Annotated in this window: 196 protein-coding genes, 1 tRNA gene and 10 pseudogenes (1 of these 207 only partly in view); 107 read left to right on the top strand and 100 right to left on the bottom strand. The window is 61.2% G+C overall.

Translation table 11 applies throughout. From position 1 onward, the window contains the following. Both C8K66_RS19420 and C8K66_RS19415 read left to right on the top strand, forming a co-directional pair. Window positions 1–956, top strand: the 3' portion of a protein-coding gene (locus C8K66_RS19420; RefSeq protein WP_165933333.1) for an OprD family porin. It extends 292 nt beyond the left edge of the window; the window shows 956 of its 1248 coding nt (coding positions 293–1248); the start codon falls outside the window, past its left edge; its stop codon occupies window positions 954–956. Between the two features lie 62 nt (window positions 957–1018). Continuing rightward, window positions 1019–3088 carry a 3-hydroxyacyl-CoA dehydrogenase NAD-binding domain-containing protein gene (locus C8K66_RS19415; RefSeq protein WP_108525685.1) on the top strand — a complete coding sequence of 690 codons (2070 nt, stop codon included), beginning with the start codon at window positions 1019–1021 and terminating at the stop codon, window positions 3086–3088. A 42-nt stretch (window positions 3089–3130) separates the two neighbouring features. Here C8K66_RS19415 and C8K66_RS19410 read toward each other — a convergent pair whose 3' ends face one another. Continuing rightward, on the bottom strand, window positions 3131–4426 hold the full coding sequence (locus C8K66_RS19410) for an MFS transporter (protein WP_046384070.1): 1296 nt from the start codon (window positions 4424–4426) through the stop codon (window positions 3131–3133). 256 nt (window positions 4427–4682) lie between these two features. Between C8K66_RS19410 and C8K66_RS19405 the strand changes: the two genes are divergently transcribed. Continuing rightward, window positions 4683–5561: an alpha/beta fold hydrolase gene (locus C8K66_RS19405; protein ID WP_108525683.1), complete on the top strand. Its 879-nt coding sequence runs from the start codon at window positions 4683–4685 to the stop codon at window positions 5559–5561. A gap of 122 nt (window positions 5562–5683) precedes the next feature. On the opposite strand, the gene C8K66_RS19400 is transcribed toward C8K66_RS19405, so the two are convergent. The 7 genes from C8K66_RS19400 to C8K66_RS19370 are packed head-to-tail and all read right to left on the bottom strand — an operon-like array spanning window position 5684 to window position 12118. Next, the gene (locus tag C8K66_RS19400; protein WP_046384068.1) at window positions 5684–6571 is read right to left on the bottom strand and encodes an alpha/beta fold hydrolase; all 888 of its coding nucleotides are present in this window, start codon (window positions 6569–6571) and stop codon (window positions 5684–5686) included. Next, on the bottom strand, window positions 6571–7380 hold the full coding sequence (locus C8K66_RS19395) for a substrate-binding domain-containing protein (protein ID WP_046384067.1): 810 nt from the start codon (window positions 7378–7380) through the stop codon (window positions 6571–6573). Before C8K66_RS19395 ends, C8K66_RS19400 begins: the two co-directional genes overlap by 1 nt. A gap of 29 nt (window positions 7381–7409) precedes the next feature. After that, a complete protein-coding gene (locus tag C8K66_RS19390; protein ID WP_108525681.1) occupies window positions 7410–8345 on the bottom strand; it encodes an SMP-30/gluconolactonase/LRE family protein in 936 nt (311 codons plus the stop codon). Between the two features lie 26 nt (window positions 8346–8371). After that, complete coding sequence (locus C8K66_RS19385) at window positions 8372–9316, bottom strand: amidohydrolase (RefSeq protein ID WP_241561609.1); 945 nt, start codon at window positions 9314–9316, stop codon at window positions 8372–8374. Window positions 9317–9375: 59 nt separating this feature from the next. Continuing rightward, on the bottom strand, window positions 9376–10194 hold the full coding sequence (locus tag C8K66_RS19380; protein ID WP_046384064.1) for an SDR family NAD(P)-dependent oxidoreductase: 819 nt from the start codon (window positions 10192–10194) through the stop codon (window positions 9376–9378). 10 nt (window positions 10195–10204) lie between these two features. Further along, window positions 10205–10765, bottom strand: a complete 561-nt coding sequence (locus C8K66_RS19375; protein WP_046384063.1) for a carboxymuconolactone decarboxylase family protein — start codon at window positions 10763–10765, stop codon at window positions 10205–10207. Window positions 10766–10777: 12 nt separating this feature from the next. Beyond that, window positions 10778–12118 carry a cation:dicarboxylate symporter family transporter gene (locus C8K66_RS19370; protein WP_046384062.1) on the bottom strand — a complete coding sequence of 447 codons (1341 nt, stop codon included), beginning with the start codon at window positions 12116–12118 and terminating at the stop codon, window positions 10778–10780. 165 nt (window positions 12119–12283) lie between these two features. On the opposite strand from C8K66_RS19370, the gene C8K66_RS19365 reads away from it, so the two are divergent. From C8K66_RS19365 to C8K66_RS19340, 6 genes are all read left to right on the top strand, one after another. Beyond that, window positions 12284–13225 carry a LysR family transcriptional regulator gene (locus C8K66_RS19365; protein ID WP_046384061.1) on the top strand — a complete coding sequence of 314 codons (942 nt, stop codon included), beginning with the start codon at window positions 12284–12286 and terminating at the stop codon, window positions 13223–13225. Between the two features lie 199 nt (window positions 13226–13424). Further along, on the top strand, window positions 13425–15560 hold the full coding sequence (locus tag C8K66_RS19360; protein ID WP_108525677.1) for a TonB-dependent siderophore receptor: 2136 nt from the start codon (window positions 13425–13427) through the stop codon (window positions 15558–15560). A 251-nt stretch (window positions 15561–15811) separates the two neighbouring features. Next, window positions 15812–16171, top strand: a complete 360-nt coding sequence (locus C8K66_RS19355; protein WP_017846984.1) for a response regulator — start codon at window positions 15812–15814, stop codon at window positions 16169–16171. After that, window positions 16171–16782, top strand: coding sequence for a chemotaxis protein CheC (locus tag C8K66_RS19350; protein WP_046384059.1), 612 nt, complete (start codon window positions 16171–16173; stop codon window positions 16780–16782). Before C8K66_RS19355 ends, C8K66_RS19350 begins: the two co-directional genes overlap by 1 nt. Window positions 16783–16794: 12 nt before the next feature. Next, window positions 16795–18123 carry an ATP-binding protein gene (locus C8K66_RS19345; protein ID WP_017846986.1) on the top strand — a complete coding sequence of 443 codons (1329 nt, stop codon included), beginning with the start codon at window positions 16795–16797 and terminating at the stop codon, window positions 18121–18123. 2 nt (window positions 18124–18125) lie between these two features. After that, complete coding sequence (locus tag C8K66_RS19340) at window positions 18126–18563, top strand: response regulator (RefSeq protein ID WP_057004887.1); 438 nt, start codon at window positions 18126–18128, stop codon at window positions 18561–18563. Window positions 18564–18584: 21 nt separating this feature from the next. On the opposite strand, the gene C8K66_RS19335 is transcribed toward C8K66_RS19340, so the two are convergent. From C8K66_RS19335 to C8K66_RS19320, 5 genes are all read right to left on the bottom strand, one after another. Then, window positions 18585–19391: a protein-glutamate O-methyltransferase CheR gene (locus C8K66_RS19335; protein WP_017846988.1), complete on the bottom strand. Its 807-nt coding sequence runs from the start codon at window positions 19389–19391 to the stop codon at window positions 18585–18587. 21 nt (window positions 19392–19412) lie between these two features. After that, complete coding sequence (locus C8K66_RS19330) at window positions 19413–19946, bottom strand: chemotaxis protein CheW (RefSeq protein WP_108525675.1); 534 nt, start codon at window positions 19944–19946, stop codon at window positions 19413–19415. 42 nt (window positions 19947–19988) lie between these two features. Next, complete coding sequence (locus tag C8K66_RS19325) at window positions 19989–21644, bottom strand: methyl-accepting chemotaxis protein (RefSeq protein WP_108525673.1); 1656 nt, start codon at window positions 21642–21644, stop codon at window positions 19989–19991. Window positions 21645–21904: 260 nt separating this feature from the next. After that, window positions 21905–22123, bottom strand: coding sequence for a hypothetical protein (locus tag C8K66_RS30635; RefSeq protein ID WP_132849952.1), 219 nt, complete (start codon window positions 22121–22123; stop codon window positions 21905–21907). Window positions 22124–22218: 95 nt separating this feature from the next. Next, a complete protein-coding gene (locus C8K66_RS19320; RefSeq protein WP_132849951.1) occupies window positions 22219–22710 on the bottom strand; it encodes a hypothetical protein in 492 nt (163 codons plus the stop codon). Window positions 22711–23145: 435 nt separating this feature from the next. Here C8K66_RS19320 and C8K66_RS19315 point away from each other — a divergent pair, with 435 nt between their 5' ends. From C8K66_RS19315 to C8K66_RS31010, 14 genes and pseudogenes are all read left to right on the top strand, one after another. Then, entirely contained in the window at window positions 23146–26040 is a 2895-nt protein-coding gene (locus C8K66_RS19315) for a PAS domain S-box protein (RefSeq protein WP_256590968.1), read from the top strand. Continuing rightward, window positions 26040–26669: a response regulator transcription factor gene (locus C8K66_RS19310; RefSeq protein WP_017846992.1), complete on the top strand. Its 630-nt coding sequence runs from the start codon at window positions 26040–26042 to the stop codon at window positions 26667–26669. The genes C8K66_RS19315 and C8K66_RS19310 overlap by 1 nt, the downstream gene beginning before the upstream one ends. A gap of 70 nt (window positions 26670–26739) precedes the next feature. After that, on the top strand, window positions 26740–28017 hold the full coding sequence (locus C8K66_RS19305; RefSeq protein WP_371928145.1) for a methyl-accepting chemotaxis protein: 1278 nt from the start codon (window positions 26740–26742) through the stop codon (window positions 28015–28017). A gap of 13 nt (window positions 28018–28030) precedes the next feature. Next, window positions 28031–28399 (top strand): response regulator, encoded by a 369-nt coding sequence (locus C8K66_RS19300; RefSeq protein WP_017846994.1) that lies wholly within the window; start codon window positions 28031–28033, stop codon window positions 28397–28399. 33 nt (window positions 28400–28432) lie between these two features. After that, the gene (locus C8K66_RS19295; RefSeq protein WP_017846995.1) at window positions 28433–28750 is read left to right on the top strand and encodes a lipid asymmetry maintenance protein MlaB; all 318 of its coding nucleotides are present in this window, start codon (window positions 28433–28435) and stop codon (window positions 28748–28750) included. Between the two features lie 4 nt (window positions 28751–28754). After that, the gene (locus C8K66_RS19290) at window positions 28755–30896 is read left to right on the top strand and encodes a chemotaxis protein CheA (RefSeq protein WP_108525667.1); all 2142 of its coding nucleotides are present in this window, start codon (window positions 28755–28757) and stop codon (window positions 30894–30896) included. A 25-nt stretch (window positions 30897–30921) separates the two neighbouring features. Next, window positions 30922–32439 (top strand): annotated as a pseudogene (locus C8K66_RS31360) (MCP four helix bundle domain-containing protein); the annotation flags it as partial. A 60-nt stretch (window positions 32440–32499) separates the two neighbouring features. Continuing rightward, window positions 32500–33339 (top strand): annotated as a pseudogene (locus C8K66_RS31355) (methyl-accepting chemotaxis protein); the annotation flags it as partial. A gap of 3 nt (window positions 33340–33342) precedes the next feature. Next, window positions 33343–33855 (top strand): chemotaxis protein CheW, encoded by a 513-nt coding sequence (locus C8K66_RS19280; protein ID WP_226926074.1) that lies wholly within the window; start codon window positions 33343–33345, stop codon window positions 33853–33855. 55 nt (window positions 33856–33910) lie between these two features. Beyond that, the gene (locus C8K66_RS19275; RefSeq protein ID WP_026140027.1) at window positions 33911–34435 is read left to right on the top strand and encodes a chemotaxis protein CheW; all 525 of its coding nucleotides are present in this window, start codon (window positions 33911–33913) and stop codon (window positions 34433–34435) included. A gap of 21 nt (window positions 34436–34456) precedes the next feature. Further along, window positions 34457–35260, top strand: coding sequence for a protein-glutamate O-methyltransferase CheR (locus C8K66_RS19270; protein ID WP_108525665.1), 804 nt, complete (start codon window positions 34457–34459; stop codon window positions 35258–35260). Next, complete coding sequence (locus C8K66_RS19265) at window positions 35253–35774, top strand: chemotaxis protein CheD (RefSeq protein WP_046384050.1); 522 nt, start codon at window positions 35253–35255, stop codon at window positions 35772–35774. Before C8K66_RS19270 ends, C8K66_RS19265 begins: the two co-directional genes overlap by 8 nt. After that, window positions 35771–36841: a chemotaxis response regulator protein-glutamate methylesterase gene (locus C8K66_RS19260; RefSeq protein ID WP_017847002.1), complete on the top strand. Its 1071-nt coding sequence runs from the start codon at window positions 35771–35773 to the stop codon at window positions 36839–36841. Before C8K66_RS19265 ends, C8K66_RS19260 begins: the two co-directional genes overlap by 4 nt. A gap of 371 nt (window positions 36842–37212) precedes the next feature. Beyond that, window positions 37213–37965 (top strand): hypothetical protein, encoded by a 753-nt coding sequence (locus C8K66_RS31010; protein WP_017847003.1) that lies wholly within the window; start codon window positions 37213–37215, stop codon window positions 37963–37965. A gap of 561 nt (window positions 37966–38526) precedes the next feature. Here C8K66_RS31010 and C8K66_RS19245 read toward each other — a convergent pair. Continuing rightward, window positions 38527–39678 carry an MFS transporter gene (locus C8K66_RS19245; RefSeq protein ID WP_108525663.1) on the bottom strand — a complete coding sequence of 384 codons (1152 nt, stop codon included), beginning with the start codon at window positions 39676–39678 and terminating at the stop codon, window positions 38527–38529. Between the two features lie 352 nt (window positions 39679–40030). On the opposite strand from C8K66_RS19245, the gene C8K66_RS19240 reads away from it, so the two are divergent. Beyond that, window positions 40031–41026 (top strand): diaminopimelate epimerase, encoded by a 996-nt coding sequence (locus C8K66_RS19240; protein ID WP_108525739.1) that lies wholly within the window; start codon window positions 40031–40033, stop codon window positions 41024–41026. 43 nt (window positions 41027–41069) lie between these two features. On the opposite strand, the gene codA is transcribed toward C8K66_RS19240, so the two are convergent. From codA to C8K66_RS19210, 6 genes are all read right to left on the bottom strand, one after another. Continuing rightward, window positions 41070–42305, bottom strand: a complete 1236-nt coding sequence (gene codA / locus C8K66_RS19235; RefSeq protein ID WP_046384046.1) for a cytosine deaminase — start codon at window positions 42303–42305, stop codon at window positions 41070–41072. 27 nt (window positions 42306–42332) lie between these two features. Next, window positions 42333–43538, bottom strand: coding sequence for a PucR family transcriptional regulator (locus tag C8K66_RS19230; protein WP_046384045.1), 1206 nt, complete (start codon window positions 43536–43538; stop codon window positions 42333–42335). Beyond that, complete coding sequence (codB, locus tag C8K66_RS19225) at window positions 43535–44803, bottom strand: cytosine permease (RefSeq protein ID WP_017847008.1); 1269 nt, start codon at window positions 44801–44803, stop codon at window positions 43535–43537. The genes C8K66_RS19230 and codB overlap by 4 nt, the downstream gene beginning before the upstream one ends. 191 nt (window positions 44804–44994) lie before the next feature. After that, window positions 44995–45618, bottom strand: a complete 624-nt coding sequence (locus tag C8K66_RS19220; protein ID WP_017847009.1) for an NUDIX hydrolase — start codon at window positions 45616–45618, stop codon at window positions 44995–44997. 31 nt (window positions 45619–45649) lie between these two features. Continuing rightward, complete coding sequence (gene queD / locus C8K66_RS19215) at window positions 45650–46006, bottom strand: 6-carboxytetrahydropterin synthase QueD (RefSeq protein WP_017736453.1); 357 nt, start codon at window positions 46004–46006, stop codon at window positions 45650–45652. Between the two features lie 77 nt (window positions 46007–46083). Then, the gene (locus tag C8K66_RS19210; RefSeq protein WP_108525661.1) at window positions 46084–47163 is read right to left on the bottom strand and encodes a patatin-like phospholipase family protein; all 1080 of its coding nucleotides are present in this window, start codon (window positions 47161–47163) and stop codon (window positions 46084–46086) included. 159 nt (window positions 47164–47322) lie between these two features. Between C8K66_RS19210 and C8K66_RS19205 the strand changes: the two genes are divergently transcribed. Genes C8K66_RS19205 through C8K66_RS19190 form a run of 4 tightly spaced genes read left to right on the top strand, consistent with a single transcriptional unit; the run spans window position 47323 to window position 49914 of the window. After that, entirely contained in the window at window positions 47323–47625 is a 303-nt protein-coding gene (locus C8K66_RS19205) for a PepSY domain-containing protein (RefSeq protein WP_057004898.1), read from the top strand. After that, window positions 47625–47936 (top strand): PepSY domain-containing protein, encoded by a 312-nt coding sequence (locus tag C8K66_RS19200; RefSeq protein ID WP_017847012.1) that lies wholly within the window; start codon window positions 47625–47627, stop codon window positions 47934–47936. Before C8K66_RS19205 ends, C8K66_RS19200 begins: the two co-directional genes overlap by 1 nt. Then, window positions 47936–48604: a response regulator transcription factor gene (locus C8K66_RS19195; RefSeq protein WP_046384042.1), complete on the top strand. Its 669-nt coding sequence runs from the start codon at window positions 47936–47938 to the stop codon at window positions 48602–48604. The genes C8K66_RS19200 and C8K66_RS19195 overlap by 1 nt, the downstream gene beginning before the upstream one ends. Beyond that, window positions 48601–49914, top strand: a complete 1314-nt coding sequence (locus tag C8K66_RS19190) for a sensor histidine kinase (RefSeq protein ID WP_046384041.1) — start codon at window positions 48601–48603, stop codon at window positions 49912–49914. The genes C8K66_RS19195 and C8K66_RS19190 overlap by 4 nt, the downstream gene beginning before the upstream one ends. Before the next feature lie 246 nt (window positions 49915–50160). Here the strand turns inward: C8K66_RS19190 and C8K66_RS31695 are convergent, their stop codons facing one another. Together C8K66_RS31695 and C8K66_RS31690 are read right to left on the bottom strand one after the other, a co-directional pair. Beyond that, window positions 50161–50916 carry a methyl-accepting chemotaxis protein gene (locus C8K66_RS31695; protein WP_370737510.1) on the bottom strand — a complete coding sequence of 252 codons (756 nt, stop codon included), beginning with the start codon at window positions 50914–50916 and terminating at the stop codon, window positions 50161–50163. A 102-nt stretch (window positions 50917–51018) separates the two neighbouring features. Then, window positions 51019–51165: pseudogene (locus C8K66_RS31690) on the bottom strand (HAMP domain-containing protein); the annotation flags it as partial. Between the two features lie 1372 nt (window positions 51166–52537). Between C8K66_RS31690 and C8K66_RS19180 the strand changes: the two are divergent. From C8K66_RS19180 to C8K66_RS31680, 3 genes and pseudogenes are all read left to right on the top strand, one after another. Then, window positions 52538–53857: a Na+/H+ antiporter family protein gene (locus tag C8K66_RS19180; protein WP_164887027.1), complete on the top strand. Its 1320-nt coding sequence runs from the start codon at window positions 52538–52540 to the stop codon at window positions 53855–53857. A gap of 72 nt (window positions 53858–53929) precedes the next feature. Then, window positions 53930–54751, top strand: a pseudogene (locus tag C8K66_RS31685) (cache domain-containing protein); the annotation flags it as partial. 36 nt (window positions 54752–54787) lie between these two features. Next, complete coding sequence (locus C8K66_RS31680; RefSeq protein WP_370737509.1) at window positions 54788–55609, top strand: methyl-accepting chemotaxis protein; 822 nt, start codon at window positions 54788–54790, stop codon at window positions 55607–55609. A gap of 6 nt (window positions 55610–55615) precedes the next feature. Here the strand turns inward: C8K66_RS31680 and yegQ are convergent, their stop codons facing one another. Next, window positions 55616–56938 (bottom strand): tRNA 5-hydroxyuridine modification protein YegQ, encoded by a 1323-nt coding sequence (gene yegQ, locus C8K66_RS19170; protein WP_079443293.1) that lies wholly within the window; start codon window positions 56936–56938, stop codon window positions 55616–55618. 160 nt (window positions 56939–57098) lie between these two features. Here yegQ and C8K66_RS19165 point away from each other — a divergent pair, with 160 nt between their 5' ends. After that, window positions 57099–58166 (top strand): AI-2E family transporter, encoded by a 1068-nt coding sequence (locus C8K66_RS19165; protein WP_017847019.1) that lies wholly within the window; start codon window positions 57099–57101, stop codon window positions 58164–58166. Window positions 58167–58169: 3 nt separating this feature from the next. Here the strand turns inward: C8K66_RS19165 and C8K66_RS31005 are convergent, their stop codons facing one another. The 3 genes from C8K66_RS31005 to C8K66_RS19155 form a co-directional block, all read right to left on the bottom strand. Next, window positions 58170–58343: a hypothetical protein gene (locus tag C8K66_RS31005; protein WP_017847020.1), complete on the bottom strand. Its 174-nt coding sequence runs from the start codon at window positions 58341–58343 to the stop codon at window positions 58170–58172. Window positions 58344–58434: 91 nt separating this feature from the next. Next, window positions 58435–58629 (bottom strand): hypothetical protein, encoded by a 195-nt coding sequence (locus tag C8K66_RS19160; RefSeq protein ID WP_017847021.1) that lies wholly within the window; start codon window positions 58627–58629, stop codon window positions 58435–58437. A 245-nt stretch (window positions 58630–58874) separates the two neighbouring features. Further along, entirely contained in the window at window positions 58875–59228 is a 354-nt protein-coding gene (locus C8K66_RS19155) for a hypothetical protein (RefSeq protein ID WP_046384035.1), read from the bottom strand. Window positions 59229–59384: 156 nt separating this feature from the next. On the opposite strand from C8K66_RS19155, the gene C8K66_RS19150 reads away from it, so the two are divergent. Continuing rightward, on the top strand, window positions 59385–60203 hold the full coding sequence (locus C8K66_RS19150; RefSeq protein WP_046384034.1) for a shikimate 5-dehydrogenase: 819 nt from the start codon (window positions 59385–59387) through the stop codon (window positions 60201–60203). A gap of 60 nt (window positions 60204–60263) precedes the next feature. Here the strand turns inward: C8K66_RS19150 and C8K66_RS19145 are convergent, their stop codons facing one another. Continuing rightward, on the bottom strand, window positions 60264–60914 hold the full coding sequence (locus tag C8K66_RS19145; RefSeq protein ID WP_046384033.1) for a YceH family protein: 651 nt from the start codon (window positions 60912–60914) through the stop codon (window positions 60264–60266). A gap of 116 nt (window positions 60915–61030) precedes the next feature. On the opposite strand from C8K66_RS19145, the gene C8K66_RS19140 reads away from it, so the two are divergent. Next, the gene (locus C8K66_RS19140) at window positions 61031–61540 is read left to right on the top strand and encodes a DUF1993 family protein (RefSeq protein WP_017847025.1); all 510 of its coding nucleotides are present in this window, start codon (window positions 61031–61033) and stop codon (window positions 61538–61540) included. Between the two features lie 83 nt (window positions 61541–61623). On the opposite strand, the gene sstT is transcribed toward C8K66_RS19140, so the two are convergent. Further along, window positions 61624–62844, bottom strand: coding sequence for a serine/threonine transporter SstT (gene sstT / locus C8K66_RS19135; protein ID WP_108525655.1), 1221 nt, complete (start codon window positions 62842–62844; stop codon window positions 61624–61626). 230 nt (window positions 62845–63074) lie between these two features. Here sstT and C8K66_RS19130 point away from each other — a divergent pair, with 230 nt between their 5' ends. Next, a complete protein-coding gene (locus tag C8K66_RS19130; RefSeq protein ID WP_046483161.1) occupies window positions 63075–64229 on the top strand; it encodes an MFS transporter in 1155 nt (384 codons plus the stop codon). Between the two features lie 4 nt (window positions 64230–64233). On the opposite strand, the gene nhaR is transcribed toward C8K66_RS19130, so the two are convergent. Continuing rightward, window positions 64234–65136, bottom strand: coding sequence for a transcriptional activator NhaR (gene nhaR / locus C8K66_RS19125; RefSeq protein WP_017847030.1), 903 nt, complete (start codon window positions 65134–65136; stop codon window positions 64234–64236). A 134-nt stretch (window positions 65137–65270) separates the two neighbouring features. Between nhaR and C8K66_RS19120 the strand changes: the two genes are divergently transcribed. The 4 genes from C8K66_RS19120 (at window position 65271) to mnmH (ending at window position 68535) form a co-directional block, all read left to right on the top strand. Continuing rightward, entirely contained in the window at window positions 65271–65522 is a 252-nt protein-coding gene (locus tag C8K66_RS19120) for a hypothetical protein (RefSeq protein ID WP_017847031.1), read from the top strand. A gap of 28 nt (window positions 65523–65550) precedes the next feature. Beyond that, window positions 65551–66300 carry a TerC family protein gene (locus tag C8K66_RS19115; RefSeq protein WP_057004902.1) on the top strand — a complete coding sequence of 250 codons (750 nt, stop codon included), beginning with the start codon at window positions 65551–65553 and terminating at the stop codon, window positions 66298–66300. Window positions 66301–66397: 97 nt separating this feature from the next. Continuing rightward, window positions 66398–67432 (top strand): selenide, water dikinase SelD, encoded by a 1035-nt coding sequence (gene selD, locus C8K66_RS19110; RefSeq protein ID WP_108525653.1) that lies wholly within the window; start codon window positions 66398–66400, stop codon window positions 67430–67432. Then, the gene (mnmH, locus tag C8K66_RS19105) at window positions 67432–68535 is read left to right on the top strand and encodes a tRNA 2-selenouridine(34) synthase MnmH (RefSeq protein WP_017847034.1); all 1104 of its coding nucleotides are present in this window, start codon (window positions 67432–67434) and stop codon (window positions 68533–68535) included. Before selD ends, mnmH begins: the two co-directional genes overlap by 1 nt. A 38-nt stretch (window positions 68536–68573) precedes the next feature. Here mnmH and C8K66_RS19100 read toward each other — a convergent pair whose 3' ends face one another. Further along, entirely contained in the window at window positions 68574–69629 is a 1056-nt protein-coding gene (locus C8K66_RS19100; RefSeq protein WP_026140034.1) for a permease, read from the bottom strand. A 58-nt stretch (window positions 69630–69687) separates the two neighbouring features. Then, window positions 69688–70389, bottom strand: a complete 702-nt coding sequence (locus C8K66_RS19095) for a hypothetical protein (protein ID WP_046384028.1) — start codon at window positions 70387–70389, stop codon at window positions 69688–69690. A 248-nt stretch (window positions 70390–70637) separates the two neighbouring features. Here C8K66_RS19095 and C8K66_RS19090 point away from each other — a divergent pair, with 248 nt between their 5' ends. The 3 genes from C8K66_RS19090 (at window position 70638) to hemB (ending at window position 73274) form a co-directional block, all read left to right on the top strand. Beyond that, entirely contained in the window at window positions 70638–71336 is a 699-nt protein-coding gene (locus C8K66_RS19090; RefSeq protein ID WP_079443300.1) for a glutathione S-transferase N-terminal domain-containing protein, read from the top strand. Window positions 71337–71340: 4 nt separating this feature from the next. Then, on the top strand, window positions 71341–72183 hold the full coding sequence (locus C8K66_RS19085) for a PhzF family phenazine biosynthesis protein (protein WP_046384026.1): 843 nt from the start codon (window positions 71341–71343) through the stop codon (window positions 72181–72183). Window positions 72184–72299: 116 nt separating this feature from the next. Further along, window positions 72300–73274: a porphobilinogen synthase gene (gene hemB, locus C8K66_RS19080; RefSeq protein ID WP_017847039.1), complete on the top strand. Its 975-nt coding sequence runs from the start codon at window positions 72300–72302 to the stop codon at window positions 73272–73274. Window positions 73275–73330: 56 nt separating this feature from the next. Here the strand turns inward: hemB and C8K66_RS19075 are convergent, their stop codons facing one another. Continuing rightward, window positions 73331–73945, bottom strand: a complete 615-nt coding sequence (locus tag C8K66_RS19075) for a LysE family translocator (RefSeq protein ID WP_046384025.1) — start codon at window positions 73943–73945, stop codon at window positions 73331–73333. 145 nt (window positions 73946–74090) lie between these two features. Here C8K66_RS19075 and C8K66_RS19070 point away from each other — a divergent pair, with 145 nt between their 5' ends. Then, complete coding sequence (locus tag C8K66_RS19070; RefSeq protein WP_057004905.1) at window positions 74091–75176, top strand: DUF1615 domain-containing protein; 1086 nt, start codon at window positions 74091–74093, stop codon at window positions 75174–75176. A gap of 126 nt (window positions 75177–75302) precedes the next feature. After that, window positions 75303–75719: a PaaI family thioesterase gene (locus C8K66_RS19065; protein WP_079443303.1), complete on the top strand. Its 417-nt coding sequence runs from the start codon at window positions 75303–75305 to the stop codon at window positions 75717–75719. A 59-nt stretch (window positions 75720–75778) separates the two neighbouring features. Here C8K66_RS19065 and C8K66_RS19060 read toward each other — a convergent pair whose 3' ends face one another. Genes C8K66_RS19060 through C8K66_RS19050 form a run of 3 tightly spaced genes read right to left on the bottom strand, consistent with a single transcriptional unit; the run spans window position 75779 to window position 78366 of the window. Then, entirely contained in the window at window positions 75779–76960 is a 1182-nt protein-coding gene (locus C8K66_RS19060) for an acetyl-CoA C-acetyltransferase (protein ID WP_046384023.1), read from the bottom strand. 11 nt (window positions 76961–76971) lie between these two features. Continuing rightward, on the bottom strand, window positions 76972–77631 hold the full coding sequence (locus C8K66_RS19055; RefSeq protein ID WP_010566045.1) for a CoA transferase subunit B: 660 nt from the start codon (window positions 77629–77631) through the stop codon (window positions 76972–76974). 36 nt (window positions 77632–77667) lie between these two features. Continuing rightward, window positions 77668–78366 carry a CoA transferase subunit A gene (locus C8K66_RS19050; RefSeq protein ID WP_017847044.1) on the bottom strand — a complete coding sequence of 233 codons (699 nt, stop codon included), beginning with the start codon at window positions 78364–78366 and terminating at the stop codon, window positions 77668–77670. Between the two features lie 133 nt (window positions 78367–78499). Here C8K66_RS19050 and C8K66_RS19045 point away from each other — a divergent pair, with 133 nt between their 5' ends. Next, window positions 78500–79402 carry a LysR family transcriptional regulator gene (locus C8K66_RS19045; protein ID WP_046384021.1) on the top strand — a complete coding sequence of 301 codons (903 nt, stop codon included), beginning with the start codon at window positions 78500–78502 and terminating at the stop codon, window positions 79400–79402. A 57-nt stretch (window positions 79403–79459) separates the two neighbouring features. Here C8K66_RS19045 and C8K66_RS19040 read toward each other — a convergent pair whose 3' ends face one another. From C8K66_RS19040 to C8K66_RS19015, 6 genes are all read right to left on the bottom strand, one after another. Beyond that, window positions 79460–79789 (bottom strand): hypothetical protein, encoded by a 330-nt coding sequence (locus tag C8K66_RS19040; protein WP_017847046.1) that lies wholly within the window; start codon window positions 79787–79789, stop codon window positions 79460–79462. Between the two features lie 518 nt (window positions 79790–80307). Further along, complete coding sequence (locus tag C8K66_RS19035) at window positions 80308–81153, bottom strand: NAD-dependent protein deacetylase (protein WP_108525651.1); 846 nt, start codon at window positions 81151–81153, stop codon at window positions 80308–80310. An 8-nt stretch (window positions 81154–81161) separates the two neighbouring features. Beyond that, window positions 81162–81602 (bottom strand): CBS domain-containing protein, encoded by a 441-nt coding sequence (locus tag C8K66_RS19030; RefSeq protein WP_017847048.1) that lies wholly within the window; start codon window positions 81600–81602, stop codon window positions 81162–81164. 131 nt (window positions 81603–81733) lie between these two features. Beyond that, on the bottom strand, window positions 81734–83683 hold the full coding sequence (locus C8K66_RS19025; protein WP_108525737.1) for a DNA topoisomerase III: 1950 nt from the start codon (window positions 83681–83683) through the stop codon (window positions 81734–81736). 166 nt (window positions 83684–83849) lie between these two features. Then, the gene (locus C8K66_RS19020; protein WP_108525649.1) at window positions 83850–85472 is read right to left on the bottom strand and encodes an MFS transporter; all 1623 of its coding nucleotides are present in this window, start codon (window positions 85470–85472) and stop codon (window positions 83850–83852) included. 115 nt (window positions 85473–85587) lie between these two features. Beyond that, window positions 85588–87255, bottom strand: a complete 1668-nt coding sequence (locus C8K66_RS19015; protein WP_046384018.1) for a GMC family oxidoreductase — start codon at window positions 87253–87255, stop codon at window positions 85588–85590. A 129-nt stretch (window positions 87256–87384) separates the two neighbouring features. Between C8K66_RS19015 and C8K66_RS19010 the strand changes: the two genes are divergently transcribed. Beyond that, window positions 87385–88278 (top strand): LysR family transcriptional regulator, encoded by an 894-nt coding sequence (locus C8K66_RS19010; RefSeq protein ID WP_017847052.1) that lies wholly within the window; start codon window positions 87385–87387, stop codon window positions 88276–88278. A 428-nt stretch (window positions 88279–88706) separates the two neighbouring features. On the opposite strand, the gene C8K66_RS19005 is transcribed toward C8K66_RS19010, so the two are convergent. From C8K66_RS19005 to C8K66_RS18995, 3 genes are read right to left on the bottom strand one after another with little or no spacing between them, the layout of a single operon-like run. After that, on the bottom strand, window positions 88707–89804 hold the full coding sequence (locus C8K66_RS19005) for a DNA alkylation repair protein (RefSeq protein WP_108525647.1): 1098 nt from the start codon (window positions 89802–89804) through the stop codon (window positions 88707–88709). Window positions 89805–89822: 18 nt separating this feature from the next. Beyond that, window positions 89823–91169, bottom strand: a complete 1347-nt coding sequence (locus C8K66_RS19000; protein ID WP_108525645.1) for a glutamine synthetase family protein — start codon at window positions 91167–91169, stop codon at window positions 89823–89825. An 11-nt stretch (window positions 91170–91180) separates the two neighbouring features. Then, on the bottom strand, window positions 91181–91738 hold the full coding sequence (locus C8K66_RS18995; protein ID WP_017847055.1) for a helix-turn-helix domain-containing protein: 558 nt from the start codon (window positions 91736–91738) through the stop codon (window positions 91181–91183). 207 nt (window positions 91739–91945) lie between these two features. Here C8K66_RS18995 and C8K66_RS18990 point away from each other — a divergent pair, with 207 nt between their 5' ends. Next, window positions 91946–93139 carry an MFS transporter gene (locus C8K66_RS18990; RefSeq protein WP_108525643.1) on the top strand — a complete coding sequence of 398 codons (1194 nt, stop codon included), beginning with the start codon at window positions 91946–91948 and terminating at the stop codon, window positions 93137–93139. Here the strand turns inward: C8K66_RS18990 and C8K66_RS18985 are convergent. Continuing rightward, entirely contained in the window at window positions 93102–93374 is a 273-nt protein-coding gene (locus tag C8K66_RS18985; RefSeq protein WP_017847058.1) for a DUF1652 domain-containing protein, read from the bottom strand. The genes C8K66_RS18990 and C8K66_RS18985 overlap by 38 nt on opposite strands. Before the next feature lie 130 nt (window positions 93375–93504). Then, window positions 93505–95001: a helix-turn-helix transcriptional regulator gene (locus tag C8K66_RS18980; protein WP_046485900.1), complete on the bottom strand. Its 1497-nt coding sequence runs from the start codon at window positions 94999–95001 to the stop codon at window positions 93505–93507. Between the two features lie 185 nt (window positions 95002–95186). On the opposite strand from C8K66_RS18980, the gene C8K66_RS18975 reads away from it, so the two are divergent. Further along, window positions 95187–95807: a transglycosylase SLT domain-containing protein gene (locus tag C8K66_RS18975; RefSeq protein WP_046384012.1), complete on the top strand. Its 621-nt coding sequence runs from the start codon at window positions 95187–95189 to the stop codon at window positions 95805–95807. Window positions 95808–95819: 12 nt separating this feature from the next. Here the strand turns inward: C8K66_RS18975 and C8K66_RS18970 are convergent, their stop codons facing one another. Continuing rightward, window positions 95820–96707, bottom strand: a complete 888-nt coding sequence (locus C8K66_RS18970; RefSeq protein WP_108525640.1) for a nitrilase family protein — start codon at window positions 96705–96707, stop codon at window positions 95820–95822. Window positions 96708–97020: 313 nt separating this feature from the next. Here C8K66_RS18970 and C8K66_RS18965 point away from each other — a divergent pair, with 313 nt between their 5' ends. The 8 genes and pseudogenes from C8K66_RS18965 to C8K66_RS18930 all read left to right on the top strand — a co-directional run bounded on the left by C8K66_RS18965 (window position 97021) and on the right by C8K66_RS18930 (window position 107352). Next, complete coding sequence (locus tag C8K66_RS18965; protein WP_046384010.1) at window positions 97021–97272, top strand: hypothetical protein; 252 nt, start codon at window positions 97021–97023, stop codon at window positions 97270–97272. Window positions 97273–97554: 282 nt separating this feature from the next. Continuing rightward, window positions 97555–97899, top strand: a complete 345-nt coding sequence (locus tag C8K66_RS18960) for an FKBP-type peptidyl-prolyl cis-trans isomerase (RefSeq protein WP_017847066.1) — start codon at window positions 97555–97557, stop codon at window positions 97897–97899. Window positions 97900–97902: 3 nt separating this feature from the next. Further along, window positions 97903–98157: pseudogene (locus tag C8K66_RS31350) on the top strand (GNAT family N-acetyltransferase); the annotation flags it as partial. Between the two features lie 582 nt (window positions 98158–98739). Then, on the top strand, window positions 98740–101445 hold the full coding sequence (gene mgtA, locus C8K66_RS18950) for a magnesium-translocating P-type ATPase (protein WP_046485891.1): 2706 nt from the start codon (window positions 98740–98742) through the stop codon (window positions 101443–101445). Between the two features lie 86 nt (window positions 101446–101531). After that, a complete protein-coding gene (locus C8K66_RS18945) occupies window positions 101532–102248 on the top strand; it encodes an MgtC/SapB family protein (protein ID WP_017847070.1) in 717 nt (238 codons plus the stop codon). A gap of 301 nt (window positions 102249–102549) precedes the next feature. Next, complete coding sequence (locus tag C8K66_RS18940; RefSeq protein WP_017847071.1) at window positions 102550–103176, top strand: response regulator transcription factor; 627 nt, start codon at window positions 102550–102552, stop codon at window positions 103174–103176. 1 nt (window position 103177) lies between these two features. Next, a complete protein-coding gene (locus C8K66_RS18935; protein WP_108525638.1) occupies window positions 103178–106795 on the top strand; it encodes a transporter substrate-binding domain-containing protein in 3618 nt (1205 codons plus the stop codon). A gap of 134 nt (window positions 106796–106929) precedes the next feature. Beyond that, entirely contained in the window at window positions 106930–107352 is a 423-nt protein-coding gene (locus C8K66_RS18930; protein WP_057003774.1) for a hypothetical protein, read from the top strand. A gap of 170 nt (window positions 107353–107522) precedes the next feature. On the opposite strand, the gene C8K66_RS18920 is transcribed toward C8K66_RS18930, so the two are convergent. Further along, entirely contained in the window at window positions 107523–108599 is a 1077-nt protein-coding gene (locus C8K66_RS18920; protein ID WP_046384006.1) for a 3-deoxy-7-phosphoheptulonate synthase, read from the bottom strand. Between the two features lie 619 nt (window positions 108600–109218). On the opposite strand from C8K66_RS18920, the gene C8K66_RS18915 reads away from it, so the two are divergent. Both C8K66_RS18915 and C8K66_RS18910 read left to right on the top strand, forming a co-directional pair. Then, window positions 109219–109986: a carbon-nitrogen hydrolase family protein gene (locus C8K66_RS18915; RefSeq protein ID WP_108525634.1), complete on the top strand. Its 768-nt coding sequence runs from the start codon at window positions 109219–109221 to the stop codon at window positions 109984–109986. A 1-nt stretch (window position 109987) separates the two neighbouring features. Beyond that, entirely contained in the window at window positions 109988–110434 is a 447-nt protein-coding gene (locus C8K66_RS18910; RefSeq protein WP_046384004.1) for a GNAT family N-acetyltransferase, read from the top strand. A gap of 55 nt (window positions 110435–110489) precedes the next feature. Here C8K66_RS18910 and C8K66_RS18905 read toward each other — a convergent pair whose 3' ends face one another. Further along, window positions 110490–110729: a DNA-binding protein gene (locus C8K66_RS18905; protein ID WP_046384003.1), complete on the bottom strand. Its 240-nt coding sequence runs from the start codon at window positions 110727–110729 to the stop codon at window positions 110490–110492. Window positions 110730–110812: 83 nt separating this feature from the next. Here C8K66_RS18905 and C8K66_RS18900 point away from each other — a divergent pair, with 83 nt between their 5' ends. The 6 genes and pseudogenes from C8K66_RS18900 to C8K66_RS18875 form a co-directional block, all read left to right on the top strand. Next, window positions 110813–111169, top strand: a complete 357-nt coding sequence (locus C8K66_RS18900; protein ID WP_108525632.1) for a helix-turn-helix domain-containing protein — start codon at window positions 110813–110815, stop codon at window positions 111167–111169. A 165-nt stretch (window positions 111170–111334) separates the two neighbouring features. Further along, a complete protein-coding gene (uvrY, locus tag C8K66_RS18895) occupies window positions 111335–111976 on the top strand; it encodes a UvrY/SirA/GacA family response regulator transcription factor (RefSeq protein WP_026140040.1) in 642 nt (213 codons plus the stop codon). A gap of 1 nt (window position 111977) precedes the next feature. Beyond that, the gene (uvrC, locus tag C8K66_RS18890) at window positions 111978–113801 is read left to right on the top strand and encodes an excinuclease ABC subunit UvrC (RefSeq protein WP_017847080.1); all 1824 of its coding nucleotides are present in this window, start codon (window positions 111978–111980) and stop codon (window positions 113799–113801) included. Window positions 113802–113833: 32 nt separating this feature from the next. Further along, window positions 113834–114394 carry a CDP-diacylglycerol--glycerol-3-phosphate 3-phosphatidyltransferase gene (gene pgsA / locus C8K66_RS18885; protein ID WP_017847081.1) on the top strand — a complete coding sequence of 187 codons (561 nt, stop codon included), beginning with the start codon at window positions 113834–113836 and terminating at the stop codon, window positions 114392–114394. Window positions 114395–114457: 63 nt separating this feature from the next. Then, a tRNA-Gly gene (locus C8K66_RS18880) sits at window positions 114458–114533 on the top strand. Between the two features lie 235 nt (window positions 114534–114768). Next, window positions 114769–115323: pseudogene (locus C8K66_RS18875) on the top strand (tyrosine-type recombinase/integrase); the annotation flags it as partial. 83 nt (window positions 115324–115406) lie between these two features. Here the strand turns inward: C8K66_RS18875 and C8K66_RS31675 are convergent. The 3 genes and pseudogenes from C8K66_RS31675 to C8K66_RS18860 form a co-directional block, all read right to left on the bottom strand. After that, complete coding sequence (locus C8K66_RS31675; RefSeq protein ID WP_371928146.1) at window positions 115407–116120, bottom strand: methyl-accepting chemotaxis protein; 714 nt, start codon at window positions 116118–116120, stop codon at window positions 115407–115409. A gap of 141 nt (window positions 116121–116261) precedes the next feature. Beyond that, window positions 116262–117299, bottom strand: a pseudogene (locus C8K66_RS31670) (methyl-accepting chemotaxis protein); the annotation flags it as partial. A gap of 572 nt (window positions 117300–117871) precedes the next feature. Then, window positions 117872–118882, bottom strand: coding sequence for an NAD(P)-dependent alcohol dehydrogenase (locus C8K66_RS18860; RefSeq protein WP_046383999.1), 1011 nt, complete (start codon window positions 118880–118882; stop codon window positions 117872–117874). Window positions 118883–118938: 56 nt separating this feature from the next. Here C8K66_RS18860 and C8K66_RS18855 point away from each other — a divergent pair. Then, window positions 118939–119922, top strand: a pseudogene (locus tag C8K66_RS18855) (tyrosine-type recombinase/integrase); the annotation flags it as partial. Window positions 119923–120300: 378 nt separating this feature from the next. Here the strand turns inward: C8K66_RS18855 and C8K66_RS18845 are convergent. Both C8K66_RS18845 and C8K66_RS18840 read right to left on the bottom strand, forming a co-directional pair. Beyond that, window positions 120301–120591: a DUF1330 domain-containing protein gene (locus tag C8K66_RS18845; RefSeq protein WP_046383998.1), complete on the bottom strand. Its 291-nt coding sequence runs from the start codon at window positions 120589–120591 to the stop codon at window positions 120301–120303. Window positions 120592–120629: 38 nt separating this feature from the next. Next, window positions 120630–121646 carry an NAD(P)-dependent alcohol dehydrogenase gene (locus tag C8K66_RS18840; RefSeq protein WP_256590961.1) on the bottom strand — a complete coding sequence of 339 codons (1017 nt, stop codon included), beginning with the start codon at window positions 121644–121646 and terminating at the stop codon, window positions 120630–120632. Between the two features lie 88 nt (window positions 121647–121734). On the opposite strand from C8K66_RS18840, the gene C8K66_RS18835 reads away from it, so the two are divergent. Next, window positions 121735–122640: a LysR family transcriptional regulator gene (locus C8K66_RS18835; RefSeq protein ID WP_079443481.1), complete on the top strand. Its 906-nt coding sequence runs from the start codon at window positions 121735–121737 to the stop codon at window positions 122638–122640. Window positions 122641–122811: 171 nt separating this feature from the next. Here the strand turns inward: C8K66_RS18835 and C8K66_RS18830 are convergent, their stop codons facing one another. Continuing rightward, window positions 122812–123252, bottom strand: coding sequence for a hotdog fold domain-containing protein (locus C8K66_RS18830; protein WP_057005557.1), 441 nt, complete (start codon window positions 123250–123252; stop codon window positions 122812–122814). A 135-nt stretch (window positions 123253–123387) separates the two neighbouring features. On the opposite strand from C8K66_RS18830, the gene C8K66_RS18825 reads away from it, so the two are divergent. Then, on the top strand, window positions 123388–124008 hold the full coding sequence (locus C8K66_RS18825) for a TetR/AcrR family transcriptional regulator (RefSeq protein WP_046383995.1): 621 nt from the start codon (window positions 123388–123390) through the stop codon (window positions 124006–124008). A gap of 106 nt (window positions 124009–124114) precedes the next feature. On the opposite strand, the pseudogene C8K66_RS18820 reads toward C8K66_RS18825, so the two are convergent. From C8K66_RS18820 to C8K66_RS18800, 4 genes and pseudogenes are all read right to left on the bottom strand, one after another. Further along, window positions 124115–124372: pseudogene (locus C8K66_RS18820) on the bottom strand (winged helix-turn-helix transcriptional regulator); the annotation flags it as partial. 288 nt (window positions 124373–124660) lie between these two features. Beyond that, window positions 124661–125869, bottom strand: coding sequence for an MFS transporter (locus C8K66_RS18810; RefSeq protein ID WP_108525626.1), 1209 nt, complete (start codon window positions 125867–125869; stop codon window positions 124661–124663). Window positions 125870–125957: 88 nt separating this feature from the next. Then, window positions 125958–126980: an alpha/beta hydrolase gene (locus C8K66_RS18805; protein ID WP_108525624.1), complete on the bottom strand. Its 1023-nt coding sequence runs from the start codon at window positions 126978–126980 to the stop codon at window positions 125958–125960. Window positions 126981–127025: 45 nt separating this feature from the next. After that, on the bottom strand, window positions 127026–128075 hold the full coding sequence (locus tag C8K66_RS18800) for an NAD(P)-dependent alcohol dehydrogenase (RefSeq protein WP_108525622.1): 1050 nt from the start codon (window positions 128073–128075) through the stop codon (window positions 127026–127028). A 161-nt stretch (window positions 128076–128236) separates the two neighbouring features. On the opposite strand from C8K66_RS18800, the gene C8K66_RS18795 reads away from it, so the two are divergent. Continuing rightward, on the top strand, window positions 128237–129163 hold the full coding sequence (locus C8K66_RS18795) for an AraC family transcriptional regulator N-terminal domain-containing protein (RefSeq protein ID WP_371928144.1): 927 nt from the start codon (window positions 128237–128239) through the stop codon (window positions 129161–129163). Window positions 129164–129791: 628 nt separating this feature from the next. Here C8K66_RS18795 and C8K66_RS18790 read toward each other — a convergent pair. Both C8K66_RS18790 and C8K66_RS18785 read right to left on the bottom strand, forming a co-directional pair. Further along, window positions 129792–131066 (bottom strand): glycoside hydrolase family 68 protein, encoded by a 1275-nt coding sequence (locus C8K66_RS18790; RefSeq protein ID WP_046383990.1) that lies wholly within the window; start codon window positions 131064–131066, stop codon window positions 129792–129794. Between the two features lie 862 nt (window positions 131067–131928). Beyond that, window positions 131929–132495 (bottom strand): phosphoribosyltransferase family protein, encoded by a 567-nt coding sequence (locus C8K66_RS18785; protein ID WP_108525620.1) that lies wholly within the window; start codon window positions 132493–132495, stop codon window positions 131929–131931. Window positions 132496–132911: 416 nt separating this feature from the next. On the opposite strand from C8K66_RS18785, the gene C8K66_RS18780 reads away from it, so the two are divergent. Then, window positions 132912–133808, top strand: a complete 897-nt coding sequence (locus tag C8K66_RS18780) for a universal stress protein (RefSeq protein WP_046383989.1) — start codon at window positions 132912–132914, stop codon at window positions 133806–133808. Window positions 133809–133966: 158 nt separating this feature from the next. Then, window positions 133967–134176, top strand: a pseudogene (locus C8K66_RS31345) (alpha/beta hydrolase); the annotation flags it as partial. Window positions 134177–134246: 70 nt separating this feature from the next. Here C8K66_RS31345 and C8K66_RS18770 read toward each other — a convergent pair. Together C8K66_RS18770 and C8K66_RS18765 are read right to left on the bottom strand one after the other, a co-directional pair. Next, window positions 134247–134699, bottom strand: coding sequence for a VOC family protein (locus C8K66_RS18770; RefSeq protein WP_017847958.1), 453 nt, complete (start codon window positions 134697–134699; stop codon window positions 134247–134249). 46 nt (window positions 134700–134745) lie between these two features. Then, a complete protein-coding gene (locus C8K66_RS18765) occupies window positions 134746–136137 on the bottom strand; it encodes an NAD-dependent succinate-semialdehyde dehydrogenase (RefSeq protein WP_046383987.1) in 1392 nt (463 codons plus the stop codon). 489 nt (window positions 136138–136626) lie between these two features. Between C8K66_RS18765 and adhP the strand changes: the two genes are divergently transcribed. The 3 genes from adhP (at window position 136627) to C8K66_RS18750 (ending at window position 139288) form a co-directional block, all read left to right on the top strand. After that, a complete protein-coding gene (gene adhP, locus C8K66_RS18760) occupies window positions 136627–137637 on the top strand; it encodes an alcohol dehydrogenase AdhP (RefSeq protein ID WP_017847956.1) in 1011 nt (336 codons plus the stop codon). Window positions 137638–137815: 178 nt separating this feature from the next. Then, window positions 137816–138433, top strand: a complete 618-nt coding sequence (locus C8K66_RS18755; protein WP_046383985.1) for a LysE family transporter — start codon at window positions 137816–137818, stop codon at window positions 138431–138433. Between the two features lie 93 nt (window positions 138434–138526). Further along, window positions 138527–139288: an SDR family NAD(P)-dependent oxidoreductase gene (locus C8K66_RS18750; RefSeq protein ID WP_079443487.1), complete on the top strand. Its 762-nt coding sequence runs from the start codon at window positions 138527–138529 to the stop codon at window positions 139286–139288. Window positions 139289–139374: 86 nt separating this feature from the next. On the opposite strand, the gene C8K66_RS18745 is transcribed toward C8K66_RS18750, so the two are convergent. Further along, the gene (locus C8K66_RS18745; RefSeq protein WP_108525618.1) at window positions 139375–140058 is read right to left on the bottom strand and encodes a response regulator; all 684 of its coding nucleotides are present in this window, start codon (window positions 140056–140058) and stop codon (window positions 139375–139377) included. Between the two features lie 3 nt (window positions 140059–140061). Continuing rightward, on the bottom strand, window positions 140062–141447 hold the full coding sequence (gene baeS, locus C8K66_RS18740) for a sensor histidine kinase efflux regulator BaeS (RefSeq protein WP_046383982.1): 1386 nt from the start codon (window positions 141445–141447) through the stop codon (window positions 140062–140064). 144 nt (window positions 141448–141591) lie between these two features. Here baeS and C8K66_RS18735 point away from each other — a divergent pair, with 144 nt between their 5' ends. From C8K66_RS18735 to C8K66_RS18720, 4 genes are all read left to right on the top strand, one after another. Then, window positions 141592–142776: an efflux RND transporter periplasmic adaptor subunit gene (locus C8K66_RS18735; RefSeq protein ID WP_046383981.1), complete on the top strand. Its 1185-nt coding sequence runs from the start codon at window positions 141592–141594 to the stop codon at window positions 142774–142776. A gap of 2 nt (window positions 142777–142778) precedes the next feature. Next, window positions 142779–145913: an efflux RND transporter permease subunit gene (locus C8K66_RS18730; protein ID WP_057005567.1), complete on the top strand. Its 3135-nt coding sequence runs from the start codon at window positions 142779–142781 to the stop codon at window positions 145911–145913. Further along, a complete protein-coding gene (locus tag C8K66_RS18725; RefSeq protein ID WP_165933332.1) occupies window positions 145910–147304 on the top strand; it encodes an efflux transporter outer membrane subunit in 1395 nt (464 codons plus the stop codon). Before C8K66_RS18730 ends, C8K66_RS18725 begins: the two co-directional genes overlap by 4 nt. A gap of 86 nt (window positions 147305–147390) precedes the next feature. Next, on the top strand, window positions 147391–148092 hold the full coding sequence (locus C8K66_RS18720; RefSeq protein ID WP_108525731.1) for a VacJ family lipoprotein: 702 nt from the start codon (window positions 147391–147393) through the stop codon (window positions 148090–148092). Window positions 148093–148215: 123 nt separating this feature from the next. On the opposite strand, the gene C8K66_RS18715 is transcribed toward C8K66_RS18720, so the two are convergent. The 7 genes from C8K66_RS18715 to C8K66_RS18685 all read right to left on the bottom strand — a co-directional run bounded on the left by C8K66_RS18715 (window position 148216) and on the right by C8K66_RS18685 (window position 156576). Further along, window positions 148216–148971 carry an ABC transporter ATP-binding protein gene (locus tag C8K66_RS18715; protein WP_017847952.1) on the bottom strand — a complete coding sequence of 252 codons (756 nt, stop codon included), beginning with the start codon at window positions 148969–148971 and terminating at the stop codon, window positions 148216–148218. Then, on the bottom strand, window positions 148965–150026 hold the full coding sequence (locus C8K66_RS18710) for an iron ABC transporter permease (RefSeq protein WP_046383977.1): 1062 nt from the start codon (window positions 150024–150026) through the stop codon (window positions 148965–148967). Before C8K66_RS18710 ends, C8K66_RS18715 begins: the two co-directional genes overlap by 7 nt. Beyond that, entirely contained in the window at window positions 150023–151192 is a 1170-nt protein-coding gene (locus tag C8K66_RS18705) for an ABC transporter substrate-binding protein (protein WP_108525616.1), read from the bottom strand. The genes C8K66_RS18710 and C8K66_RS18705 overlap by 4 nt, the downstream gene beginning before the upstream one ends. A 20-nt stretch (window positions 151193–151212) precedes the next feature. Continuing rightward, complete coding sequence (locus tag C8K66_RS18700) at window positions 151213–153588, bottom strand: TonB-dependent receptor (protein ID WP_108525614.1); 2376 nt, start codon at window positions 153586–153588, stop codon at window positions 151213–151215. Between the two features lie 114 nt (window positions 153589–153702). Further along, window positions 153703–154680: a FecR domain-containing protein gene (locus C8K66_RS18695; protein ID WP_108525612.1), complete on the bottom strand. Its 978-nt coding sequence runs from the start codon at window positions 154678–154680 to the stop codon at window positions 153703–153705. Beyond that, window positions 154681–155196: a sigma-70 family RNA polymerase sigma factor gene (locus C8K66_RS18690; RefSeq protein WP_026140148.1), complete on the bottom strand. Its 516-nt coding sequence runs from the start codon at window positions 155194–155196 to the stop codon at window positions 154681–154683. Window positions 155197–155331: 135 nt separating this feature from the next. Next, a complete protein-coding gene (locus C8K66_RS18685; RefSeq protein WP_057005573.1) occupies window positions 155332–156576 on the bottom strand; it encodes an MFS transporter in 1245 nt (414 codons plus the stop codon). Between the two features lie 116 nt (window positions 156577–156692). Between C8K66_RS18685 and C8K66_RS18680 the strand changes: the two genes are divergently transcribed. The 4 genes from C8K66_RS18680 to C8K66_RS18665 all read left to right on the top strand — a co-directional run bounded on the left by C8K66_RS18680 (window position 156693) and on the right by C8K66_RS18665 (window position 162947). Further along, window positions 156693–158903, top strand: coding sequence for a TonB-dependent siderophore receptor (locus tag C8K66_RS18680; RefSeq protein ID WP_108525610.1), 2211 nt, complete (start codon window positions 156693–156695; stop codon window positions 158901–158903). A 183-nt stretch (window positions 158904–159086) separates the two neighbouring features. Continuing rightward, window positions 159087–160349 carry a serine hydrolase gene (locus C8K66_RS18675; RefSeq protein WP_026140145.1) on the top strand — a complete coding sequence of 421 codons (1263 nt, stop codon included), beginning with the start codon at window positions 159087–159089 and terminating at the stop codon, window positions 160347–160349. Window positions 160350–160465: 116 nt separating this feature from the next. Beyond that, window positions 160466–161803, top strand: coding sequence for a hypothetical protein (locus C8K66_RS18670; protein WP_046383971.1), 1338 nt, complete (start codon window positions 160466–160468; stop codon window positions 161801–161803). A gap of 40 nt (window positions 161804–161843) precedes the next feature. After that, the gene (locus C8K66_RS18665; RefSeq protein WP_108525608.1) at window positions 161844–162947 is read left to right on the top strand and encodes a polyamine ABC transporter substrate-binding protein; all 1104 of its coding nucleotides are present in this window, start codon (window positions 161844–161846) and stop codon (window positions 162945–162947) included. A gap of 26 nt (window positions 162948–162973) precedes the next feature. Here the strand turns inward: C8K66_RS18665 and C8K66_RS18660 are convergent, their stop codons facing one another. Further along, a complete protein-coding gene (locus C8K66_RS18660) occupies window positions 162974–163585 on the bottom strand; it encodes a TetR/AcrR family transcriptional regulator (protein WP_046383969.1) in 612 nt (203 codons plus the stop codon). 98 nt (window positions 163586–163683) lie between these two features. Further along, window positions 163684–165456, bottom strand: coding sequence for a sigma-54-dependent Fis family transcriptional regulator (locus C8K66_RS18655; RefSeq protein WP_057005577.1), 1773 nt, complete (start codon window positions 165454–165456; stop codon window positions 163684–163686). A gap of 270 nt (window positions 165457–165726) precedes the next feature. On the opposite strand from C8K66_RS18655, the gene C8K66_RS18650 reads away from it, so the two are divergent. The 3 genes from C8K66_RS18650 (at window position 165727) to C8K66_RS18640 (ending at window position 169056) form a co-directional block, all read left to right on the top strand. Next, a complete protein-coding gene (locus C8K66_RS18650) occupies window positions 165727–167202 on the top strand; it encodes a benzaldehyde dehydrogenase (protein ID WP_108525606.1) in 1476 nt (491 codons plus the stop codon). Between the two features lie 57 nt (window positions 167203–167259). After that, window positions 167260–168027, top strand: a complete 768-nt coding sequence (locus C8K66_RS18645) for a coniferyl-alcohol dehydrogenase (protein ID WP_046383966.1) — start codon at window positions 167260–167262, stop codon at window positions 168025–168027. A gap of 81 nt (window positions 168028–168108) precedes the next feature. Further along, window positions 168109–169056 (top strand): transporter, encoded by a 948-nt coding sequence (locus tag C8K66_RS18640; RefSeq protein WP_057005579.1) that lies wholly within the window; start codon window positions 168109–168111, stop codon window positions 169054–169056. Here C8K66_RS18640 and mhpT (C8K66_RS18635) read toward each other — a convergent pair. Beyond that, a complete protein-coding gene (mhpT, locus tag C8K66_RS18635; protein ID WP_017847936.1) occupies window positions 169053–170282 on the bottom strand; it encodes a 3-(3-hydroxy-phenyl)propionate transporter MhpT in 1230 nt (409 codons plus the stop codon). The two genes, C8K66_RS18640 and mhpT (C8K66_RS18635), sit on opposite strands and share 4 nt — an antisense overlap. Before the next feature lie 312 nt (window positions 170283–170594). Between mhpT (C8K66_RS18635) and C8K66_RS18625 the strand changes: the two genes are divergently transcribed. Then, a complete protein-coding gene (locus tag C8K66_RS18625) occupies window positions 170595–171920 on the top strand; it encodes an OprD family porin (RefSeq protein ID WP_057005581.1) in 1326 nt (441 codons plus the stop codon). A gap of 4 nt (window positions 171921–171924) precedes the next feature. On the opposite strand, the gene C8K66_RS18620 is transcribed toward C8K66_RS18625, so the two are convergent. After that, entirely contained in the window at window positions 171925–172413 is a 489-nt protein-coding gene (locus C8K66_RS18620) for a MarR family winged helix-turn-helix transcriptional regulator (RefSeq protein ID WP_046483785.1), read from the bottom strand. 213 nt (window positions 172414–172626) lie between these two features. On the opposite strand from C8K66_RS18620, the gene C8K66_RS18615 reads away from it, so the two are divergent. The 6 genes from C8K66_RS18615 (at window position 172627) to C8K66_RS18590 (ending at window position 180779) form a co-directional block, all read left to right on the top strand. Next, complete coding sequence (locus tag C8K66_RS18615; protein ID WP_017847933.1) at window positions 172627–173457, top strand: p-hydroxycinnamoyl CoA hydratase/lyase; 831 nt, start codon at window positions 172627–172629, stop codon at window positions 173455–173457. A gap of 108 nt (window positions 173458–173565) precedes the next feature. Further along, complete coding sequence (locus C8K66_RS18610; protein WP_046383962.1) at window positions 173566–175014, top strand: aldehyde dehydrogenase; 1449 nt, start codon at window positions 173566–173568, stop codon at window positions 175012–175014. Window positions 175015–175076: 62 nt separating this feature from the next. Then, a complete protein-coding gene (locus C8K66_RS18605) occupies window positions 175077–176951 on the top strand; it encodes a feruloyl-CoA synthase (protein WP_046383961.1) in 1875 nt (624 codons plus the stop codon). Beyond that, window positions 176948–178189: a thiolase family protein gene (locus C8K66_RS18600; RefSeq protein ID WP_057005582.1), complete on the top strand. Its 1242-nt coding sequence runs from the start codon at window positions 176948–176950 to the stop codon at window positions 178187–178189. Before C8K66_RS18605 ends, C8K66_RS18600 begins: the two co-directional genes overlap by 4 nt. 42 nt (window positions 178190–178231) lie before the next feature. Next, window positions 178232–179986 (top strand): acyl-CoA dehydrogenase family protein, encoded by a 1755-nt coding sequence (locus C8K66_RS18595; RefSeq protein ID WP_057005583.1) that lies wholly within the window; start codon window positions 178232–178234, stop codon window positions 179984–179986. Window positions 179987–180065: 79 nt separating this feature from the next. Beyond that, window positions 180066–180779 (top strand): GntR family transcriptional regulator, encoded by a 714-nt coding sequence (locus C8K66_RS18590; protein ID WP_017847928.1) that lies wholly within the window; start codon window positions 180066–180068, stop codon window positions 180777–180779. A gap of 6 nt (window positions 180780–180785) precedes the next feature. Here the strand turns inward: C8K66_RS18590 and C8K66_RS18585 are convergent, their stop codons facing one another. From C8K66_RS18585 to C8K66_RS18575, 3 genes are all read right to left on the bottom strand, one after another. Continuing rightward, window positions 180786–181736: a PDR/VanB family oxidoreductase gene (locus tag C8K66_RS18585; protein WP_108525602.1), complete on the bottom strand. Its 951-nt coding sequence runs from the start codon at window positions 181734–181736 to the stop codon at window positions 180786–180788. Window positions 181737–181765: 29 nt separating this feature from the next. Next, window positions 181766–182827: an aromatic ring-hydroxylating dioxygenase subunit alpha gene (locus C8K66_RS18580; protein ID WP_046483772.1), complete on the bottom strand. Its 1062-nt coding sequence runs from the start codon at window positions 182825–182827 to the stop codon at window positions 181766–181768. Between the two features lie 247 nt (window positions 182828–183074). Next, a complete protein-coding gene (locus tag C8K66_RS18575; RefSeq protein ID WP_046383955.1) occupies window positions 183075–183953 on the bottom strand; it encodes a LysR family transcriptional regulator in 879 nt (292 codons plus the stop codon). A 130-nt stretch (window positions 183954–184083) separates the two neighbouring features. Here C8K66_RS18575 and C8K66_RS18570 point away from each other — a divergent pair, with 130 nt between their 5' ends. From C8K66_RS18570 to C8K66_RS18535, 8 genes are all read left to right on the top strand, one after another. After that, a complete protein-coding gene (locus C8K66_RS18570; RefSeq protein WP_046383954.1) occupies window positions 184084–184965 on the top strand; it encodes a hydrolase in 882 nt (293 codons plus the stop codon). Window positions 184966–185148: 183 nt separating this feature from the next. Further along, window positions 185149–186732 (top strand): ABC transporter substrate-binding protein, encoded by a 1584-nt coding sequence (locus C8K66_RS18565; RefSeq protein WP_108525600.1) that lies wholly within the window; start codon window positions 185149–185151, stop codon window positions 186730–186732. 9 nt (window positions 186733–186741) lie between these two features. After that, window positions 186742–187683 carry an ABC transporter permease gene (locus C8K66_RS18560; protein ID WP_046383952.1) on the top strand — a complete coding sequence of 314 codons (942 nt, stop codon included), beginning with the start codon at window positions 186742–186744 and terminating at the stop codon, window positions 187681–187683. Continuing rightward, window positions 187680–188558 carry an ABC transporter permease gene (locus tag C8K66_RS18555; protein WP_046383951.1) on the top strand — a complete coding sequence of 293 codons (879 nt, stop codon included), beginning with the start codon at window positions 187680–187682 and terminating at the stop codon, window positions 188556–188558. Before C8K66_RS18560 ends, C8K66_RS18555 begins: the two co-directional genes overlap by 4 nt. Window positions 188559–188560: 2 nt before the next feature. Then, the gene (locus C8K66_RS18550; RefSeq protein WP_079443504.1) at window positions 188561–190186 is read left to right on the top strand and encodes an ABC transporter ATP-binding protein; all 1626 of its coding nucleotides are present in this window, start codon (window positions 188561–188563) and stop codon (window positions 190184–190186) included. Window positions 190187–190314: 128 nt separating this feature from the next. Next, a complete protein-coding gene (locus C8K66_RS18545; protein WP_046383949.1) occupies window positions 190315–191595 on the top strand; it encodes an OprD family porin in 1281 nt (426 codons plus the stop codon). Window positions 191596–191705: 110 nt separating this feature from the next. Then, window positions 191706–193037, top strand: coding sequence for an aminotransferase class III-fold pyridoxal phosphate-dependent enzyme (locus C8K66_RS18540; protein ID WP_057005587.1), 1332 nt, complete (start codon window positions 191706–191708; stop codon window positions 193035–193037). 18 nt (window positions 193038–193055) lie between these two features. Beyond that, the gene (locus tag C8K66_RS18535) at window positions 193056–194474 is read left to right on the top strand and encodes an aldehyde dehydrogenase family protein (protein ID WP_057005588.1); all 1419 of its coding nucleotides are present in this window, start codon (window positions 193056–193058) and stop codon (window positions 194472–194474) included. Between the two features lie 148 nt (window positions 194475–194622). On the opposite strand, the gene C8K66_RS18530 is transcribed toward C8K66_RS18535, so the two are convergent. The 8 genes from C8K66_RS18530 to C8K66_RS18495 form a co-directional block, all read right to left on the bottom strand. Next, window positions 194623–195894, bottom strand: a complete 1272-nt coding sequence (locus C8K66_RS18530; protein ID WP_046383946.1) for an OprD family porin — start codon at window positions 195892–195894, stop codon at window positions 194623–194625. A gap of 75 nt (window positions 195895–195969) precedes the next feature. Then, window positions 195970–197175: a 3-(3-hydroxy-phenyl)propionate transporter MhpT gene (gene mhpT, locus C8K66_RS18525; RefSeq protein WP_057005589.1), complete on the bottom strand. Its 1206-nt coding sequence runs from the start codon at window positions 197173–197175 to the stop codon at window positions 195970–195972. Between the two features lie 84 nt (window positions 197176–197259). Beyond that, window positions 197260–198270: a 4-hydroxy-2-oxovalerate aldolase gene (gene dmpG, locus C8K66_RS18520; RefSeq protein WP_108525598.1), complete on the bottom strand. Its 1011-nt coding sequence runs from the start codon at window positions 198268–198270 to the stop codon at window positions 197260–197262. Between the two features lie 10 nt (window positions 198271–198280). After that, window positions 198281–199216 (bottom strand): acetaldehyde dehydrogenase (acetylating), encoded by a 936-nt coding sequence (locus C8K66_RS18515; RefSeq protein ID WP_046383943.1) that lies wholly within the window; start codon window positions 199214–199216, stop codon window positions 198281–198283. Window positions 199217–199248: 32 nt separating this feature from the next. Beyond that, entirely contained in the window at window positions 199249–200052 is an 804-nt protein-coding gene (gene mhpD / locus C8K66_RS18510) for a 2-keto-4-pentenoate hydratase (protein WP_017847921.1), read from the bottom strand. Window positions 200053–200066: 14 nt separating this feature from the next. Continuing rightward, a complete protein-coding gene (locus C8K66_RS18505; RefSeq protein WP_079443510.1) occupies window positions 200067–200930 on the bottom strand; it encodes an alpha/beta fold hydrolase in 864 nt (287 codons plus the stop codon). 17 nt (window positions 200931–200947) lie between these two features. Continuing rightward, window positions 200948–201901, bottom strand: coding sequence for a 3-carboxyethylcatechol 2,3-dioxygenase (mhpB, locus tag C8K66_RS18500; RefSeq protein ID WP_108525596.1), 954 nt, complete (start codon window positions 201899–201901; stop codon window positions 200948–200950). A 1-nt stretch (window position 201902) separates the two neighbouring features. Next, window positions 201903–203561 carry a bifunctional 3-(3-hydroxy-phenyl)propionate/3-hydroxycinnamic acid hydroxylase gene (locus C8K66_RS18495; RefSeq protein ID WP_108525594.1) on the bottom strand — a complete coding sequence of 553 codons (1659 nt, stop codon included), beginning with the start codon at window positions 203559–203561 and terminating at the stop codon, window positions 201903–201905. Window positions 203562–203694: 133 nt separating this feature from the next. On the opposite strand from C8K66_RS18495, the gene C8K66_RS18490 reads away from it, so the two are divergent. Then, on the top strand, window positions 203695–204477 hold the full coding sequence (locus C8K66_RS18490; protein ID WP_017847917.1) for a DNA-binding transcriptional regulator: 783 nt from the start codon (window positions 203695–203697) through the stop codon (window positions 204475–204477). 19 nt (window positions 204478–204496) lie between these two features. On the opposite strand, the gene C8K66_RS18485 is transcribed toward C8K66_RS18490, so the two are convergent. Continuing rightward, a complete protein-coding gene (locus tag C8K66_RS18485; protein ID WP_108525592.1) occupies window positions 204497–206896 on the bottom strand; it encodes a DUF3772 domain-containing protein in 2400 nt (799 codons plus the stop codon). A 199-nt stretch (window positions 206897–207095) separates the two neighbouring features. Between C8K66_RS18485 and C8K66_RS18480 the strand changes: the two genes are divergently transcribed. Further along, complete coding sequence (locus C8K66_RS18480) at window positions 207096–207782, top strand: glycosyltransferase family 2 protein (RefSeq protein WP_108525590.1); 687 nt, start codon at window positions 207096–207098, stop codon at window positions 207780–207782. A gap of 135 nt (window positions 207783–207917) precedes the next feature. After that, window positions 207918–208694, top strand: a complete 777-nt coding sequence (locus C8K66_RS18475) for an ABC transporter substrate-binding protein (RefSeq protein ID WP_108525588.1) — start codon at window positions 207918–207920, stop codon at window positions 208692–208694. 92 nt (window positions 208695–208786) lie between these two features. Here the strand turns inward: C8K66_RS18475 and C8K66_RS18470 are convergent, their stop codons facing one another. From C8K66_RS18470 to C8K66_RS18460, 3 genes are read right to left on the bottom strand one after another with little or no spacing between them, the layout of a single operon-like run. Further along, window positions 208787–209413, bottom strand: coding sequence for a transcriptional regulator (locus C8K66_RS18470; RefSeq protein WP_017847913.1), 627 nt, complete (start codon window positions 209411–209413; stop codon window positions 208787–208789). Then, a complete protein-coding gene (locus C8K66_RS18465) occupies window positions 209413–210546 on the bottom strand; it encodes an FAD-binding oxidoreductase (RefSeq protein ID WP_108525586.1) in 1134 nt (377 codons plus the stop codon). The genes C8K66_RS18470 and C8K66_RS18465 overlap by 1 nt, the downstream gene beginning before the upstream one ends. Window positions 210547–210567: 21 nt before the next feature. Further along, on the bottom strand, window positions 210568–211515 hold the full coding sequence (locus C8K66_RS18460) for an ornithine cyclodeaminase family protein (protein ID WP_108525584.1): 948 nt from the start codon (window positions 211513–211515) through the stop codon (window positions 210568–210570). Between the two features lie 174 nt (window positions 211516–211689). Here C8K66_RS18460 and C8K66_RS18455 point away from each other — a divergent pair, with 174 nt between their 5' ends. Continuing rightward, on the top strand, window positions 211690–213201 hold the full coding sequence (locus C8K66_RS18455) for a serine protease (protein ID WP_079443514.1): 1512 nt from the start codon (window positions 211690–211692) through the stop codon (window positions 213199–213201). A gap of 5 nt (window positions 213202–213206) precedes the next feature. Here C8K66_RS18455 and C8K66_RS18450 read toward each other — a convergent pair whose 3' ends face one another. Continuing rightward, a complete protein-coding gene (locus C8K66_RS18450) occupies window positions 213207–214145 on the bottom strand; it encodes a LysR family transcriptional regulator (RefSeq protein ID WP_079443515.1) in 939 nt (312 codons plus the stop codon). A gap of 109 nt (window positions 214146–214254) precedes the next feature. Between C8K66_RS18450 and C8K66_RS18445 the strand changes: the two genes are divergently transcribed. Next, on the top strand, window positions 214255–215754 hold the full coding sequence (locus C8K66_RS18445) for a CoA-acylating methylmalonate-semialdehyde dehydrogenase (RefSeq protein ID WP_046383933.1): 1500 nt from the start codon (window positions 214255–214257) through the stop codon (window positions 215752–215754). 51 nt (window positions 215755–215805) lie between these two features. On the opposite strand, the gene C8K66_RS18440 is transcribed toward C8K66_RS18445, so the two are convergent. The 8 genes from C8K66_RS18440 to C8K66_RS18405 all read right to left on the bottom strand — a co-directional run bounded on the left by C8K66_RS18440 (window position 215806) and on the right by C8K66_RS18405 (window position 223956). Then, entirely contained in the window at window positions 215806–217149 is a 1344-nt protein-coding gene (locus C8K66_RS18440; RefSeq protein ID WP_057005919.1) for an ATP-binding protein, read from the bottom strand. Then, entirely contained in the window at window positions 217125–217790 is a 666-nt protein-coding gene (locus C8K66_RS18435; RefSeq protein ID WP_057005918.1) for a response regulator transcription factor, read from the bottom strand. The genes C8K66_RS18440 and C8K66_RS18435 overlap by 25 nt, the downstream gene beginning before the upstream one ends. A 79-nt stretch (window positions 217791–217869) precedes the next feature. Beyond that, window positions 217870–218292, bottom strand: coding sequence for a hypothetical protein (locus C8K66_RS18430; RefSeq protein WP_057005917.1), 423 nt, complete (start codon window positions 218290–218292; stop codon window positions 217870–217872). A 23-nt stretch (window positions 218293–218315) separates the two neighbouring features. Beyond that, complete coding sequence (locus C8K66_RS18425; RefSeq protein WP_057005916.1) at window positions 218316–219080, bottom strand: hypothetical protein; 765 nt, start codon at window positions 219078–219080, stop codon at window positions 218316–218318. 57 nt (window positions 219081–219137) lie between these two features. Then, a complete protein-coding gene (locus C8K66_RS18420; protein ID WP_108525582.1) occupies window positions 219138–220205 on the bottom strand; it encodes an ABC transporter ATP-binding protein in 1068 nt (355 codons plus the stop codon). After that, complete coding sequence (locus C8K66_RS18415) at window positions 220202–221776, bottom strand: iron ABC transporter permease (protein WP_082643911.1); 1575 nt, start codon at window positions 221774–221776, stop codon at window positions 220202–220204. The genes C8K66_RS18420 and C8K66_RS18415 overlap by 4 nt, the downstream gene beginning before the upstream one ends. 18 nt (window positions 221777–221794) lie before the next feature. Beyond that, on the bottom strand, window positions 221795–222811 hold the full coding sequence (locus C8K66_RS18410) for an iron ABC transporter substrate-binding protein (RefSeq protein ID WP_108525580.1): 1017 nt from the start codon (window positions 222809–222811) through the stop codon (window positions 221795–221797). 836 nt (window positions 222812–223647) lie between these two features. After that, window positions 223648–223956 carry a DUF6124 family protein gene (locus C8K66_RS18405; RefSeq protein ID WP_079443517.1) on the bottom strand — a complete coding sequence of 103 codons (309 nt, stop codon included), beginning with the start codon at window positions 223954–223956 and terminating at the stop codon, window positions 223648–223650. A 467-nt stretch (window positions 223957–224423) separates the two neighbouring features. On the opposite strand from C8K66_RS18405, the gene C8K66_RS18400 reads away from it, so the two are divergent. Genes C8K66_RS18400 through C8K66_RS18390 form a run of 3 tightly spaced genes read left to right on the top strand, consistent with a single transcriptional unit; the run spans window position 224424 to window position 227198 of the window. Further along, window positions 224424–225371, top strand: coding sequence for a TauD/TfdA family dioxygenase (locus C8K66_RS18400; protein WP_108525578.1), 948 nt, complete (start codon window positions 224424–224426; stop codon window positions 225369–225371). Window positions 225372–225426: 55 nt separating this feature from the next. Further along, window positions 225427–226275, top strand: coding sequence for an EamA family transporter (locus C8K66_RS18395; RefSeq protein ID WP_017847904.1), 849 nt, complete (start codon window positions 225427–225429; stop codon window positions 226273–226275). Next, a complete protein-coding gene (locus C8K66_RS18390) occupies window positions 226275–227198 on the top strand; it encodes a LysR substrate-binding domain-containing protein (protein ID WP_108525576.1) in 924 nt (307 codons plus the stop codon). The genes C8K66_RS18395 and C8K66_RS18390 overlap by 1 nt, the downstream gene beginning before the upstream one ends. Window positions 227199–227529: the final 331 nt, after the last annotated feature.

Below are 227529 nucleotides of genomic sequence, written 5' to 3'. Positions count from 1 at the left end.
GCACGGGGTTACTGCCGGTTCGCGATGACGGCAGCGCCCCGGGCGAGTATTCCAAGGCCGGGTTGACCGCGAAAATGCGCGTGTCCAAAACCGAACTGAAGGTCGGCACCTTGATGCCCAAGCTGCCGACGCTGCAAGCGAACTTCGGACGCTTGCTCCCGCAAACGTTTCGCGGAGGCATGATCGAGTCCCGGGAGTGGAATGGCCTGGAGCTGATCGGGGGGCACCTTGATCAGGTCACCGATCGCGATGTCACCGGTGCGCGAGGGTTGTCGATCAATAACAAGAATCGGCGCTTTTCCGGCGCGCTTGACGGCGGCAACTTCGAGTTGGCGGGTGCCGCTTACCGCTGGAAGCATTTCCAGCTGACCTATCAGGTCGGACGACTGGAGGATGTCTATCAGCAGCACTATCTCGGTTTCAACAGTACCCACGACGTCGGTGAGGGTAAGTTCAAGGCGGATCTGCGCCTGTTTGTCAGCGACGATCAGGGGCAAGCGCGCGCCGGGCAGGTGGACAATCGTGCGTTCAGCGGGCTGGCTACCTATGAATGGCGGGGCAACGCATTCAGCCTGGGGTATCAAGCCATGCACGGGGATTCGGCGTTTCCCTACGTCGACGGTACCGACCCTTACCTGGTCAACTTCGTGCAGGTGGGCGACTTTGCCGAGAAGGGCGAACGCTCATGGCAAGTGCGTTATGCGCGCGACCTGGCGTCGTGGGGCTTGCCGGGGATGACCTTCATGACCCGCTACATCAAGGGCTCCGACGCAGAGCTGCGCACGACCGACTCCGGCCGCGAGCGTGAGCTGGATGTCGAACTGCAGTATCGGGTGCAGAGCGGGCCGCTCAAGGCCTTGGACATACGCCTGCGCAACGCGGTGTACCGCTCGGACTTCTCCCGTAATGCCAACGACACGCGGGTGATCCTCAGCTATCCCATTTCCTTCCTGTGACCCTTCCGCCTGGTGACGAAGGATCGTTACCAGGCGACGGTCGCATCACTCAGGTAACGCTCATGGAATCCTTGGTCAGTTTGAATTCAGCTGATGGCATTGGTGTCATCGTCATCCATAACCCGCCGGTGAACGCGTTGTCCCAAGGCGTCCGGCAACAACTGTCGGACTGTTTGGCACAGGCTCAGGCCGACCCCACGGTGCGCGCCATCGTCCTCGCCTGCCAGGGCACGACGTTTGTGGCCGGAGCCGATCTCAAGGAGTTCGACCAGCCGTTGATGGCGCCGCACCTTCCGGACGTTCTGAACACCATTGAAAACAGCCCCAAACCGGTGATTGCTGCGCTTCACGGCTCCGTGCTCGGCGGGGGGCTGGAGCTGGCGTTGGCGTGTCATCTGCGGGTCGCGGATGCGTCTGCGGTGCTTGGCCTGCCCGAGGTCAGCCTGGGCTTGATCCCCGGTGCCGGCGGCACGCAGCGCTTGGTTCGCCTGTGTGGCGCGTTGATCGCCGTCGACCTGGTCATTGCCGGGCAGCGTCTGACGGCGGCGCAGGCACACGCAGCCGGGCTGATCGATCACTGCGTGGCGACCGACGTCCACGTCGCAGCGATTGAGTACGCACGGCGCTTCAGTGTGGCCCAACCCTTCTGGCGGCGAACGCGAGATCGGCTGATTGCCGAACATGACGCCGCTGAATTCGAGGCGAAAGTCGCCGGCGTTATGAAAAAAATGCGCGGGCAACAAGCGCCCCTGGCTGCCCTCGAGGCGATCAAGGCCGCCCTGACCGTGCCGTTTGACGAAGGCATGGCCGTGGAGCGCAGGCTGTTTATCGAGCGCCGACAATCGGCCCAGGCCAAGGCGTTGCGGCATCTGTTTTTCACTGAGCGCGCCTTGGCCAGCCGCACGCGTCAGCTCGCTGCCAATGGCCACGCGCCCTCGATTCAAAAGGTCGCGGTGATTGGCTCAGGCACCATGGGCGCCGGGATTGCCATCTGCATCGCCAATGCAGGCCTCGTTGTAAGCCTGATCGACGTGCAGGATGCCGCGTTGCAACGCGGTGTGAAAAACATCGACGACTATTACCGGGACGCGCTGCTCAAAGGGCGGCTCGATGCCCAGGCTGCGCAACACTGCCGGGCCTTGATTCGGCCGTCGACCTCAATGGACGCGGTGGCGGACGCCGACCTGGTCATCGAAGCGGTGTTTGAAGACCTGCAGGTAAAACGTGCGGTGTTTCAACAACTGGACAGGTTGTGTCAGCCGCACGCCATTCTGGCGACCAACACGTCCTACTTGGACATCGAAGCCATCGCCGATGGCGTCAGCCGTCCACAGCAGGTCCTGGGCATGCATTTCTTCAGCCCCGCGCCGGTGATGAAACTGCTGGAGGTGGTGCGTACCACCCAGACCGACCGGGCAGTGCTGGCGGCGGTGCTGGCTTTGGCGCAGCGGCTCGGCAAGGTTGCGGTAACGGTCGGGGTGTGTGACGGTTTTGTGGGCAATCGGCTGTTGGCGGCGCGGGAGCGGGAAGCTATGTTCCTGTTGGAGGAGGGCGCGCCCCCCGAGGATGTCGACCGTGTGATGCGTGCCTTCGGCTTCCCCATCGGCCCCTTTGAACTGCGTGATCTGGCCGGCGTGGATGTTGCCTGGCGCAACCGCCAGGGGCGCCTTTCTCGGTTGAACGAGCGTGAGCGGCGCTGCGATTGGGTCGATAAACTGTACGCCGCCGACCGTCTTGGCCAAAAAGCCGGTGTTGGGTTTTATCGATACGCGCCAGGCAGCCGCCAGGCCGTGCCGGACCCCTGGTTGACCGAGGTGTTGGACCAGCACCGGCAGCAATGGCACATCACGCCGCGGAACATCACCGATCAGGAAATCGAAGAGCGCTGTTTGTTTGCAATGATCAACGAGGCCGCCTGGCTGATCGACAACGATATCGTGGCGCACCCTGGCGATATCGATCTGGTGTGGATTCATGGATATGGCTTTCCGCGCTACAAGGGCGGGTTGACTTACCATGCCGACCAGAGGGGGCTGGGCTATGTGGCAAAAGCGCTGACGCGCTATAACCCTGAAGCTGGAAAGGCACTCTTGGCGTTCATGACGCGCCGCAAAACCTTCCACGCTCATTGACGATCGGCCCCGGCGGGTTGTTGAGCCCGCCGGGGCATTGCGTCAGGCTTCTTTGATCACATGCCTCAGAATCAACGTCAGGACCGTCGCGACACACAGCATCGCGGCCATTGCGATAAGGCCGGCGTTGAATGAGTGGGTGAGGTCTTTGAGCCAGCCGACCGCGTAAGGACCGACCAACCCCCCGAGGCTACCCACGGCGTTGATGAACGCAATGCCACCGGCCGCGGCTTGCTTGCTCAGAAACGTCGCGGGGATGCTGTAGAAGCACGTGCGGACCGAACTCAACCCGATCAACGCCACCGTGAGGCCAATCAGTGCCGGAATCAGGTCGCTGTAGACCACCGAGAAAATAAACCCGGCCGCTCCGGTGGCGCAGGTAATGGCCAGGTGGAGCACATACCGCCTTTTGCGCGCGAGCACCTTCGCCCACACGAGCATCGCGACGCTGGCAATCAGATACGGTATCGCCGACACCCAGCCGATCTGAGTCGTCGTCAGCGCATGGCTTTTGAGGATTTGCGGCAACCATACGCCAATGCCCAGGATGCCGATGATGTAGCTGAACAGAATCGCGGCGAGCAGCCATACCCTGACGTCGTTGATGGACTGTCGAAAGCTGTGCGCGCCCTTTGACTCATGTTCCGCGTCGAGTGCCGACTGCAACGCTTGGCGCTCGTGCACAGTCAGCCACTTGGCGTCTGCGGGCCTGTCGGCCAGGCACTTCAAGCACAGTACGCCGAGCACACATGCAGGAAGGCCTTGTAGCACCAACAGCCACTGCCAGCCCCGGTACCCCCAAAGACCATCCATCGAGAGCATGGCGGCAGAGAGCGGCCCACCGAGGACGGAAGAGACGGGGATGGCAAACAGAAACCAGGCCATGACCCGCGTCCTGTATTGGATCGGAAACCACAGCGACAAGAAGAAAATGACGCCAGGAAAGAACCCGGCTTCTGCGATACCGGCCAGCAGGCGGATGAAGGCGTAACTGAGCGGCCCTTGGGCCAGCGCGGTGGAGGCGGAGAACAGCCCCCAGGTAATCATGATTCTTGCGAGCCATCGCCGCGCACCGAAGCGGTACAGCGCCAGATTGCTGGGTACCTCGAACAAGCAATAGCCCACATAAAAAATGCCGGCTGCAAAACCGAACTGGGAAGCAGTGAGCCCCAAATCTTCATTCATTGTCAGTGAAGCAAAGCCGACGTTAGTTCTGTCGAGATAATTAAAGAAATACGCGATGGCGAGCAGTGGGATTAACCTTATCGCGGCTTTACGGCAGGCACTCGATTCCAGCGCCTCCTGTCTTGTTACTTCGCCTGCTGTGAGTATGTTCATGCGCGTCCATTATTGTTGTAGTGAGGAACCTGGAAGCATAGGGGCGCGCTTCTTATCCTCGCCAACACCTTTTAACCATAGGTCGCTATAACCGCAGGGCATGGGGCCGTGGCAGTGTTTGCGGGGATTCCTGCCATGCCCGACAGGCATCGAAAACCATGACGCATCAGCATTGGTTATTTTCTTGAAAGTGCATAAACCTGATGGCTCACACCCATCGGTTTGGCGTGCCAAACAATAATAAAAGGCTCATGTAATGCAATACACTAAGATGATTAAATCTCTCATAGTGGCAGGGCTAGTTGCCTATAGCTTGCCGGGACATACCGACGACATGGTCAGAACAATTGTTGCCGAGAAAGGCAATGTACACATTGAGGCGCTGGATCAGGGCAAGGGGCATGTCATCGTGATCCTGCCTTCAAAAGGCCGTGGCGCGAACGACTATGACGAAGTGGCCCGTTACCTGGTAGGTGACGGCTATCGCGTGATCCGTCCGGAGCCTCGCGGTGTCAAGGGCAGCAAGGCGCCCATGGATACGCCGACGCTGCACGATTTTGCGGCCGACGTCGCCTTGGTGATGGATAAAGCCAGCACCGGGCCTGCGGTGGTGGTCGGGCATGCCTGGGGAAGCCAACCTGCGCGTGTGCTGGCGGTCGATCGTCCAGATCTGGTCAAGGGGATTGTATTGGCCGCCGCGTCGATTGGTAAGTTGCCTGCCGGTTCATCTGAAAAGCCCTACGGCCGCATGCTCGAAGCGATCAAAGGCGCGGGCAATTACGCGTTACCCGAAGCCCAGCGAATCAGCTATCTGAAGGAAGCGTTCTTCGCCCCCGGCAACGATCCGCGCGCCTGGCTGAGCGGATGGTACGACAAGACCCACCAGGCTCAAGACCATGCACGGGACAGCACACCCGTGGATCTTTATTGGTCAGCCGGCGCAACCGTGCCGATTCTCGACCTGCAAGGGCAGCATGACGCCGTCGTTATCCCGAACATTCTTAAATCCATGCTCGGCGATCGGGTCGAACATAAAACCATTGCCAACGCCGGACATGCCATGGCCCCCGAGCAGCCGCGTGAAATGGCGAGTGCCATCGCCGATTTCGCTAAACGCGTGTATGCGGACAAGTGATCGGCGTCTGTCGCCGATTTGATTGACGGGCGGTGCATGCGTTGGCCGTGGCCTGACGGAAAAATGCTCCGGACCTTTCGGTTCGGAGCATTCCTCATCTGTTGCGCGGCGTGTATTGCGCACTACATCTTGCGGGCGTACTGGGCCTTGGCAAACGCAGCGATGGCATCCGCCATCGCTTTGGGTTGCTCAGGCGCCATGGCGTGTCCGGCATCTTTCAAGACCACGACCTGGACCCGGTCACCGAGCATGCTTTTGAGCACGCCGGAGAAGCGCCGCGGGGCAACCGTGTCCGCTTCACCTTGCAGATCGAGAATCGGGGCACTGCCGGCGGCGAAGTAGTCGTCTACCGGTGTGGTGTTGCGTGCATGGGACTCGGCATCGTGGGTGGCCTGGTGCCAACCGCCCAGCCACACAGTAGGATCGTTGCCGGGGGCAAAGAAGGCCTTGCGCAGGTAGATCAGGCGTTGCTCTTCGGGCAGCGACAGGTCGCCGGCACCATCGATGGCCTGCCGCATCTCGGCATTGATCGGTTTTTCCGTCGAGCCCGGCGGCACTTTGCCGGCAGACGCCGCGGCCATCACTACACCGCGGACAAGGTCAGGGCGATCGGCGGCGAGCATGCGCGCGGCGAAGTTGCCCCAGGCGTGACCGACCACCACGACAGGGCCTGTGTTTTCATGTTCGACGACTGCTGCGACGTCCCGGGCAAAGTCGTGTACCGACAGGTTTTCCATCGGCCCTTTGCTTTGCCCTATGCCACGCGGCTCGGGCCTGAGAACGCGGAACCCATCCACCTGAAGATAATGGGCGACCTGGTCATAATCGCGAGCCGAACGCCCCAATGAAGGGAGCATCACGATCACCGGCCCTTTCCCTTGCGAGCTGACCTCGATTTGCACGTTGTCATAGTTGACCAGCGTTTGCTTGATCGGTGTGCCAGCAGCCATCGCAACGGCGCAAGTGAGGCCAAAGGTGGCGCCGAGCAGAATACGCGAGAGGGTTTTCATTATTTGCGCTCCTGTGCCGTTGGATTGTTGGCCGGTTCGAGGCCGCTTTCGGTCAGCAGATGACGTGCGGCCGGGCTGTTGAGGAAGGCAATGAACTCACGGGCAGGTTGTGTATGAGGCGTCTCGCGGGCGACTGTCGCGCAGAACCGGCTGATTTTCTGTACCTCTTCGGGAAGCGGGCCCAGGTAGTCGACGCCGGGGGTGACCTTCAACTCGCTGATTTGCTGCATGCCGATGTCCGCATCGCCTCTGGCCAGCGCCGTGCCCACCAGTTCCTTGCCGGCGATCTCAACGGTTTTACCTTTGATCTTGTCGCTGATGCCCAACCGCTGGAACAGCTCGGTACGGATATACACGCCGCTGGCACCTTGGGAGTAAGCGATCTTGTCGGCATTGAGCAACGCCGAGGTGAGCGCGGCGACGCTTGATACGTCCGGCTTGGGTTTGCCGTGAGGCACCCCGACACCGATGCGCGAGTCGGCGATCTCGCGGCGGGTGGTCATATCAAACGCGCCGGTGGGCGAGAGCAGTTCCAGGGTTTCATCCGCCATGATCGCCAGGTCCATCGGCTCTTTATGCCTGATGCGTTCTGGAATGGATTCGGGCGATGTGCCCATTGAAGGTCCCCAACTGAAACTCAGGGTATTGCCGCTGGCTTTTTCGTAGGCCGGCTGAAGGTGTTCCATGGCACCCCGCAGTGCGCCACTGGCAATGATCTTCAGTTCAGCGGCTTGGCTCAATTGAGAAAAACCGAGCAGGCTGACCAAACCGGTGGACAGCAGTATCGGAGCAGATCTTGTTTTTTTCATGGTGCTGCCTTCTTCAATGGGCGCCTGTTTCAAGCGCCGCGAGTGTTGACGAATAACGAGTACAACGATGTGGTCGACGCCATCAGCAGACGATTCCCGCGTGGGCCGCCGAAGCACAGGTTGGCGCAACGCTCCGGCAGGTCGATGTGACCAATCGCGGTGCCATCAGGGGCGAAGATGCGTACACCGTCCAGTCCGGGCTCAGGCGTGGCCCAGCCGCACCAGAGGTTACCGTCCACATCCACGCGTATCCCGTCGGGCAACCCGCTGCCGGCATCGATCAGCTCACGCCGATGACTGACTTGGCCTTGCTCATCGACGCTGTAGGCGACGATGCGCCGAGGGCGAGCCCTGGACTCAACCAGGTAGAGGGTCTTTTCATCCGGGGAGAAGGCCAGGCCGTTCGGGCCGTCGAGGTCTTCGGCCACGCAGTGCAGGCTGCCGTCCGCATCGAGGCGATAGAGGTTGGCCGGCAGTTGCGCGGTGCCTTGCCGGCCCATGTAGTCGCTGATCAGGCCGAACGGTGGGTCGGTGAACCAGATACTGTCGTCCGACTTCACGACGATGTCATTCGGCGAATTCAGCGGCTTTCCTGCAAAGCTGTCGGCCAGCACGCTGATGCTGCCGTCGTATTCGGTGCGGGTGACGCGCCGGCCGCCATGCTCGCAAACGAGCAGGCGTCCTTGACGGTCGCGCGTCATGCCATTGGCCTGGTTCGAGGGCTGGCGAAAGACACTCAAGCCGCCGGTGGTCTCGTCCCAACGCATGATGCGATCGTTCGGCAGATCGGTGAACAGCAGGAAGCGCGCGTCGGCGAACCAGGCGGGGCCTTCCGCCCAGCGCAGGCCTGTACCGAGACGCTCAACCTTGGCATGGGCAAGGCGGTAGTGCGCAAATCGAGGGTCCAATTCGCGAACTCTCGGGTCGGGCACGCGGGAGCTGGGAACCCAGGTAATTTCGTTCATCGTTTGATCTCCTGAATGGACGCACATCAGGCGTAAAGACGCGCCGGGTTGTCGACCAGCACCGCCTGCTGCAAGGCGGGGCTGTCGCACACCTGGCGAATGAAGGCGAGAAGCTGGGCATCGTCAGGTATCGGCCCTTTGATATTCGGATGCGGCCAGTCCGATCCCCAGATGGCGCGCTCGGGGGCGCACTCCAGTAACGCGCGAACCTGATCCAGCGCCTGCGGCCAAGGGCCGGGCTGACCCTGCATGGCACGATCGATGCCCGACAGTTTGATCCAGCGATTCGCGTGGCCCAGTTCCGCCCGCAGTTCGTCCATCAACCGCGGATCAACCGGCTGGGTGAGGTCCGGGCGCGCCATATGATCAATGACCAGTGGCGTCTTCAGGTCGCGCCAGGTGTGGAGGAATGGCAACAGCGTCGGCAACTCCCCGTGCACCAGCACGTGCCACCCCAGCGGAGCGACGCGCTCGGCCAATGCGCGCAGCTTTTGTGGGTCGCGGGCCCCCGGCAGATGGCCCATCAAGTTGAAGCGGATACCGCGCAGGCCGCCGTCGTGCAGAGCCTGCAACTGATCGTCGGTGGTGGTTTCATCAATGATGCCGACACCGCGATAATGCCCGTTGCTGCTGGCTATCGCCTCCAGAATGGCGCTGTGGTCGGTGCCATAGGGCGCAGCCTGCACCAGCACGCCGTGACTGATACCCAGTCGACGATGCATGCCCAGCAGTTCGCTGAAAGGCGCAGGCTCAGGCGTATAGGCCGCGTTGGCCGGAAGAGGGAAACGCGCCCACGGGCCATAGATATGGGTGTGACAATCCCAGGCACCTGTAGCGCTGGATGAAATCGACATGCTGGCTCCGAAAGTCTGCCCCGATACGCCGCCTGCCAGACCGATACCGGCGGCAGCTATCATGGTGTGTTTGATGAACAGACGACGTGACGTCTGAACGCAGGAAAAGTCGTCCATGTTCGGCCCTGGTTGGGTAGGCGGGCAGGGCTGCGATTTGCACAGCCCTTTGGAATGAGTCAGTCGCAGCGTGCGGTCATGCCGCCATCGACGATGATTTCCGTGGCGGTGACGAAGCGTGATTCGTCACTGGCCAGATACAGCGCTGCAAACGCCGTATCGCGGCCATCGCCCATGAACCCGAGTGGAATGCGTGCCACACGCGAATCGAGCAGTTTGCTCACATCGCCGCCCGTGCGTTGCCCGGCCAGGCGCACTTCGACCATCGGCGTATGCAACTGCCCCGGAACCACCGTATTTACGCGGATGCCCTTGGGGGCGTATTCGACGGCGGTGACGCGAGACAGTTGAATGACGCCGGCTTTGCTGGCGGCGTAAGCCACTTGTGCCGAGCCCGTCCAGCGCGTGCCGGACGTCGAGGCGGTGTTGATGATCGAACCGCCGCCCTGTGCTTCCATCAGTGGCAGCACATGCTTGCAGGTCAGGTAGACGCTTCTGAGGTTCAGGGCGATCTGCGCATCGAACTTGTCTTCGGCCAATGCCACAGCGCCGCCCGCGGCGGAACCGCCGACGTTGTTGACGAGAATATCGACCTGGCCGTAAGCCGCTTTGCACGCGGCGACCATCGAGGCGACCGCCTGACTGTCGGTGACATCGCAGGCGAATGGGGTGACCTCACCGCCGGCTTCACGGATGCGTTCGAGGGTTTCCTCCATGGCGCCCAGGTCGCGATCGACCGCGAACACCTTCGCCCCGGCCATGGCGAATATCACCGCGACCGCACGGCCATTACCCCAGCCACTGCCGACACAGCCGGCGCCGGTGACGATAGCGACTTTGCCCTTGAGGCGATCGCTTTTTGGGAGAGTATCAGTCATGCAAGTATCCTCAGTTCAATGTAGTCGGCAGTTCGGCAGTGGCGCCCGCAGGTGGCGGAACTTCGAACACCTTGATGGTCATGGAAATCAGGGTGTAGTAACCCGCGATGCCGACCAGATCGACGGCCGCATCGGTACCCATCTGTTCGACGAATTCGGCGTAGAGGCCATCGCCGATAGCGCGTTGGGCGTGCAGTTCGCGAATGAAGCGGTAGACCAGGGCTTCATCGGCGTTTTCGAACGCCGGCTCGCGGTCATCCCGAATCGCTTCGATGATGTGTGGCGCCAGCCCGGCCTTCAGTGCGAAAGGCTTGTGCGCCGCCCACTCGTATTCGGCGAGCCAGTGCCGGCCCATCAACAGAATGGCCAGCTCCGACAGGCGCGGGTCCAGGCAGGTGTCATAGCGGCAGTAGCGGCCCAGTGCCTGGGCGCACTCGGCCAGCGCTGGCCGATGCAGCCAGATCGCCAGAGGGCCGCGCACGCCTTGGCGAGGGCCATTGGCGATGCGCTCGTAAACCGGGCGCTGCGCGTCGCTGAGGTGGTTCGGGTCGATAGGCTTTAAACGATTCATGGAGCTTTCCTGTCAGGGACGCGGTGACTGAATAGACGGTTTGTGCGCGGGCGCGATGGCCGCCTCGGCTGACGGGCTTTCGACCGGTGGGCGCAGCAGGCTTCGGCTCGGCTTGCGGCCGGTTGCCCGCTCGAAAGCGTCGGGGTCGAATGCGCCTTCCCAGCGCGCGATGGCAAACACCGCGACGGTGTTGCCGACGATATTGGTCAGGGCGGTAGCGGTGGCCATGATCCGGTCAATGCCGAACAGCAACCCCAGGCCACTCAGCGGAAGGGTTTGTACCGATTGCAACGTCGCGGCCAGCTTGATGAAGGCACCGCCTGCAACGGTGGTACCGCCTTTGGAGGTGATACTCAGGATCGCCAGCAGACCCAGTTGCTGCACCAGGGAGAAAGGCGTGTCGGTCGCTTGTGCGATGAACCCGATCGCAACCGCCATGTAGATGGCAGTTCCATCAAGGTTGAAGCTGTAGCCGGCGGGCAGTACAAAACCGACGACCACTTCGTCACAACCGCTGCGTTGCAGCTTTTCGATCAGGCGTGGGAATACCACTTCGCCGGACGCCGTGCCGAACACCAGCAGGATCTCATCGCGAATCAGGCGCAGCACAGTGCCGAAGGGCAGGCCGATAGACCAACTGATCGAGCCCAGAATGCCGAAGACGAAGATCAGTGAAGCGGCGTAGTAAACCGCGATCAACTTGAGCAGATAGAGCAGGGTGTCGCCACCGTAACTGCCGATGGCCGCAGCCATGGCGCCGAACGCGCCCAGAGGGGCCAGCTTCATGATGAAGCCGAGCATTTTGAAGAGGATGCTCTGCGCCTCGCCAAGGGCTTTGACGGCGACCGAATCAGGGCCGCAGACGCGGTTGATGGCGATACCGGCCAATACCGAGATGATCAGTACCTGGATGATGTCGCCCTTGGCGAAAGCATCGACCAGTGTGTGGGGAATGAGCCCCAGCAGGTAGTTGATCATCGACACACTGCCTGCCGCAGAGGTGGCCTTGATCGCTTCACTGGATTCATTCAGGCTCGTCGCATGCAGGCCCACGCCCGGTTCAACGACGTTGACCAGAATGAAACCAATGAGCATCGCGACGGTGCTGACCACTTCAAAATAGACTAGCGACTTGATACCGAGTCGGCCGAGTTTGCGCATGTCCTGAACATGGGTAAGGCCATGAACCAGGGTGACGAAAACGATCGGCGCCAGCATCATTTTCAGCAGCGCGATGAATGCTTGTCCGAGGGGCTTCATGGCGACCGCCCATTGCGGTGCGGCGAAACCGAGGATGACGGCAGCAACAAGTGCTATCAGCACCTGTACGTGGAGTTTCTTCAACTGATTCATGGCATTTCCTGGCCCGAGAATGGGCATCATTATTCTTGTGGTAACACGTCCCTTGACGGGCAAGCTGGGCCTTCAGCTATCAGCGATGAGCATAGAAAAAACTAAAGCTAGGCACAAAAACCTTATTTTGATACAAAGCTATGCCATTACGGCATGGTGATAACGATGGATATTCGGGAACTACGCTCCTTCGTAAAAGTGGCCCAGTGCGGAGGTTTCAGCCGTGCGGCCAAAGAGCTCTTCATTGCTCAGCCGGCTCTGAGTCGGCAGATCGCCAAGCTTGAAGAGCAGCTTCAGGTGGCACTGTTCATTCGTCACGGAAGGGGGGTGGAGCTGACTGCCGCCGGGGCGCGTCTGCTGGAGCGGGCGGATGTAATGCTGCGTTACATGGAGGACACCGCTGATCATGTCCGAAACAGTGCGTTTGAAGAGCGCGGCCATTTGGCGATCGGGTTGCCTCCTGCGATCGGGACCATTGTGGGGCCGCAATTGATCCGTCGTTTTCACGAACGCTGGCCGAAGGCGTCGCTGCACGCGCTGGAAGGGTTGAGCACGTCGTTGCAGGAATGGCTGCTGGATGGCCGAATCCAGGTAGCCGTGGTGTACAACCAGCCTCTGCTCGAGGCCTTTGATGTCAAACCCATTTTCAGTGAGCGCATGGTGCTGGTCGGGCCTCCAGGGGAAGCGCCGAGATCGGTGCGTATCACCGGCCTGGCTGATTTCCCGCTGATCCTTCCGGGCCTGCCGCACAGTAATCGTCGCTTGATCGAGCAGGTTGCCGCGCAGAATGGACTGCGGCTGAACGTCATATTCGAAGTGGACAGCGTGAGCTTGACCAAGCGTCTGGTCGCCGAAGGCATGGGGTACTCCATTCTTGCTCACGCAGCCGTTCAGGAAGATATCGCGAAGGGGCTGTTGGTCGGTCACACCATCGAACGACCGGGCATCCGATCCACGGTTTCGTTGACGACACTCAAAGACCGTAGAAGCAGCCGCCTGGCGTTGAGTTGGGAAAAGATTCTGTTGGAGACGTTGGAAGAGCTGGTGACGGTCGGCGCGTGGAAGGACGCGACTCTCTGGCTGGGGCTGGAAAGCACAAAAACCTAGGGTGCCCGGCATGGCAAAGGCGAACCACTCCAGCGAGTGGTTTTTTTTTGCCTGGATTTTTACGCGGTTGATACAAAGCTGATACGCGAAAAACAGTTAATGAGAATCAATGTCATACGCGAATGGTTTGGTATATCATGCGCCGCGAATTCCTGGCAGGTTTGCCTGCGCGTCGGCTCATCCATGAGGTCCAACATCCATGCGTCACACCCTGATTTCCCTCTGCGTGCTTCAGGCGTTTACTCCTTTTGCCTGGGCACAGGTTGCCGCCTCTGAACAACCCAGCCTCGAGTTGCAGGCGACCACGGTCACCGGCGAAATGGACTACGAGACGGCTCAAGGGCCGGTCAAGGGCTACCGCGCAACACGTTCAGCCAGTGCGACCCGTACCGACACTTCGATTCATGAAACGCCGCAGTCCATCAGCGTAGTGCCCAAGGACGTGGTCGAGGACATTGGTGCGACTCGCCTGCAGGAGGCCCTGGACTACGCGGGCGGCGTCGGCCGGGCGAACAACTTCGGCGGGCAAGGGCTTACCAGCTTCACCGTGCGAGGCTTTACCACTGCCGAGTTCTACCGCAACGGTTTCCCGATCAACCGCGGCTACCCGAGCATGCCCGACGCCAACAGCATCGAGCGCCTTGAAGTGCTGCGCGGGCCGGCGACCATGCTGTATGGCCGTGGCGATCCCGGTGGCACCTTCAACGTGGTATCCAAACAGCCGCTGGCCGAGCCCACGGTCACGCTGGGTAGCCAATTGAATGATCAGGGCATGAAGCGCGGCACCCTCGATGCGTCCGGCCCGCTGGATGAGCAAGGCGCGCTGGCCTATCGTCTGAACGTGGTGGGCGAGGGCGGCGACACCTTCCGCGACCATGTCTCGAGCGAACGCTACGGCGTGACCCCGGTGTTGACCTGGCAGGCCAATGACGCCACCAAGGTGATCTTCGAAGGCGACTTCATGCGTAACAATCGCCCGCTGGATCGCGGCCTGACACGCTTCGCCAACCAGCGTGGGACGCCGTCCCGTGACACCTTCTGGGGTGAGAAGTACGCCGGCGACCTGCACAACGATAACAACATGGCCCAGTTGCGCTTCGAACATCTGCTCAACGACAACTGGACCCTGGGCGGTGGTTTCCAGTGGCTGGACGGGACGATGAAGGGCAATGGTGTCGAGGCCAACGGCGCGACCAGCCTGGATGCCGATGGCCGCACACTTCAGCGCAACTTCAACTACCGCAAGCTGGAATGGACCGACAAGGACTACCAACTCAACCTGACCGGGCACTTTTCCACCGGCGGCTTTGATCACACCTTGCTCACTGGCATCGAATACGAAGACTACGACTACAAGTCGATCATCCAGCGTTCCGCCGTCTTGGCGGGGACCTTTCCGATCGATATCTACAACCCGGTCTACGGCCAGCCTCGTCCGGCGCTGACCCGCACGCCGACACACGATAAAGAAAACCTCAAGACCTACGCGGCCTTCGTTCAGGACCAGGTGGCACTGACCGAGCGCTTGAAAGTCCTCGCCGGTGCGCGCTTCGAGCGCTTCGAGCACGATTACGAGTCCTACGTACCCGGTGTCAGAAGCTGGAACGCCGCCGACAACGCTGTCACCCCGCGCGTCGGCGTGATGTATGACCTCACCGACACCGTCGCGCTCTACGCGGATGCCGCGCGCTCGTTCAAGCCCAACACCGGCGCCAGTCGTCAGGGCGGCGGGTTCGATCCGGAGAAGGGCAAGTCCTACGAGATGGGCGTGAAGTGGGAAGCGCTTGACCGACAGTTGAGCGTCGATGCGGCGATCTACCAGATCGAGAAGAAAAATGTCCAGGGTCTCGACCCCTTGAACTCCGACTTCAATGTCGCGACGGGCCAGGTCCGCAGCCGCGGCTTTGATCTGAACGTGGCCGGCAATCTGACGCCCGAGTGGCGGATGATCGGCGGCTATGCCTATGTGGATGCCGCCGTCACCAAGGACACCACTGTCCGTACCGGAACGCGTTTGGCCAACATTCCGCGCAATAGCTTCAGCCTGCTCAACGTGTATGAGTTCCAGGACGGCGCGCTCAAAGGCTTGGGCCTCGGCGCCGGTGGCAAATACGTGGCCGAGCGTGCCGGGCAGACGGCCAACAACACGTTCGCGATGGACGCTTACACGGTCGTCGACCTGCTCGGTTACTACAAGGTCAACGAAAAGGTCAGGCTCAACCTGGACGTGAAGAACCTGTTCAATCGCGAGTACGAAGAGGGCTCGTTCTTGAACTTCTACGCCTACCCTGGCGAGCCGCGCACGGTGCAAGTGGGTATTTCCTACACTCTGTAGCGCGGTCAGCGCCCGGCGCGATGTGCCTCGTCGCTTGATCCGGTGGTATGCCGGGCGAAGGTCACGCAGCCACACTTTTTGGCGGCCTGTAGGGAAACCCCTACAGGCTCCGAAAATCCCTCGCGCAATATCAGGATTGGATGATGGCTCTTTGCTAGATGTCGGGTTAGAGTGATTAAAAGGTTCTTGCGAATCTTCGTTTCTGCGACCCCTCCCGAGGCTGCAGGACACTTCATAATGTGGAGTGCATCATGAAAGTCCTAATCGCTGATGACTCATCCATGTCCCGCAAGCTGGTCTTGCGTTCCCTGCCAGAATCACTGACCGAAGATGTTCGCCAGGCCTGTAACGGTGCCGAGGTGATGGAGGCGTATCACGCCGGTTTGGTGGACCTGCTTTTTCTCGACCTGACCATGCCGGTCATGGATGGCTTCCAGACCCTTGAGGCGCTCAAGCGCGAGGACGCGAATGTGGTTGTCGTGGTGATCAGCGCCGACATCCAGCCGCTGGCCAGGCAGCGCGTATCCGATCTGGGCGCTGCTGCATTCGTCGCCAAGCCGGTTACGGCGCAAGCTGTACTCAATGCCTTGCACGTCATAGGGGTACTTTGATGGAAACCTTGGCCGCGCTAACCGAAGACCAACGTGATGCCTTGCAGGAATTGATGAACATTGCCATGGGGCAGGCCGCCGAACGACTGGCCCGGCTGACCAACACCATGGTTACGCTTTCGGTTCCTTTCATTCACCCACTGATCCGGGAGCAGGACAACCTGTTGATTCCGGACCATCTTCGTCGAAGCTCCATGATCGTCACCCGCCAGTCGTTCCTGGGGGAGTTGCGCGGAGAGGTGTTCGTTTGCTTTGGTTCCATGGGGGCCGACAAGCTCGCCGAATTGCTCGGCTATAGCGACGGCGGCCCTGCGCAGCAGGAAGAACTGATGCTGGATGTCACCAACATCCTGTCCGGCGCCTGCATCAGTGGCCTGGCCAAGCAGGTGGCGATACAAGTGAGTTATGACGCGCCGTCGATTCTGGTCCACAGAGAAGAGTCCGCGAACGCACTGAATGAATTGAACCTGAACGAACACCTGGCGATGGTGTTGGAAATCCGTTTCGAGGTGCAGGCTCATCAATTCTCCTGCGACCTGCTGATCTGTATTACCGAACGTACAGCAGGCGTTGTGGTCCGGGCCATCGATCGCTTGCTCTATGAGCTTTGAAGGGGCGTCTTCATGACAGACAACAAGGCAATTTCCCGGGAAACCCTTGAGTCGATGCTCAAGGCCATCAACATGGGCGTGCTGCTGGTCGATCATGACTGCAAAGTGCTGTTCTCCAACCACTTCATGTCCATCAACAGCGGCCGCAGCGCCGAAGAGCTCGTCGGTCGCACGCTGTTCGAAGTGTTTCCGGAACTGCCCGAGGTCTGGACCCGGCAGAAGATCAACAGCGTCGTCACGCTGCAAAACTTTGCGTTCACCTCCTGGCAGCAACGGCCGCACCTGTTCAACTTCGAAAGCACCCGGCCGATCAGTGGCTTGGTCGGGCACATGTATCAGAACTGCACGTTCTTCCCGGTGCAGGACGCCGATGGCGGCAGTCTGGGGGTGGGCCTGGCGATAAGCGATACGACCGATACCGCTGCCCGCCAACTCGAACTGACGCACCTCAACGAGTTGCTGGAAGAGGAAAAGAGCGCCCAGGCGCTGCTGATCGCACGGCTCGAGGAGGCTCAGGCGCAGTTGCTGCAGTCCGAGAAAATGGCAGCGATAGGCCAGCTTGCGGCGGGCGTGGCCCACGAGATCAATAACCCGATCGGCTTTGTGTGCTCCAACGTCAACAGCCTGCGGCGTTACCTGGTGGATCTTTTCGCATTGCTCGACGCCTATGAACAGGCCAGTGACGAAAAACATGCGCAGGCTCATCCCGAGCTTGCGGCCATGCGGGACAAGGCGGATTACGACTTCATGCGGCAGGACATCGACGAGCTGATCGTCGAGTCGGTCGAGGGGCTGGACCGGGTCACTCGTATCGTCAAGGACCTGCGCGAGTTCTCCCATGTCGACAGCTACGAATGGCAGTTGGCCGATCTGCACAAGGGGCTGGATAGCACCCTCAACGTTATCTGGAACGAGATCAAGTTCAAGGCTCAGGTGATCAAGCGCTACGGCGATATCGAGCCTATCGAGTGCATGGGCTCGCAGATCAATCAGGTGTTCTTGAATCTGCTCATCAATGCGAGCCATGCCGTGGGCGTTGATGGCGAAATCATCATCAACAGTGGCAGGGAAGACGGCGGTGTGTTCGTCGAGGTCGTCGACAACGGTCACGGCATCCCGCTGGACATCCAGAACCGGATATTCGAACCGTTCTTCACCACCAAGCCGGTAGGCATGGGCTCGGGCCTGGGCCTGTCGCTGTCGTACAGCATCATCGTCAAGCACCATGGAAGGCTCACCGTCGAAAGTGAACCGGGCCGGGGCAGTTGCTTCCGTGCGTGGCTCCCGTTACGTCAGCCCCAGGTACAGGCCCACGCTACCTCTGCCGTTGAAGGATGCTGAGCATGAACACCACCGAGTTGAGCGAAAAACGCTACACCGTCATGCTGGTGGACGACGAAGAAAGTATCCTCAACAGCCTGCGCCGCTTGCTGCGTGGCAAGCCTTACGATTTGCTGCTGGCCACCAGTGGCGCGCAGGCGCTGAACCTTTTCGAACTGCACCCCATAGACCTGATCGTCTGCGACGCGCGCATGCCGTTCATGGACGGCCCGACCCTGCTCCGTGAGGTGCATAAGCGCGATCCGCACTGCATGAATATCCTGCTGACCGGTTATGCCGACATGAGCATGATCACGCAGGCACTCAGCGATGGGTACATTTTCCGCTACATCAGCAAACCCTGGAAGGATGAAGAGCTTCAGCTCACCCTCGATGAGGCTTTGGAAATGCAATGTGTGCTGCGTGAACGTGACAACCCGAAGAAGCTCATCAGCGAATAGTGGCTCGACAGCTTCGGCGCCTCACGGTTTTTGATAAATCGAAGGCGCCACCAGCTTGAACGCATCGCTGACGCCGTTCAGGCTTTCCGAATGACTGATCATGAAATAGCCGCCACGTCGCAGGAATGGGAGCAGGCGACTGACCACTTTTCGCTTGGTCTCCTGATCAAAGTAAATCATCACGTTGCGCAGGAAAATCACATCGAATTCGCCCAGTTGGGGCAGGGTTTCGATCAGGTTGACTTGCACGAAACTGACCCGCTGGCGCAGGGATTTATCGATCAGGAAGGTACCTTCCTGCTGGCCGATGCCCTTGAGGCAGTATCGACTGAGCAAGGACTGCGGCAGTCTGTTGGCGCGTTCCATCGGGTAATGCCCGTTCCGGGCCTTGGCCAGTACCTGGGTGCTGATGTCCGATCCGATGACCTCCCAGGGCGTGCTGCGCAGGGTTTCGGCAAGGGTCATGGCCAGGCTGTAAGGTTCTTCGCCCGAGGAGCTGGCCGCGCTCCACACCCTGAAGGTCTTGCCTGGCGACGCGAAGGGCAATACCCGTTCGCGCAGGAACTCGAAGTGCTTGGGTTCACGAAAGAAATACGTTTCGTTGGTGGTCAACAGGTCCAGGGCGAACTGCAGTTCGTCGGGGTTCTCCTTGCCCATTATCATTTTGAAATACGCGCCGTAGCTCTCCAGTTCATGGAACTGCAGGCGCTTGAACAGACGCCCGGCAACCAGGGCTTTTTTCATGGGTGACAAGTGGATGCCCGCTGCACCATAGAGCCAGGACTGGAACTGGGTGAATTCACGATCTTCAAGATTGATCTGTTTCAATCCGAACTCCTTGTTCGTGACTTACAGCTCCTGGAGGCTGGGGCTGTCACCGGCGTCCGCCAGTTGAGACATTTCATCCATCGACAACACCTTGTCCACCTGCAAGACGATGACGAACGTGCCGGCGACCTTGGCCATGCCGCTGATGAAGTCAGGGCGAATGCGCGCGCCAAAGCTGGGGGCTGGCTTGATCTCGTCCGCCGGAATTTCCAGTACCTCTGACACACTGTCCACCAGAAGCCCGATATCCTGGGGCTGGTGGTCCTCGCTGCTGGCTTCGAGGATCACCACACAGCTGCGTCGAGAGACCTTCGTGCAGGGCTGCCCGAACCGTGCCTTGAGGTCCAGCACCGGCACCACGGCACCTCGCAGGTTAAGCACGCCGCGCACGAAGTCGGGCATCATCGGCACCGGAGTCACGTGTCCGTACTCGATGATTTCCTTGATGCCCTGGATATCGATGGCGAACATTTCGCCGCCCAGCAGGAGCGTCAGGTACTGCGCCTCCTGCTTTTGAATCGCCGTCGTCTGTCGGGTATCGGTTAACGCGCCCATGTCGCTCTCCTGCATGAAAAAAGCACCGCGTCCGGTTTGCGCTCAGAACCGCGTGAACTCGCTTTCGTCGGGGCCTGCGCTCTTGAGGAAGGTTTTCTGCGGGACCGCTCGCGGTGCCCGCGCCACCGCACGCGATACGCTGCTTGCCTGGCTGGATTTGCCCAGTGTGACGTTCGATGCCTGATCGCCTGCGTCCAGCCTGAAAAAACTCATGGCCTGCTGCAACTGTTCGGCCTGGGTACTCATTTCTTCGGCGGTGGAAGCGAGCTCTTCGCTGCTGGAGGCATTTTGCTGAGTGACCTGGTTGAGTTGGTTCATCGCCGAATTGATCTGCGCCACGCCGGCTGCCTGTTCTTCGGAGGCGGCCGTGATTTCCTGGACCAGATCGGAGGTCTTGTTGATCGACGGCAGCATCTCGCCAAGCAGATGGCCGGCCCGTTCGGCCATTTCGACACTGCTGGTGGACAGCTCGCCTATTTCCAGAGCCGCCACCTGGCTGCGCTCGGCCAGTTTGCGCACTTCGGCCGCCACCACCGCGAAGCCCTTGCCATGTTCGCCGGCTCGTGCCGCTTCGATGGCGGCGTTCAAGGCCAGCAAGTTTGTCTGGTAAGCAATGTCATCGATGATGCTGATGCGTTGCGCGATTTTTTTCATCGCCTGCACCGTCTGCTGAACAGAGTCGCCGCCGTCTCCTGCTTCCTTGGCCGCCTTGCTGGCCATGCCGTCGGTTATCTTGGCGTTCTCGGTGTTCTGGTTAATGCTGGCACTCATTTGTTCGATGGACGCACTGGTTTCTTCGACGCTTGCGGCTTGTTGGCTGGTGGTCTGGCTGATGGCCTGGGCGGTAGCGCTGACTTCCTCCGACGCGCTGGCCAGACCGTCGGCGGCATTGCGCACCTCACCGATAATCTGCGAAAGCTTGCCAATCATTGCCTGCATCGCCGTGAGCACACGCCCGGTTTCGTCCTTGGAACCACCTTCGATCTTCACGGCCAGGTTACCTTCGGCCAGTTGGCTGGCCACATCCACGGCCCTTTTCAGCGGGGTGGAAATGATGCGTGAAATAAACAACGCCAGCGCGATACCCACCAGCAAAGCCACGAGTACCGCGGCGATGATGGACAGTCGCGCATTGGCGTAGATTTCGTTACCGCGTTGATTGGCTGCCGTGGCTCCGGCGTCGTTGAGGTCGATGAGTTTTACCAGGTCGCTGGAGATCTGTTCGAAGTCCCGTTTCGAATCCCCTTTGAGAATGACACTGGTCTGTTCCTTCAAACCCTGCCGCGACTCGGCCAACAGGTTCTTGCTGGTGTTGAGGTAGCTGTTCCAGTTGGTCTTGAGCGTATCGAACAACGCCTGTTCCGCCGGGCTTGAGATCAGCTCTTTTTCATAGCGCGCCATGCGGGTCTCGACTTCCTTGCGGGCATCGACGATCTCCTGTTCATATTGCGCCTGTTCCGTCGGGCTGTCGGCCATCAGATAGCGCAGTTCCTTGACCCGATAGTTGGCGACAAAAAAACGAATGCCGGAGACAACCCGCACCGAAGGCAACCAGTTGTCGCGCATCTCAGCGGCAGTTTCGTTAACCAGGCCCAACTGGATGATGGCGAACACGCCCGTCATGGCCGTCAGCACCAACACCAGCAAGAACGAAGTGATGAGCTTGGTAGCTATCCTTAAATCGTAGAACCATTTCATTGAAAGGCCTCTCCATGTGCGGTGCGGTTGGCTGAATTGCCGGGTTTGCTATCGTTCGAGGAATAAACAGCGGTTTGCCCAGGCGTTTGCTGGGCGCGTTGTCTGGTTGTCGGTGCGCCAGCCGCTCAATAGCAGGGCGCACGCGCCACAGGCAGCGGGTACGAGCGATAAGCGGAAAAAAGTGCGAGCCTGAGGAAGCGGCTGCAAGTTGCCGTATGACGACATAGGTTCCTCCCTGAATCAGTAAATAGCGATCCTTCTCACATCAGCCTATCGGCTCGGGCCAAGATCAACTTGAGCGCAGAACAGGTCAGTCGTCGGTCAGCGGTAAAATAATTCGGTTTTACCGGGGCGGTAAGTAAGGGCTGTAATAAAAAACGGCCCGGCAGCGGTGATTTATATAATCGGTAGACGACTGACGGAGGCGTGGCGTTATATAAATAGCGCGCAATCGCCGCGTGCGATTCCTTCAACGTCATGATTGCCTCCTAGTTTCTTTGTCCTATCCAGGTTTCTAAGGCCTTGGAACTCATAGGTTTTTCTATCAAGTAACGCTGCAGAACTTCTTGGTTTTCTACGCCTTCTGCAACGACTCGGTAGCCGATATTTTGAAGTTATGCAGAATACGCTCGCAAATTTGCTCAGGGCCCGGCTCATTCATTGAGAATGAAGCCGAATCGCGTCGGACTGATTTTATAAAGCAAGCAATTATTGGGTAGCACTTTTGTAGGCGCGACGTTATCGTCAGGATCACGTCTTGTGCACAGATATAACCCGGTGCCTTGACTATATCGTTGAGGACTTTCGGCGTAATGACGTCGACTGCGTCAATCTCGCATGCGCTGTTTACCCGGTTCGTTTGATGTATATCTTCCTCAAACCTCAATCGATTAAACAACCCGGTGGGTTGGTCTACGAAGTTACGAGCGCGCATGTTGCAGATACGCATCATGACCCGTTCAGCGAAGTCATTGAGCATGCCTCTGTCCAAATCGCCCATGGGCGCGCGCGTGACAGTTTTTAGCCTTTCAGCTTCATTCGACGGAATAGGAGCGCCTTCGCCCATGATGACCCTCGCAATTGCTTGGTTCTATCTACAAGGTATCAGGTGATGATGTCATTATGATATCATTTTTTCGTTCGCTGCAACGCTCAGCGGTCTGCGCCTCGGCGGTGCGGGTGAGCACAGACAAGAGGTGATGCAAAACCCGCGACGGCCCACAAGTATTGACTTGGATCATCTCCTGTAGCGCCTTCTCTTCTATCGTGCTGCAGCTCTTTGAAGCCTGATATTGGGCTACAGTTCGAGCAAAGGATTGAGTCGTGGGTCTGAAGGCGCTTTAACGCGAGATAGACAAGTTGGCGGTGAGGGGCCGTGCTCTCGTAAAAAGGTCAATGTTCAGGCGTTTCCGATTTCCAGCGCTGCGTAGAAGGTTGCTAGGCGTTTTACCCGCCTTGCAAATATCGTTAAGTCCGTTCAACGACCGAGGGCACAGGGATGATGGCTCGCGACGCACAGGCAGTGGCTGACGACGATACGTTGCGAACCCTCGAGAGTGTGCTCGGCTGTCTGTCCATTGCGGTTGTGGCGCTGGACCGCGCCGCTCGGGTTGTCGCCGGCAATCCCGCGTTCGCCCAACTGCAAGTTCAAAATGGCGTTTCTCCGGCAGCGGGCGGCGAGTTCATAGCCCTCCTGCGGCCCGAAGACCATGGGCTGTTTTATGCCGCGCTGGAAACGGCCGCAGGGAACACGCGGGCTGGTTTCGCGGCATTGAGCAGAGGGGCGTGCGGGTTGGACGTCTCCCTGACGCTGTGGCGCGATGCGTATTTTATTGTCGAGGTCGTTGCCCGCCAGGGCGCGTCGGCCCCGTCATCCGAAACCGAAAGCTACGCGCAGATCCCGCTCAGGTCGATTTTCGATTCCTCCGGTACCGGCCTGGCGCTGGTGTCGCTGGACGGTCATTGGCTACGGGCCAATGGCGTCATCTGCAGGTTGCTTGGGTATAGCGAAGCGCAGTTGCAAACCACCACGTTCATGGCACTGACCCACCCCGAGGACCGCGAGGTCGGCAAGCAGTTGATCGACGAACTCAAGCGCGGTGCAAGGTCGGGCGCGACGTTGCATAAACGCTATATCCATCGCGACGGGCGGGTGGTGTGGGCGCGGTTGACCGTGGGAATGGTGCGGGACGATCAGGGGCAGCCGCTCTGCTTTGTGTCCCAACTGGAGGACATCACCGAGAACTGGCAGCTGCGCGAAACGCTGGTGGGCAGCGAACTCAAATTTCTCACCCTCGCGGAAAGTTCACCCAACATCATCGTGCGCTACAACCGCAACCTGTTGCGCACTTACGTCAACCCGGCCTTTTTGCGCTTGACCGGCATGTCTTATGACGAGTCGATAGGCGTGAGCCCCGACGAGGATGCGGGTGACTATATCAACCAGCTGCGCCATGTCGTTGCGACGGGCGAAACCGCGCAATTCCTCGACAGTTGGACCTTCGCGGACAGTACCGAGTTGGTCAGTTGTGCGGTCAGCCTGACGGCCGAGCGCAGCCCGACAGGCGAGGTGATCGGCGTGTTGGCGCTGGCCCACGACATTACCGAGTTGTGCAAGCAACAGGTCCTGGAAGACGCGCGCTTGGGGATTTTCGAAAAAATGGCGACGGGCGCGCCCCTGGAAGAAACGCTCGGGCTCCTGGTGGACTATCTGCAATTGGCCTTGCCCCATCGGTCCTGCCGGGTGCAGTTGGTAGCGCCGCTCGGCACCGGCGCGGTGATGAATACGGCGTCTGCCGTAGGCTGGTCCGAGCCGATCGTGGACAAACAAGGCCATGTGCTCGGCACTTTCGAGTTGTCCCAGGCCTCCGGCACCGGGCCGGATGAGAGCGACATCCTGCGCGTGCGCCAGACCTGTCATATTGCGGCGATCGCGATCGAACGCTGGCAGTCAGAGTCGTTGCTCCGCGAGCGCGAGCGTCGTTACCGTGACATTTTCGACCATACCCTGGACATGCTTTGCCTGCTGGAAATGACGGCGGTCGGTTGCCTGCGTTGTGTCGAGGTCAACCCGGCGTTGTTGCGCGCGCTGGGCAAACCGCATGCCGACGTTATCGGTGAGCCGCTGGAGTTGATCTTTGGTCGGTTGGGCGCGCAAAAAATCCAGGCGCTTTGTGAGCAATGCACAAGCGCCGGGCGGGTGGTTGAGTCGGATGAGGGCATGGTGCTTCGCAACGAAGTCCGTCAACTGCACTTTACGCTGGTGCCGGTGGCGGATTCAGGGCGTGTGGCGGCGCGGATATTGGTGATCAGCCGCGACATTACCCTGTTGATCAGGGCCCGGCAGAAAGAACTCGGACGCCAGCACGACATCAGCGCACTGGTCGAAAACAGCCCGGACGCTATCGCTCGGTTGAGTGCTCATGGCGAAGTGCTCTACGTCAATGCGCAGCTGCGAAGATGGGTGGGCGGGGCCTGGCCGGAACTGATGGGCATGCCCATGGACGCGGTGGCGCCGCTGAACCACCAGTCTCAGCTGTTTCGCGAATTGGTGGCCCAAGTGATTCAGGAAAATAAAGCGACGGAGCAGGAGTTTCTGCTCTCGGGGTTGAAGAGCGCACCCAAAGTGGTACTGATCCACTTTGTTCCAGAGGTCGACGGCCAGCGGGTCGTGAGTGTGCTGGCGGTGGGGCGCGATATTTCCAGGCTGCGGGCTGCCGAGCGGCGCCTGGCCAACTCCAATGCACAATTGCGCGATCTGTCGACCCGTCGCGAAACGGCGCGGGAAGAGGAGCGCAAACTGATCGCCAGGGAGATCCATGATGAGCTGGGCCAGCACTTGACGGCACTGCGCATGGGGATATCACTGTTGAGGTTTCAATTCGGCGCCTCGACACCCGAGCTGACCCCGCAGGTCGAGCGGCTGATGGTGCTGACCGACAAGACGATCCAGGTCGTGCGTGATGTCTCCACCAGCCTGCGACCGTCCGCGTTAAACCTGGGGCTGGTTTCCGGTCTTGAGTGGCTGACCACCGAGTTCGTCACCTTGACCCGGGTTCCCTGTGTGTTACACCTGCCGTCGATTCCCCTGACGCTCCCCGATACCCACGTCACCGCCGCGTTTCGCATCGTGCAGGAGTCGTTGACCAATATCGCGCGTTACGCCGAAGCGACACAGGTCAGCGTCACCCTGAGCCCGCAGGAAACCAACTGGCTGCTGGAGGTCCAGGATAACGGCAAGGGGTTTGACCCCGACGCCGTCACCCGGCAGACCCTGGGGTTGGCCGGGATGCGTGAGCGTGGCCTGATGTTGGGCGGCAAAGTGATTGTTTTCAGCCATCCCGGACAGGGCACAACAGTCCAGGCATTCATTCCGATGCACAAGGATACGTATTAATGATTCGCATGCTGATCGCCGATGACCACACCATCATGCGCGAAGGGCTCAAGCAGTTGTTCATGCTGGTCGCCGATGTCCAGGTGGTGGCCGAAGCCGAGAGTGGCACGCAAGTGATCGAGCTGTTGCGCCAGGTCGAGATCGACCTGCTGCTGCTCGATATGAACATGCCGGGTATCAGCGGCGAAATCCTGATCGCCCGCCTGCATACCCAGTACCCGGAGCTGCCGATCCTGGTGTTGAGCATGCATAACGAAATCCACATTGCGCAACGCGCACTGCGCGCCGGTGCGCTCGGCTACCTCACCAAGGACCGCGACCCCGAGACCCTGTTGGTTGCCATGCGACGAGTGGCCAGCGGCCAACGTTACCTGGACCCGGCGCTGGCAGAGCAGATTGCCCTGCAAAGCAGTGGCCTGAAGCAACAGACCTACGTTGAAAGCCTGTCCGATCGCGAGTTTCAGATTCTGCGCTTGCTGGCTCATGGCATGAGCGTCAACCAGATCGCCGAGCAGTTGGTCATCAGCAACAAGACGGTCAGCACCCACAAGACCCGGCTCATGGAAAAGATGGGGTTCGGCTCTACGGCGGACATTGTGCGCTTCGCCATGACCTTGGGTATTTCGTGAACAACCCCCTTGTGTAGGGATTTTCCTACCTTGGTTGCCGGTATCCCTACCCTGGAATAGGGATGGTCCGATGGCCGTGGTGCCATTATTGGGCCAGTATCCCTCTCAAGCAATCGAACTGCCGATCAACCGGCGACGAGATGCTTCGATTGGGAGACAGACCGTGAGCGAACAGACCACACCCCCCTCGGCTGCTTTGATAGTGTTTCCGGTCGCCTTGGCCGGTCTGCTCGGAGGTCTTGCGGTTGCCTACAGCAATGACTTCAGCGCATGGGCTGTGGCGGCAGGGGGCGCGTTGTTGGTGCTGTGCGTTGGCTTGGGCCTTTGGGCAAACAGATGCTTCCAGGCGCATTGCAACAGCCTGCAACGCCAGCTCGATCAGCCGCCCGAGGTCTCGGCGACATTGGCCGTCGATAACGGCCTGGCAGACGTGTGCCTCAGCGTGCTTCCCGTTTGGTCCAGGCAGATCGAAGCCGCGCGCCTGATCAGCGAAACGTCCATCCTCAAGCTCAGCGAACGCTTTGGCACGCTGTCATCGAACATCAGCCACAGCGTGGCCAGCAACGGCGGGCAAGATGCTTCCCAGCAATTGGTCGACTTGCTGGAAGTCGGCCAGCGCGACCTCAATTCCATCGTGCTGGCTCTGCGCTCCGCGCTCTCCAATAAAGAGAGCGAACTCAAAGAAGTCCTGCAGCTCTCCGGCTTCACCGAACAACTTCAGCAGATGGCCAAGTTTGTCGGTGACATCGCCAGTCAAACCAACCTGCTTGCCCTCAACGCCGCCATCGAGGCCGCGCGCGCCGGTGAGGCGGGGCGAGGTTTTGCGGTGGTCGCCGATGAAGTGCGCAAGCTGTCGAGTATGTCCGGCGAGACCGGGCGCAAGATCAGTGAAACCGTGAATACCGTCAATGCGGCCATTGCCCGCACGGTGCAAATGTCCCGCCACCACGCTGAACAAGACACTTTGACCCTCGCGGATTCGGAGCGTGTGGTCTCGCAGGTCATCGAACATTTTCGCGGTACCGCCCAGACCCTCGTGCGCAACAGCCATGACCTGCAACAGCAGAGCGCCAACGTCGCCGACGAGATTGCCCAGGTGCTGGTCGCCTTGCAGTTCCAGGACCGCGTCAGCCAGATGCTGACGCTGATTACCCGCGACCTGGATAAGCTCCAGCAGCAATTGGACGAGCGCCAGGCATCGAGCCTGAGCGGGCATACCCTCAGCCCGATGGTCAGTGATCGTTGGCTGCAAGAGCTTTCAACGGCCTACACCATGCCGGAGCAACACGCTATCCATGGCGGTAACACGCACGCCAAGTCCGATGACAGCGAAATCACCTTTTTCTAGAGGAGCTTTTCCGATGAGCAAAACCATTCTGATCGTCGACGACTCCGCCTCCATTCGGCAGGTGGTCAGCATCACTCTCAAAGGCGCGGGTTATGACGTGATCGAAGGCTGTGATGGCAAAGATGCGCTGAGCAAACTGGACGGACGCAAAATCCACCTGATTGTCAGTGACGTGAACATGCCGAACATGGACGGCTTCAGCTTCGTCAAGGCGGCCAAGCTATTGCCGGCCTACAAGTTCACGCCGGTCATCATGCTGACCACCGAGGCCAGTGATGCGATGAAGCAGCAAGGCCAGGCCTCCGGTGCCAAGGCGTGGATGGTCAAGCCCTTTCAGCCGGCGCAAATGCTCACTGCCGTCTCCAAGTTGATCCTGCCATAGCAATGACCAGCGACCGCTGGCCAGGAGGTTTCCATGAAAAGCACCGTACCGATGCTACGTCGAATCCAGGTCATGGAAGGCCCCCTGACGATCTACACCGCCACTGAACAAAAAGACCTGTTGTTGTCGTTGTTTCCGCTGGCGCATGAGGTTGAGTTGGACTTGTCCAATGTCGACGAACTGGACAGCGCCGGTCTGCAATTGTTGATCCTCATCAAACGCGAGTCGCTCAAGGACGGAACGCAGCTGTTGCTGAGCAACCCGAGCGCGACCGTAATCGAAGCAATACGGCTCAGCGGTCTTGACGACTACTTCGCCAATCCGCTTTTCGCCCAGTCGCTTGGAGCATGATCGTATGGCCCAGCCCATGAACATGGATGACGTGCTGCAGACTTTCATTGCCGAGAGTCGCGAGCTCCTGCTGCAAATGGAAGACGCACTGCTGCAGATCGAGAGGTCGCCGCAGGACCTCGACACCATCAACGGCTTGTTCCGCGTGGCCCACACCATCAAAGGCTCGGCCGGCTTGTTTGGCTTGATGCCCATCGTTGAGTTCACCCATGTCGCCGAAAGCGTCCTGGACCGGGTCCGCAGCCTGGAAGTGCGCGTCGACGAGGCATTGAGTGCGTTGTTTCTCGATGCCCGTGACCATATCGGCCAGTTGATCGACCTGCTGGCCGAGGATGGCAACCTTGACCGATTGGACGAACCGCTGCGGGTCCAGGGCCAATGCCTGGGCGAGCGGCTCGCGCAGTACCTGGAAGGCTCGGTGCCGAGTGCTTCGCCCGCTCCAGCCACGTTGCCGGCGGACGAGCCGGGCGCAAGTCCCGGCCACTGGCACTTGTCCCTGCGCTTTGGTCCGGATGTATTGCGCAACGGCATGGACCCGCTGGCGTTCCTGCGTTACCTGAGCACGTTGGGGCAGTTGCTGCATACCGTCACACTGTGCGAGGGGTTGCCGCCGTTTGCGTCGATGGACCCGGAAACCAACTACCTGGGCTTTGAACTCGCGCTGCTCAGCGATGCCTCGCGGGAGGTCATCGACGGGGCCTTTGATTTTGTGCGCGATGACGCGCTCGTCCAGATCCTTGCACCGCAAGCCTCTGTCCAAGCCTGTCGCGCGCATCTCGACGGATTGCCGGAAGACAATGCCGTGCTGCTTGAGCTGCTGGTGCGTTGCGGCACATTGACGGAGTCCCAGGCCCTGCTCGTCACCCAGGAGGGTGAGCAAGCTCCGGTCGAGATGCGCGGCGAGCTGGACGCAGTACCCGATTCAGTCGCGCCGTTGATCAAGGCCGGCAAGGGTGCGGCGAGCAACGAAGGCAACCTGATCCGCGTCGATGCCGCCAAGCTGGACCAACTGATCAACCTGGTTGGCGAGCTGATCATCGCCGGCGCCGGAGCCAACCTGGTGGCAGTGCGTAGCGGAATTGGCGAGATGATCGAAGCCACCAGCCTGTTATCGCGCTTGGTGGAAGAGGTGCGTGACTCGGCACTGACCCTGCGCATGGTGCAGATCGGCGCGACATTCACGCGCTTCCAGCGGGTGGTGCGCGACGTCTCCAAGGAACTGGGCAAGGACATCGTGCTGCAGATCGGCGGTGGCGAGACCGAGTTGGACAAGACCGTCGTCGAACGTATCGGCGACCCGTTGACGCACTTGGTGCGCAACGCCATGGACCATGGCATCGAGGCTGTGTCGACGCGCCTTCAACGGGGCAAGCCGGCCCAGGGCACGGTACGCCTGAATGCCTACCACGAGTCCGGCAGTATCGTGATCGAAGTGTCGGACGACGGCGGTGGCCTGGCCAAGGACAAAATCCTGGCCAAGGCCCGCGAGCGTGGCCTGGTGGGGGACGGCCAGCTACCGGCGGATAAAGACATCCTGAACTTGATTTTCGAGCCGGGCTTCTCCACCGCCGACCAGGTCAGCAACCTGTCCGGCCGCGGGGTGGGCATGGATGTGGTCAAGCGCAATATCACCGCGTTGCGCGGCAGCGTGAGCCTCGAGAGCGAAGAAGGGCAGGGCACAACGGTACGGATTCGTCTGCCGCTGACCCTGGCCATCATCGACGGCTTTCTGATCGGGGTGGGCAAGGCTTCTTACGTCATCCCGCTGAACATGGTGGAGGAGTGCATCGAGCTGGCGCCTGGACAGGGCGCAGACACCGGCTACCTGGACCTGCGTGGAGATGTGCTGCCGATCCTGCGCCTGCGGGACATGTTCGATGTGCAAGAACCTCGAGGCAGTCGAGAAAACGTGGTCGTCGTGCAATACGCCGGCTTGCGTGCTGGCTTGGTGGTCGATCGCTTGCAGGGGGAGTTTCAAACCGTGATCAAGCCATTGGGCAAAGTGTTTGGTGAGGCCCATGGGCTCGGCGGGTTCACCATCCTTGGCAGTGGAGCCGTCGCCCTGATTCTGGATATACCCAATTTGTTAGGACACGTTGCCAAGGACGCCACCCACCGTTCGATCCCAAGTCCGTTATCGACTTAATGAGCGTCATCAGGAGTTCCTCGCCATGACCGTTATCAGAAATATCATGCTGTTGGTTTTCACCGCAGTGCTCGGCGTTGTCGTGTTGGGTGGTACCAGCCTTTACCTGGCCGGTGAAATCAATACGAGCGCCAGTTATGCCAACGTCAATACCGTGCCCAGCTTGCTGGAAATCGACCGTGCGGCGGCTGCGTTCACCGACCTTCACGCCCTGGAATGGCAGCGTCTGAACGATTCCGAAAAAAACTTCGTGTCCAGCTATGCGCAGAACGTGGCACAGAACTTCAGCGCGATTGGCAAAGCCCTGGATCACTATGAGGCCGCATTGGTCTCCGACGACCATGACGCAGCACTGTTGAAGCAGTTACGTGGCCGCTTGGGTGAATTCGCGACCCTGCAGGCGCATTTCGACAAGTTCATCGACGACGGTGACCAAGCCTCGGCCCGCGCATTGATCGAGGCCAGCCAGCCATTGCAGAGCGCGGTGCTGACGACGATCGGTGAGCTGCGCGAATACAACCTGGAACTGGGGCGCAAGGGCCAATTGGTTGCCACCGCCACTGAGAAGAATGCCCGCTCCCTCATCCTGCTGGTCAGCGCGCTGACATTTTTAGCCACGGCGTTGGTGGGCGCACTTCTGGGGCGCAACCTGATGCGCCAACTCGGCGGCGAACCGGTGGCCGTGCGCGCTTTCGCCGCTCGCTTGTCAGCGGGGGAGCTGGATGCCAAAGCCACGCTCAAGCCCGGTGACACCACGAGCTTGATGGCGTCCATGCAACAACTGGGCGCGAGCCTGCATGGGCTGGTCGCGGAGATAAACCGCATGTCCAGTGAACACGACAAGGGCGACATCGATGCACAGATCGATGCTGGCCGCTTTCATGGCAGTTACCGCTCCATGGCCCAGGGCATCAACGAGATGGTCAACGGCCATATCAGCGTGAAGAAAAAAGCCATGGCCTGCATCCGCGCCTTTGGTGAAGGTGATCTGTCGGCGTCGCTGGAAAAATTCCCGGGCAAAAAAGCCTTTATCAATGAAAACATCGAGCTGCTGCGCAGCAATGTGCTGGCGTTGATCCATGAGATGCAGCACATGTCCAGCGAGCATGAAAAAGGCGACATTGACGTCATGATCGACGTCGATCGCTTCTCGGGTTCGTACCGCGATATCGGTCAGGGCATCAATCAGATGGTCAGTGGCCATATCAGCGTGAAGAAAAAAGCCATGGCCTGTATCCGCGCGTTCGGCGAAGGCAATCTGTCAGCACCGCTTGAGCAATTCCCCGGCAAAAAAGCCTTTATCAACGAGAACATCGAGCAACTGCGGGCCAATATCCTGGCGCTCGTCGAAGACACCAGCCAGATCAGCGACAGCGCGCTGATCGGCAAACTCGATACCCGGCCTGACGCCGCTCGGCATCAAGGTGATTTCCGCCGCATCATCCTGGGGATCAACGGTTCGCTGGATGCGATCATCGTACCGATTACTGAAGCCATGGATGTCTTGTCGGCGATGTCCAATGGCGACCTGACCCGGACCATCAACGGCGACTATCAAGGCAAGTTCCTGGAACTGAAAAACTCGGTCAACGGCACCGTGGAAAAACTCTCGGAAATCATCGGCGAAGTGCGCGGCTCGGCCGATTCGCTGTCCAGTGCTTCCGAGGAGATCTCCGCCACTGCGCAAAGCATGGCGCAGTCGGCGTCCGAACAGGCCGCGTCGGTGGAGCAGACCTCGGCATCGATGGAGCAGATGTCGGCGTCCATTGCTCAAAATACCGAAAATGCCAAGGTGACCGACGGCATGGCGGGTAAAGCCAACAAGGAAGCCTCGGAAGGCGGTCGCGCCGTGAAGGACACGGTGGCGGCGATGAAGACCATCGCTGAGAAAATCGGCATCGTCGACTCCATCGCTTACCAGACCAACCTGTTGGCGCTCAACGCGGCGATCGAAGCGGCGCGTGCCGGCGAGCACGGCAAAGGCTTCGCGGTGGTGGCGGCCGAAGTGCGCAAACTGGCCGAGCGCAGCCAGATCGCGGCGCAGGAAATCAGTGAAGTGGCCAAGAACAGCGTGGCCTTGGCGGAACGGGCGGGCAACCTGCTTGACGAGATTGTGCCCTCGATCGCCAAGACCTCTGACCTGGTGCAGGAAATCGCGGCCGCCTCGGAAGAACAATCCATCGGCTCTGAGCAAATCAACAGCGCGATGTCGCAGATGAGCCAACTGACCCAGCAAAACGCTTCGGCCTCCGAGGAACTGGCGGCGACGGCTGAGGAAATGAGCGGCCAGGCCGAGCAGTTGCAGGAACTCATGGGCTTTTTCAGCGTACAGAGCAAGCGCGCCGGGCGGACCGCCTCGATGCCCGTGATCAATCGCGCGGCATCCACGTTCGACCAGGATAGCCGTGCGGTGGAGAGCGGTTTCGTCCGCTTCGGGAGCTGACCCATGAGCGCCACAGCCGTTATGCCGAACACTTTGGAGTCAGCGCCGCAGGTCGATGAGCCCTTGCAGTACCTGACCTTCTTGGCTGACCAGCAGATGTATGCGGTCAATACACTGAACGTTCGCGAAATCATCGAATACAACCAGGTGACCACGGTGCCGATGATGCCGACATTCCTGCGCGGGGTGATCAACCTGCGCGGTTCAGTGGTGCCGTTAGTGGACCTCAAGGCACGGTTTGGCAAGGGTGTGACGGTGCTGGGCAGCCGAACGTGCATCGTCATTCTTGAAGCGGCGAAGGAGGGCGAGTCCCAGGTGCTGGGGGTGGTGGTGGACTCGGTCAGCGAAGTGATCGAGATCCTCGATATTGATATCAAGCCCGCGCCGGCCTTTGGTAACCCTATCCGTACCGACTTCATCCGGGGGATGACCAAGGTGCGAGGTGCGTTTGTCACGCTGCTGCAAATCGAGCAGGTGTTGTGTGTCGATGAGATGGCCGGCTTGATGCGAGCTTGACGTGTACGACCGCGCCTCCCGGCGCGGCCGCAAAGTAATCGATGCGAGGTGAGTCATGGCGTTATCCATCGCAAGTCCAGGTAAAGCCACGGTCTCGAGCCCTAGCCAATACCTCACCTTCGAGTTGGGGGATGAGATGTTCGCCGTCGGCACGCTCAACGTGCGAGAGATCATCGAATACGGACCGATCACCAGCGTGCCGTTGTTGCCGCCCAGCATCCGCGGCGTGATCAATCTGCGCGGCGCGGCGGTTCCGGTGCTGGACCTGGGTGTGCGCTTTCGCGGCGAGCGCACGGTGCAGACCTCGAGGACCTGCTTTGTGATCCTTGAGGTACAGGCCAATGCCGGGGGCAAGCCGGTGGGCATCATTGTGGATGCGGTCAGCGAGGTCCTTGAAATCGCCGATCAGGATATCGAACCGTCCTTGAATTTCGGGACCGATGTCAGAGCGGACTTCCTGTTGGGCATCGGCAAATTGGAGAGCGGTTTTGTGTTGTTGCTGGATATCGGTCGCGTGTTGTCCCTGGAACAGGTCGATGTGCTGGCAACCCTTGATCCCTTGCTGCCTTCAACTGCCTGATTGTTTTTTGGGAGTGTCCTCATGAACGTGATTCTCTCCGATGCGGAGTTCCTGCAGTTTCGCACTCTCATTCATCAAATCGCCGGCATCAGCCTGTCGGATGCCAAAAAACAGTTGGTGAGCGCTCGGCTCGCCAAGCGCCTGCAAGTGTTCAAGCTCAATACCTACGGCGCGTACTACAAAGTGTTGATGAAGGACGCGACGGAACTACAAGTGGCGGTCGATATGCTGACCACCAACGAAACCTACTTCTTCCGCGAGCCCAAGCATTTTGATTTCCTGCGCGATGTCGCACTGCCCGAACTGCGTGGCGCCGGGCCTTTGCGTGTATGGAGCGGCGCCTGCTCGAGCGGTGAAGAGCCCTACACCCTGGCCATGGTCCTGGCGGACAGCCTCGGCGGCCGGCCCTGGGAAATCGTCGCATCGGATATCAGCAGCCGGGTACTGGAAACGGCCCGCCAGGGGCGCTACCCCCTCGAAGGCACGCGCGGCATTCCCCAAGCGTTGCTCAACAAATATTGCCTCAAGGGCGTCGGCGCCAACCACGGTTGCTTCATGGTCGAACCGGCGCTGGCGTCGAAGATCGATTTCCAGGCCATCAACTTGAACAATCCGTTGCCGAAACTGGGAATGTTTGACGTGATCTTCCTGCGCAACGTGATGATCTATTTTGACAGCGAGACCAAAGTGCAAGTGGTCAAGCGCCTGGTCAGCCACCTCAAGCCCGGCGGCTATTTCCTGGTCAGCCATTCGGAAAGTCTCAATGGCGTGACCGATGAACTGCGACTGGTCAAGCCTTCGATCTATCGGAGGCCACATGCCTGACACCCCACCGTCCCGCGAGGTGTACCTGAATCCCGGCGAGTGGTTTTTCGGTTCAGGCGCCATTCGGCTGCGCACCGTGCTGGGCTCATGCGTTGCATTGGTGGTCTGGCATCCGCGGCGCTTGTTGGGCGGCATGTGCCACTACCTGTTGCCCCGGCGCGCAGTGAAGAGATCGGCTGCACTGGATGGTCGCTACGGCGATGAGGCGCTCCAATTGCTGCTCGGCCGAATGCACGCGATCAAGGTGCCGCCGACGGAGTTCAGAATCAGCGTGTATGGCGGCGGGGATATGTTTCCGGGGCTGGCGCGTTCGGACAATCACTACGTTGGCCAGCGCAATGTCGAGCAAGCCAGGCACCTGCTCGATTCGCATCAGTTGCGGTGTCACAACTTTCATGTGGAAGGCGTGGGTTATCGAACCGTGGTGTTCGATCTGGCCAATGGCAACATCGAACTCAACTATCTGGCCCTGCATTGGCCACTCAGCAGCCCTCATGGAGAGCGTGCGATATGAGCCTTATCAAAGTACTGATCATTGACGACTCCGCGGTGGTTCGCCAGGTGCTGACGGCGACCCTTGGGCAAGACCCGGCCATTGAAGTGATCGGCGCGGCGGCGGACCCGGTGTTCGCCATGGACAAGATGAATAAGCAATGGCCGGACGTCATCGTGTTGGACGTCGAGATGCCGCGGATGGATGGCATTACGTTCCTCAAGAAACTGATGGCCGAACATCCGACGCCAGTGGTCATCTGTTCCACGCTGACCGAGAAGGGCGCGGCCACCACCATGCAAGCGCTGGCCGCCGGTGCGGTGAGTATCGTGACCAAGCCGCAACTCAATTTGCGTCAGTTCCTGACCGACAGTTCCGATGAATTGGCCGGTGCCGTCAAGGCCGCAGCCCGGGCCAACATGAAACGCATGGTGCCGTCCAGCGAGCGAGCCCCGGTCAAGCTGACTGCCGACGTCATACTGCCGGCGAGCACGCAGGCCATGGCGCGCACCACCGAAAACATCGTCGCCATTGGTACGTCCACCGGCGGCACGCAAGCCCTGGAGCTGGTGCTGACTGCCTTGCCCAGGGTGTGCCCGGGAATCGTGATCGTGCAGCACATGCCGGAACACTTCACCGCGGCATTTGCCGAGCGGCTCAACCGCCTGTGCGAGATCGAAGTCAGGGAGGCGAAAAATGGCGACCGGGTCATTCCCGGTTGTGCGTTGATTGCTCCCGGCGGCAGGCACATGTTGCTCAAGCGCAGCGGCGCCCAATACCTGGTTGAAATCGTTGACGGGCCCCCTGTCAGCCGGCACCGCCCTTCGGTGGACGTGCTGTTTCGTTCGGTCGCCCGCAGCGCCGGCGGCAACGCGCTGGGCATCATCATGACGGGCATGGGGGACGATGGCGCTCGCGGGTTGAAGGAGATGCACGACAACGGCGCGCTGACGCTGGGCCAGAATGAAGAGTCGTGCGTGGTGTACGGCATGCCTAAGGAGGCCTTCAAGCTCGGTGCGGTGGAGCGCGAGTTGCCGCTCGAACAAATTCCAGCCGCGATTCTGCAGTCCATGCACCTGCGCCGCTGACGGTTGATGCTGGTGAACCGAGGTTTTTTGCGCGCCTGGGTCGGGTTGGGCGGCGAGGGGGCTGGCTGCGCCGAAACGGCTTGGGAAGGTGATGAGTTCCGTATCTCAGCAGATGCTCTTCCTACCTGGGCGCTGGAAACTTTCAGCGCGATCAGGAACCGACTCCCACAGTTCTGCCACACAGGATAAGCCTGCTTCCGCTGGTTTGCTTGACGATTTGTCGATCGTCGGGGCGCCTGGAGCGCTGAGGCAAGGCGTCTGATCAAACCGAACTGGAGAACTAAATGTCGGCATCAGTATTCATGCAGTCTGTCGCTCACTCCTCTGATGACAAGTCTTTCAGAGACCCCATGTCCATTGCCGAGCGGTCTATGAGCTCATCGGCCAGCCAGAGCCTGTTCTGGGATTCGTATCACTTCGGCTCAGCATTCGGCAGCACGTCGTCGCGCCCGTACTTCGGCCACGGTCATTATCACTCGGGGCCGCCGCAACGTCCGCTGCCCGATAATGTGCGCCCGAACCCCGGCCCACCACCGCGCCCAACCCCCGAGCGGCCGGACCCGCATTACTCCAAGCAAAGCAATCAGCAACTGGCCCAGGCGCTGCTGAGCAATTACGGCGCGTTCAGGGAAGGGCATTTTTCGCGGCAAGTCACCCTCGAAAGCCTGAAAAAAATGGCCGAGCGACCATTGACCGGCAACCCGCAGATGGACGCCAATATCCGCCTGGCGAAGGAACTGCTGCGGCGTCCCGAGCTGGTACGCGCGCTTGATCGAAACATGAGCACCGGTGCTTCGGATGGCCGCTTGTCCAGGGACGACATTATGAGCGTCATCGGTTCCGATAACCCCTTTAAACTCAAAGACGACAAACAGCTGATCAAGGAAATGCTCGGCCATTTCCAACAGTTGAAGGGCAACGGTCGGGGCGACAGCATCAAGCTCGACAAGCTCAAAGAGTTTGCGGCGCAAGCGTTGACGGGCAACCCCTTCACTGACCATCTCATCCAATTGGCCAAGGAAGTCATGGCCCGTTCGATTCTGCAGGGGCGGATGGACAATGTTGACGAGTGGCAGCGCGACGGCAAGATTTCGCGACGCGAACTGCTGAAACTGCTGCGTTAACTCTGGCACAGCCGAATGCCGCGTCACTCGCGGCATAGGTTGGTAAGCGTAGTGAGCAGGAAGCACCACTTCAGCCAGGGAGGAAGGGTTTTACCACGAAGAGATTGCCATCGGCCGTTGAATGGCTGCCGGTGTCTTCACCTACCGAATCAGGTCTGGACTATGAATTCGACATCCTTTGAATCTCAGCCCTCCCAGTACACGGTTGCGAGCCTGGCGATGCCGGCACGGGAAGCAGGCCTCCCAAGCACATCCCGTTCGCAGGCACTCAACCTCATGTCTTCGCCGAAGTTCAGCTTCAGGGCGCCCACCGCCGAAGACTTCGATAAAGGTTCTCGAACATTCACGGAGGAACCGTTGTCCAGCCCTGTGTTTTCCACGCTCGCCGGGTTATGGCACAAGTTGTCTTGCCGTCTGGCCAATGACACCGAGCGGCATCTGGGCTAACCACTGAACCGTTCTGCCAGGCACAGCGCTGCGGACGGGAAACGATAAGGCAGGGAAGAAACGATCAGGCGTACATGAGCTACTTGAAGGATTCAGGCCGCTCATGTCCTTTGCTCATACCCGCAGTATTTTGCCGCTGACCGCCACCGCTGCGAGCAATCCCCCGATCAACAGGAAGGCAGTCGCCAGGCTGCTGCCATGGGCAATGAAACCGATCACCGCGGGCCCCGCGAGAATACCGGCATAGCCGAGGGTGGTGATGGCCGGCACGGCGATGTGTTCCGGCATGACGGTCTGCTTGCCGACAGCGGTGTAGAGCACCGGGACGATATTTGAGCATCCGGCGCCGACCAGCGCATAGCCCAGCAGGGACATGGCCCAGGCCGGTGACAGGGTCGCGAGGAAGATCCCGGCCGCCGCCAACGCCCCGCCGGTGACGATCACCCGGGCAGCCCCCAGTCGACGGACAATCCGGTCGCCGGTCAGGCGCCCGGCGGTCATGGTCAGGGCAAAGGCCGCATAACCCAGGCCGGCGTAGGCTTCGTCCAGGCCGCGTTCGGCGCTGAGGAACACCGCGCTCCAGTCGAGCACGGCGCCTTCGGCCAAAAACACGATGAAACACAAGCCGCCGATAAACAGCACCACGCCGTGGGGAATGGCAAACGGCGGCCCAACGCTTTCACTGCCGTAGGGCAACCAGTGGGGGGCGGCCTTGAACAGCGCCAGCGCCATGATGACGATCACCACCAGGGTCGCCTGCAGCGGCGAAAACCCCAGCCCCAGCAACCCGGAAACCCCCGCTGCGCCGACGATGCCGCCCAGGCTGAACAACCCATGGAAGCCCGACATCATGGTTTTGCCGCTGGCGCGCTCGACGATCACCGCTTGCAGGTTGACCGTGGAGTCGACCGTACCCAGGCCCGCGCCGAACAGGAACAGACCAGCCATCAGCAACGGGATCGAACTGACCGTGGCGAGCATGGGCAACGCCAGGCAGATCAGGACCGTCCCGGCGCTCAGTACGCGCCGGCAACCATAGCGCGAGGCCAGTGCGCCGGCCACCGGCATGGCGATGATCGAGCCGCCCCCCAGGCACAGCAGCAACAGGCCCAGGGTGCCCTCGTTGAGTTCGACGCGGGCCTTGGCATACGGCACCAACGGCGCCCAGGCGGCGATGCCGAAGCCGGCGATGAAGAAGGCGATGCGCGTCGACATTTGCTCCAGCCGCCCGGGAACCACGGGCGCTGGGGTGGGGATGGCAGTCATGGAGAATCCTTGGTTTTGCATTCAACGAACGATGTCCGGCGGGACATCCTTACACATCAAGCCTGATCGAGCGAGCCAGGTTCACGCGGCGTTCGTGCTGGCGACGGGTTTTATTTTCGCCAGCACGGAACGCTCTGGACACTGGCTGCCACCTAGAGGACATCGACGTGTAGGAGGTGGTCTGGAAGGTGCGTAATCCCCGTGAGAATTGCTGAACCCCAGGCTTCCTGCGGCGGATGACGCACCTTCCAGACTACTTCCCACGCGCCGACCGTTCTGTAATACGCTGCTGCTTCTGTGTGCAGACGATTGGACGGACGAAGCGATGAAGGACTTTCAGCCAGGCGACCCCATGACCCGGTTCTACGATGCCCGCGGCAATATCTATGGGGTGGTCAGCCCGGCCTGTTTGCGTCGCCACGGGGTCGAGGTGCCCGACACTGCGGCCCTCGCGGCGAGCCGGCGCGACGCTTGGGCACTGCCGGCCATTGCCGCCGAATGTGGCTGGGGGCCTTCGCCGCGTCCGGCCGGCGCCAAGGCGCACCGTTGTGATGGGTTGTTGGTCGGGCCGTTCCAGGCGGCGCCGCCGTTCGACCTGTTGATCGTCAACACTGACGGCTCCCTTGCGGAGCGCAGTGGCAATGGCCTGACCATCTTCGCCCAGGCGCTGAGCGATCAGGGCTTGATGACGCAGGGTTGCGAGCTGCGGGTGCATCACGATAAACAGGATGCAAAGTCGCCGCTGGCCACCTATGTCGAACCGGCACTGCACGAGCAGGTGCGTGGGTTCTGGCTGGCGTTGGGGCAGCCGGCGTTTGGCCCGCTGGCGGTCGGCGCGGACCTGCCTGGCGCCGAAGAGGGGGCGTTCAGCCATCTGCCCGCGCTGGCGGCGATCAACCCGGCATGGACGCGCAGCCAGTTTGTGCGGGTGGGCAACCCCCATTGCGTGACGTTGGTGTACCAGGCCGCTGCGCTGCCGGACAATCTGCCGATGCACCAGAGCGCACTGTTCGAGCCCTTGCAGGCGATTGCATTTGCGCCACCTGCCGGGCGTGGCCAGCCCTGTGTGGCCGGGGTCAACTTGCAATGGGCTGCCCAGGCGTCCGGCAATCGAGTGCTTGCGCGGGTGTTCGAGCGGGGAGAGGGGCCGACGGCGTCCTCCGGGACCAGCGCCTGTGCCGTGGCGTGCGCCGCGTGGCGCGCCGGTTGGGTCGCGGGCGGGGAGGTCGCGGTGGTGATGCCGGGCGGTACGGTGCCGGTTCGGTTGCAGATTCAGGATGCGACAGTGCTGAGCGTCAGCCTGTTCGGGGCTGCGCGGCCGCAGCTCGATGCAGGGCCGCGCGGCTGATCGCGTCGAGTCGTATCAGCGGCTGTCCATCGAACCCCGCGTGCTACAAAAACGTCACCTGCGCCGGCTGGCGCTTCATCAACACCTTGCCGTTGCGGATCGAGTACAGCGCCAGGCCCTGGCTGCGAATCACCTCGTAGTCGCTGTCGGCCGAGAGGATCAACAGGTTGGCCGGCCGGCCGGGTTCCAGCCCATAGCGATCGCCGAGGGCCATGGCCTTGGCGCTGTTGTCCGTGACCAGGTCCAGGGCGTTTTGCAGGTTGCGGTAGCCGAGCATGTGGCAGATGTGCAACCCGGCTTCGAGCACCCGCAGGATGTTGCCGTTGCCCAGGGGGTACCAGGGATCGACGATGGAGTCCTGGCCGAAGCACACGTTCATGCCGGCTTCCAGCAGTTCGTTGACGCGGGTGACGCCGCGCCGTTTCGGGAAACTGTCGAAGCGCCCTTGCAGGTGAATGCTTTCGGTGGGGCAGGAGACGAAGCTGATACCGGAATGCCCGAGCAGGCGGAACAGTTTGGCGCAGTAGGCGTTGTCGTAGGAACCCATGGCCGTGGTGTGGCTGGCGGTGACGCGGGCGCCCATGTCGCGGCTGCGCGCTTCTTCGGCGAGCACTTCGAGGAAACGCGAGTGCGGGTCGTCGGTTTCGTCGCAATGCACGTCGACCAGGCAGCCGCTGCGTTCGGCCAGGTCCATCAGGAACTTCACCGAACTCACGCCCTGGTCGCGGGTGTATTCAAAGTGGGGGATGCCGCCGATCACGTCGGCGCCCAGGCGGACGGCTTCTTCCATCAGCTCGCGGCCATTGCGGTACGACTCGATGCCCTCCTGGGGAAAGGCGACGATTTGCAGGTCGATCAGGTGCGCAGTGTCCTCGCGCACTTCGAGCATGGCTTTGAGCGCGGTGAGGTCCGGGTCGGTGACGTCGACGTGGGTACGCACATGCTGGATACCGTGGGCGGCGAGGGCCTGGATGGTTTTCCTGGCGCGGGCCTTGGTGTCTTCGTGGGTGATGGTGGCTTTGCGTTCGCCCCAGCACTCGATCCCTTCGAACAGGGTGCCGCTCATGTTCCAGCGCGGCTCGCCGGCGGTGAGGGTGGCGTCGAGGTGGATGTGCGGTTCGACGAATGGCGGTATCACCAGGTTGCCGGCCGCGTCGAGGTCGTCGGGCCCCGCCGTGGGGGCTGTGGTTTGCGGCGTGATGCTGGCGATCCGGCCGTGTTCCAGGTGCAGATCATGCAGGCCTTCACGGTTGCGCAGGCGGGCGTTGATGATGTGCATGGGCAAGTTCCTCTTGGCTAAAAACAATCAGGCAGACAGCCGCCAGATCATCAGCGCGATGCCGATGTCCAGGCGGTCATACGAATTATCCAGCCTCAGCCCGCACAGGGCTTCGATGCGCTGGACGCGGTGCGTCAGGGTATTGCGGTGGACGGCCAGGCGCTGCGCGGCGGCCACCAGGTTACCATTCTCGTGGAACCAGGCTTCGAGGGTCGGCAGCAGGCTTGGACCATGGTGCAGGTCGTGGCGCAGCAACGGGCCCAGGCGGTCATTGAGAAACTGGTCGAGCAGCGCACGATCGCGCACGCCGCTGAGCAGCTTCAATACGCCGAGTTCGTCATACACGCAGAGCCCGGCGCGTTCGCTGAAGCGCCGCGCGGCGGCCAACGCCTGGCGCGCTTCATCCTGCGCCTGGGCCAGGCGCGCCGGCGGGTGGGCGGCGGCGCTCAGGCCGATGAACAGTTTCAGCGGCGCCAGACGCAGGTTCAGCGGCTTCAACCAATTGGCCAGTTGCTCCCGGTTAGCCAGCGCCGCGACGGCATCGGCGGCCGGCAGCAGCAACGTCCATTGGCCGGCGCGCCCGAGTACCGGCACCGCGGCCGACAACTGCCGCAAGCGCCGGGTAATGCTGTCGTGTTGCCGCGCCAACTGCGCTTCCATCTGCGCGGCCTCACCCTGGGCAAATAACGCGTCGCTGCCCTCCAACTGCAACTGCACGATTTGCCAATGGCCGGCCAGGGGCATGCCCAACTGGGCGGCGCGGTGCAGCAGCAGATCCAACGATTGATAGTCACCGGCCAGCAACCGCTCCAGCACATCGTGCCGCGAGCGGCCCAATTGCTCCGACTGGATCAACGCCGAACCGATCGCCTGGGTCACCAGCACCATTTTCAGTGAGTAAGGCTGTTCGATCAGCGGCATGTCGGCGGCTTCGGCGGCGTCCAGCAAGCGTTGGGGAATCGCCTGGATATAGGCCGGCCCGGTGAGAATCACCAACCCGGCCACCTGACGCAGGCAGGCTTCCTCCAGCAGTTGCAGCAAATTCGCTTCGTCCCGTGGGTGATTGATACCGGTGACGAACACCAGTTCGCCACCCAGCACCCACTCGGCGATGCCGCTGTTCTCTGCGACATACGGCCAGCGCACGGCATTCTCCAGGCCCGCCGCCCCGGCGCGCAGGCACAGGGAATCCAGCCCCGGCAGGGCGAGCACATCGGCGATGGTCAGGCTCATGCCTGTGCGTCAGCCAACGGTGCCCGCACGCGCAGTACGGCGCTGAGTAGCATGTAGGTCAGCGACGCGGCCACGATCCCCACCAACGGCGCCACCCAGGGCGAATTGAACGCCAGTACGGTGCCCACGGCGTAGGCGGTCAGCCCCGGCCAGTTGAACGCCGGCAGGCGCGCATCGGCCAGGCGCGGGTAGCGGCCACGGTAGCGATAGAAAAAGTCCGCCATGATCACCCCGCCAATCGGTGGAATCACCGTGCCCAGCAGGATCAGGTACGGCACCAGCATGTCGTACATGCCGAGCAGCGCCAGCAGCGTGCCGATCACCGCACCTGCCAGGGTCACCGTCTTGCGGCGGCGGGTGCGCAGCAGGTTGCAACCGGCCACGGCGAAGTTGTAGATGGTGTTGTCCTGCGTGCTCCAGATATTGAGCAGCAACATCGCCATCGCGGCCGTGGCAAAGCCTTGCAGCAGCAACACCTCCACCACGTCGGGCTGTTGATAGACGATGGCGCCATAAGCCCCGATCAGCACCATCAAGCCATTGCCGACAAAAAAACCGATCAGGCTGGCGAGCACCGCGACCTTGGCCGAGCGCGAAAAGCGCGTCCAGTTGGTGGCCTGGGTCGCGCCGCTGACAAAGGTGCCGAACACCAGGGTGATCGCCGTCGACAAGTCCAGTTCCGACGTCGGCACCACCGCCAGCAAGCCTTGCAGCCCGCCGACTTTCACCGTGGCGACCCACATCGACAGGCACAACAGAATGCCCATGGCCGGCACCGCGATGTAGGACAGAATCTCCAACCCGCGATAGCCCACGTAGGCCGTGGCGCAGAACAGCAGGCCAAACAGCACCATCAGCACCAGCACGCTGCCCTGGCTCAGCTCGAAATATTTGCCCAGCACCACGGCGGCGGTGGCGGTGCCCCAGGCGTACCAGCCGATCTGGGTGAAACCGAGGATCAAATCACTGAGCTTGCTGCCGACTTCGCCAAAACAGAAGCGCCCCATCAGCACCGAGTTCAGGCCGCTCTTGAACGCGATGTAACCCAAGCCTGCGGCATAAATGCCCAACAGCAGGTTACCCAAGGCCACGACGCCGAGCATGTCGACGAAACTGAACGCCACGCCCAGCTTGCCGCCGGCAAACATGGTCGCGGTGAAAAAGGTGAAGCCCAGCAGCACCATGGCGGTGGACGCCAGGCCCTTGCGTGCGTGCATCGGGACTTCGCTGAGGGGGTAATCGTTGCCCGGTTCTTGCTGCGTCATGTGCCTTGCTCCCTGAATGAGTGACGCAGGCCTATTGCACCGCGCGTGCCAATTGAGCAGCAGTGACGGGCGCACGGTGGGTGTTGTGCAGTATGCACAGGATTTATCGCCAGACAGGCGCGGAACGCGGGCGGGAGTGGTCGCGGTGCCCAATCGGGCACGAAAGCGGTGCAGCGGTGATACAAATTGGATCAGTCGAACAGCGTCAGCGTGGTTTCGCCGCGATGAAACGCAAAGGCCGCCTCGAGATCGCTTTCGATGGTGCGCCCACGGGACAGCGGCGGCAGGTCGTCGAGGGCGAAAAAGCCCACCTCGGTGGTTTCGAACCCGGCCGTCGGCGCCAGTTGGTCGACCCGTTCACACAGGAAATACAGCTTGTAGAAGTCCCGCACATCCGGGCGATACAAGCCCTTGGCCTTGTGCGTGACGCTGTAGAGCGCCCGCGCCGTCACGGTCAGCCCGGCTTCCTCGCGGATCTCCTTGACGATGTTTTCTGCGGCCGACAGACCGATATCGGCATAGCCCCCCGGCAGCGCCCAGCAACCATCGGTCGCCTCGCGCACCAGCAGAATGCGCTCGCCGTCGATCACCGCGCCGCGGACATCGATCATTGGCGTCGAATAGCGCTGGGCGAAATCCGGGACCAGCCCGCTGATGCGCTCCAGCGGCACATTGCCCAATTGCGCGAGCATGCTGTGGGCGATCTCGGCAATTTCTTCCAGGCGCTCGCGTTCGAAGTCGTCGGTGCAAAAGTGCAGCCCCGTGGAAGCCAATGCCTGCAAGCGTTTGGCCTGGGCCAGCCAGGTGTTTTCCATGGGGTGCTCCCGCAGGGCGTTGACGTGAGGGTTACTCGCCGCGATAGATGCAGCCGCTGGTGCAGGTTTCATGGATGCGAATCGCGCTGAGTTCGGGCAGCAGGGGTTTCAATTCGGTCCAGATCCACTTGGCCAGTACTTCGCTGGTGGGGTTTTCCAGGCCGGGGATGTCGTTCAGGTAGTTGTGGTCGAGGCGTTCGTAGAGCGGCTTGAAAATCGCCTTGATCTCCGAGAAGTCGCGAATCCAGCCGGTATGGGGGTCCAGGTCGCCGCTCAGGTGGATCGCCACCTTGAACGAATGCCCATGCAGGCGCCCGCATTTGTGGCCGTCTGGCACGTGGGGCAGGCGGTGGGCGGATTCGAATGTAAATTCCTTGAAGATTTCCACAGTATTTTTCAGCTCGGTCAGGTTTCTGGCAGGCGGCGAGTTTAACAGCTACATCGCGCCTCGCGCATACCGCTGGGTCAAAGCGCCTGCAAGCGCTCGCCCAGGCCACCCTGGTCGGCCAGGTGCAGAAACTCATCGCCCAGGCGCCGGCTCTCGCTCATTGCGGTTTGCCAGTATTTGTTGCGAGTCGCGTCATCGCCCAGAAAGCGCTTGAAGTCGCTGCGGTCCGGCAGTTTGCCGTGGGGCAGGCGGGCCAGGTAGTCCTTCGACGGCGCCAGCAGCAACACGTCCTGCAAGCCTTGTTGATTGCTGCGTCGCCACGGCAGGCCCTTGTCGAACCAGCCGGGGATGACGCGGTCGGTGAAGTGCGGGTACAGCACGATGTCATCGCCGTGGTAGGGCAGGTCGAGGTGGTAATCCAGCAGGCCGCCGTCGCGGTAGGTGCCCGCGCCAGCGCCCGGCAGGTCGCGCACGCCTTGCATCACCATGGGGATCGAGCCGGACGCCAGCAGCGCCTGGCGCAGGTTGCCCAGGTTCAGGTCGAGGAAGCGCGACGGAAAATCCCGCAGCGCATGCACTGGCGGCGCCTGGCGCGGGTCATGGATGATCAGCCGCTCGAAATGCCGCGCCAGCCGCGCGCGGCCGCGCAGGTTGTCGGCAATCACCGACGACAGGCCCAGGCCCAGCCGCCCGCGGTGGTCATCGGCGAGCAGGCCGTGGCTCTTGACCACCATGATGTTCAGCCGATAGCCGGGGTTGTCCAGCACCCGCGCATCGCGCCCGGCCAGCAGGTCGTCGAGCATGCGCCGGCAGCTCTGGCTGACCTCGGCCATGGTCACGCCTTTGGCGAAGCGTTGTTCGTTGTACAGGCGGCCGAGGTCGAGCAGGCCTTGCACCGGGTCGGGCAGGCAGGCGCTGGCAAACCGCCAGGAACCGATGGAGGCACCGATCAGCGCACGTTCGCGTGGCGCGCGGGGCAGCCACTCGCCGAACAGCGCCAGGTCCAGGCCCTGGATGCCCAAGGCCTTGGGCCCGCCTGCCGCACCGGGAAGGATACCGACATCGGCAGGCTTGAGGCCTTGCTCGCGAATGCGCGCAAAGGCGCGTTTGCCGGCCTTGAGGGTCAGGGCGGGAAACTTGATGTGGATGGCTGTCATACCGGTCTCTGTTGAAGCGAGCGGGGCAGTATAGAAAATCTCGTCGGGTGAAGGAAAACGCGGGTGACGCGAATTGCCATGGTGGCAATTCAGTTTCAGTTAAGTTGCCGCGGATACGCTGGCGGGTGTAGGACAAATATCGTGAAACGGAGACTCAGCATGAAGCGTCTCACAATGCTGGTCGCCGCCGGGTGCGCGGCCTCTTTGGCGGCACAGGCCCTGGCAGCCGACCCCGACAAGTCACTCCGCGGGCCCGGCACTGTTACTATTGTCGCCTTCGATCAGCTGGACGCCACGGCCCTGGCCTTGCATCCCGGTTCGACCCTGCTGGACACCGACCTGGACGAGGTCTACGGCAAGTACCTCTACGAGGTCGAACTGGAGGATGTCGACGGCATCGAATGGGAGGTTGAATTGGACGCGCTCACCGGGCATGTGCTCAAGAATCATCAGGATACGTAATGAAGGTATATCGACGCGCCGCTGGCTGGGCGGGGCTGGTGCTCCTGGCGTTTTGCTCAAGCCTGTCAGCCCGCGACCTCAACCAGGACGAAGCCTTGGCACTGCGCCAGCAGGGGGTGATCCTGCCGCTCGAGCAACTGTTGCAGCAGGCCATGGCGCGCCACCCCGGCTCGCGGCTGCTGGAGGCCGAGCTTGAGAAAAAGGACGAGCAATATGCCTATGAAGTGGAACTGGTGACGACCGACGGTGTGGTGCGCGAGATCAAACTCGACGCCACCAGCGGTGCGCTGATCAAAGACGAGGAAGACTGATGCGCCTGCTGTTGGTGGAAGATAACGTACCGCTGGCCGATGAACTGCTGGCCGGCCTGCAGCGCCAGGGCTATGCCGTCGATTGGCTGGCCGATGGGCGCGATGCCGCGTACCAGGGCCGCAGCGAACCCTATGACTTGATCATCCTCGACCTCGGCCTGCCCGGCTTGCCCGGGCTCGAGGTGTTGGCGCAATGGCGCGCGGCCGCACTGGCCACCCCGGTGCTGATCCTCACCGCGCGCGATTCCTGGGCCGAGCGCATCGAAGGGCTCAAGGCCGGGGCCGATGATTACCTGAGCAAACCGTTTCACCCCGAAGAACTGCACCTGCGTGTCCAGGCGCTGTTGCGCCGTTCCCATGGCCAGGCCAACCAGCCGACCTTGCAAGCGGCCGGCCTGCACCTGGATGAAGGGCGCCAATGCGTGCTGCGCGACGGCGACGAAATCCAGCTGACCGCCGCCGAGTTTCGCTTGCTGCGCTATTTCATGTTGCACCCGCAACAGATCCTGTCGAAAAGCCATCTGGCCGAGCATTTGTATGACGGTGAGACCGAGCGCGATTCGAATGTGCTCGAAGTCCACGTCAACCACCTGCGCCGCAAATTGGGCCGCAGCGTGATCGAAACCCGGCGCGGCCAGGGTTACCGGTTCGGCGCCAGTCCTGCATGAAGTCGATCCAGCGGCACCTGAGCCTGGGGCTGATCAGCGTGATGGTGGTGGTCGGCGTGGTGCTGGCGCAAACCAGCCTGTGGTTGTTCGAAGCCGGTTTGCAGCGCTATTTGGAGGCCGGCCTGCGCAACGACAGCGAGAACCTGCTGGTGGCGCTGGTGCGCGGGCCGAATGGCGTGCAACTCGACGAGCAACGCCTGGCGCCGGCCTATCAGCGGCCGTTCTCGGGGCATTATTTCCGTATCGATTTCGCCGACATCCACTGGCGCTCCCGCTCGTTGTGGGACCAGGAGCTGCCACGCCTGCCCGCGGCCGGGCTCAAGGGCAATCTGCAGCTGGGGCCGGAAGGCCAGCAACTGTTGGTACTGCGTTCGGACTACAAGCGCTTCGGCCAATTGATTTCCATCAGCGTGGCCCAGGACTACACGCCCGTGCGCGAAAGCTTTCGGCTGATGCGTCAGATCGGCCTGGTGCTGGGGGTGGCGGCCCTGTTGCTGGTGTTGATCCTGCAACGGGTCACGGTCCGTCGTGCCTTGCGCCCGCTGGAAGTTGCGCGCAACCAGATCGCCCAGCTGCAACAGGGCCAGCGCTCGCAACTCGACACCCAGGTGCCGCAGGAGCTGGAACCGCTGGTAGCGCAGATCAACCACCTGCTGGCCCACACTGAAGACAGCCTCAAGCGTTCACGCAATGCCCTGGGCAACCTCGGCCACGCGCTGAAAACCCCGCTGTCGGTGCTGTTGAGCGCGGCGTCGAGCGAAGCGCTCAAGGATCAGCCGCGCTTGCGCACGCTGCTGCGCGAACAGCTTGAACAGGTGCAACAGCGCCTCGACCGCGAACTCAACCGCGCACGCCTGGCCGGCGACACCCTGCCGGGCGCCTTGTTTGATTGCGCGAACGAGCTGCCGGGCTTGCTGGCGACCCTGAACATGGTCCACGGCGACCACCTGGACTTGAGCCACCACGCCGTCCCTGGCCTGCAATTGCCCTGGGACCGCGAAGACCTGCTGGAGCTGCTCGGCAACCTGCTGGACAACGCCTGCAAATGGGCGGATGCGCAGGTGCGCCTGAGCATCGGCGAGACGCCGCACAGTTACCTGCTGGCGGTGGAAGACGACGGCCCCGGCATTCCCGAAGCCCAACACGACCGGGTGTTCAGCCGTGGTACGCGCCTGGACGAGCAGACCGACGGCCATGGCCTGGGCCTGGGAATCGTGCGCGATATCGTCGAGGTGTGGGGCGGGGTGTTGCAGTTGCAGGAAAGCCAACTGGGCGGGCTCAAGGTGCTGATCGAACTGCCCAAACGCTGAGGTCGATCAAAAATGGGGGGAGGGGCTTACCCCCGGTGCAGACCGGAGACATCCTTTACGTTTGAAACCGGAGACATCGTTTACATGTATTAATCATGGCCAGGCGATGACCAGCCGATCAAAAGTGTGGGAGGGGGCTTGCCCCCGATAGCGGTGAATCAGTCGATGTAGCCTTTGACTGACCCACTGCAATCGGGGGCAAGCCCCCTCCCACATTGGATTTCCTTCAGAGTTGGTGTCGGTCACTCACACCTGGAAATGATCCATCAACCCCTGTTGCTGATTGGCCAGGTGGTTCAACGCCTGGCTGACGCGCGCCGATTCGTTGGCCTGTTCCGACAGTGACTCGGTGACATCGCGGATTGTCGCCACGTTGCTGTTGATCTCCTCGGCCACTGCGCTTTGCTCTTCGGCGGCGCTGGCGATCTGTAGGTTCATGTCGCTGATCACTGTGACCGCGGCGCCGATCTGGCGCAGGGCGGTGACCGCCTCGCCGACTTGTTCGACGCTGCTCTGGGCCTGGCGATAGCTGTTGCCCATGGCGCCGACCACATCGGTGGTGCCGCTTTGCAGTTGCTCGATCACCAGGCGGGTTTCTTCCACCGACTCCTGGGTACGACGCGCCAGGTTGCGCACTTCGTCGGCGACCACGGCAAACCCACGGCCGGCCTCACCGGCCCGGGCCGCTTCGATGGCGGCGTTGAGGGCCAGCAGGTTGGTCTGCTCGGCGATGCCGCGAATCACTTCGAGCACCGAGCCGATCTGCGCACTGTTGGTCGCGAGGCCTTCAACCTGGGCCATGGCGGTGCTCATGTCCGCCGCCAGATGGCCGATGTTGGTGGTGGTGCGGTCGATCACCTGCAGGCCGTCACGGGTGGCCTGGTCGGCATCGCGCGCGGCTTGGGCGGCCTGGGCCGCACTGCGGGCGACGTCCTGGGCGGTGGCGCTCATTTCATGGGAGGCGGTGGCCACCTGGTCGACCTGGCGGTATTGCTGCTCCATGCCGGCGCTGGTCTCGCTGGCGATCGCGGCGGATTGGTCGGCGGTGCCGCGGGCGTCCTGCACCGAGCGTTTGACCTCGGCGATGATCGGCTGCAGTTTGTCGAGGAAGCGGTTGAACCAGCCGGCCAGTTGCCCCAGTTCGTCCTGTTTGGCGTAGTCCAGGCGGCGGGTCAGGTCGCCTTCGCCGCTGGCGATGTCTTCGAGCATGTGCGCCACGCTCAGGATCGGCCGGGTCACGCTGCGCGCCATCAGCCACACCAGTCCCAGGCCGATCACGGCGGCGAGCAGGCCCAGGCTCAACTCGAGCAGGGTGCCACGGGCGTTGTCGGCGTCCAGTTGCGCCTTGAGCGCTTCGGCCGGGCCCACTAGGACTTTTTCCGGCACATCCAGCAACACGCCCCACGGCTTGCCGCCGGGGATCGGCGTGAACGGTGCCAGGACCTTGAGTCGATGGTCGGCACGCAGGCTGCTGATCCGCGTACTGCCGGCCAGGGCGCTGAGCAATTGCGCGCCGCTGGCGGTGTCGACCTGGTCCAGGCGCTGGCTGAGCTTGCTCGCATCCGGGCTGTAGCCGGCCAGCAAGCCGGTGGCGCTGAGAATGCTGACCTGGGTCTGGCCGTCATACAGCGTGTGGCTCGCCTGCTGGCTCACCGCCTGCAGGCTGTTGAGGTTGATGTCCACCGACAGCGAGGCGATGACTTTGCCATTCACTATCAGCGGGAACACGAGGCTGGTCATCAGTACGTTTTGGCCGTCGATGACATAGAAGTACGGTTCGATCACACACGGTTTGAGGGTGGTGCGCGGGCAGGTGAACCAGGCGTTGGCCTTTTCTCCACTCGGGCCGATGCTGGTGTCGGACATGTCGCTTTCGGGCAGCGACATGGCGGTGAGTTTGCCGGGCGTCGGCTGTGACCAATAGAGGGCGAATCGGCCTTTGTCGTTGCTGCCCAGCTCTGGCTGGTTGACGAACAGCTCGTCCTTGCCGTCCAGGGCATTGGCTTCGAACACCAGGGACAAGCCGAGCAGGTCGGGGTTGGCCTGCAAGGCGGCCTTGACCTGGCGGGTCAAGTCTTCACGGGTGTCGAAGGCGTCAAGGAAGCGCTTTTCTGCCTGTTCGCGCAGGAACAGCACCTGGCGGGAAAACCCGTGACCGTATTGATAGGCATCCATGAACTGCTGGCGGATGCCCAGCGCCTGCGCTTCGCCCTGGGCTTCGATACGCGCCTGGGCCGCTTCGTCGAGCATGTGCATGCTGGAGGCTTTGACCTGCTGCGAACTCTGTTCCATGCGGTACAGCGACAGACCCACCAGCAGGGTCACGATCCCCAGCAGGCAGAGGCCGGCGAGCAGGGTGATTTTCCATTGAATGGACAGCTGTCTGAGGGACATCGCGGAGCATCCTTTACCTGAAAACATAGAGAGCCTTTATATCGGCGGCTGTATTTTTTTCTTTATTCAAACGTTCAATTTAAATTTGAAAGCGACGTCGTTTTTTGACATGCGACCGCGCCTGCTGCAAAGTGCGCGCCCTCTAATAAGACCTCCTTCCAGCCTGCACACCGGCAGTCATGCCGGTGCGGGCATGCCTGTATTTTGTTTTTTGCTTGAGGTAACCATGATTAACGCAGTCATCGCCGCGGTCGGCACCATGCTGGTGCTCAGCTTGTCCCGCGTGCATGTGGTCATCGCCATCATCGTCGGCGCCCTGGTGGGCGGGCTGACCGGTGGCCTGGGCATCGACGCCACGCTCCAGGCCTTCAACGGTGGGCTGGGTGGTGGCGCGACAGTGGCTTTGTCCTACGCATTGCTCGGCGCTTTCGCGGTGGCGATTGCCAAGTCCGGCCTGGCCCATGCCCTGGCGGACAAGGCGTTGCTGCTGGTCGATCGCCAGGAAGCCAGCGGCGGCAGCCATGTCAAATGGCTACTGATCGGCCTGCTGTGGGTGGTGGCGATCGCCTCGCAAAACATCCTGCCGATTCATATCGCGTTTATCCCGCTGCTGGTGCCGCCGTTGCTGTACGTGCTGACCAAACTGCAACTGGACCGTCGCCTGATCGCCTGCGTGATGACCTTCGGTTTGATCACGCCCTACATGTTCCTGCCGGTGGGCTTCGGCAACATCTTTCTCAACCAGATCCTGCTGGCCAACGTGGCCAAGAGCGGCGTGGACATCAGCCAGGTCAATGTGACCCACGCCATGGGCCTGCCGGCGCTGGGCATGGTGGTCGGCCTGCTGGTGGCGGTGTTTGTCAGCTACCGTAAAAAGCGCGTGTACGACCTGGAGAAAATCGAGCGGGTCGAACAGGTCGCGGTGCAATACAACCCATTGACCCTGCTGGTGGCCGGCCTGGCGATCGCCTCGGCGTTCATCATTCAGTTGTGGTTGGACTCGATGATCATCGGCGCCCTGGCCGGGTTTTTGATTTTCTCGGTATCGGGCATTGTGCGCTGGCGCGAGACCGACGACCTGTTCACCGAAGGCATGAAGATGATGGCGATGATCGGTTTCATCATGATTGCCGCTTCAGGCTTCGCCGAAGTGCTCAAGGCCACCGGTGACGTGCGCTCGCTGGTGGAAACGTCGGCGGCGTTCATCGGCCATAGCCGTGGGATCGGGGCGTTGCTGATGTTACTGGTGGGGCTGCTGGTGACCATGGGCATCGGTTCGTCGTTTTCCACGGTGCCGATCCTGGCCGCGATTTTCGTGCCGCTGTGTGTGCAACTGGGCTTCAGCCCGCTGGCCATTGTGTGCATCGTCGGCACGGCCGGCGCCTTGGGCGATGCCGGTTCGCCAGCGTCGGACTCGACCCTGGGCCCGACCTCCGGCCTGAATATCGACGGCCAGCACCACCATATCTGGGACACCGTGGTGCCGACGTTCCTGCATTACAACATCCCGCTGCTGGTGTTCGGCTGGGTGGCGGCGATGACGCTCTGACGGGGTCGTCCTACAGAATCTGCGCAACTGGCCGTTAACCTCTTAAGCCGCCACTAATAAGAGAGAAAAGCCATGCGTCTGAGCCTGAAGGTCAAAGTCCTGTGCCTGGCCATCGTGCCGGTGCTGTTGTTTGCGTTGGTGATCAGCCTGACCACGGTGTGGATCCTCAAGGGGCAAGCGCGCAACGAGGTGGATGAGACCCGCCAGCACTTGCTCGACGCCGCCAAGGCCACTCTGCAGAGTTATGTGGAAGTGGCCATGACCACCATCAAGCCGCTCTACGACGCCGCCGCCCCGGGCGATACGGCGGCGCGTGCCGAGGTGGTCAAGCTGCTGTCCAATACTAGCTACGGCAAGGATGGCTACTTCTTCGGCTACGACTCCGAAACCATCCGCCTGTTCAAGGGCAACAGCCCGGACGGCGTGGGCAAGAGCTTCAAGGACAACCGCGACCCCAATGGCGTCTACGTCAACCGCGACCTGGTCAAGGTCGGCAAGGACGGCACCCACTACCTGCAATACAGCTCGACCCAGCCCGGCCAGACCGAACTGGTGCCCAAGCTTGGCTACACCGAATACCTGCCCAAGTGGGACATGGTATTCGGCACCTCGGTCAACCTGGATGGCATCGATGCCCAGGTGGCGGTGGTCGAGGCCAAGGTCAAGAAGCGCATGGAGGGCGTATTGCTGAGTATCTTCGGTGTGGCCGTGCTGGTGCTGCTGGTGATTGCGGCGGCGGGCATGATCCTGGCCAATACCATCCTGCGTCCGCTGCACCTGATGAAAGCCAACCTCGACGATATCGCTGCCGGTGAGGGCGACCTGACGCGGCGCCTGGCTATCACCAGCCAGGACGAACTGGGCGATCTGGCCGGGGCCTTCAACCGGTTTGTCGAAAAGATCCACGGTTTGGTGCGCCAGATCACCGAAATGACCGCGCAACTCACCGGGCTGGTGGGCCAGGTGTCCGACCAGGCGCAGCGTTCGGAGCAGGCCATGGAGCGTCAGCGTCACGAGACCGACCAGGTGGCCACCGCGATCAATCAAATGTCTTCCGCCGCCCAGGAGGTTGCGCGCAGTGCCCAAGGCGCTTCCGTGGCTGCGCAACAGACCGACGCCGAGGGCCAGGCTGCCAAGCGCGTGGTGGACGGCAGCATCGCGCAGATCCATGCGCTGGTGAACGATATCCGCAGCAGCGGCGTGTCCCTCGACAGCTTGCAGCAGGACGTGTCGTCGATTGTCAGCGTGCTCGGCGTGATCCGCTCGATTGCCGAGCAGACCAACCTGTTGGCCCTTAACGCCGCGATCGAAGCGGCGCGGGCGGGGGAGGCCGGTCGCGGCTTTGCCGTGGTCGCCGACGAAGTGCGTGCCCTGGCCAGTCGTACCCAGACAAGCACCCAGGAAATCCAGGGCATGATCGACCGCCTGCAAAAAGGCACCGTCGCCGCCGTGGAGGCCATGCGCCGCTCCAGCGATGCCGGGGACGGCACCTCGGCCCAAGCCAACGAAGCCGGGGCGTCGCTGGACACCATGGCGCAGTTGATCGGCACCATCAACTCGATGAACGCGCAAATTGCCAGCGCCGCCGAAGAACAGACCGCGGTCGCCGAAGAGATCAACCGCAGCGTGCATCAGATTGCCGTGGCGGTCGACAGCGTGGCCGATGAAACCCAGTTGGGCGCCCAGACGTCGCGCAGCCTGGCCGACCTCGGCCAGCGCTTGGGCCAACTGGTGGCCCAGTTCAGGATCTGAGGGGGGTTACTCGACGTCGCGCATCAACAGGCCGAAACGCAGATCCATCTGCGCCGGCAAGGGCACATACACCGTGTGCCCATCCCCCGGCGCCACCTCGATGGCTTCGCCCTTGGCGTTGTGCAGGGTGGCCAGGTCGAAGTGAAAGTTGCCGGCGGGGGTCATCAGTTCCAGGTGATTGCCCACTGCAAAGCGGTTCTTCACCTTGACCTCCGCCAGCTCGCCCCGGCGCTCGCCGGTCAATTCGCCGACGAACTGCTGACGTTCCGACACCGAACTTCCGTTCTGGTAGTTCTGGTACTCGTCGTGTACATGGCGACGCAGGAAACCTTCGGTGTAGCCGCGTTGGGCCAGTGACTCCAGGTTGGTCATCAGGTTGCGGTCAAATTCGCGACCGGCCACGGCGTCATCGATGGCCTGGCGATACACCTGGGTGGTGCGCGCGCAGTAGAAGTGGGACTTGGTGCGGCCTTCGATCTTCAACGAATGCACGCCCATGCGGGTCAGGCGCTCCACATGCTGCACCGCGCGCAGGTCCTTGGCGTTCATGATGTAGGTGCCGTGCTCGTCTTCGAAGGCGGGCATCTGTTCATCCGGGCGGTTGGCCTCCTGCAACAGGAACACCTGATCGGTCGGCGCGCCAATGCCCAGTGTGGGCTCCGGCTGATATTCCTGGACGATATCGCCGGTGACGTTTTCCACCGCCGGCGTGGCCTGGTATTTCCAGCGGCAGGCGTTGGTGCAGGTGCCTTGGTTGGCGTCGCGCTTGTTCATATAGCCGGAGAGCAGGCAGCGCCCGGAATAGGCCATGCACAACGCGCCATGGACAAACACTTCCAGCTCCATGGCCGGCACTTGCTCGCGGATTTCGCCGATCTCTTCCAAGGACAATTCCCGCGACAGGATCACCCGGCAGATGCCCTGCTGTTGCCAGAATTCCACACTGGCCCAGTTCACGGTATTGGCCTGCACCGACAAGTGGATGGGCATCATCGGGAAGTGGCGACGCACCAGCATGATCAGCCCGGGGTCGGACATGATCAACGCATCCGGGCCCATGGCGATCACCGGGGCCAGGTCCTTGAGGAAGGTCTTCAGCTTGGCGTTGTGCGGCGCGATGTTGACCACCACGTAGAAACGCTTGCCCAGTGCATGGGCTTCCTCGATGCCCAGGGCCAGGTTGGCGTGGTCGAATTCGTTGTTGCGCACGCGCAGGCTGTAGCGCGGCTGGCCGGCGTATACCGCATCGGCGCCGTAGGCGAAGGCGTAGCGCATGTTTTTCAGGGTGCCGGCGGGGGCGAGCAGTTCGGGTGCAAGGACGAGAGACATGGGGAGTGGGGCCCAAAAGGCCGCGAGCGTAGCCGAACGCGTATAGGGATTTATTGATCCAGGTCTACGCTTGCTGCAACAAAAAAGGCACTCCCGGGATTTGCGACGGACTAAGCACGTGGACGCAAGCGCGCGCCCGGCTTTTTGACCTGGATCGGACATGAATCAAACCAATCTGCAATTCAAGACTCTGCTGTTACTGCTGGCCCTGGTGACCGTTGCCTTTATCTGGATATTGCTGCCGTTTTACGGCGCGGTGTTCTGGGCGGTCATCCTGGGCATCATCTTTGCCCCGATGCAGCGGCGCCTGCAGGTGAAATCAGGCTGGAACCGCAACCTGACCTCCCTGGCCACCCTGACGGTGTGCCTGGTGATTGCGATTCTGCCGGTGATCATCACCAGCGCCTTGCTGGTGCAGGAGGGGGCCACGCTGTACAAAAATGTCGAAAGCGGCAAGCTGGACGTGGCCGGGTATATCGAACAGTTCAAGAACTTCCTGCCACCTTATTTTCAGCACCTTCTGGACCGCTTCGGCATGGGCAACCTGGAAAGCCTGCGCGAGAAAATCGTCAAGAGTGCGATGCAGGGCAGCCAGTTCTTCGCCAGTCAGGCGTTCAGCTTTGGCCAGGGCACGTTCGATTTCCTGGTGAGTTTTTTCATCATGCTGTATCTGCTGTTTTTCCTGCTGCGTGACGGCCCGGAGCTGGTGCGAAAAGTCCGCACGGCGGTGCCGCTGGCCGAGCCGCAAAAGCGCCGCCTGCAACTCAAGTTCAACCGCGTGGTGCGCGCCACGGTCAAGGGCAACGTGTTGGTTGCCGTGACCCAAGGCGCGTTGGGCGGTTTGATCTTCTGGTTTCTGGACATTCCCAGCGCGTTGCTCTGGGCGGTGCTGATGGCGTTTTTGTCGCTGCTGCCGGCGGTGGGCGCGGGGATCGTGTGGGGGCCGGTGGCGGCCTACTTCCTGCTGAGTGGGGCGATCTGGCAAGGCGTGGTGCTGAGCCTGTTTGGTGTGTTCGTCATCGGCCTGGTGGATAACGTGCTGCGCCCGATCCTGGTGGGCAAGGACACCAAGATGCCGGACTACCTGATTCTGATCTCGACCCTGGGCGGCCTGTCGGTGTTCGGCCTCAACGGCTTTGTGATCGGGCCGCTGGTGGCGGCGTTGTTCATGTCCAGCTGGGCGTTGTTTGTCGAAAGCAAGCCGCGGCTCAAGTTGCCGTTGCCCTAGGCCTCAGGCGCGCAGCCTGAAGGTTGCCGCTTGTTGCTCGGCAGCCGATAACGACGTGAGCGGGCCGCTGACGGGTTCGCCATCGTGCATCAGGTACCAGCAGGCGAGTACACCCAGCTTGCGCAGGGGGGCAGGAACGGCGCTGCCGATGACGGACATGATCTGAATAGTGGGCATATGGACCTCCAATCGCTATGAGGGTCACCTTACGGGGTGCCAGCGTCGAGGAAAAATCACCCGGCTTGATAGTCGACATCAACGCCAGGCGTCACTCCACCACTTGATCGAGCATGTGTACCACTTCTTGCTCATTGAGCAGGCCTTTGCGCACCAGGCTTTCGGTCAGCAGTGCGAGGAATTTTGCGCTGCGGTGGCCTTCCAGGTGCTTGAGTTCGGTCAGTGCGCTGTAGACCTTGCTGGACGTACAGAGTCCGGCTACGTGGTGTGGATTTTGCGTGGGCATGGTCAGCCGTCCTTGTTGTTATCGGGTTCAGAGGTGGGATAGTGAAAGTGAGTCGTGACACAAACATGACAGCGCGAGACCCGGTCGGGCAAGTAGACTTTCGGCTTCGATGATGTGGGATTACGACTCGGCCATTGTCCTTATAACGACCTTGGTACGATCAATCCGCGCGAGGTGCGATAAAACGCCATGCAAAAAAAGGCCCCGCGGGTGGGCGAGGCCGGTTCAGGCAGATCGGTTCAAGCTTACCAACCGCGACCATAGTAGCCGTGGGGGTGGCCGTAATAGCCACGCGGTGGCCCGTAATACACCGGCGCCGGGCGGTAATAGACTTCTTGTTGCACATACACCGGCGGCGGTGGTGCGTAGTACACAGGCGGCGGTGCGGCGTAAACCGGTTGCGGTTGCACATACACCGGCTGCTGCACATAGACTTCACGGGGTTGGCTGGCAACCACGGAGCCTACGACGGCGGCGCCGACTAACGCACCCAAGACGGCCGGACCACCCCATCCACCACCGTGGGCGGAGGCTTGGCCTGCCATAGCGAGTGCACCGATAAGCAAGGCGATCTTGGGGATTTTACGAATCATGGTCATTCCTCGGTTAGCCCCTGCGCTTGTGGCCTGCAATCAATTGGCTCAAGTAATGTCGCGGGGATACTTTTAAGACAACGTATTTCTGAAAAACAGCACGGCCGATTGGTAAAGATTGTGTAAGGTCTGTACCGATTTGCTTACTTCAAGGAGTTACCCATGCAGATGCACCCCAACAAGGATACCCAACTGTGCATGTCACTGTCGGCGCGTCCCGGGAATTTCGGCCTGCGATTTCATAACCATTTGTATGAACAACTGGGTCTGAATTTCTACTATAAAGCCTTCAGCAGCCAGGATTTAGCCGGCGCGATCGGCGGTATCCGGGCGTTGGGGATTCGCGGTTGCGGGGTGTCGATGCCGTTCAAGGAGGCCAGTATTGCCCTGGTGGACGAACTGGACAGTTCGGTCAAAGCCATCGCGTCCCTGAACACCATCGTCAACACGGCCGGCCATCTCAAGGCCTACAACACCGACTACATCGCCATCGCGCAACTGTTGAAAAAGCATGCAGTGCCGACAGATTCGACCTTTGCCCTGCGCGGCAGCGGCGGCATGGCCAAAGCCGTGGCCAGCGCCCTGCGCGACGGCGGGTATGCCAATGGCGTGATCGTGGCGCGTAACGAAGCGGCGGGCAGGGCGCTGGCGCAGAGCCTGGGTTATCAATGGCAGGCGCAATTGGGCGATCTGCGCCCGCAGATGTTGATCAACGTCACGCCGATCGGCATGACCGGCGGGGCCGAGGCCGATCAGTTGGCTTTCGAGGCTGACGCGGTGGACCAGGCGCAGACTGTGTTCGATGTGGTGGCGATCCCGGCGGAAACACCGTTGATCGTGCGCGCACGTGCCCAAGGCAAGCGCGTGATCACCGGGCTGGAAGTGATCGCGATCCAGGCGCTGGAGCAGTTTGTGTTGTACACCGGGGTGCGGCCGACCCAGGAGCAGTTCGAAAGCGCCGTCGCGTTTGCGCGAGGCTGAACAGCGCGGCCAATCACCTGTAGGAGCAGGCAAGCCGGCTCCTACAGGGGGTTGAGCGTGTCAGGCCTGTTCCAGCTGTGCCAGCCGTTCTTCGAGCGCGGCAATCCGCGCTTCCAGCTCTTCGATGCGCTCGACTGAGACCCCGCCGGCCCCGCGTTCCACCGGGTTGCCGCGCGCCGCGATAATCGCCTCGATATCCGCCGGGTCGCCCAGCGCGTGGGTATAGCGATCCTCGCGTTGCCCCGCCTGGCGCGGCACCAGCACGGCCAGCCCCCGCGCAATCAGGCGTTCCAACTGGTGTACGACCTGGTCGGCGTCTTCGAAGTCATGCATGCGCCCGCTGCGGGTCAGCAGTTCGTTGACCGTCTGCGGCCCACGCAGAAACAGCAGCCCGGTCAGGATCACCTGGGCCGGCACCAATTCCAGGGCCTTGTCGACCCGGTGTTCCCAGCGGTCGGCGCGGCTGCCCATGACCAGGCGGGTGAAACCCTGGCCTTCCAGCACGCGCAGGCTTTGGCCGACCTGGCCTTGACTGAGGTTCATCACCGGCTCGCGGCTGGTCTTCTGGTTGCACGCCAGCACCAGCGCGTTGAGGGTCAGGGGGTAGGTTTCCGGGTTGGTCGCCTGTTTTTCGATCAGGCAGCCCAGGATGCGGATTTCCGTGCTGTTCAGGCGCGGCTCAGGGGTGTCGATATCGTGTTCAGCGGTCATCGCGCTTTCCCTATGCAGTGAACGCACTAGCCTAATCCCGAAAAAATAAAAGACAAGCGGCCGGCATGGCTATAATCGCTGCTGGTTCCAACCCAGCCCTTACCGATGAGACTGTCATGACTATTTCCCTGTACGCCGCTTCCGTCCCAGTCTTCAAGCAAATGCTCACCGCCCTGAGCGGTGTGCTGGACAAAGCCGAAGCCCACGCCACCGCGAAGAACATCGAACCCAACGCCTTGCTGCAAGCGCGCCTGTTCCCGGACATGTTCCAACTGGTGCGCCAGGTGCAGATCGCCGTCGACTTCGCCAAGGGCGTTTCCGCGCGCCTGGCCGAGATCGAAGTGCCGAAATACGAAGACAACGAAGTGACCTTCGCCGACCTGCAAGCGCTGATCGCCAAGGTCCTGGCGTTTATGGACAGCATCAAGCCCGAGCAAATCGACGGCAAAGAAGGCATCGAGATCATCACTCGCCCAGGCACGCCGAAAGAGAAGCGCTTCAGCGGCCAGTCCTACCTGCTGACCTACGGCCTGCCGCAGTTCTTCTTCCACGTCACCACCGCCTACGCGCTGTTGCGTCACAACGGTGTGGAAGTGGGCAAGCGTGATTACATGGGCGCTTTCTGAATAACCGTGTACTGAGCGCATAAAATAAAAAAGCCCGGGGTCGTTCCGCTGTGAACGGCCCCGGGCTTTTTTGCGAGCACTGTTTAAACCGGCTGCTCTTCCTTGCCCAGGCACGCCGCCGCAGTAAACAGCACATCGGTGGACGAGTTGAGCGCGGTTTCCGCCGAGTCCTGCAACACACCGATGATGAAACCTACGGCCACCACCTGCATGGCGATATCGCTGGAGATGCCGAACAGGCTGCACGCCAGCGGGATCAGCAGCAGCGAACCGCCGGCCACGCCCGACGCACCGCACGCGCAAATGGCGGCGACCACGCTGAGCAGCACGGCGGTGGGCAGGTCTACGACGATGCCCAGGGTGTGTACGGCGGCCAGGGTCAACACGGTGATGGTGATCGCCGCACCCGCCATGTTGATGGTGGCGCCCAGCGGGATCGACACCGAGTAGGTGTCTTCATGCAGGCCCAGGCGTTTGCTCAACGCCAGGTTCACCGGAATGTTCGCTGCCGAACTGCGGGTGAAGAATGCCGTGATGCCGCTTTCGCGCAGGCACATCAATACCAGTGGGTAGGGGTTGCGGCGCAGTTTCCAGAATACGATGGCCGGGTTGATCACCAGCGCCACGAACAGCATGCAGCCGATCAGCACCACCAACAGGTGGGCGTAACCGAGCAGGGCGCCGAAGCCGGAGGTGGCCAGGGTCGAGGCCACCAGGCCGAAAATCCCCAGGGGCGCGAAGCGGATCACCACGCGCACGATCAAGGTCACGCCGTTGGACAGGTCATCGAGCACCGTGCGAGTGGTTTCGCCGGCATGGCGAATCGCGATGCCCATGCCGATGGCCCAGGCCAGAATGCCGATAAAGTTGGCGTTCATCAGCGCGCTCACCGGGTTGTCCACCACGCTCAGCAACAGGCTCTGCAACACCTCGCCGATGCCGCCGGGGGCGCTCACGGTGGCGTCGTGGGTGGCGAGCACCAGCGGCGAGGGAAACAGCGTGCTGGCGATCACTGCAACCACGGCGGCCGCGAAGGTGCCTAGCAGGTAGAGGAACAGGATCGGCTTGATGTGGGTTTCCTGGCCGTGTTTGTGGTTGGCGATCGACGCCATCACCAGCACGAACACCAGGATCGGCGCCACGGCCTTCAGCGCGGTGACAAACACTTTGCCAATGAAACCGGTGGCCCTGGCGGCGTCGGGCGACACGAAGGCGAGCAGAATGCCGGCGATCAGGCCGATGACGATTTGCGTGACCAGGCTGACGCGCGTGAGTCGTTGGAAAAGGGAAGGGGCAGCAGTCATAAACGGTTGTCTCTGGTTTTTTTAGTAGGACGCAGCATTGCAGGTGGAGCGCGCTGTAGGAAGCGGGCGCGGAGTCTATCATGCTGTAGGAAATGTCCCTGTTGATGCGGCATTCCGTCACCCATTTGCGGCCAATTCGCACAGATCCTGTTAATATCGCCGTCTCTCATCTTTCTTCTTCGTCAGCGGGCCTCCGGGCTTTCGTTGATGTTGTCGTTTCTGGAGTTTTCATGCTGTTTCCCATCCTGCTGCTGTCGGCCGCCGGTTTTACCGTGCTGACCACAGAATTCATTATCGTCGGCCTGTTGCCGTCGATTGCCCGGGACCTGAACGTCAGCGTGTCCCAGGCCGGCCTGCTGGTGACGCTGTTTGCGTTCACCGTGGCGGCGTTCGGCCCGTTTCTCACGGCCTACTGCGCGCGGTTCCAGCGCAAGCGCCTGTTCATCACGATTTTGATCATGTTCGCCGTGGCCAATGGCGTGGCGGCGCTGGCGCCGAATATCTGGGTGATGTCCCTCGCGCGCTTGATTCCGGCGTTGGGTTTGCCGGTGTTCTGGGCGCTGGCCAGTGAAACGGCGGTGGACATCGTCGGCCCGGCATACGCCGGTCGCGCCATCGAGAAGATCGGCTTCGGGATCGTCTGCGCCACCGTCTTCGGCATTCCGGTGGGCACGTTGATTTCCGATATGTTCGGCTGGCGCAGCGCGTTTGCGGTCCTCGCGGTGATTGCCTTGGCCAAGGCGCTGCTGCTGTTTGTCTACCTGCCGGTGACACAGGCGAAGAACGCGCAGGTGACGTTGCGCTCGCAATTCAAGCTGCTGCGCAGCCCGTTGATGCAGGGGCATATCCTGCTGTCGATCCTGGTCTTCAGCGGCATGTTCACCGCCTACACCTACCTCGCCGACATCCTTGAGCGCCTGGCCGGCTTCGACGGCACGCTGGTCGGCTGGTGCCTGATGGGCTTTGGCGCGGTCGGGTTGATCGGCAACTCCCTGGGCGGCCGCGCGGTGGATCGCCACCCCTTGATTGCGTCGATGGTGTTCTGCGGGTTCATGATCGGCGGCATGGTCGCGTTGGTGCCGGCGATTCACTCCACCATCGGCCTGGCGGCGGCGATGGCCGTGTGGGGCGTGACCCAGGCGGCGATGTTCCTGGTCAGCCATGTGCGGCTGATGAAGGCTGCGCCGCATGCGCCGGCGTTTGCCGCGTCGCTGAATATTGCCGGTGGAAACCTCGGTATCGGTCTCGGCGCCTTGGTCGGTGGGCATGTGATCGACACCCTCGGCCTGGCCAGCCTGGGCCTGGCTGCGTCCGGGTTCATCCTGGTGTCGATGCTGCTGGCGCTGTGGCTGATGAGCGCCAAACCGCTGCCGACTGGCGCTTGAACCCTCAGGGCAGGGCGGTGAACAGTTCTCGCCTGGCGCCTTCGGTAATCGCCACGATGCCGGGGTGCTTGACCTTGCGTTCCACCGAAATCGCATAGAACGATTCGGTCACTGCCTCGGTCTGGCCAATCAGCGCGACGCCGTACTGGCGCACCACCTCATCGGCGATCACGCTGGGGGCGATAAAGATCCCGCTGCCGGATTGGCCGAATGCCTGCATCAAGGCACTGTCGTCGAACTCGCCGATGATCTTCGGTTGGATCTGTTGCTCGGCAAACCAGCGCAGCAAGCGGCTGCGCACCACGGTCTCCGCCCCCGGAATCAATAGCGGCGCGCCCTGTAAACACTGTGGGAAAACGCCGCGGTGTCGGTCAGCCAGTGCTTGGGTAGCGAAAAAACTGATGCCGCATTCGCCCAACTTCTGGCTGTAGCCTTTGATGTCCAGATGCGTGGGCATGGGGCTGTCGGAAATCACCAGGTCGAGGCGCTGGATCGCCAGGTCGGCGAGCAGGCGTTCGAGTTTGTCTTCGCGGCAGGTGATGCGGATCGGCTCGCTGAGCTCCATGGTCGGCGCGATCAGCCGGTAGACGATGGATTTGGGCACCACATCCGCCACCCCGACGCGAAACAGAATCTGCTGCTCATTCGGCTGGGCGCGCAACATCGCCTCCAACTCGTTGCCGGTCTGGAACATCTGCTCGGCATAGGGCAACGCCTGGCGCCCGGCTTCGGTCAGCTCGAGCTGACGGCCAACCCGCTGAAACAGGGCGATACCGAAGGTTTGCTCGAGCAGACTGATCTGCCCGCTGATGGTCTGAGGGGTGAGGTTCAGTTGCTCACAGGCGCGCACGATGCTGCCGGTCTTGGCCACCACCCAGAAGTAATGCAATTGTCGGTAATTGAGCATGCCGGCCTACACTTCGTTAAAGCCGAAGTATACGCGAGAAAAATACGAATTTTCCTGAAGTGTTCCCCTGCATAGAATGCATCGCTATCGAGGGGCCACTATTTGGACCCAATGGTTCTAATGAGGAAAACATCATGAAACTCAATTCTCTGGGCGCGGCATCGTTGCTTGCGCTTTCATTAGTAGTGGTCAGCGGTTGTGATCAGGTCGAAAAAAGCGCACAGCAGGTGATGGGCAAGGCCAGCGAATCGGCCAAGCAAGTGATCGATGACACCCACAAGGCCGCCGAGCAGGCATTGAGTGAAGCGACCCAAGGCCTGATCAGTCCGCAGAAAAAAGACGATCAGCCGCAAAACGAGTCTGAATCGACGCGTAAAGAAGCCTAATTTCCCAGCACAACGTCAGGATTGATCTATGGACTACCTTGTACAACTGGCCGCCAGCCCCACCGCCTGGGTCGCACTGGCGACCTTGATCGTGATGGAAATCGTGCTGGGCATCGATAACCTGATCTTTATCTCGATCCTCACCAACAAATTGCCCGAGCAGCACCGGGCCAAGGCGCGGCGCATCGGCATCAGCATGGCGTTGGTGTTGCGCCTGGGCCTGTTGAGCACCATTGCGTTCATCGTGCAGTTGACCACGCCGGTGTTTGAGATCCTCGGCCAGGCGTTTTCGTGGAAGGACATGATCCTCATCGCCGGCGGCCTGTTCCTGGTCTGGAAGGCAACCACCGAGATCCATCAAAGCATGGACCCGGAGCCTGAAGAGAAGGCCAGCAGCGGCAATGTCGTGTCCATCGGCTTTGCTGCGGCCATCGGCCAGATCCTGATGCTCGACCTGGTGTTCTCCATCGACAGCATCATCACCGCCGTGGGCATGACCGAGCATTTGCCGATCATGATCGTTGCCGTGGTGACCTCGGTCATCGTGATGCTGGTGGCGGCTGAACCGCTGGCCAAGTTCATCCACGACAACCCGACCGTGGTGATGCTGGCCCTGGGCTTCCTGATCATGATCGGCATGACCCTGATCGCCGAAGGCTTCGGCGCCCATGTGCCAAAAGGCTACGTGTATGCGGCCATGGCGTTCTCGGCGGCGATCGAGTGCTTGAACATCGCCCGGCGCAACCGCCACAAGCGGTTGCTGGCCGCCCGCCAGTAATCGCAGCACCCCAAAAAAGGCCGGCTGTGCTCGTAAGAGCCCCGCCGGCTTTTTGCCGTCTGTTAGAATCCGCGCACTTGATAGCTTGAGGTCCACCATGAACGAGCCGATTCGCCTTACCCAGTACAGCCATGGCGCGGGGTGTGGCTGCAAGATTTCGCCCCAGGTATTGGAAGTGATCCTCGCCGGCAGCGGCGCACAGAACCTTGACCCCAACCTGTGGGTGGGCAACGCCTCGCGGGATGATGCGGCGGTGTACGCCATCGACGACGAGCGCGGCGTGGTCTCCACCACTGATTTTTTCATGCCGATTGTCGATGACCCGTTCGACTTCGGCCGGATCGCCGCCACCAACGCGATCAGCGACATCTACGCCATGGGCGGCGACCCGTTGATGGCCATCGCCATTCTGGGCTGGCCGGTGAATGTCCTGGCGCCTGAGGTTGCCCGCGAAGTGATCCGTGGCGGCCGCTCCGTGTGCGACGAGGCTGGCATTCCCCTGGCCGGTGGCCACTCCATCGATGCGCCGGAGCCCATCTTCGGCCTGGCCGTGACTGGCATCGTGCAAAAGCGCCATATGAAGCGCAACGACACCGCCACCGTCGGCTGCCGTTTGTACCTGACCAAGCCCCTGGGCATCGGCATCCTGACCACTGCCGAAAAGAAGGGCAAATTGCGCGAGGCGGATATCGGCCTGGCTCGTGACTGGATGTGTACCCTCAACAAGCCTGGCAGCCGCTTCGGCAAACTGGCCGGCGTCACGGCAATGACCGACGTCACCGGCTTCGGGCTTTTGGGCCACTTGGTGGAAATGGCTGACGGCAGCGGCGTGACGGCACGCATCGAATACGACAAAGTCCCACGCCTGCCCGGGATCGAGGACTACCTGGACCAGGGCTGCATGCCGGGCGGCACCTTGCGCAACTTCGACAGCTACGCGAGCAAGCTCGGGCGCCTGCAGGAGCTGCACAAGCGCGTGCTGTGTGACCCGCAGACCAGCGGCGGCCTGCTGATCGCCGTTACGCCCGCGGGCGACGCCGAGTTTCATGCGGTCGCCAGCGAACTGGGCCTGACCCTTGAGGCCATCGGTGAATTGGTTGAGCGACAGACCCACGCGGTAGAGGTGTTTTGATGGCGACTGACATCACCGACTACCGCGACATCTTCCTCAACGACCGGCCGATGATGGATACCCGCGCGCCGGTCGAGTTCGCCAAGGGCGCGTTCCCGGGCGTGGTCAACCTGCCACTGATGACCGATGACGAGCGTCAGCGGGTCGGCACTTGTTACAAACAGCAGGGCCAGCAAGCGGCTATCGTGCTCGGACACGAACTGGTGTCCGGGGCGATCAAGGCCGGGCGTATCGAGCAATGGGCGCGGTTCGCCCAGGCCAATCCCGATGGCTACCTGTACTGTTTTCGTGGCGGGCTGCGCTCGCAGATCGTGCAGCAATGGCTGAAAACCGAAGCCGGTATCGAGTACCCCCGCGTCGGCGGCGGCTACAAAGCCATGCGTGGATTTTTGCTGGAGACCGTCGAACAGGCGGTCGCCGAGTGTGATTTCGTGTTGCTGGGCGGCATGACCGGCACTGGCAAGACCGAAGTGCTCGGCCAACTGCGCAACGCCCTGGACCTGGAGGGCCACGCCAACCATCGCGGTTCCAGCTTCGGCAAGCGGGCCACAGTGCAACCGTCCAACATCGACTTCGAGAACCGCCTGGCGGTGGACCTGCTGAAAAAACGCGCGGGCGGCGTCGAGCAGTTTGTGGTCGAGGATGAGAGCCGCATGATCGGCAGTTGTGCGCTGCCGTTGCCGTTGCACAAGGGCATGCAGACCTTTGCGATGGTGTGGCTGGAAGACACTGTCGAAGGCCGGGTCGAACGTATCCTGCGCGATTACGTGGTCGACCTTTGCGCTGAATTCATCGCGGTATTTGGCGAAACCGGCTACGTCCTGTTTGGCGAGCGCCTGACCCAGAGCCTGGCCAATATCCACAAGCGCCTGGGCGGCGAGCGTTTCCAGCGGTTGCAGGCGATTCTGCAGGACGCCCTGGCGGAACAGACCCGCAGCGGCGCTGTGGACCTGCACCGGGTGTGGATCGAAGGGTTGCTGCGCGAGTACTACGACCCGATGTACGCCTTCCAGCGTGAAAGCAAAGGCGCGCGCATCGAGTTTGTCGGGGAGCAGGCAGCGGTGGTGGAGTATTTGCGCGAGCGTGGTGCATTGCGAGGTTGATGCCTGCCTGCAATAAGGCCCTCAACCCCGCCTGCCACTTACAGAATCGCCGCTCCAATCAAGCCGCAGACCACGCCTACCAGCATGGTCAAGCCGGCCACGGTGACCAGCACCCGCGCGTCGAAATCCTTGCGCAACATCAGCAGCGACGGCAGGCTCACGCTCGGCAGGGTCATCAACAGGGCCACGGCCGGGCCGCTGCCCATGCCCAGCGTCATCATGGTTTGTACGATAGGAATCTCCGCGGCGGTCGGAATCACGAACAGCGTGCCGACAATCGCCAGCGGCACCAGCCACAGCAGGCTGTCGGCCATCGCCCCATCCACATGAGGAAACAGCCAGACCCGCGCCGCGCCCAATACCAGCACTGCCAGGATATACACCGGGATCGTGCTCCAGAACAGTTGCCACAGGGTGCGCAACCAGCGGCTGAAAAACGGTTGCGACTCGATCACGCTGGCCTCGGCCACCGCGCCCAGCGCCGCTTCCGGCACTTGTTCCGGGCGCGCGATGCGCTGGGCCACCAGGGACACGCCCACCACCAGCACAATCCCCGCCACCAGCCTTAACGCCGTGAAGCCCCAGCCCAGCACAAACCCCATGAATACCAGGGTGGCCGGGTTCAGCACCGGGTTGGCGATCCAGAACGCTAGCGCCGCGCCCACCGACACTTGCTGCCGGCGCATGCCTGCCGCCACCGGTGCCGCGCAGCAACTGCACATCATTCCGGGCAGCGCGAACAGCCCGCCGCGCAGGGTCGAACCCAGCCCGGCACGCCCGAACAGGCGCAGCAGCCAGTCGCGGGGGATCAACACTTGCAGCAACGAGCCCAAGATCACCGCCAAAACGGCGGCTTTCCAGATCGCCAGGAAATACACCTGGGCGTAGGCCAGCGCCGCGGCCAGTGGCGAGGTTTGCTGGTCATTGAGAATCGACGCGCCGATGCTGTGGTTGTCGGCGGCGACGAACGCCTTGAAGTAGTAGGGCGACCACTTCACGTAGTAGAGGCCGATGCAGGCGACCAGCAGGAACAGCGCTGGTTTCCACCAGAACGACCAGCCCCGGTTGGGCTGGGTGGAGACGAGGTTGGACATGGTGTTGATCCGCAGATGAGTCAATAGCCGCGCATCATACGCCTCTATTGCTCAGGCTTCAGAGGTCTGCGCTGACCTGCGTCGCCGGTGGGCAGGTTTGTTCGCCGTTGTTCAGGCCCTGCTTGTAGTTGCGGCTCAGCAGCGAGGCCTTGCCGTTATGCCAGGTGAGCGTCAACACATACAACGTGTCGTAGTCATTGCCGGACCAGTCTTGGGTGATGGTGTGCTTTTCGCCCACCGCTTCGCTGGCCACCTTGTTGATCAATTCCGGCAGATAGCCGTGGGACCAGGCGGTGTAGATGATGGCGTTGTGGTACTTGTTTTCCACCAGTTCGTCGGCGAGGGCGCTGGTGTCATTCGCCGAAAACTTGATGTTCACCGGCAAGCCGAGCTTGATCGCGCTGGGGCTGATGGTCATCAGTGGGCGAATGTAGCTGTAGGAATTATCTTTTTCGCCTTCCTCGACATTGCGCGTCGGGTTGGCGGCGAAGACGAAGTTGGCCTTGCCGAACTTTTCCGGCAGCACGGTGGCCAGGTTCATCGCACGGTTCAGGCCCTGGCAATTGAGTTGGCCCAGGCCGCCGACGGGTTTTTCGCCGTGGCGCAGGAACACCAGGGTTTGCACGCCGTCCACCGATTCGGCGCGGCTGATGCGCGATTGCAGGGTCAGGTCGAGGGCGCCGCCGACCAGCAACAGCGGTAATATGATGTATGAATATCGTTTGAGGCGTTGCGCAAGGCACAGAGGCTTTATTGTCATTGGGCTCGAGTCTTCAGTGCATCGGATTAAGGCGGACAAGCCCGGCCCCAGTGACACACGCGGCGTCCTGCGGGTTCCGTGTCTTATTAACAGGGTGCCTCCATTCACCGTTCAGCGCACTTAAGAGTCCACTCGGCCACTTTGGTTCGCTCGTGGGGGAGAGTAGCGAGGGCATGTTGCGCAATGATGACCCATGCAGGATGCCGGGCAGATGATTATCATGGGGGTTTCCGCCGAGGGATATCCCGATGAATTCACTCGCCGCTTTCCCGATCAACCGCAAATGGCCCGCCCAGTATCCGGAACGCCTGCAACTGTATTCGCTGCCCACGCCCAACGGGGTAAAAGTCTCGATCATGCTCGAAGAGCTGGGCCTGCCCTACGAGGCGCACAAAGTCAGCTTCGAGACCCAGGACCAGCTGTCGCCCGAGTTCCTGTCGCTGAACCCCAACAACAAGATTCCCGCGATCATCGACCCCAACGGCCCCGGCGGTCAGCCGTTGGCGCTGTTCGAGTCCGGTGCGATCCTGCTGTACCTGGCGGAAAAAACCAGCCAGTTGCTTTCCGAAGACCCGGCGACACGTTATGAAACCATTCAGTGGCTGATGTTCCAGATGTCCGGCATCGGCCCGATGTTTGGCCAGGTGGGGTTCTTCAACAAGTTCGCCGGCAAGGCCTACGAAGACAAGCGCCCGCGTGACCGCTACGTCGCCGAGTCGCGGCGCTTGCTGGAAGTCTTGGAAAAACGCCTGCTGGGCCGCACCTGGATCATGGGCGACGACTACAGCATCGCGGACATCGCGACGTTTCCGTGGATCCGTAACCTGATCGGTTTCTACGAATCCGGTGACCTGGTCGGCATCGCCGATTTCCCCAATGTGCTGCGCGCGCTGGACGGCTTTGTCGCACGTCCGGCAGTGATCCGTGGCCTGAACATTCCGAGCTGAGCCCATGCCGACTTTCGATTTCAAACAACTGGATGTCTTCAGCAGTGTGTCGCTCAAAGGCAACCCGCTGGCAGTAGTGCTGGGGGCCGACAGCCTCAGCGAGCAACAGATGGCCGACTTCGCCAAATGGACCAACCTCAGCGAAACCACGTTTTTACTCACGCCCCGCGATCCACGGGCTGACTACCGGGTAAGAATCTTCACCACCTTGCAGGAGCTACCGTTCGCCGGGCACCCGACGCTGGGCAGTTGCCATGCATGGTTGCAGGCGGGGGGCATTGCGCGAGGGGAGGAAATTATCCAGGAGTGCGAAATCGGCCTGGTGCGTATCCGTCGCCAAGGCGATGAGCTGGCGTTCATCGCGCCGCCGTTGTTGCGCTCGGGCCCGCTGGAGGCGGCGTTGCTGGAGCGCGTGCGGCTGGGGTTGGGCCTGGCGCCGGAGGCTATTGTGCGCAGTCAGTGGGTGGACAACGGCGCAGGTTGGCTGGCGGTGATGCTGGCCGACCGCCAGGCGGTGCTCGATCTGCAGCCCGATTACTCGCAGTTGCTCGGTCTGGCGGTGGGCGTGATTGCCCCCTGCGATCCCGAACGCGACGCTGTAGACACGCACTTTGAAGTGCGCGCGTTCATCGCCGGCGACGGGTCCCCGGAAGACCCGGCCACCGGCAGCTTGAATGCCGGGGTGGCCCAATGGTTGTTGGACGAAGGCCTGGCACCGAACTGTTACGTGGTCAGCCAGGGCACGGCCATGGGGCGCGCGGGGCGTATCCGCATCGAGCGCCAGGGCGATGAGATCTGGGTCGGCGGTGCTGTGGCGGTGTGCATCGAAGGGCGTCTACAGCTCTAGATCAATGCAATTGTTGTGGGCCTTGCCATAAACTATTGCCTGCCTGGCATTTGCGCTGCCGGGGTCGGGGGGCATACGCTTTCGCCCCAACGTTTTTAGCCTTATTCAGGACAGCCATGACCAGCCAGTTCCCTCAAGCCCGCCCACGCCGTCTGCGCCGCTCCCCGGAGTTGCGTAGCTTGTTCCAGGAAACCGAGTTCACCCTCAACGATCTGGTGCTGCCGATTTTCGTCGAAGAAGAAATCGACGACTTCGTACCGATCACCAGCATGCCGGGTGTGTTGCGCATCCCTGAGAAAAAGCTGGCCGGGGAAATCGAGCGCTATGCCCGCGCCGGGATCAAATCGGTGATGACCTTTGGCGTGTCCCACCACCTGGACGCCAGTGGCAGCGACACCTGGAAGGAGCGCGGCCTGGTCTCGCGCATGTCCTCGATCATCAAGGATGCCGTGCCGGAAATGATCGTGATGTCCGACACCTGTTTCTGCGAATACACCGATCATGGCCATTGCGGTGTGATGCATGGCGCCCATGTCGACAACGACGCGACCTTGGTCAACCTCGGCAAGCAAGCCGTGGCGGCGGCTCGTGCCGGTGCCGATGTGATCGCGCCGTCGGCGGCGATGGACGGCCAGGTTCAGGCGATTCGCCGGGCGTTGGATGACGCCGGTTTTACCCATATTCCGATCATGGCCTACTCCACCAAATTCGCTTCGGCCCTCTACGGCCCGTTCCGTGAAGCGGGTGGCAGCGCGCTCAAGGGAGACCGCAAAAGCTATCAGATGAACCCGATGAACCGCCGCGAAGCCGTGCGTGAATCGCTGCTGGACGAGCAGGAAGGCGCGGATGCGCTGATGGTCAAACCGGCCGGTGCCTACCTCGACATCATCCGTGACATCCGCGAAGCCTCGCGCCTGCCGGTGGCGGCGTATCAGGTCAGCGGCGAGTACGCGATGATCAAATTCGGTGCTCAGGCAGGCGCGATCGATGAGGACCGCGTGGTGCGGGAAACCCTGGGTTCGATCAAGCGCGCCGGCGCGGACCTGATCTTCACTTACTTCGCCATGGACCTGGCGCTGGCAGGGATCTAAAGCGCCCAACCTGTGGGGCGGGTAAGCCCGTCCCCCACAGTGGGTTGCAGCGTTTTTCAGCGCTGTGCGAGCGCCAGGTTCAAGCCCAACCCCGCAAAGGCCGCCGCAAAACTGCGCCGCAGCCAGTTCTGTACCCGTGGTGACTCGATCACTGCGCGGCGAAACACATTGGCCAGCAGGCCATACACCACAAACACCGCAAACGTCATGGCCATGAACACGCCGCTCAGCACCAGCATTTGCAAGGCCGGCGCCGTGCTGGCCGGTGTGACGAACTGAGGCAGGAAGGCCAGGAAGAAAATCGTCAGCTTGGGGTTGAGAATATTCAGCAAAAAACCGCGCAGCATCAGGCCACGGGCCGTGGTTGCCGTTGGTGTGTCATTCACCGCGAAGGCCGAACGATCGCGCCAAGTGGCGTAGGCCAGGTACAGCAAGTAGGCGGCTCCGGCGAATTTCAGCGCTTCGAATGCCAATGCGCTGGTGTGCAGCAGGGCGGAAAGGCCGAGTATGGATGCCAATAAGTGCGGGATGATCCCAGCGGTACAGCCCAGCGCGGCGAACACGCTGGCGCGCTTGCCGGCCATGAGCCCCGTGGACACGGTAAAGATCACGCCGGTGCCGGGAATCAGCACAACGATCAGGCAGGTGATGAGAAAGTTCATGCTGAGCATGGCATTCAAACTCCTTGTACGAATGGTCGGTGAAAGATCCTGTCATATTCGCATTGTGTTGGCGAGGGGGCCACAGGGCGAACCCGCGTTAGACTTATCGGTCGATATCTGCATCGCCCGGCCCATCGCCCCTCAAGGAAGCCCCATGCACCTACGCCGCCTGATCCTGTGTCTCACGCCCTTGCTGGTGCTGGCCGGTTGCTCGACCGCACGCGGCCCGCAACAGCCGGAGCGCAGTGAAGCTGAGGTCAAGGCGCAGATCGTGCGTTTGCTGCCCGCCAAGGTCGCCGATCGCAACGGTTGGGCCCAGGATATCTACACCGCTTTCGACACCCAGCACATCTACCCGAGTACCGAAAACATCTGCGCCGTGCTGGCGGTGACTGAGCAAGAGTCCACTTACCAGGTCGACCCACCTGTGCCGAACATGGGCAAGATCGCCCAGGATGAAATCCTGCGCCGTGCCGGTAAGGTGCATGTGCCGGCGGTGTTGGTCCGCACGGCACTGCAACTGCGTTCGCCCACTGGTAAGTCCTACGCCGATCGCTTGAATGCCGCCCGCACGGAGAAAGACTTGAGCGGGATCTTCGATGACTTCATCAGCATGGTGCCCTTGGGCAATACGCTGTTTGGCGGCTTCAACCCGGTACACACCGCCGGCCCGATGCAAGTCAGCATCGACTTTGCGCAGAAGCAGGCGCGGGGTTATCCCTACACGGTAGACGGCACGATCCGTCGGGAAGTGTTCACGCGACGTGGCGGCATGTACTTTGGCATCGCCCATTTGCTTGGTTACCCAGTGAGTTATGACCGGCCGCTGTACCGGTTTGCCGACTTCAACGCCGGTTGGTACGCCAGCCGCAACGCCGCGTTCCAGGCCGCCGTCAGCCGCGTCTCAGGCACCGAGTTGGCGCTGGACGGGGATTTGATCCGCTACGGCTCGCTGCTGCCCGGCAGCACCGAATTGGCAGTGCGTTCCCTCGGCGCCCGGCTGGACATGCGCAACCCCAGCATCCGCAGTCAGCTGGAGCAGGGCGAACAGTTGGATTTTGAGCAGACCACGCTCTACACACGCGTGTTTGCCCTGGCCGACACGGCGGCCGGCAAACCGCTGCCGCGGGCGATCCTGCCGGGCATCGTGCTCAAGAGTCCGAAGATCACCCGCAACCTGACCACTGCCTGGTTCGCCCAGCGGGTGGATGAGCGTTATCAGCGCTGTATGAAGCGCTGAGGCCGGTCCTGAGCGGGGTTGGCGAATCAGCCCCAGGCATTGCAGAGGATATGTGCGGCTGATGGTAATGGTCGCCGTGTGGGGCCTGGGGTACACCTCATGCCTGACTCCAAGGAAGACTCCGCGATGATTGCTCACGCCGTGCCCGAAGGTTTTGTCTCACTGCCGCGCAGCAGCCCGCTGCTCGACTTGTTGGGCCCGGCGTATTGCCGGGGTGAAGGTCTGCAACTGGAAATCGGCCTGCGCGCCGACAACCGTCATGCCAATGGCCGCGGCACGGTGCATGGCGGGGTGTTGGCGACTCTGGCGGATATCGGCATGGGCTACGCGATGGCGTTTTCCAGTGAGCCGCCATTGCCGTTGATTACCGCGAGCATGACTGTCGATTACCTGGGCGCGGTGCAAGTGGGGGAGTGGATCGTGGTACGACTGGAGCATCACAAGCGTGGCCGGCAAATGGCGTTTGCCACGGTGAGTCTGCAGGTGGAGGAGAAAGTCGTGGCGCGGGCGAACGCGGTGTTTGCGGTGCCGCGTGCGGACTGACAGACGAAAAAAAGCCCGGTTTTTCGTGGAACCGGGCCTTTTCGTGTGTTGCTCTTGAATCAGCTGCGCTCAAGGGCCAGGGCTACGCCTTGGCCGCCACCGATGCACAGTGTCGCCAGGCCTTTTTTGGCGTCGCGCTTGATCATTTCGTGCAGCAGGGTCACCAGTATGCGGCAGCCTGATGCGCCGATCGGGTGGCCAATGGCAATCGCGCCGCCGTTGACGTTGACTTTGTCGGCGTCCCATTCCAGCTCTTTGGCCACCGCCAGGGATTGCGCGGCAAAGGCTTCGTTGGCTTCGACCAGGTCCAGGTCGCCGACGCTCCAGCCGGCTTTGTCCAGGCAGCGGCGGGTGGCCGCGACCGGGCCGATGCCCATGATGGCCGGGTCGACGCCGGCATTGGCGTAGCTGGCGATACGCGCCAGAACGGGCAGGCCAAGGGCCTTGGCCTTGTCGGCGCTCATCAGCAGCACCGCGGCGGCGCCGTCGTTGAGGCTGGATGCGTTGCCCGCGGTGACGCTGCCGTCTTTCTTGAACGCGGGTTTGAGTTTGGCCAACGACTCGGCGGTGGTGCCGGCGCGCGGTTGTTCATCCACGGCGAAGGCCACCGGGTCGCCCTTGCGCTGTGGGATCAGAATCGGCGTGATCTCATCGGCAAAGCGGCCGGCTTCGATGGCGGCGGCGGCTTTTTGCTGGGACGCGGCGGCGAAGGCGTCCTGGGCTTCACGGCTGATGCCGTACTTGTCCACCAGGTTCTCGGCGGTGATGCCCATGTGGTAGTCGTTGAATGCATCCCACAGGCCGTCGGTGATCATGCTGTCGATCATCTTGGCGTGGCCCATGCGCAAACCGGTGCGCGCACCAGGTAATACGTAGGGGGCCAGGCTCATGTTCTCCATACCGCCGGCGATGATCACGTCGGCATCGCCACAACGGATGGCCTGGGCGCCCAGGTGCAGGGCCTTGAGGCCCGAACCGCAGACCTTGTTCAAGGTCATCGCGGGTACGGCATGGGGCAAGCCGGCGAGGATCGACGCCTGGCGCGCCGGGTTCTGGCCTGAGCCTGCGGTGAGTACGTGGCCGAGGATCACTTCATCCACCTGGGCCGGGTCGAGGCCGGTCTGCTCCAGCAGGCGACGGATTACGGCAGCGCCCAACTCCGGTGCCGGGATGCTCGCGAGCGATCCTTGAAAACTGCCTACGGCGGTACGTGTGGCAGCAACAATCACAACGTCTTGCATGGAATGTGTCCTCACTGGAATTGCATTTCTGGAACGTGGTCGGGGACGATTAGTTTACCGGCTGTCTTGCTGACAATCTCTTCAATACTGACCCCTGGGGCACGCTCCTTTAGGATAAAGGCGCCGTTGTCGATTTCCAGGTATGCAAGGTCCGTCAGCACACGCTTGATGCAGTGGGCACCGGTCAGCGGCAGGGTGCATTGGCTGAGCAATTTGGACTCACCGTCCTTGGAGGCGTGGGTCATGATCACGATGATGTTTTCCGCGCCGGCCACCAGGTCCATGGCGCCGCCCATGCCCTTGACCAGCTTGCCCGGGATCATCCACGAGGCGATGTTGCCCTGTACGTCCACTTCAAACGCGCCGAGCACGGTGAGGTCGACATGGCCGCCGCGAATCATTGCGAAGGACTCGGCGGAGGAGAAGATCGAGGCGCCGATGCGCGCGGTCACGGTTTGTTTGCCGGCGTTGATCATGTCGGCATCGATGGTGTCTTCGGTGGGAAACGGGCCCATGCCGAGCAGGCCGTTTTCCGATTGCAGCATCACTTCCATGCCTTCCGGGATGTAGTTGGCCACCAGGGTCGGAATGCCGATGCCCAGGTTGACGTAGAAACCGTCCTGCATTTCGCGGGCGACGCGTTGAGCCATTTGTTCGCGGGTGAGAGCCATTGTGCTGTTCCTCTTGTTCTCTTCGGGCTGGAGGGATTATTTGCGGACGGTACGCTGTTCGATGCGCTTCTCGAAGGTGCCGCAGATGATCCGGTCGACGTAGATGCCAGGGGTGTGGATCTGCGACGGTTCCAGCTCGCCCGGTTCGACGATTTCCTCGACTTCGACCACGGTGATCTTGCCGGCGGTGGCGGCCAGCGGGTTGAAGTTCTGGGCGGTGTGGCGGTAGATGACGTTGCCGAAGTGGTCGGCTTTCCAGCCTTTGACGATGGCGAAGTCACCGGTGATGGATTCTTCCATCAGGTACGGGCGACCGTTGAATTCACGGGTTTCCTTGCCTTCGGCCACCGGGGTGCCGACGCCGGTGGCGGTGAAGAAGGCCGGAATGCCAGCACCGCCGGCGCGCATTTTTTCCGCCAGGGTGCCTTGAGGGGTGAGCACCACTTCGATTTCGCCGCTGAGCAGTTGCTTCTCGAACAGGGCGTTTTCGCCCACATAAGACGCGATCACTTTGCGGATCTGCTTTTGTTCCAGCAGCACGCCCAGGCCAAAGCCGTCGACGCCGCAGTTATTGGAAACCACGGTCAGGTCGCGGGTGCCTTTGCGCTTGATCTCGGCGATGAGGTTTTCCGGAATGCCGCACAGGCCAAAGCCGCCAGCGAGTACGGTCATGCCATCTTCCAGGCCTGCGAGGGCTTCTTCATAGGACGCCACGCGTTTATCGAAACCTGCCATATGCACCTCTTTTATTGTTAGTGGGCCAGCCAATGCCTCGAGTGTTGCGCCGACGGATTGATTTGTTAAGTTGTTTTTTAAGGTTGATTGATTTAAAAAACTGCATAGTCGAGCCGTCGTCCGGAGTAATGTCATGACCGTCAAACAGATGCGTGCCTTTTTGGCTGTGGCGCAAAGCCTGAGTTTTGCCGCCGCCTGCGAGCGCCTGCACCTCTCTCAGTCGGCGCTGAGCCTGACCATCAAAGGCCTGGAAGAAGGGCTGGGCGGGCGCTTGTTCAGCCGCAATACGCGGAATGTCGCGCTGACCCCTGAAGGGGAATCCTTATTGCCGCTGGCGCGTCGGCTGATTGCCGATTGGGACAACGCCGAGGATGAACTGCGCCAGCGCTTCACCCTGCAGCGCGGGCGCGTAACGGTGGCGGCGATGCCGTCGTTTGCGGGCAACCTGCTGCCGCCGATCCTGAAGATATTCCGCGCGCGTTACCCCCATGTGAACGTGACGGTGCATGACCTGATCAACGAACAGGTGCTGGAAATGGTCCGTGATCGCCAGGTCGAGTTGGGCGTGGCGTTCGAACCGTCCGAGGGGTCGTCGCTAGCGTTTACGCCGTTATACCTGGACCGCTTCATTGCGGTGGTGCCCATGGATTCACCCTTGGCACTGCGTGCTGAAATCGACTGGAAAAGCCTGTTGGAGCAACCGTTCATTGCCCTGCAACGACCCTCGACGGTACGGGTGATGCTGGAGGAGCATCTGGGCGCCTTGCAGATGAAATTGCCGGTGGCGCTGGAGAGTCATCAATTGGCGACGGTGGGCAAGATGGTTGCCAGTGGCCTGGGGGTCAGCGCCGTACCGGCATTATGTGCGCAGCAGATGCAGGAGGCGGGCGCCCATTGCATCACCTTGACCGATCCGGTGATCGAGCGGCCGATTGGTGTGTTGACCAAACCGGGGCATGAACTGTCGGCGGCGGCACAGGTGTTGTTTGATATTTTCCGCGATGAAGCGGGGAAAGGGCGTTACCCCAACTTTTGAAGTTGCATAAAAAATGTGGGAACTGGCAAGCCAGTTCCCACATTAGTTGAGAAGTACTTAGTAGTAGCGGTCGATTACTTTAACTTGCGAGTTGTCTTTGAAAGACTCCCACGCGTGGTTAAGTGTGTCGAACACTTGCTCGATGAAATTGCGATCGGCCGCCGCTTTCTTGCCGACATAACCCTGGCCACGGCGGTACATCTTCAGGCGCGCCGCCAGTTCACGGTTGTTTTTGTCGAACTCGGCTTCTTCGGTGTGGGGCGCCAGGCAGTCAATTTGGACTTTGCCCGATTTGCCAATCCACAGGATATGGTCGTCGAGTGTGTCTTTCTGCGCTGCGAACATCTCAGCCAATTCTTCGATAGTTGGTTGGTTGTTCAGATTCATGTGTAAGCCCCTTGACCAGTTGGCGATCTATCAATTGATTCGTTAAAACTGCTTAGTTGTCTCCGGTTCCGAAAACCGGGCGTCAGTGACGGTCTGCCGAATACGGGCAGGGTCTTGAACCTGATGCATGTAGTCTTGCTGATGAACTGCTACGCAATGGTTTCATAACGAAGACAAGCAGCGTTTGAGCTCCTTGTACCGAACCCTTCGGGTCGGTCAGCTTCATCAATCTGCCTTGTGGGCAGTGCACATCCGGAAGAAACAGCTCGGCGGTCAGACGAGCTTGTTCAAAACGCTTGTTACCAACGCTCCCGATCCGGGAGACGTCTAGATCATGCAAGGACAAAAAGGTTACGTCAACGGTTATGTAGTGATTATTTTTTATCACTACATAAATCGCCGTGGGGATGGGGGCATGCGAGGAGGTGTGACTCAGGCGTCATTTTTTGTGCGGTGGGTCGCTGCAGTTCGTTGGCCTGCCCGGGTCTCCCGCTGATTTTTGAGGGGCGGTGCCCTGGCTATCCCAGGCGCTCTGCCAATAGCGGCAACAACCGCTCGCAGGATGCCGCGATCTTCAGTTGCAACAACTCATCCCCACGGGTCTTGCCCAGATTGATGGCAATCACCGGTTTGCCTTGCTCGACCATCGCCTTGCACAGGCGAAACGCCGAATAGGCCATCAGCGACGACCCCACCACTAACAGCCCCTCGGCGTGTTCCACCGCCGCCATCGCCCTGGCGGCGGTGGCCTGGGCAACGTTTTCGCCGAAGAACACGACGTCCGGTTTGAGCCGTTCACCGTCGCAATGGGGGCAGCGGGGCACGCGAAAACGTTGTTCAAACGCTGCGTCGAGCAGCGTATCGCCGTCGGGTGCCTGCACGGCGTCGACGCCCGCCAGGTACGGGTTCTCGGCCTCCATCAACCGTTGGATCACATCGCGTGCGCTGGGCCGATGGCAATCCAGGCATAGCACGCGATGCAAGCTGCCATGCAGCTCGATCACATCCTCACTACCGGCCTGGTCATGCAGCGTGTCGACGTTTTGTGTGATCAGCCCGCTGATACGCTGGCGATGTTGCAAGGCGGCCAGCGCCAGGTGGGCCTGGTTCGGCTGCGCAATCCGTACCCGTGGCCAGCCCAGCATCGCCCGTGCCCAATAACGGCACCGCGCTTGCGGGGTGGCCAGGAACTCCTGGTACATCATCGGCGCCTTGCCTCGGCGCACGCCTTCGCTGTCCCGATAATCCGGGATACCTGATGACGTGCTGATCCCCGCCCCGGTCAGCACCAGAAAACGCCGTGCGGCCATGGCCCGGTGCAGGGTCTCGAGGTGAGCTTCTTGATGTTCGAGCATGTCGAGCATGGGCTCTCCTATTCGCCGCGAATGTATTGCTCCAGTTGCTTGATCAGGTTGGCTTGTTCGGCAATGGCTTCCTTGACCAGGTCACCGATGGAGAGCAGGCCCAGCAGTTTTCCGTCGACGACCACCGGCAAGTGGCGCAGGTGACTGTCGGTCATGATGTTCATGCAGGCTTCGACCGTCTTGTGGGCATCGACCGTGATGACTGGAGAGCTCATGACCTCGTGGACTTTGGTGGTGACGGAAGAAAGGCCTTTGAGTATCAGCTTCCGTGCGTAATCGCGCTCGCTGATGATGCCAACCACCTCACCCTGCTTGACGACCGGCAAGGCCCCGACATTTTTCGATGACATCACCACCAACGCTTCGAATACGGTGTGGTCCCATTCAATGGTGTGGACTTCCTGGTTTTGCTTGTCTTTGGCTTTGAGTACTTCTGAGACGGTTTTCATGGTGGCCACTCCGGTGTTGTTGTTAGGAAGTCAGCAATCCCCTACAGAATCCTAGACGGCCGGCGCCGGAGCAAGGACCAAAGCGGCGTTAAAACTGTCGAAAAACGTCATCCGCCGGATTTATTCATGGTTTACCCGGTACTTGTCGGCTTTTTCGCCCGCTTTGGGCTGGCCGCCGTCTTGCGGGGCGCGGCCGTGCGTTTCTTCTTCCACGGGGTGGCGCCGCGGCCTGCCGGGCTGGCGGGGCCGGTGATGGTCATACGCATACCGTTGCAGCGGGCGATTTGCTTGCTCATCCAGGCCGCTTGCTTGGCGACGAATTCTTCCAGGCTCATTTCGCCGCTTTGCACCATGTCCAGCGCCTGTTCCCAGATCGCCGTGGTGCCCGGGTCGGCGATGGCGCGCGGCACCGCATCGATCAGGCTGAACGCCGCCGGGGTGGCCGAGAGGGCCTTGCCGTTCTTCACCAGGTAGCCTCGGTCCAGCAGGCCCTGGATGATCCCGGCGCGGGTGGCTTCGGTGCCGATGCCGGTGGTGTCCTTGAGCTTTTGCTTGAGCAACGGGTCTTCCACCAGCTTGGCGACGTTTTTCATCGCCTTGATCAGGTCGCCCTCGGTGAAGGGTTTGGGCGGCTGGGTCCACAGGTCCTTGAGGTTGACCTTGGCAACGGCGTAATCCTGGCCCTGCACCAGCGCCGGCAGGGCTTGCGGCACTGGCGCCTCACGGCCTTTGGCGGGTGCAAGGGCTTCGGGCAGCGCGCGTTTCCAGCCCGGCTCGATGACGACTTTGCCCACCGCGCGCAGCGCTTGGCCGGCACAGTCGAAATCCGCCTGGGTGCGGTCGTATTCATGGTTGGGCAGAAACTGCGCCAGGTAGCGCGCGCGAATCAGTGTGTAGACCGCCCGATGCTTGCCGGTGAGCTGCCCGGCATCCTTGCCGGCGCCGGTGGGAATGATGCCGTGGTGGGCGCTGACCTTGGCGTCGTTCCACGCCCGCGAGCGGCGCTGGGGATCGAGATGCGGCATCAGTTCGTTGACGGCCGCGTCGGCCCGGCCCAGGGCGGCAAGGATCTTCGCCGCGTCGCCATGCTGACTCAATGGCAGGTAGCCGCAATCGCTGCGCGGGTAGGTGATGGCCTTGTGGGTTTCGTACAGCGATTGGGCGATGTCCAGGGTTTCCTGGGCGCCGAGACCGAGCTTCTTCGAGCAGATTTCCTGCAACGTCCCCAGGTCGAAGGGCAGGGGCGCGACCTCGCGCATGCGTTCGGTGCGCAACTTCACCAGCCGCGCACTGGCGGCGTGGGTCATGGCGTCGGCGGCGTCCCGGGCGAGTTGCGGGTTGAGGCAGCGGCCTTGGTCGTCACAGGCATCGTCGACGGCGCGCCATTGGGCGGTGAAGGTCATGTGCGCGTGGCGCAGGTCGACGTCGATGGCCCAGTAGGCCACCGGTACGAAATCGGCGATGCTGCGGTCGCGGTCGACCACCAGGCGCAGGGTCGGGGTTTGCACCCGGCCCACCGGCAGCACGCCTTGGTAACCGGATTGGCGGCCGAGCAAGGTAAACAGGCGGCTCATGTTCATGCCGATCAGCCAGTCGGCGCGGGAACGGCCGAGGGCCGAGTGGTACAGGCTGAAGGTCTCGGCGCCGGGTTTGAGCGCGGCCAGGGCCTTGCGGATGGAGGCGTCGTCCAGCGCCGACAGCCACAGGCGTTGGATCGGCCCGCGATAGCGGCAATGTTCCACCAGCTCGCGGGCGATCATTTCGCCCTCGCGGTCGGCGTCGGTGGCGATCACCAGTTCCAAGGCTTCCCCCAGCAGGCGCTTGACCGCCTTGAACTGGGCGGCGGTCTTGGGCTTGACCCGCATCTTCCATTTGTCCGGGACGATCGGCAGGTCGGCGAGCACCCAGCGCTTGTACTTGGCGTCGTAGGCGTCGGGCGGGGCGGTTTCCAGCAGGTGGCCGATGCACCAGGTGACGGTCATCCCGTTGCCCAGCCAGCAACCGTCGCCACGGCGCGTGGCGCCGAGCACGGCCGCAATATCCTTGGCCTGGGAGGGTTTTTCACAGAGGAACAGCCGCATGGTCATCACATCAGATCGGGTTGATGCCTTGCAGGATGCGTAGTCCGAGGGATTTGAGCAACCATTATCTGTATGGATGTACAGCAATTTGTGTGGCGCCACAGAGCAGATGTGGGAGGGGGCTTGCTCCCTCCCACAGGGGACCTGCGGTGTTCAGGTGGTCGGGTCAGTTGTTGTCGATATCCACATGCCGCGTTTCCTTGAGGCAGAACATCCCGACAACCAGGCTCACCCCGGTCACGACCACCGGATACCACAAGCCATAGAAGATATCGCCGGTGTACACCACCAGGGCAAACGACACGGTCGGCAGGAAGCCGCCAAACCAGCCGTTGCCGATGTGATAGGGCAGGGACATCGAGGTGTAGCGGATGCGTGTCGGGAACAGTTCCACCATCAACGCCGCCAGCGGGCCGTAGCACATGGCCGCGATCAGGATCAGCACCACGATCAGCACCACCACCATCACCTTGTTGACCTGCGCCACATCCGCCGATGTCGGGTAGCCGGCCAGGGTCACGGCGGCGCGCAGGGCCGACTCGTCAAAGCCATCGATGTGCACGTCGCCCACACTCACCTGCACCGGGCTGCCTGCGGGGGCGGCGGCGCTGCTGTAGGGCAGGCCTTGCTTGACCAGGAAGGTCTTGACCTTGTCGCACGGGCTGTCAAAACGCGCCTTGCCCACCGGGTCGAACTGGAAGGTGCAGGTGGCCGGGTCGGCCAGCACGGTGATCGGCGCCTGGCGACTGGCCTGGTCCATCGCCGGGTTGGTGTAGTGCGCCAGGCCCTTGAAGATCGGGAAGTACAGCGCGGTCGCCAGCAGCAGGCCGAGCATCAGCACCGGTTTGCGCCCGATCTTGTCCGACAGCCAGCCGAAGAAGATAAAGAACGGTGCGCCAATCACCACGCTGATGATCAGCAGCATATTGGCCAGGGCCGGGTCCATCTTCAGGAACTGCGTGAGGAAGAACAGCACATAGAACTGCGCCGCGTAAAAGGTCACCGCTTGCCCGCCGTTGATGCTGAACAGCGCAATCAGCACCACCTTGAGGTTTTCCCACTTGCCGAAGGACTCGCGGATCGGCGCCTTGCTGGCCTTGCCTTCCTCCTTCATTTTCAGGAACGCCGGCGATTCATGCAGGCTCATGCGGATCCAGGTGGAAATGCCCAGCAGCACGATGGAAAACAGGAACGGAATGCGCCAGCCCCACACTTCGAACTGATCGCCAGTGAAGTAGCGGCAGGCCAGCACCACCAGCAATGACAACAGCAGCCCCAGGGTGGCGGTGGATTGAATCCAGCTGGTGTGCAGGCCGCGCTTGCCGGCGGGGGCGTGTTCGGCGACATAGGTCGCCGCGCCGCCGTACTCGCCGCCCAACGCCAGGCCTTGCAGCATGCGCAGGGCGATCAGGATGACCGGCGCGGCAATGCCGATGCTGGCATACGTCGGCAGCAGGCCGACACAGAACGTCGCCACACCCATCAGGATAATGGTCACGAGGAAGGTGTACTTGCGCCCGATCATGTCGCCCAGGCGGCCAAACACCAGCGCGCCGAACGGGCGCACCACAAAGCCGGCCGCGAAGGCCATCAAGGCAAAGATAAACGCCGTGGTGTCGTTGACCCCGGCAAAGAACTGTTTGCTGATCACCGCCGCGAGGGCGCCATAGAGGAAGAAGTCATACCACTCGAATACCGTCCCCAGGGACGAGGCGAAGATGACTTTTCTCGATTCGCTGACGGTGCTCGTGCTGACCGCCGAGCCCAGGGTTTGAGCATGTTCTGACATCGGGTATCCCTCACAGTGATTATTTATTGTTGTTCCACTGTCGGCGCCAACCTCAGCGCCGGTCTGTTTTCCGTTCCTCTGTAGGCGCGCGCTTGCTCGCGAAAATCGCCAACGATTACGCGGGAAATCTGGATGAACGCGGCGCCTTTGTGTTTTTCGCGGGCAAGCTCGCTCCTACAGTGTTCGGTGAAAGGATCAGTTGCGCGGCTTTCTCCGCGATCATCAGCGTCGGTGAGCAGGTATTGCCGGATGTGATGCGGGGCATGATCGAGGCATCGGCGATGCGCAGCCCCGGCACGCCATGCACCCGCAACTGCGCGTCGACCACCGCGTCCTGGTCACTGCCCATGCGGCAGGTGCCCACCGGATGGAAGATCGTCGTGCCGATGCGCGCCGCGGCTTCGTGCAGTTGCTCTTCGGTTTGCAGCGCATCGCCGGGCAAGTATTCCACCGGTTTGAACGGGCTCAGGGCCGGCGCGGCGACGATCCGTCGAGTCAGGCGAATCGCGTCGGCAGCCACCCGCAGGTCTTGCGGATGGCTGAGGTAATTGGGCTGGATCAACGGCGCATCCGCCGGGTTGACCGAGCGAATATCGATACGCCCGCGGCTTTGCGGGCGCAAGTCGCAGACCGACGCGGTAAACGCCGGGAACGCGTGCAACGGCTCGCCGAAGCGCTCCAGGGACAGCGGTTGCACATGGTATTCAAGGTTGGCCGAAGTTTGTTCCGGGCCCGAGCGGGCAAACGCGCCGAGCTGGCTGGGCGCCATCGACAGCGGGCCGCTGCGGTCATACAGGTAACGCAGGCCCATGCCCATTTTGCCCCACACGCTGCCCGCGATCTGGTTCAGGGTGCGCGCGTTTTCCAGCTTGTAGATCAGCCGCAGTTGCAGGTGGTCCTGCAGGTTGCCGCCAACCCCCGGCAGTTCATGCAACACATTGATGCCGAGCGGCTTGAGCACGTTGGCGGGGCCAATCCCCGAACGCTGCAAAATGCCGGGCGAACCCACGGCGCCAGCACACAACACGATTTCCTTACGGGCCTTCCAACGGAGCGACTGGCCGTGCTGACGCCCGACCACTGCCGATGCGCGGCCGTTTTCCAGCAACACGCGGTCGACTTCGACTTCGGTCAATACCGTCAGGTTCGGCCGTTGGCGGATCGGCTTGAGGAACGCCTTGGCCGCATTCCAGCGGACGCCGGCCTTCTGGTTGACCTGGAAGTAACCGCAGCCTTCGTTATCGCCCTGGTTGAAGTCGCTGACGTTGGCGATGCCGCTTTGCGCCGCGGCCTCGCGAAAGGCATCCAGTATCGGCCAATGCAATCGCTGTTGCTCGACGCGCCACTCACCGCCGTCGCCGTGAAATGCCGAACCGCCGGCAAAATGGTTCTCGCTGTGCTTGAACAGCGGCAGCACGTCTTCCCACGCCCAGCCCGGGTTGCCTGCCGCCGCCCAGCCGTCGTAGTCCTGAGCCTGGCCGCGCATGTAGATCATGCCGTTGATCGACGAACAACCGCCGAGCACCTTGCCCCGCGGGTAACTCAGGGCGCGGCCTTGCAGGCCGGCCTGGGCTTCGGTCTTGAAGCACCAGTCGGTGCGTGGGTTGCCGATGCAGAACAGGTAGCCGACGGGGATGTGAATCCAGGGGTAATTGTCGCGACCACCGGCTTCAAGCAACAGCACACGGTGGGCGGGGTTGGCGGACAGTCGATTGGCCAGCAGGCAGCCTGCGGGGCCGGCGCCTACGACGATGTAATCGTATTCAGCAGTTGCAGTGGGCATCTGAGGTCTCGCTTGTTTTTCTTATTGGCTCCATCCTAGTTGTTAGTTTTCGTCTTAAAAATGTTAGTTTTTACCCAGTGGCTGTGCGTTTTTAAACAGTGCGGTCCAGGCTCACGGATTGGAGGCGCTATGTTCGACTGGAATGACCTGCGGTTTTTTCTTGAGTTGCAGCGCAGCGGCCGCCTGCTCACCGCCGCGCAACGCCTGAAAACCACCCACGCCACCGTGGCGCGGCATATCGAGGCGATCGAGAAAAGCCTCGGCACCGCGTTGTTCGTGCAGCACGCCCACGGCTATGAGTTGACGCCGTCCGGCGAGGCCCTGCTCAAACACGCCGAAGCCATGGAAAACGTCGCGCTGCTGGCCGAAGACGAACTGACCCACACCGCCGCGCCCCTGGGCAAGATCCGCCTGGGCGTGGCCGAAGGGCTGGGGGTGATGTTCCTCGCCAGCCGCATGGGCGGGCTGTTCGAGCGCTATCCGGGGTTGGAAGTGGAGCTGGTGGCCGTGCCGCGTTTCGTCAGCATCCTCAACCGCGAAGCCGAAATCAGCATCCACCTCGAACGTCCCAGCGTCGATCAACTGGTCACGCGCAAACTCACCGACTACCGCCTGGCGCTCTATGCCAGCCGCGCGTATCTGGCGCGCACCCCGCCGATTGAAAAACGCGAAGACCTCGCCGCCCATGCCTGGATCGATTACGTCGACGATCTGCTGTTCAGCCAGGAACTGAAACTGCTCAGCAGCTTCTGCCGCAACCCCAAAGTGGTGTTCCACAGCACCAGCGTGATCGCCCAGCACCAGGCGGCGCGTTCCGGGCTGGGGATTGCGGTGTTGCCGTGCTTCATGGCGGCCGGTGATCCGGACCTGGTGGCGTTGTTGCCGGGGGAGGGGATTCAGCGCAGCTATTGGATCAGCTCGCGCCGGGAACTGCACAAGTCGGTGCGGCTGCGGGTGTTGTGGGATTACGTGGTGGAGTTGTGCGCGCGGGAGCAGGCACTGTTGCTCGGCGGGTCCACCTGAAGAACCTGGATCAAAAATGTGGGAGGGGGCTTGCCCCCGATAGCAGTGTGTCAGCCAAAACATGCATGACTGAAGCAGCGCTATCGGGGGCAAGCCCCCTCCCACATTTTTGACCGGATTCAGCTTCCAAGATCAGGTTGGCTATAAGGCCAAGCAAGAGCAAGAGCAGAGCAAAAGCAGATCAGGGTCTATCTGATCTATGGAGATCCAAATGTGGGAGGGGGCTTGCCCCCGATAGCAGAGTGTCAGCCCAAACATGCATGACTGATTCACCGCTATCGGGGGCAAGCCCCCTCCCACACTTTTGACCGGATTCAGCTTCCAAGATCGGGTCGGCTATAAGGCCAAGCAAGAGCAAGAGCAGAGCAAAAGCAGATCAGGGTCTATCTGATCTATGGAGATCCAAATGTGGTGTTGCTTGAACTGAGTCAATCGCGCAAGACGAATTCCGCGCTGCCCAGCCGTTCTCCATTCACCAGCACATGCACCGCGTGCTTGCCCGGGTAGTGCTTGCGCGTGGTCAGTTCACGGATATGTTGTTCGCGGCTGATGTGCTGCTGCTCGCCTGCGCCAAGGGTAAAGGCCTTGAGCTTGAACACTTTGGCCGCACGGTGGCCGGCGCTTTTTACGTAGTCGATGGAGTAGTCCACCACCAGTTTTTGTGGTGCGGCGGCGGTGGATTCGAGGCTGAAGGTCAGGTTGATCCGCTCCCCCAGTGTGATCACCGCCGGCGTGACGCGCAGGTGATGAATCTTGACCTCGGCCTTGGCTCCCGCGCCGATGATCGTCAGCGCGCGGGTGTTGCCCTGCTTGATCAGGCTGCGCAGTGCATGGCGGGCGATCCAGGCGGTGTGCGGGTTATCCAGCGACCAGCCTTCGATCAGGCTGAGGACCCAATCGGGGTGGTCCTTGGTGATGTCGTTGAGGTGGTTGGCCACGGACTTGCGCACGTAGAGGCTGCTGTCGGCCTTGAGGTTGTCGAGGATCGACGCGCACAGCGCGGGGGTGGCCTGCACGTCGGCCAGGCGGAATGACCACGGCAGGCGCGGTCGCGAGCCTTCGCTGGCGAGGCGGCGCACGTGTTCGTTGTCATCCAGCGACCACTGTTGCATCACCGCCAGGGTGCGTTGGAAGTCGTGCAGCAAGAAGTGCCGGATCGCGAATTCGGCGGAGCCAAAGGTGGTGAAATATTTGAGCGCGGCCATGGAGCGCTCGAAGTCATCCCGGCCATGACTCGCCACGTAGTGCGGCAGGAACAGGCTGACAAAGCCGCTGTTCAAGCGCGGCGCGAGGGCATAGAGCAGCGTGAGAGTCTGTGGGTAATCCAGCGGGATCACCGCATGCAGGCTGTCGCTGACCCGCGCCACGCGCTGCATCACCGACAACTCGGCCAGCCCGGCCTTGGCGTGCTGGAGAAAGCCCTGGGCGTCGAACGCCGGGTACACCGCCGTCATCTCGGTGGCGATGTGTTGCAGGCGTTCGGCGTTGAAGATTTCCTTGAGGGCCGGGGCGCTTTGGTCGGTCATCGGTGATTCCATGGGGGGTTAGAGAAACCAGCGGTATTCCCGTGCGTTGATCTCCTGCTGAAACGCCAAGTGGTCCTGGCGTTTGTTCTCGCAGTACACGTCGACAAATTCCGCGCCCAGCTTATCGCGCAATACCGCTTGATGTTGCATGGCGCGCACGGCCTTGAGCATTTCCAGGGGGAAGTCGGTGCCGCTGTTGCGGTCGTCGTTCAGTGGGGCGATGGGTTCGCGCTTGGCGTCAAGCCCATGCTCCAACCCCACCAGAATCGCCGCCAACACCAGGTACGGGTTGGCATCGGCGCTGGCCAGGCGGTGTTCGATACGCAGGTTGCGCGGGTCGGACTCGGGGATGCGTACGCACGCATCGCGGTCTTCGAAGCCCCAGCTGGCACGGGTGGCGGCGTTGACCGTACCGCCCAGGCGGCGGAAGGCGTTGTGGTTCGGCGAGAAGATCGGCATGCAGTGCGGCAGCAACTCCAGGCAACCGGCCACGGCGTGGCGCAGGGGTTGCTGTTGATGGGCCGCGAGTATGTTGTTGCCGGCGCCGTCGTACAGGCTGACATGCACATGCATGCCGCTACCGGGGAATTGCAGATAGGGCTTGGCCATGAAGCTGGCGCGGTAGCCGTGCTTGAGCGCCACGCCGCGGGTGCTGCGGCAGAACAGGGCGGCCCAGTCGGCAGCGCGCAGGCCATCGTCCAAGTGGCCGAAGTTGATCTCGAACTGGCCGGGGCCGAGTTCTGCGGTGATCACCGTGATGTCGATGCCTTGGTCCTTGGCGGTTTGCGCCATATCGTCGAGCACCTCGCTGAAGCGCGACAGTCGCTCGATATGCAGGTTGGGCTGGTCGTCGGCGTCGTTACTCAGCGGGTCGCGGGCGAATTGCGGCAGGCCGTTGTCGAGCTGCTTGTCGAACAGGTAAAACTCCAGTTCAAAGGCCACCACCGGGTGAATGCCTTTGTGGTGCAGGCGTTCCAGGACCTTGGCCAATACTTCCCGCGGTTCGAATTCGATCGGCGCTTGCGTACCGTCCGAGGTGATCAGCATCTGGCCCAGCGGCTGCGACTCCCAGCTCACCGGCTTGAGCGTGCCCGGCACCAGGCGGCGGTTGGCGTCGGGGTCGCCGTCGTTGAAGCAGTAATCACCGATCTTGAACAACCCGCCCTGAACCCCCAGCAGCACGGCGTTCTGCGGCAGCTTCAAGGGGCCGCCGGCGGCGACTTTTTCCAGCATCTCCACCGGGTAGCGCTTGCCGTAGAAATGCCCGGGGATGTCCAGGGCGATCAGGTCGACATAACGCACGTCGGGGTGGTTCTGGCGAAAGCTCCGTACTTCGGCCAGCAGCGTGGAGGAATGGCTTTTCACGGGTGTAGCTCCTAGTTGTAAACCCACAGCACGCGGGCGGGCAGTTCGGTCAGGTTGGCGTAGCGGCAACGGGCGAAACTGGCCAGGTGGAAGCTGTCGCCTTGGTGCAGGGTGACCGAGTCGGCTTCCCCTTCCACCCACAGCGTCAACTCACCCTCCAGCACAAACCCGGCCTGCTCGGCGCGGTCGCTCATGGTCTGCTCACCGCTATTGGCTCCGGGGGCCAGCAGGCTGTCGAGCATCGAAAACGCACCGTTCATGTTGGGGGAGACCAGGATGTCGGTGATGCCATTGGCGTAATACACCGTGCGCCGCTCGTTGGGGCGCGTCACCCAGTTGATGGCCTTGGGTTTGCTCAGGCTGTAGAAATAGGTGGTGGGCACGTCAAGGGCGTGGCTGATCGCGGTCAGGTCCGCCACGGTCGGGCGTGACAGGCCTCGTTCGACCTGAGACAGGAAACCCACCGAACGCTCGATCTTTTGCGCCAATTGCGCGAGGGTGAGTTTCTTGTACTTGCGCAGGTCGTGGATCAGGATCGCCAGGGCTTCGAGTTCTTCTTGTTGGTTCATGAAATTTATTTCGTTAAATTTCATGAAAAATTACAGGATAAATTTCACGAGGGCAATAGGTTTGTGCTGCTCAAAACCACTAACGGCACCGTCCTCGAGATCACCCCGGTCAAGCAATAATCCGCTGGCAACGCCTGCTTTTTTCGGGTTCCTGAGGTAAGGTGGCCGGCTGCAATGGCCGCGTTACCTTCATGGAATGAGAGCAGGATGCTTGCCACCCTAAGACACTACCCCCGCACAGTGAAGCTGTTGCTGTCCGCCACGTTGATGTTGACGCTGGCCAAGGCGATCACCTTTCCGTACCTGGTTATCTACCTCACCCGGCACTTTGCCCTGGACATCACCCAGGTCGGCCTGGTGATCGGCAGTTCGCTGATCGTCGGTTCGTTGCTCAGCGTGTATGGCGGGTTTCTCGTCGATCGCATCAGCAGCTATCGGTTACTGCTGGGCTTGAGTGCGCTGTTTGTCGTGGGCTTTATCGGTACGGTGCTCGCGCAGACTATCTGGGCGTTCTACGGCTGCCTGATCCTGATCAACCTGGCTTACGCGGTCATCGATATTGCGATCAAAGCCGGCTTTGCCAGCCTGTTGCCGGAAGACGCGCGCAGTGAGGTGTTTTCCATCAAGTACACCCTGACCAATATCGGCTATGCGGTGGGGCCGCTCTTTGGTGCGATGGTGGCCAGGCTGGATATCAGCTTGCCGTTTATGCTGTCGGCGCTGTTGGGGGCGGGTTTTTTCCTGCTGTACTGGCGCTGGGGCGATCGTGCGCTGGCCACTGTCGATGCCACGCAAAAGCCGGTGTCATTCCTGGCTGTCGGCCGCGTGCTGTTGAAGGATCGGCGCCTGGTGTGCTTCACCGTTGGCGGCGTGCTCAGTGCGGTGGTGTTCGGCCAGTTCACGGCTTACCTGTCGCAATACCTGGTGACCACCACCACTGCTGAATACACCTACAAGGTCATCAGCGCGGTGCTTACGACGAACGCCGTGTTGGTGATTGCCTTGCAATACGTGATTGGTCGGCGCATCTCGCACCGTTACCTGAGCCAGTGGCTGATCTTCGGCTTGAGCATGTTCATGCTGGGGTTGATCGGCTTTGCGCTGTCCACCAGCGTACTGTGGTGGGTGCTGGCGATGGCGGTGTTTACCGTGGGGGAAATCGTCGTGTTCCCGGCCGAGTACATGTTTATCGACCGTATTGCCCCGGACCACCTGCGCGGCATGTATTACGGCGCGCAAAACCTGTCCAACCTCGGCGCCGCGCTGGGGCCGGTGCTGTGCGGGTTGGTGTTGGCCAGCCTGCCGGCGCATTACATGTTCTACATGCTGGGGGCGTTTATCGTCGGTGGCGGGGTGTTCTATTTCATGGGTGCGAGGCTGAAGGCAAGTCATCCAGAGTGAGTTTGCCCAGGTGGTTGCTGTGCAGCTCGTAGCGTAATTCTTCGACCATCTTGTCCACTTCTTGCGGGGTCTGCAGCCGATTGGTGCTGATCCCGGTGACCACCAGGTCGACCCGGCCGGTTTCGGCGTCGAAGACTTTGAGGGTCAGCGACGCGTCCCGGCACAGGGTGAATTCGCACGTCAGCGGCGACAGGCCTTCTTCGATGCAATTTCGCAATTGAGACAGGGTAAACATGCTAATTCCTTCCGGGTGTGGAATACGACGACACAGGATCGAAAGCCTGTGCCCACCTCAGGAAGGTTAAGCATTACACCTAGGCGCAATAAGGCGAATTCGCACTAGCCGCACTAGTGCATTTGCACTTTCAGCGCTTGTTTTTCAGACGCAGTTCACCGGCGAACAGCCCGCGCTCACGGGCCCAGACGATCGCTGCACTACGGCTATGCACCCCCAGTTTGGAATACACCGTGGCCACATGGTTACGCACCGTGTTGGGCGCCAGCTTCAGGCGCGAGGCGATCTCTTTGTCGGCCAGGCCTTCGCAAATCAAACCCAGCACATCGCGCTCGCGGGTGGTGAGGTCAGTGAAGGCAATGCCCGGCACATTGGGTCGGTTGGCGCCTTTGGCGTTGGCCAGCTTTTCGATCAGGGTCTGGCTGAACCAGGAGGCGTCCTGCATCACTTCTTCGATGGCCGCCACCAGTTCCAGCTCCGAGCGTTTGCGTTCGGTGATGTTCATCAGCACCAGCAGGTAGCAGGGCACGTCCTGGATGCTCACGGTATCGGCGGACACCACGCAGTCGATCACCTCATCGCCTTTCTTGCGCACCTTCAGATCCAGCCCGTCGAGGTTGCCGGCTTTTTCCAGAGTGGCGAACAACTGCGCGCAGGCTTGGGCGCTGTCGATGAAGTCGATGTCTTCGATGGCTTTGCCGATCAGTTCTTCACTGGTGTAGCCGGTAATGCTCATGAAGGCTTCGTTGATATCCACCACCTGACGGTTGTCGGCGTTGCACACCAGGGTTGGCACCGGCGTCAGGCGGAACGACTTGGCGAAGCGCTCCTCACTCTGGCGCAGGGCGATTTCTGCCTTGCGCCGCGGTTCCAGGTCGGTGAAGGAAAACAACATGCAGTCTTCCTCGTTCATGTCCAACGGCTGGCCGGCCACGATCACCAACTTGCTGCCGCCCTCGGGCAATCGCAATTCGGCCTGCATCTGCGGGATGGTCGCGCCTTCGGCCAGGCGCTGGATGGCCAGGTCCTTGCGCTCGGCGTGTTCCAGCACGTCCAGTTCATACACCGAGCGGCCGATCACTTGGTCGCGGTTATAGCCGGTCATCTCCAGAAAGCCCTGGTTGACCTTGATATAGCGCAGGTCGCTGAGGCGACAGATCACGGCGGGCGCGGGGTTGGCGTTGAAGGTTTTTTCGAAGCGCTGCTCGGCACTCGCCCATTCGGTGGCGTCGCTGAGGATCAACACCAAAAGCTCCGGTTCGCCGCGTGAATCGGTCAGCACCAGGCTGCGCAGGCGATGGACCCAACTGCGCTCGTCGTCGCCGGTGGGGCTGACTTCCACGATCACGTCGCTGAACGCTTCGCCGGCCGCCACCCGGCTGAGCGGGTAGTTGTCCGGCAACAGCGGGTGGTTATTGCGATAGCGCAAGGCGAACCGCTCGGCATAGGCCTGATTGTTGGCGCCCAGGTGTTCGACCGCGCTGACCCCGTGCATGGTCAGCGCGGCCTCGTTGGCCCAGAGGATGGTCTGGTCGAGCTCGGCCAAAATCACCCCGTCGGACAACCCGGAGATGATCTGCTGCAATTGGCGGCGGTTGGTTTCTTTGGCGAGGACGTCCTGGCTCATGGTTTCTCCTGGGAATGGGCGCATGCGAGTTACGACACCCAGGCTGCGCGATAGTGCAGCGCAACTGCCCCGTGCGATCTGGCGCACGCTGCTGTTGCGCACGGCGCTGAACGTTTCCTTTCTTCACCTGCCGCGTTGAATGGGTAAAATGCCGGCTTTTTACGCGTATCCCGCAAAGGTGCATCTTGAACGCAGGCAAAGCTGTCGGCTTGTTATTACTCACTTCGCTGCTGGCGGCCTGCGGCACCTCGCCACCCCGCACGCCCAACGACCTCTGCGGCATCTTTCGCGAAAAGGCCGACTGGTACGACGCCGCCCAAGTCACCCAAAAGCGCTGGGGCGTGCCGATCCAGTTGCCGTTCGCCATCATGTACCAGGAATCGGCCTTCCGGCAGGACGCCAAGGCTCCGCGTAACTACCTGTTGTGGATCATCCCCTGGGGCCGCGTCTCCACCGCCGCCGGCTATGCCCAGGCCAAGGATGAAGTGTGGAACGACTACCGCAAAAGCACCGGCCGCAGCGGCGCCAGCCGTCAGGACTTCGACGACGCCATCGACTTCGTCGGTTGGTACATGGACAAGACCTACACCATCAACGGCGTTTACAAGTACGACGCCTACGGCCAATACCTGAACTACCACGAAGGCTGGGGCGGCTATCGCCAGCGCACCTACGCCAGCAAAGCCTGGCTACCCCCCGTGGCCAGCAAAGTGCAGGCTCGCTCGCAGCTGTATGCGCAGCAATATGCGGGTTGCAAGAATGATTTGGGGCGTGGGTTCTGGAGCCGGTTTTGGCATTGGTTGTGAGGCCGCTCGTGCTCAACGCGGCAATGCTCGATGCTGCATATAGCCCAGCATCTGATCGTACAGGTCAACCCGCCGATCCCTTTGCAGATCATTGAGGCTGTTCCAGATGGGCGCACTGCGCGCGCTGCTCAGGTCGATATCGGCGAACAGGATTTCCTGTCGATTGGCCGACGCCACCTTGCCGATAGGCCACCCATTGGTCCCGGCAATCAGCGAACACCCCAGGTAACGGGCATCGCGCTCTTCGCCGATTCGACTGGCGGCGGCAATAAACACGTTATTGACGTGTGCTGCCGTCATCGTCAGGTAGGACGCCATGCACCGCCCGGCGTCGTCGAACAGCGGGGGCGGCGTCCAGACCCAGTTGTTCAGGCTGCAAATGATATCGGCACCCTGCTGGCTGAGAATGCGCGGGACTTCGGGAAACCAGATGTCCCAACAGATCAGCATGCCGATCCGCCCGATCGGTGTCTCGAAGACTGGAAATCCCGTGTTTCCCGGGGTGAACCACAGCTTCTCCAGGTTCCATAGATGGGCCTTGCGGTACTTGCCGATAAAACCGTCCGGGCCGAGCAGCACCGCTGTATTGAATAATTGCGCTCCGTCGATTTCGTTCAGGCCCGCCGCCAGATAGACCTGGTACCGGCCGGCAAAGTCGATCCATGCCCGCAGACTCGGACCGTCTGGCACCGCTTCGGCGTGATCGAACGCATCTTTGCGGCTGGAAAAGAAGTAACCGCAGTTGGAAAGCTCCGGCAGCACGATCAGATTGGCGCCGCCGTTCGCTGCCGCGGCTGCCAGGTCCAGGCTACGTCGCAGGTTTGCGGTACGGTGGTCCACACCGACCTGGGGATCGAATTGCACAACAGAAACACGTACAGGGCTTGTGGCTTGGTTCATTGTGGGTGATCTCTTTGGATGGTTACCGCCGAAGTGGCTGGCGCTCCATAAGAGGTGATCTGACGGGCGGGAGAAAATCGGGCGCTTCCGGTTGAGGTGTCAGTGGGCTCTTGATAGTTCGCTGCCCCTATTCGTGGAGAGAGGTCAGGTCTTTCGGTCCCAGCGAAATTGGATCGACATGCACTAGCATTGGTTGTGAGAACGACACCCGGCGACTGGTACAGACCTGTGAACTCTGACAGTAGGCAGGATGCAGTGAGCTTCTTAAGCTGTTGCGTGTGCCCTCACGCATTGTTGAAGAAGGAAACTGACAATGAAAAAGTCTGAATTTAGCGCTTACCTTGATAAAGAGATTAATACTGCCCAGGGCCGTATCTCATCCAAGGACAGCAAGTCCGATAAGGTCGATTCGGGCCGGGTGGAGTTTTTGACAGCGTTGAAGGATGTTGTCGATGGGAAGCCCCAGCCTAAAAATGTGGGCGTTGTCGGCGCAGTCAATGACGTGTTGCAGACACTAGGTCTGCTCTCTCGCGACAAAACCTTACTATCCGGCCTTGAGCTTTGAGGCGGTGATTGCTTTTGTTGTGGTGAGGCAATCGTCCCTCCTCACAACGCGTGCCGCCGGTTCAGCTCGGCAGCATGCACTCCAGCGATCAATTCACCGCCCCCTCGATTATGTTCACCGAGTGCGATCTCGAAATAGCGCCTGTGCGCGAGGTGCTGCCCAGCCGGCGGAAACGCCCCGCAGGTTAAAGAGAAATGTCATTGAGCCGACGCTTCCTACACTTGCCAAACCCACCCAATTCTGGGAAAACCCCAGCCTTTGCGCAGTCAACGAGAGCCCCCCATGAGCGACGAACAACTCCAGATCACCGACATCCGCCCCGGCACCGGCAAGGCCGTGGTCAAGGGCGCGTTGATCACCACTCAATACACCGGCACCCTGGAAGATGGCACGGTGTTCGATTCGTCGTGGGAACGGGGCAAGCCGTTTCAGTGTGTGATTGGAACGGGCCGGGTGATCAAGGGCTGGGATCAGGGGTTGATGGGCATGCAAGTCGGCGGTGTACGCACATTGTTCGTACCGGCGCACCTGGCGTATGGCGAACGTTCGATGGGCGCGCATATCAAGCCGAACAGCCCTTTGCGCTTTGAAATTGAATTGCTGGAAGTACTGACGCGTGATGATTGAGGGCGGCGGTTACACGCCGACCTCGAAGCATGGGCCGTCACGCAGGGTGCCGAGTGGCCGCGCCTGACGGTGGTGGTCGGTAATCGCAAGGCCGAGCGTTTCTGGCCGAAACTGGGGTATGTGCCGGTGCGTATTCGCGAGGGGATCAGGATGGGGCGACAGCTGAATACGGTGTCGACTCAGGTCAAGGCGCTGGTGGGTGGGCAGGTGGATGATTACCTGATACGGGTGCCGCGAGATCGACCTGTTGCACCTTAGCTGCGGATAGACACATTCAACCTGTGGGAGGGGCGGTACGACGACTCGACTTGCTCCCGCTGGCGGTGGGGCAGTTAGCTTATCTCTAGCTGCACCATCGCCATCGGGAGCAAGCTCCCTCCCACATTTAAGCCTTGGAGGGCTTCAAGATAGGGGTTCCTGAACCCATCCTGAAGAATCCTCTTATTCATCATGCAGGTACTTTCCTACGGTTTACTCTCCTGTAATCGGGGCGTAAGCTTCGCGCGTTTTCATCAATAGCGGAGACCCTCAGTGGGTACTTGTTCAAGTGACAGTCGTCGGCCGGTTTCGGTAACCGGCACAGACTTGGCAAGGTAACGCGCATTCTTCCGATGCCGTTGTCTCGCCAAACAGCGAGAAGCGGCATCCCGGCAGCGACCAGTTCTGGCGCCTGCCTCGATCCACTCTCATCGACGCTGACCAGCACCTGATTCACCTCAGGTTGCTACGGACGCGCCTGCCTTTTTGCGGCGGGCGGGCCAGGCTGGCTGTGCCTTTTTGATCGGGCGCGGCGCAGTTGGCCGTACCTGCACGACGGTTTCCTCGCGCAGGAGTAACACCATGAACTTCACTCTGTTGAAAGAGTTCTTTGCCGGCTTCCTGCGGACCCGGCATATCGCTCGGCATTTCCGTCGCCTGGCACTGCTCGACAGCGTCACTGACGCCAGCGTCAGCCGCGAAGTCCCGCCGAGCCTGGCGCAAACCCTGGTGGCTGCGGCCAACAGCGGCGCGGAACAATTGCTGGGCACCCTGGGCAGTCACGCCGAAGGCTTGGACGCCCAGGAAGCCGACGCGTTGCGGGAGCAATACGGCCTCAATGAAGTCGAACACGAACAGCCGCTGCCCTGGTGGGTCCACCTGTGGCATTGCTACAAGAACCCCTTCAACCTGCTGCTGACCTTGCTGGCGGTGATCTCCTGGCTGACCGAAGACATGAAGGCCGCCACGGTGATTTTTTCCATGGTGGTGCTGTCGACCCTGCTGCGTTTCTGGCAGGAGGCCAAGTCGAACAAGGCTGCCGACGCACTCAAGGACATGGTGAGCAATACCGCGACGGTGTTGCGCCGCGAGGCGGCCAAGCCCATCGAGCTGCCGATCAAGCAACTGGTGCCGGGCGACCTGATCGTGCTGTCGGCCGGCGACATGATCCCCGCCGACTGCCGCGTGCTCAATGCCAAGGACCTGTTCGTCAGCCAGGCGGCGATGACCGGCGAATCGATGCCGGTGGAGAAGTTCGCCCAGCAGAAGGATGCCAAGACGCGCAACCCGCTGGACCTGGAAAACATCCTGTTCATGGGCACCAACGTGGTGTCCGGCGCAGCGACGGCAGTGATTCTGACCACCGGCAACAGCACCTATTTCGGCGCGTTGGCCCAGCGCGTCACCGCCACGGATCGCGCGACCACCTCGTTCCAGCAGGGCGTCAACAAAGTCAGTTGGCTGCTGATCCGCTTCATGTTCGTGATGGCGCCGCTGGTGTTGTTCATCAACGGTTTCACCAAGGGCGACTGGACCGAAGCGCTACTGTTCGCGCTGTCGATTGCCGTGGGCCTGACCCCGGAAATGCTGCCGATGATCGTCACCTCGACGCTGGCCAAGGGCGCGGTGTTTCTGTCGCGCAAAAAGGTCATCGTCAAGCGCCTGGACGCGATCCAGAACTTCGGCGCCATGGACGTACTGTGTACGGACAAAACCGGCACGCTGACCCAGGACAAGATTTTCCTGGCGCGCCATGTGGACGTGTGGGGCGAAGAGTCCGACGACGTGCTGGAAATGGCCTACCTCAACAGTTACTACCAGACCGGTCTGAAAAACCTGCTGGACGTGGCGGTGCTGGAACACGTGGAAGTGCATCGCGAGCTGAAAGTCGCCACCGCGTTCCAGAAGGTCGATGAGATCCCGTTCGACTTCAACCGGCGCCGGATGTCGGTGGTGGTGGCCGAGCAAGGCCAGCCGCACCTGTTGATCTGCAAAGGCGCGGTGGAAGAGATTCTGTCGGTGTGCAACCGGGTGCGCCACGGTGACTCCAACGAAGCGCTGACCGATGAGTTGCTGGCGCGCATCCGCCAAGTGACCGCGGCATTCAACGAAGAAGGCTTGCGGGTGGTCGCGGTCGCCGCGCAGCCGATGTCAGCGGGGCGCGATACCTACAACCTGGCGGATGAAAAAAACCTGACGTTGATCGGTTATGTGGCCTTCCTCGATCCGCCCAAGGAAAGCACCGCGCCTGCCCTCAAGGCCCTCAAAGCCCACGGCGTGGCCGTCAAAGTGCTGACGGGCGATAACGAACTGGTCACCGCCAAGATCTGCCGCGAAGTGGGCCTGGAGCAGCAAGGCCTGCTGATGGGCAACGACATCGAGGACATGACCGACGCCGAACTGGCCAAGGCCGTGGAAACCACCAACGTATTCGCCAGGCTGACGCCGTCGCACAAGGAACGCATCGTGCGCCTGCTCAAGGCCAACGGCCATGTGGTGGGCTTCATGGGCGATGGGATCAACGACGCACCGGCGCTGCGCACGGCCGATATCGGTATTTCGGTGGACAGCGCGGTGGACATCGCCAAGGAAGCGGCTGACATCATCCTGCTGGAAAAGAGCCTGATGATCCTGGAGGAGGGCGTGCTCGAAGGCCGGCGCACCTTCGCCAACATGCTCAAGTACATCAAAATGACCGCCAGCTCCAACTTCGGCAACGTGTTTTCGGTGTTGGTCGCCAGTGCGTTCATTCCGTTCCTGCCGATGCTGCCCATGCATTTGCTGGTGCAGAACCTGCTGTACGACATTTCGCAGATCGCGATTCCATTCGATAACGTCGATGAAGAAATGCTCGCCAAGCCGCAACGCTGGCAACCGGGGGATGTGGGCCGTTTCATGCTGTTTTTCGGGCCGATCAGTTCGATCTTTGACATCACCACGTTCGCACTCATGTGGTATGTGTTCGATGCCAACACCCCGGACCACCAGACCCTGTTCCAGTCGGGTTGGTTCGTGGTGGGGTTGCTGACCCAGACGCTGATCGTACATATGATCCGCACCCCGAAAATCCCGTTCCTGCAAAGCCGTGCGGCAATGCCGCTGATGGTGATGACGGGGGTGATCATGGCTGTAGGGATTTTCCTGCCGATGGGGCCGCTGGCGCACTACTTCAAACTGCAGGCGTTGCCGTCGCTGTACTTTGTGTTCCTGCCCGTGATTCTGTTGGGGTACATGGCGTTGACCCAAGCGGTGAAGGGCTACTACATCCGTAAGTTTGGCTGGCAATAACAGTTGTATCGAACGCCCCTGGGCCCGGTGGGAGCCGGGCCTGCCCGCGATGGCAGTGGGGCTGCCGCCGCATTCATGGAGTTTTTATGCAGGCAATCAACAACATCAACCTCGATTCCCTGATCGATACCGTGGTCAGCCTGACCGCCGCGTTTATCCTCGGCGGCTTGATCGGCTTCGAGCGCCAGTACCGCCAGCGCACGGCGGGCTTGCGCACCAACGTGCTGGTCGCAGTGGGCGCGGCGATTTTCGTCGACATGGCCAACCGCCTGGGCGGTGCAGACGGTGCTGTGCGGGTGGTCGCCTATGTGGTGTCGGGCATCGGCTTTCTGGGGGCCGGCGTGATCATGCGCGAAGAAGGCAACGTGCGCGGGCTCAACACCGCCGCCACCCTCTGGGCCTCGGCCGCGGTGGGCGCCTGTGCCGGTGCCGACCTGATCCTCGAAGCGCTGCTGGGCACGCTGTTCGTACTGGCGGCCAATACGCTGCTGCGGCCGATCGTCAATAACATCAACCGCCAGCCGCTGGATGTGGTGTCGGCGGAGGTGACCAACATCCTCTATGTGATTGCACGGCGTAGCCAGCAACAGGCGGTCATGGTGTTGCTGGAAGCCGAGCTGGCACGTTGCAACTACCCCGCCAGCGATGTCGATGTGCGCCCGTTTGGCAGCGAAGAAGTGGAGATCGAGGCGACCCTGGCGGCCACTTCCGTGGACGGTGATGAACTGGACGCCCTGGTGACGCGCATTTCCATGTCGAGCCTGGTGGTGCAGGCTTTCTGGAGCCCAAGTACCACCGACTGATCCACCCTGGTCAAGCCTAGGCATACCCAGGATTGGCTTTGCTTTTGTAAGGAAAAGTCCTACACGCAGTCAGGATTATCCCTTCGTAAGAAACATCACCCCATTGCTAAGGTTGATCGCTGCGGCTGGCCGGCAGCAATGATACGGCTTCATATGTTCGTGGTGATTTTCAAGGGAAGGGACCAGGCACCCGTCTGTTGGCGCTCTGAGGGACTGTACCGTTCGTCGGGACTGTCAATTCTCACAGGTGGCTGGATCCCGTGTGATGTGTCAGCGTACTTTGTCCTCTCAGGGGTGTTTTATGAGCAAAGCGTTAGTAGTGGATGACCACCCGTTTATTCGTGCCACTGTCAAATTTCTGTTGAAGCAGGAAGGTTTTACTGAAATTGATGAAGCGGGTAATGGCGCGGATGCCGTGCAGAAGGCCAGAGAAGGGCGCCCGGACCTGGTGATTCTCGACCTGGCGATGCCCAAGTTGGGTGGCCTGGAGGTCATCAGTCGGATCAAGGCCTTGGGCCTGCCGTGCAAGATCCTGGTGCTCACGTCCTACTTGGCGGTGTTTTTTTCGACCCGGTGCATGCGGGCCGGTGCCATGGGGTTTGTCGCCAAGACCGGCGAGTTGGACGAGCTGCAAAAAGCAATCAAGGCTGTGATGTGCAACTACAGCTGCTTTCCCAGCCTGCCCACCAGTTCGGTGCGCCGCGATGATTTGCAGACCTCCGAGCACGAGTTGGTGGAAGCTCTTTCGGACCGCGAGTTGACGGTGCTGCAGAAGCTGGCCCTGGGCCTGGGCAACAAGGAAATCGCCGAGGACATGCTGCTGAGCCACAAGACCATCAGCACGTACAAAACCCGCCTGAAGGAGAAGTTGCGCATGTCCTCCGTCGTGCATTTATCCAAGTTCGCCCAGCGCAATCACTTGATCTGAAATGACTGCCACTGCGTTCAGGCGGCTCGCCGCTATCATGTTGATGGGCCTGTTGCCCATGCTCGCAGTGGCCGTCGATCAGCCACACGCGCTGCGCCTGTTGGGGCACTCTCAGCTCGAAAACCCCCGCCTGATACTGGATGAAACCGACTGGCGCTGGCTACGTGAGCGGCGCACGTTGGTGATGGGGGTGTCGGCGCCGGATTACGCGCCATTCGACCTGAGCAACAACAACGACGAGCTTGAGGGCATTACCGCCGATTATGCGGCGCTGGTGGCGCAGGCGTTGAATATCATCATCGAGGTGCGACGCTACGACACCCGCGATGAAGTGATTGAAGCGCTCAAGCAGGGCGCGGTGGATTTCGTTGGCTCGGCCAACGGCTATGAAGCCGCAGACCCTGAGTTGGAGCTGTCACGCTCTTACGCCAACGATCAACCCACCCTGGTCACCCGCATCGGAGACACCCAGGCCCTGAGCGCGGACTTGGCCGGCAAACGCGTGGCCATGCTGTATCACTACATGCAGCCCGATGCCGTGCAGCGGTTCTACCCCCACGCGCAGTTGCAACTGTTTGCCTCGACCTTCGAAGCCATCGGTGCGGTGGCGTTCGGCCGGGCCGATGCGTACCTGGGCGATGCCATCAGCACCCGGTACCTGATCAACAAGAACCACCTCAATAACGTGCGCGTGGCGGATTTTTCCGGCCTGGAGGTCAACCCTTTCGGGTTTGCGTTCACCAAGGACAATATTCGCCTGCGCAATATCATCAACGCCGCGTTGGCCATCGTGCCGGTCAACCAGCAGATGGATATTCTGCGCCGCTGGAGTGCTGGTGGCAGCGGTTTCATGGAAGCCGAACGGCTGCGCCTGAGTGACAGCGAGCAGCGCTGGCTGGAGAAACACCCGCGGGTGAAAGTGGCGGTGCTCGACAAGTTCGTGCCATTGTCGTTTTTCAATGAGCAAGGGCAATTCGAAGGGCTTAGCGCGGAGGTGCTGGCGCGGATCAGCTTGCGCACGGGCCTGAAGTTCGATGTGGTGAAGGGCAGTTCGTTGCCTCGACAAATCGATGAGGTCAATGCTGGACAGGCAGACATGCTGGCGGTGATTACCCCCAGCGTCGAGCGGACCGAGAAGTTGCGCTTCACCCGGCCTTACCTGTCCAACCCGTATGTGCTGGTGGTGCGCGCCGAAGACGAGCGGCTGGTTACCCTGGAGGACTTGCCCGGAAAGCGCCTGGCGTTCATTCGCAGCAACAGCCTGGGTGAGCAAATCGCGCGGGATTACCCCGGTATTGAGTTTATCGACAGCGCAAACCCCGAAGCCGCCATGGAGTTGGTGGCCAATGGCGGGGCCGATGCGACTGTTATTTCGCTCATCAGTGCGCGCTACATGATCGCGCGTCATTACCGCGACCGCTTGCGTATGACCAGCACCGTCGGCACGGAGCCGGCGCGGATCACGTTTGGCGTCAACCGCAGCCAACTGGAGTTGTATTCGATCCTCGACAAGGCATTGTTGAGCATCACACCTGAGGAGCTGGATGAACTGACCAATCACTGGCGCAGCGAGATCATCATTGAAGACAGCTACTGGCTGCGCCATCGCAACGCAATCATCCAGGGTTTCAGTCTCGCCGCGGTGCTGTTGTTGATCACCCTGTGCTGGGCCTTTTACCTGCGCAGCCTGATTCGCAAGCGCGCCCAGGCCGAGCGGGCGTTGAGCGATCAGATGCGCTTTATGAGCGTGTTGATCGACGGCACGCCTCACCCGATTTACGTGCGCGATCGCCAGGGGCGGTTGATGGCCTGCAACAATGCCTACCTCGACGTGTTCGGTTTCAAGCTCGAAGACGTGATCGGCAAGACCGTGGTGGAAACCGACACCGGTAACCCGCCGCAAGCCCAGTCGTACCATGACGACTACCTGAAGTTGATGGCGCGGGGCGAGCCGCAGATTCATGACCGGATCCTCAGGGTGCCGGGCGGCGAAGTCCTCACGATTTACCATTGGATGCTGCCGTACCGCGACGGCGACGAGAAGGTCGTGGGCATGATTGCCGGCTGGGTGGATGTGAGTGAGCGCCACCGCTTGCTAGGCCAGTTGCAGGAAGCCAAGGACGATGCCGACGCCGCCAACCGCGCCAAGACGACGTTCCTGGCCACCATGAGCCACGAGATCCGGACGCCGATGAACGCGGTGATCGGCATGATCGAGCTGGCGCTCAAAAGCGCCGAGCAAGGTCGGGCGGATCGCGATGCGCTGGAAGTGGCGTCGGTGGCCTCGCGCGGCATGCTGGAATTGATCGGCGACATCCTGGACATCGCCCGGATCGAATCCGGCCACCTGTCCCTGGCCCAGGAGCCCGCCAACCTGCGTGAGCTGCTGGCCTCGGTGGTGCGGGTTTTCGAAGGCCTCGCGCGGGCCAAAGGGCTGGCGCTGCGCGTGACGCTCGATCCGGCGCTCGATCGCCCGGTGCTGATCGACCCGCTGCGCTTCAAGCAGGTGGTTTCGAACCTGCTCAGCAATGCCATCAAGTTCACCAGCAAAGGCCAGGTGCAATTGGGCGCCCAGGGCGATGTCGCCGAGGATCAACTATGGCTCAGGTTGTGGGTGCAAGACACCGGTATGGGCATCAGTGCTCAGGACCAGCAGCGGCTGTTCAACCCGTTCAGCCAGGGCAGCAACGCTGAACAATCGGCGCGCAGCGGTTCCGGCCTGGGGTTGGTGATCAGTCGCAGTCTGTGCGAAATGATGGGCGGTCAGTTGCACCTGAGCAGCGTGTTGGGGCAGGGCACCCGGGTGGACGTGAGTGTGGCGCTGAGCCTGGCGGCCGCGCTGCCGGTGCCGGCTTCGGCGCCTGCTCCGCACAGCCCACCGACACGCGCGTTGAGTATCCTGGTGGTGGATGACTACCCGGCCAACCGTTTGCTGCTGGCCCGGCAGTTGAGCTTCCTGGGGCATCGCATTACCACGGCCGAGGACGGTGTGCAGGGGCTTGCGCTGTGGCAGGCCGGGCACTTTGATGGCGTGATCACCGATTGCAATATGCCTCTGAAGGACGGTTACACATTGGCGCGGGATATTCGTACTCAAGAGCACGAGCGAGGCCTGGTGCCGTGCCTGCTGCTGGGGTTTACCGCCAATGCCCAACCCGAAGAAGCCGAGCGCTGTCGCCAGGCGGGCATGGACGGGTGCCTGTTCAAGCCCACCGGGCTCGAAGACTTGCGATCGGCCCTGGCGCCGCGCATGGCGAGCCTATGCGAGCCGCAAGCCGAACCGGCGTTCGATCTGGGAGCGCTGATCATGCTGACGGGGGACGATCATGCCGCGCTCAACGAATTGTTGATGCCGCTGCTCGACAGTCTGGAAGCCGATCAACGGCTATTGCCGTCATTGCGACGTCAGGCCGACTTTGCCCAGTTGCATGACCTGGCACACCGCGCCAAAGGCGGCGCGCGGATGGTCAAGGCGCACGCGCTGATCGCTTGTTGCGAAACCTTGGAGGCCGTGTGCGAACGGCAGGACCTCCAGGCGTTGGGGGCAGCGGTTGAGGACGTCGAGCAGGCGATCGATGATTTGCATCACAGCTTGAGCGTTTATTGCAATCAACCTTGACGCGGTTGGGTGGTTATTCGGTGGATTTGGGACAACTCCTACATGAAGGGGGAACATGCCTGATTTTGTCTGCGGGATATGTCTGGAAAATGGGCTGCTCTCATTCAACGAGCACAGCCTGCCAGGGGTTTGCCATGCCGAACAAAGCACTGACCATCCTGATTGCCGATGAACAGCACCTGCAACGGTTGTATATCGAAAAAATGCTCAACCGATTGGGGTATCACCGGATTGTGCCGGTGCAAACCTTTGAAGAGGTCCAGATCCTCACGGCGATCCCGGCCGAACCCTTTGATGTGCTGATCGTCAATGCAGGCTTGGCGACCCACGCCGGTGGGCCGCAGGCCCAGGTACGCCACGTGCTGGTCTACGATCACTTGGACCTGGGCGTACCCGTCGGCTCGACACCGCAGGTACTGGTCCGCTTGCCCGGCGTACCGGATAACATCAATCTTGAGCACTTCATGGACATCATCGACCCACCCGAGGCCGCCGCGGGCTTGCGGGTATTGCCCTGGCTGCGGGAATTATCGCGCACGCCGGTGGCCGGGGTTTAGTTCCGCGTCGGCGCGATGCCATTGGGGCTGTTGGGCGCTGGCCCCGTCACGGCCCGCAACCTGCAGCATGTCGGCAGCGCTCAAGGTCAGTTGCAGGGGCTTGAGGTTGCTCTCCAGGTTGGCGGCCGTCCGGCTTGCCCGCGCTTTGCAGGCAAGCCGGTGTCCATTGCTCAGCCGATGGCGTGTTCGCGCAAGCGTTGAGCTGCGCTGCGCAACAGCTGCTCGGTGCTGTCCCAACCCAGGCAACCGTCGGTCACCGACACGCCGTATTTCATCGCCGGGCCCAATGGTTGGCAGCCTTCGAACACGTGGCTTTCGAGCATCATGCCGATCAGCGAAGTGTCGCCCTGCAGGCGTTGCTCCAGCACTTCATTGAACACTGCCGGCTGACGCAGCGGGTCTTTGCCACTGTTGGCATGGCTGCAATCGACCATGATCCGCGCGGTCACCTTGGACTTGGCCAGGTCCTGTTTCACCTGGGCCACGCTCTGCGCATCGTAGTTCGGCCCACGGTGACCGCCGCGCAACACCAGGTGGGTGTCGGGGTTGCCCGGGGTCTGGATGATCGCCGGGTGGCCCTGGCTGTCGACGCCGAAGTGCCGGTGCGGGTGGGACGCCGAGCGCATCGCATCGCAGGCAATGGCGACGCCGCCGTCGGTGCCGTTCTTGAAGCCGACGGGCATGCCCAGGCCGCTGGCCATTTCGCGGTGGATCTGCGACTCGGTGGTGCGTGCGCCGATGGCGACCCAACTGAGCAGGTCGTCGAAGTAGCCGGCGGCCATCGGTTGCAGCAACTCGGTGGCGACCGGCAGGCCCAGGCGCAGCATCTCACGCATCAGTTCGCGGGACAGGCTGAGGCCGGCGGCCATGTCATCGCTGCCATCCAGGTGCGGGTCGTAGGCCAGGCCTTTCCAGCCAATGGTGGTGCGTGGTTTTTCGACGTAGGCGCGGATTACCAGCAGCATCTGGTCGCTGACGTCCAACGCCAGTTTCTTCAGGTTGCGTGCGTATTCCATGGCCGATTCCGGGTCGTGGATCGAACACGGACCGACGATCACCAGCAAACGTGAATCTTCGCCATTGAGAATGGCGCGCACGGCTTGGCGATGGGCGTGGATTTGCTCATTGAGGAATGGGCTGAGAGGTAACTGGTGCTTGAGTTCAAGGGAACTGGGCAAGCGCAGGGTCAGCGCTTCATTGGCGCTGGTCAGGGTAGAAACGGGCAGAGCGGCGACGGAGGAGTTCATCTTCAAGGCTTCCTGGGCAAGCGGCGGGCGATTCCCGCACGCTCTGCCCTACTGGGGTGTTCGACAATTGGCCGTAGTGGCTACGTGTGTTGGCTTGCCACCGATAGGTGACCGATCGGAGGCGGCAGGCTGTCCCGAGCGGAGCTTGCTAAATCGCCATGCAGTGCTGGTGTCGTAGCGGTAATAGGTGGCGTAGTTCATGTCGTGATTCCTTTAAATGGTCTTGATCAAACAAAGTGTTCAGGGCTGAAAAAACAAAACCCCCGATCGGGGAGCCGACCGGGGGTTAGATTTCTCTGGTAGGCGACCCCTTGAGCAGTGGGCGCCGATTTCAGGTATCAGGCGCGCCAGTGGCTAAACCAATACCCAAAATAAAAGCTGACCAGTGCGCTCAAACCGTTCACACGGGTAGCCGATACCGAGCGCGAGGCGCTGGCAGCAGGGCAAACCTGGGTGTGGGTGAGTTGCAACATGGTGGCTCTCCAAATGATGGTGGCAGCTTACTAGAGGCGCACGGGTGGATTCAATCGGTAATTTCTATTGCGTGGAGGTACTTACGACTATGGGGTGAGTGTCGATATGCTGGTGGCCACTCAATAATGCTTGCCGGGACGCAACCATGACTGCCTTGACCCTTGCCGCTGCTCAATCCGTTTCCATCGCCGGCGACGTACCGGCCAATATCCTGCGGCACCTGGCGTTCATGCGCGCCGCGGCTGAGCAGGGTGTGCAAGTGCTGGTGTTTCCGGAGCTGTCGTTGAGCGGGTATGAACCGTCCTTGGCGGCTGAGCTGGCAATCGCCCCCGAGGACGCGCTGTTGACGCCGCTGCGCGAGATGGCGCGGGAGCTGCGCTTGACGGCGGTGGTGGGCATGCCGATCCGCTTGGCGCCAGGGGCGGGCGTGTCGATCGCCGCGTTGGTGCTGGGAGCAGACGGTTCGCTTGCGGTTTACACCAAGCAGCATCTGCATCCCGGCGAAGAGGTGGCGTTTGTCGCGGGGCAGGGCGGTGACGTGCTTGAGTGGCGGGATGATCGGATCGCGCTGGCGGTCTGCGCCGACTTTTCCCACGCCAGCCATGCACGTCAGGCTGCGCAAGCGGGCGCCACTGTATACGCCGCCGGCGTGCTGATCAGTGAAGGCGGCTACGCAACGGACAGTGCGTTGCTCCAGGGCTACGCCGCCGAGCATGGCCTGGTGGTATTGATGGCCAATCACGGTGGCCCCTCGGGCGGCTGGGCGTGCGCGGGGCGCAGTGCTATCTGGGGCGCCGATGGGCAGGTGCTTGCCGCCGCGCCGGGGGTGGGCGACGCGCTGGTCATTGCCCGTCGCGATGGCGGGCGCTGGACCGGTCAAGCGGTAGCACTGTGGGCTGAAGGGGCGCGATGACATGACGTTTCACTTGCGCGCGGCGACTGACCAGGACCGCTCATTTGCCCGGACGCTGACCTACGAAGCCATGCGCGGCTACTACGCGCAATACCGTTTGCTGTGGTCCAACGATGGTTTCGACGTGGCCTGGGCGGGGCGCGAGAATTGGCTGATCTGCAGCGACGATACCGTGGTGGGCTTTATCAGCCTGAGTCGCGACAGCCAGGCGCTGTACATTCGCGAGTTGCATATTCTCGAACCGTTCCGTGGCCGTGGAGCAGGCAGCTGGGTACTGGAGCAAATGGCGCTCAAAGCGTGCGGTCAAGGTCGCGGTCTTTTACGGTTGACCGTGTTTAAAACCAATCCGGCAAAAAGGCTTTATCAGCGCAAGGGCTTGCAAGTTGCGGGTGAGGAAGCGTGCTTCTGGTGCATGGAACGCGATTGTCGGCCCATGTCCGCAGACTAATAAGTGACTCATTTGCGCAAAACAGGCACAACGGCTTAATAAGCGCATACTGAACCTAGGGCAATATTTCTTGTTCCTGCCTCAGAGGCTCATTCTCGGCAAGGATGATGCCTTCTTTCATGCCCAGAAGGACCGCTACCTTATGGGCCTCTCCCCGCCGTCCTTTCTTGCGCCCAGCGAGCACCTGATACGTGGTTGCCGGGTCGACACCGTGTTCCCGGGCGAACGCTTGAACCGACTTACCTTGGTGTTCAAGCCAAGCCTTGGCTTGTGCAGCAGTACGAATTCCGGGCATAGTTCAAAACCGTTCAAGTTTGTGTAACCAAGGGATCAGCGTATCACCTCTTGGGGTGTGCCAATTTAGGATCATACATCCAAATGAGTAGAATCGGTTTGCGTCTAAGGCAGGAAAGAGAGCGGCTTGGGTTGTCGCAAAAAGTGTTTGGTGAAATTGGAGGCGTTGAAGCGAACGCACAAGGCAAATACGAAAACGGCGGGCGGGCGCCGAAGGCCGATTATTTATCGCGTGTGGCCGAAAGAGGCGTGGATCTTCTGTACGTATTAACAGGCGCTCCCACGCCGGCGCAAATGGATAACTTGAGTCAGATCGAAGAAAAGGTGCTGGGCAACTATCGGGCGATGTTCAAAGAGGACCAGGATGCGATCCACCGATTGACCTCAACCTTGGCTGAACATTCGTCAATGTTGATAATGAATGGTAAATCCAAGCTGTAGCCCGGGATTCCTGACCTTTCCCCCAGGAAATAGCGTTGCGCGTCGTTCGACGGGCGCGCTTCCCGGCGTCAAGCGCTATATATATGACACTTGCAACTAGGTCTGCGCCTTGGTTTTTTGCTAAGGTGTTCAGCAACCTATAAGACCATATCGCGAGGTGTCTGCTTGATTAGGGTGCTAGTAGTCGATGACCATGATCTCGTTCGTACAGGCATTACACGAATGCTGGCTGACATCGATGGCCTGCAAGTAGTCGGCCAGGCTGAATCGGGTGAAGAGTCCCTGATCAAGGCCCGGGAGTTGAAACCCGATGTGGTGTTGATGGACGTCAAGATGCCTGGGATCGGCGGCCTTGGCGCCACTACCAAATTGTTGCGCAGCCACCCGGATATCAAAGTCGTGGTGGTCACCGTGTGCGAAGAAGACCCGTTTCCTACACGTCTGCTGCAGGCGGGGGCGGCGGGATACCTGACCAAGGGCGCAGGCCTGGCGGAGATGGTACAAGCCATTCGCCTGGTATTTGCCGGCCAGCGCTACATCAGCCCGCAGATTGCGCAGCAGTTGGCGATCAAGTCCTTCCAGCCCACCAGCGATTCGCCGTTTGACGTGCTGTCGGAGCGTGAAATCCAGATCGCCTTGATGATTGTCGGCTGCCAGAAGGTGCAGGCCATCTCCGACAAGCTGTGCCTGTCCCCCAAGACCGTCAACACCTACCGCTATCGCATTTTCGAGAAGCTCGCCATCAGCAGTGATGTTGAATTGACCCTGCTCGCGGTGCGCCACGGCATGGTGGACGCCAGCGCCTGACATGACCACACCGTTTGATCCGAGTGCCTTTCTCTCGACCTGCAGCGGCCGCCCCGGCGTGTACCGCATGTTCGACAGCGAGGCGCGCCTGCTGTATGTGGGCAAAGCCAAGAACCTGAAAAACCGCCTGGCGAGCTACTTCCGCAAGACCGGCCTCGCGCCGAAAACCGCGGCCCTGGTGGCGCGTATCGCCCAGGTCGAAACCACCATCACCGCCAACGAAACCGAGGCGCTGCTGCTTGAGCAGACGCTGATCAAGGAATGGCGGCCGCCTTACAACATCCTGCTGCGTGACGATAAATCCTACCCCTACGTGTTTTTATCTGACGGCGACTTCCCACGCCTGAGTATTCATCGGGGCGCGAAGAAGCAGAAGGGCAAATACTTCGGACCTTACCCCAGCGCCGGTGCGATCCGCGAAAGCCTGAGCCTGCTGCAAAAGACCTTTTTCGTGCGGCAGTGCGAAGACAGCTTCTACAAGAACCGCACCCGGCCGTGCCTGCAATATCAGATCAAGCGTTGCAAGGCACCCTGTGTCGGCCTGGTTGAACCGGCGGAGTACGCCGAGGATGTGCGCCATTCGGTGATGTTCCTCGAAGGGCGCAGCAACGCCCTCACCGACGAACTCTCCGGCGCCATGGAACAAGCCGCGAGCACCCTGGATTTCGAGCGAGCCGCCGAGTTGCGCGACCAGATCTCGCTGCTGCGGCGTGTGCAGGACCAGCAAAGCATGGAAGGTGGAACCGGCGACGTCGATGTGATCGCCGCGTTCGTCAACCCGGGTGGTGCCTGTGTCCACCTGATCAGTGTGCGTGGCGGTCGGGTGTTGGGCAGCAAGAACTTCTTCCCGCAGACCGGGATCGACGAGGAGGTCGCTGAAGTCATGGCCGCGTTCCTGGGCCAGTATTACGTCAGCAGCCCCGAGCGCGACTTGCCGTCGGAACTGATCGTCAACGTGGTGCATGAAGACTTCCCGACGTTGATCGAGGCCATCCACGCGTTGCGTGGCCGTGAACTGGACATCAGCCACCGCGTGCGCGGCACGCGGGCGCGCTGGCAGCAACTGGCCGTGACCAACGCCGAGCAGGCCCTGAGCGCACGTCTGGCGAATCGACAGCACGTGGCCGCGCGCTTCGAGGCCCTGGCCGAAGTCCTCAACCTTGACGAACCGCCCCAGCGCCTGGAGTGTTACGACATCAGCCACTCCAGCGGCGAAGCCACGGTGGCGTCCTGCGTGGTGTTCGGGCCGGAGGGGCCGATCAAGTCCGATTACCGGCGCTACAACATCGAAGGCGTCACCGCCGGCGACGACTACGCCGCCATGCACCAGGCCTTGACGCGCCGCTTCAGCAAATTGAAGGAGGGGGAGGGCAAGCTCCCCGATATCCTGCTGGTGGACGGCGGCAAGGGCCAGCTGTCCATGGCTCGCGACGTGCTCAACGAACTGGCGGTGCCCGACCTGATCCTGCTCGGCGTGGCCAAGGGCGCCACGCGCAAGGCCGGCTTCGAGACGTTGTACTTGAATGATGCCGCCCATGAGTTCACGTTGAAGGGCGACTCGCCTGCGCTGCACCTGATCCAACAGATCCGCGACGAAGCCCACCGTTTCGCCATTACCGGCCATCGCGCCCGTCGCGGCAAAACCCGGCGAACCTCAACCCTGGAAGGCGTGGCCGGAGTAGGCCCGACACGCCGACGCGACCTGCTTAAACATTTTGGTGGCTTGCAAGAGCTCTCCCGTGCCAGCATTGACGAAATAGCTAAAGCACCCGGTATCAGTAAAAAGCTCGCTGAGTTGATTTATGCAAATCTGCACAGCGAGTAGAATGCCTTCTCACCTCGTAGCCAGTTGTGCCGATGAATATCCCTAATCTGATCACCGTTCTACGCGTCCTGCTTATTCCGATTTTCATTTTGTTGTTCTATTTGCCTTACGAATGGAGCTACATGGCCTCCAGTTCGGTGTTCGCCGTTGCGGCCGCCACCGATTGGCTCGACGGCTACCTGGCCCGACGCCTGGAACAGAGCACGCCGTTCGGCGCGTTCCTCGACCCGGTGGCCGACAAACTGATGGTGGCCGTGGCCCTGGTGCTGCTGGTGCAGGAACACGGCAACCTGTGGCTGACCTTGCCGGCTGCGGTGATCATCGGCCGCGAGATCGTCGTTTCGGCCCTGCGCGAATGGATGGCCGAAATCGGCGCCCGCGCCCACGTCGCCGTGTCGAACATGGGCAAATGGAAAACCGCCGCGCAAATGCTCGCGTTGGTGATCCTGCTGGCCAACCCGTCGGACTTTTCCTTCTGGGTCTTGCTAGGCTACGCCTTGCTGCTCATCGCTGCCGGCCTGACGCTGTGGTCCATGCTCCAGTATTTACGCGCTGCCTGGCCTCATCTGCGCACCACTGTTGAAAAAAAATAAAACTTTTTTGAATCAAGGGGTTGACGGGTGCTGAGGATTCTATAGAATGCGCCTCACCAAGACGCGGGAATAGCTCAGTTGGTAGAGCACGACCTTGCCAAGGTCGGGGTCGCGAGTTCGAGTCTCGTTTCCCGCTCCAAACATAGCGCTACAGAGTTTCACTGAATTCTGTCAGCGATCGAAACAAGGACCTTCGGGTCCTTTTTTCGTTCCGGCGGGAACCGCTGACATCCAGCACCGTCCAGTGCTTTTAAGTCCCGATTTAAGTCCCGAATGAGGATCTTGGATTTGGATATGCACTGAATCGGTTTTTTGCTGGAGCAGCTTGGATAGCGAGACGAGCATCCGCTCCTGACTCTGTTCAGGAGCTCGCTATGGCACTCTCGGATACGACCGTTCGGCAAGCCCGAATCACCGGCAATGACTACACGCTAGGCGACACGGATGGGCTTGCGCTCAACGTGACGGCCCGCGGCGGGAAAATCTGGCGTTTCAATACTGCTGGGCGGGCGTGCAGAAGCGTATGTCTCTCGGTAGTTATCCGCAAATCAGCCTCAAAGAAGCCCGTGCGCGACGTGATGAGGCGCGCCTTGGTCGCCCAAGGCATCAATCCCTATGAGCACCGTAAACAGCAGCGTCGTGCTGTTCGTTTTGCGGCAGAGCAGGCCTTCGAGGCCGTGTTCAATCAATGGGTGGAGTTCCGCAGGCTAAGCCTGAAGGAAGGGCGCCAGAGCACGCTCTCGCAAATCTTGAGAATCTTCAATAAAGACGTGCTGCCCACACTGGGCGGGCGGTCTATCTATGATATCAATCGTCACGATCTGCTGGATTTGCTGAGCAGGATCGAACAGCGCAAGGCCTTAACGACAGCTGAAAAGTGTCGGGCCTGGTTAAATCAATTGTTCCGCTATGCGTTGGTAAAAATCGAGCATAGGCTGGAGATGTCTACGATGCTGGGGGCAGTCCAATGAGCTTGCAAAGTGTCTAGAGAGTCCGTGGCGATTCACATCGGTCAAACCTTGAAGTGACTGACAAGTTGCTGTAACTGTACCCCCAGGCGCGCGAGTTCGATACTGGAGGCCGCTGTCTCCTCACTAGCTGAGGCGGTCTGTTCAGACACGTCGCGTACACTCAAAATGCTGCGGCTTATTTCCTCCGCCACCGAACTTTGTTGTACTGCGGCGGCAGCAATCTGTTGGTTCATGGCTTGAATCCCAGAAACCGTCTGAGTGATGCTAGCTAAAGATGCGCCTGCTTTACCTGCCAACGCCACAGTGCTATCGGTTAGTTCGCGGCTGCTCTGCATAATACTGGACACCTGACGTGTTCCACCTTGCAAGCCTGCCACCAAGCTTTCTATTTCCTCAGTGGACTGCTGAGTACGCTGAGCCAGTCCTCGTACTTCGTCAGCGACCACTGCAAAACCGCGCCCTGCCTCACCTGCGCGAGCAGCCTCAATGGCCGCGTTAAGGGCCAATAAATTAGTTTGCTCAGCCACCGCCTTGATCACGTCCATGATCTTGACGATGCGCCCACTTTCTTGTTCAAGCTTATTCATAGCTTCCGCTGAACGCCCGACTTCGCTGGACAAACGCTCAATCTGGGCGATGGCTTCCGCGACTACTTTGTCACCAGCGCGCGCCTGAGCATCGGCCTCTGATGCGGCAACGGAAGCTTGTTCCGCATTCCGCGCAACTTCATGCACAGTGGCCGACATTTCGTGCATCGCAGTAGCCACTTGGTCGGTCTCGGTTTTCTGGCTATTGACCCCAGCGCTGGTCTGCTCAGTGACAGCTGAAAGCTCTTCCGCTGCACTGGCGATCTGGGTGACTCCATCGCGGATACCACCGATCAGATCGCGCAAGGTACGACCCATGCGCTGAATACCTTGTTGCAGCACACCCAGTTCGTCTCTACGGGTCACGACCATGTTTTGCGTGAGATCGCCCGCTGCAATGCAATCGACCACAGCCAGAGTCTCCTGCAATGGGCGGGTAATCTGGCGGGTGATTATCAGAGCTGCAAGAAGCCCCAATATCATTGCCAAAGCAGTGCAACTCAACTGCAGCGTGCGGGCCTGAGCACTATCTGTTTCAAGGGCGGCCAGCTGTCTGGCATACATTTCATCAGTCAGACGGGTGATGGCCTCTCCGAAATTGACAGTGTCCTGCACGGAGTGGTCGATAGCCCCATTACTGGCTGTAAAATCCTGCACTGAGCGGCGGTAAGCCATCAGAGCGGTTTCCAGTTGCCTGATAGGATCGGCATAGGCGGCACCAAAGGTGTTGTTGAGGGTTTCAATGCCCTTGAGCGCACTATCAAGCTGGCGGGCGGCGGCTTGTTCCGTAGTGCTGTTGGGATTGCCGGTGTAGCCACGAACTTCATAACGCACCAGCGCGACATCCTCTTTGGCCTTGAGGATGACTTTGTATAACTCATAACGGCGCTGATCAGAGACTGGCATTGCTTCTACGTCATTGATGAGCTTGGCAATCAGCGCGGCGCCTTTGACCGCATTGGTGGCCATTTCCTTACGGGTGGCCGCACTATTGCGATAGGCCTCGCGCATCGTATTAATTGCCATTTGATACTGAGTGGTGGCTTGGTTGATCAGCGCAAGACTTTGCAAGTTTTCAGGTAGCTGCAGTTCTTTTGCGAGGCTTTTTTGCTTGGCGACAAACAGTTCCAGCGCATCCTGGATCAATGCACCTTGTTGCTCGTCACCCTTGTCCACCTGATACTGAAAACGGGCCCTCCGTAGATGATCAAGACGGTTGCCGAGTTCGGTGATGCCGGCCATTCGATTACTACGGTCAATCATTTTTCCCAAGCTGAACCAGCTGGTCGCGGCAAGGATGGCGGTTAGAAGGAGTACAACAGCAAAGCCCAAGGCCAGCTTGAGCATGACGCTGATATTCGCGAGCCAAGAGTTCATAGCGTTCCTTTGGTAATCAGCCGTGACCGATGAAAACTGGCGCGGTCATCTGAGAAGGGGGGGTAGGTATAATCAATATTGATATGGATGATTGGATGAATATAGCACAGTGATGGCGCGGTGCCATCACGAGCTTTTAATGATTTCGACGATACGTGTCAGAATGGCGACAGCTAGAAAAATGAATCGCCCAGGATTCTCTAGATACCTTGCAAAAAGTTATACAAGGTGCTCGATTTCGTAAAAGGGTGGTGGCCGGCCTATGCAAGTCGGCATGCAATCCTACCGATCAATCACTACGCTCCACCCTGAAGCCTCTCTAGGTGGTTTTGACATCTGCCGCACTCAGGAGAAAGTCCGGCTAGCGCATTGCTTTCAAGACAGGACGGTTGCAGAGGTCGCATACGCCGTCATGAACAGTGAGAGGCAACTATTGTGGGTGGGTTTTTCCAACATTGAGGTCTGAATGACGAACCTTGCAAGCCGTGAAGAGCTAATCACATGGCGAACCTTAAGGTCTTCTCATGCACAGTTATGCGCGCTTAGATATCCAGACAAATTTTGCCGAAATGCTTGTTGGTTTCCTGATACTTGAACGCTTCGACAATCTCGTTCAAAGGGAAATGACGATCAATAATCGGACGCATACCATTAGCATTGATGGCTCGGATCATGTCTTGCTGCTGGCTGCGGCTGCCCACCAATACACCCTGCAGACGTACTTGCTTGATCAGTGCGGGTACAAAATTCATTGCACCGCTTACGCCACTCAGTATCCCGATGATGGAGATGTGACCAGCAACCCGAGTTGCAACCATCGATTGCTCGAGAGTCGCGGGGCCGCCGACTTCTATGATGTGATCAACACCACGGCCACCCGTTAGAGCGCGTGCAGTTTCACCCCAGTTAAGGTCTTTGCGGTAATTGATCACATGATCAGCGCCTAGTCCTTTCAGACGTTCAAGTTTTTCGTCGCTTGAAGAGGTAGCAATGACGGTAGCGCCGGCCAATTTAGCGAACTGCAGAGCGAAAATTGAAACGCCGCCAGTGCCTTGGACGAGCACTGTGTCGCCCGGCTTGAGTGAGTCATCGGCCATCAGGGCGCGCCATGCAGTAAGGCCGGCAGTGGTGAGCGTGGACGCTTCAGCATGGCTGTATCCGATAGGCGCGAGAGTGAACGATGTGGCTTTGGCCGTCACTTGCTCACGAGCGTAGCCGTCAATGCCATCACCTGGCACGCTAACAAAACCCTCAACCAGTGGCGCACCATTGATCCACTCAGGGAAGAATGTACTAACGACCGAGTCACCCACCTTGAATTCAGTGACATCTTCGCCGACAGCAATGACTTCACCTGCGCCGTCGGCCATGGGGATGCGTTTTTCACTAGGCCCCCACATACCGCTGACCACCGCGAAGTCGTGGTAGTTGAGCGAGTTGGCGTGAAGGCGCACTGTGATTTCGCCGCGCGCTGCGGCCCGTACTTCGCTACTGCCAACCACAACCTTTTCATAACCGCCACCGGGTTGGACGAAGATAGTTTTACTGCTCATAGGGGATTCCTTGTGTTTTCTAATTACGCGAAATTACGACCGTTCGGCAAGCCTGAATCACCGGCAATGACTACACGATAGGCGACACGGATGGGCTTGCGCTCAACGTGACGGCCCGCGGCGGGAAAATCTGGCGTTTCAATACTGCTGGGCGGGCGTGCAGAAGCGTATGTCTCTCGGTAGTTATCCGCAAATCAGCCTCAAAGAAGCCCGTGCGCGACGTGATGAGGCGCGCGCCTTGGTCGCCCAAGGCATCAATCCCTATGAGCACCGTAAACAGCAGCGTCGTGCTGTTCGTTTTGCGGCAGAGCAGGCCTTCGAGGCCGTGTTCAATCAATGGGTGGAGTTCCGCAGGCTGAGCCTGAAGGAGGGGCGCCAGAGCACGCTCTCGCAAATCTTGAGAATCTTCAATAAAAACGTCCTGCCCATACTGGGTGGATGGTCTATCTACGACATCAATCGTCGCGATCTGCTGGATTTGCTGAGCAGGATCGAACAGCGCAAGGCCTTATCGACAGCTGAAAAGTGTCGGACCTGGTTTAATCAATTGTTCCGCTATGCGTTGGTAAAAATCGAGGGGCTAGAACACAATCCGGCTTCAGGCCTGGATGTGGTTGCACTTCGCAAACCTCCTGTTTCTCACAATCCATTTCTCCGTATGGACGAGTTCCCGGCCTTGATGGCTGCTCTTCGAAACTACGGTGGCGCCAACCAAACTCGGCTTGGCCTTCGGTTGTTGCTGCTGACCGGTGTCCGCACGGGCGAGTTGCGGCTGGCGACACCCGACCAGTTCGATTTGGAGAAGCGCTTGTGGATCATACCGGCGGAAGTGGTGAAACAACTCCAGCTAGCGATGTGCAAGCCAGGTAAGCAGATCCAAAACGTACCGCCTTATATCGTGCCACTGTCGGTGCAGGCGCTGGAGATAGTGCGCCATTTGTTGGACCAGGTTGTCCCCGCGCAGCGCTACTTATTTGCGCATCGAAGCGACCTGAGCAAGCGCATCAGTGAGAACACTCTGAATGGCGCTACTGTGTCGATGCGAATGTGCTGGAGACGTCGGGTACTCGGATCGGCATGCCGATCGCTGTTGGACTGGTCAGCGACGCGGGTTGCGATCCGGTCGAGACGGGCAATTTGGCCTCGGTCCTGCCTTTTCAGCAGGGTGGGCCGTGTTGGCGAGCGCACCTTACTGCTCCCCAATTGCGTCGTCGTCTGAGTCTGTCTGACGCATAACCCATCACCATTTTGCCGAGTGTCCCGACGTGTGGTGATGGGCGATCAGGTGACCGGGACTGCCACATGACCTAGCGAAAAAGCTCGCAGGTTCCCCTGCGCGCTTCATTTCCTGATTAGTAAGCCTAGGTAAGTGTCCTTCGACGGCCGACACAGGGTTCTGGATATCCTCGGTACGCGTTCTAACTTACTCCGTCTACGACAAACCCTCGATAGACTGCACCCTTGAGCCTGTGTCCAACGATGGACTGATACGCGTCGCCGTGATACCAGGCCTTGGCTTCGTCGAATGTCGGGAAGGAGAAAAGTACAACGCCTTCTGGTAATTCCCCTTCAAACGCCTCAATCCGTTGATAGGCTGAAAGCATCGTGGACTGCAGGCCGGCAAGAGCAATGGTGGCTTTTTGTGCATAGATATCAAGCTCATGCTGATCGAGCGTTTTCTCTCGGATGAAGATTACATAAGCAGTCATGATCTGTCCCGTTAGCTATCGTTGACTGGGTCATCACATCAGTGGCTGATAACGACCTTGCCAAAGACGTCACGTGTCATGAGTTTTTCATACGCCCGCTTGGCGTCCCCAAACTCAAAACGACTGTCGATTACAGGGCTGATTCCATGTGCGGCGATGCCTGCGATCAAATTTTCCAGATCTTGTCGACTGCCCAGGGCGATAGGCTGGTATCGCGCCTGGCTCATGAACATGGACATGAAGTCGACGCTGCCTTCCAAGCCCGCGAGTACCCCAACCATCGAAACCTGGCCACCCACCGCAATGGCTTTGACCGACTCCTGGAAAGTGCCTGAGCCACCCACCTCAACGATGCGATTGACGCCATTGCCGTTGGTAAGCGCCCGGACCTGCTGCGACCATGCGGGATGGGTTTTGTAGTTGATGATGTCGGCTACGCCCAACAGCTTGAGCTGTTCGGACTTCTCATCGCTGGATGTCGTGGCAATGACGCGCGCGCCCAGCGCTTTTGCAAACTGGATGGCGAACAACGAGACGCCTCCCGTTCCCTGTGTCAGTACCGTGTCGCCTGCGCTTACTCCTTTGACCGCAGACCACGCAGTGACCGCAGCACAAGGTAGGGTAGCGGCCTCTTCAAAGCTCAGACTGCCAGGAATGTGTGCCAGAGCGTTTTCTGATGTGACGCGGTAATCTGCCAGCCAGCCGTCGACATCATATGAATACTGGGAATACTTTCCGGTGAACGGCCCGTCAATCCATTCAGGGAAGAATGAGTTCACGACTCGATCCCCAGTGACGAAGCGAGTCACTCCCTCGCCAACGGCGATCACCTCACCTGCACCGTCGGAAAGAGGGATGGTGCCCGATGGTACGGGCGCTGTGTAGTGTCCTTGCAGAATGAGGATGTCTCGGAAATTCAACGAGGAGGCGCGTACGCGGACGACGACTTCGCCTGAGGCCGGAGTCGGAATCGCTATGGCACCGTTGACAAGGCCATCGAGCCCGCCAAATTTTTCGAGGTGATAGGCGCGGTTTTGTTTGGTTTCAGCATTCATGAAGCAGTCCTTTCTAGGGGGTTGATACATTATTTTCCCCTTGAATGCCGTGGTTGATAATCCACTGCCACCTACTCATACTGTTTAGATGAACTACACAATCGGACGCGGTGAGTTAGATGGGGTTCTCGTGTTCTTGGCGGTCGCCGAGGCGCGTGGCTTCCGGGCGGCTGCGCGCCGCCTTGGCATTACGCCATCAGCTGTTAGTCAGGCGATACGCACATTCGAACAGCGAGTGGGAGTGCCACTGCTGGCACGAACTACCAGAAGCGTCGGACTGACTGAGGCTGGAGCAAGACTGCTGCTTCAAGTGCGGCCTGCTGCTCAGCAGGTACTTCTGGGAATTGAGTCCGCGCGTAACTTCGGTGAGTCTGTAACCGGGCTGCTTCGAATCAGTGTTCCCAGGCCAAGTGTTCCTATGCTGACAGAACGCTTCGTGCCTGGGTTCCTTAGCGCGAACCCGGGAATACAGCTTGAATTTGTCGGTGATGATCACCTGGTGGACATCATTGATGAAGGTTGCGATGCCGGAGTACGACCGCGTTCATATGTACACGCTGATATGGTTGCGGTACCTCTGACCGCTGAGGAACCCAGCATTGTGGTCGGCTCACCGTCCCTGATCGCGCGCTATGCGCGGCCTCTGCTACCTGATGATATCTTGGGCCTGCCGTGCATCACCTATCGGCAGGCGGGTATTGTGCTGGACAGCTGGACATTCAGCGTCTCGGGCGAAAGACACGTAGTGCGCGTCCGTGGTCCGTTGATACTGGATGACGTGGCCGCTTGTATTCACGCCGCGGAGCGAGGGGTCGGATTGTTCATGCTTCCGCGATCTCTCGTTGCGCGCCATATCCACGCTGGAACACTTGAAGTCTTACTCGAAAGCTTCTCGGTGACCTTTCCCGGATTGGCGCTTTATTATCCCAGTCGGCGAAATGTGCTGCCCAAACTTCGTGCATTCATCGACTATGTTTTAGTCAGCAGACCTTGATAAGGGCATTGCAGTTTGAATCGCTCCGGGTTTTCTAGACACTCCCCAAGCTCGCCGTGCAGCGCTTTTCAAACTCTACCGGGACAGTTAATTGTTGAAACCATGACGCATTTTTCATGCTCGCAGCGGGAGCGATTTGGCTCGGCATAACGCCGAGCCTATAGAAAAGGCCTAAGCGATTTTCACATTCATCGTGATTCTGGCAGTGAAAACTTTCACGCCACCCTCGTCGAAGATATCAACCGGAACGAACTTGTCGCCGCCGGTTTTCCAGTCAATACCGCTGCCATCAGCTACAGCTCGAATGCTCGATTTTGCTTTCGCGAGATATTCAACGGTCATGCCTTTCGGAATCCATTTGGCGCCTGAAGGAATCGAAGCGTCAGTCATCATTCCGCCCGCGAGCTCGGCTGCGTTGCACAGGGCTATCGCGTGCACAGATGCCAGATGGTTGGTGATTTCCTTGCGAAACGGCACGTTAACGACTGCATGGCCTGGGCTGAGCTCTGAAATCTCAGGGGCGATCGTGCTGAAGTAAGGTGCCATTTGGCAGGCCATATTGCTGAACGCGGCGGGGCCTACGCTATTGAACATACTTAGAGCTTGACTCATGAGATACCCTCGCGGTTGGTTGCAGAATAATATTCTGTAACGGAATAATGTTCTGTATTTCTGGAGGCTGTCAAGCCAAGCTTTCTTTACGGTGCGTTCACCCTATAGACTCCGCTTCATTTGGCGTTTCCCCTCATGCATTCAACTGATCTGATCGAGCGTATCTATCCGGGAAGGCGTAGCGAGCTCAAGCGCACAATCCTGCGCCGAGCACTTGCCTGCTTTAACGAGGTAGGCATCGAAGCCACAAACATCGAAACCATTCGGGCTCAATGCGAAACGAGCGTAGGCGCTATCTATCATCACTTCGGCAGTAAAGAGGGACTGGTGGCCGCTCTTTTTTTCGCTGCGCTAGAAGATCAGGCAGCGCTCCGAGATAGCTATTTGCAAAAAGCACAGACGGCTCAAGCGGGTGTAGCGGCTCTGATCTATAGCTACGCTGAATGGGTCGATGAGCAACCGGACTGGGCTCGCTTTGTTTTCCAAAGTCGCTACGCCGTCTCAAGTGGGCCTTTCAACGGTGAATTGCTTGAACGCAATAAACAACGCAACAGGCAGTTGCTGGACTGGATGAGTGTCGAGGGCCGCAAGGAACAGTTCAGTCATCTTCCTGTAGAACTCTTACCGTCACTCATCATCGGCGCGACAGAAAGCTATTCGCGTGCCTGGCTTTCCGGGAGGGTCGAAAAAAGCCCGAAGCAGTATCAGGACTTTCTCGCGAAGGCTGCTTGGAATTCGATTACGCAAATTGACTAGATAGCTAACTGACTTTTGAGTAAGCGTTGGAGGTTCTGAATCAGCTGGCTTTCAAGGTGCAGGAGGCACGTCGCACATCACTTCGGCTGCAGTGAATCGCTCAGGTTTAAACCGCCCCATCACCTTTGCGGGTGCTGTTAGCTTTTCGGCCACGTGGATTTGGATTTACGGGGACGCTTTTCCCGTACTCGCTCCACCAGGTGGCGAGTGCCGCCATCGTCGGCCCGAGCGCACTCGCCTTGGCTGTCATCTCATATTCGACGCGCGGTGGTACTTCCGCGAAGACTGTTCGCGAGATCCGGCCATCGTTTTCAAGCTCTCGGAGTTGCGCCGTCAGCATGTGTTGTGTGATACCGCTAATCGCAAACGCACAAGCGGAGTTGGGCTATTCAGCCTCCCACCTTGTGCCTTTGATGATCGTGGTCAAAGTACTGGGTCCTGCCACGATTCTCTGGCGCTTTAACGTGGCGCTCAGTGATCTGGCTTATGTCGGCATGTTTTATCATCTGCTGCTCTCCGCCCTAGCACACCTGGGTGTTCGCAAACCCAAAGGTTTTCTCCCGGCAGTCGTAGCACTCATCCTCTTGGCCGCCTCCTTCATGACACAAAACGCTGTTCGCGATAAAAGACGCCTTGGCGTGTCTTGTGTTTTTTATGCGATGTTCACCGATGCAACCGGCTCCCGCGTGGCAGAGCGTGCAGCCAGGAAGGCAAGCACAGCCGCCACGCCCAGCAATGCGGCGCTCAACTCGAAGGTTGCGCGATAGCCGCTCAAGTCAAACACCAGCCCGCCAACGGTTGCACCCGAGGCAATGGCCAGTTGAATGATCGCCACCATTAAGCCGCCTCCCGCTTCAGCAGCCTCTGGCAATGTTCTGGCCAGCCATGTCCACCATCCCACTGGAGCTGCCGTTGCAACCAGTCCCCAGAGACCCAACAAGACAGTGGTGGTGACCGCCGAACTGCCGAATGAAACGAGCGCCAGTGCGATCACCGCCATCAATATCGGAATGACGATGAGGGTGCGATGCAGGCCATTTTTCAAGAAGGCTTCAATCAGGAAGGTTCCCGCGAGCCCAGCCAGACCCAAGACGAGCAACATCAGCGATAGCGTGGAAACACTGACGTGCGTGACCGTTTCAAGGAACGGGCGCAGGTAGGTAAACAGCATAAACTGCCCCATGAAAAAGACACTGACCGCCACCATGCCTAACGCGACCGGTAGGCTTTTCATCAACTTGAAGACATTCCCAGTGCCCGAACCACTTTGTGACTTCATCGCCGGAAGGCTAAATAGAAGCCAGGCAGAGGCGATCACCGCGACCGGAATAACGCACAAAAATGCACCGCGCCAGCCGATCAACGCGCCAAGGAAACTGCCCAGCGGCGCTGCAATCACTGTTGCCAGAGCGTTGCCGCCGTTGACGATTGCCATGGCGCGAGTGATCTGGTCTTCAGGCACCAGGCGCATGGCGGTTGCGGCCGACAGCGACCAGAAGCCGCCTATCGCTACCCCGATCAACGCGCGACCGATCATGAACACCCAGTAATTCGGCGCGAAAGCGACCACTGTTCCCGAAATGATCATCAGCACAGTCAGTGACAACAGCAGAGGTTTGCGGTCGACCCGCGCCGCCACCGAAGCGATCAGAAGGCTGGCGAACAGTGCAAACAGTCCAGAGACAGAAATACCCTGACCTGCTTGCCCCTCGGTGATATGCAAGTCGGCGGCAATCGGCGTCAGCAGGCTGACGGGCATGAATTCCGATGCCACCAGCACGAAGGCTGCAAGCGACATGGCGAATACGGCGCCCCACGATTGTTCAGCTTTCCGGGGGGCGTGGAGGGAGTGGTTGCTCATTGATTGAATCCTGTCATGCGCGAAGCGTTGCGGCCCCGTAAATGAGGCCGCGAGAGAGAACCGGTGCCCGGCCAGGGGCACCGGCCATTTACTTCAGGTTGCTTTTGAAGAACGAAGTCAACTTAGCGAATGGAATGAGGTTGACCCGGTCGTAAAGATCCACATGTCCGGCATCTGGAATGATCAGCAGTTCTTTGGGTTCGGCAGCGCGTTTGTAGGCGTCTTCACTGAACTCGAGCGAGTGTGCCTTGGCGCCAGCAATGAACAGCAGTGGGCGAGGGGAGATCGAATCTATGTCGTTAAACGGATAGAAGTTCATGAACTTCACGTTGCTGGTCAGTGTAGGCATGGTGGTGGTCTGCGCCGATGCGCCGGCAGGCGTAACCTCGCCACGCGGGGTGCGGTAGAAATCGTAGAACTCGTCACCCACGGCGTTACCGGTCAGCTTCAGCGGCGTGCCGCTGGTATAACGAATTTGACCACCCTGAAACTCTATATCACGCTGCTGCGCCGCCTCGCGAATGATCTGCTGACGTTGTTCCGCCGTTACGCCATGCTTGAGGCCATTACGATTGGCTGCGCCCATGTCGTACATGCTGACGGTGGCGATCGCCTTGAGGCGCGGATCAATCTTGGCCGCGCTGATGGCGAAGCTGCCGCTGCCACAGATGCCAATGACACCAATACGCTCGTGATCAACAAGGGGTTGAGTGCCGAGAAAGTCCACGGCGGCACTGAAGTCTTCGGCATAGATATCAGGCGAGACCGCTTGGCGAGGTGTGCCCGCACTTTCGCCCCAGAAGGACAAGTCCAGCGACAGCGTGACAAATCCCTGCTCGGCCATTTTGGTGGCGTAGAGGTTTGCGCTTTGCTCCTTTACCGCGCCCATGGGGTGGCCAACGATGATGGCGGCGTTTTTCGTTTTCGGGTCGAGATCTTTCGGGGTGAACAAGTTGCCCGCGACTTTCATTCCGTATTGATTGTTGAAGGTGACCTTTTCCACCGTCACTTTGTCGCTTTTGTAGAAGTTGTCTGCACCGTTTGACATATCGGCTCCCATCGAAGAAAAAGAGGTAACAAGTAGCCCGAGGGCGAGAAAAATACCTTTCACTGGATCATCCTTTCGGTTGAGTCGTTACCGGCTGGAGTCTTTCGACTAGCCAACCAATGTGGCGTTGTCGATCACAAAGCGATACTTGACGTCACCCTTGAGCATCCGTTCGTAGGCGTTGTTGATCTGATCGGCTCGAACCAGTTCGATGTCGGCGACGATGTTGTGCTCGGCACAGAAATCCAGCATCTCCTGTGTTTCAGGGATGCCGCCGATCATCGAGCCGGCAATGGTTCGGCGCTTCATGATCAGGTTGAACACGTTGGGTGATGGATGCGGGGAGGCGGGGGCACCGACCAGCGTCAGCGCTCCGTCGCGCTTGAGCAACACCAGAAACGCATCCAGATCGTGGGGCGCTGCGACGGTATTGAGGATGAAGTCGAAGCTCTTGGTATGCGCGGCCATCTCCTCAGCGTTGCGCGATACCACCACTTCGTCCGCGCCCAATTCCTTTGCCGCTTCGCGCTTGGATTCCGATGTGGTGAATGCCACGACATGGGCGCCCATCGCATGGGCCAGTTTGATGCCCATGTGGCCTAGCCCACCAATACCGACCACGCCGACTTTCTTACCCGGCCCGACGTTCCAGTGGCGCAGCGGCGAATACGTGGTGATGCCCGCGCACAGCAGCGGTGCGACGGCGGCCAGTTGTTGCTCGGGATGGCGGATGCGCAGGACGTAACGCTCATGCACCACAACGTTTTGTGAGTAGCCGCCGAGCGTCCAGCCAGGAGCGTCTGGGGTAGGAAAGTTGTAGGTTCCGATCATGCCGTCGCAATAGTTTTCCAGGCCGGTTTCGCAGTCGTCACACTGTTTGCAACTGTCGACAATACAACCGACACCAACAAGATCGCCGACTTTGAAGTCTGCAACATGCGCGCCGACCGCTGATACCCGCCCGACAATTTCGTGCCCCGGTACGCAAGGAAATTGAGTGCCTGCCCATTCGGCACGCACCTGATGCAAGTCCGAATGGCAGATTCCGCAGAAGGCGATATCAATCTGAACGTCATGGGCGGTGGGGGAGCGGCGACTGATCTGCAAAGGCTCAAGGGGTTTGTCGCCCGCATAAGCACCATAGGCATGTATAAGCATGGGAGAGTCTTCCTCGAGGGTGTGTCGAGTAAGCATTTTCCCCCGTTGAGCAGACTCTCTATAGTGCATTTCGCTGGATTACTTGCCTGATTCTATGGGTTTGCGTTTTTTGGCAAGACGGTTAAGTGCGAGCGGGTTAGAGTTCAACCAAGAGGTACGAGATGAACATGACAGCTCAATACGACATCGCCACATCGCGGCAGCAAGCGCTTGCTCAGGTCATTGGCTCGCAGGTCTCGAAGCCCGGTGACTATGGAACCCTCATTGAGGGCCTCGGTTTCTTTCGGCGTGAGCATCCCTCCGCTCCCATCGTCTGCATGGTCGAGCCAAGCATCATTCTTGTCGCTCAGGGCAAAAAACAGTTGTGGCTAGGCGGTGAGGGTTATCCGTATGACACATCGCGCTTTCTGGTTACATCACTGAATTTACCTGCCAACTCGGAAGTCCTCGCGGCGAGCCCGGAACATCCGTGCCTGGGGCTGACGTTTAAACTCGATTTGCGCATGCTGGCCGAACTGATAGCGCAGACTGACTTGCCGCGCACCCGTGAACGCTCAATCGCGAAAGGCGTAGGTATCGGTTCGGTAACCGCAGACATGCTGGCGTCGTTCGAACGCTTATTGGCGTTGCTTGATGAACCGGAAGCCATTCCTGTTCTCGCCCCCTTGATCCAGCGTGAAATTCACTACCGCCTCTTGAAAAGTGATCAGGCTGGCCGGCTTCGACAGATAACTTCTGTCGATGGCCAAGGTTATCGGATCGCGAAAGCCATCGATTGGTTGAAGTTGAATTACACTTCGGCGCTTAGAGTCGATGAGCTAGCGGCCCGTGTACAGATGAGCACGCCAACCTTCCACCACCACTTCCGCCAACTCACCGCAATGAGCCCCTTGCAGTATCAAAAATGGCTGAGGCTGAACGAGGCAAGGCGATTGATGCTCAATGAACACCAAGACGTATCCTGTGCGGCTTTCAAGGTTGGATATGAAAGCCCCTCCCAGTTCAGCCGCGAATACAGTCGATTCTTTGGTGTTGCGCCTAAACGAGATATCGCAGTGTTACGAAAGGGCAGGCTAGCGACATTGTGAGGTCTTCTTGGCGAATCAGATCGGAGCAAGGGTCCGATTCACCAGCCGCTGCTCGGGTGGCGATAGGATACGTCCCGCCAGTTGCACGATGGCGCACTCGATACACATGTCCGATGGCGAAAGTTCGGGATGTAACAGGCGCGCAAGTTTACTAGGCCGCCATTACGGGCGTCATGCTCCAGCCAAGAGTTTCAGGTGAACAGGAGGTTGTCGCCACACAACGTCAGGTCGCGTAGCAACGACGGGTTGTCAAAGGTCAGTTCCCACCAGTATCACCTGATTCTGTTTCATGATGAACATCGCGCGCAGGCGCGGGGCGAGAGACTTGTCGAGCATCACGAAGGACCAGGCATAGCCCGGCACCTGCGTCGGTGAACGGGGGGAGTCTGCTGGAGTAGTGGATGTTCCGGCCGGCGGTAGAGGGCGGCGGGCCGGGCCAGCAGAACCAATTGGGTGTATACCCGTTACTGGCTGCCTCCTTGCAGCCAGTAACAAAGGGTTGTTACTACGTATTGTTCAAGAGGGTTCCCGAGCAAAGTCGCAGTAAGTTAGGTGGGATATATCGATCCTATCCGCAACGAGTTTTTCATCGAGCTCAAACTCGCTGCCTCAAAGCCCTGGGTAGCGATTACTTGAGCGTAACGTCGAGCATCGGCGGGATGTAACCGTAGTCGTACTCGGCAACCACGAACGTCTGCTGCCCTTTGATCTTGATCCCCACCGTCGGTGCTTCGGTGCCGCCGATACGAATCTGCGTGCCGGTTTCGTCGGTCGGTACGCTGTCGATAAATGAGGTCACCAGGCCGTTGGGCATCACGCAGTGCGAGTAGGTCTGGAACGGCTGGGAAGACGGATTTCCCAGTACCAGGCCGGAACCGTTCAAGGGTACGTAAGGACCGAACAGCGAATCTGCGACAAAGCCGTACACACCGTCTGGCCCGGTCACCCCATCGGCATAGGTAAAGGTGTGGCTGATGGTGAACAGGTAGTACTTGCCGTCCTGGAACACGAAGTGCGGGCGTTCGGTCTGATCGTTGACGCCTACCGCGGTCAGCAGCGGCGGCAGCATTTCCCAGTCGTCGCCGTCTTCGTCACGGGCTACGGCGATACCGACACAGGCCGTCTGGAAGCGCGAGTTGCCGACGTCTTCATAACCCGGCGGCACATCACCGACTTCTGCTTCACCGACCTTGTGCGAGCCGCGCTCGCCGGCCACGTTGCCCTCGAACAGCATGTACAGCTTGCCATCCTTCGGGTCGCGGAACGGCCATGGATCACGGAAACCCCAGAAGGCGTTTTGCGCTTCGGTCTGGTACATCTTGCCGTCGGCCTCGAACAGCGGCTTGACCTTCTCGAAGCCGACCAGGCTGACGCCATGCTCGGTGGTCACCACACGGCCACGCACCTTGACGATGGTCGCGCCCGGCGTGACCGCGGTGTAGTACAGGTCCACTTCGCCTTGCTCGTTCAACAGAATCGGCGTGCCGGCCCATTCGCGAACGGTCGGCGAAACCCCTTCAGCCATCACTCGGCCGCCGAGTTCCCAGTTCTTGCCGGTGCGGGAGAACCAGTAGTACATCTTTGCCCGACCATGGCGATCGTTCCAGTCGCGGGTGATGTCGTAGTTACCGTTCTGGTCGAGGTATTGCGGGTCGTTCGGGTGACGATCCGCAGTCAGGGTGAAGATCACTGACCAGCCATCGACAGAGGTGATGTTGCCGTCGATATCACGCAGCGGCATGGTGTCCCAGATAAACACCTCGTCGCTCAGTACCGGGAAGTTCGCACTGACCAGTGGCTGGGTGGTAGTGGGGTCGTCCGCGCGGACTTTCAGCGCATCGGCTCGGGTCCACAGGCTGGGTTGATGGGGTGTTTTGCCAAATTTCTCAGTGTTGCTTTTCATAGGGAAAAACCTCGTCCATGAATGGATTCAAATAAATACTGTATTTATATACAGTCATTTAACTGTAAAAGACTCCTCCCTTCGGGTCAAGGGAAAAAATGCATTTATGCATAATTGAGTTTTTTGTTGAAGCTGATACGTTTCAGCTTGTGATGTTTCTAGAGGTTTGTTCTCGGACCGATCAGCGACGTTACCTGCATGATGCTGGGTAGACGCAGGTGGTCAAATCGATCAACGCTGTCGAACCTGGCAAAGAGTTTTGGTGCGATGGCATGCACGTAGCCCTGCGTCTTCAACGCCAGCATCACTATCAGTAGAGGAGTCAGGCAATGAACGCTGCAATCGATGCGCGGGCACGTCACCGAGAGGCTCAACCGGCATTAATACTTGCAAGTTAGGGGCTGCGGATTGTGGGTTAAGTCAGTCGAATTAATTTCGCAGCTGTTTCGAAAGCCGACAGCAACGATGCTACCGAGCCAATCAAGCTGATCAGGTTGCCTGGGATCGGGTACATCACCCCAAGGGGTTAGTACCGATACAAAGTCGACTCACCGGAGGTACGGACGAAAGCTTGGATGAACTGATGGCGATCTCATCCCAGGCCTAGGTCTGTGAAAGCTACCAAAGCGGAGCTGGTCGGCCGGTCCGTGGCGCCGACGTTTCCCGCTCCAAACATAGCGCTACAGAGTTCCACTGAATTCTGTCAGCGATCGAAACAAGGACCTCCGGGTCCTTTTTTCGTTCCGGCGGGAACCTCTGACATCCAGCACCGTCCAGTGCTTTTAAGCCCTGAATTGTTGGCGCCGAGCGTTCTCCACCGCTCAAGCCCGGTGACTCGGCGAAGCCCTGAACGCTTCCACCGTCAGCGGGCTGCGCCGTGTCGTACCACTTCTATACAAAAGGTCTGTTCGTAGGGCGGTACGTTGCATTCGACAATATCAGTGGCGGCGACTTGCAGGTGTATACCGACAATGTCGGCCCGGATCGGCTGCTGACGGACATGCCGGTCGACCAGTACCGCCGTATGGACCCGACGAGCCCCCAGTTGTGCCAGATATGCACAAGTGCGCAGGAGGGAATGGCCTTCGAAGAGCACATCATCGACCACCAGAAACGTGGTATTGGCCAGATCCAACCTGCCCAGGGCCGGGTTTTCGGTCAATTGCGTGTAGGTATGCAGCACTTGCAGGTCGTCGGCGTAGCGCTTGACCTGCAGCGGGTAAACAGGGAGTTCCGGCCGGCCGGTCTGACGCGCAATGTACTCGCGCAACCTTTGAGCCAGGGGCAGGCCCCTGCGCTCGATGCCTATCAGTGCCGCATGCGTTGGTGGCAGAAGGGTGGCGGCCTTGCGCGCCATCGTCTGCAACACAACATCCAGCTCATCACTGTCATACAGGCGCAACCGTTGACTTGCCACTAGGATCGTCATTGCTTTCTCCTGCTCGGGAAACATGGGGTCATGCGGTGCCGGCTACGGCAGCAGGCGTATGCCATGAGATACGTGTGCAATCGGCGAGTCTGAACTCCTGAGGCGCCGCACCCTTGCGAGTGCATGTTGGGTCAATGTAGACCGGCTGACCCTGGCAGGATTGATATTGATCAATCGCGATCAATCCAACGCCCGATCCTTTCAACCGACGCGAATCTGCGGTGGCGCCAGAGGTGTGGGCACAAGCTGCCGCGAGTGAATGTATTGCGTGCCCGGGCACTTGATATAAATCAACTCCAAGGCCGCATCGACGGAGGATTCTGAGTTCATAAAGAAGGTGCTCGGTTCGGCGGTGAACACGACAGTTGTCCGCCATTGCGGGCAATGACAAACGTGCAAGCCCATGGAGTCCGATCATGAGCCAGTATCAACGGTTATTGCTGATCATCAACCCGGCGCTGCGCCGGTCTCAAGCCATGAACCATGCTGCCGCTCTGGCCAAGGTCAGCGGTGCCAGCCTGCACATTGCTGCCTTGATCCCGACCTGGAACCTGTTGTCGCTGCTCGAAGAGGGTGACCGGGAAAAAGCTCGCGAAAATTATCTGCAAGATCATCGCGATTGGCTCAAATACCAGGCAGCTCATCTGCGTGATAGTAATAAAGGTATCGAAGTGACGGCTGAAGCGAAGTGGGCCGACGACCTGCAGCAGGAGATTCTCGATTACGTCGCAGAAATGCAGCCAGACCTGCTGATCAAGCAGGTGCAGCGCGAACCGGCACTCAAGCGTGCATTCATCACCCCGCTGGATTGGCGTTTACTGCGTCACTGTCCGATACCGGTCTATCTGCTCAGCGAAGACGACCTGCCCTTGCCGCGCAAGATCGTGGCGGCGGTCGATGCCTCCAATACCCTTGCCCAGGACAACGAGCTCAATGAACGGATCATCCAGCAGGCTTCCAGTCTCGCCATCCAGTGTCAGGCCGAGTTGCACTTGCTGTATGCCTGCGACATTTCCATGGTGTACCTGGGCGATATGGGCGGCGGGGGCCTGACAATTTCGGACCTTGGCAGGCAATTGCGCAAAGGTCATGAAAAGTCATTCCTCGAACTGGCCGACCGTTATGGCGTGCCTGCCGACCGGCGGCATTTCATCGAAGGGCAGCCTGTCGCGGTGCTCCATGCGTTCACCGATGAGCAGCATATGGATGTGATTGTGATGGGCAAGGTCCAGTCCCACGGACTGGACAAGCTGCTGGGCAGCACCACCGAACATCTCCTGTATCAGGTGTCCTGCAGCATTCTGGCTATCTAGCGCGGCGAGGGCCGCCTATTCCGAAATCACAGGCGTGATCGTCGGAGGAGGTCCTCGTAATCCTTAGTCCCTCATTGCAAACCCTCTTGCCAAACCGCGTCGAGGCCGGTCGACGACTGGTGGAACCCTTGCTCAAATACGCCAACGGGTCTGACGTCATCATTCTCGCGTTGCCCCGGGGCGTTGAACGGAACGCCGATTTGCGTTTGCCGACCAACACCCGCGCCTTGCTCGTTTTCGTACACGGCAGCGGTAGTGGCCGTTTGAGCCCGCGTAATCAATACATGGCCGATGTACTGACCCATCGGGGCTTGGGTTCGCTGTTGTTTGACCTGCTCACGGAAACGGAGCAGCGCCTGGATAACTTGAGGCGTATCAGGATTCTGACGCACGCTCGTTTTATCAATCTCTTCAAGCGTGTATGCCGATGAAGAAATTTTATTCCCGGCGATCACTTCCTCGCGATTTTCCAAGCAAGCGCCGCTTTTGTTTTTCCAGGAAGAACATCACCTCGAGCTTCAGATTATCGGGGTCGAGGAAATAAACCGCATAGTAGCCCTCGCCATAATCCGGATAGTCAGCGGGTGCGTCGACAATCGTAACCGCCTGATCCAGCAGGAACGCGTAGAGCGCATCGACGTCCTCGCGCGCGGCAACCTCGAACGCATAGTGGTGATAGCCCACATCGCCGGTCCGGTGCTTGTGTTTGCGCCCCTGGGCATCGGCTTCGGTGATCCAGAACAGGGTTTCGCCATTGGTCCAACCAATAACCCGGTCGAACTCCCACTCTATGGTGAATCCCAAGAAACCGAGTACCTGATCGTAGAACGCCCTGGAGCGGTCCAGATCACTGACACGAATAGCCAAGTGGTCTATCCCGATGACGTTCATCCTGTCAGGTCTCCTCGGTTTCTTGGGACAAAGAGCGCTGTTGAACTCAGAACGGGGCGTCGATATCGACCACGACAATGAGCTTGTGGTTGACGAACTCCTTGAGCCCGAGACCGATCAGCTCGCGGCCGTACCCCGAGCGGCGCACGCCACCGAAAGGCAGATCGGCTTCGACCTTGGTCGGATGGTTGACGAACACCATGCCGGTGGAGATTTTCTTCGCGACTTCTGCGCCATGCGCCGTGTCCGAGGTGAATACCGAACCGCCGAGGCCGAACGGCGAGTCGTTGGCGATACGCACTGCATCGTCTTCATCCTTGGCGCGGAACACCATGGACACCGGGCCAAAGAACTCCCAGTAGCGAGCGGGGTTGTCTTCGGCGACATCGGTCAGGATCGTCGGCTGCACGAATGCCCCATCGACAGGCACGGGCGGCCCGACTTCTTCGGCCTTGGCGCCAAGCTTCACGGCTTCGAGGATCTTTTGTTTGACCTCATTGGCCGCGCTTTGCGAGGAGAGCGGTGCCAGGGTCGTTTTCGCATCGAAGGGATCGCCGGCCACCAACTCCGCGACGCCCTTGCGATAGAGCGCGAGGAAGTCGTCATAGACCGCATCGACCACGATCATGCGCTTGGAGGACACGCAGACCTGCCCGGCATTCCAATGCCGGCCGAACACCGCCCATTTGCTCGTTTTCGCCAGGTCCGCGTCGGCCAGCACGACGAAGGCGTCGGCGCCGCCGAGTTCCAGGGTGGATTTTTTCAGCGCTTTACCCGCTTGCGACGCAACCACCGCACCGGCGCCTTCCGAGCCGGTCAAGGCAACGCCCTGCACGCGGGCATCGTTGATGATCAGCTCGATCTGCGAACGCGTGGCGTACAGATTACGGAAGGCGCCGTCAGGCAGGCCGGCATCCTTCATCAACTTTTGAAAGCCAGCGGCGCTTTGCGGCACATTCGCTGCGTGTTTGAGAAGCACGGTATTACCGGCAGAAAGCTGCGGCGCCAGAATGCGGGCGATCTGGTAATAAGGGAAGTTCCACGGCTCGATCGCCAGCAGCACGCCGAGCGGTTCGCAGACGAGAACCGCCTCGCCCTCGGCAGGGTCGAGGACCGGGAGTTTCTCCGGCTTGAGCAAGGTTTCGGCATTGCGCACATAGTATTCGAAGATTTTTGCCGACAGCTCGACCTCGGCTTTCGCCTCGGCAAACAGCTTGCCCATCTCCAGCGTCAGTACCCTGGCAAAGGCGTCGCTGTCCTTGCGCAGGATATCGGCCGCATTCTGCAGGATGCGCGCACGTTCGGCGAAAGATGTGTCCTTCCACGCCAGGAAAGCCTCATGGGCCTTGCCGATGGCCGCGGTGACTTCTGCATCGGTCGCATCGGGAAAGGTTTGCAGTGTCTCGCCCGTATAGGGATTGATTGTTGCGTATGCCATGTAAAAGCTACTCCAGAACCGTTTCGACTAAATGGCCAACCCGCCGCTGAGTGCATATGCCGGGCCTGCCGAAGGTACACGAGGAACAGGTTTCAAACATGGAGCCAAAGGTCGCAGGCCCACCCAGACCCGAGAGATCGGGGAGCTCACTTGACGTTCAGGGCGGCGGCGACGGTCACTGAAAGCGGCCACGATGATCTGCCGATCAGCGTCTCCTGTTGATCTTTGTCATAGAAAGGCAAAGAAGAGGCGTCCTTGCGCGGCTTGCCTGACTAATAGGCATCCCCCTTTTGCGCGACTTGTGCCATAAGACCGGTAGCGTTGGCGACCCGATGGCGCAGCAATAGCATCCATTGACTCCCCGACCCTGGGGCCGGGTGGCGGGCATTGCGCCAGACTTCGGAGCGCTGGAAGGGTGGTGCTGTACTGCTTTGGCATTTGTTGGGCCCGCTGTAACGTAAGCTCACTCACGGATACAAGGAGATAAGCATGAAAGCTGCTGTTGTTGCCCAAGGGCAACGCGTGAATGTGATCGAAAAAACATTACGGCCTCTGAAACATGGTGAGGCTCTCCTTAAAATGCAGTGCTGCGGGGTCTGCCATACCGACCTGCACGTCAAGAACGGCGATTTCGGTGATAAAACCGGGGTGATCCTAGGCCATGAAGGCATCGGTATCGTGCAGCAGGTAGGACCAGGCGTCACCTCTCTGAAGCCCGGTGACCGGGCCAGCGTAGCCTGGTTCTTCCAGGGCTGTGGGCACTGTGAATACTGCAACAGCGGCAACGAGACACTCTGCCGCAACGTAAAAAACTCCGGCTACACCGTGGATGGCGCAATGGCCGAAGAGTGCATTGTCGTCGCCGACTACTCGGTGAAAGTGCCTGATGGGCTTGATTCTGCGGCGGCGAGCAGCGTGACCTGTGCTGGCGTAACGACCTATAAAGCTGTGAAGGTTTCCAATATCCGCCCTGGGCAGTGGATTGCGATCTACGGGCTGGGCGGCCTGGGGAATCTGGCGTTGCAGTACGCAAAAAATGTATTCAACGCCCGAGTGATCGCCGTGGACATCAACGATGATCAACTGCAGTTCGCCAGGGAAATGGGCGCTGACCTGGTCATCAACTCCCGCAACGAGGATGCCGCAAAAGTTATCCAGGAGAAGGTCGGCGGAGCTCACGCGGCTGTCGTGACGGCCGTCGCCAAGGTCGCGTTCAACTCTGCGGTGGATGCCCTGCGTGCCGGTGGACGCCTGGTCGCAGTTGGGCTTCCGCCTGAAGCCATGAGCCTCGATATTCCTCGGTTGGTGCTTGACGGGATCGAGGTGGTCGGCTCACTGGTCGGTACTCGACAAGACCTCGTAGAAGCCTTCGAGTTTGCCGCGCAAGGCAAGGTGGTGCCGAAGGTAACATTGCGTCCGATCGAAGATATCAATGAGATCTTCGATGAAATGCAGCAAGGGAAAATCAAAGGCCGCATGGTGATTGATTTGAGTCATTGACGGGCCATTGGCAGTCGCTCGGGCGGCTGCCAATACCGTTGGCTCCTCGCGACGAGAAGCGCAGCCGATCGCTTTTGCCGATAGTTTCTGGATGGTTTTCTCACCTGCATCGCTAGATATTGAGGCGAGGTTGATGATAGGTTTTGCGTCCAAAACCATCCTGCGCGGGAGATAACCGATGTTTGGCGTGACCGACTATGGCGCTTTCATCATCGCCTTCATCATCGTCCTGGCCATTCCTGGCCCCGGCAATTTTGCCCTCATCACGGCGACCGGCAAAGGCGGGATAAAAGCGGGTTTGGCTGCGACGTGCGGAGTGATACTCGGTGACCAGGTGCTCTTATGGCTGGCGGTCGCCGGCGTCGCAACCCTGCTGGCCGCGTATCCGGCAGCGTTCCATCTCATTCAATGGTTGGGCGCGTCGTACTTGGCGTGGCTGGGCCTGCGAATGTTGTTTAGTCAGGCTGGGGCCGCGCCGCGCAAGAGCCGGATGGATAACGGCCATTTCCTGCGTCAGACCATGATGATCACGTTGCTCAACCCCAAGGCGATCATCTTCTACATGGCCTTTTTCCCGTTGTTTGTCGATCCGGTGAAGCATCAGGGCATAGTGACATTCGCGTTCATGGCCGCGACCGTAGCGGTGGTGACGTTCCTCTATGGTTTGATAGCCGTCCTATTGACCCACAAGCTCGCTCAGCGCATGCGGGCCAACCCGCGCATCGCCAATCTGCTGGAGCGCTTGGCCGGCGTTTGCCTGCTGGGGTTCGGCGTCAAGCTGGTCGCCATGCGCTGAATACGAGCCGTTGGTTTACCCTGGCAGTGATGCCGACGTTGCCCGCTGGGTGCTACGGTGATGGCTTTTTAGCAACCCATTCGAGATGTCCCTATGAAACCCAATCCGACAATCGATAACGTATTACGCGTCGCGTTGGTTACAGGGTCCACTTCCGGTATCGGCGCAGCCATTGCACGTGCACTAAGCCGGGCAGGCTATGCAGTGGTGCTCCATTCGCGAAACTCTGCGGATACGGGACGCGCTATGGTTGCCGAAATGAAGCAGGCTATTTACGTGCAAGCTGATCTTGCTTTTGAAGCTGACAGGGTCAGGCTTGTTAATGAGGCGATCGCCGCGTGGGGGCAGCTCGACGTATTGGTCAATAACGCTGGTATTAGCAGAGTCATTCCGCACGGCGACCTTGCCTCGGCCAACTCGACGGTGTGGCACGAACTTAACGAGGTTAATGTCGTGGCGCCGTTCCACCTAGTCGCATTGGCCGAGTCGGCATTGCGCGATGCCGCCTGTTACCGTCGAGCAGGTTGCGTCGTAAACATCAGTTCGCATGCCGGTATCCGTCCTAAGGGCGCGTCTATTCCCTATGCGGTAAGCAAAGCTGCGCTTAATCACATGACCCGCTTGCTCGCGGTATCGCTGGGGCCAGAAATTCGCGTAAACGCTGTGGCGCCTGGCTTGGTCGACACGCCGCTGACCGCAGAGTGGACAGAGGCCCAAGAGTTGTGGCGAACTCGCGCCCCTATGCGCAGGGCCGCTAGCCCAGACGACATCGCAAACGCTGTTGTAATGCTGGTCGAGTCGGACTACTTGACCGGCGAGATACTCCTCTCAGACGGCGGGTTGAATCTGACCTAGGTTTAGCGTGCTCCGGTATCTGGCGATGGTTGCAGACGTTCCGCTTGCGCCTCGTTGACGGTGCCGATGTGTGTTATTCCGAGGTATCAGGCCTCGGAAAGCTGAAACCGATAACCGACCCCATACAACGATTCGATGGGCGTTTCCCCTGGGCACGCCTGCTCCAGCTTGCGCCGCAGGTTGCGGATATGGCTGTCCACCGTGCGGTCGGTGACCACGCGGTGGTCGGAGTAGATCTTGTCGAGCAGTTGGTCACGGGAAAATACCCGCCCGGCGGAACGTGCAAAGGTGCTGAGCAGTCGCAGTTCCAGGGGGGTGAGGTCCAGGGCGATGCCGTCTATCGAGGCGCGATACTGCGCTTCGTCGATCAGCAGGCGCGGCGCCGAGCTGACCAGCAGTTGGGGCCCGCGGCGCAGGATGGCCTTGACCCGGGCCACCACCTCCCGGGGGCTGAAAGGCTTGCAGATGTAGTCGTCGGCCCCCAGGTCCAGGCCCAGCAGGCGGTCCACCTCTTCGACGCGGGCGGTGATCATGATGATCGGCACGGCGCTGAAACCGCGCAGGTCCTGGCAGATTTGCATGCCGTCACGCCCAGGCAGCATCAGGTCGAGCAGGATCAGGCGCGGTGTTTGCGCACGCACGGTCGGCACCACCTGCAAGCCGTTGTCCAGGCACACGGTCGAGTAGCCTGCCGCGACCAGATAATCCTGCATCAAGGCGGCCAGCTTCGGTTCATCTTCGACAATCAGGATCGGGCTTTTGTCGGTCATGGTTCAGATATCCCGTGGCAAGCGCAGGGTCAGCCAAAGGCCGCCGAGGGGCGAGTGAGCGGCGCTGAGGCTGCCGCCGTGGGCGAGGGCGATGTTGTGACAAATCGCCAAGCCCAGACCGGCACCGCCACTGGCACGGTTGCGCGATGATTCGCCGCGATAGAAGCGCTCGAACAGGCGCGGCAGTTGCTCGGCCGAAACCCCTGGGCCGGAGTCGATGAAGTCGATGCACACATTCGCGCGATCGACGACGGCGCGGATGCGGATGAGCCCGTTCGGGTCGGTGTAGCGCACGGCATTTTCCAGCAGGTTGGAAAACAATTGCTGCAGGCGGCTGGCGTCGGCCAACAATTCCAGGGGCTGCGACGGCAGCTCCAGTTCGACGCGCAGATGCCGGTCGTTCAAACGCTCCTGGAACATCGACACGCTGGCTTGCAGCAGTTGATCGAGTCTGCACGCGCTCTTGCGGTAGGTCAGCGCGCCCACATCCGCCAGGGACAGTTCATACAGGTCATCCACCAGTTTGCTGAGCATGCTGACCTCACCTTGCAAGGACTTCATCGACCCTTGGTTCAGGGTGCGAACGCCATCCTCGATGGCCTCCAGCTCACCGCGCAACACCGACAGCGGGGTGCGCAACTCGTGGGAGACATCGGCCATGAACTCGCGCCGCATCTGTTCATTGCGCTCCAGGGTGTAGGCGAGTTGGTTGAAGTCCCGCGCCAATTGGCCCACTTCGTCATTGGAGGCCACGGCCACCCGGCTGCCGTAGTCGCCGCTTGCCAGGCGGTGGGTCGCCGCCGCCACCTTTTTCACCGGCTCCAACAGCGTGCGGGCGATCCACCAGGCAATCAGCATCGCCAGCAACAGCGAAAAGGCGCCCATCACCAGGCTGGTGCGTAACTGGTATTGCTGGAACCGTTCGCCGCCGGCTTCGGTCACGCTCTGGAACGGGGTCACGGCCAGCCAGCCAACGGTTTTATCGGCCACCACAATCGCGCGCAACAACGCATCGTTGCCGATATCCGGGTAGCCGTTCACGCGTTTTTTGTGTTCATCCAGCAAGGCGATGCGAAACAGCGCGCCTGTCAGGTCCGACGCCATGGGCGTGCGTAAATCGTTCTTCGCCGGATCTTCGCCGACCTCGGGCCGCATGATGTCGAACCAGCGATCCGACCGGTTGCGCAGGAACTCCCAATTGCCTTCGCGCGCATAGGCGCTGGCCAGGCGCGGCAGCACGGGGGCCATGCGCTCCAGCGCCTGCTCATTGAGATAGCCGAGAAAGCCCCGCCCGAAACTCCAGCTCGTCGCCACCCCCATGCTCAGGATGACCAGCAGCACGCCGGCCAGTACCGCAATAAACAGTTTGGTGGAGATACTCAACTTCATGGAGGTGGGCCGTTAAGAATGGATTGGGCCATTTAGGCCCTGGCGAAGAAAAGATTCAACCCGGCCGGGCAATCTTCAATTTTCCTGCACATTTGCCTTGCACGATGGCGCTGACTCAAGCCATCCCGTCTTGTAGAGGCCGCTATGTCGACGAAAATCTTCGCCAAATACCTGGTAACCGCCGCGGTTTGCCTGTCCTTGTTCATTCTGGTCCTGCTGGGCGGTTGCTCCGGCGGCGAGCCGGCACCTCAAGCGATCACTCCGAAAGTCTCGGTGATCAGCATAAAACCCCAGAGCCAAGTGCTGACCACCGAGTTGGCGGGGCGTACCCAAGCCTTCATGGTGGCGCAGATTCGCCCGCAAGTCGGCGGTATCGTCCAGCGGCGGCTGTTTGTCGAGGGGGCGGATGTCAAGGCCGGCCAAGCGCTCTACCAATTGGATGCGGCGTCCTATACCGCCGCCCTGGCGCAGTCCGAGGCGAGCCTGGCCAAGTACCGCGCCACCCTTAAATCGGCGCAGGCCACCGCCAGACGCGACGCCGAACTGGTGAAGATCAATGCCATCAGTCAGCAAACTAACGAAGACGCTCAGGCCACCTTGCTGACGGCCGCCGCCGACGTGCAAGTCGCCGAGGCTGAAGTCCAAACCGCCCGCATCAACCTGGCTTACACGCGCATCACCTCGCCGGTCAGCGGGCGCATTGAAACATCCACGGTGACCCCGGGCGCGCTGGTGGTGGCCAATCAGGACAGCGCATTGACCACCGTGCAGCAACTCGATCCGATCTACGTGGACGTTACCCAATCGACCACCGAACTGCTGCGCCTCAAGCGTGACCTGGCCAGCGGCGTGTTGCAGTCCAATGGCAACGGCGAGGCGCGCATCAGCCTGAAGCTGGACGACGGCACCACCTACAACCAGCAAGGGCGGCTCAAGGTCAGCGGGGTGAGTGTCAACGAGGGCACGGGCACCGTCACCCTGCGTGCCGAATTCGCCAACCCGGACCACCTGCTGCTGCCGGGCATGTATGTCCGCGCGGTGCTGGAACAGGCGCGCGATGACCAGGCCATTCTGATCCCGCAAAAAGCGGTGAACCGCAGCGCCAGCGGGGTGACCACTGCGTTGCTGGTGGTCGACGGCAAGGTTGAACAGCGTGAGCTGACCATCGATCGCGCGGTGGGCAATCAGTGGTGGATCACCGCGGGCCTGAAGGCGGGTGATCAGTTGGTCGTCGAAGGCGGACAAAAAGTCCGTGCCGGCGCCGCCGTCCAGGTGCAGGACGCCAATGCTCAGGCGGCCACGCCGTCCACCCCTGTGAAGGAGGGTTAAGCGTGGCGCAGTTTTTTATTGATCGACCGATTTTCGCCTGGGTCATCGCCATCGTGATCATGCTCGGCGGCAGCCTGTCCATCAGCCAGTTGCCGTTGGAGCAATACCCTGACATCGCGCCGCCCACGGTGAAGATTTCCGCGACCTACACCGGGGCCTCGGCCAAGACCGTGGAAGACTCGGTGACCCAGGTCATCGAACAGCAGATGAAAGGCCTGGATAACCTGACCTACATGTCGGCCAACAGCAGTTCGGCGGGCAGCGCCAGCATCAGCTTGACCTTTACTGCCGGCACCGACCCGGATGTGGCCCAGATGCAGGTGCAGAACAAGCTGCAACAAGCCGAGTCGAGACTGCCGCAATCGGTACAAAGCGAAGGCCTGACCGTGACCAAGGGCGGCTCGGACTTCCTGATGATTGTCGCCCTGGCATCGGATGACCCCAGCGTTACCGGGACTCAGATCGGCGACTACATTTCCACCACCTTGCTCGACTCCATCAGCCGCATAGACGGCGTCGGCGATGTGCAGACCCTGGGATCAGGCTATGCCATGCGTATCTGGCTGGACCCGGCCCTGTTGGAAAAATACGCGCTGATGCCTTCGGACGTCAGCAGTGCCCTGGAGGCGCAGAACACCGAAGTCTCCGCCGGGCAGCTGGGTGCTTTGCCGGCGATCAAGGGGCAGCAGTTGAACGCCACGATCAGCGCCCGCAGCAAACTGCAGACCGTCGAAGAGTTTCGCAACGTGGTGGTCAAGTCCAGCAGCGACGGTGCCGTGGTGTTGCTGGGCGATATCGCGACCTTGGAGCTGGGCAGCGAAAGCTACGACATCAGCAGCGCCCTCAACGGCAAGCCCGCCGCGGCCATGGGCGTGCAACTGGCGGCAGGTGCGAATGCGCTGAGCGTCGGCAAGGCGGTCAAGGCCAAGCTCAAAGAGATGGAGCCGTTCTACCCGACTGAAATGCAGCTTAAAAACGTGATTGCCTACGACACCACGCCGTTTGTCAGCCTGTCCATCGAGGAAGTGGTCAAGGCCTTGGGCGAGGCCATCGTGCTGGTGGTGTTGATCATGTTCCTGTTCCTGCAAAACCTGCGCGCGACGCTGATCCCGGCGATTACCGTACCGGTGGTGCTGCTGGGCACGTTCGGCGTGTTGGCGATGTTTGGCTATTCGATCAACACCTTGACGATGTTTGCCATGGTCCTGGCGATCGGCTTGCTGGTGGACGATGCCATCGTGGTGGTGGAAAACGTTGAGCGGCTGATGGGCGAGGGGCTATCGCCCGTGGCGGCCACGCGTCAATCGATGCGTGAAATCAGCAGCGCACTGGTCGGCATCACGCTGGTGCTGAGCGCGGTGTTTATCCCCATGGCGTTTTTCGGCGGTTCCACCGGGATTATCTATCGGCAGTTCTCGGTGACCATTGTTTCGGCGATGGTCCTGTCGGTGCTGGTGGCGATGACCCTGACCCCGGCGCTCTGCGCTTCGTTGCTCAAAACGCGTGATGGCCGCGGGCATGGTGCTCAGCACGGGTTCTTCGGCTGGTTCAACCGCACCTTTGAACGTGCCAGCGCCGGTTACGAGCGCTGGGTGGGCGTGGTGTTGCGGCGTTGGGGGCGCAGTCTGTTGCTCTATGGCGCGGTGCTGGTGGTCATGGCGGTGGGGTACATGAGCCTGCCCACGTCGTTTCTGCCGGACGAAGATCAGGGGATCCTCATGGCACAGATCCAGTTGCCAGTCGGGGCGACGGACAGCCGCACGCAAGCTGTGATCAAGCAGTTCGAGGACTACATCCTGAAACAGCCCGAAGTCGAAGCGATGATCAGCATCAGCGGGCTGGGCATGGGGGGTAACAGCCAGAACACCGCGCGCGCGTTTATCCGCCTCAAGGACTGGGACGAACGCGGTGGGCCCGGCCAGGGGGCGGCGGCGATTGCCCAACGGGCGACCATGGCGCTCTCCAGCATCGGCGATGCCGACGCTTTCGTCATGCAACCACCGACGGTGCGCGGCCTGGGCCAGAGCTCGGGGTTCGACCTGCAACTCAAGGACCTCGCCGGCCTGGGCCATGATGCGCTGGTGGCGGCCCGCGAACAGTTTCTTGAGCTGGCCAGAAAAGACCCGCGTTTGTTGGGCGTTCGCAGCAACGGCCTGGACGATGCGCCGCAGCTCAAGGTCAGCATCGACGACCGCAAGGCCGGAGCGCTGAGCCTGAGTACCAGCGACATCAACACCACCTTGTCGACGGCGTTGGGCGGTACGTATGTGAATGACTTTCTCAACCAGGGCCGGGTGAAAAAAGTCTACGTGCAGGGCCAGGCATCCGCGCGTATGCAGGCCGCGGACCTTGATCATTGGTTCGTGCGCAACAGCAGCAATGAAATGGTGCCGTTCTCATCGTTTGCCAGCAGCACCTGGAGTTACGGCTCGCCCTTGCTGGAACGCTATAACGGGAACGCCTCCCTGGAAATCGTGGGCGACCCCGCGCCAGGCGTGAGCTCCGGCGACGCGATGGACGCGGTGGAAGCCATCGTCCGGCAATTGCCCCAGGGCATCGGCTACGAATGGACCGGGCAGTCCTATCAGTTGCGGCTATCCGGCTCCCAGGCTCCGTTGCTCTATGCACTCTCCGTATTGTTTGTGTTCCTGTGCCTGGCCGCGCTCTACGAGAGTTGGTCGGTGCCGTTTTCGGTGATTCTGGTGGTCCCCCTGGGGGTGATCGGTGCAGTGCTGGCGACCCGTGTCGCCGGGTTGAGCAACGACGTGTATTTCCAGGTGGGGCTGTTGACCACCGTGGGCCTGGCCGCGAAAAACGCGATCCTGATCGTGGAGTTCGCCAAGCACCTGCAAGAGCAGGGCAACAGCCTGATCGATGCGACGCTGATCGCGGTGCGCCAACGCTTGCGGCCGATTCTGATGACGTCCCTGGCCTTCATGTTCGGCGTGTTGCCGTTGGCCTTGAGTAGCGGCGCAGGCTCCGCCGGGCGTCAGGCCATCGGTACGGGCGTGCTGGGCGGTATGTTCAGCGCCACGGTGCTGGGGATCTTCTTTGTACCGCTGTTTTTTGTGCTGATCCGCCGCCGTTTCGGCAGCGAGCGCAGTACTCGTCAATCTGCCCCGACAGGTGATGCATGATCAAGTCACATTGGCCTTTGCTGGCCGCCATGGTCCTGGGTGGCTGCGTCAACCTGGCGCCCCAGTATGAGCGGCCGGAAGCGCCTGTTTCCGCGCAATGGCTGCCGACCGCCAGCCTGCCGAAAGGGCCGGCGGGGGCCGATGTCAAATGGCAGCAGTTCTTTACCGACAGCCGCCTGGCACAGTTGCAGGCGTTGGCGCTGGCCAATAACCGCGACTTGCGCCTGGCCAGCCTGAATGTCGAAAAGGCCCAGGCGCAGTACCGCATCAAGCGCGCGGACCTGTTTCCCACCATCGATGCCAGCGTCAGCGGCACCCACAGCCGCACGCCAGGGTCGTTGTCCAGCACCGGCACGGCGGCCACCACTCACGATTACAGTGCGCAATTGGGCTTGAGCAGTTATGAACTGGACGTGTTTGGCCGGCTACGCAACCTGCGGGATGAGGCGCTGGAAGACTACCTGGCGCTGACGGAAACCCGACGCAGTACGCAGATCAGCCTGGTGGCCGAAGTGGCCACCGCCTGGCTGACCCTGGCCGCCGACAACGAACGGCTGCTGCTGGCCCAGCAAACCCTGACCAGCCAGTTGGCCACCTACGACCTGACCCAAAACAGCTATGCCCTGGGCGGCTCCTCCGCGCTGTCCGTGGCGCAAGCCCAGACCACGGTCGAGTCGGCGCGCGGCGATGTGGCGTCCTACGAGAGCCAGATTCTGCAGGACCGCAATGCCTTGCGCCTGTTGGTCGGCAGCGACCTTCCCGAGGCACTCTTGCCGGGCACGCACTTGGAGTCGGCGGCGGTGCTGGTGGACATACCGGCGGGCCTGCCGTCGAGCCTCTTGCAACAACGCCCGGATGTGCTGTCGGCGGAACACACGCTCAAGTCGGCGAATATCGACATCGGCGCGGCCCGTGCGAAGTTTTACCCCAGCATCAGCCTGACCGCCAACGCCGGCTCGTCCAGCTCGGCATTGGCCGGCCTGTTCAAATCCGGCAGCGGTGCCTGGACCTTTGCCCCGAGCATCAGCGTGCCGATTTTCGACGCCGGGAGTAACCGCGCGACCCTGGATTCGGCCAAGGTCGAGCGCGACATCCAGATACAGACTTATCAGCAGACCCTGCAGACCGCGTTCCGCGAAGTGGCCGACGCGCTGGCCGTGCGCAGCACCCTGGATCGCCGGATCGCCGCGCAACAGGCGCTGACCGACGCCAGCCGCAAGAGCTTCGAACTCTCGGACGCCTTGTACCGGGGTGGGTCGCAAAGCTACCTGGAAGCCCTGGATGCACAACGCTCGCTCTACAGCGCCCAGCAGGACCTGATCACCCTGCGTCTGACCGAGCAGAGTAACCGCATCACGTTGTACAAAGTGTTGGGAGGCGGTTGGAATTAATGGCCCTGTCTCTTGCACACACAATCGCCGCGATGGAACGGCTGGCGCGCGTCAAATCGGCTGACTTCATTCAATGGGAAATCAACATGCGTGCATCTCGTTCCATTTCAAACCGTTGCGCTCAGGTACTGACCTGCGCCTGTTTCATAACGCTTTCAGCCCTTTGCCAGGCGGATTCCGACAAGGACCCGTGGGAGCGTATCAACCGACCCATTTTCTCATTCAATGACACGCTGGATACCTACGCACTGAAACCCCTTGCCCAGGGTTATCAATTTGTTACCCCGCGCATTGCGCAAGACGGCGTGCATAATTTTTTCAACAATCTGGGGGAGGTCAAGAACCTGGCGAACAACTTACTTCAAGCCAAGTTCTATAGCGCCGGGGTTGATACGAGCCGCTTCTTACTCAACAGCACCATTGGCCTGGCAGGATTGGTCGATGTCGCGACGCCCATGGGGCTGCAGCGCAATGACGAAGATTTCGGTCAAACCCTCGGTTACTGGGGGGTAGGTAGTGGTCCTTATCTTGTGCTGCCACTCTTGGGGCCCAGCACACTTCGCGATGCGCCGGCCATCTTTCCCGATATCTACGCCAACCCGGTTCGTTACATCGGCGACGTTCCGACGCGTAATAGCCTGTACGGCCTGGGCATGATCGACGGACGCGCTCAATATATAAAATCTGAAAAGCTCATCACCGGGGATAAATACAACTTCATTCGAAGCGTTTATCTGCAACACCGGGAGTTCAAGATCAACGATGGCAACGTAAAGGACGACTTTTGATCAGCGCGGTTCGACCTCGGGATCAAGTTACCCGTTGACACTATCCGGATGCGCCGCCCATCGAAGCCCAGGCACTGATGGCCGGCGCGGCCGTGGAATAGCAGGCTGGAGTGCTCGCGGCCCTCAAACAATATCGTCGATCAGGATATGAGGCTGCCCGCGACTGCACTGTTCAATGCGCGCCTGGACCTTGTACACAGTGCGCAGCATCTGTTCTGTAATGACCTCACGGCTCGCGCCACTGCCTTGTGCGGTACCGTCGGCAATCACCAGCACCTGATCGGCAAAACGTAACGCCTGGTTCAGGTCATGGATGGCGATGAACACAATGACCCGACGCCGGCGGGCCAATGCCTGCATGAAGTCCAACACCTGGACCTGGCGGTGCATGTCGAGGGCGCTGGTGGGTTCGTCCATCAACAGGATCTCCGGCTCGCGCACCAAGGTCTGCGCGATGGACACGAGCTGTTGCTGCCCGCCGCTGAGTTCGCCGAGGTTGCGAAAGGACAGGCCGGTGATCCCCAGCGCCTGCAATATCTCGTCGACCAGCGTCAGCTCATCATCGTGGACGACCCAGCCGGGCGACAGTTGTTTACGTGCCAGAAGCACCGATTCGTACACCGTCAATCGAGCGCTGCCGTTCAAGCCCTGCGGCATGTAGCTGATGCCCCGCACGCCCTTTTTCGAGCCCTGCAGAATCACCCGGCCGGGGCCGTCGATCAAGCCTGCCATGCGCTTGAACAGGGTGGACTTGCCGGCGGCATTGGGGCCGACCACCGCGACCACTTGGCCACCCATAAATGCGCCGGTGGTGACACCGCTGATGATCGTGCGCTGACCGTAGCGGGCACCAAGGTTCTCCAGCTGGATCGTCACCATGAGTTTTTCTTCCCGCTGAGAATCAGAGATATGAAGAACGGCACGCCGATCAACGATGTGACCACGCCGATCGGAAAGATCGCGCCCGGAATCAGGGTCTTACTGACCACCGAACTGACGGACAGAATCAGTGCGCCGGTCAGCAGCGACGCCGGCAGGAAGAACCGCTGGTCTTCACCAATCAACATCCGCGCAATGTGCGGGCCGACCAGCCCGATAAAGCCGATGGTGCCGACGAAGGCCACGGGAAACGCGGCGAGCAGGCTGACCATGATCAACGTCTGAAAGCGCAGGCTGCGCACGTTGATACCAAAACTGGCGGCCTTGTCATCGCCCAGCCTCAGGGCTGTGAGGGCCCAGGCGCGCCTGGCGAAAATCGGCAGGGTGACCACGATCACCAGGCAGATCACACCGAGTTTGGGCCAGGTGGCTTTGGTCAGGCTGCCCATGGTCCAGAACACCACGGCCGCGACGGCTTGCTCGGTGGCAAAAAACTGCACCAGGGCCAACAACGCGTTGAACGTGAACACCAGGGCAATGCCGAGCAGCACGATGGTTTCAGCGGTGACGCCGCGGCGCATGCTCAGGAAGTGGATCAGCAAGGCAGAGAGCATGGCCATGACGAACGCGTTCACCGGCACCATGTACTGTGCCGCCAATGGGAACAGGGCCACGCCAAACGCCAGGCCCATGGCCGCGCCGAAGCTGGCGGCGGCAGAAATGCCCAGGGTGAAGGGGCTGGCCAGCGGGTTGTTGAGGATGGTCTGCATCTGCGCGCCCGCCAGTGATAATGCCGCGCCCACGGCGACCGCCATCAGGGCGACAGGCAGGCGGATATCCCACATCACCACGCGTACCTGCGCCGAAGCGTCGTCCGGCGAAAACAGTGCGCCGAGTACTTCGCGCAGGCTGTAACTCGCCGGGCCCAGGGCCAGGTCAAGCAGGACACTGCAGAGCAGCAGCGTCATCAGCCCGGCGAGGATCAGCCGCTTGCGCAGCACCAGGCGACGGTAGGTCTCGCGCTGCACCACCAGGGTGTCGCTCGGTGCGCTCATGGCTTGACCTCGGGGGTGCGCAAGCTGACGAAATAGCCCGGCTCGTAAGGTACCGGCAGAAACCGCTCGTGCAGCTCGCGAAAGGAGGCCTCGGGGTCCAGGTCGGCAAACAGCGTGGGATGAAACCATTTGGCCAATTGCTGGATGGCCACGAACTGGTAAGGGCTGTTGTAGAACTGATGCCAGATCGCATGAAAGGCCTGGTTGTCCTGCGCCTTGATCCCTGCGTAGGCTGGCCGTTGGGTGTACCAGGCCAGTTTGTGCCGGGCTTGCGTCATGTCGGCGCCCGGGCCGACGCCGACCCAATGGCCACCAGGGGCGAACGCCTCCCAGTTGGCGCTGGTGACTACTACGTGCGCCGGGTTGGCGACGATGACCTGTTCGGGATTCAACTGGCCGAAGGTGCTGGGGATAATGCCTCTGGCGATATTGTCGCCACCGGCCATGTCGACAAAAAGCCCGAAGTTTTCGTTGCCGAAGCTCAGGCAGCAATCGTCCGTGTAACCGCCGATGCGTTCGATAAACACCGCGGGGCGCACAGGCTGCTGCGCCGCGATCACGTCGGTCACCCGGCGGATCTGCCGGTTGCGAAAATCAATGAAAGCCTCGGCACGCGCTTCTTTGCCCAACAGTCGGCCGAACAGGCGCATGGTCGGCTCGGTGTTCTGCATCGGTTGATTGCGAAAGTCGACGTACACCACCGGTATGCCCAGGGCATCGAGCTTCTCGATATAGCGCGCATCCTCGGTGGCATGCTGCGCCTCGATGTTGAGGATGATCACGTCGGGGTGCTGGGCGATCGCTTGTTCGATGTCGAAGGTCCCGTCTTCAAAACCGCCAAAGGTGGGAATCCTGGCAATGGCGGGAAATTTGCGCAGGTAGGCTCCGTAGGTGTCCGGGTCCGACTGGATCAGATCCTTGCGCCAGCCGACGATGCGTTCGATGGGGTTTTGCGTATCCAGGGCGGCGACCAGGTACAACTGGCGACCCTCCCCGAGAATCATCCGCCTGACTGGCAGATGGACCTTGACCTCGCGGCCGAGCAGGTCGGTGACGGTACTGCGCGCGGCATCCGCCTCGGCGGCGGGGGCGGGCAGTGAAGCCCCGAGCAAGCCAGCCACTAACAGCGCCGCGAAGGCGTGGCTGCGTCGAACGATGGTAACCATGGTTAAAGCCTTTGCAGGTGTCAGAAGTCGACCGTGGCCGAGAGTAAAAGCGTGCGTGGCGAGCCCTGGGAAAACGCTCCATAAGAGGCGACACCCGACCAGTACTCGCGATCGAACAGGTTTTGCACCGTGGCGCGGAACGTTGTCGGCCGCTGTGCGATACGCGTGGTGTAACGTGCGCCGAGGTCGATGCGGGTCCAGGGATCCAGTTGTTGGCTGTTGGCCTGGTTGACGTACTGGCGGGCGGTATAGATCGCGCCACTGGTGAACGTCAGCCCCTCGACCCAGGGGATGTCCCATTCGGCCCAGAGGTTGGCTTGTACATCCGGCACGCCGACCGGAGTGTTGCCCCGGTTGGCGGCAATGCCGGTTTTGGTCAACTGTGCATCCAGCAGCGTCACTCCCCCGAGCAGGCGCGCGCCTGGGGCGACCTCGCCAAACAGGTTCAGCTCGATGCCCCGATTGCGCTGTTCGCCTTGCACCGAAAACGTCCCGCCCGACAACTCGCCGCTGGGCTTCTTGATCTGGAACAGCGCCAGGGTCGCCATGAACGTGCCGTAGTCGAGCTTGACCCCGATCTCCTGCTGCCGGGAAACGTAAGGGGCGAAGATCTGGCCTGCATTGGCGGCGTTGGCCGGGGCGACGTCGCCCTTGCTCAGGCCCTCAAGGTAGTTGTAGTAGAGCGACACATGGTCCCAGGGTTTGACCACCACCCCGAACAGCGGCGTGGTCTTGCCTCCGTCATACGCCGTGCTCACCGTACCGGAGGCGTTGTAGTTGCTCGACTCAATATGCTGTCTGCGCAGGCCGAAGGTGACCTGCAGGCGTTGCTCGAGCACCGACAGGGTGTCGGCGATGGCGATGCCGGATAATTGCGTCGCGGAGACCTTTGGCGTATCCGGCTCGGCAATCGAAGGCTTGGGCTGATCGATCGGGTGGTAGATGTTCGACAGGATGACCGCGCCGGATGTGATGCCACGGGACAACTGGTCGCGATAACGCGAGACTTGCAGGGCCGTGACGTGGCCGACCGGCCCGGTGTCGAAGCGTAGGCGCGTGCCCGCATCGACGGTGTAGCGCTGCACGTTGAACTTGTAATAGCCGGGTGTCGAGGCGGTGTCGCCGGCGGCGTTGAGGAGGGTTGGGGTCTGGTCGGACATGCGCGCGACAGCCGACCTGCCGCCACCGGCATGGGCGAAGACGGTCAAGGCGTCGGTGAGGTCGTATTCACCGCTGAGCAACGCGGATTTATCACGGGTTTCGGACCAGCCCCAGTCTTGGCTCACATTGGTCCGCCCATTGGCGGCGGAAGGTATCTCCACGCCCGTGTCGATCAGGAACGGTCGAGATGCCGCGTCGAACTTTTCTTGCTGGGAGATCAGGTCCAGGCTGCCTCGCAGGCGATCGGACCGGTAGTCCAGGGACACGGCGCCGAGCCCGACGGCGCGCGATTGGTCGTCGATCACGGTGTTGCCTTGCTGGACACTGGCGTTGACCCGCACCCCCCATCGGCGTTCCTCGCCAAAGCGCCGGCTGATGTCGATATGATTCCCCAGTTGCGCATCCTGGGCGTAACTGGCGGTGAACCGCGTCAAGTCTTCATCCAGGGAGCGCTTGGGCACCACATTGATCACCCCGCCGACGGCACTGTTGGGCGACATGCCGTAGAGCAGTGCGCTCGGGCCTTTGACGACCTCGATGCGTTCGGCGTATTCGGTGAACACCCGATAGTTGGAGGCCACGCCGTAGACACCGTCGAAGGCCAGCTCACCGAGGTTGCCTTCGCCGACCGGAAACCCACGGATAAAAAAAGAATCGACAATCCCGCCGGTCTGCCCGGTGGCGCGGACCGACGAATCGCGCTCCAGCACGTCGCCCACGGTCGTTGCCTGTTGATCCTTGATCAGCGATGAGGTGTAAGTGCTGACGCTGAAGGGCGCGTCCATTACATCGGTATTACCCAGCATGCCCAGGCGTCCTCCCGCGGCCACCTGGCCCCCCGGGTACACCGGGGGCAAGGTCTCGGCCGGCTGGTCGTGGCCACTGATCGTGGTCTGCGCCAGGGTGACCCTGCGAAGTGCCAAGGTGTAGCTGCCGTCGTTGCGCAGCAGCATGTCCAGGCCACTGCCGGCCAGCAAATGCGCGACTGCCGCCTGGGTCGAGTAATTTCCAGAAAGCCTTGGGCTGATCAACCCTTCAGTGATCGACGGCTCGAAGGACAAGGCAATGCCTGCTTCCACGGCAAAGCTCGACAAGGTTGCGCCGAGCGGTCCGGGGGCAAGGTTGTACGCGCGCACGGTCACTGAATCCAGCTGCACCGGCGCGTCCGCCCGGGCCAAAGGGCAGGCCGCACCGATCAGGGTCAGGCTGAGCAACGCGCTGCGAATGACCGGCATCAATGGGGGGCCCTGTGGCGAGAGGAAGTGGCTGTTCCTTCATTGCCAGTTGAGATCAAAAAAAGTATCAGCCTGGCAACGCTTTATTTTTTTGCGAGGTTTGCCTTCGCGGCGTCAGGCGGGCGACAGCGTGACCCAATACCCGTTCAAATGGCCGGTGGCGAGCACCGGGTAGGTTTGCACCAGCATGTTCAAGGTGCGTTGGGTATCGCTGATCGGGAAGGCACCGGAGACGCGCAGGTCGGCAATGGCCGGATCACAGCGCACAAAACCACGACGATAACGCGCCAGCTCGGCAACGAAATCCGCCAGGCGCATCTTGTCCGCCATCAGCATGCCCTGGGCCCAGGCACCGACGTAGCGACCGGCGGCAGTCAGCGCTCCAAAGGTCTGTGAGGAAAAGTCGGTGCGCTGCCCGGCGTTGACGATCAGCGGCGCGGTTTGGCGGTTTTCGGCCAGTTCCACTTTCACTGCGCCTTCCAGTACGGCGAGCTGGGTACGCGGGCCCAGTTCACGCACGGTAAAGCGCGTGCCCAGGGCCTGCATGCGGCCCTGTCGGGTGACGACGAGGAAGGGGCGGGGGATGGAAGCGGTATCCGGTGCGGTCTGCACCAGTATTTCGCCTTCGCGCAGATGGATGAGCCGCTGTTGGCCATCAAACAGCACATCCATGGCGGTGTCGGTATTCAACGTGATGCGTGAGCCATCGGCCAGGGTCAATTCGCGTTGTTGGCCCACGGCCGTGCGGTAGTCGGACGACCATCGGCCTGACTCCACCAGCTTCCAGCTGCCCCAACCCGCCGGTATCACCGCCAGCAGCAGGGCCAATTTACCCAGGGCCGCACGCCGCTCCGGATTGCTTGGCCGATCCAGCGCCGACATCGCCAGGGAAGACGGCAAGCCGCCCAGCTTGCTTTGCAGCAATTGCGCCCGCGACCACGCGCGATCGCGCTCGGGGCTGCTGACCTTCCAGCGCTCCCACTCGGCACGCTCGCTGTCGCTCAACCCGTTGTCGCTCAAACGCATCAGCCATTCGGCGGCTTCTTCAAGCACGTCGGGATTCAGCGGTGGCTCTCTGCGCAGCGCGCGCATCTATTCGACCATCATCATGCAGTGCAGGAACGCTTGTTTCATGTAGCGTTTGACGGTGATCAGCGAGACGTCCAGTTGCTTGGCGATGTCGTCGTATTTCAGCCCGTTGATCTGCGACAGCAGGAACGCCCGCTTCACCAGCGGCGGCAGGGCATCGAGCATGGCGTCGATTTCGTGCAGGGTTTCCAGCACCATGAAGTGCGATTCAGGCGACGGCACATCCTGTGCGGGCGCGTTGGCGAGTGCCTCCAGGTAGGCACGCTCCAGCGCCTTGCGTTGGTACCAGTTGATCAGGATGCCCTTGGCCACGCAGCTCAAGTAGGCGCGAGGCTGCTCGATTACCGTGACCTGTGAAGCCAGGATGCGGGTGAAGGTGTCCTGCGCCAGATCCGCCGCATCCATGGCGTTGCCCAGTTTTCTTTTCAGCGTCGCGTACAGCCAGCTGTGATGCCCGCTGTACAGGGCCTCAATCGCGCGCAGGTGACTCGGGTGGTTCGCGGAGTGGGTTTGGCTCATGGCGCGGGCGTGCATCTAATTGAGAAGTATTCCCAATGCTAGTTGACAAGATGCTTGAAAAGCAAGGGGGGATCAGTGCCCCGCGATCGGTGCGATCCCCTGTGCTGGCGTGTCCTTCATCGCCAGGCACCTGGTTCAATCCCGATCCGCGACTTGGTGGGGTTGCTTGCCCGCGGGCCAGTAACGCAGAGCGACGATCAGCACCAGCGCCAGCGCATACGCCAGGCAAACGAACAGATACGTGTAGGGCAGGCCATACGCTTGGCTGAGCAAGCCGCCGATGCAGATACCGGCAATCGAGGCAAACTGCGCGGTGCTTTGCGCGATACCCAGTACATAGCCCTGTCGGGCGCTGTCGGCGGTGGTCGAGATCAGGGCCATCAGCACTGGCGTCGTGGCACCCAGCAGTACTCCCCAGACGAAGTAGGCCAGGATAAACACCACGGGGTTGCGGGTAATGCCCGCCACGGCGGTCAGCGCGATGCAACCGATCACCACGTAAGTGATGCGCTGCAGCGTCTGGCGTAGAGAGCGCTGCTCGAAGTAGCGCGACCATGCCGTCGCCGAAAGAATGAAGCCCAGGGCCAATAGCCCGTAGCACAGGCCGACCACTGAGTGGCTGACATCGAATGTGGAACTGACGTAAAGCGAGAACGAAGTCTGGGGCAGCATTCGCGCCAACAGCAGAATCCCCATGATGCCCAACAGCGACAGCAGGGGCGAGCCACGCCAGCCGGCAGCGCTGGCCTGGGCGGGGGCGCAGGTGTTTACCGGCGCGGTTTTTTTCACGGGGGGGACGTCCGGCAGTGTCATGGCGGCGATCACCGTGCAGGCGGCGCATAACACCGAGGCCACGATATTGATCCAGAAAAACGTCGCGTAATCGAGAATCAGGCCGCCGAGCACGGCGCCCAGCAACGAGCCGACGTTGGTCGATATCTGCAGAATCGCGAACAGCCGGGCCCGGCGCGACGGGCTTTCGATACTCACGCCGTAGGCCTGCGCCGGGGCAATGTAGCCCGCGAAGGCACCCTGCAGGAAACGCAGGGCCAGGATCGCCCAGATGTCGCTGAAAAACGCCAGGCCGAGCTGGGTCAAGGACAACCCGGCGAGCGCGCGGATCATCATCAACTTGTGCCCGTATCGATCGCCGATACGGCCCCAGAACGCACTGGTCAGCATGATGCCCAGCATCGGTCCCACGTACACAGCGATGCTGGCGAAACTGAAAAGCGCCTCCGAAGAGGCCAGCTCGCGCAGGTGTACGGGCCAGAATGGCCCGCTCATTTCCATCGCGCCCATGGAGACCAGTTGGATCGCGAACAAAAGATAAACAAGGGTCCTGACACTTGAACCCTGAATGACACCTGCATGGGACATGGGACGGCCTCGGCGGATGAACCCGGTAAAAAAACAGGGAGGGATGATACTTTTTCGCAAGTCGGCTGGCATTAGGAGTGATTCCCATTTTCCTACGTTGAAAGGATCCTCTCGTCATGCCCGTTATCTGTCGTCCCTATGGTGAACGCGTGTTAACCCTCGCGATTCGGAGCGCCATGCTGAATGTCGTCTTGGTCGCATGCAGCGCCAATGCCTCGGCGGCTACGCCACAGCCCGCAGCGGGCGACGCGTCAACGCCTGACAGCGCGCAGAGCCTGATCCTCGACACCACCACCATCGACGCCCGCGAGGCTGGCCCCACGGCATTGCCGCCGGTACTGGCCGGCGGGCAGGTCGCCCGTGGCGCGCGCCTGGGGATGATGGGCAACAAGGATGTGATGGACGCCCCGTTCAGTGTGACCAGCTACACCGCCAAAACCCTGGCCGACCTGCAGACAGTGACGGCGGCCGACGCCCTGGAGCGCGATCCTTCGGTGCGGTCCACGGGGCAGACGGGCGGTATCGTCGATTCGTTTTTCATCCGTGGGTTTGCCATCGGCGAAGGCAACCTTGGCGAGTTGGCCTATGACGGCGTGTACGGTGTGGCGCCGAACTACCGGACGTTCACCGACTACGCCGAACGCATCGAGGTGCTCAAGGGGCCCGGTGCGCTGATGTACGGTGTCTCGCCGAACAGTGGCGTTGGCGGCGTCATCAACATCGTGCCGAAGCGGGCGCTGGATGAAGACCTGACGCGCTTTACCGGCAGTTACGCATCGGACTCCCAAGTGGGCGGCCACTTGGACATCAGCCGGCGCTTTGGTGAAGAAAACCAGTTTGGCCTGCGCTTCAACGGCAGCCTCCAGGGCGGCGACACCGCCGTCGATAATCAGAAGCGCGAGGTGGATATCGGGGCCATTGCCTTGGATTATCGCGGCGAGCGGTTGCGCCTGAACCTTGACTACATCAGCCAGAAAGAAAACTTTGACGGCGCCTCGCGCCCCTTCACCGTCGCAACGGGTGTCGACGTGCCATCTGCCGCCAATGGCCGCACCAGCCTGCCGCAAAAATGGGGTTGGTCGGACACCAAGGAACAGTCGGCACTGCTCGGCGGCGAGTATGACTTGAGCGATGCGCTGACCGTGTTCGCCCATGCCGGCGGGGGCAAGTCGGATGTGAAGCGCCTGTCCGACCAGGTGCCCAGGATCCTCAACGACGCCGGCGATACCAGCAATATCCCGGGTTACTACAAGTTCAACGTCGACCGTTCGACCGCCGATGCGGGCCTTCGCGGGCTGTTCGCCACCGGGCCGGTGACGCACATGACCACGCTGATGGCGACCCGTTACCGGGACGAACTGTCCCGAGGCATCACCAATGGTAAGGAGATCCGCTCCAACATCTATCACCCGGTGGATACGCCCAAGCAATACCTCGACGCCCCCAAAGTGCTGCGCATTTCGGAAACGGAACTGTCCGGCGTCGCACTGACGGACACCCTGGGCATGCTGGACGACCGCCTCCAACTGACCCTCGGCCTGCGCCGGCAAGCGATCGAGTCGCGTAACTACAATGCCGCCGGGGCTGTCAGCTCCCGCAACAAAGACACTGCCACGACGCCGTTGCTGGGCGTCGTGGTCAAGCCCTGGGATGACGTGTCTTTGTATTACAACTATGTCGAAGGCTTGAGCAAGGGCGATACCGCCCCAGGCACCGCGAACAACGGCGGCCAGACATTCGCCCCTTATGTGTCCAAACAGCACGAGCTCGGCGTGAAGTATGAACACCACACGTTCATCACGAGCGTGGCGTTGTTCCAGATCGAAAAGCCCAGCGGCGAGCTGGGTGCCAACAATGTGTATTCCGTGCAATCGGAGCAACGCAACCGTGGCGTGGAAGTGAGCCTGTACGGGGAAGTCGCGCCGGGCACGCGCTTGATGGGGGGCGTGACGTTCCTCGACGGCGAGTTGACGAAGTCCGCCACCGCAGCCAACCGGGGCAACAAACCGGTCGGCGTACCCGACATCCAGGCCAACCTCTGGGCCGAATGGGATACCCCATGGCTGGAAGGCTTTACCTTGACCGGCGGCGCGATCTACACCGACAGCCAATACGTCAACCAGGCCAACACCCAGGAACTGGACGCCTGGACTCGCATCGATGCGGGCGCGCGTTATGCCACGAAGATAGAAGGGCGACCTACGACGTTCCGCGCCACCGTGCAGAACGTATTCGACCGTGAGTACTGGTCGGGCGTCGCCTCCTACGGCGCCTTTTCCCCGGGATCTCCGCGCACCTTGCAGTTGTCGGCCACGGTTGATTTCTGAGGTCGGTGTGGAGTGTGCTTTTCATGACGGCGAATGTGCCGCGCACCGCCGGCGACCGGCTCGATGCAGCGATAGCGGAGTGAGTGTTATCGAGTAAAAAGTTTTATTGACTAAAGATAAATATCGGGTAATGATTTCTGTGCATCTGCTCTCATGCAGAGTCATCTCCAGGGTCATCTCCCGATGAGTCATAAAAACCCGTCTTTTCTTGCGACGCTTTACGTCGAGGCCACTGAATCGTCGTCGGCCACTTGCGCGGCCCCTTTGCTGATGCATGGCTTTCCCGCCGAGCCGGAACACCGAGTCACGTGGCACAACTGGATGCGTCCGCCCTTCAGCCAGTGGGGGTTCCGCAACCTGGCGCGCTTGCGCCCCACCATTGACGTACCGGCGGGTCCAGGGCCGGTCGGTACGCTCAAGCAGGCTCCCAATGCGCTGGACCAGCTGTGTTTCGACAGTGAGTGTGGGCTGAGCATCAGCGTTATCGACCACCTCGAGGCCAGCCAGACCGACGCCTTCTTGGTGATGCAGGGCGACACGGTATTGTTCGAGCGCTACTTCAACGGTCAGCAGGCCTGCGACCGGCACATCATGTTTTCGGTGACCAAATCGCTGATCGGCACCCTTGGCGAACAGCTGGTTTCCAGTGGTGTGCTCGAGCCTGGGTTACCCGTCGCGTACTACGTGCCCGAACTGGTGGGCAGCGCGTTTGGCGATGCGACGGTGCGCCAGTTGTTCGATATGGCGGTGGGCATCGACTACAGCGAGGTGTACGACGATCCCAACTCGGAGAGCTCGCAGTACGGTTACGCCTGCGGGTTTCAACCGGCACCGGCGCAATACGCCCAATTCGAGTCGTTGTACCAGTACCTGCCATCCCTCAAAAAGCGCGCCAGCCACGGTGGCTTTTTCCATTACGTGACCGCGACCACCGAAGCCTTGGCTTGGGTCATGGAGCGCGCCTCGGGCAAGGCCTGCAGTCAGTTGTTGGCAGAAATCTGGAGCCGGCTGGGCTGTGATCGCGACGGCTATTTCATGGCTGATCCCTGGGGACGTAACGTCGCCGGGGCGGGTTTCAGTGCGACGTTAAGAGACATGGCGCGCTTCGGTCGTCTGCTGGCCAACGATGGCTGTCACGAGGGGGTTGAGCTGCTGTCGCCCGAGACCGTGGCACGTATCGCCGCCGGTGGGGATCCGGCGATCTACGCGCAAAATGCCGAGTTCTCCGGCTGGACACCGGGTGCGTCCTATCGAAGCCAGTGGTACGTGTTCAACGATCACAGCCAGGCCCTGATGGCCGGTGGCATCCACGGCCAGTACCTGTTCATCGACAAGCCCTCCGGCGTCGTGATCGTCAAGCAATCGTCGCTGACCGATGCGGTCGGCCCGTTCGATGCCGATAGCGTGCGAATGCTGCGCGCTATCAGCGCTCACCTGAGTCACTGACACACCCCGAAAAATAAGAGTCTTGCGTTCTATTCACCTGGCTTTGCCATGTGTTGGCGGCGCTTTGCGTCGCCATTGACTGCCCTGTAACAACAATAATCACACAGGAGCTTCTTATGGTTTTCATCAAGCGTTTCTCTCGAGCGCTCATAGCGGTCGGCTTACCCTTGACCACCCACGTCGCGTTGGCGGGCTACACCTTTGAGGACGGCGATCTCAAGGGCGAAGTCAACCTCACCGCGGGGGGCGCGACGCTATCAACCCGCGGCGTCAACTTCGGCAGCGGCCGGGTCGATGCGCGCAACGGTAAAAATGGCGGCACCAAGATCGACTGGCAAGAGTTCTACGTAAAACCCGGGGTCAAACTCGAGTATGCGTTGCAACCCGATTTCAGCTTGCTGGCCGGCGGTTCCCTGGTCGCGGCAAGCACGTTCGGCGACGGCGATGCGGGCGGCTTTACCCGCAGTTCCGACGGCAAGGTTGCCGCTGAAGAACTGTACGGCGGGTTCCGCGCCGGTGAGTGGAAGTTCACGGCTGGCCGCCAGAACTACATGGTCGGTACGGGGTTCATCGTCATGGACGGCAACCTGGACCAGCTCAAGGACGGTGCCTACTGGCTGGGCCCTCGAACCGCCTTCAAGGATTCGGCGATCCTGGCCTGGGAACATGGCGCCTTGAAGTCTCAGGCATTCACCCTGCGCACCGACGATGACCTGGGTGATTTCCGCATGACCGGCGTCAACCTCGATTACAACCTCGACGACCAAGTGACCCTGGGTGCCATGGCCATGCGGGTCAACGCCCTGGGGCCCAAAGGCAGCACGCTGCCTCGTCGTCGCGACGGCATGCAGGTGTACAACCTGCGGGCGCTCAATGCCAAGGTGCCCGGCGTACCGGCGCTGACTCTGAATGCGGAGTACGCGTTGGAGCGCGGTAGCGGCGAGGGGGTCGATTACGATGCCAACGCCTGGTACGGCCAGGCCGACTATGCCTTCAGCACGTTGCCGTTGACGCCCGTCATCGGTTATCGCTACGCGAGCTTTTCCGGTGATGACAACCTCAGCGATAACCGCCAGAAAGCCTGGGACCCGTTGAGCAAGGGCTTCGTCGACTGGAGTACGTGGCTCGTCGGCGACGTGGTCGGCAACTACCTGCTGTTCAACAGCAACGAAAATGTCCAACAGTTCTCGCTCAAGACCCACCTCAACGAGACCCTGACCCTCGGCGCCATTCACTACCAGTTCTGGCTCGATGAGAAAAACTACATGGGCGCGGCGGTCCGCGATCGGCGCTTTGCCGATGAGAGCGTGATATTCCTCGACTGGACGCCCACGCCGTCGTTCTATACGTCGCTGTCCTATAACTGGGTCAAACCACTGGCCGCCGCCAAGCAGGTGTTCGGTGACGACCAGACCTTCAGTGCGTTGGAACTGTATTTCACCTATCGCTATTAAGTGCCGCGAGCCTTTGCGGCCGCGCTGGAGTGTTTTTATCATGAACAGTTTTTTGCGTAATACCGTGTTGGGCACTGTCGCTTCGTTGTTGATCAGCGGTTTTTGCCTGGCCGAAGAACGAACCGTAAGGATCTACAACTGGATCGAATACCTGCCGCCGGAAGTGCTCAAGAGCTTCCAGGAAGAGACCGGAATCCGCCCGATCTACGATGTATTCGACAGCGCCGAAACCATGGAGTCCAAGCTGTTGACGGGAAACTCCGGGTATGACGTGGTATTCCCGGGCACCGCCAACCTGGGGCACCTGATCACCGCCGGTGCCGTCCAACCGTTGGACCGCGCGCAGTTGCCGAACTGGCAGCACCTGGACCCCGAGTTCATGAAATCCCTGGAAGCGGTGGGGGACACCGGCAACCGCTACGCCGTGCCTTACCTATGGGGCACCACATTGATCGGCTACAACGTCGACAAGGTGCGCAAAGCCCTGGGCCCCGACGTGCAGATGAACAGCTGGGACATCATCTTCAAGGAAGAAAACCTCGCCAAGCTCGCCAGTTGTGGCGTGGGTTTCCTCGACGCCGGCAACGAGATCCTGCCGATTGCCTTGCACTACAAGGGCCTCGACCCCAATAGCCAGAAGCGTGAGGACTATGCGCAAGCCCAGGCCGTGATGATGAAGATTCGCCCTTACGTCACTTACTTCAACTCGTCGCGCTACGGCATGGACCTGGCCAACGGTGATATCTGTGTGGGCGTGGGCTGGTCCGGCGGTGTCGCATTGGCCACGCGACTGGCAGATGCCGCCGGCAAGGGCGTCAAGGTCGAGATGGCACTGCCCAAGGAAGGCGCGCCGATGTGGGCGGACGTGATGATGATCCCGGCCAATGCGCCCGATACTGCAGAGGCCCATGCGTTCATCAATTACATCCTGCGCCCGGACGTGATTGCGCGCATCAGCAACAAGATCGGCTACCCCAACCCGAACAAGGACGCCACTGCGCTGGTGGACGCCAGCATCCGTAACGACCCCAACATGTATGTGCCGGAGGAAGCGCGCAAGACCCTGTTCGCCCTGGAGCCGATCCCGGCCGCCGTGGAGCGCATCCGTACCCGCACCTGGACCGCCATCAAGAGCAACCGCTGATCAGGATGGCCTGACCCCGCAATGGGTCAGGCCTGCATGCCGTAAAACAGCAACTCGGTGATACGCCTGACCTGGGTAGAGTGCGCGTCGATATCCGGGTGTTCCTGGTTCACCAGTCGGAACAGTTGCAGGTGCGAATAGTCGTTCAACAGGAACGCGGCCAATTCCACATCGAGTTGCGGACGCAGCTTGCCGGCCCGTTGCAATTCCCGCAGCAATTCGCTGATTTCGGCCCTGAGCGCATCGTTCATGGCCCGATAGCCTGCCGGCAGTTCATTGTTGCCACCGAAGAGAATCAGCGGCAGCAGTTCACGCCACAGGCTGGGGTGCATGACTTCCAACGCATAGCCGGTAAGCAGGCGTTCCAGGTGGCAGAGCGCTTCGACCGGGTCGTCTATTTCGTGGATCCGGCTGCGGGTGTCGGTGATCGCGCGTTGATCGGCGTGGTGCAGGATTTCCAGGATGATTTCCTGCTTGTTGCCGAAGTACTTGAACACCGTCGGCGGCGACACCCCGGCCTGGCTGGCGATCTGTTCGATGGTGGTGTTCTGGAAACCCTGGCGCTCAAACAGTTCGATCGCGGCCTTGCTGATAGCTTGCCGGCGTTCGGCTTTCTGACGTTCACGCAGTCCGCTCACAGGAGATCCTTGTCACGAGTAAAAAGAGGGGCGCTTGTCGCCCCGGTATCCCTGCAAAATACTTAATTGGGTAAAGCTTTTAAAGCACTAATTGCCATTCAAGGGGTTTGCCGCTGATGCTTCTTCAGCCTGTAGGCAAATTGAGCGCGGCTGAGCCCCACGAGCCTGGCGGCGGCGGCCAGGTTGCCGGCGTTTTGTTGCAGCGCTTCATTGATCAGGCGCGATTCAAGGCCGTCAATGGAAAACCCCTGGTCCAGCTGGCCAAGGGTGTCCAGCAGTGCAGGGCGGGGCGCTGTGGTGGTTAGCTGCGGCCCGCTATTTGACAGGCTGCCGTGGTCGTCCAGGCCATAGGGATCGGCGGGCATCGGCTCGTTGCGAAACAGGTGCACCAGGTCAATCGCTTGGCCTTCGTCACTGGCGATCAGGCCGCGTTCGATCAGGTTTTGCAGCTCGCGCACATTGCCCGCGAAGTCATAGCGCAGCAAAACCTTCAGGGCGCGCATGGTCAGGCCCGCCGGTGTTCGCGCGTATTCCTGGCAGAAGCGCGTGAGGAATGCGTTGATCAGCAGCGGGATGTCGTCCCTGCGTTCGCGTAGCGGTGGCAGGGCGATGGGGTAGACATTCAGCCGGTAGAACAGGTCTTCACGAAACGTACCGTCAGCCACGGCTTTACGCAGGTCGATATTGGTGGCGGCGACCACGCGCACATCCACCTTGATACCGCGCACGCCGCCGACCCGTTCGACTTCCCGCTCCTGCAGGGCCCGCAGCAACTTGCTCTGCCCGCCCAGGCTGAGGCTGGTGATTTCATCCAGGAACAGCGTGCCGCCCTGGGCCCGTTCGAAACGTCCAGGGCGCGAGTGCGTTGCGCCGGTATAGGCACCGCGTTCGACACCGAAGAGTTCGGCCTCGATCAGGTTATCCGGAATGGCGGCGCAATTGAGCGCCACGAACGGGCCGTCATGGCGGTGACTGAGCTGGTGCAACTGGCGCGCAAACATCTCCTTGCCCACTCCGGACTCACCGCTGATCAACACCGTTGCCGGGGTCAGCGCGACGCGTTGCAGGGCTTGTGTCGCGGCGTTGAACGCCGCGCTGGCGCCCACCAGCGTTTGCGGCGGGTTGGCCCTGGCGCTGCGGCTCACCGGGTGCTCGGGCGTGGGCGCGAGCGTGGTGCTGGTGACGGCCTGGGACACATTCAGGTAGCGCAGGTCCTGCTCGACGTCACCCCATTGCTCGGCCGTCTTGCCGATCACCCGACAGCTGCGGTGGCCCATGCCACGGCATTCCACTTCGCGGAAAATCACCATTTGCCCGAACAGGCCACTGACGAAACCGATGGCATAGCCGGTTTCAGTCCAGCACACCGGGTCCTGGCCGATGCCGTAGGCGCGCACATGCTCATCGGCCTCGCAGGAGTGGTGCCAGAGGAACTCACCTTCATAGAACCCCGAATCGGCATCGAACTTGAAGTGCAGCGGCTCGACCTTGGTCATGCCCTCCAGGGTGTGCAGGTGTGTCCCGGCGCGAAACACCGCGGCGGCATCGGCCTGTGGCCAGCGCTCGCGTATCAACCGCGCATCCCGCGCGCCGGAGGCATAACCGGTGCGGGTGAACAGGCCGCGCGCCTGCTCCAGGCCCAGGCGTTCGATGACCTCCCCGCGCAGGGCGCCGAACGACGAACTGTGCAGCAACAACATGCGTTGATCGTTGAGCCAGATACGCCCGTCTTCGGGAGAAAAAAACAGGCAGTCGGTCAGTTCCGCCGGCGTGGGCGAGCTGCCGGCACTGAGTTGGCGGCTGTCGCCGCGCGGATGGAAGGCCGCATTGGCCACCCGGTCGTCGGGCAGCGCACTGGGGGGATTAGTCATTGTTATGCCCCTGCAAAGCGAGTGAACGATATGAGTAACTGCTCAGATAGTTATTAAACATAACCTTATCAATTGAACAAGTGGCAGGGCCCCGGTTCTTGCAGGCAACCGCTCGGTGGGGTGTGAGCGCGGCGCGGCGGGCCGCGACCCAGAGCCCTCGACGCGTTACGTCAGCAGCTTTGCGCGCAAGCGGCACAGCCTTTGCTCAAGGCTTGATGCGGCGTTTGCACCCTGTGCAGGCGATGACAATTACAAGAACTCGGAGTTGCCATGTCAGTGTCTGAAACCACTCACTTTCTACAGCGGGCCATTGCGTCCGAATGCCTGTTCAACGGCGATTGGATACCCGCCTCGGGGTCCGTGATCGCGGTGATCGAACCCGCCACCGGCGAACCCCTGATGCGCTGCGCCATGGCCACCCCGGCCGACATCGCCATCGCCTGCCGCAACGCGGCCCTGGCGCAGCCGGCATGGGCTGCATTCGGTCCACGGGAGCGCGCCGAGGTGTTTCGCAAGGCGGCGGACCTGGCTCAGCAGTCCTTCGCGGAACTGGCGCTGTATGTCGCGCGGGAAACCGGCGGCGCGTTGTTCAAGGGTGAACACGAAGTGCGCGAAGCGATAGTGCTGCTGCATCAGGCGGCGGGGCTGTTGTCCCAACCGCACGGGGTGGTGCTGCCCAGTGAAGCCGGGCGCCTGTCCTATGCGCGGCGTCAGCCCCATGGCGTGGTCGGGGTGATTTCGCCGTTCAATTTTCCGCTGATACTGTCGCTGCGCTCGGTGGCGCCGGCGCTGGCGGCGGGCAATGCGGTGGTGCTCAAGCCCGACCCGCAGACGCCGGTCAGCGGTGGTTTTCTCATCGCCCGGCTGTTCGAGGAGGCGGGCTTGCCCAAGGGCCTGCTGCAGGTGTTGCCCGGCGCTGCGCCGGAGGGGGAGGCGCTGTGCCGCGATCCGAATGTGCGGATGATTGCGTTCACCGGATCCACGGCGGCGGGGCGCAAAGTCGCCGAAGTGGCGGGGCGACACCTGAAAAAAGTCGCGCTGGAACTGGGCGGCAAAAACCCGCTGATCATTCTCGAAGACGCCGACCTCGACCTGGCCGCGAGCAATGCCGCCTGGGGCGCCTGGATGCACCAGGGGCAGATCTGCATGGCGACCGGCTTGATTCTCGCCCACGAATCCATCGCCGAACGCCTCACGCGCAAGTTGGTGGACAAGGCCCGGGCGTTGACGGTGGGCAATGCCGCCCGGGGTGAGGCCGCGCTCGGCCCATTGATCAACCAACGGCAATTGCAGCGCGTACACGCAATCGTCAGCGACAGCCTGCAAGCGGGCGCGCGGTTGGAGGCGGGCGGCGAATATGACCGGTTGTTCTACCAGCCCACCGTGCTCAGTGGCGTGCGTCCGGGTATGCGCGCGTTTGAGGATGAAATCTTCGGCCCGGTGGCCACGGTGGTCAGCTTCGCCACGGACGAGGAGGCCATCGAACTGGCCAACCGCACCGAGTACGGCCTGTCGGCCGCCATCATCTCGCCGTCGGTCGGGCGCGCCATGGCCATCGGCGAGCGGCTTGACTGCGGCCTGTTGCACATCAACGACCAGACCGTGGCCGACGAATGCATCAACCCGTTCGGCGGGCGCGGCGCCTCCGGTAATGGCGGCAGCGTGGGCGGGCCGGCCGACTGGGACGAGTACAGCCAGTGGCAGTGGGTCACGCTGAAAAATACACCGCCTGCCTATCCGTTCTGAGCCCTGGCTCATCGGTTTGATCCACCCATGCCTATACAAAAACAAGAGGGCTTGAACATGAACCTGCAGAACAAAACCTTGATCGTCACTGGCGTCGCTTCCGGCATTGGCGCCGAGCTGGCGCGGCTTGCGCGCTTCCAGGGGGCCACGGTGATCGGCGTTGATCGCCATGCACCGCAACTGACCCTGGATAGCTTCGTCCAGGCTGACCTGGGCGACCCTGCCAGCATCGATGCGCTGGTGGCACGCCTGCCGGCGCGCATCGATGGGCTGTGCAACATTGCCGGCGTGCCCGGTACGGCGCCCTTGCAAGCGGTGGCCACGGTCAATTACCTGGGGCTGCGGCACCTGACTCAATCGCTGCTGCCACGCATGTCGGCGGGCGGCAGCATCGTCAATGTCGCCTCGGTCCTCGGCGCGCAATGGCCGCAACGGCTGGAGCGGCACAAGGCCCTGGCCGCGACGCCAAGCTTCGAGGCAGGGCAGCAGTGGCTGGCGGCCAACCCGGTGGAGCAGGACAACTGTTATCAGTACTTCAAGGAAGCGCTGATCGTGTGGAGCTTCCAGCAATCCCAGGGCTGGTTTCGCGATCACTCGGTACGCATCAACTGCGTCGCGCCGGGGCCGGTGTTTACCCCGATCCTCGGCGATTTCGTCAGCATGCTCGGGCCGGAACGGGTGGCCGCAGACAGCCAGCGCATGACCCGGCCAGCCCTGGCCGATGAGGTGGCGGCGGTGATTGCCTTCCTCTGCTCGGACGCCGCGCGCTGGGTCAACGGGGTCAATCTGCCGGTGGACGGTGGCTTGGCCGCGACCTACGTGTAGCGCTTGCAACGGCGCTAAACCCCGGCGCGGCGCCTCCGCGCCGGGGGTCTTGAACAACAACAAAAATACAGGACATCCAAGATGCTCAAGCCTATCTTGCGGACGGTTGCGGCCATGCCTTTTGTCGCACTGTCATCGATTGCACACGCTTACGACCTGCCCGGGCTCAACCTCGGCAGCACCAGTTTCTACGACGGCTCACCGGCCCCGGCCGGCCCTGGCTGGTACCTGGAGGAATACCTGACGTACTCCCGAGCCAGCCGCTTCAATGACGCCAACGGTCACAAGCTGGCGTTGCCCAAGCAGGACCTGGACGTGGTGGCGCCCACCACGCAGATCATCTACCTCGGGCAACCCCTGGCCAATGGTGCGATGCCGGGACTCACCCTGATCAACACCTCCCTGGTCCACGCAGATGTCGACGATGGCTTGAACAATGCGGCGCTGAGTTCTCGCGCCGGGTTTGGTGATGTGACTGTGGGGCCCTTCCTGCAACTACCGACCCTGAGCCGCGCGGATGGCAGCCCGTTGTTGACCCAGCGTGTCGAAGCCGATATCTCGGTGCCGGTGGGGGCCTATGACCGCAAGCGCTCGATCAACCCAGGCAGCAACTTCTGGTCATTCAACCCGTATTACGCGGCAACGTACTGGTTCAGCCCGAAGTGGTCGGCGAGCGGGCGTTTCATGTACCTGTGGAATGGCAAGAATGATGAGCCGCAGGCCGGTTTTGGGGATGTTTCCGATACCCAGGCCGGCCAGGCGTTGCATGCCAACCTGACCGTGCAATATGCCTTGAGCCAGCAACTGAGCGTGGGGGTGAACGGCTATTGGTTGAAGCAGATCACCGACACCCAGGTGGACGGGCACGCCGTGAGCGGGCGCCGGGAGAAGGTCTGGGCCATGGGCCCAGGCCTGTTATACGCCTTCAACAAGGAGAACGTGCTATCGGTGAACGCCTACTTTGAACAGCAGGCTGAGAACCGCACCGAGGGCAACAAACTGGTGCTCAATTGGCTGCACAAGTTCTAGGCTTTGGTGTGCCCGGCCGCTTCCGGGGTGGACAGGTTCAGTGGCGCCTTACGCACCATGACGGTGATGATAGCCAGCGCCGCGATCGCCAACCCGGGAGAGGTCGCCAGCAGGACGCCTGTGGTGCCCGCACCTGCGGCGAGCAGTTGTCCCGCCGCCAGCGGTCCGGCCACCGAGCCCAGCCGGCCGATGGCCACGGCCGCACCGACGCCGGTGGCGCGCACCGCCGTTGGATAGGAGGGCGGTGCCGACGCATAGAGCACCAACTGCGCGGCCATGACGAACAAGCCCGCGGCGAAACCGGCGATGGCCATGGGCACGATGCCCACCGACAGGCCGACCCCGGCCAGGGCCGCGAGCAGCCCGGCATACACGAACAGCACCACTCTGAGGGCATTGCAGCGGTCCAGCAGGACACCGCCGAGCAGCGAGCCAAGGGCGCCGCCGATGTTGAACAGCATCTGCACCATGCCCGCCTGGGGTTTGCTGAAGCCTTGTTCGAGCAACAACGACGGCAGCCAGTTGAGCAGCATGTACATCACAGTCAGGGTGAAGAAGTAGCTGAGCCACAAGGCCAGCGTGGTGCCTGCGCGCCCTTCGCCGAACAGCGCCTGGCGAGTGGAGGGGCGGGCACTGAGGGTATTGTCGAGCTGTTGGCGAAAGGCATTGGACTCGGGCAGCAGCAGGATCATCAACGGCACGGCCAGCAAGGGCGCCAGGCCGCCGATGATAAAGGTGGTCTGCCAGTGCTCACTGGAAAACATCGCCACCACCGCCGCCAATGCGCCGCCCAACGGCACGCCGCAGTACATCACACTGATGGCGGTACCCCGGCTGCGTTCGCTGACCGCTTCGGCGCACAGCGCGATCAGGTTGGGCAGCGCGGCACCCAGCCCGAGGCCGGTCAGAAAGCGCACCAACAGCAGGCTCGAGTAGCTTTCGACAAACGCGGTGCAAAGCGAGAACAGCCCGAACAGCAGCACGGCGATCACCAGGATTTTCTTGCGCCCGATTCGGTCGGCGACCCAGCCACCGAAGAACGCCCCCGGCAGCAGGCCAATGATCCCGACGCTGAACACCCAACCGAGCATCTTCGGGTCCAGGGCAAAACTCTGGCGCAACCCCGCGGCGGCGGTTCCGGCGGCTTGCAGATCGAACCCTTCGATCAGCGCAACGATAAAGCACAACGCGATAGTCAGCGTCGAACGACGCGATGGACTGTCCATGGGCAAACCTCATTGTTGTTGTTTTTGTTGTGGTGGCGAGCGCAAGTGGCTGCTGCTGATTAAGATAACAAAGATAACTAAAAAATGAATGGCGTATTAAAAAAGCTAAAAACAGTAAATAAATGCTTTAAATTCATGGTGTTGTGATGCGTGTCAGTGTTCATCATAAAAATAGATAGCTTTATTAATGTTCGATTATCGGTCATTTGCTGTTGACGAGTGCCGTCGGCTGTTTCCATTCTCTGTTGGCGAAGCCGAACGGGCCGAGCGTGTGCCACCCCCAAAAACAACAACAAAAAATGGACAACGAACATGCCAAAACTCCCGATGGAGGACGCCGTTGCAGTGGCGTCCGTCTCCTGTGTGTCGAACCGCAAGCCAGGCCTGGTCATGGCGTTGCTGGCCTTGAGCGTGTTGCCCTCCCAGCTGTGGGCGGCCGGCTTTATCGACGACAGCCACGGCACCTTGACCCTGCGCAATTACTATCTGGATCGCGACTACAAGGACGACGGTGCAAAGACCGCTGCGCGGGAATGGGCCCAGGCGTTCATCCTCAACCTGGAATCGGGGTACACCCCGGGCCCGCTGGGCTTTGGCCTAGATGTGCGCGGGTTGATGGGGGTCAAGCTCGATTCTTCGCCGGACCGCAGCGGCACCGAGTTGTTGCCGGTGTCGGCCAGCGACAAGCGTGCCGCCGATGAGTACTCGCGCCTGGCGCCGACCGCCAAGATGCGGTTTGCCCAAACCACCGTGAAGACCGGTGACGTGTCGATCTTCCTGCCGTTCGCCTTTGCCAGCCCGTCGCGCCTGCTGCCGCAAACCTTTCGCGGCACCACCTTGAGCTCCAAGGACATCGACGGCCTGACCTTCAATACCGGCTATATCGACCGCATCAACAAACGCGACTCCACCAGCTACCAGGCCATGACCATCGCCTCGCCCAACCGGCGTTTCAACGCCACCGCCACCACCTCGCACCTGGCTTACGTCGGCGGTGACTACCAGGTCAACAAAGACCTCAGCCTGCGTGCCTATCACTCGCAGATAGCCGACCTCTACCAGCAGGACACCCTGGCGTTGTTGCACAATCTGCCCGTGGGCGATGGCGTGCTCACCAGCGACCTGCGCAGTTTCTTCAGTCGCGAGGACGGCAGCGCCAAGGCGGGGAACGTGGATAACCGCAACCTCTCGGCGTTGTTTGGCTACCGCCTGGGCGGTCACAAATTCAGCCTGGGCTACATGCATTCCAGTGGGGAGACGGCCACGCCCTATATCTCCGGGACGGAGCTGATGGGCATGAGCGAACTGACCATGAGTTCGGACTTTCTCAACGCCAAGGAGCGCACCTGGCAGGCGATCTATGACTATGACTTCGCGGCTTCCGGTTTACCGGGCCTGAAGGGCCGGCTGCGTTACGTGCGCGGCGATAACATCGAGCTGGCGGCATTCAACGCCGAGGATCGCAAGGAGCGCGAGTTCCAGATGGAGCTGGGCTACGTGATCCAGAGCGGCCCGCTGAAGAACGTCGGGCTGCTGGCGCGCAAGTCGATCTATCGCAATGACTTCCCGGCTGGCGCGGCATTTCGCGATGAAAACCAGACCCGTTTCCTGGTGCTCTACACCGTGGCGCTCTGGTAAGCCGTCAGTCCTGATACACCTTCTTCAGCAAGCGCAGCAGCTCTGCACGTTCCTCACCGTCCAGGGCTGCGGTGGAGTCCAGGTCACTCTGGACCGCGATCTCTTTGAGCGCCTTGAGCAGGGTTTCGCCGGTCTTGCTGAGGAAGATCCCATAGGAGCGCTTGTCTGGTTTGCAGCGCACACGCACGGCGAGGGCGCGGCTTTCCAGCTTGTTCAGCAACGGCACCACCTGGGGCGGCTCAATCGCCAGCGCGCGAGCCAGGTCGGTCTGCATCAGGCCGGGATTCTGCTCGATGATCGCCAGGGCCGAGAACTGAGCGGGGCGCAGGTCGTGCTCGGCAAGCCGACCGATCAGGTTCTGGAACAGCTTGAGCTGCGCACGCCGTATGGCGTAACCGATCAGGTCGTCCAGGGCCGAATCCAGCGGCGCACGCCCCTCGGTGGTGTCGGGCAGGGCCAGGTTGGCGTCGGCGATGTTGGAAGGCTTGGCCATTGACAGTGCAATCCTCAGAAGGTGGAGGTTAAGAAAGCTATCTAGTTTGCCGAGGTTCGCGAGCCATGGCTATGCCGGCTTTTCATAACGCCCGAGCGGCTTAGGTTTTACAAGGGGAAAATATTGGTTATCAAGGTTAATAGTTAATTGACATAACTATATTTGCGGTTTAATTTCGAATCATCTTCCAACCAAGAACAAGAGCGTACCGTCATGAGCAATTACGAAGGCCGTTGGACCACCGTCAAGGTTGAAATCGAGGAAGGCATTGCCTGGGTCATTCTCAATCGCCCGGAAAAACGCAACGCCATGAGCCCGACCCTGAACCGCGAAATGATCGACGTCCTGGAAACCCTGGAGCAGGACCCCGACGCCGGCGTACTGGTACTGACCGGTGCCGGTGAAGCCTGGACCGCCGGCATGGACCTCAAGGAATACTTTCGCGAAGTGGATGCCGGCCCGGAAATCCTCCAGGAGAAAATCCGCCGCGAAGCCTCGCAATGGCAATGGAAACTGCTGCGCATGTACGCCAAGCCCACCATCGCCATGGTCAATGGCTGGTGCTTCGGCGGCGGCTTCAGCCCATTGGTGGCGTGCGACCTGGCGATCTGCGCCGACGAAGCCACCTTCGGCCTCTCGGAAATCAACTGGGGCATCCCACCGGGCAACCTGGTGAGCAAGGCCATGGCCGACACCGTGGGCCATCGTCAATCGCTGTACTACATCATGACCGGCAAGACCTTCGGCGGGCAGAAGGCCGCCGAGATGGGCCTGGTCAACGAAAGCGTACCGCTGGCGCAACTGCGCGAAGTGACCATCGAACTGGCGCGCAACCTGCTGGAGAAAAACCCGGTGGTGCTGCGGGCGGCCAAGCATGGCTTCAAGCGTTGCCGCGAACTGACCTGGGAGCAGAACGAGGATTACCTCTACGCCAAGCTCGATCAGTCGCGCCTGCTCGACACCGAAGGCGGCCGCGAGCAGGGCATGAAGCAGTTCCTCGACGACAAGAGCATCAAGCCCGGCCTGCAGACGTACAAACGCTGAGGCTAGTCGGCGAATGGCGGGCGCATCCCGCTGTTCGCCGCCTCACCCTGGCGCTACTGTGACATCGCTTGAATGCATTCCCCATAAAGACAATAAAGAGGAATCACCATGCTGGACGTGCCCCTGTTGATCGGCGGCCGGTCGTGCCCCGCCCGTGACGGTCGAACCTTCGAGCGTCGCAACCCGGTGACCGGTGAAGTGGTTTCGCGGGTTGCCGCCGCGACCCTGGACGATGCCGACGCCGCCGTGGCCGCAGCCCAGGCGGCGTTCCCCGGCTGGGCCGCGCTGGCGCCGAATGAACGCCGCACCCGGTTGCTCAAGGCGGCCGAGCACTTGCAGGCGCGCAGCGCCGAATTCATTGCCGCCGCTGGCGAAACCGGCGCCATGGCCAACTGGTATGGCTTCAACGTGCGCCTGGCGGCCAACATGCTGCGTGAAGCGGCGTCGATGACCACCCAGATCACCGGTGAAGTGATTCCCTCCGATGTCCCCGGCAGTTTCGCCATGGCTCTGCGTCAGCCGTGCGGCGTGGTGCTGGGGATTGCGCCGTGGAATGCCCCGGTCATCCTCGCCACGCGCGCTATCGCCATGCCGCTGGCCTGCGGCAATACCGTGGTGCTCAAGGCTTCGGAGTTAAGCCCGGCAGTGCATCGCCTGATTGGCCAGGTCTTGCAGGATGCCGGGCTGGGCGATGGCGTGGTCAACGTCATCAGCAACGCACCGGCCGATGCCGCCGCGATTGTCGAACGGCTGATCGCCAACCCGGCGGTGCGCCGGGTCAACTTCACCGGCTCGACCCATGTCGGGCGGATTGTCGGCGAACTCTCGGCGCGTCACCTCAAACCGGCCTTGCTGGAACTGGGCGGCAAGGCGCCGCTCCTGGTGCTCGACGACGCCGACCTGGATGCGGCGGTTGCCGCGGCAGCGTTTGGTGCCTACTTCAACCAGGGGCAGATTTGCATGTCCACCGAGCGCCTGATTGTCGATGCCAAGGTCGCCGATGCGTTTATCGCCAAGCTGACCGCCAAGGTCGCCAGCCTGCGCGCCGGTGACCCCGCGGCGGCGGATTCGGTCTTGGGTTCCCTGGTGGATGCCAGCGCCGGCACACGCATCAAGGCCCTGATCGACGATGCGCTGGACAAGGGCGCACGGCTGGTCGCGGGCGGCCAGTTGGAGGGCAGCATCCTGCAGCCGACCCTGATCGATGGCGTCACCGAGAACATGCGCTTGTACCGCGAAGAATCCTTCGGCCCGGTGGCGGTGTTGCTGCGCGGTGACGGTGATGAAGCACTGCTGCGCCTGGCCAACGACTCCGAGTTCGGCCTGTCGGCGGCGATCTTCAGCCGCGACACCGGGCGTGCGCTGGCGCTGGCGCAGCGGGTGGAGTCGGGCATTTGCCACATCAACGGGCCGACCGTGCATGACGAGGCGCAGATGCCCTTTGGCGGGGTCAAGTCCAGCGGTTACGGCAGCTTTGGCGGCAAGGCGTCGATTGAACACTTCACGCAATTGCGCTGGGTGACCTTGCAGAACGGGCCGCGGCATTACCCGATCTGAGCAGGCGTCGCGACATAACAATAACAAGGCGGCTGTGATCCGCCTTGCTGGAGGACACCCTTGTGAGTTCCGAATTCAGACCGCAACCCCAGCCCGCACCGCGCTACCGCGAGGTCTCCATCGGCCACGCCCCGGTGGCGGTCACTGAAGAGCAGGGCGTGCTGCATATGCGTTCCCTGGAGCCATTGGCCGAGTTGCCGGCGCGCTTGCTCGATCGTCTGGTGCATTGGGCCCGGGTGCGTCCCGAGCAGACCTTCATTGCCGCACGCCAGGCCGATGGTGACTGGCGTCGCGTCAGCTACGCGCAGATGCTTGAGAGCGTGCGGGCGATTGCCCAGGCCTTGCTGAGTTACGGCCTGTCGGCAGACAAGCCGCTGGCGTTGCTGTCGGGCAACGACATTGAGCATCTGCAACTGGCCCTCGGTGCGATGTACGCCGGTATCCCTTACTGCCCGGTGTCGCCGGCGTATTCGTTGTTGTCCCAGGACTTCGCCAAGCTGCGGCATGTATGCGACCTGCTGCAGCCGGGGCTGGTGTTCGTCAGCGATGCGGCGGCCTACCAGCGCGCGATCGACGCGGTATTGCCGGCCGAGACGCCGCTGATCTGCGTGCGCGGCCATGTGCCGGGACGCACCCAGGTCAGCTTCGCGAGCCTGCTGCAAACCCCAGGCGGCAGTGCGGCCGATCAGGCGTTCAATGCCACCGGCCCGGACAGCATCGCCAAGTTTCTTTTCACCTCGGGCTCGACCAAATTGCCCAAGGCGGTGATCACCACGCAACGCATGCTCTGCGCCAACCAGCAGATGTTGTTGCAGACGTTTCCGGTGTTCGGCGAAGAGCCGCCGGTGCTGGTGGACTGGTTGCCGTGGAATCACACCTTCGGCGGCAGCCACAACGTCGGCATCGTGCTCTACAACGGCGGCACCTTTTACCTCGACGCTGGCAAGCCCACGGCCCAGGGGTTTGCCGAGACCCTGCGCAACCTCAAGGAGGTGTCGCCCACGGCCTATCTGACGGTGCCCAAGGGTTGGGAAGAGTTGGTCAGCGCCCTGGAGCAGGATGCCGAGTTGCGCGAGTGCTTTTTTGCGCGAATGAAATTGTTTTTCTTCGCCGCCGCGGGCCTGTCGCAAAGTGTCTGGGACCGCCTCGACCGGGTGGCCGAACAGCACTGCGGAGAACGCATCCGCATGATGGCCGGGCTGGGCATGACCGAAGCCGCGCCATCCTGCACCTTCACCACCGGGCCGTTGTCCATGGCCGGCTATATCGGTTTGCCCGCGCCGGGCTGCGAGGTGCGCCTGGTGCCGGTGGACGGCAAGTTCGAAGGGCGCTTCCGCGGGCCGCACATCATGCCGGGGTACTGGCGGGCGCCGGAACAAACCGCCGAGGTGTTCGACCCGCACGGCTTCTATTGTTCGGGGGACGCGATCAAGCTCGCCGACCCGAATCGGCCGCAACTGGGGCTGATGTTCGACGGGCGCATCGCCGAGGATTTCAAACTGTCCTCCGGCGTGTTTGTCAGCGTCGGGCCGTTGCGCAATCGCGCGGTGCTGGAAGGCTCGCCGTATGTGCAGGACCTGGTGATTGCCGCGCCGGACCGCGAATGCCTGGGCGCCCTGGTCTTCCCCAGGCTCTACGAATGCCGCCGGCTGGCGGGCTTGAACGCCGACGCGAGCGACGCCGACGTACTCGCCAGCGCGCCGGTGCGCCAATGGTTCGGCGACTGGTTGCAGCGCCTCAATCGCGACGCCACCGGCAATGCCAGCCGTTTGGAATGGATTGCCTTGCTCGACGAGCCGGCGTCTATCGACCGTGGGGAAATTACCGACAAGGGGTCGATCAACCAGCGTGCGGTACTGCAATGGCGCGCGGCCAAGGTCGAGGCGCTGTATCGCGGTGAAGATGCTGCGATCCTGCGTGCCGAGCCCAAGCCTTGAGCGGCGTGGGGCAATATTCGGCGTTTGCCGACGTGGCGATTTACGAGGCGCTACGCACGCCGTGGGTCGACCTCGGTGGCGCCTTGTCCCTGGTCTCGCCCATCGACCTGGGGATCAAGGTCGGCCGTGAAGTCCTGGCCCGTGCCGGTATCGACCCGCTGGCGGTGGACAGCGTGCTGGCCGGCTCCATGGCCCAGGCCAGCTTCGATGCCTATTTGCTGCCGCGGCATGTCGGGTTGTACTGCGGCGTGGCGCAATCGGTCCCGGCGCTGGGGGTGCAGCGCATCTGCGCCACGGGTTTCGAGCTGTTGCGCCAGGCCGCTGAGCAACTGCGCGACGAGGTGCAACTGGCCTTGTGCGTGGCCAGTGAGTCGATGTCCCGCAACCCGATTGCGGCCTACACCCACCGGGATGGGTTTCGTCTCGGTGGCGAAGTGCAATTCAAGGATTTTCTCTGGGAAGCCCTATACGACCCGGCCCCGGGGCTGGACATGATCGCCACCGCCGACCACCTGGCGCGCCGCCATGGCCTGAGCCGCGAGGCCGTGGACCGTTACGCCTGCGCGAGCCATCAGCGTGCGTTGCAGGCGCAGCGTGACGGCGCGTGGGCTGAAGAGATCGTGACGGTCGATAACCAAGTGTTCGAGCTGGAGGGGTATCAGCCGCGTGGCATCAGCCTGGCGCGCCGCGCCGCTGCTGTCACCCAGGACAGCCACCCACGGCCCACCGACCTTGCGGCCCTGGCACGCTTGCGCGCCGTGCATGCCAATGGCGTGCAAACCGCTGGCAACAGCTGCGCGGTGGTCGATGGTGCGGCGGCAGCCCTGGTCGGGCGCGCCTCGGCCTGCCCGCGTGTGCCCCTGGCCCGGCTGCTGGCCAGCGCGGTGGTCGGTGTGGCGCCGGAGTTCATGGGCATCGGTCCGGCGCCGGCGATCCGCTTGCTGCTGCATCGCAGCGGGTTGAGCCTGGATGACATCGGCCGTTTTGAGATCAACGAAGCGCAGGCGGCCCAGGTATTGGCGGTGGCCCAGGAACTGGAGCTGGACAGCACCCGGCTCAACGTCCAGGGCGGTTCGCTGGCGGTGGGGCATCCATTGGCCGCCACCGGCCTGCGCTTGGTCATGACGCTGGCCGGGCAATTACGCCGGCACAACCTGCGCTACGGGATTGCCGCTGCGTGCGTCGGCGGTGGGCAGGGCATGGCGTTGTTGATCGAGAACCCGGCCTATCGCGGTTGAGCGTTCAACGGTGTAACTCCTTTTTATTCGATGAGGTTTGCCATGTGGAGCTATCAGGCGCCGCTGCGCGATATGCAATTTGTGCTTGAACATTGGCTGCAAGCCCCCCAGGCGTGGAGCCATGTTCCGGCGTTCGAAGCGTTGGACATGTCTCTCGCCGTTCAAGTGTTGGAGGAAGCGGCGCGCTTCAGCCAGGGGGTGCTGGCGCCCCTGAACAGTAGCGGCGATCGTCAAGGCTGTCGCTGGAACGCCGGCCAGGTCAGCACGCCGGACGGTTTCGCCGAGGCCTATCGCGCCTATGTCGACGGTGGCTGGCCGGCCTTGGCGTGCGCTGAAGGGCAGGGCGGCCAGGGGTTGCCGCAACTGCTCGACGCGGCGCTGCAAGAGATGCTCTACGCCTGCAACCACGCGTGGGCCATGTACACCGGGATCGCCCACGGTGCCTACCTCTGCCTCAAGACCCACGCCGCGCCCTGGTTGCAGGCGCGTTACTTGCCCGAGATCATCAGTGGGCATGCCTTGCCCACCATGTGCCTGACCGAACCCCAGGCCGGCAGCGATGTTGGGTTGCTGCGCTGTCGCGCGACCCCCGAGGGCGATGGCCGTTATCGCCTGCAGGGCAACAAGTTGTTTATCTCCGGCGGCGAGCACGACCTCACGCCCAATATCCTGCACCTGGTACTGGCGCGCCTGCCCGATGCGCCGCCGGGCAGTCGCGGCCTTTCACTGTTCCTGGTGCCCAAGCGACTGGACGACGGCCAGGCCAACGCTGTGCATTGCGACGGCATTGAACACAAGATGGGCATCAAGGGCAGCGCCACGTGCTCGCTGGTGTTCGACGGCGCCCTAGGCTGGCTGATCGGCGATGCCAACCGCGGCCTGGCGGCGATGTTCGTGATGATGAACTCGGCGCGCCTGCATGTCGGCCTGCAAGGCCTGGGGCATGTCGAGGCGGCTTGGCAGAACGCTGCGCAATACGCCGCCGAGCGCGTGCAAATGCGTGCGCCGTCGAGGCCGCAAGGGGCATCGGCCCAAGCGGCTGACCCTATCCGTTATCACCCGGCGATGCGCCGCGTGTTGCTGGAGTTGCGCACGGCCAGCGAGGGGATGCGGGCCATCGGTTATTGGGCCGCGCATTTACTCGATCAGGCCGAGCACGACCCGGACCCGCAAGCGCGAGCGTGCGCCGGTCAACTGGCGCAGTTGCTGACGCCGATCATCAAGGCGTTTTTCACCGAGCAGGGTTTTCGTCAGGCGAGCAATGCCTTGCAGGTCTTCGGCGGTTACGGCTACGTCGCCGAGTTCGCCATCGAGCAAACGCTGCGCGACAGTCGCATCGCGATGATCTATGAGGGCAGCAACGAGATCCAGGCCAATGACCTGCTGCTGCGCAAGGTGCTGGGCGATGAGGGGCGAGCCTTCGACTTGCTGCTGGCAGTGCTGCGCACCGAGGCCGGGCAGGGCGGCCAATGCGCCGCGTGTGCAGGTTTCGCCGACGCGCTGGGCAGCCTGTGTGACGCGCTGGCCCGTGTGGTCGAGGCCATACGTGAACGGGCGCTGGAAGACAGCGAGTACCCCTATCGGGCCGCGCCGGACTTTCTCCAGTTATGCGGCGTGGCCCTGCTGGCCCTGGCATGGGCGCGGGCCGCTCGGGTTTCCCGGGCATTGCCCGAGGACGATCCGTTGCGCGCCGCCAAGCTGCAAAGCGCCGGGTTCTTTTTCGATTACCTGCCGTCCCGGTTGGCGCAGCACCTGGGCGCGATAGACGCGGCACGCGCGGCGTTGGCGTTCGTCTGACGCGATCGGATGCTTGCGGTACTACTTGCGGTACTACTAGCGGTACTATGGCGACCCACGTTTTCTGGAAGTTGCCTGGATGAGTAAACCCGGTCAATTGGTGCTGGTTGCACTGCGCAAGATGATCGCCAGCGGCGAGTTGGCGGCGGGCGAGCGGCTGATGGAGATTCCCACGGCGCAACTGTTCGGTGTGTCACGCATGCCCGTGCGTATGGCGTTCCGTACCCTCGAGCAGGAAGGGCTGCTGGTGCCGTTTGGCGGGCGTGGGTATCAGGTGCGTTCGGTCAGCCCGGACGACATTGCCGGCGCCGTCGAAGTGCGAGGCGTGCTCGAGGGCCTGGCTGCGCGTCAAACCGCCGAGCGCGGGTTGTCCGACGCGGCGCGTGCCACGCTCGAGCGCTGCCTGGTGGAAGGCGATCAACTGTTCGACAAAGGGTACGTGACCGAGGACGACCTTGAGGTCTATCACGACCTGAACATGCGCTTTCACCGCGTCATTGTGGAAGGCAGCCACAACCCGGCGATCGCCGACGCACTGGCACGCAATGATCACCTGCCGTTCGCATCGGTCACCGCGCTGGCGGTGGATCGCGACGACATGGTCCGCGAATACCGGCGTTTCAACTATGCCCACATGCAACATCACTCGGTCTTCGATGCCCTGGTCAATCGCCAGGGCGCGCGGGCCGAAGCGATCATGCGCGAGCACGCCAACGCGACCTTGCGCTATGCCGAGATCTTCGGTTCCGCGACCGCCAACGCGCGGATGAAGGTCATTTTGCCCACGGCGTGACGCCTTTCAGAGATCGAGCACCAGCAGCGGGGTTTTCGCGCGCGAGCAGCAGGGGGTGAACTGGTCGTTCAGCGCTTGTTCCTGCTCGGTGAGGAACAGGTCGCGGTGCTCCGGTATGCCTTCGAGCACGCGGGTCAGGCAGGTTCCGCAAATCCCTTGTTCGCACGACACGGCAATCTCGATACCGTGGCTTTCCAGGACCTGGACCACGCTCCGGTCGGCGGGTACGTCGAAGACCTGGCCGCTGCTGGCGAGCTTCACCGAAAACCCCGCGTCGAGGCTGCTGTCCAGCGGCGCCGCAGCGAAGTATTCGCGGTGCAGGCATTCCTCCTGCCAGCCCTGGGCCCGAGCGCTGTCGAGCACATGCTGCATGAAACCGCCGGGGCCGCACACATACAGGTGGACGTTGGCGTCGGGCGCCGCCAGCACCTGGGCGGTGTTCATTGCCGTATGGGGCTGCTCGTCGAAATGCAGGCACACGCGCTCGGCGAACGATGAGTCCTTGAGGCGTTGCACAAAAGCGGCGCGTTCACTGGCGCGGGCGCAATAATGCAGTTCGAAGTCAGCCCCGACATGGGCCAGGCGCTCGGCCATGCACAGGATCGGGGTGATGCCGATGCCGCCGGCGAACAGCAGGCTGCGTCGGGCTTCGTGCGCCAGCGGGAACAGGTTGCGCGGTTCGCTGATCTGCAGGCGGGCGCCCTTCTGTATGTGTTCGTGCAAGCAACGGGAGCCGCCACGGGAGGCCGGGTCGTTGAGCACGCCGATCAGGTAGCGATGCCGTTCTTCCGGGTGATTGCACAGGGAATATTGGCGGACCACGCCGTCGGGCAGGTGCACGTCGATATGCGCGCCAGCGCTGAAGGCCGGCAGCGCCTGGCCATCGACGCGGGCCAATTCAAAGCTGCAAATGTCCTGGGCTTCGTTGTTGCGGGATACCACCACCACATCGATCATGTTCAGTCCTCGTAGCGTTAGCGCGCGGTTCAGGCGCGGGTCGTGGTGATCAGTTGCGGCGCGAGGGCGCGCTCCTTGGCGATCAGCCGTTCGAGGACCTTGCGTGACTGCACGCCACCGGCATCGATATTGAGCTTGAGCAGATTGCGCGTCGGGTGGGCCAGCAGGTTCTGTTGCTGGCGTTCAAGCATCTCCAGGTCTTCGCTGAAAATCTTGCCCTGGCCTTCGCGAATGCTGGCGGTCAGTGCCTGGTCCTGAGGGTTGAAGTTGCGCGCCATGCCCCAGAAGTACCAGATCGATGTCTCGGTTTGCGGGGTGATGAAGTCCACCACGATGCTCGCGGCCTTGTGCTCGGGCGCGGCGTGGTAGCCGCCCTTGCCGGCGTGGGCTACGCCGACTTCGATCAGTACATGGCTGGGCGGGGTGAAGCGGCAGATCTGCCAGCGGTCCACCGGCACGTCATCGGCGAGGTTATTGCCACGCAGGGCCATGCGCCAGAACGGCGGGGCCATGATGTTTTCCATGTGGCGGGCGGTGACGACTTCATCGCCTTCGACCGTGGTCACAGGCGGCGCTTCGTCGATTTCCTTCTGGCCGATGCTGGAGGCGTGGACGTAGGTTTCGTGGGTCAGGTCCATCAGGTTGTCGATCATCAGGCGGTAGTCGCACTGGATGTCAAACAGACCGCCGCCATAGGCCCACTGGTCGCTCACGGCCCATTCCAAGTGGTGGATCAACGCCGGGTCGGCCAGGGCCTGATCGCCGGGCCACACCCAGATGAAACCGTAGCGTTCCACCGCGGCGAAGGTCTTGTTACAGGGAAACCCGCGCACCCGCTGCCCGGGCATTTCGACGGTCTTGCCATCGTCCCCCATGACCAGGCCATGGTAGCCGCAGACCAGCTTGCCGTTCTCCACATAGCCCAACGAGAGCGGCGCGCCGCGGTGCGGACAGAAGTCCTCGACAGCCACGACGGCGCCTTCCAGCCCGCGATAAAACACCATTTTTTCCCCGCAGATCTGCCGACCCAGCGGCTTTTGCGCGATTTCATCGGGGGTGCAGGCGACATACCACGTGTTCTTGGGGTACATGGTGACTCTCCAGGCGAGTGATTGTTCTTATTTAATGGATCCATTAAATTAAGTGCGTCACTTGGAGTCAACCTGTGGTTCGGCAATGTCGAGATTTATTTGGGCGATTATCGATCACTTTTTATTTACTGGATCCATAATGCGCGCTTGCCTGGCTGCCACGCCGTGCGGCCCGAGCACCTCGCCGCTCACGCTGGACAACGCCGGCGTGACGGCGCGGAGCGTTTGCAGGGTCCTGGGCGCAGGCTTACTCGGTGTTTGTCGCCATCAGAAAGTTGCGCACTTCACCGGTGATATGGCTTTTGCTGCCTTGTTCGAGGATGCCGACGGTTCGCTGCTCCACCGCACCCGGCAACGCCAGGACGCGCAGTTGTGGGTCGTGTTGCCAGTCGAAGTTTCTGAGCAGCGGAATAATCGCGATGCCGACGCGTTGTCGGACTAGTTCCGCGATGCCGATGATTGAGTTCAGTTCAAGGATCTGCATGGGCTCGATCGCTTCCCGTCGGAAAAAGCGCTCCACTTTTCGGCCCACGGCGGTGGTTCTGTCGTAGCGAATGAACGGCTGTGTCCTGAGCAGTTCAATGGCATCGTCGGTGCCCTGCGAGTGGGTTGCGCTGACCAACAACACCAGCGGTTCTTCGTACAACCTTGTCCAGCTCAAACCTTTGAAGTCCTGGCGTGTGGCCTCGATCAAGAGCGCGGCATCCAGTTCTCCGGTGAGAACCCGGTGCGCCAGTTCGTCCGAGCGCGCGGTCACCAGGGTGACGGACACCTTGGGATAAACCTCCTTGAGCCTGACCAGGCAGTTGGCGAGCAAGCCCATTGCCGAGGTGATCCCGCCGATCGTCACATCGCCTTCCATCGTGAGGTCAGTATCGTCGCCGGCGACCATGGCCGCGTAATCGTCGACCAGCTTCTTGGCTTTGGGCAGCAACAGCAGGCCTTCACGGTTGAGCTTGACCTGACGTTGGCTGCGATCGAACAGAGGGCGCCGGATCTCATCCTCGAGCGCACGCATTTGTTGCCCGACGGCGGCATTGGTCAGGGACACTCGATCGGCTGCGGCAGCAAAACTGCCGTATTGCGCGACGGCAATGAAGGTTTTCAGAAAACGGATGGTACTCATTGGGTGTTTCCGACGGGTTCAGTGTCAGGGATGGTAAAGGGTTTGTTTATGTTGGATAAAGGTAATTTAGATTTTCTTTCGTCTGGCGCGGCAGAATACTGGACGCTGTTCTGGAAGCAGCGATGACCCTATGAAAAGCCAGTCGAATGAAGCAATCAATCCCGCCGCCGATGCAGTGGCGAGCCAAGCCGCCAAGAGTGTTTATCACCTCGGTGCCACGACGGTGTACTCGCACACTGCCGATAGCCGTTTTGCCTACACGCTGTATGTACCCGCCTCGATTGAGGACCCTGAGCGCCCGGTCGACCTCGTGGTGTCGTTGCACGGCTCAACCCGGGCCATGGAAATCTACCGCAATGGCTTCGCCGAATTTGGTCGTTGGAACGATTGTGTGATTCTGTCGCCACTGTTTCCGGTGGGGGTGCTGGGAGATGGCAACGGCGACGGTTACAAGCAATTGGTGGAAGGCGATATCCGTTACGACCAAGTCCTGCTGGACATGGTCGCCAGCGTCGGCCAGAAGTACAACCGCCGCTTCGATACGTTCGCCCTGTTTGGCTACTCCGGTGGCGGACAGTTCAGCCACCGGTTTTGTTACCTGCACCCCGAGAAGCTGTGGGCCGCCTCGATCGGTGCGCCAGGCTCGGTGACCTTGCTGGACCCCAAGCAGAATTGGTGGGTCGGTGTGCGCGACTTCGAGACCCGGTTTGCCAAGCCGCTGGACCTCGACGCCCTGCGCCAGGTGCCGATTCATATGGTGGTGGGCGAGGCCGACCTCGAAACCTGGGAAATCACTCACCGCGAAGGCGGCAAACATTACATGCCCGGCGCCAATAGTGCCGGTTGCACGCGGCCTGAACGGCTGGCGGCACTCAAGGCGAGTTTCGAGGCTCAGGGGGTCAAGGTGCGTTTCGATGTGCTGCCCAATGTGGCTCATCAGGGGATCAAGGCGATGCCGGCCGCCCAGGACTTTTTCGCCGAGGTGCTGCGAGTTCGTCGCGGCCGGCGTTGATCGATACCGCTGTAAAGAGGTGCAAGGGGCGCAATTGACGTCCCTGATGATTGCGTTGGTATCTGACAAAAGTACGCGCGATCGGTTGCTATAAAAATAATCACGACCTACCCATTCCGTTCCCGGCCCTGCCCATGGCTTAGTCCATCGACCGGAAAATTTTGTTCAAGGAGTCTTTCTCCCATGCATCACTACGTCAAAAAAGCCCTGTATTTCGGCGTGCCGACCCTCAGCCTGTGCCTTGCCGCCCTTAGCCTGCAAGCCGGCGAACCGAGCCTGATCAAGGTTGGCTTCAACGGTGATATCCGCAGCACTGAACCTGGGGTCAATCGCGATGAAAACTCCGATGCGTTCATCATGCACATCGTCGAAGGTTTGGTGGCCTACCGCGAAGATGCGTCAGTCGGGCCGATGCTGGCTAAAGACGTCACGATCTCGGACGACGGGCTCACCTATACCTTCACCCTGCGTGAAGGGGTCAAGTTCCAGAACGGCAAGCCCCTGACCGCCGAGGACGTGAAGTGGACCTGGCAGCACTACCTCGACCCGAAAACCCAATGGCGCTGCCTGCCGGAGTTTGATGGGCGCGGGGTCTCGAAAATCCTCGACATCTCGGTTCCGGAACCGCTCAAGGTGGTGTTCCGCATCGATAAGCCCAACGGCGTGCTGCTGGCGACCATGTCCCGGCCCGACTGTGGCGGCAGCGGCATTGTGCATCCCGATTCGGTCGCGGCCGATGGCACCTGGATCGCGCCGATTGGCACCGGTCCGTTCACCCTCGGTCAGTGGAAGCAAGGCCAGTACGTCGAGTTGAACCGCTTCAAGGACTACACCCCGCGCGCCGAAGCGAAGCCAGACGGCTTTACCGGGAACAAGCAAGCGTTCGTTGACCGCGTGCGGTTTGTGGTCATCCCGGACGCCGCCTCGGCCAAGGCCGCACTGCTTTCCGGCGGTGTCGACGTACTGCCGGACGTGACCGCAATGGATGAGGCGGAGTTGAAAAATGTCCCCGGCATGCAGGTACGCACCAGCCCGGTGATGACGCTCGGCGGGCTGCTGTTCCAGACCCGTGACCCGTTGCTCGGCGACGTGCGTATTCGCCGCGCCGTGGCGCTGTCGCTGGACTATTCGCAGATGGTCGCAACGCTTTCCAATGGCCTGTCCACCGTCAACAACTCGATCATTCCGACCACCAGCGCGTATTACGACGCGACGGCGCATACGGGTTACCCCTACGACCTCGACGAGGCCCGGCGCCTGCTCAAAGCGGCGGGTTACCACGGCCAGCCGATCAAGCTGATCGTCAACAAGCGCTACCCGCAGATGTTCGACATGGGCGTCTTGAGCCAGGCAATGCTCCAGGCTGTCGGGGTGAATATTGTGCTCGAAACCCTGGAGTGGGGCGCCCAACTGGAGCGTTATCAGAGCGGCAACTTCCAGATGATGGCGTTCTCGTATTCGCCACGCTTTGACGCGGCGCTGAGCTATGAGTCGGTGACGGGGAACAAAGACAAGGAACCGCGCAAAGTCTGGGACAACCCCAAGGCACTGGTGTTGTTGCGTGAAGCCCAGAGCGAGTCCGTCGCGCCAAAACGTCAAGCGCTGTTCGATCAATTGCACACGCTGATGCTGGCCGATGTGCCAATGGTGATGATTTACAACGGCACCAGTATCGGTGTCGTAAAAGCCGGCATCGAGGGCTATCGCTCCTGGCCGATCTCTAAACCGCGCCTGTGGGGCGTGTCGCTGGCGGCAACATCAAAGTAGGGCGTTCCCATGTTTCGATTCATATTGCATCGGCTGGGGATGGCTGTGCCCACCCTGTTGCTGATATCGGTGATGGTGTTTGCACTGATCCGCTTCATCCCCGGTGACCCTGCGTTGTTGATGCTGGGCGACATGGCGGATGCCCAGAGCCTGGCACAAATGCGCAGTTCGCTGGGGCTGGATCACTCGGTGGTGACCCAATACCTGATCTGGATAAAGTCAGTGCTCAGCGGTGACTTGGGGTTCTCCATCAGCACGCGACAAGCCGTATTGCCGCTGTTGCTCGAGCGCTTCAGTGTCAGCGCGACGATTGTACTGGTAGCGGTTGCGCTGGCCACGCTGATTGCCGTGCCGGTGGGCCTGTTTGCCGCCTGGAAGCAGAACAGCGCCATGGACCTGGGGCTGGTGGCCGGCGCGACGTTGTTGTTGTCGATTCCCAGTTTCTGGCTCGGCCTGCTGCTGCTGTACGCCTTCGGGATCAAGCTGGGCTGGCTGCCGGTGGTGGGTTACGTGACGTTTGCGGATGATCCGCTCAAGGCGATCACCTATCTGGTGCTGCCGATTGTCACCCTGACCCTGGTGGAGTTTGGCGCCATCGCCCGCATGGCCAGGGCCAGCACGATTGAAGTGCTGCGCCTGGACTATATCGCCCATGCCCGCGCCAAAGGCTTGTCCGAAGGTGCGGTGCTGTGGCGCCATGCCTTGCGCAACGCCTTTGCGCCGACCTGGACGTTGGTGGGCTTGATCCTGGGCAACCTGCTCGGCGGCATTGCGGTGCTGGAAACGGTGTTCACATTGCCGGGTGTCGGGCGCCTGATGGTGGACTCGATCTTCGCCCGGGACTATCCGGTGTTGCAGGGCTGCTTGCTGCTGATTACCTGTATCTACGTGCTCGTCAACCTGTGTGTCGACCTGCTGTATCCGCTCTTCGACCCGAGGGTGAAGTTATGAGTGCCAAGCGAACGCTGCCAGCTGAGCCGGCGCGGAGTGTCGCGGCGCCGGCCCGACGCGCCTGGCGTTACCCGCCACTCAACGCCCTGATCGGCGGGGGCTTGTTACTGGTCCTGATCGGCATGGCCTTGCTCGGCCTGGTCTGGACGCCCTACGAGCCGTTGCGCCTGGACTTGCTCGCGCGGTTCCAGGCGCCGAGTGCGGCGCACTGGCTGGGCACCGATGAGTTCGGTCGCGATGCCTTGAGCCGGATGATGATGGGGGCGCGCACCAGCCTGTGGATCAGCCTGCTGTCGGTGAGTTTCGCAGTGGTGGCCGGAACGCTGATCGGCATGCTGGCCGGTTACCTGCGCGGCTGGACCGACCGGGTGCTGATGATGCTCAACGACGCCTTGCTGGCATTCCCCGGGATCCTCATGGCCCTGGGGATCATGGCGATCATCGGCGCCAGCCAGTACGGCATCGTTCTGGCCTTGGGGATCGCCTATACGCCGTCGGTGGTGCGGGTGGTGCGCGGCAGTGTGTTGTCGCTGCGCGAACTGGAGTTTGTCGAAGCCTCGCGGGTGATCGGCAACTCCGAGTTCTACACCATGCTGCGGCACATTGCGCCCAACTGCCTGGCACCGTTGTGTGTGTTGGCCACCAGCATGTTCGGTTGGGCCTTGCTCTCGGAAAGCGCCTTGAGCTTCCTCGGGCTGGGTGTACCGCCACCGGCGGCCACTTGGGGCAGCATGTTGGCGGCCAGCCGGCCTTATATCGCATCGGCTGCCTGGCTCGGGATCTTCCCCGGCCTCTTCATCAGCCTGGCACTGCTTGCCATCAACCTGTTCGGCGATGCCCTGCGCGATCGTCTCGACCCGCGCATGAGGAAATGATCATGACTGTTCCTACTGCCTTGCTGTCTGTGCAGCACCTGAAAATCCGTGCGGGCGTGCAAGGCCAACTGGCCGTCGACGACCTGAGCTTCACAATGGCCCCGGGCGAAATCGTCGCCCTGGTGGGCGAGTCGGGCAGCGGCAAAACCATGGCCGCACGCGCAGCGATTGGCTTGCTGCCGGCGCCGATGCAGGTGTGTGGCGGACGTATCGAGTTCAAAGGCGTAGCGCTCGACAGCCGCGACGCTCCCGCGATGCGGCGGGTGCGTGGCGCGCAGATCGGCATGGTCTTCCAGGAGCCGATGGTCTCGCTCAACCCATCGTTGACCATCGGCCGGCAAATGAGTGAGGCCCTCAAGCTGCACACCGACCTGGACGCGGCCGAAATCCGTCGGCGTTGCCTGCAGATGCTGCAACGCATCGGCATCAAGGACGCTGAGCGTTGCCTGGCGTCATACCCGCACCAGTTTTCCGGCGGTATGCGCCAGCGCATCATGCTGGCCTCGGTGATGCTGCTGCGTCCTGCGTTGTTGATCGCCGATGAGCCAACCACGGCCCTGGACTGTCTGGCGCAGTTGGACGTCATCGAGCTGATGCTGGAGCTGACCCGCGAGCAGGGCACGGCGATTCTGTTCATCAGCCATGACTTGTCGCTGGTTGCGCGTTATGCCCACAAGGTAGTGGTCATGCGCAACGGCAAAGCGGTCGAGCAGGGCGGCATCCAGGAGATTCTGCTGGCACCGCGCGCCGACTACACCCGTCAGTTGCTGGAGGCCTTGCCCAGCCGCGGCGTGCTGGCGCCATTGCCGCCCGCCAACGGGCCGTTGCTCGAAGTCCGAGGCGTGTGCATCGAGCACCCGGGGCCGCGTTCGTTCTGGGGCAAAAGCCTTCCAAAACGCGTGGTGCATGGGGTGGACCTGAGCATCGCGCCTGGCGAAACCCTGGCCCTGGTTGGCGGCAGCGGGTCTGGCAAGACTACCTTGGGGCGGGCGGTGGTGGGGTTGGTCAACCCCTGCGCCGGGGCTATCCGCTTCAAGGGCGTGGACATCCTCAAGGCCGCGAACCGCGTACACCGGTTGCAGTGCCAGATGATTTTCCAGGACCCGTATTCCTCCCTCGATCCGCGCATGAAAATTGGCCAGATTCTGGCTGAACCCCTGCGCCACGAGCCGGGCATGAGCCCCGCGCAACGTCGGCAGCGTGTCGCCGAAACGCTGGTGGATGTCGGGCTTGCCGAACATTTCGTCGAACGCTTTGCCCACCAATTATCCGGTGGGCAGCGTCAGCGCGTGGCAATCGGGCGGGCACTGGTGCGACGTCCGCAGTTGGTGATTGCCGACGAGCCGATTTCGGCGCTGGACATGACCATTCAGAAACAGATTCTGGAGCTGTTCGAACGCTTGCAGAAACAGTACGGCTTTGCCTGCCTGTTCATTTCCCATGACCTGGCGGCGGTAGAGCGTATCGCCCATCGCGTTGCCGTGATGAACCAGGGCGAAGTGGTCGAGATCGGCGACCGCGACGCGATTTTCGACACGCCGCAACACCCTTACACCCAGCAGTTGTTGGCTGCCGCCAGCCCGCTGGAACGACTGGCTGGCGGAGGCTATCGCATCCGCACGCGCTAGGCATTGCTTCACCCAGGACCTGAACGCTGTCCCGCCTCGCGTCAATCGCCGATTGACGTGACGGGCAACGCCATGCCCGAAGAAAACAAAAACATCACCCAACCCCCGTACTGCCAGGAGCCAGCACCATGAAAAACACCATCACCCATGTCGTCACCGGAGCAGGTCTGATCGGCGCCGGTTTACTGCCTGCGTTCGCTCAGGCGGATTTCATCAAGGACAGTCGTGCGTCACTGGAACTGAAAAACTACTACTTCAACCGCGACTACCGCGAAGGCACGGGCCAGTCCCAGCGCGCGGAATGGGCGCAGGGCTTTCTGCTTAACCTGCAGTCGGGTTTCACCGAAGGCACCGTCGGTTTTGGCCTCGACGCCGTCGGCATGCTCGGCTTGAAACTCGACTCGAGCCCCGACCGTTCCGGTTCAGGCCTGCTGTCGCGCAACAGTGAGCCAGAACCGGGCAAACCCAGCTACGCCCGGCGCGCGCACGACGAGTACTCCAAGTTTGGCGTGACCGGCAAGGCGCGCTTTGCCCAGAGCGAGTTGCGGGTCGGCTATATGGTCCCGGACCTGCCGACATTGCAACCCAACCTCAGTCGCTTGTTCCCGCAAAGCTTCAGCGGTACCGCGTTGACCTCCAAAGACCTCAGCGGGCTGACGATCAGTCTCGGCCAGTTGGACAAGGTCAAGCAGCGTGACTCGACCGACTACGAGGACATGGGCCTGACCAGCCAGTCCGGGGCCTATAAGAGTTCGGCCAAAAGTGACCGGTTTCGTTACGCCGGCGCGGATTACAAGCTCGGCGCGAGCACTTTGGCCAGCTACCAGTGGGCGCAACTTGATGGCCTGTACAAACAGCAATACCTGGGCCTGAAAAACAGCTTCGGCCTCGGGCCCGGGACGGTGAAAACCGACATCCGTTACTTTGATGCCAGCCAGGATGGCGCGGGGTTGGCGGGCAAGGTGGATAACCAGGCGCTGAGCACGCGCATCGGCTACAGCCTGGAGGGCCACAGCCTCAGTGGCGGCTATCAGGCGCAATACGGCACGACGCCGTTCACTTACGTCGACGGCACTAACACCTACCTGTTCACCGAATACCAATTGAGTAACTTCTCCCAGACCGGGGAGCGCACCTGGCATGCCCGCTATGACTACGACTTCGCCGCGCTGGGGGTGCCCGGGCTTCTGTTTTCGACGCGCTATGCCAATGGTGACAACGCCAAAGTCAAAGGCTTCCAGGGCGAGGGCCGCGAGTGGGAACGCGACTTCAGCCTCGGCTATGTGGTGCAGAGCGGGCGCCTGAAAAACGTCTCGCTGCGTTGGCAGAACGCGAGTGCGAAAAGCAACTACACCCGTGACACCAACGAAAACCGCCTGATCCTGGGCTACACCCTGGCGCTCTGGTAGGCGTCGATGCCATGCACTGCCGTAGGCGCCGGCTTGCCGGTGCCTACAACCGATCTGCGTTGTGCTGTGCGGATTGAGGTTTTTTCATCACCGATCATCAAGGAGCGCCCATGAGCGATCTTTCCGGCAACACCCCTACGTCCCAGGCCGCCTCGGCGTTTTGGGCGCCGTTCACACCGATGCGCCAGTTTCAAAAGCAGCCGATGATGTTCGCCAGCGCCGAGGGCATGCATTACACCACCACCGATGGCCGTCGCATTCTGGATGCCATGGCCGGCCTGTGGTGTGTGAATGCCGGTCACGGCCAGGCCCGAATTGTCGAGGCGATTCGCGAATCGGCCGGGCGCCTGGACTTCGTATCCTCATTCAAAATGAGCCATCCCCACGCGCTGGAAATGGCTGAGCGCTTGATCGCGATTGCCCCGGCCGGCATCGAGCAGGTGTTCTTCACCAACTCCGGTTCCGAAGCGGTCGACACCGCGCTGAAGATTGCCCGGGCCTACCATCAGGCGCGTGGCGATTGCCGCAGGACCAAGTTCATCGGGCGTGCCAAGGGCTATCACGGCATGGGGTTCGGCGGCCTTTCGGTGTCTGGGCTGGGGCGTCAGAAGCGCGATTTCGGGCCATTGCTGGGGGAGGTCTCGCACCTGCCCTTGCCGTATGACGCGAGCATGCGCTTTACCGCGGGTCAACCGGCCACCGGCGTCGAATACGCCGATGCGCTGACGCAGCTGTTGGAAGTGCAAGACCCGAGCACGGTGGCGGCGGTGATCGTCGAGCCGGTCACCGGTTCCGGCGGTGTCTATCCGCCGCCACAGGGGTATTTGCAGCGGCTGCGCGACATCTGTACTCGGCACGGCGTGCTGCTGATCTTCGACGAAGTGATCACCGGGTTCGGTCGTGTCGGCGCAAGCTTCGCCGCGCAGGCGTTCGGCGTCACTCCGGACCTGATCACCACCGCCAAGGGCCTCACCAACGGCGCGGTGCCGATGGGCGGCGTGCTCGTCAGCGGGCGGGTCTATGAAGCCTTTATGGCCGGCCCGGAGAACGCTATCGAATTGATGCACGGCTACACCTATTCCGCCCATCCGCTGGCCTGTGCGGCCGGCCTGGCGACGCTGCGGGTGCATGAGGAATTGGGGATCAACCAGCACGTGCTGGCGGTCAGCGATCTCTGGCAAGCGGCCGCGTTGTCGCTCAAAGGCGTCGGGCCGGTGGTGGATGTCCGCGCGATTGGCTTGCTGTGTGCTGTCGAGCTGCAAGCGTTGCCAGCCGCGCCGGGTGTCAGGGGCGCGCAAGTGGCGCAGTGGTGTTTCGATCACGGCGTGCTGGTACGGGGCTCGGGTGACACCATCGTGATCTCGCCGCCGCTGATTATTTCCCCGGAGCACATCGCGCAGGTATTCGAAACCTTGCGCGAGGCGTTATGCCAGGTTGCGTGATTGAGTCGAGGAGCGGTTATGACGGATCTATTGGATTTTTACATCGACGGGGCCTGGGTCAGGCCCGATAGCCAGGTGATCGAAGCCGTGATCGATCCGTCCAGCGAGCAGGTGGTTGCGCGGATCATCCTGGGCAACGAACGCGACGTGAACCGTGCGGTGGCGGCGGCCAAAGCGGCATTCGCGAGTTTCTCCGCGACCACGCCCGAGCAGCGTATCGAACTGCTCGAGAGGATCATCGACGGCTATCAGCGGCGCAGTGAGGCGTTGGCTCTTGCGGTGCATCAGGAAATGGGCGCGCCGCTGTCACTCGCCAGAACGGCCCATGTGCCAGCGGGGCTGGGCCATCTGGTGCGGGCCCTGGAGGTGTTGAAGCGCTACCCGTTCGAAACAATGCTGGGAAGCTCGCGGGTGATGCGTGAGCCGATTGGCGTGTGTGGCCTGATCACCCCCTGGAATTGGCCGCTCAACCAGCTCACCTGCAAAGTCGCCCCGGCGCTGGCCGTCGGCTGCACGGTGGTGCTCAAGCCCAGTGAGCGCGCGCCGCTGTCGGCGCTGATTTTTGCCGAGATTCTGCACGAGGCCGGCGTGCCCCAGGGGGTGTTCAACGTGGTCAATGGCGACGGTCCGGGTGTCGGCACGGCGCTGTCGCAGCATGCCGATATCGACATGATCTCGTTCACCGGCTCGACGCGGGCGGGTATCGCGGTGGCCAAGGCGGCGGCGGATACGGTCAAGCGAGTCGCCCAGGAACTGGGCGGCAAGTCGGCCAATATCCTGCTCGACGATGCCGATCTGCCCAGCGCGGTGCGCCATGGGGTGTTGGGTTGCATGCGCAACAGCGGCCAGTCGTGCAATGCACCGACCCGCATGCTGGTGCCGCGGGCGTTGCATGCCCAGGCGGTCGCAATCGCCTGCGAGGTGGCGGCCCAGGTGTGTTTCGATGATAGCCGGCCTGCCACGGCCATCGGGCCGGTGGCCAACGTCATGCAGTTCAATCGGGTCCAGCAGTTGATCGAGCAGGCGCTGTGCGAAGGCGCGTTGCTGGTGGCCGGTGGAACAGGGCGCCCAGACGGCGTGACGACAGGGTTCTACGTCAAACCGACGATTTTTGCCGATGTCGAGCCGCACATGAGCATCGCTCGCGAAGAAGTGTTCGGCCCGGTCCTGGCGATCATTCCGTATGACAGCGAGGAGCAGGCGGTGCGGATCGCCAACGACAGCGTGTACGGGCTGTCGGGGTACGTCACCTCGTCGGACCGCGAACGCGCCAGGGCTATCGCTCGACAGTTGCGTACCGGCATGGTCCATCTCAATGGTTGCAAGGCCGACCAGGACGCGCCTTTTGGCGGCTACAAACAGTCCGGAAACGGGCGGGAATGGGGGGTGTTCGGGTTTGAGGAGTACCTGGAAACAAAGTCAGTGTTTGGCTATTAGAAAGGAACAGGTTGGGGCGCCCAGATGAGCACCTGGCCGCGACGCGGGGTAACCCGGCCCGAGGCCGGGTTTGTGTTGCTCCAGAAGGCCTATGCGACGGCCACATTTGAACGATCCGCCCAGCCCAGGTGAATCACTGGGCGGTCATTCACCATAGCTTCCAGGTGTAATCGACATTCACCCGTAGCTCATTGTCGTCCCGATGGCTGGCCTGGGCGGCGAAATCATTACGGTACCATGCGTTGCGCACGCGCAGATTCAGGCCTTTAAGGGGTGTGCTCTGAAGCACATAGTTCAGTTCGATATCTTTTTCGCTTTCCTTCAGGTTGCTGCCGCCCAGTTTGGGTAACTCAATGTTGTCGCCGCTGACGTAACGCAGCATGCCATTGAGCCCGGGCAAGCCCAGCGCGGCAAAGTTGTAGTCATAGCGCACCTGCCAACTGCGCTCCTTGGGGTTGAGGAACTCCGAGCTCAGCGTGCCTTCGGTGATGACCAACGGCTCGGTGCCGAACAGGTAAGGCATGGCGGTCTTGCCGGTCAGTTGCATGTAGCCGGCGCCGAATTTGTGCGCGCCCAGGCTGTACGTCAGCATCAGGGCGGCGTTGCGATTGTCCACGGGGCCGGCCTTGGCGGCACCGTTTTCACCGGTGACGAACAGGCGCACGTCGCTTTTCAGGCGGCCGGGGCCCATCGGGCGATTGTCGACGAAACCGTAGAAATCCTTGCGATAAAGGTCAGCCAGTTCGGCGTGGTAGTACTTGAGCGTCAGTTGCGGCGACCAGGCATAGTCGCCGCCGAGGAAGGTAAAACGGTCGGATTCGGCGGCGCCATTGAAGCGGCCGTTGGGCGAGGCTACCGACATTTTCTGGTAGTGGGTGGAGTCGCGCAGGTTGATGCGGTCGAGCCAGCCGACGTGCAGGGTCAGGTTGTCGATCTCCTGGGACTTGAGGTACGTGCCGCGGAAGGTCTGCGGCAGCAGGCGGGTAGGGCTGGCGAAGGCGATTGGCAGAAACGTGCTGATGGTCCCCAGTTGCAACTCGCTCTTCGAGGCCCGGGCCTTGGCGGTCAGGCCCAGCTCCGAATATTCGCTGGCCGGTTCACGGGTCTGGTGGTTGTACGGTAGCAGGCCGGTGCCCGTGCGTGCGGGCGAGGAGTCCAGACGTGCGCCCAGCAAACCCTGGGCGTCCAGGCCGAAGCCGACAGGCCCTTCGGTATAGCCCGAGCGCATGTTGAGAATGAAGCCCTGCGCCCATTCGCGGGCAGCCGCCTGCGGCGTGGCGTTCACGTAATTGCGATCGAAGTAATAGTTGCGTATCACCAGATCGGCCTGGCTGTCGTCGACAAAACCGGCGGCGCAGGCCTGGTCTACGAAAAAAACGCAGGTGCAGGCGCTGACGCCCCGAAAGAAGTTCCTGAGCATGGCAGTGTTCACTTTTATTGTTGTAGGGGTAAGCCCCGCGCCATCGTGGCGCGGAAGGCGAGTACGGATTGGCGCTCAGTCAGCCGGGCAGCGGTTGCGGCGCAGCGACAGGTAAAACATCGCCAGCGCGGCGATGACAATGCCGGGTGCCGAGGCCATCATCACGCCCGTGGTGCCCGTGCCCAGTGCGAGCATCTTGCCGGCCACCAACGGGCCGCTCATCGCACCCAACCGGCCAATGGCGACGGCGCTGCCGACGCCCGTGGCGCGAATTGACGGACGATAGAAATGCGGGGCCAAGGCATACAGCACACATTGCCCGCCCGTGGCGAAGAACCCGGCGACGAAGCCGGCCGCCAGCATGCTGTGCCATTGGGTGGCCATGCCCAGCGCAGTCAGTGACGCGAGGATGCCGAGGTAAATCAGCGCCGACAACGCCCAGGCCGGCAGGCGATCCATGACCCAGCCCAGCAACAACGTGCCGGCCGCCGCGCCAAATTGCAGCGCGAGCATCACCCAGCTGGCCTGAGAACCGCTGAAGCCTTGGCCGACCAACAGGCTCGGCAGCCAGTTGATCAGGATGTAAACCACCATGAGCGTAAAGAAGTAGCTGACCCAGATCATCACGGTCGGCCATGCCGCGCCCCCGCGGAACAGCCCGCTGGCCACACTGATCGGCGCGGCGTCGCGCACGCTGCGAAACGCCGCGGATTCCGGCAGATAAACCCCCAACAGCGGCACGATCAGCAACGGCACGATACCGCCGACGTAGAACACCACTTGCCAGCCGCCGGCCAGTTGCGCGATGCCAATGCTGGCCGCCAGCGCCGCGCCCAGGGGCACGCCGCAATACATCAGGCTCACGGCGCTGCCACGCAGGCGCGGGCCAGCCACTTCACTGGTCAGCGCGATCAGGTTAGGCAGTGCCGCGCCCAGGCCGACGCCTGTGAGGCAGCGCGCAACCAGCAGGCTGTTGAAGTCCCAGGCCATGGTCGTGACCAGCGAGAACAATCCGAATAGGGCCACCGAGGCCATCAACACCCGTTTGCGGCCAATGCGATCAGCCAGCAAACCGCCGAGAAACGCTCCGGGCAGCAGGCCGAAAATGCCGGCGCTGAAGACCCAGCCCATGTGTAGTTTGTCCAGTTGGAACGCTGCCGCCATGCCTTGGGCGGCGATGCCCGAGGCTTGCAGGTCGAGGCCTTCCATCAGGGCGACGAGGAAGCACAGACCAATGGTCCGCGCCATGTACAACGGTGTCAGCACGTTTAGCGATGTCATGGGAAATACCCGTTTTATTGTTGTAATGGGCACAGCAAAACCGTCCGGCCGCTGCGTGGGCGACCGGACGGGGGGATGCACGGTTCAGCGTTTGAGCAGGTCCAGCGCGACGTCGACGATCATGTCTTCCTGACCACCGACCATGCGGCGTTTGCCCAGCTCGACGAGGATGTCCACGGTCTTCAAACCGTACTTGGCCGCAGCGATTTCGGCATGGCGCAGGAAGCTCGAATAGACCCCGGCATACCCCAGCGCCAGGGATTCGCGGTCGACCCGCACCGGCCGATCCTGCAACGGCCGCACGATGTCGTCCGCTGCGTCCATCAAGGTGTAGAGGTCGGTGCCGTGGTTCCAGCCCAGGCGTTCGGCGGCGGCGATGAACACTTCCAGCGGCGCGTTGCCGGCCCCGGCGCCCATGCCGGCGAGGCTGGCGTCGATGCGGTCGCAGCCTTCCTCGACCGCGGTGATCGAGTTGGCCACGCCGAGCGAGAGGTTGTGGTGGGCATGCATGCCGGTTTCGGTTTCCGGCTTGAGCACGGCCTTGAACGCACGGAAGCGATCACGGATGTCCTGCATGTTCATCGCGCCGCCGGAGTCGGCCATGTACACGCAGGTGGCGCCGTAGCTTTCCATCAGCTTGGCCTGGGCGGCGAGCTGCTCGGCCGGGATCATGTGGCTCATCATCAGGAAGCCGACGGTGTCCATGCCCAGTTCGCGGGCGTATTCGATGTGCTGTCTGGAGACGTCGGCCTCGGTGCAATGGGTGGCGATCCGTACCACGCGGGCACCGGCGTTGTAGGCCGCCTTGAGGTCATGCACGGTGCCGATGCCGGGCAGCAACAGCGTGGTGATCTTGGCGTGGCTGATCACATCGGCGGCGGCTTCGATCCATTCCAGGTCGGTGTGCGCCGCGAAGCCATAGTTGAAGCTCGAGCCTTGCAGGCCGTCGCCGTGGGCGACTTCGATCGAGTCGACCTTGGCCTTGTCCAGGGCACGGGCGATGTCCTGCACGTTCTGCAGCGAATACTGATGACGCACCGCATGGCTGCCGTCGCGCAGGGTTACGTCGGAGATGTAGATTTTCTTAGCGTTCATGTCGCTCTCCTCAGGCCTGTTGCATCGACTGCGCCATGCGCTCGGCGGTAGCCAAGGCTGCGGAGGTCATGATGTCGAGGTTGCCGGCGTAGGCTGGCAGGTAATGGGCGGCGCCTTCGACTTCGAGGAACACCGAGGTTTTCAGGCCGGAGAATTTGCCCAGGCCAGGGATGTTCAGCGGCGCGTCTGTCGGGATCACGTCGAACTGCACGTTTTGCTTGAGGCGATAGCCCGGCACATAAGCCTGCACGGCCGCCGCCATTTCGACGATGGAGGCTTCGACCAGCGCCTGATCCGCCGCTTCGGACAGCACAAACACCGTGTCGCGCATGATCAACGGCGGCTCGGCCGGGTTCATCACGATGATCGCCTTGCCCTTGGCCGCGCCGCCGATGACTTCGATGGCCTTGGAGGTGGTTTCGGTGAATTCGTCGATGTTGGCGCGGGTGCCGGGCCCGGCGGATTTACTCGCGATCGAGGCGACGATCTCGGCGTAATGCACCTTGGCCACCCGCGACACCGCGGCGACCATCGGGATAGTCGCCTGGCCGCCGCAGGTGACCATGTTGACGTTGAGCTGATCGAGGTTCTGCTCCAGGTTCACCACCGGCACGCAGTACGGGCCGATGGCTGCCGGCGTCAGGTCGATCAGGCGGATGCCGGGCTTGATCGCGCGCAGGAACGCATCGTTCTGCACATGCGCGCCGGCCGAGGTGGCATCGAAGACGAAGTCGATGTGCTGGAACACGTCCATGCGGGTCAGGCCTTCGACGCCTTCGTGGGTGGTAGCCACGCCCATGCGCTGGGCGCGAGCGAGGCCGTCGGAGGCCGGGTCGATGCCGACCATGACCGCCATTTCCAGGTGTTTGGCGTTGCGCAGGATCTTGATCATCAGGTCGGTGCCGATGTTGCCGGAACCGATGATGGCGACTTTGAGTTTATTCATTGTTATTGCCTCATATGCACGCAAGTCGCCGATTACTCGGCGCGACTGTCTACCGAGAAGTTCACGCCGACCCGGCCGATGCCGTCGATCTCGGCCTCGAACCGATCACCGGCAGCGACCGCCACCATCGGCCCCAGCGCGCCGGTGAGAATGATGTCGCCGGCGCGCAGCGGATCGCCCAGGCGCGCCATGGCGCAGGCCAGCCAGACCGCCGCATTGAGCGGGTGACCAAGGCATTCGGCGCCACTGCCGCTGGACACTTCTTCAGCGTTGCGGGTCATCCGCATGCTGGCCTGGCGCAGGTCGAGCCCATCGAGACGTCGAGCCGGGCCGCCGAGTACGAAGCAGCCGCTGGACGCGTTGTCAGCCACGGTATCGACGAAGCGGATGTTCCAGCCCTGGATGCGACTGCCGACGATTTCCAGGGCCGGCACGACCCAGCCGGTGGCCGCCATCACGTCGGCGAATGTGGTGTCGGCGCGGGGCAGGTCGCGTTCGAGGATCAGCGCGATTTCAGCCTCGATCTTCGGTTGCAGTACGCGGCCGCTCGGCACGGTGGCGTTGTCGCCGTAGCACATGTCGGCAAACAGGGTGCCGAAGTCCGGCTGGTCCACGCCCAGCTGGGCCTGGACCTTGGGGTTGGTCAGGCCGATCTTGCGCCCGACCACGCGGCGCCCGTTGGCCACGCCGTGGTCGACGTTGAGGCGCTGGATGGCATACGCGGCGGCGTTGTCTGCACCGATCCGCTCGCGCAGCGGCCCGATGGCTTCGCCGTGGTCTTCGGCCTGGCGCAGGTCGGCGGCGAGTTGTTGCAGGGTGTCTTGAGTCAGCGTCATGTCAGCCTCGATGATCAGTGGGTCAGGAAGTCCAGGACCATGCGGTTGAACTTCTCGGCGTGTTCCCACTGCGCCCAGTGGCCGCAACGGTTGAACACGTGCAACTGTGCCCGGGGCAGGCCGGCCAGCAGGCGCAAGCCGGTGTCCATCGGCACGAAGCGGTCCTCGCGGCCCCAGACGAGCAGGGTGTCGGCGCTGATTTCGTGCAGGCGGTGGCTGAAATCCGGAAATTGCTTGGGGTTGAGCGTGCTGCTCTTGACGAAGTTGTCCAGGTGATCGCGGCGCGACAGGATGTTGTCCAGGCGGGTCTGGAACAGTTCGTCGGTGAGGCCGCTGGCGTCGAAAACGAAGACATTCATCATCTTCTTCAGGTTCTCGATGGTCGGGTCGCGGTACAGCGCGCCGATCAGTTTGATGCCTTCGGTGGGCTGCGGCACGAAGGCACTCGGGCCGCCGGTGCCGCCGCCCATCAGGATCAGCTTGCCGATCCGCTCAGGGTATTCCAGGGCGAAGGCGACGGTGCTGTGGGCCCCCATTGAATTGCCGATGATGTGCACGCGCTCCAGCCCCAGCACATCGAGCAGGCCCTTGAGCGCTTGGGCATTGAGGTTCGAGCGCGAGCCTTCGCTGACGATCGTGTCGCTTTTGCTCCAGCCGGGGCAATCCATCAGGATCACGCGAAAACCGGCATTCACCAGCGGCTCGATATTGCGATTGAAGTTGGCCCAGCCGCTCGCGCCCGGCCCGGAGCCGTGCAGCATGACCACGGTGGCGGCGCCTTCGCCAAGGTCGTTGTAGTGCAGTTGCAGGTCCAGGTCGCCTTCCTTGATACGGGCAAAGCGGCTGGTGGAGGCTTCACTGAAAGCAGTGGCAGTCATGGCAGTGTTCCTTGAATTCATGGGTGAGGGGGCAGCGGCTGTGCGCCAAGCGCACCGAAACCTGCGATCCACTCGGGAATCGGGCGGTAGTAGCGGCCTTCGGTCTGATACGGGCCGAAGGCACTCAGGGCCGCGAAGGCGGCGACCCAGGTTTTGACTTCATGGGTCGACTTGCCGGCCAGCGCCGACAACGCGTCATTGCCCAAGCTGTCGAGGTCGCGCATGCGGCCCTGTTCGAGGCTGTCGAGAAACTGCTGATCCCAGGCCGGGTTCAGCGGGTGCAGGCTGTTCGGGTCTTCGACGAAAGCGCGGGCGGCTTGAATCACCCGGTTCTGGCGGGCCTGTCGTTCATCGGCGGGGAGCTGACGCCCGCTGCCCATCAGACGGTCTGCCATGCGTGCGTCGACCTTGGCCAGTTCCGGTACCGGTGGCTGATGGGACAAGCCACCGGAGGCCAGGAACAGCACACGTTTATCCAGCGCTTTGGCCCATTGGCCGATCGCTTCACCCAGCAGTCGGGCGCGTTTGAAACTCGGCAGCGGCACCGCCACCGAGTTGATAAACACCGGAATCACCGGGCAGCGCTGCAAGCCGCCGAGCAACAGTTCCAACGGTTGCGCGAACCCATGGTCGACCTGCATGCGATACGACACCGCGGCATCGACACCAGCATCCAGCACCGCCTGGGCGCAGGATTCGGCCAGCGCTTTGGGCACGTCGAGCGGGCCGGCGGCGGTGTCGAAATCGCCAATCGCGTGGGCCGCCATGCCGATGCAAAAGGCCGGCATCACGTCGTAGAAAAAGCCGTTGTAATGGTCGGGAGCGAACAGCACCACCAGCTGCGGGTCGAAGCGGGCGATGCGCGCGCGCGCGGCGTCGATCACGCCGTCGACTTCAGCCAATACCTGCGGCGCCGGATCGACGTAGCCCACCAACGGCGTATGAGACAAACAATGCACAAAGGCGCTCATGTCACGCGACCTTGCTGACAACAGCGTTCGCCGAGGTCGGTGGCACGGCTTTGAGCGCCCGGGCCAGGTCATCGCAGGCCTGGCCGACGGTTTGCGGGATGGCCAGGCCGGCGAGGAAGCGGTCCGGACGCACCAGGGCGATGGACGAGGTGCCGAGCGCGAACCATTCTTTCAAGCGCCCGCTGCTGTCACCCACGCGGATCACGTCTTGGCCGGCATCGCTCGGTACTCGGAGCTGGACGTCCGGCAACACTTGGATGAAGCGCGTGCCCAGGGCTTTCCAATGGGCGATTTGCGTGGCCGACAGGCCCCAGGTCGGATCGCAGCCCCAGGCGATGATCGCAAAGTTGTCGCCAATCACTTCGTCCAGCAGCACGGTGGTGCCGGCGTCGGTCAAGACCTTTGGCTGAATGAACATCTTGCCCACCGGCGAGCCCGTTGCAGTCGGCACGATCAACGCGCCCCGGGTGTATTGCGGCATCGGTTTGAAGCGCATTTCGACGAAGTAGCGCTTGACCGGCGGCAGGTAGTTGAGCAGCCACGACACCCCATCGCGCAGGGTGCCTTGCCAGCGTTTCGGCGGCGCCAATACGTGGCCGGCGAGTACGGAGAGGTTGATCATCGCCTTGGCGTGGTCGCGGCGTTCCTGTTCGTAGCTGTCGAGCAGGCTGTCGGCGGCCAGGCCCTTGATCACCAGCGCGAGTTTCCACGCCAGGTTCAAGGCATCGCGCATGCCGCTGTTGTAACCCTGGCCTTGCCATACCGGCATGATGTGCGCGGCATCGCCGGCCAGCAGCACCCGGCCCTGGCGGAACCGCCCGGCCAGACGCGCGTTATGGGTATAGACGCGGCTGCGGATCAGCTCGATGCGGTCGGGGTTGGGCAAGACTTTGCTCAGCAGCTTGCGCAGGTTCTCGGGCTTGCTCAGCTCGGTCTCGGTTTCGCCGGGCATCACCATGAACTCGAAACGACGCACGCCGTGGGGCAGGGCGGCGGACACGTAAGGACGCACCGGGTCGCAGCACAGATAGACATGGGGCGTGGCCAGCGGGTCGTTGGCGATGTCGACCACGATCCACTGATTGGGCGCGGTCTTGCCTTCGAAACTGATGTCCAGGCTGCGCCGCACCAGGCTGTTGCCACCGTCGCAACCGATCAGGTAACGGGCATTCAGGCGTTCGATGCGGCCATGCTGATCCTTGAGGTTGAGCACCACCGCGCTGTCGCTTTGTTCAAAGCTGTCTAGCTCGCGACTGAACAGCACCTTGACGTTGCTGAAGCGCTGCAGGCCGTCGAACAGCACGCGGTCGGCCAAAGGTTGAATGAACGCGTTGCGGCGGGACCAGCCGAACTCGTCGGTTTTCGGTTGGATATCGGCAAAGCAGCGACCCTTGGGGGTCAGGAAACGCATGGCGTGCCAGGGCGTGGTATGCGGCAGCACCTTGTCCGCCAGACCGACGGCCTGGAATGTGCGCAGGCTTTCATCGTCCAGGCCGATGGCGCGGGGGTAGTCGATCAGGGTGTCGAGCTTTTCCACCAAGGTGACGTTTACGCCACGTTGCCCCAGGTAATTGGCGATCATCAAGCCGACAGGGCCGGCGCCGACGATGGCAACGTCGGCGGTCAGCTCCAATGTGGAAGGAGCGGGTGCAAGACTCATGGGTATCTCCGTACAGCGTTTTTGGATTTCTTGTGGGGCGCAGTATGGAAATCACGAGGCTGGTGGACAACGAAAACCCCTGCTAGTGTGCACCAGGTGCACAGCGTTGATTTGAAACGATAATGGAGCGTCCATGAGCGAAACAGAATACAAAACCGTTCGTGGGTTGATGCGGGGTTTGGCCCTGATCAATGGCTTGAATCGTTTCGACGGCGGGGCCAGCACGGCGCAGTTGGCCGAGCAAAGCGGGCTGCACCGGACCACGGTTCGCCGGCTGCTGGAGACCTTGCAGGCCGAGGGTTATGTGCGCCGCAGCGAGTCGGATGACAGCTATCGCCTGACGCTGAAAGTCCGTGAACTGAGCGAGGGATTTCGCGACGAGCAATGGATTTCGTCGATTGCCGCACCGCTGCTCGGCGAGCTGCTGCAACAAGTGGTCTGGCCCACCGACCTGTGTACGCTGGACGGCGACGCCATGGTGATACGCGAGACCACGCATCGCTTCAGTCGCCTGTCGTTTCACCGCTCCATGGTCGGCCGGCGTTTACCCTTGCTCATGACCGCCATCGGGCGCGCGTACTTCGCGTTCTGCCCGCCGGCCGAGCGCGAAGAGCTGATCGAGTTGTTGATCAGCCGCGACGATGAACAGTCGGCGCTGGCGGCAGATCGCGGCTTTGTCGATCGGTTGGTCGAGCACACCCTCGGCAAGGGCTATGGCGAAAACAATTCCCACTGGGGCCTTGAGCGTAAAATCGCTGCGATTGCGATTCCGATCAGGCACGAGGAGCGGGTGATGGGCTGCCTGAATCTGGTCTACATCGCCAAGGCGATGTCAGTTGAGGAAGCCGCCCGCCGCTATCTGCCGGCCATGCAGGGCGTGGTGGAAAAAATCAGAACGCAATTGGCGGAGTGCTGATGCTTGGTTGTGTGGCGCTCTAATCGGCCGGCGAGGCTTTTTCCGCCGCCTCATTGATCAGCACCATACTCTGCGGCGAAGACAGCGCCACGCCGAGTTCGCGCAGGCGCCCGAGGACGGTGAACAGCAGGTCGCTGCGGGCTGTTCCCACCGAGCGCGGGCTGTTGACGTAACCGCTGACGCCGATGACCAATCCGTTGGCGGTCAGGTCCTTGAACGTCACCGACGGCGCCGGCGTGTCCAGTACGTCTTCGTGTTCGGTGAATGCCGTCAACAGCAGTTCGCGGATCTGCAGCACATCGGTTTCCAGCGGCAGGGTCAGGGTGATGCCGACCACGCCCAGCGCATTGCCCATGGTCACGTTGCGCACGTTCTGGGTGATGAACTGCGAGTTGGGCACGATCACCGTTGAGCGATCGGACATCTGGATTTCCGTGGCGCGCACGTTGATGCGGCGGATATCGCCTTCGACGCCCGCGAGGCTGACCCAATCGCCGACTTTGACCGGGCGTTCGGTGAGCAGGATCAGGCCGGAGATGAAGTTCTGCACGATCGCCTGCAGGCCGAAACCGATGCCCACCGACAGCGCACTGACCACCCAGGTCAAGTTGGTCAGGCTGATATTCAGCGTGGACATCACCACCACCGCGACCAGCACGAAGCCGATGTAACCCACCAGGGTCACCAGCGAGGCGCGCATGCCGGCGTCCATGTTGGTTTCCGGCAGCAGCCGTTCGCCGAGCCAGTTCTTGAGCACGCGCACGCCGAACAGGCCGATCGCGAGCAGGACAAGGGCCAGCAGAATATCGCCGGGCGCGATGTTCAGGTTGCCCAGCGGCTTGCTGCCCAGGTCGAGTTGCGTCAGCCCCGCCAGCAGCTCGCCCGGGCTGGAGCCGGAGGGCAGGAACGCCAACAGCACCGCGGTGAACATCAGCAGGGTGCGGCCCACGCCCGCGAGTATCGTGCTGGCCTGTGCCTGGTGGCGTTCGGACAGGCCCAGGGCCGAGCCGAGCGCCAGGCCGCCAGGCTGTTTCGGCGAGAGCAGGGTCTCGCAGAGGTCGCCGAAGCAGGCGATCAGCAGATAAGCCGTCGCCGCGACCACGCTCATCCACAGCAGTTTGACGGTGAGGAAGTAAGCCAGGGTCAGGTAGCCGCTCAACAGCGCCAGCAGGGCGATCCCGATCCAGGTCCCGGCGACAAACGGAATCAGCCCGGCGATGCCGCTCATGCGTTCAAGCGCGTATCGGCGGCGGGTGCGGCGGTAACGCAGCAGGCCGAAGAAGAACACCAGCGCGATGGCCAGCGCGGTCAGGCCGTTCACCGCCGCGGTCAGTGCCAGGCTGCTGGCGATGACGCTGTTGATGCGTTCCTGGGTGCCGATCAGCATCAAGGCCAGGCCCATCAGCACGGGGAAGGGACCCAGGGCGACGGCGATCTGGTCGGGGATCTGGGGCAGGCGCCAGGACGGATGCGCGCGCATCAACAGGGCGCGACCGAGGCCGACAATGAAGGCGCAGAACACCACCAGGGTCTGCAATTGATCGAGCAGCGTGAGCATGTCGGCGCTGGGCACGGTGTCGCGTAGCACGCCCCAGCGCAGCAGCGTGGCGGCCAGGCTGATGGTCAGCACGGTGGCCAGCCCCACCGCCAGCGCCAGCGCACTGCGACGCAGGCGGCCTTCGGGGATCCAGCGCACCGTCAGCCGGACCAGCGTGTGCTCCAACACCCGTCGTCCCGTCACCCAGACCAGCAGCGCACTGAACAGCATGCTCACGAAAAACCAGCGGTTTCCCGGCGCCACGGCGGTGTCCGTCACGCTGCGTACATCGGCGTACAGGCCGCGTAAACGGCTGAGATCGTCGTCGGTCGGGCGGATGATGTTGGACCAGAACACTACGCTGATCGGGCTCGCCGAGCGGGTGCTGATCTGTGAGTCGAAGAGGCTGCGGCGCAGGCTGAAGATCTGCGCGGCCATGTCGCTGGCGGATTGGCTCAGGCTGCTGGCCTGGCGCTGCTCGTTGAGCAGGGTGTTCTTCTGCCGGGTCAATACGCTGCGTTGTTGGGTCAGGCTGGGGGGCTCATTGACCTGTACCGGGCCAAGCACGTTGAGCTGGTCATCCAGGTGTTCAAGATCGAGGATTTGTTTGGCGGCCAGGGTGTCGGCCTGTTTTTGCACCTGCAAGGCGGCCTGGCGCAAGGTCGAGAGCAGGTCGTCGTTGGCGCTGCCCGTGACTTTCTGGCGGATCAGGTCGAGTTGGTCGTTGAGGTCTTGCACACTGGCGTCTTCAGCCAGCAGCGGCACACTGCGCGGGTCGCTGATCGGCGAAGGCGCAGCCTGCGCGAGGCTGGGCAACGTAGCGCACAGCATCAGCAGGGCGAACAGCCCGGTGAAAAAACGGCTCGTGGTGACTCGATGCATGCGCCTTGCCCTTTGACGGTTACCCAAATACCTAAGCGTCACCACTCTATGAGGCGAAGGCAAGCCATTCGTGCGAATTTTTTGGGGAGGCACGGCGGCAACGATGCGCGTCGTCAGGCGGCGGCACAAGATTGTTTAAACCTTCTGCCTCAGCGCTATGTCGATAGCTGGACATACTTCGCCAACTGAGGCAACGCCAATGATAGGAGTCGTGATACCCGCCCATAATGAAGAGCGGCAGATCAGCGAGTGCCTCGCTTCTGTGCGGCTCGCCAGTGAACATCCCGCGCTTGACGGCCGCCCGGTTGAGATACTCGTGGTTCTGGATGACTGTTCCGACCGCACCGACACGTTGGCGGCGGCCCACGGTGCGGCGACACTCGACGTGCGTTTTCAGAATGTGGGCAAGGCCAGAGCCGTCGGCGCCGAGACGTTGCTCAAGCGCGGCGTGCAGTGGCTTGCCTTCACGGATGCAGACACGCGGGTTCCCCAGGATTGGCTGGTGCGCCAGCTCGGGTTTGGCGCTGACGCGGTGTGCGGCACCGTCGAGGTCGACAGCTGGAACGAGCACGGCGAGCGGGTGCGTGCGCAATACCTGGAGCGCTACCGATTCATCGAAAACCACCGCCACATCCATGGGGCAAACCTTGGGTTGAGTGCCGAGGCCTATCGCACCGCCGGTGGGTTTCAGCACCTGGCCGCCGATGAAGACGTCCGCCTGGTGGCCGACCTTGAACGGACCGGCGCGCGGATCGCCTGGACGGCCACCATTCCGGTGATTACCAGCGCGCGTCGGGACTACAAGTGCCAGGGCGGGTTTGGCGAATACCTGGCTTCGCTGATCCCGCCATCCGCTCACGCCGAAGCCGATTCCCCCTGCACCTGAGCCCCGTGCGTGGATTGCCTGGAAGCGATTGACGGAAAATACGCTAAAGTCCATTATGGATTTATAAGTACAAAAAACCTGCCTGACTTTTTCTTCAATCTTGCCAAATCGACAATAACTTGCGAGACCACGACCATGAAGAAACGCTCCCTCATCACCGCCCTGGCCCTGAGCCTGTTCGCTTGCGGCCACGCCCTGGCCGCCGAGAAAACCCTGCGCATCGGCATCGAGGCGGCTTACCCGCCGTTCGCATCGAAGACCCAGGAAGGCACAATCGTCGGGTTCGACTATGACATCGGCAACGCCTTGTGCGCGCAGATGAAAGTCAAGTGTGTGTGGGTCGAAGGCGAGTTCGATGGGCTGATTCCTTCGCTGAAAGTGAAGAAAATCGACATGGCCTTGTCGTCCATGACCATCAACGAAGACCGCAAGAAGTCGGTGGATTTCACCCACAAGTATTACTTCACCTCATCGCGCCTGGTGATGAAGGACGGCGCGGTGGTGGACGACCAGTACGCCAGCCTCAAAGGCAAGACCGTCGGGGTGCAGCGGGCCACGACTACCGATCGGTATGCCACCGAGGTGTTCGAACCCAAGGGCATCAACGTCAAGCGCTACAGCAATAACGAAGAAATCTACATGGACCTGGCGGCGGGGCGCCTGGATGCGATCTTTGCCGACACCATCCCCCTGAGTGACTTCCTGTCGATGCCGCGAGGCCAGGGTTATGCGTTTGTCGGGCCGGAGCTCAAAGACCCGAAATACGTGGGCGAGGGCGCCGGCATTGCGGTGCGCAAGGGCAATAGCGCGTTGGTCAGTGAGTTGAATGCGGCCATCGACGGCATCCGTGCCAATGGCGAGTACCAGAAGATTTCCGCGCAGTACTTCAAGTCCGATATCTACGGCGACTGATGCTGAATACGCACTTGAAAACGCTGTAGGTCAGTGTGAGAGCTGTCGAGCCCTGGCAAGCCCGCTCTCACATTCGATCGCGGCTGCCGGCTTCAGCCCTTCAGTTCCTTCAAGTGCTTGTAGACCGTTGCCCGCCCCATGCCCAACACATTGGCCACGTAGTTCGAGGCGCTCTTGCCCTTGAACGCGCCTTCGGCGTGCAGCGCCAGCACCAGCTCGCGCTTGTGGTCGCGGGTCAGCAGGTTCAGGCTCAACTGGCGTTCGCGCAGCCAGGCGTGCAAGAAGGTGTTGATCCGTTCCTGCCAGTCATCGCGAAACAGTGAGTCCGGTTGCGGGATCAGCTTGCTGGGTGACAGAAACAGGTCCAGCGCCGCCTTGGCGTTTTCGAACAGCGAGATATTCAGGTTGATGCACAGCACGGCCAGCGGGCGACCCTTGTGGTCGCGCAGCACGGTGCTCAGGCTGCGGATTTTCTGGCCGTCCCAGTTGAGCTTTTCGTAGGGGCCGATATTCACTTCGCGGATGTCGTCGCTCAGCATGTCTTCCAGCGCCGAATCGTCACCGATGGCCCGTTTCGACAGGTTGTTGGCGATGTAGTCGACCTTTTGCGTGCGCAGGTCGTGCAGCACCACTTCGGCGTGGGGGAAGAACAACGTGGCGATCGCATCGGCGATCGCACGGAAGTTCTGCAGGACCTTGTCTTGTTCAGCGGTGTTCATCAATGCGGCTCCAGGCGTTCGGGGGAGAGCATACCAGCGTCCAGGCCGAACCGCGTCAGTGGCTCCGGTAGCGCCGCGCCGCGCACCAAGGCCGCGCTGGCCTGGCCCATCGCGGGCGAGGTCTGGATGCCGTACCCGCCCTGTGCCGCCACCCAGAACAGCCCGGCCACCCGCGGATCGAAGCCGGACAGCAAATCACCGTCGTGGACAAAACTGCGCAGGCCGGCCCAGGTGCGGGTCGGGCGGCGGATGGTCAGGGTGGTGGCTTCTTCGATCTGGTGGATCCCCATGGCGATGTCCAGTTCTTCGGGCTGGATGTCCTGGGGTTCCACCGGGTCGGCGTTGGCCGGCGAACCGAGGAACATGCCGGCATCGGGTTTCATGTAGAACGCTTCGTCGAGGGCCACCAGCATCGGCCAGGCGTGGCTGTCCACGCCTTCGGGGCCGGCGAAGATGAACGCCGAACGACGCTTGGGTTGCAGGCCGACGGACGCGGCGCCGGCCAGCCCGCCGATATGGTCGGCCCACGCGCCGGCGGCGTTGATGATGATCGGCGCGGTGCAGGTTTCATGCTGGGTTTGTACGTGCCACAGGCCGTCGGCAGTGCGGTTCAGGCCCAGCACGTGGCTGTCGGTCCGCACTTCGCCGTGATTGCGGCGGATGCCGCGCAGGTAGCCTTGGTGCAGGGCGTCGGTGTCGATGTCGCTGGCGGTCGGGTCGTAGATCGCCCCGTGGACTTTGTCGCGCCGCAGGATCGGCAAGCGCGCACAGGCTTCGTCGGCACTCAGTCGTTCGACCTGCGACACGGTGGCCTTGGCGCTGAGGTATTGCTTGTCCAGTTCGGCCGGGTCGCCGCTGAAGTCCACCGTCATCTCGCCCCGGGGCGTGAGCAGCGGGTGTTCGCAGAAACCGGCGGGCGGGTTGTCGAAAAACGCCCGGCTGGCCAGGGTCAGTGCGCGCACTTGCGGGGTGCCGTAGGCGGCGCTGTAGAGCGCGGCCGAACGCCCGGTCGAGTGATAGCCGGGGTGGGCCTCACGCTCCAGCACCAGTACCTTGCCGTGGGGCGACAGCCAGAAACCCGTGGACGCGCCGGCAATCCCGCCGCCGATGATGATGAAGTCTGCGTGGCTCATGAACATCTCCTGAAGGTGGGGTTAGCGCTGCAGCTGGTACAGCGCGTTAGCCAGCGCGATGTCTTCCAGACCCAGCCCGATGGACCGGAAAAACACCGGGCGCTGGTAGTCCGGGCGCTGCGCCATGTCACTGAGTAGCTCGGGCAGGTCGCCCATCACCGCGCGTTTGTCCCAGCCGTGCTGTTCGCTGGCGATCAGCATTTCGCCGGCCGCGTCCGGAGTGGTCTGGCGATAGTCGCAGAATACCTGCATCGCGTTAAGGCTGTGGGGCGGCACTTCATGGGCGCGGGGCGCATTGGTGCTGATCGAAGTGATCAGCGCCGGTTTGCTCAGGTGCGCCGGGTCGAGCACCGGACCGGCCGACGAGGTACACAGCATGATCACGTCGGCATCCGCCACGGCCGCCGCGCAGCTGTCGGCGATGCTCAGGCGTGGGTCGAGGCCGGTGAGCTGCGCGAGGGTGGCGGGGCTGGCGCTGGCCAGGCTCGGTGAAAACAGGCTGATGTGCTGCCAGTCCCGCAGGTTTTGCACGTAGCGCAAGTGCGCCTGGGCGACCTTGCCGCTGCCGATGATCGCCAGGCGCCGGGCGGCCAATGGCGCCAGGGCGTCCACCGCGAGGGCCGTGGTGGCGGCGGTGCGTGCGGTGGTCAGTTCATGGGCATCGCACAGCAGCAACGGTTGGCCGCTGTGCATCGACATCAACAGCGTCCAGGCCGTCACCAATGGCCCTTGCTCCCCTACGATGTACGGCGAAGTCTTGACCCCGTACACGCCGTCCTCGGCCAGCACGCCCAGGTAGTTGATGAAGTCGCCGGCGCCCTTCGGAAACGCCACTAACTGTTGCGCCGGTTGCACCGCCAGCCCGGCGGCGAGGTCGCGGAACAGCTTGTGCAGGATCTGGGGCACGTCGATCTGAGCGAGTAACTCGCGCGCTTGGGCCTGCTGGATGACATGGGGCGTGCTGGACATGGGGAACTCCGCTGTAAACTAATTTGTCCATTATGGACTTTTAGTCGTTGCGAGCAATATCCCGGCGAAAAAAATGCGCTCAAGCCGGCAGCCCCCACATCTATGTAGGTCACCTGTTCGCCACGCCTCAAGTACGTTTCGGCACCACCCCTGTTGCCACCCGGACGTTCGACCATGCTGACCCGCTGCATCTTCCCCCTCGTGTTACTGCTGTTGCCTTGCCTTACCGGCCACACCCACGCCAGAGACCTGGCCGAGGGACTGAACGATGACAGCGCCTCCCTGGCGCTGCAGAACCACGACCAGCGTTACGCGCTGTGGTCCGGTATCGGTTTGTTGAAAAATGCGATCGGCCAAACCTGCAACGCGGTGCTGCTGGACACCCGCAACCGCCAGAGCAAGGCCGTCGGCCCGGCGTATGTCTTGACCAGTGGGCATTGCGTGTACTTCAGCTTCGGCACGGCCCATGTCAACCAAGCCATCGAGGCGAGCATCACGTTCAATTATTTCCACGACACGCCGGCGCAACAGCGCACGTTTCGCATTAAAACGGCGCACTGGACCAGCATGGTCGGCACTGATCTGGCAGTGCTCGAACTGGATACCTCACTTGCCGGGCTGATCACCGACGGCATCATGCCGCTCAAGCTCGCCACCCATCAAAGTACCGGGGAACGTGAGGTCGTGAATGTCGGTTCGCCGAGCGGGTTTCGCCAGAAGGGCTTGCGTATGAGTGCCTGCAAGGAAACCGCGACCAACAGCTTTGTCGAGCATCCCGGGGTGTTTCCCGGCGCCCTGAAAAACCGCTGCAATGACCTGCAGTACGGCAGTTCCGGCAGCCCGATGCTGGACCGGCATACCAATGAAGTCACCGGCATTGTCAGCAAAGTCGCGGCGGTCATTAAAAAAGACATCCTCAACAACTGCCAGAACGTCTCGGCGTGTGAAGCGGCCAAGTTCAACTACAGCTATCCCGCCAACGACCTGCACCGTTGTTTTGTCGAGGGCCAATTCTCGAACGATACGCCTGCTTGCCAGCTCAAAGCCGTCGATATCCACCTTGAGGAACCCTGGAAGCTCAACCCCTATGTGCATATGCAACTGGGCGAATTCGGGCAGAGTGTGCAGCCCACCTGGAACATCAGGTTCTCGATCCAGGACCCGTTCTATCGCTTCAAGGCTGTGCGCAACGTCAATGAATGCAGGCTGCCCAATGGCTATCAACGTGCCATTGCATCAACCCAGGGCTACATCAATCAGGCCATCGGCCCGGCGCTGGGGGCGTATGTGCTGTGCATCATCGGCGTTCAAACCCCCGACGAGCCGTTGACACCGGCCTTGCTGCACAATGCGTTCACCCACTCGGTGTTCTTGACCGACCCGGCGCCGGTCCCGCGCATCGGCCTGAACTACAGCGTCAACTGGGACGACCCGCAAACCGCCTTCAGCCACCATTACTTCTATGTGGACACCTCGGCGGAAGCTGCCTGCCGTGACAATGACGACGTCCGCTACATCCTCGCCACGGGCGGAACGAGTTACCCGCTCTCGCAACTGCCCGTCACCCTGTGCAGCTTTGCGCGTAACCCGGCGGGGCAACCTTCGGCGGTACGCACGGATGTGATCGAGCGATCCGCCTACCTGCCGCCCACCCAAACGCGCCAACCGGCAGCGTCTCAGCGATGAGGCGGTCAACCTGTGACACGAAAGCCTCCGGAGAGTTTTTCCTTCAGATAACCCACCAATGCACTTACGGACTTGGGTACATGGGGCGAGTAGGGCCGTATCAAGTAAATCTCATCGGCAAACGCGCCCTTGAGCGTCCAGCCCTTGAGCACCTGCACCAGTGTGCCGCCGGCCAGCGCCGCATGGGCGCTGAAATCCGGGAGCAGGGCGATGCCCAGGTGATTGAGTGCCGAGTCGCGCAAGGCTTCGCTGTTGTTGGTCGAGAAGCTCCCGGCGATCGGCACGGTGACCCGTTCGAGGGTTTTGCCGCCGCGCTCGAAGGTCCAGGCGGGCTGCTCGGTGCCGCGCGGGTAGTAGAGGCAGTTATGCGCGCTGAGCTCGCCGGGGCTGCGCGGTTCGCCGTGGCGTTGCAGGTAGTCGCGGGTGGCGACCAGCACCGAGGTGGTGTCGCACAGCTTCCATGCGACGTGGGTTTCCGGCACCTGAAAACCGTGGCGCACCGCCAGGTCGTAGCCTTCGGCGGCCAGTGAACTCAAGGCATCCGACACCTCCAGCTGGACCCGCACCTGCGGGTACAGTTGCAGGAAGGCCGACAGGTGCGGCACCAGTTGCTGCCGGGCGAACGCGACCGGCGCGGTCAAGCGCACCAGGCCGCGGATTTCCCCGGCGGCGTCGCGCACCGAAGAAAAACTGCGGGCGATCTGTTCGTAGGCGCTGCGCACGTCCCGCGTCAGTGACTGCCCGGCGTCGGTCAGGCGCACGCTACGGGTGGTGCGGGTGACCAGGCGCGTGCCGGTGGCTTTTTCCAGGTCGCTGATGCGCTGGCTGACCGCCGACTTGCTCACCCCCAGGCGCGCCGCGGCGGCGGTGTAGGTGCCGTGTTCTTCCAGCACCGAGAGCCAGTGAATGTGGGTCCACAGCCCTTCGATCTCAGACTTTTCCATGGGGTTATTGTTCGCCTATAAGGACAATCAGTTCTGGATTCTGCTCTGGTTCGGAACAAATCGAAAGCCTATCGTGTGTCCCAACGCTACCCACCTGGGACCTACTGCCATGACCAGCACCATCGAGCACTACATCAACGACCAGCGCGTGAGCCGCGATGATCGCTATCAGGACGTCTACAATCCGGCCACCGGCGCCGTGACCGGGCGCGTCGCCCTGGCCAGCCGCCAGACCGTCGGCGAAGCCGTCGCCGCTGCCCAAGCCGCCTTCGCCAGTTGGGCCGATACCCCGCCGATCCGCCGCGCCCGCGTATTGTTCGAATACCTGCACCTGCTGCGCGCACGCAAGGACGACCTGGCGCGCATCATCGTCGCCGAACACGGCAAGGTGTTTACCGATGCCCAGGGCGAAGTCGACCGTGGCATCGACATCCTCGAATTCGCCTGCGGCATTCCCAACCTGCTCAAGGGCGAACACTCCGATCAGGTCTCGCGTGGCATGGATAACTGGACAATGCGCCAGCCCCTGGGCGTGGTCGCTGGCGTCACGCCGTTCAACTTCCCGGTGATGGTGCCGATGTGGATGTACCCGATCGCCATCGCGGCGGGCAACACCTTCATCCTCAAGCCCAGCCCGACCGACCCGAGCGCCGCGCTGTTCATGGCTGAGCTTTTGCGTGAAGCCGGTTTGCCCAGCGGCGTGTTCAACGTGGTGCAGGGCGACAAGGAAGCGGTGGACGCGCTGATCGAACACCCGGACGTCAAGGCCGTGAGCTTTGTCGGCTCCACGCCGATCGCCCAATACATCTACGAAACCGGTGCGCGCCACGGCAAGCGCGTGCAGGGCCTGGGCGGCGCGAAAAACCACATGGTGGTGATGCCCGACGCCGACATCGAACGCACCGTCGACGCGCTGATGGGCGCCGCTTATGGCAGTGCCGGCGAGCGCTGCATGGCCATCTCCGTGGCGGTGCTGGTGGGCGATGTGGGTGACAAAGTCATCGCCGCCCTGACCGAGCGGGCCAAGCAACTGCGCATCACCGACGGCCGCGACCTCAAGGCCGAAATGGGCCCGATCGTCTCGCGCGCCGCACTGGAGCGCATCAGCGGCTATATCGAACAAGGCGTCCAGGCCGGCGCGCAACTGCTGCTCGACGGCCGCGATTACGTGCCGACCGAACCCGGCCTGGAAAACGGCTTCTGGCTCGGCGCGACCTTGTTCGACCATGTGACTCAAGAGATGAGCATCTACCGCGAAGAAATCTTCGGCCCAGTGCTGGCCTGCGTGCGCGTGAATGATTTTGCCGAAGCGGTGAAACTGGTCAACGACCACGAATTCGGCAACGGCGTCAGCTGCTTCACCCGCGACGGCAACATCGCCCGCGAATTCGCACGGCGTATCGAAGTGGGCATGGTCGGCATCAACGTACCGATCCCGGTGCCGATGGCCTGGCACGGCTTTGGCGGCTGGAAGAAGAGCCTGTTCGGCGATATGCATGCCTACGGCACCGAGGGCGTGCGCTTCTACACCAAGCAGAAGTCGATCATGCAGCGTTGGTCGGAGAGCATTGAGCAAGGTGCGGAGTTTGCGATGCCGGTGTCGAAGTAAGCACTGCCCCGACAACCATTCGCCCGAGTGGTTGTCGGGGCAATGGACAACTCATTGAGCGATCCAGACGCTGACGCACAACCCCCGTTGCGCCAGCGTATCGCTGAATGCCAACTGCACACGGCAACCGGTGCGCTCGCTGATCGCCTTGACGATCGACAACCCCAATCCGGAACCGGCTTCTTCCGAACCCAGGCTGCGATAAAACGCGTCGAACACCCGTGCCTGTTCCTTCACGGCAATGCCGGGGCCGGTGTCTTTGACTTGCAGCAGTACGGCGCCTTCTACCCACCCCACTGACAGATCGATCCGCCCGCCCTGCGGGGTGTAGCGAATCGCGTTGTCCACCAGGTTCTTGACCAGGGTGAACAGGTCCAGCGCGTTGAACACCACCTGTACGTCCTCGGTGCTGTCGACACCGATATCGATCTGCTTGCGCTCGGCCAGGGGCAATAAGTCTTCGAGTACCTGTCGATAGATGCCATGCACCGAGAGAGGGCCCTGTACCCGCACTGACGGCGACTGTGCCGCCGCCAGCGCCAACAGTTGGTCGATGAGTTTGCGGCCGCGCTCGATGCCCCGGGATAACGGCAAAAAACGCTCGCGGCTGGCGGGTGACAAGTCAGTGTCCGCAAGGCGTTCCGCTTGCAGGGACAAGGCGGTCATCGGCGAGCGCAGCTCATGGGCGGCATCGGCTACAAAGCGGCGCTGGCTGTCCATGGACTGGCCAACGCGGGCCAACAGTCGATTGATGGCGACCACGAACGGACGCACTTCCGTCGGCAGGTGCTGCTCATCAATCGGGTGCAGTTCTTGTTCGGCGCGCTGGTCGATTTCGGCGGCCAGCATGCCGATGGGACGAAACAGTTTGCGCACCAAGTCGCCCACCACCAGTAACAGCACGGGGAACAGGATCAGGAACGGCAACAGGCTGCGCCAGGCGCTTTCGCGGGCGTCCTTGTCGCGGACGTCCTGTTCCTGGGCCACGGCAATGCGCTCGCCGTGGGAGGTGGTGTGCACCAGCACACGAAAGGCTTCGCCGGCCACTTCAACCGTGGCGAGGCCATCGGCGAGCGTGGTGGGAAATGGCAGTGGCAACGCCTCGTCGTTGTTGCCCGTGGCGTGGCGGCCATCACCCAGGTGCTGGATGATCACCCGCGATTCTTCATCGTCGTCAATGGCCTGGCCCTGGGGGTAGTGCAGCGTCATCTGCTGGCGGTCGAACAGCATGGCCACCTGGCGCAAGGTGGCGTCCTGTTGTTCGTGGGCTTCCTCGAACGCCGAGACGAAGGCAAATACACTGGCCAGCAGCGCCACCAACAGAATCGCCAGGGACAGCGTCACCGACAGGCGCAGTTGCACCGACTCACTCAAACGTTTTTTGAAACCATCCATCCCATGCCCCTGACGTTCTTGATCACGTGACTTCCCAACTTGCGCCGCAAGGCGTGAATCAAGAACTCGATGGCGTTGCTTTCGACCTCATTGCCCCAGCCGTACAGACGGTCTTCCAATTCGCTGCGCGACAGGATGGCTCCCGGTCGGATCAGCAACGCCTGCAACAGCGCAAATTCACGGCTGGAAAGGGCCACGCCATGCAGCGCTTCGGTGCTGGCTTCTTTGGAGAGCAGGTCCAGCGATACCACGCCGTTGCCGAGCAACGACGAGGCGCTGCCGCCTTTGCGGCGCAGCACGGCGCGCATGCGGGCGAGCAGTTCGGGCATGTCGAAAGGCTTGAGTACGTAGTCGTCGGCACCGCCATCGAGGCCGCGCAGGCGGTCATCGAGGCTGTCACGGGCGGTGATGATCAGCAGCGGCACCGGGTTGTTGCCGGCGCGGATGATGTCCAGCACTTGCAGGCCGTCCTTGCCGGGCAGGCCGAGGTCCAACAGCACCAGGTCGTAGGAGTGGGTGTCGAGGGCAGCCAGGGCCGTGAGGCCGTTCTTGACCCAGTCGGCGGCGTAGCTTGCGTCGCTGAGCGCACGCTGGATCGCATCGCCAATCATGGGGTCGTCTTCGACCAGCAGTATCCGCATGTCGCTTCCCTAAAAAACCGACGCGACGAGAGTGTCGTCGCGTGTGTATTGAAGCACCTGGGCCGATGTTTGTCTGGTCTTAGCCTTTCATCGAGTCAAAGGCCTTGAGCATGTCGTCCATCGAGGCTTTGCAGTCGGCCTGGTTCGGGCTGCCTGCGCGCAAGGCATCCAGCGCGCGGTCGATGGCTTTATCCAGCACATGCCAGTCACTGGCGGCGCGGGGCTTGATCCCGGCTTCGGCTGCGTCCCAGCTGGTTTCCAGGTCTTTGATCCGGGCTTTGGCGGCAGGCAGGTCGTTCTTGGCGACGAGGGCCGATACGTCCACCGCGATGTTTTGGAATTCGGACAGATCGCCCAGTTTCGATGCCTGGTGTTGGCTGGTCGCTGGGCCGGTGCTGTCCTTGGGCTTATCGGCGGGTTTGGAGCAGCCGGTGGCGATGCTCAGCATGAAGATCGCTGAAACGATGGCGACGCGGCGGATCAGGTTTTGCACGGGGCGCATGAGGGGTTCCTTGAGTTGAGTCTTTATTGGGCGATGGTTTTGCGGTTGCCGACGCTTAATTGCGCCACGGCGACCAGCAGGACAATGACGCAGAGGAACAGTGCGCTGGTCCAACTGGCGCCCATGCCCAGGCCACCATAGGTCTTGGCTTGGGTCAGCAGGTCGCCGAGGGAGGCGCCGAACGGCCGGGTGAGGATGTAGGCGATCCAGAAGGTCAGCACGCTGTTGACGCCCAGGCGCCAGGCCAGCAGGGCGGCGGCGATCAGGCCGGCGAAGATCACGGCTCCGAGGGTAAAGCCCAGGCCCAGCGCTTCGGTGGCCAGGTCGCCGGCGGCGGTGCCGAGGGCAAAGGTGCAGAGCACCGTGGTCCAGTAGAACCATTCACGGCGCGGGGTGACGATGGCGCGGATCGACAGGCTGCGTTCGGTACGGAACCAGGCTATGAAGTTGAGACCCAGCAGCACCGAGAAAATCGCCGTGCTGGTGTACAGGCTCACGTCGAGTTTGTCGGTGAGGATGTCGGTGATCTGCGTGCCCACGATGCTCACCAGCACCACGGTCAACCAGTAGATCCACGGGGTGTAGGCCTTGGTGCGCAGCTGCCAGAACAACGCGCACCCCAGCAGCACGGCCATGCCGAAGCTGGTCCAGCCAGCGCCGAAGCCGGCATCGACGGCGAGGTAATCCGCGCCGGTTTCGCCCACGGTGGTGGACAGGATTTTGATCACCCAGAATGACAGCGTCACCTCGGGTACTTTGTTCAGCCAACGGGCTGCTGTGGCATTCATCGGGTTACCTCTTCTCGACTGCGCGGTGGGCGCAGGAGAGAAGGTAGGCCCCGACACTTAGCTGAGACTGAGGGCCGCGGTTTTTTTCAGCACATGGGCCAGGCCCACCGTGGTGAGGTGTACCACGCTCCCCACGTTTGGCGCTTGCAGGCCCGAGCTGCGCACCGGGATGGCTTGGCCGGGCACGTCCTCATCCGCTTGCAACGCCACCGTCAGGGTGCAGGTATTGCCGCCGAATTCGCGTTCGGTGACCACGCCGCGGCAGCCGGAACCCTCGGTGCTACTCAGCAGCAGTTGCTCCGGACGCAGCATGATCCGTGTCGTACCTTGGTTGGCCTGGCTGTCGACCGGCACGCGACCCAGTGCGCAGTGGGCCCAACCGGCTTCGATCCTGGCGGGCATGACCACGGCTTCACCGAGAAACAACGCGGTCTGCTCATCGGTGGGGTACTGGTACAAGTCCATTGGACGGCCCGACTGCACCAGGCGCCCCTGGCGCATCACCGCCAACTGGTCGGCGAACGACAGCGCCTCGCTTTGATCATGGGTGACCAGGATCGTGGTGATGCCCGCGTCGCTCAACAACCGCGCGACCATCTTGCGCATGGCCGAGCGCAGGCCGGTGTCCAGCGCGGAAAACGGCTCATCCAGCAGCATCAACCGGGGCTGTTGAGCCAACGCCCGCGCCAGCGCCACCCGTTGCTGCTGGCCGCCCGACAGCTCGTGGGGCCAACGCCGGGCCATGTTGGCGTCGAGGGCCACGCTGTCCATCAGTTCGGCGATGCGTGCGTGTCGCGAGGTATGTTTGGCCGCCAGCCCGAAACCGATGTTGTCGGCCACGGTCATGTGCGGGAACAGCGCGCCGTCCTGCGGCACATAGCCGATCTGGCGTTGGTGCGCTGGTACGGCGTGGGTGGCGTCAACCAGCACCTGGCCGTTCAGGGTCAGGCTGCCGCTGTCGGGAAACTCGAAGCCAGCAATCATCCGCAGCAAGGTGGTCTTGCCGGAGCCGGAAGGCCCGACGATCACCATGCGGCTGCCGTTGGGCACCGCCAGGCTGACGTCGGCCAAGGCCTGTTGGGTGCCGAAGGTTTTGCAGAGTGCGGTGAGTTCGAGGGCGTTCATCGGCCGGCCGTGCGTTTGGATTGGTGGTAGAGGAGGCCGGTCAACGGCAGTGAGAGCAGAATCATGATCAACGCGTAGGGCGCCGCTGCGGCGTAGTCGATTTCGCTGGTCATCGCCCAGAACCCGGTGGCCAGGGTGCGCGTACCGTTCGGCGCCAGCAACAGGGTGGCGGTCAGTTCGTTGGTGATCGCGAGGAACACCAGCGCCGCGCCCGCTGCGGCAGCTGGCGCCGCCAGGCGCATTGTGATCAGCCACAGTGCCCGGCCCGGCGAGCGGCCCAGGCTGCGCGCCATGTTTTCCAGCTCCACCGGGGCCTGGGCGATACCCGCCCGCAGGCTGACCAGCGCCCGTGGCAGGAACATCAGCAGGTAGGCGAGCAGCACGGTGATCGTGGTCTGGTAGATCGGCCGGGCAAAGTGGATGGTCACCGTGACCAGCGCCAGTGCCACGACAATGCCGGGTAACGAACTGGTGATGTAGTTGCAGCTTTCCAGGATGCGCTGCAAGCGGCCCGGTGCGCGAATCGACAGCCAGGCGATCGGCACCGCCGCGCAGGTGGTCAGCACGGCGCCGGCAATACCCAACAGTACGGTTTGTTCCAGCGCCGGCAGCAACTCGCTGAATTGCCAGACCTCGCGGCCCCCGGCGATCAACCATTTGCCCAGGGTGAACAGCGGCACGCCCAGGGCCAACACACAGGTCACGGCTTGCAAACCGAGGGCGAGCACGGTGAGGAGGGGGCTCAGCCTGACGATGCGCTGCTCACGGGCGCTGCCGGAACCGACCCGCGCATAGCGTGCATGGCCACGTGCCGAGGCCTCAGCGGTGAGCATCGCCAGGCAACACAGGGCTAACACGGCCGCCAGCATATTCGCCGCCGGGCCATTAAAGGTGGATTTGAACTGATCGAAAATCGCCGTGGTGAAGGTGTCGAAGCGGATCATCGCGTACAGGCCGTATTCGGCCAGCAGATGCAGGCCGACCAGCAGCGCGCCGCCGCAGATCGCCAGGCGCAACTGGGGCAACACCACCCGCCAGAACACCGCCCAGGGCTTGAGGCCCAGGGATTCGGCCACGTCTTCAATCGCAGGATCAAGCCGGCGCAGGGTCGCCGCCACCGGCAGGTACAGAAAGGGGAAATAGGCAATCACTGACACCAGCACACCGGCCGGTAAGCCGTGGATCGACGGCACCAGGCTGACCCACGCGTAACTGTGTACAAACGCCGGCACCGCCAGCGGCGCGACCGCCAACAACGACCAGGCGCGGCGCCCCGGCAGATTGCTGCGCTCGGTCAACCACGCCAGTGCAATGCCCAGCGCCACGCACAACGGCAGGGTGAACAGGACCAGCAACACGGTGTTGACCAGCAGTTCACCGACGCGTGGGCGCCACACCAACGCTTCGATCTGTGCCCAGCCGATTTGCCAGGACACGCCGATCACAAACGCAATCGGCAGCAACGCCAACAACGAAACCAGGACCGACAAACTGGTGATCCACGTGCCCCCACGGCTTTTGAACAGTCCGTGGGGGCGTTTGCGTGGCTGCGCGTGGGCGATGCCGGGGATCGACGATTCAGGCAGCAATCAGAGCAGTCCGGCTTGGGTCATCAGCTCGACAGCCTTTTTGCTGTTGAGCTTCGACGCGTCGACCTTAGGTGCGTCCAATTGCGCCAGTGGGGTCAGCTTGGGGTTGGATGTGGCGTTCTGGCCGACCGCGTATTCGAACGAATTACCGTCCTTGAGGACCGCCTGGCCGTCTTTGCCGGTGATCCACTTCAGGAAGGCCTGGGCCTGTTCCTTGTGCTTGCTGGAAGCCAATACACCACCACCGGAAATGCTCACAAACGCGCCCGGATCCTGGTGCTTGAAGTAGTGCAGTTGAGTGTTTTTGCTGTTTTCGCCGGTCTTGGATTGGTCGACGAAGCTGTAATAGTGATAAATCACGCCGCTGTCGACCTGGCCGGCGTTGACGGCTTTGAGCACGGCGCTGTTGCCACGGTAGATGCTCGCGTTGGCTTTCATTGCCTTGAGCCAGTCGAGGGTCGCGGCCTCGCCCTTGAGCTCCAGCACGGCGGCGACGATGGCCTGGAAGTCGGCACCGGCCGGCGAGGCTGCCCAACGGCCTTTCCAGCTTGGTGAAGCCAGGTCCAGCAGGGATTTGGGCAGATCGCCTTCTTTCAATGTGCTCGGGTTGTACACAAACACCGTGGAGCGCGCGGCGATACCCACCCATTTGCCGTGGGCCGGACGGTAGGCGGCATCCACCTGTTCCAGGGTGCTTGGCGCGACTGGCGCGAACAAGCCGGCGTTGTCCACCAGCACCATGGCCGGGGAGTTCTCGGTGAGGAACACGTCCGCCGGAGAGGCGGCGCCTTCCTGCACGAGCTGGTTCCCCATCTCGGTGTCGTCGCCGTTGCGGATGGTCACCGGGATCCCGGTTTCCTGGGTGAACCCTTCGACCCACGCCTTGGTGAGGCTTTCGTGCTGGGCGTTGTAGACCACGATGCCGACCGGCCCGCTGGCGGCATAAACATGCCCGACGCTGACCAGAGCGGTGACCAGCAGGGCTTTTTTGACGAACGAAGGACGGCGGGTGGTCATGCGGTGAGCGCTCCGGGTTTTTATGGCTGCACGGGAAATCTGTTTGAGGTCGATTTAGATTAGATCAATAGGAATCATTTGCATATTGGGGCGCGGCGAATGTAGAGGTGGGCATGAGAAAAAAACGTCAAATAAACGTGATAAATGTCGTGGGTCGATGGCCTTTAACGTAACGCCTATCAACTGAGGGGGGCTTGGGCGGTGTTCATGAGAGTGGGGCTCACCGCCGACCTGCCCGGATACTCACATCTACCCACACCGCCGCTCAAACAATGAAATGCGCTCAATGTGGGAGGAGGCTTGCCTCCGATGGCGGAGTGTCAGTCGACAACGACTTGGCTGACCCGCCGCCATCGGGGGCAAGCCCCCTCTCACAGGGGTTATGCGGTGTCGGTGAGAATGGGGCTCACTGCCGACCTGCCCGGGTACTCACATCTACCCACACCGCCGCTCAAACAATGAAATGCGGTCAATGTGGGAGGAGGCTTGCCTCCGATGGCGGAGTGTCAGTCGACAACGACTTGGCTGACCCGCCGCCATCGGGGGCAAGCCCCCTCCCACAGGGGTTATGCGGTGTCGGTGAGAATGGGGCTTATCGGCGACCTGCCCGGGTACTCACATCTACCCACACCGCCAGCACCAACATGCTGCCCTTCACGATCATCTGCCAGGAACTGTCGATACACGACCAAATACCACTTACCCCGCCGATCAATCGGTGGAATACGGTCAATGTGGGAGGAGGCTTGCCCCCGATGGCGCAGTGGCAGTCACTGCATGAGTGCCTGAACCACCGCTATCGGGAGCAAGCTCCCTCCCACATTTTTTGTCCGTGGTCAGGCAGTGGTCTTCGTGGGCCTGAGGCATTCGATGGAGCGGTCAACCGTGGTTTTGGCGATTTCCAGCAAATGCCACACTGCCAGAATCTTCGCCCGCTCCGGTTTCTCCAGCAGCTCCCCGCAATCCAGCGCCGTCGCCGAAGCGCTGTCCAGCAGACTGGCGGTGTAGAGCAGGGCGTCTTCGAAGCTCAGGTCTTCGTTGACGGCGTGGAAACCTTGGGTGGGCAGGTAATGGTCGATGGCGCGGTTGAAGGCAGCGCGGTCTTTGGTGGGATCGATGGGTGGGTCGGGTAGGACTTTATTCATGGTGTAACTCCGAATTTTGAGTAAGGAGCCGAACCGGTCGCGACTAAACGAAGGTGGCGGCTGTACGCAGGTTAGTCGACCGGCCAAAATCGGAAACTCCGGCGCACCCAAAGGCGCCCTGCGCACAGCCACCATAAACTGCATGGACCATTGCGCCGAATTTGGAGTCCGGGCGACTAAACCCGATCACTGATTTGGCAGTGACGGACCGCAGACTAGCCATCGATTCCAACAGGCACAAGGCGGCGCAGATTGTCTAGGAAACGTCCTGCAATTTAAAGCGACCCGGCTTGCTGGCCCTTTAAAAACCATGACCAAATGCCACTAACGAACACGTGATGGTTTCTATCTGTAGGAAAGATCTGCCATGACGGAACTTGATGGCAGCGCTGACGACTTTTCGCTTTTTCAGGGTGTAGTGGGCCGAGTTAAATATCGACGCCAACTAACCTCCGTAAAGGATTGCGATGAACATAAACGTCAGTAATTTTCGCCAAGCAGTATCTAAGATCAGGCTCTCAAACGCAGCATTTGAAGAGTTGCTGAGTGCCAGCGCGATGTTGGGTGCAGAAACCAAAACCGGTCGATTCGATATAAAACACGCTTGCATTGATCCGTTTTATTCGCAGTCCCTTGGCGAGGCGTTGCGCAATATACGAAACATTATTGAACATGAAAGTCATGTCTTGATCCTTGATGGATTTAGGACGGATAACCTTGCAAGTTTCAAATCACTGGTGTGGGCATTTGGATCTTTGCTTGGTACGCCAATGGTGCAAAATCATCTTGGTCATAAGGTTATTGAGGTTTACGACCGAGGCGGTAAAAGCATTGAAGAGGGTGCGAGGTACCATCAGACCCGTCAGGGCGCCTACGTACATAACGATGGCGTCAGCGACCCTCTCCCTATCGACTATTTGATTCTGGCTTGTGGACAGAAAGCGCTTCTGGGAGGCGAGAGCATTCTTATTGATGCAAGCGCGGTATATGCGGAGCTGATGGCATTTCCGGAAGTTCTCGAGGAGCTTAAATGCGATTTCTATTTTGAAAATAGAGGCATGTCAGAGGACGAGTGCCTATTTAAAGCGCCCATCCTGAGTTTTTCCAATGAAGGTATTCCCTTGATAAGGTACTTTCGCGTCTACATTGAATCGGCTCACCTTAAAGCGAAAATGCCGTTGACGTTGGCGCAGGTTCAAGCATTGGATTTTCTGGATACAGTTCTCGATCAATCATCTGTTCAGCATCGTGTATTGCTTGAGCCTGGTCAGGTGCTTATTTCCGCGGATAACAAGTTTCTCCATACCCGAACGCATTTCATCGATATGCATTCTCCACGCTCGGAAATTGATGATGCAGAGCCTTTAAACGCCTTGAATCGCTACATGTTGCGGATGTGGTTACGCAAGCAATGATGCCCATGTCACGCATGGCGCGCGACCTTTATACCCACTCAAAAGCCGAGCCCTCATGGACAACGCCAACATAGCCATCACCCTGGTCTTGATCTCCGCCTTCATGCACGCCACTTGGAATGCCGTTGTCCGTGCCGGCAGCAGCCGTTTCATGACCTTGGCCATGGTCGATGGCACCGCATTAGTGATCTGCCTGGCGGCGCTGCCGTTGGTCAACGTACCGAGCCTGGAGGTGTGGGGCTATGTGCTGATTTCTGTGATGCTCAATACGGTCTATCGATTGTTCCTAATCAAGGCTTATGAAACAGGCGACTTCGGCCAGGTCTACCCGGTGATGCGTGGCGTGCCGCCGGTGTTGGTTGCGGTGTTTTCCTACTTCCTTTTGCATGAACAGCTGTCGTTCCCGTCGATGGCGGGAGTGCTGCTGATTTGCGCGGGGATCATCAGCCTGACGTTTGTGCGCAGGATGACCGCGCAGATGTTTAAACCAATTCTGATGGCCGTGTGTGCGGGGGTGTTCATCGCGTCCTACACGGTGGTGGATGCCAAAGGTGTAAGAGCCAGTGAGACGGTGCTGCAGTACATCATCTACCTCACGCTGTTCCAGAGCATTCCGATTCCGATGCTGGCGTTTTTCAAGACGCGATCAGCACTCACCCAGGCTGTGCGCGACCACTGGCGGGTAGGTGCAATGGGCGGTGTTTTTTACTTGGCGTCCTACGGTTTGGTCCTGTTTGCGTTGTCGCTGGACGCAGTGGCCAAGGTCTCAGCCCTGCGGGAAACCAGTGTTATTATCGGCGCCATCATTGCTGCGCTGTTCTTCCGGGAGCAGTTCGGCTGGCGACGGATGCTTTCGGCATTCGTCATTGTCTGTGGGATCATCCTGATCAAAGTGAGCACCTGATGGCCCAGCGCCCGCCACCCACTCCCATGCTTCAAGCCTTCGTCAGCGCCGCGCAAACGGGCAGTTTTGCGCGTGCTGCGTTCGAGTTGAACCTCACCGCCAGTGCCATCAGCCATCAAATTGCGGGCCTGGAAGAATGGTGGGGGGTGCAGTTGTTCGAGCGGCATTCGCGGGGGGTCAAACTCACGACAGCGGGGCAGGCCTTGTTGCCAGTGACCGATGGTTTTTTCAAAGAACTGGATACGGTGCTGCATTCGCTCAACCCGAGTAGATCCCAGCCACTTTACCTTTCATGCACCTCCTCTCTTTGTGCAACCTGGCTGATTCCCAGAATGCATGGTGCTCACGCCGAAGCGGCATTCAACCTTGATCTGGTGTTGACCAGCGCGGACATAAGCAGCGCCAGCTTAAGTGCTCACCCGTTCGATGTCGCGGTGGTGATGGGGTATGGCGACTACCCGGATCATCATGCCGAACTGCTGATGCGCGATGCGGTGTTCCCTGTGTGCTCGCCGGAATTCAAACGTGTGAATGGTGATATTGCGCTGGAGGAAATAGCGCGGTACCCGCTGATTCATCGCGTCGACGATCAGGTATGCCCAGGGTGGGAGAGCTGGTTTGCATTTCAAGGGCTAGAGGCACCGCCGTATCACCATGGGCCGCGCTTTCCAGATTCCAGCCTGGCCATCAGTTTGGCAGTGAAAGGCGGCGGGATTGCGCTGGGCAGGACGGCACTGGTGTATGACCAATTGAAAGACGGTGAATTGGTTGCGTTGGAGGCCCCCTTAATGATGTCGCCTGCTGCGTACTACATCATTTGTCGAAACGGACGACAATCAGAGCCCGATATCACCCGTTTGCTTGATTGGCTCAAGGCCCAAGCGCATCAGTTTATGGGGGAGGTGCAGCGTTCCGGTAAATGACTCACCGGCGACCTGCCCGCGTACTCGCATCCACCCACACCGCCGCTCAAACAATGGAATGCGGTCAATGTGGGAGGGGCGGTGCGACGGTTCGACTTGCTCCCGATGGCGGTGGTTCAGGCACTCATGCAGTGACTGACCCACCGCCATCGGGGTGTACAGACGGAGACATCCTTTACAAACGAGACCGGGGACATCCTTTACGTTTCTGGATGCTGGACAGCCGGCTTGCACCGTGGACTTGCCCCTACCAGACCGGACACCAACTCCCCGTTAAATTGATGCTGCTGCCAAACGCCTAAACTCTCTCGGCGACCGATATTTCAAGGCG

Origin of the sequence: Pseudomonas sp. GV105, from assembly GCF_003058185.1 — a bacterium.
In the GTDB taxonomy this organism is placed as follows: domain Bacteria; phylum Pseudomonadota; class Gammaproteobacteria; order Pseudomonadales; family Pseudomonadaceae; genus Aquipseudomonas; species Aquipseudomonas veronii.
This window is presented reverse-complemented; position numbering and strand designations above follow the sequence as displayed.

What these genes read in the sequence shown, in the direction of transcription:
- C8K66_RS19415 (WP_108525685.1), top strand. Translation starts at nt 1,019, where the DNA reads ATGGAATCCTTGGTCAGTTTGAATTCAGCTGATGGCATTGGTGTCATC.
- C8K66_RS19410 (WP_046384070.1), bottom strand. Translation starts at nt 4,426, where the DNA reads ATGAACATACTCACAGCAGGCGAAGTAACAAGACAGGAGGCGCTGGAA.
- C8K66_RS19405 (WP_108525683.1), top strand. Translation starts at nt 4,683, where the DNA reads ATGCAATACACTAAGATGATTAAATCTCTCATAGTGGCAGGGCTAGTT.
- C8K66_RS19400 (WP_046384068.1), bottom strand. Translation starts at nt 6,571, where the DNA reads ATGAAAACCCTCTCGCGTATTCTGCTCGGCGCCACCTTTGGCCTCACT.
- C8K66_RS19395 (WP_046384067.1), bottom strand. Translation starts at nt 7,380, where the DNA reads ATGAAAAAAACAAGATCTGCTCCGATACTGCTGTCCACCGGTTTGGTC.
- C8K66_RS19390 (WP_108525681.1), bottom strand. Translation starts at nt 8,345, where the DNA reads ATGAACGAAATTACCTGGGTTCCCAGCTCCCGCGTGCCCGACCCGAGA.
- C8K66_RS19385 (WP_241561609.1), bottom strand. Translation starts at nt 9,316, where the DNA reads ATGGACGACTTTTCCTGCGTTCAGACGTCACGTCGTCTGTTCATCAAA.
- C8K66_RS19380 (WP_046384064.1), bottom strand. Translation starts at nt 10,194, where the DNA reads ATGACTGATACTCTCCCAAAAAGCGATCGCCTCAAGGGCAAAGTCGCT.
- C8K66_RS19375 (WP_046384063.1), bottom strand. Translation starts at nt 10,765, where the DNA reads ATGAATCGTTTAAAGCCTATCGACCCGAACCACCTCAGCGACGCGCAG.
- C8K66_RS19370 (WP_046384062.1), bottom strand. Translation starts at nt 12,118, where the DNA reads ATGAATCAGTTGAAGAAACTCCACGTACAGGTGCTGATAGCACTTGTT.
- C8K66_RS19365 (WP_046384061.1), top strand. Translation starts at nt 12,284, where the DNA reads ATGGATATTCGGGAACTACGCTCCTTCGTAAAAGTGGCCCAGTGCGGA.
- C8K66_RS19360 (WP_108525677.1), top strand. Translation starts at nt 13,425, where the DNA reads ATGCGTCACACCCTGATTTCCCTCTGCGTGCTTCAGGCGTTTACTCCT.
- C8K66_RS19355 (WP_017846984.1), top strand. Translation starts at nt 15,812, where the DNA reads ATGAAAGTCCTAATCGCTGATGACTCATCCATGTCCCGCAAGCTGGTC.
- C8K66_RS19350 (WP_046384059.1), top strand. Translation starts at nt 16,171, where the DNA reads ATGGAAACCTTGGCCGCGCTAACCGAAGACCAACGTGATGCCTTGCAG.
- C8K66_RS19345 (WP_017846986.1), top strand. Translation starts at nt 16,795, where the DNA reads ATGACAGACAACAAGGCAATTTCCCGGGAAACCCTTGAGTCGATGCTC.
- C8K66_RS19340 (WP_057004887.1), top strand. Translation starts at nt 18,126, where the DNA reads ATGAACACCACCGAGTTGAGCGAAAAACGCTACACCGTCATGCTGGTG.
- C8K66_RS19330 (WP_108525675.1), bottom strand. Translation starts at nt 19,946, where the DNA reads ATGGGCGCGTTAACCGATACCCGACAGACGACGGCGATTCAAAAGCAG.
- C8K66_RS19325 (WP_108525673.1), bottom strand. Translation starts at nt 21,644, where the DNA reads ATGAAATGGTTCTACGATTTAAGGATAGCTACCAAGCTCATCACTTCG.
- C8K66_RS30635 (WP_132849952.1), bottom strand. Translation starts at nt 22,123, where the DNA reads ATGACGTTGAAGGAATCGCACGCGGCGATTGCGCGCTATTTATATAAC.
- C8K66_RS19320 (WP_132849951.1), bottom strand. Translation starts at nt 22,710, where the DNA reads ATGGGCGAAGGCGCTCCTATTCCGTCGAATGAAGCTGAAAGGCTAAAA.
- C8K66_RS19315 (WP_256590968.1), top strand. Translation starts at nt 23,146, where the DNA reads ATGGCTCGCGACGCACAGGCAGTGGCTGACGACGATACGTTGCGAACC.
- C8K66_RS19310 (WP_017846992.1), top strand. Translation starts at nt 26,040, where the DNA reads ATGATTCGCATGCTGATCGCCGATGACCACACCATCATGCGCGAAGGG.
- C8K66_RS19305 (WP_371928145.1), top strand. Translation starts at nt 26,740, where the DNA reads ATGGCCGTGGTGCCATTATTGGGCCAGTATCCCTCTCAAGCAATCGAA.
- C8K66_RS19300 (WP_017846994.1), top strand. Translation starts at nt 28,031, where the DNA reads ATGAGCAAAACCATTCTGATCGTCGACGACTCCGCCTCCATTCGGCAG.
- C8K66_RS19295 (WP_017846995.1), top strand. Translation starts at nt 28,433, where the DNA reads ATGAAAAGCACCGTACCGATGCTACGTCGAATCCAGGTCATGGAAGGC.
- C8K66_RS19290 (WP_108525667.1), top strand. Translation starts at nt 28,755, where the DNA reads ATGGCCCAGCCCATGAACATGGATGACGTGCTGCAGACTTTCATTGCC.
- C8K66_RS19280 (WP_226926074.1), top strand. Translation starts at nt 33,343, where the DNA reads ATGAGCGCCACAGCCGTTATGCCGAACACTTTGGAGTCAGCGCCGCAG.
- C8K66_RS19275 (WP_026140027.1), top strand. Translation starts at nt 33,911, where the DNA reads ATGGCGTTATCCATCGCAAGTCCAGGTAAAGCCACGGTCTCGAGCCCT.
- C8K66_RS19270 (WP_108525665.1), top strand. Translation starts at nt 34,457, where the DNA reads ATGAACGTGATTCTCTCCGATGCGGAGTTCCTGCAGTTTCGCACTCTC.
- C8K66_RS19265 (WP_046384050.1), top strand. Translation starts at nt 35,253, where the DNA reads ATGCCTGACACCCCACCGTCCCGCGAGGTGTACCTGAATCCCGGCGAG.
- C8K66_RS19260 (WP_017847002.1), top strand. Translation starts at nt 35,771, where the DNA reads ATGAGCCTTATCAAAGTACTGATCATTGACGACTCCGCGGTGGTTCGC.
- C8K66_RS31010 (WP_017847003.1), top strand. Translation starts at nt 37,213, where the DNA reads ATGAGCTCATCGGCCAGCCAGAGCCTGTTCTGGGATTCGTATCACTTC.
- C8K66_RS19245 (WP_108525663.1), bottom strand. Translation starts at nt 39,678, where the DNA reads ATGACTGCCATCCCCACCCCAGCGCCCGTGGTTCCCGGGCGGCTGGAG.
- C8K66_RS19240 (WP_108525739.1), top strand. Translation starts at nt 40,031, where the DNA reads ATGACCCGGTTCTACGATGCCCGCGGCAATATCTATGGGGTGGTCAGC.
- codA (WP_046384046.1), bottom strand. Translation starts at nt 42,305, where the DNA reads ATGCACATCATCAACGCCCGCCTGCGCAACCGTGAAGGCCTGCATGAT.
- C8K66_RS19230 (WP_046384045.1), bottom strand. Translation starts at nt 43,538, where the DNA reads ATGAGCCTGACCATCGCCGATGTGCTCGCCCTGCCGGGGCTGGATTCC.
- codB (WP_017847008.1), bottom strand. Translation starts at nt 44,803, where the DNA reads ATGACGCAGCAAGAACCGGGCAACGATTACCCCCTCAGCGAAGTCCCG.
- C8K66_RS19220 (WP_017847009.1), bottom strand. Translation starts at nt 45,618, where the DNA reads ATGGAAAACACCTGGCTGGCCCAGGCCAAACGCTTGCAGGCATTGGCT.
- C8K66_RS19210 (WP_108525661.1), bottom strand. Translation starts at nt 47,163, where the DNA reads ATGACAGCCATCCACATCAAGTTTCCCGCCCTGACCCTCAAGGCCGGC.
- C8K66_RS19205 (WP_057004898.1), top strand. Translation starts at nt 47,323, where the DNA reads ATGAAGCGTCTCACAATGCTGGTCGCCGCCGGGTGCGCGGCCTCTTTG.
- C8K66_RS19200 (WP_017847012.1), top strand. Translation starts at nt 47,625, where the DNA reads ATGAAGGTATATCGACGCGCCGCTGGCTGGGCGGGGCTGGTGCTCCTG.
- C8K66_RS19195 (WP_046384042.1), top strand. Translation starts at nt 47,936, where the DNA reads ATGCGCCTGCTGTTGGTGGAAGATAACGTACCGCTGGCCGATGAACTG.
- C8K66_RS19190 (WP_046384041.1), top strand. Translation starts at nt 48,601, where the DNA reads ATGAAGTCGATCCAGCGGCACCTGAGCCTGGGGCTGATCAGCGTGATG.
- C8K66_RS31695 (WP_370737510.1), bottom strand. Translation starts at nt 50,916, where the DNA reads ATGGAGCAGCAATACCGCCAGGTCGACCAGGTGGCCACCGCCTCCCAT.
- C8K66_RS31680 (WP_370737509.1), top strand. Translation starts at nt 54,788, where the DNA reads ATGACCGCGCAACTCACCGGGCTGGTGGGCCAGGTGTCCGACCAGGCG.
- yegQ (WP_079443293.1), bottom strand. Translation starts at nt 56,938, where the DNA reads ATGTCTCTCGTCCTTGCACCCGAACTGCTCGCCCCCGCCGGCACCCTG.
- C8K66_RS19165 (WP_017847019.1), top strand. Translation starts at nt 57,099, where the DNA reads ATGAATCAAACCAATCTGCAATTCAAGACTCTGCTGTTACTGCTGGCC.
- C8K66_RS31005 (WP_017847020.1), bottom strand. Translation starts at nt 58,343, where the DNA reads ATGCCCACTATTCAGATCATGTCCGTCATCGGCAGCGCCGTTCCTGCC.
- C8K66_RS19160 (WP_017847021.1), bottom strand. Translation starts at nt 58,629, where the DNA reads ATGCCCACGCAAAATCCACACCACGTAGCCGGACTCTGTACGTCCAGC.
- C8K66_RS19155 (WP_046384035.1), bottom strand. Translation starts at nt 59,228, where the DNA reads ATGACCATGATTCGTAAAATCCCCAAGATCGCCTTGCTTATCGGTGCA.
- C8K66_RS19150 (WP_046384034.1), top strand. Translation starts at nt 59,385, where the DNA reads ATGCAGATGCACCCCAACAAGGATACCCAACTGTGCATGTCACTGTCG.
- C8K66_RS19145 (WP_046384033.1), bottom strand. Translation starts at nt 60,914, where the DNA reads ATGACCGCTGAACACGATATCGACACCCCTGAGCCGCGCCTGAACAGC.
- C8K66_RS19140 (WP_017847025.1), top strand. Translation starts at nt 61,031, where the DNA reads ATGACTATTTCCCTGTACGCCGCTTCCGTCCCAGTCTTCAAGCAAATG.
- sstT (WP_108525655.1), bottom strand. Translation starts at nt 62,844, where the DNA reads ATGACTGCTGCCCCTTCCCTTTTCCAACGACTCACGCGCGTCAGCCTG.
- C8K66_RS19130 (WP_046483161.1), top strand. Translation starts at nt 63,075, where the DNA reads ATGCTGTTTCCCATCCTGCTGCTGTCGGCCGCCGGTTTTACCGTGCTG.
- nhaR (WP_017847030.1), bottom strand. Translation starts at nt 65,136, where the DNA reads ATGCTCAATTACCGACAATTGCATTACTTCTGGGTGGTGGCCAAGACC.
- C8K66_RS19120 (WP_017847031.1), top strand. Translation starts at nt 65,271, where the DNA reads ATGAAACTCAATTCTCTGGGCGCGGCATCGTTGCTTGCGCTTTCATTA.
- C8K66_RS19115 (WP_057004902.1), top strand. Translation starts at nt 65,551, where the DNA reads ATGGACTACCTTGTACAACTGGCCGCCAGCCCCACCGCCTGGGTCGCA.
- selD (WP_108525653.1), top strand. Translation starts at nt 66,398, where the DNA reads ATGAACGAGCCGATTCGCCTTACCCAGTACAGCCATGGCGCGGGGTGT.
- mnmH (WP_017847034.1), top strand. Translation starts at nt 67,432, where the DNA reads ATGGCGACTGACATCACCGACTACCGCGACATCTTCCTCAACGACCGG.
- C8K66_RS19100 (WP_026140034.1), bottom strand. Translation starts at nt 69,629, where the DNA reads ATGTCCAACCTCGTCTCCACCCAGCCCAACCGGGGCTGGTCGTTCTGG.
- C8K66_RS19095 (WP_046384028.1), bottom strand. Translation starts at nt 70,389, where the DNA reads ATGACAATAAAGCCTCTGTGCCTTGCGCAACGCCTCAAACGATATTCA.
- C8K66_RS19090 (WP_079443300.1), top strand. Translation starts at nt 70,638, where the DNA reads ATGAATTCACTCGCCGCTTTCCCGATCAACCGCAAATGGCCCGCCCAG.
- C8K66_RS19085 (WP_046384026.1), top strand. Translation starts at nt 71,341, where the DNA reads ATGCCGACTTTCGATTTCAAACAACTGGATGTCTTCAGCAGTGTGTCG.
- hemB (WP_017847039.1), top strand. Translation starts at nt 72,300, where the DNA reads ATGACCAGCCAGTTCCCTCAAGCCCGCCCACGCCGTCTGCGCCGCTCC.
- C8K66_RS19075 (WP_046384025.1), bottom strand. Translation starts at nt 73,945, where the DNA reads ATGCTCAGCATGAACTTTCTCATCACCTGCCTGATCGTTGTGCTGATT.
- C8K66_RS19070 (WP_057004905.1), top strand. Translation starts at nt 74,091, where the DNA reads ATGCACCTACGCCGCCTGATCCTGTGTCTCACGCCCTTGCTGGTGCTG.
- C8K66_RS19065 (WP_079443303.1), top strand. Translation starts at nt 75,303, where the DNA reads ATGATTGCTCACGCCGTGCCCGAAGGTTTTGTCTCACTGCCGCGCAGC.
- C8K66_RS19060 (WP_046384023.1), bottom strand. Translation starts at nt 76,960, where the DNA reads ATGCAAGACGTTGTGATTGTTGCTGCCACACGTACCGCCGTAGGCAGT.
- C8K66_RS19055 (WP_010566045.1), bottom strand. Translation starts at nt 77,631, where the DNA reads ATGGCTCTCACCCGCGAACAAATGGCTCAACGCGTCGCCCGCGAAATG.
- C8K66_RS19050 (WP_017847044.1), bottom strand. Translation starts at nt 78,366, where the DNA reads ATGGCAGGTTTCGATAAACGCGTGGCGTCCTATGAAGAAGCCCTCGCA.
- C8K66_RS19045 (WP_046384021.1), top strand. Translation starts at nt 78,500, where the DNA reads ATGACCGTCAAACAGATGCGTGCCTTTTTGGCTGTGGCGCAAAGCCTG.
- C8K66_RS19040 (WP_017847046.1), bottom strand. Translation starts at nt 79,789, where the DNA reads ATGAATCTGAACAACCAACCAACTATCGAAGAATTGGCTGAGATGTTC.
- C8K66_RS19035 (WP_108525651.1), bottom strand. Translation starts at nt 81,153, where the DNA reads ATGCTCGACATGCTCGAACATCAAGAAGCTCACCTCGAGACCCTGCAC.
- C8K66_RS19030 (WP_017847048.1), bottom strand. Translation starts at nt 81,602, where the DNA reads ATGAAAACCGTCTCAGAAGTACTCAAAGCCAAAGACAAGCAAAACCAG.
- C8K66_RS19025 (WP_108525737.1), bottom strand. Translation starts at nt 83,683, where the DNA reads ATGCGGCTGTTCCTCTGTGAAAAACCCTCCCAGGCCAAGGATATTGCG.
- C8K66_RS19020 (WP_108525649.1), bottom strand. Translation starts at nt 85,472, where the DNA reads ATGTCAGAACATGCTCAAACCCTGGGCTCGGCGGTCAGCACGAGCACC.
- C8K66_RS19015 (WP_046384018.1), bottom strand. Translation starts at nt 87,255, where the DNA reads ATGCCCACTGCAACTGCTGAATACGATTACATCGTCGTAGGCGCCGGC.
- C8K66_RS19010 (WP_017847052.1), top strand. Translation starts at nt 87,385, where the DNA reads ATGTTCGACTGGAATGACCTGCGGTTTTTTCTTGAGTTGCAGCGCAGC.
- C8K66_RS19005 (WP_108525647.1), bottom strand. Translation starts at nt 89,804, where the DNA reads ATGACCGACCAAAGCGCCCCGGCCCTCAAGGAAATCTTCAACGCCGAA.
- C8K66_RS18995 (WP_017847055.1), bottom strand. Translation starts at nt 91,738, where the DNA reads ATGAACCAACAAGAAGAACTCGAAGCCCTGGCGATCCTGATCCACGAC.
- C8K66_RS18990 (WP_108525643.1), top strand. Translation starts at nt 91,946, where the DNA reads ATGCTTGCCACCCTAAGACACTACCCCCGCACAGTGAAGCTGTTGCTG.
- C8K66_RS18985 (WP_017847058.1), bottom strand. Translation starts at nt 93,374, where the DNA reads ATGTTTACCCTGTCTCAATTGCGAAATTGCATCGAAGAAGGCCTGTCG.
- C8K66_RS18980 (WP_046485900.1), bottom strand. Translation starts at nt 95,001, where the DNA reads ATGAGCCAGGACGTCCTCGCCAAAGAAACCAACCGCCGCCAATTGCAG.
- C8K66_RS18970 (WP_108525640.1), bottom strand. Translation starts at nt 96,707, where the DNA reads ATGAACCAAGCCACAAGCCCTGTACGTGTTTCTGTTGTGCAATTCGAT.
- C8K66_RS18965 (WP_046384010.1), top strand. Translation starts at nt 97,021, where the DNA reads ATGAAAAAGTCTGAATTTAGCGCTTACCTTGATAAAGAGATTAATACT.
- C8K66_RS18960 (WP_017847066.1), top strand. Translation starts at nt 97,555, where the DNA reads ATGAGCGACGAACAACTCCAGATCACCGACATCCGCCCCGGCACCGGC.
- mgtA (WP_046485891.1), top strand. Translation starts at nt 98,740, where the DNA reads ATGAACTTCACTCTGTTGAAAGAGTTCTTTGCCGGCTTCCTGCGGACC.
- C8K66_RS18945 (WP_017847070.1), top strand. Translation starts at nt 101,532, where the DNA reads ATGCAGGCAATCAACAACATCAACCTCGATTCCCTGATCGATACCGTG.
- C8K66_RS18940 (WP_017847071.1), top strand. Translation starts at nt 102,550, where the DNA reads ATGAGCAAAGCGTTAGTAGTGGATGACCACCCGTTTATTCGTGCCACT.
- C8K66_RS18935 (WP_108525638.1), top strand. Translation starts at nt 103,178, where the DNA reads ATGACTGCCACTGCGTTCAGGCGGCTCGCCGCTATCATGTTGATGGGC.
- C8K66_RS18930 (WP_057003774.1), top strand. Translation starts at nt 106,930, where the DNA reads ATGCCGAACAAAGCACTGACCATCCTGATTGCCGATGAACAGCACCTG.
- C8K66_RS18920 (WP_046384006.1), bottom strand. Translation starts at nt 108,599, where the DNA reads ATGAACTCCTCCGTCGCCGCTCTGCCCGTTTCTACCCTGACCAGCGCC.
- C8K66_RS18915 (WP_108525634.1), top strand. Translation starts at nt 109,219, where the DNA reads ATGACTGCCTTGACCCTTGCCGCTGCTCAATCCGTTTCCATCGCCGGC.
- C8K66_RS18910 (WP_046384004.1), top strand. Translation starts at nt 109,988, where the DNA reads ATGACGTTTCACTTGCGCGCGGCGACTGACCAGGACCGCTCATTTGCC.
- C8K66_RS18905 (WP_046384003.1), bottom strand. Translation starts at nt 110,729, where the DNA reads ATGCCCGGAATTCGTACTGCTGCACAAGCCAAGGCTTGGCTTGAACAC.
- C8K66_RS18900 (WP_108525632.1), top strand. Translation starts at nt 110,813, where the DNA reads ATGAGTAGAATCGGTTTGCGTCTAAGGCAGGAAAGAGAGCGGCTTGGG.
- uvrC (WP_017847080.1), top strand. Translation starts at nt 111,978, where the DNA reads ATGACCACACCGTTTGATCCGAGTGCCTTTCTCTCGACCTGCAGCGGC.
- pgsA (WP_017847081.1), top strand. Translation starts at nt 113,834, where the DNA reads ATGAATATCCCTAATCTGATCACCGTTCTACGCGTCCTGCTTATTCCG.
- C8K66_RS31675 (WP_371928146.1), bottom strand. Translation starts at nt 116,120, where the DNA reads ATGCACGAAATGTCGGCCACTGTGCATGAAGTTGCGCGGAATGCGGAA.
- C8K66_RS18860 (WP_046383999.1), bottom strand. Translation starts at nt 118,882, where the DNA reads ATGAGCAGTAAAACTATCTTCGTCCAACCCGGTGGCGGTTATGAAAAG.
- C8K66_RS18845 (WP_046383998.1), bottom strand. Translation starts at nt 120,591, where the DNA reads ATGACTGCTTATGTAATCTTCATCCGAGAGAAAACGCTCGATCAGCAT.
- C8K66_RS18840 (WP_256590961.1), bottom strand. Translation starts at nt 121,646, where the DNA reads ATGAATGCTGAAACCAAACAAAACCGCGCCTATCACCTCGAAAAATTT.
- C8K66_RS18835 (WP_079443481.1), top strand. Translation starts at nt 121,735, where the DNA reads ATGAACTACACAATCGGACGCGGTGAGTTAGATGGGGTTCTCGTGTTC.
- C8K66_RS18830 (WP_057005557.1), bottom strand. Translation starts at nt 123,252, where the DNA reads ATGAGTCAAGCTCTAAGTATGTTCAATAGCGTAGGCCCCGCCGCGTTC.
- C8K66_RS18825 (WP_046383995.1), top strand. Translation starts at nt 123,388, where the DNA reads ATGCATTCAACTGATCTGATCGAGCGTATCTATCCGGGAAGGCGTAGC.
- C8K66_RS18810 (WP_108525626.1), bottom strand. Translation starts at nt 125,869, where the DNA reads ATGAGCAACCACTCCCTCCACGCCCCCCGGAAAGCTGAACAATCGTGG.
- C8K66_RS18800 (WP_108525622.1), bottom strand. Translation starts at nt 128,075, where the DNA reads ATGCTTATACATGCCTATGGTGCTTATGCGGGCGACAAACCCCTTGAG.
- C8K66_RS18795 (WP_371928144.1), top strand. Translation starts at nt 128,237, where the DNA reads ATGAACATGACAGCTCAATACGACATCGCCACATCGCGGCAGCAAGCG.
- C8K66_RS18790 (WP_046383990.1), bottom strand. Translation starts at nt 131,066, where the DNA reads ATGAAAAGCAACACTGAGAAATTTGGCAAAACACCCCATCAACCCAGC.
- C8K66_RS18785 (WP_108525620.1), bottom strand. Translation starts at nt 132,495, where the DNA reads ATGACGATCCTAGTGGCAAGTCAACGGTTGCGCCTGTATGACAGTGAT.
- C8K66_RS18780 (WP_046383989.1), top strand. Translation starts at nt 132,912, where the DNA reads ATGAGCCAGTATCAACGGTTATTGCTGATCATCAACCCGGCGCTGCGC.
- C8K66_RS18770 (WP_017847958.1), bottom strand. Translation starts at nt 134,699, where the DNA reads ATGAACGTCATCGGGATAGACCACTTGGCTATTCGTGTCAGTGATCTG.
- C8K66_RS18765 (WP_046383987.1), bottom strand. Translation starts at nt 136,137, where the DNA reads ATGGCATACGCAACAATCAATCCCTATACGGGCGAGACACTGCAAACC.
- adhP (WP_017847956.1), top strand. Translation starts at nt 136,627, where the DNA reads ATGAAAGCTGCTGTTGTTGCCCAAGGGCAACGCGTGAATGTGATCGAA.
- C8K66_RS18755 (WP_046383985.1), top strand. Translation starts at nt 137,816, where the DNA reads ATGTTTGGCGTGACCGACTATGGCGCTTTCATCATCGCCTTCATCATC.
- C8K66_RS18750 (WP_079443487.1), top strand. Translation starts at nt 138,527, where the DNA reads ATGAAACCCAATCCGACAATCGATAACGTATTACGCGTCGCGTTGGTT.
- C8K66_RS18745 (WP_108525618.1), bottom strand. Translation starts at nt 140,058, where the DNA reads ATGACCGACAAAAGCCCGATCCTGATTGTCGAAGATGAACCGAAGCTG.
- baeS (WP_046383982.1), bottom strand. Translation starts at nt 141,447, where the DNA reads ATGAAGTTGAGTATCTCCACCAAACTGTTTATTGCGGTACTGGCCGGC.
- C8K66_RS18735 (WP_046383981.1), top strand. Translation starts at nt 141,592, where the DNA reads ATGTCGACGAAAATCTTCGCCAAATACCTGGTAACCGCCGCGGTTTGC.
- C8K66_RS18725 (WP_165933332.1), top strand. Translation starts at nt 145,910, where the DNA reads ATGATCAAGTCACATTGGCCTTTGCTGGCCGCCATGGTCCTGGGTGGC.
- C8K66_RS18720 (WP_108525731.1), top strand. Translation starts at nt 147,391, where the DNA reads ATGCGTGCATCTCGTTCCATTTCAAACCGTTGCGCTCAGGTACTGACC.
- C8K66_RS18715 (WP_017847952.1), bottom strand. Translation starts at nt 148,971, where the DNA reads ATGGTGACGATCCAGCTGGAGAACCTTGGTGCCCGCTACGGTCAGCGC.
- C8K66_RS18710 (WP_046383977.1), bottom strand. Translation starts at nt 150,026, where the DNA reads ATGAGCGCACCGAGCGACACCCTGGTGGTGCAGCGCGAGACCTACCGT.
- C8K66_RS18705 (WP_108525616.1), bottom strand. Translation starts at nt 151,192, where the DNA reads ATGGTTACCATCGTTCGACGCAGCCACGCCTTCGCGGCGCTGTTAGTG.
- C8K66_RS18700 (WP_108525614.1), bottom strand. Translation starts at nt 153,588, where the DNA reads ATGCCGGTCATTCGCAGCGCGTTGCTCAGCCTGACCCTGATCGGTGCG.
- C8K66_RS18695 (WP_108525612.1), bottom strand. Translation starts at nt 154,680, where the DNA reads ATGCGCGCGCTGCGCAGAGAGCCACCGCTGAATCCCGACGTGCTTGAA.
- C8K66_RS18690 (WP_026140148.1), bottom strand. Translation starts at nt 155,196, where the DNA reads ATGAGCCAAACCCACTCCGCGAACCACCCGAGTCACCTGCGCGCGATT.
- C8K66_RS18685 (WP_057005573.1), bottom strand. Translation starts at nt 156,576, where the DNA reads ATGTCCCATGCAGGTGTCATTCAGGGTTCAAGTGTCAGGACCCTTGTT.
- C8K66_RS18680 (WP_108525610.1), top strand. Translation starts at nt 156,693, where the DNA reads ATGCCCGTTATCTGTCGTCCCTATGGTGAACGCGTGTTAACCCTCGCG.
- C8K66_RS18675 (WP_026140145.1), top strand. Translation starts at nt 159,087, where the DNA reads ATGAGTCATAAAAACCCGTCTTTTCTTGCGACGCTTTACGTCGAGGCC.
- C8K66_RS18670 (WP_046383971.1), top strand. Translation starts at nt 160,466, where the DNA reads ATGGTTTTCATCAAGCGTTTCTCTCGAGCGCTCATAGCGGTCGGCTTA.
- C8K66_RS18665 (WP_108525608.1), top strand. Translation starts at nt 161,844, where the DNA reads ATGAACAGTTTTTTGCGTAATACCGTGTTGGGCACTGTCGCTTCGTTG.
- C8K66_RS18655 (WP_057005577.1), bottom strand. Translation starts at nt 165,456, where the DNA reads ATGACTAATCCCCCCAGTGCGCTGCCCGACGACCGGGTGGCCAATGCG.
- C8K66_RS18650 (WP_108525606.1), top strand. Translation starts at nt 165,727, where the DNA reads ATGTCAGTGTCTGAAACCACTCACTTTCTACAGCGGGCCATTGCGTCC.
- C8K66_RS18645 (WP_046383966.1), top strand. Translation starts at nt 167,260, where the DNA reads ATGAACCTGCAGAACAAAACCTTGATCGTCACTGGCGTCGCTTCCGGC.
- C8K66_RS18640 (WP_057005579.1), top strand. Translation starts at nt 168,109, where the DNA reads ATGCTCAAGCCTATCTTGCGGACGGTTGCGGCCATGCCTTTTGTCGCA.
- mhpT (WP_017847936.1), bottom strand. Translation starts at nt 170,282, where the DNA reads ATGGACAGTCCATCGCGTCGTTCGACGCTGACTATCGCGTTGTGCTTT.
- C8K66_RS18625 (WP_057005581.1), top strand. Translation starts at nt 170,595, where the DNA reads ATGCCAAAACTCCCGATGGAGGACGCCGTTGCAGTGGCGTCCGTCTCC.
- C8K66_RS18620 (WP_046483785.1), bottom strand. Translation starts at nt 172,413, where the DNA reads ATGGCCAAGCCTTCCAACATCGCCGACGCCAACCTGGCCCTGCCCGAC.
- C8K66_RS18615 (WP_017847933.1), top strand. Translation starts at nt 172,627, where the DNA reads ATGAGCAATTACGAAGGCCGTTGGACCACCGTCAAGGTTGAAATCGAG.
- C8K66_RS18610 (WP_046383962.1), top strand. Translation starts at nt 173,566, where the DNA reads ATGCTGGACGTGCCCCTGTTGATCGGCGGCCGGTCGTGCCCCGCCCGT.
- C8K66_RS18595 (WP_057005583.1), top strand. Translation starts at nt 178,232, where the DNA reads ATGTGGAGCTATCAGGCGCCGCTGCGCGATATGCAATTTGTGCTTGAA.
- C8K66_RS18590 (WP_017847928.1), top strand. Translation starts at nt 180,066, where the DNA reads ATGAGTAAACCCGGTCAATTGGTGCTGGTTGCACTGCGCAAGATGATC.
- C8K66_RS18585 (WP_108525602.1), bottom strand. Translation starts at nt 181,736, where the DNA reads ATGATCGATGTGGTGGTGGTATCCCGCAACAACGAAGCCCAGGACATT.
- C8K66_RS18580 (WP_046483772.1), bottom strand. Translation starts at nt 182,827, where the DNA reads ATGTACCCCAAGAACACGTGGTATGTCGCCTGCACCCCCGATGAAATC.
- C8K66_RS18575 (WP_046383955.1), bottom strand. Translation starts at nt 183,953, where the DNA reads ATGAGTACCATCCGTTTTCTGAAAACCTTCATTGCCGTCGCGCAATAC.
- C8K66_RS18570 (WP_046383954.1), top strand. Translation starts at nt 184,084, where the DNA reads ATGAAAAGCCAGTCGAATGAAGCAATCAATCCCGCCGCCGATGCAGTG.
- C8K66_RS18565 (WP_108525600.1), top strand. Translation starts at nt 185,149, where the DNA reads ATGCATCACTACGTCAAAAAAGCCCTGTATTTCGGCGTGCCGACCCTC.
- C8K66_RS18560 (WP_046383952.1), top strand. Translation starts at nt 186,742, where the DNA reads ATGTTTCGATTCATATTGCATCGGCTGGGGATGGCTGTGCCCACCCTG.
- C8K66_RS18555 (WP_046383951.1), top strand. Translation starts at nt 187,680, where the DNA reads ATGAGTGCCAAGCGAACGCTGCCAGCTGAGCCGGCGCGGAGTGTCGCG.
- C8K66_RS18550 (WP_079443504.1), top strand. Translation starts at nt 188,561, where the DNA reads ATGACTGTTCCTACTGCCTTGCTGTCTGTGCAGCACCTGAAAATCCGT.
- C8K66_RS18545 (WP_046383949.1), top strand. Translation starts at nt 190,315, where the DNA reads ATGAAAAACACCATCACCCATGTCGTCACCGGAGCAGGTCTGATCGGC.
- C8K66_RS18540 (WP_057005587.1), top strand. Translation starts at nt 191,706, where the DNA reads ATGAGCGATCTTTCCGGCAACACCCCTACGTCCCAGGCCGCCTCGGCG.
- C8K66_RS18535 (WP_057005588.1), top strand. Translation starts at nt 193,056, where the DNA reads ATGACGGATCTATTGGATTTTTACATCGACGGGGCCTGGGTCAGGCCC.
- C8K66_RS18530 (WP_046383946.1), bottom strand. Translation starts at nt 195,894, where the DNA reads ATGCTCAGGAACTTCTTTCGGGGCGTCAGCGCCTGCACCTGCGTTTTT.
- mhpT (WP_057005589.1), bottom strand. Translation starts at nt 197,175, where the DNA reads ATGACATCGCTAAACGTGCTGACACCGTTGTACATGGCGCGGACCATT.
- dmpG (WP_108525598.1), bottom strand. Translation starts at nt 198,270, where the DNA reads ATGAACGCTAAGAAAATCTACATCTCCGACGTAACCCTGCGCGACGGC.
- C8K66_RS18515 (WP_046383943.1), bottom strand. Translation starts at nt 199,216, where the DNA reads ATGAATAAACTCAAAGTCGCCATCATCGGTTCCGGCAACATCGGCACC.
- mhpD (WP_017847921.1), bottom strand. Translation starts at nt 200,052, where the DNA reads ATGACGCTGACTCAAGACACCCTGCAACAACTCGCCGCCGACCTGCGC.
- C8K66_RS18505 (WP_079443510.1), bottom strand. Translation starts at nt 200,930, where the DNA reads ATGACTGCCACTGCTTTCAGTGAAGCCTCCACCAGCCGCTTTGCCCGT.
- mhpB (WP_108525596.1), bottom strand. Translation starts at nt 201,901, where the DNA reads ATGAGCGCCTTTGTGCATTGTTTGTCTCATACGCCGTTGGTGGGCTAC.
- C8K66_RS18495 (WP_108525594.1), bottom strand. Translation starts at nt 203,561, where the DNA reads ATGAGTCTTGCACCCGCTCCTTCCACATTGGAGCTGACCGCCGACGTT.
- C8K66_RS18490 (WP_017847917.1), top strand. Translation starts at nt 203,695, where the DNA reads ATGAGCGAAACAGAATACAAAACCGTTCGTGGGTTGATGCGGGGTTTG.
- C8K66_RS18485 (WP_108525592.1), bottom strand. Translation starts at nt 206,896, where the DNA reads ATGCATCGAGTCACCACGAGCCGTTTTTTCACCGGGCTGTTCGCCCTG.
- C8K66_RS18480 (WP_108525590.1), top strand. Translation starts at nt 207,096, where the DNA reads ATGATAGGAGTCGTGATACCCGCCCATAATGAAGAGCGGCAGATCAGC.
- C8K66_RS18475 (WP_108525588.1), top strand. Translation starts at nt 207,918, where the DNA reads ATGAAGAAACGCTCCCTCATCACCGCCCTGGCCCTGAGCCTGTTCGCT.
- C8K66_RS18470 (WP_017847913.1), bottom strand. Translation starts at nt 209,413, where the DNA reads ATGAACACCGCTGAACAAGACAAGGTCCTGCAGAACTTCCGTGCGATC.
- C8K66_RS18465 (WP_108525586.1), bottom strand. Translation starts at nt 210,546, where the DNA reads ATGAGCCACGCAGACTTCATCATCATCGGCGGCGGGATTGCCGGCGCG.
- C8K66_RS18460 (WP_108525584.1), bottom strand. Translation starts at nt 211,515, where the DNA reads ATGTCCAGCACGCCCCATGTCATCCAGCAGGCCCAAGCGCGCGAGTTA.
- C8K66_RS18455 (WP_079443514.1), top strand. Translation starts at nt 211,690, where the DNA reads ATGCTGACCCGCTGCATCTTCCCCCTCGTGTTACTGCTGTTGCCTTGC.
- C8K66_RS18450 (WP_079443515.1), bottom strand. Translation starts at nt 214,145, where the DNA reads ATGGAAAAGTCTGAGATCGAAGGGCTGTGGACCCACATTCACTGGCTC.
- C8K66_RS18445 (WP_046383933.1), top strand. Translation starts at nt 214,255, where the DNA reads ATGACCAGCACCATCGAGCACTACATCAACGACCAGCGCGTGAGCCGC.
- C8K66_RS18440 (WP_057005919.1), bottom strand. Translation starts at nt 217,149, where the DNA reads ATGGATGGTTTCAAAAAACGTTTGAGTGAGTCGGTGCAACTGCGCCTG.
- C8K66_RS18435 (WP_057005918.1), bottom strand. Translation starts at nt 217,790, where the DNA reads ATGCGGATACTGCTGGTCGAAGACGACCCCATGATTGGCGATGCGATC.
- C8K66_RS18430 (WP_057005917.1), bottom strand. Translation starts at nt 218,292, where the DNA reads ATGCGCCCCGTGCAAAACCTGATCCGCCGCGTCGCCATCGTTTCAGCG.
- C8K66_RS18425 (WP_057005916.1), bottom strand. Translation starts at nt 219,080, where the DNA reads ATGAATGCCACAGCAGCCCGTTGGCTGAACAAAGTACCCGAGGTGACG.
- C8K66_RS18420 (WP_108525582.1), bottom strand. Translation starts at nt 220,205, where the DNA reads ATGAACGCCCTCGAACTCACCGCACTCTGCAAAACCTTCGGCACCCAA.
- C8K66_RS18410 (WP_108525580.1), bottom strand. Translation starts at nt 222,811, where the DNA reads ATGACCACCCGCCGTCCTTCGTTCGTCAAAAAAGCCCTGCTGGTCACC.
- C8K66_RS18405 (WP_079443517.1), bottom strand. Translation starts at nt 223,956, where the DNA reads ATGAATAAAGTCCTACCCGACCCACCCATCGATCCCACCAAAGACCGC.
- C8K66_RS18400 (WP_108525578.1), top strand. Translation starts at nt 224,424, where the DNA reads ATGAACATAAACGTCAGTAATTTTCGCCAAGCAGTATCTAAGATCAGG.
- C8K66_RS18395 (WP_017847904.1), top strand. Translation starts at nt 225,427, where the DNA reads ATGGACAACGCCAACATAGCCATCACCCTGGTCTTGATCTCCGCCTTC.
- C8K66_RS18390 (WP_108525576.1), top strand. Translation starts at nt 226,275, where the DNA reads ATGGCCCAGCGCCCGCCACCCACTCCCATGCTTCAAGCCTTCGTCAGC.